The 225382-nt window shown below is 69.9% G+C and carries 206 protein-coding genes, 4 tRNA genes and 2 pseudogenes (1 of these 212 cut by a window edge); 126 read left to right on the top strand and 86 right to left on the bottom strand.

From position 1 onward, the window contains the following. From MRBLMI12_RS09720 to MRBLMI12_RS09695, 6 genes are all read right to left on the bottom strand, one after another. Nucleotides 1-147, bottom strand: the 5' portion of a protein-coding gene (locus MRBLMI12_RS09720) for a monovalent cation/H+ antiporter complex subunit F (protein ID WP_349425749.1). 120 nt of this gene lie to the left of the window's left edge; the window shows 147 of its 267 coding nt (coding positions 1-147); the start codon lies at nucleotides 145-147; its stop codon lies beyond the left edge, outside the window. Then, nucleotides 144-734, bottom strand: a complete 591-nt coding sequence (locus MRBLMI12_RS09715) for a Na+/H+ antiporter subunit E (RefSeq protein ID WP_363356112.1) — start codon at nucleotides 732-734, stop codon at nucleotides 144-146. The genes MRBLMI12_RS09720 and MRBLMI12_RS09715 overlap by 4 nt, the downstream gene beginning before the upstream one ends. Continuing rightward, nucleotides 731-2314, bottom strand: a complete 1584-nt coding sequence (locus tag MRBLMI12_RS09710; RefSeq protein WP_363356110.1) for a Na+/H+ antiporter subunit D — start codon at nucleotides 2312-2314, stop codon at nucleotides 731-733. The genes MRBLMI12_RS09715 and MRBLMI12_RS09710 overlap by 4 nt, the downstream gene beginning before the upstream one ends. Then, entirely contained in the window at nucleotides 2311-2877 is a 567-nt protein-coding gene (locus tag MRBLMI12_RS09705; RefSeq protein ID WP_349425746.1) for a Na(+)/H(+) antiporter subunit C, read from the bottom strand. The genes MRBLMI12_RS09710 and MRBLMI12_RS09705 overlap by 4 nt, the downstream gene beginning before the upstream one ends. Then, nucleotides 2874-5810, bottom strand: coding sequence for a Na+/H+ antiporter subunit A (locus MRBLMI12_RS09700; protein WP_363356108.1), 2937 nt, complete (start codon nucleotides 5808-5810; stop codon nucleotides 2874-2876). Before MRBLMI12_RS09700 ends, MRBLMI12_RS09705 begins: the two co-directional genes overlap by 4 nt. A 298-nt stretch (nucleotides 5811-6108) precedes the next feature. Then, entirely contained in the window at nucleotides 6109-7176 is a 1068-nt protein-coding gene (locus MRBLMI12_RS09695; RefSeq protein ID WP_363356106.1) for a LacI family DNA-binding transcriptional regulator, read from the bottom strand. Nucleotides 7177-7279: 103 nt separating this feature from the next. Between MRBLMI12_RS09695 and MRBLMI12_RS09690 the strand changes: the two genes are divergently transcribed. Then, nucleotides 7280-8512: an MFS transporter gene (locus MRBLMI12_RS09690; RefSeq protein WP_363356104.1), complete on the top strand. Its 1233-nt coding sequence runs from the start codon at nucleotides 7280-7282 to the stop codon at nucleotides 8510-8512. Between the two features lie 47 nt (nucleotides 8513-8559). Here MRBLMI12_RS09690 and MRBLMI12_RS09685 read toward each other — a convergent pair whose 3' ends face one another. Then, a complete protein-coding gene (locus MRBLMI12_RS09685) occupies nucleotides 8560-10071 on the bottom strand; it encodes a MinD/ParA family ATP-binding protein (RefSeq protein ID WP_363356102.1) in 1512 nt (503 codons plus the stop codon). A 696-nt stretch (nucleotides 10072-10767) separates the two neighbouring features. Here MRBLMI12_RS09685 and nucS point away from each other — a divergent pair. The 6 genes from nucS to MRBLMI12_RS09655 all read left to right on the top strand — a co-directional run bounded on the left by nucS (nucleotide 10768) and on the right by MRBLMI12_RS09655 (nucleotide 19735). Next, nucleotides 10768-11463: an endonuclease NucS gene (gene nucS, locus MRBLMI12_RS09680; RefSeq protein ID WP_308866300.1), complete on the top strand. Its 696-nt coding sequence runs from the start codon at nucleotides 10768-10770 to the stop codon at nucleotides 11461-11463. Between the two features lie 435 nt (nucleotides 11464-11898). Next, nucleotides 11899-14826 carry a glycosyl hydrolase gene (locus MRBLMI12_RS09675; protein ID WP_363356100.1) on the top strand — a complete coding sequence of 976 codons (2928 nt, stop codon included), beginning with the start codon at nucleotides 11899-11901 and terminating at the stop codon, nucleotides 14824-14826. Nucleotides 14827-14876: 50 nt separating this feature from the next. Continuing rightward, the gene (locus MRBLMI12_RS09670; protein WP_363356097.1) at nucleotides 14877-15374 is read left to right on the top strand and encodes a MarR family winged helix-turn-helix transcriptional regulator; all 498 of its coding nucleotides are present in this window, start codon (nucleotides 14877-14879) and stop codon (nucleotides 15372-15374) included. 60 nt (nucleotides 15375-15434) lie between these two features. Then, nucleotides 15435-16217 carry an HAD hydrolase-like protein gene (locus MRBLMI12_RS09665; protein ID WP_349425739.1) on the top strand — a complete coding sequence of 261 codons (783 nt, stop codon included), beginning with the start codon at nucleotides 15435-15437 and terminating at the stop codon, nucleotides 16215-16217. Further along, complete coding sequence (locus MRBLMI12_RS09660; RefSeq protein ID WP_363356095.1) at nucleotides 16210-17478, top strand: hypothetical protein; 1269 nt, start codon at nucleotides 16210-16212, stop codon at nucleotides 17476-17478. Before MRBLMI12_RS09665 ends, MRBLMI12_RS09660 begins: the two co-directional genes overlap by 8 nt. A 181-nt stretch (nucleotides 17479-17659) precedes the next feature. Then, nucleotides 17660-19735, top strand: a complete 2076-nt coding sequence (locus MRBLMI12_RS09655; protein ID WP_363356093.1) for a bifunctional lysylphosphatidylglycerol flippase/synthetase MprF — start codon at nucleotides 17660-17662, stop codon at nucleotides 19733-19735. A gap of 169 nt (nucleotides 19736-19904) precedes the next feature. Here MRBLMI12_RS09655 and MRBLMI12_RS09650 read toward each other — a convergent pair whose 3' ends face one another. After that, nucleotides 19905-20111, bottom strand: a complete 207-nt coding sequence (locus tag MRBLMI12_RS09650) for a cold-shock protein (RefSeq protein WP_137845695.1) — start codon at nucleotides 20109-20111, stop codon at nucleotides 19905-19907. A 362-nt stretch (nucleotides 20112-20473) separates the two neighbouring features. Here MRBLMI12_RS09650 and MRBLMI12_RS09645 point away from each other — a divergent pair, with 362 nt between their 5' ends. Then, nucleotides 20474-21106 (top strand): GntR family transcriptional regulator, encoded by a 633-nt coding sequence (locus MRBLMI12_RS09645; RefSeq protein ID WP_363356090.1) that lies wholly within the window; start codon nucleotides 20474-20476, stop codon nucleotides 21104-21106. A gap of 78 nt (nucleotides 21107-21184) precedes the next feature. Further along, nucleotides 21185-21685 (top strand): GNAT family N-acetyltransferase, encoded by a 501-nt coding sequence (locus MRBLMI12_RS09640; protein WP_349425735.1) that lies wholly within the window; start codon nucleotides 21185-21187, stop codon nucleotides 21683-21685. Nucleotides 21686-21803: 118 nt separating this feature from the next. On the opposite strand, the gene MRBLMI12_RS09635 is transcribed toward MRBLMI12_RS09640, so the two are convergent. From MRBLMI12_RS09635 to MRBLMI12_RS09625, 3 genes are all read right to left on the bottom strand, one after another. Further along, complete coding sequence (locus MRBLMI12_RS09635; protein ID WP_363356088.1) at nucleotides 21804-26225, bottom strand: S8 family serine peptidase; 4422 nt, start codon at nucleotides 26223-26225, stop codon at nucleotides 21804-21806. Nucleotides 26226-26368: 143 nt separating this feature from the next. Then, nucleotides 26369-27394 (bottom strand): helix-turn-helix transcriptional regulator, encoded by a 1026-nt coding sequence (locus tag MRBLMI12_RS09630; protein ID WP_363356085.1) that lies wholly within the window; start codon nucleotides 27392-27394, stop codon nucleotides 26369-26371. 89 nt (nucleotides 27395-27483) lie between these two features. Beyond that, nucleotides 27484-27567: transfer RNA gene (locus tag MRBLMI12_RS09625), tRNA-Leu, on the bottom strand. Between the two features lie 157 nt (nucleotides 27568-27724). Here MRBLMI12_RS09625 and MRBLMI12_RS09620 point away from each other — a divergent pair. The 7 genes from MRBLMI12_RS09620 to pknB all read left to right on the top strand — a co-directional run bounded on the left by MRBLMI12_RS09620 (nucleotide 27725) and on the right by pknB (nucleotide 36633). Further along, the gene (locus MRBLMI12_RS09620; protein ID WP_363356083.1) at nucleotides 27725-28486 is read left to right on the top strand and encodes a DUF3662 and FHA domain-containing protein; all 762 of its coding nucleotides are present in this window, start codon (nucleotides 27725-27727) and stop codon (nucleotides 28484-28486) included. Then, nucleotides 28483-29022 carry an FHA domain-containing protein FhaB/FipA gene (locus tag MRBLMI12_RS09615; RefSeq protein ID WP_363356080.1) on the top strand — a complete coding sequence of 180 codons (540 nt, stop codon included), beginning with the start codon at nucleotides 28483-28485 and terminating at the stop codon, nucleotides 29020-29022. Before MRBLMI12_RS09620 ends, MRBLMI12_RS09615 begins: the two co-directional genes overlap by 4 nt. Nucleotides 29023-29040: 18 nt before the next feature. After that, nucleotides 29041-30279, top strand: coding sequence for a PP2C family protein-serine/threonine phosphatase (locus tag MRBLMI12_RS09610; protein ID WP_349425732.1), 1239 nt, complete (start codon nucleotides 29041-29043; stop codon nucleotides 30277-30279). Beyond that, nucleotides 30276-31670: an FtsW/RodA/SpoVE family cell cycle protein gene (locus tag MRBLMI12_RS09605; RefSeq protein WP_363356077.1), complete on the top strand. Its 1395-nt coding sequence runs from the start codon at nucleotides 30276-30278 to the stop codon at nucleotides 31668-31670. Before MRBLMI12_RS09610 ends, MRBLMI12_RS09605 begins: the two co-directional genes overlap by 4 nt. A gap of 1 nt (nucleotide 31671) precedes the next feature. Then, nucleotides 31672-33132: a peptidoglycan D,D-transpeptidase FtsI family protein gene (locus MRBLMI12_RS09600; RefSeq protein ID WP_349425730.1), complete on the top strand. Its 1461-nt coding sequence runs from the start codon at nucleotides 31672-31674 to the stop codon at nucleotides 33130-33132. Beyond that, on the top strand, nucleotides 33129-34844 hold the full coding sequence (locus MRBLMI12_RS09595; protein ID WP_363356075.1) for a serine/threonine-protein kinase: 1716 nt from the start codon (nucleotides 33129-33131) through the stop codon (nucleotides 34842-34844). The genes MRBLMI12_RS09600 and MRBLMI12_RS09595 overlap by 4 nt, the downstream gene beginning before the upstream one ends. A 94-nt stretch (nucleotides 34845-34938) precedes the next feature. After that, the gene (gene pknB / locus MRBLMI12_RS09590) at nucleotides 34939-36633 is read left to right on the top strand and encodes a Stk1 family PASTA domain-containing Ser/Thr kinase (protein WP_363356073.1); all 1695 of its coding nucleotides are present in this window, start codon (nucleotides 34939-34941) and stop codon (nucleotides 36631-36633) included. A gap of 5 nt (nucleotides 36634-36638) precedes the next feature. On the opposite strand, the gene MRBLMI12_RS09585 is transcribed toward pknB, so the two are convergent. The 3 genes from MRBLMI12_RS09585 to MRBLMI12_RS09575 are packed head-to-tail and all read right to left on the bottom strand — an operon-like array spanning nucleotide 36639 to nucleotide 38262. Continuing rightward, nucleotides 36639-37286 (bottom strand): anthranilate synthase component II, encoded by a 648-nt coding sequence (locus MRBLMI12_RS09585; protein ID WP_349425728.1) that lies wholly within the window; start codon nucleotides 37284-37286, stop codon nucleotides 36639-36641. Next, the gene (locus MRBLMI12_RS09580; RefSeq protein ID WP_349425727.1) at nucleotides 37283-37471 is read right to left on the bottom strand and encodes a hypothetical protein; all 189 of its coding nucleotides are present in this window, start codon (nucleotides 37469-37471) and stop codon (nucleotides 37283-37285) included. Before MRBLMI12_RS09580 ends, MRBLMI12_RS09585 begins: the two co-directional genes overlap by 4 nt. After that, the gene (locus MRBLMI12_RS09575; protein WP_363356071.1) at nucleotides 37471-38262 is read right to left on the bottom strand and encodes a class E sortase; all 792 of its coding nucleotides are present in this window, start codon (nucleotides 38260-38262) and stop codon (nucleotides 37471-37473) included. Before MRBLMI12_RS09575 ends, MRBLMI12_RS09580 begins: the two co-directional genes overlap by 1 nt. 54 nt (nucleotides 38263-38316) lie before the next feature. Between MRBLMI12_RS09575 and MRBLMI12_RS09570 the strand changes: the two genes are divergently transcribed. Further along, nucleotides 38317-38556 carry a cell division protein CrgA gene (locus tag MRBLMI12_RS09570; RefSeq protein WP_045301992.1) on the top strand — a complete coding sequence of 80 codons (240 nt, stop codon included), beginning with the start codon at nucleotides 38317-38319 and terminating at the stop codon, nucleotides 38554-38556. A 206-nt stretch (nucleotides 38557-38762) separates the two neighbouring features. Here the strand turns inward: MRBLMI12_RS09570 and MRBLMI12_RS09565 are convergent, their stop codons facing one another. Beyond that, nucleotides 38763-39656: a rhomboid family intramembrane serine protease gene (locus MRBLMI12_RS09565; RefSeq protein ID WP_349425725.1), complete on the bottom strand. Its 894-nt coding sequence runs from the start codon at nucleotides 39654-39656 to the stop codon at nucleotides 38763-38765. 90 nt (nucleotides 39657-39746) lie between these two features. Continuing rightward, nucleotides 39747-40319 (bottom strand): peptidylprolyl isomerase, encoded by a 573-nt coding sequence (locus MRBLMI12_RS09560; protein ID WP_363356068.1) that lies wholly within the window; start codon nucleotides 40317-40319, stop codon nucleotides 39747-39749. Nucleotides 40320-40414: 95 nt separating this feature from the next. Here MRBLMI12_RS09560 and MRBLMI12_RS09555 point away from each other — a divergent pair, with 95 nt between their 5' ends. Together MRBLMI12_RS09555 and MRBLMI12_RS09550 are read left to right on the top strand one after the other, a co-directional pair. After that, nucleotides 40415-40987 (top strand): DNA helicase, encoded by a 573-nt coding sequence (locus MRBLMI12_RS09555; RefSeq protein WP_349425723.1) that lies wholly within the window; start codon nucleotides 40415-40417, stop codon nucleotides 40985-40987. Next, the gene (locus MRBLMI12_RS09550; RefSeq protein WP_363356066.1) at nucleotides 40980-41477 is read left to right on the top strand and encodes an aminoacyl-tRNA deacylase; all 498 of its coding nucleotides are present in this window, start codon (nucleotides 40980-40982) and stop codon (nucleotides 41475-41477) included. The genes MRBLMI12_RS09555 and MRBLMI12_RS09550 overlap by 8 nt, the downstream gene beginning before the upstream one ends. Before the next feature lie 15 nt (nucleotides 41478-41492). On the opposite strand, the gene MRBLMI12_RS09545 is transcribed toward MRBLMI12_RS09550, so the two are convergent. The 3 genes from MRBLMI12_RS09545 to MRBLMI12_RS09535 all read right to left on the bottom strand — a co-directional run bounded on the left by MRBLMI12_RS09545 (nucleotide 41493) and on the right by MRBLMI12_RS09535 (nucleotide 42165). Continuing rightward, entirely contained in the window at nucleotides 41493-41930 is a 438-nt protein-coding gene (locus MRBLMI12_RS09545) for an NUDIX hydrolase (protein ID WP_363356064.1), read from the bottom strand. A 77-nt stretch (nucleotides 41931-42007) separates the two neighbouring features. Continuing rightward, nucleotides 42008-42080 (bottom strand) — tRNA-Ala (locus MRBLMI12_RS09540). 11 nt (nucleotides 42081-42091) lie between these two features. Then, a tRNA-Ile gene (locus MRBLMI12_RS09535) sits at nucleotides 42092-42165 on the bottom strand. A 74-nt stretch (nucleotides 42166-42239) separates the two neighbouring features. On the opposite strand from MRBLMI12_RS09535, the gene MRBLMI12_RS09530 reads away from it, so the two are divergent. Then, a complete protein-coding gene (locus tag MRBLMI12_RS09530) occupies nucleotides 42240-42965 on the top strand; it encodes a VIT1/CCC1 transporter family protein (protein WP_414686214.1) in 726 nt (241 codons plus the stop codon). Nucleotides 42966-43032: 67 nt separating this feature from the next. Here MRBLMI12_RS09530 and MRBLMI12_RS09525 read toward each other — a convergent pair whose 3' ends face one another. The 7 genes from MRBLMI12_RS09525 to dnaA form a co-directional block, all read right to left on the bottom strand. After that, nucleotides 43033-43437: a DUF3566 domain-containing protein gene (locus MRBLMI12_RS09525; RefSeq protein WP_331906620.1), complete on the bottom strand. Its 405-nt coding sequence runs from the start codon at nucleotides 43435-43437 to the stop codon at nucleotides 43033-43035. Beyond that, nucleotides 43434-46070, bottom strand: a complete 2637-nt coding sequence (gene gyrA, locus MRBLMI12_RS09520; RefSeq protein WP_349425719.1) for a DNA gyrase subunit A — start codon at nucleotides 46068-46070, stop codon at nucleotides 43434-43436. The genes MRBLMI12_RS09525 and gyrA overlap by 4 nt, the downstream gene beginning before the upstream one ends. A gap of 65 nt (nucleotides 46071-46135) precedes the next feature. Next, nucleotides 46136-48169, bottom strand: coding sequence for a DNA topoisomerase (ATP-hydrolyzing) subunit B (gene gyrB, locus MRBLMI12_RS09515; RefSeq protein ID WP_363356059.1), 2034 nt, complete (start codon nucleotides 48167-48169; stop codon nucleotides 46136-46138). A 121-nt stretch (nucleotides 48170-48290) separates the two neighbouring features. Then, nucleotides 48291-48857 (bottom strand): DUF721 domain-containing protein, encoded by a 567-nt coding sequence (locus MRBLMI12_RS09510; RefSeq protein WP_363356057.1) that lies wholly within the window; start codon nucleotides 48855-48857, stop codon nucleotides 48291-48293. After that, nucleotides 48850-50061: a DNA replication/repair protein RecF gene (gene recF, locus MRBLMI12_RS09505; protein ID WP_363356055.1), complete on the bottom strand. Its 1212-nt coding sequence runs from the start codon at nucleotides 50059-50061 to the stop codon at nucleotides 48850-48852. The genes MRBLMI12_RS09510 and recF overlap by 8 nt, the downstream gene beginning before the upstream one ends. A gap of 40 nt (nucleotides 50062-50101) precedes the next feature. Continuing rightward, nucleotides 50102-51256 (bottom strand): DNA polymerase III subunit beta, encoded by a 1155-nt coding sequence (gene dnaN / locus MRBLMI12_RS09500; protein WP_363356053.1) that lies wholly within the window; start codon nucleotides 51254-51256, stop codon nucleotides 50102-50104. A gap of 479 nt (nucleotides 51257-51735) precedes the next feature. Further along, entirely contained in the window at nucleotides 51736-53169 is a 1434-nt protein-coding gene (gene dnaA / locus MRBLMI12_RS09495; RefSeq protein ID WP_363356051.1) for a chromosomal replication initiator protein DnaA, read from the bottom strand. A gap of 309 nt (nucleotides 53170-53478) precedes the next feature. Between dnaA and rpmH the strand changes: the two genes are divergently transcribed. The 8 genes from rpmH to MRBLMI12_RS09455 all read left to right on the top strand — a co-directional run bounded on the left by rpmH (nucleotide 53479) and on the right by MRBLMI12_RS09455 (nucleotide 65885). Continuing rightward, nucleotides 53479-53616, top strand: a complete 138-nt coding sequence (rpmH, locus tag MRBLMI12_RS09490; RefSeq protein ID WP_055952712.1) for a 50S ribosomal protein L34 — start codon at nucleotides 53479-53481, stop codon at nucleotides 53614-53616. Between the two features lie 8 nt (nucleotides 53617-53624). After that, a complete protein-coding gene (rnpA, locus tag MRBLMI12_RS09485) occupies nucleotides 53625-53960 on the top strand; it encodes a ribonuclease P protein component (RefSeq protein WP_363356048.1) in 336 nt (111 codons plus the stop codon). Beyond that, a complete protein-coding gene (gene yidD, locus MRBLMI12_RS09480; RefSeq protein WP_363356046.1) occupies nucleotides 53957-54313 on the top strand; it encodes a membrane protein insertion efficiency factor YidD in 357 nt (118 codons plus the stop codon). The genes rnpA and yidD overlap by 4 nt, the downstream gene beginning before the upstream one ends. Before the next feature lie 8 nt (nucleotides 54314-54321). Beyond that, nucleotides 54322-55467, top strand: a complete 1146-nt coding sequence (yidC, locus tag MRBLMI12_RS09475; protein WP_363356044.1) for a membrane protein insertase YidC — start codon at nucleotides 54322-54324, stop codon at nucleotides 55465-55467. Between the two features lie 27 nt (nucleotides 55468-55494). Further along, nucleotides 55495-56013 (top strand): protein jag, encoded by a 519-nt coding sequence (locus MRBLMI12_RS09470; RefSeq protein ID WP_308866339.1) that lies wholly within the window; start codon nucleotides 55495-55497, stop codon nucleotides 56011-56013. Nucleotides 56014-56062: 49 nt separating this feature from the next. Beyond that, nucleotides 56063-56686 carry a 16S rRNA (guanine(527)-N(7))-methyltransferase RsmG gene (gene rsmG / locus MRBLMI12_RS09465; protein ID WP_363356042.1) on the top strand — a complete coding sequence of 208 codons (624 nt, stop codon included), beginning with the start codon at nucleotides 56063-56065 and terminating at the stop codon, nucleotides 56684-56686. Between the two features lie 7298 nt (nucleotides 56687-63984). After that, complete coding sequence (locus MRBLMI12_RS09460; RefSeq protein ID WP_363357036.1) at nucleotides 63985-64908, top strand: ParA family protein; 924 nt, start codon at nucleotides 63985-63987, stop codon at nucleotides 64906-64908. Then, entirely contained in the window at nucleotides 64908-65885 is a 978-nt protein-coding gene (locus MRBLMI12_RS09455; RefSeq protein WP_363356040.1) for a ParB/RepB/Spo0J family partition protein, read from the top strand. The genes MRBLMI12_RS09460 and MRBLMI12_RS09455 overlap by 1 nt, the downstream gene beginning before the upstream one ends. A gap of 42 nt (nucleotides 65886-65927) precedes the next feature. On the opposite strand, the gene MRBLMI12_RS09450 is transcribed toward MRBLMI12_RS09455, so the two are convergent. After that, complete coding sequence (locus MRBLMI12_RS09450; RefSeq protein ID WP_363356038.1) at nucleotides 65928-67217, bottom strand: RNA polymerase sigma factor; 1290 nt, start codon at nucleotides 67215-67217, stop codon at nucleotides 65928-65930. A gap of 57 nt (nucleotides 67218-67274) precedes the next feature. Between MRBLMI12_RS09450 and MRBLMI12_RS09445 the strand changes: the two genes are divergently transcribed. Further along, entirely contained in the window at nucleotides 67275-67622 is a 348-nt protein-coding gene (locus MRBLMI12_RS09445; RefSeq protein WP_404909914.1) for a tryptophan synthase subunit alpha, read from the top strand. A 9-nt stretch (nucleotides 67623-67631) separates the two neighbouring features. On the opposite strand, the gene MRBLMI12_RS09440 is transcribed toward MRBLMI12_RS09445, so the two are convergent. The 5 genes from MRBLMI12_RS09440 to MRBLMI12_RS09420 form a co-directional block, all read right to left on the bottom strand. After that, complete coding sequence (locus tag MRBLMI12_RS09440; protein ID WP_349425706.1) at nucleotides 67632-68048, bottom strand: YciI family protein; 417 nt, start codon at nucleotides 68046-68048, stop codon at nucleotides 67632-67634. 216 nt (nucleotides 68049-68264) lie between these two features. Continuing rightward, a complete protein-coding gene (gene trxA, locus MRBLMI12_RS09435) occupies nucleotides 68265-68588 on the bottom strand; it encodes a thioredoxin (protein ID WP_363356035.1) in 324 nt (107 codons plus the stop codon). A 91-nt stretch (nucleotides 68589-68679) separates the two neighbouring features. Then, nucleotides 68680-69666: a thioredoxin-disulfide reductase gene (gene trxB, locus MRBLMI12_RS09430; protein WP_363356033.1), complete on the bottom strand. Its 987-nt coding sequence runs from the start codon at nucleotides 69664-69666 to the stop codon at nucleotides 68680-68682. A gap of 173 nt (nucleotides 69667-69839) precedes the next feature. After that, nucleotides 69840-71453, bottom strand: a complete 1614-nt coding sequence (murJ, locus tag MRBLMI12_RS09425) for a murein biosynthesis integral membrane protein MurJ (RefSeq protein WP_363356031.1) — start codon at nucleotides 71451-71453, stop codon at nucleotides 69840-69842. Continuing rightward, a complete protein-coding gene (locus MRBLMI12_RS09420) occupies nucleotides 71450-73834 on the bottom strand; it encodes a DUF6049 family protein (RefSeq protein WP_363356029.1) in 2385 nt (794 codons plus the stop codon). The genes murJ and MRBLMI12_RS09420 overlap by 4 nt, the downstream gene beginning before the upstream one ends. Before the next feature lie 159 nt (nucleotides 73835-73993). Between MRBLMI12_RS09420 and MRBLMI12_RS09415 the strand changes: the two genes are divergently transcribed. Further along, nucleotides 73994-75517: a DUF7059 domain-containing protein gene (locus tag MRBLMI12_RS09415; RefSeq protein ID WP_363356027.1), complete on the top strand. Its 1524-nt coding sequence runs from the start codon at nucleotides 73994-73996 to the stop codon at nucleotides 75515-75517. Between the two features lie 134 nt (nucleotides 75518-75651). Further along, a complete protein-coding gene (locus tag MRBLMI12_RS09410; protein WP_363356025.1) occupies nucleotides 75652-77079 on the top strand; it encodes a CCA tRNA nucleotidyltransferase in 1428 nt (475 codons plus the stop codon). A gap of 40 nt (nucleotides 77080-77119) precedes the next feature. Here MRBLMI12_RS09410 and MRBLMI12_RS09405 read toward each other — a convergent pair whose 3' ends face one another. Beyond that, complete coding sequence (locus tag MRBLMI12_RS09405) at nucleotides 77120-77680, bottom strand: hypothetical protein (protein ID WP_363356023.1); 561 nt, start codon at nucleotides 77678-77680, stop codon at nucleotides 77120-77122. A gap of 23 nt (nucleotides 77681-77703) precedes the next feature. Next, nucleotides 77704-78132: a helix-turn-helix domain-containing protein gene (locus MRBLMI12_RS09400; protein ID WP_363356021.1), complete on the bottom strand. Its 429-nt coding sequence runs from the start codon at nucleotides 78130-78132 to the stop codon at nucleotides 77704-77706. A 163-nt stretch (nucleotides 78133-78295) separates the two neighbouring features. Between MRBLMI12_RS09400 and MRBLMI12_RS09395 the strand changes: the two genes are divergently transcribed. The 7 genes from MRBLMI12_RS09395 (at nucleotide 78296) to MRBLMI12_RS09365 (ending at nucleotide 85045) form a co-directional block, all read left to right on the top strand. Then, a complete protein-coding gene (locus MRBLMI12_RS09395) occupies nucleotides 78296-79498 on the top strand; it encodes a globin domain-containing protein (RefSeq protein ID WP_363356019.1) in 1203 nt (400 codons plus the stop codon). Nucleotides 79499-79513: 15 nt separating this feature from the next. Next, nucleotides 79514-80242, top strand: coding sequence for a DivIVA domain-containing protein (locus MRBLMI12_RS09390; protein WP_363356017.1), 729 nt, complete (start codon nucleotides 79514-79516; stop codon nucleotides 80240-80242). 53 nt (nucleotides 80243-80295) lie between these two features. Beyond that, on the top strand, nucleotides 80296-80670 hold the full coding sequence (locus MRBLMI12_RS09385) for a group I truncated hemoglobin (protein WP_363356015.1): 375 nt from the start codon (nucleotides 80296-80298) through the stop codon (nucleotides 80668-80670). Nucleotides 80671-80757: 87 nt separating this feature from the next. Beyond that, nucleotides 80758-82134, top strand: coding sequence for a transcriptional regulator (locus tag MRBLMI12_RS09380; protein ID WP_363356013.1), 1377 nt, complete (start codon nucleotides 80758-80760; stop codon nucleotides 82132-82134). A gap of 61 nt (nucleotides 82135-82195) precedes the next feature. Further along, entirely contained in the window at nucleotides 82196-82612 is a 417-nt protein-coding gene (locus tag MRBLMI12_RS09375; protein WP_363356011.1) for a VOC family protein, read from the top strand. A 221-nt stretch (nucleotides 82613-82833) separates the two neighbouring features. After that, complete coding sequence (locus MRBLMI12_RS09370; RefSeq protein WP_363356009.1) at nucleotides 82834-84384, top strand: aldehyde dehydrogenase family protein; 1551 nt, start codon at nucleotides 82834-82836, stop codon at nucleotides 84382-84384. A 253-nt stretch (nucleotides 84385-84637) separates the two neighbouring features. Beyond that, nucleotides 84638-85045: a DUF779 domain-containing protein gene (locus MRBLMI12_RS09365; RefSeq protein ID WP_363356007.1), complete on the top strand. Its 408-nt coding sequence runs from the start codon at nucleotides 84638-84640 to the stop codon at nucleotides 85043-85045. Between the two features lie 16 nt (nucleotides 85046-85061). Here MRBLMI12_RS09365 and MRBLMI12_RS09360 read toward each other — a convergent pair whose 3' ends face one another. Together MRBLMI12_RS09360 and MRBLMI12_RS09355 are read right to left on the bottom strand one after the other, a co-directional pair. Continuing rightward, the gene (locus MRBLMI12_RS09360; RefSeq protein WP_363356005.1) at nucleotides 85062-85550 is read right to left on the bottom strand and encodes an FBP domain-containing protein; all 489 of its coding nucleotides are present in this window, start codon (nucleotides 85548-85550) and stop codon (nucleotides 85062-85064) included. 245 nt (nucleotides 85551-85795) lie between these two features. Next, nucleotides 85796-85942, bottom strand: coding sequence for a hypothetical protein (locus MRBLMI12_RS09355; protein ID WP_363356003.1), 147 nt, complete (start codon nucleotides 85940-85942; stop codon nucleotides 85796-85798). A gap of 227 nt (nucleotides 85943-86169) precedes the next feature. Here MRBLMI12_RS09355 and MRBLMI12_RS09350 point away from each other — a divergent pair, with 227 nt between their 5' ends. The 7 genes from MRBLMI12_RS09350 to MRBLMI12_RS09320 all read left to right on the top strand — a co-directional run bounded on the left by MRBLMI12_RS09350 (nucleotide 86170) and on the right by MRBLMI12_RS09320 (nucleotide 93985). Further along, nucleotides 86170-87435, top strand: a complete 1266-nt coding sequence (locus tag MRBLMI12_RS09350; protein WP_363356001.1) for an ABC transporter substrate-binding protein — start codon at nucleotides 86170-86172, stop codon at nucleotides 87433-87435. A 143-nt stretch (nucleotides 87436-87578) separates the two neighbouring features. Next, nucleotides 87579-88529, top strand: coding sequence for a carbohydrate ABC transporter permease (locus MRBLMI12_RS09345; RefSeq protein ID WP_363355999.1), 951 nt, complete (start codon nucleotides 87579-87581; stop codon nucleotides 88527-88529). Then, nucleotides 88526-89488 (top strand): carbohydrate ABC transporter permease, encoded by a 963-nt coding sequence (locus MRBLMI12_RS09340; RefSeq protein ID WP_363355997.1) that lies wholly within the window; start codon nucleotides 88526-88528, stop codon nucleotides 89486-89488. Before MRBLMI12_RS09345 ends, MRBLMI12_RS09340 begins: the two co-directional genes overlap by 4 nt. A gap of 1 nt (nucleotide 89489) precedes the next feature. Next, the gene (locus MRBLMI12_RS09335; protein ID WP_363355995.1) at nucleotides 89490-91457 is read left to right on the top strand and encodes a hypothetical protein; all 1968 of its coding nucleotides are present in this window, start codon (nucleotides 89490-89492) and stop codon (nucleotides 91455-91457) included. A gap of 1 nt (nucleotide 91458) precedes the next feature. Then, complete coding sequence (locus MRBLMI12_RS09330) at nucleotides 91459-92250, top strand: ribonuclease activity regulator RraA (RefSeq protein ID WP_363355993.1); 792 nt, start codon at nucleotides 91459-91461, stop codon at nucleotides 92248-92250. Continuing rightward, entirely contained in the window at nucleotides 92220-93188 is a 969-nt protein-coding gene (locus MRBLMI12_RS09325; RefSeq protein WP_363355991.1) for an aldo/keto reductase, read from the top strand. Before MRBLMI12_RS09330 ends, MRBLMI12_RS09325 begins: the two co-directional genes overlap by 31 nt. After that, nucleotides 93185-93985, top strand: a complete 801-nt coding sequence (locus tag MRBLMI12_RS09320; protein WP_363355989.1) for an amidohydrolase family protein — start codon at nucleotides 93185-93187, stop codon at nucleotides 93983-93985. The genes MRBLMI12_RS09325 and MRBLMI12_RS09320 overlap by 4 nt, the downstream gene beginning before the upstream one ends. A 78-nt stretch (nucleotides 93986-94063) precedes the next feature. Here MRBLMI12_RS09320 and MRBLMI12_RS09315 read toward each other — a convergent pair whose 3' ends face one another. Both MRBLMI12_RS09315 and MRBLMI12_RS09310 read right to left on the bottom strand, forming a co-directional pair. Next, on the bottom strand, nucleotides 94064-94711 hold the full coding sequence (locus MRBLMI12_RS09315; protein ID WP_363355987.1) for a GntR family transcriptional regulator: 648 nt from the start codon (nucleotides 94709-94711) through the stop codon (nucleotides 94064-94066). 27 nt (nucleotides 94712-94738) lie between these two features. After that, entirely contained in the window at nucleotides 94739-95371 is a 633-nt protein-coding gene (locus tag MRBLMI12_RS09310; RefSeq protein WP_363355985.1) for an SGNH/GDSL hydrolase family protein, read from the bottom strand. A 190-nt stretch (nucleotides 95372-95561) separates the two neighbouring features. Here MRBLMI12_RS09310 and MRBLMI12_RS09305 point away from each other — a divergent pair, with 190 nt between their 5' ends. The 5 genes from MRBLMI12_RS09305 to rplI all read left to right on the top strand — a co-directional run bounded on the left by MRBLMI12_RS09305 (nucleotide 95562) and on the right by rplI (nucleotide 98622). Further along, nucleotides 95562-96761, top strand: a complete 1200-nt coding sequence (locus MRBLMI12_RS09305) for an acyl-CoA dehydrogenase family protein (RefSeq protein ID WP_363355983.1) — start codon at nucleotides 95562-95564, stop codon at nucleotides 96759-96761. Between the two features lie 171 nt (nucleotides 96762-96932). Then, nucleotides 96933-97301 (top strand): 30S ribosomal protein S6, encoded by a 369-nt coding sequence (rpsF, locus tag MRBLMI12_RS09300; RefSeq protein ID WP_163616223.1) that lies wholly within the window; start codon nucleotides 96933-96935, stop codon nucleotides 97299-97301. A 5-nt stretch (nucleotides 97302-97306) separates the two neighbouring features. Further along, nucleotides 97307-97831 (top strand): single-stranded DNA-binding protein, encoded by a 525-nt coding sequence (locus MRBLMI12_RS09295; protein ID WP_363355981.1) that lies wholly within the window; start codon nucleotides 97307-97309, stop codon nucleotides 97829-97831. Between the two features lie 73 nt (nucleotides 97832-97904). Continuing rightward, a complete protein-coding gene (gene rpsR, locus MRBLMI12_RS09290; RefSeq protein WP_045301896.1) occupies nucleotides 97905-98159 on the top strand; it encodes a 30S ribosomal protein S18 in 255 nt (84 codons plus the stop codon). A 10-nt stretch (nucleotides 98160-98169) separates the two neighbouring features. Then, nucleotides 98170-98622 (top strand): 50S ribosomal protein L9, encoded by a 453-nt coding sequence (gene rplI, locus MRBLMI12_RS09285; RefSeq protein ID WP_349425688.1) that lies wholly within the window; start codon nucleotides 98170-98172, stop codon nucleotides 98620-98622. A 585-nt stretch (nucleotides 98623-99207) separates the two neighbouring features. Here the strand turns inward: rplI and MRBLMI12_RS09280 are convergent. From MRBLMI12_RS09280 to MRBLMI12_RS09270, 3 genes are all read right to left on the bottom strand, one after another. Then, nucleotides 99208-100482, bottom strand: a complete 1275-nt coding sequence (locus MRBLMI12_RS09280) for a GNAT family N-acetyltransferase (RefSeq protein ID WP_363355978.1) — start codon at nucleotides 100480-100482, stop codon at nucleotides 99208-99210. A 335-nt stretch (nucleotides 100483-100817) separates the two neighbouring features. Continuing rightward, complete coding sequence (locus MRBLMI12_RS09275) at nucleotides 100818-102464, bottom strand: chaplin family protein (RefSeq protein WP_363355976.1); 1647 nt, start codon at nucleotides 102462-102464, stop codon at nucleotides 100818-100820. A 119-nt stretch (nucleotides 102465-102583) separates the two neighbouring features. Next, a complete protein-coding gene (locus tag MRBLMI12_RS09270; RefSeq protein ID WP_363355974.1) occupies nucleotides 102584-103567 on the bottom strand; it encodes a hypothetical protein in 984 nt (327 codons plus the stop codon). A 602-nt stretch (nucleotides 103568-104169) separates the two neighbouring features. Here MRBLMI12_RS09270 and dnaB point away from each other — a divergent pair. After that, nucleotides 104170-105543 (top strand): replicative DNA helicase, encoded by a 1374-nt coding sequence (dnaB, locus tag MRBLMI12_RS09265; RefSeq protein WP_349429053.1) that lies wholly within the window; start codon nucleotides 104170-104172, stop codon nucleotides 105541-105543. Between the two features lie 248 nt (nucleotides 105544-105791). Further along, entirely contained in the window at nucleotides 105792-106052 is a 261-nt protein-coding gene (locus tag MRBLMI12_RS09260; RefSeq protein ID WP_363355972.1) for a hypothetical protein, read from the top strand. A 72-nt stretch (nucleotides 106053-106124) separates the two neighbouring features. Here MRBLMI12_RS09260 and MRBLMI12_RS09255 read toward each other — a convergent pair whose 3' ends face one another. After that, complete coding sequence (locus MRBLMI12_RS09255; protein WP_363355970.1) at nucleotides 106125-106631, bottom strand: MarR family winged helix-turn-helix transcriptional regulator; 507 nt, start codon at nucleotides 106629-106631, stop codon at nucleotides 106125-106127. Nucleotides 106632-106742: 111 nt separating this feature from the next. Between MRBLMI12_RS09255 and MRBLMI12_RS09250 the strand changes: the two genes are divergently transcribed. The 8 genes from MRBLMI12_RS09250 to MRBLMI12_RS09215 all read left to right on the top strand — a co-directional run bounded on the left by MRBLMI12_RS09250 (nucleotide 106743) and on the right by MRBLMI12_RS09215 (nucleotide 116046). Continuing rightward, nucleotides 106743-107534, top strand: coding sequence for an SDR family NAD(P)-dependent oxidoreductase (locus MRBLMI12_RS09250; RefSeq protein WP_363355968.1), 792 nt, complete (start codon nucleotides 106743-106745; stop codon nucleotides 107532-107534). A 196-nt stretch (nucleotides 107535-107730) separates the two neighbouring features. Next, nucleotides 107731-108564 carry a CPBP family intramembrane glutamic endopeptidase gene (locus MRBLMI12_RS09245; protein ID WP_363355966.1) on the top strand — a complete coding sequence of 278 codons (834 nt, stop codon included), beginning with the start codon at nucleotides 107731-107733 and terminating at the stop codon, nucleotides 108562-108564. Between the two features lie 142 nt (nucleotides 108565-108706). Beyond that, nucleotides 108707-109942, top strand: coding sequence for an amidohydrolase (locus MRBLMI12_RS09240; protein WP_363355964.1), 1236 nt, complete (start codon nucleotides 108707-108709; stop codon nucleotides 109940-109942). A 19-nt stretch (nucleotides 109943-109961) separates the two neighbouring features. Further along, nucleotides 109962-111218 carry an MFS transporter gene (locus MRBLMI12_RS09235; RefSeq protein ID WP_363355962.1) on the top strand — a complete coding sequence of 419 codons (1257 nt, stop codon included), beginning with the start codon at nucleotides 109962-109964 and terminating at the stop codon, nucleotides 111216-111218. A 219-nt stretch (nucleotides 111219-111437) separates the two neighbouring features. After that, nucleotides 111438-112967 carry an MATE family efflux transporter gene (locus tag MRBLMI12_RS09230; protein WP_363355960.1) on the top strand — a complete coding sequence of 510 codons (1530 nt, stop codon included), beginning with the start codon at nucleotides 111438-111440 and terminating at the stop codon, nucleotides 112965-112967. A gap of 229 nt (nucleotides 112968-113196) precedes the next feature. Further along, entirely contained in the window at nucleotides 113197-113562 is a 366-nt protein-coding gene (locus MRBLMI12_RS09225) for an ArsR/SmtB family transcription factor (RefSeq protein ID WP_363355958.1), read from the top strand. Continuing rightward, nucleotides 113559-114575: a cation diffusion facilitator family transporter gene (locus tag MRBLMI12_RS09220; protein ID WP_363355956.1), complete on the top strand. Its 1017-nt coding sequence runs from the start codon at nucleotides 113559-113561 to the stop codon at nucleotides 114573-114575. Before MRBLMI12_RS09225 ends, MRBLMI12_RS09220 begins: the two co-directional genes overlap by 4 nt. A 220-nt stretch (nucleotides 114576-114795) precedes the next feature. Then, nucleotides 114796-116046: an alpha/beta fold hydrolase gene (locus MRBLMI12_RS09215; RefSeq protein ID WP_363355954.1), complete on the top strand. Its 1251-nt coding sequence runs from the start codon at nucleotides 114796-114798 to the stop codon at nucleotides 116044-116046. A 266-nt stretch (nucleotides 116047-116312) separates the two neighbouring features. Here MRBLMI12_RS09215 and MRBLMI12_RS09210 read toward each other — a convergent pair whose 3' ends face one another. Beyond that, nucleotides 116313-118595, bottom strand: coding sequence for an esterase-like activity of phytase family protein (locus MRBLMI12_RS09210; RefSeq protein WP_363355952.1), 2283 nt, complete (start codon nucleotides 118593-118595; stop codon nucleotides 116313-116315). 225 nt (nucleotides 118596-118820) lie between these two features. Beyond that, nucleotides 118821-119297: an ATP-dependent endonuclease gene (locus tag MRBLMI12_RS09205; protein ID WP_363355950.1), complete on the bottom strand. Its 477-nt coding sequence runs from the start codon at nucleotides 119295-119297 to the stop codon at nucleotides 118821-118823. A 227-nt stretch (nucleotides 119298-119524) separates the two neighbouring features. On the opposite strand from MRBLMI12_RS09205, the gene MRBLMI12_RS09200 reads away from it, so the two are divergent. Together MRBLMI12_RS09200 and MRBLMI12_RS09195 are read left to right on the top strand one after the other, a co-directional pair. Beyond that, entirely contained in the window at nucleotides 119525-120460 is a 936-nt protein-coding gene (locus tag MRBLMI12_RS09200; protein ID WP_363355948.1) for an aldo/keto reductase, read from the top strand. 248 nt (nucleotides 120461-120708) lie between these two features. Next, nucleotides 120709-121167 carry a GyrI-like domain-containing protein gene (locus MRBLMI12_RS09195; protein ID WP_363355945.1) on the top strand — a complete coding sequence of 153 codons (459 nt, stop codon included), beginning with the start codon at nucleotides 120709-120711 and terminating at the stop codon, nucleotides 121165-121167. Between the two features lie 87 nt (nucleotides 121168-121254). Here the strand turns inward: MRBLMI12_RS09195 and MRBLMI12_RS09190 are convergent, their stop codons facing one another. Next, nucleotides 121255-121941 carry a type 1 glutamine amidotransferase domain-containing protein gene (locus tag MRBLMI12_RS09190; protein ID WP_363355943.1) on the bottom strand — a complete coding sequence of 229 codons (687 nt, stop codon included), beginning with the start codon at nucleotides 121939-121941 and terminating at the stop codon, nucleotides 121255-121257. Between the two features lie 115 nt (nucleotides 121942-122056). Here MRBLMI12_RS09190 and MRBLMI12_RS09185 point away from each other — a divergent pair, with 115 nt between their 5' ends. Continuing rightward, nucleotides 122057-122956 carry a LysR family transcriptional regulator gene (locus tag MRBLMI12_RS09185; protein ID WP_363355941.1) on the top strand — a complete coding sequence of 300 codons (900 nt, stop codon included), beginning with the start codon at nucleotides 122057-122059 and terminating at the stop codon, nucleotides 122954-122956. A 71-nt stretch (nucleotides 122957-123027) separates the two neighbouring features. Here the strand turns inward: MRBLMI12_RS09185 and MRBLMI12_RS09180 are convergent, their stop codons facing one another. Beyond that, nucleotides 123028-123207, bottom strand: a complete 180-nt coding sequence (locus MRBLMI12_RS09180; RefSeq protein WP_349425669.1) for a CsbD family protein — start codon at nucleotides 123205-123207, stop codon at nucleotides 123028-123030. A gap of 32 nt (nucleotides 123208-123239) precedes the next feature. Then, nucleotides 123240-123920, bottom strand: a complete 681-nt coding sequence (locus MRBLMI12_RS09175; RefSeq protein WP_363355939.1) for a hypothetical protein — start codon at nucleotides 123918-123920, stop codon at nucleotides 123240-123242. Nucleotides 123921-124075: 155 nt separating this feature from the next. On the opposite strand from MRBLMI12_RS09175, the gene MRBLMI12_RS09170 reads away from it, so the two are divergent. Both MRBLMI12_RS09170 and MRBLMI12_RS09165 read left to right on the top strand, forming a co-directional pair. Beyond that, a complete protein-coding gene (locus MRBLMI12_RS09170; RefSeq protein WP_363355936.1) occupies nucleotides 124076-124888 on the top strand; it encodes an alpha/beta fold hydrolase in 813 nt (270 codons plus the stop codon). Further along, the gene (locus MRBLMI12_RS09165) at nucleotides 124885-125229 is read left to right on the top strand and encodes a SelT/SelW/SelH family protein (RefSeq protein WP_363355934.1); all 345 of its coding nucleotides are present in this window, start codon (nucleotides 124885-124887) and stop codon (nucleotides 125227-125229) included. The genes MRBLMI12_RS09170 and MRBLMI12_RS09165 overlap by 4 nt, the downstream gene beginning before the upstream one ends. 3 nt (nucleotides 125230-125232) lie before the next feature. Here the strand turns inward: MRBLMI12_RS09165 and MRBLMI12_RS09160 are convergent, their stop codons facing one another. Continuing rightward, nucleotides 125233-125682, bottom strand: a complete 450-nt coding sequence (locus MRBLMI12_RS09160; RefSeq protein ID WP_349425665.1) for a hypothetical protein — start codon at nucleotides 125680-125682, stop codon at nucleotides 125233-125235. A 252-nt stretch (nucleotides 125683-125934) separates the two neighbouring features. Here MRBLMI12_RS09160 and MRBLMI12_RS09155 point away from each other — a divergent pair, with 252 nt between their 5' ends. The 3 genes from MRBLMI12_RS09155 to MRBLMI12_RS09145 all read left to right on the top strand — a co-directional run bounded on the left by MRBLMI12_RS09155 (nucleotide 125935) and on the right by MRBLMI12_RS09145 (nucleotide 128498). Then, complete coding sequence (locus MRBLMI12_RS09155) at nucleotides 125935-127317, top strand: pyridoxal phosphate-dependent decarboxylase family protein (RefSeq protein ID WP_363355932.1); 1383 nt, start codon at nucleotides 125935-125937, stop codon at nucleotides 127315-127317. Nucleotides 127318-127428: 111 nt separating this feature from the next. Continuing rightward, entirely contained in the window at nucleotides 127429-128157 is a 729-nt protein-coding gene (locus MRBLMI12_RS09150; protein ID WP_363355930.1) for an acyl-CoA synthetase, read from the top strand. Continuing rightward, nucleotides 128154-128498, top strand: coding sequence for an amino acid transporter (locus MRBLMI12_RS09145; RefSeq protein ID WP_349425662.1), 345 nt, complete (start codon nucleotides 128154-128156; stop codon nucleotides 128496-128498). The genes MRBLMI12_RS09150 and MRBLMI12_RS09145 overlap by 4 nt, the downstream gene beginning before the upstream one ends. Nucleotides 128499-128585: 87 nt before the next feature. On the opposite strand, the gene purB is transcribed toward MRBLMI12_RS09145, so the two are convergent. Beyond that, nucleotides 128586-129965, bottom strand: a complete 1380-nt coding sequence (purB, locus tag MRBLMI12_RS09140) for an adenylosuccinate lyase (RefSeq protein WP_363355928.1) — start codon at nucleotides 129963-129965, stop codon at nucleotides 128586-128588. Nucleotides 129966-130024: 59 nt separating this feature from the next. After that, nucleotides 130025-130531 carry a low molecular weight protein-tyrosine-phosphatase gene (locus tag MRBLMI12_RS09135; RefSeq protein ID WP_349425660.1) on the bottom strand — a complete coding sequence of 169 codons (507 nt, stop codon included), beginning with the start codon at nucleotides 130529-130531 and terminating at the stop codon, nucleotides 130025-130027. A gap of 165 nt (nucleotides 130532-130696) precedes the next feature. Here MRBLMI12_RS09135 and MRBLMI12_RS09130 point away from each other — a divergent pair, with 165 nt between their 5' ends. The 3 genes from MRBLMI12_RS09130 (at nucleotide 130697) to MRBLMI12_RS09120 (ending at nucleotide 135384) form a co-directional block, all read left to right on the top strand. Continuing rightward, on the top strand, nucleotides 130697-133345 hold the full coding sequence (locus tag MRBLMI12_RS09130; protein ID WP_363355926.1) for an ExeM/NucH family extracellular endonuclease: 2649 nt from the start codon (nucleotides 130697-130699) through the stop codon (nucleotides 133343-133345). Between the two features lie 144 nt (nucleotides 133346-133489). After that, nucleotides 133490-133792 carry a hypothetical protein gene (locus tag MRBLMI12_RS09125; protein WP_363355924.1) on the top strand — a complete coding sequence of 101 codons (303 nt, stop codon included), beginning with the start codon at nucleotides 133490-133492 and terminating at the stop codon, nucleotides 133790-133792. Next, complete coding sequence (locus tag MRBLMI12_RS09120) at nucleotides 133789-135384, top strand: hypothetical protein (protein WP_363355922.1); 1596 nt, start codon at nucleotides 133789-133791, stop codon at nucleotides 135382-135384. The genes MRBLMI12_RS09125 and MRBLMI12_RS09120 overlap by 4 nt, the downstream gene beginning before the upstream one ends. Before the next feature lies 1 nt (nucleotide 135385). On the opposite strand, the gene MRBLMI12_RS09115 is transcribed toward MRBLMI12_RS09120, so the two are convergent. Genes MRBLMI12_RS09115 through MRBLMI12_RS09105 form a run of 3 tightly spaced genes read right to left on the bottom strand, consistent with a single transcriptional unit; the run spans nucleotide 135386 to nucleotide 136390 of the window. Then, nucleotides 135386-135775, bottom strand: coding sequence for a phage holin family protein (locus tag MRBLMI12_RS09115; RefSeq protein WP_349425656.1), 390 nt, complete (start codon nucleotides 135773-135775; stop codon nucleotides 135386-135388). Between the two features lie 46 nt (nucleotides 135776-135821). Further along, nucleotides 135822-136187, bottom strand: a complete 366-nt coding sequence (locus MRBLMI12_RS09110) for a type II toxin-antitoxin system death-on-curing family toxin (protein WP_363355920.1) — start codon at nucleotides 136185-136187, stop codon at nucleotides 135822-135824. Continuing rightward, nucleotides 136184-136390, bottom strand: coding sequence for a ribbon-helix-helix protein, CopG family (locus tag MRBLMI12_RS09105; RefSeq protein ID WP_363355918.1), 207 nt, complete (start codon nucleotides 136388-136390; stop codon nucleotides 136184-136186). Before MRBLMI12_RS09105 ends, MRBLMI12_RS09110 begins: the two co-directional genes overlap by 4 nt. Before the next feature lie 81 nt (nucleotides 136391-136471). Between MRBLMI12_RS09105 and MRBLMI12_RS09100 the strand changes: the two genes are divergently transcribed. From MRBLMI12_RS09100 to MRBLMI12_RS09085, 4 genes are all read left to right on the top strand, one after another. Next, complete coding sequence (locus MRBLMI12_RS09100; protein ID WP_349425655.1) at nucleotides 136472-137593, top strand: histidinol-phosphate transaminase; 1122 nt, start codon at nucleotides 136472-136474, stop codon at nucleotides 137591-137593. Between the two features lie 53 nt (nucleotides 137594-137646). Next, on the top strand, nucleotides 137647-138771 hold the full coding sequence (locus MRBLMI12_RS09095) for a thiamine pyrophosphate-dependent enzyme (RefSeq protein WP_349425654.1): 1125 nt from the start codon (nucleotides 137647-137649) through the stop codon (nucleotides 138769-138771). Nucleotides 138772-138830: 59 nt separating this feature from the next. Continuing rightward, nucleotides 138831-139796, top strand: a complete 966-nt coding sequence (locus tag MRBLMI12_RS09090; RefSeq protein ID WP_331907383.1) for an alpha-ketoacid dehydrogenase subunit beta — start codon at nucleotides 138831-138833, stop codon at nucleotides 139794-139796. Between the two features lie 154 nt (nucleotides 139797-139950). Continuing rightward, nucleotides 139951-141330, top strand: coding sequence for a dihydrolipoamide acetyltransferase family protein (locus MRBLMI12_RS09085; protein ID WP_363355915.1), 1380 nt, complete (start codon nucleotides 139951-139953; stop codon nucleotides 141328-141330). 21 nt (nucleotides 141331-141351) lie between these two features. On the opposite strand, the gene MRBLMI12_RS09080 is transcribed toward MRBLMI12_RS09085, so the two are convergent. Further along, a complete protein-coding gene (locus MRBLMI12_RS09080) occupies nucleotides 141352-141996 on the bottom strand; it encodes a hypothetical protein (RefSeq protein WP_363355913.1) in 645 nt (214 codons plus the stop codon). 80 nt (nucleotides 141997-142076) lie between these two features. Here MRBLMI12_RS09080 and MRBLMI12_RS09075 point away from each other — a divergent pair, with 80 nt between their 5' ends. From MRBLMI12_RS09075 to MRBLMI12_RS09045, 7 genes are all read left to right on the top strand, one after another. Next, nucleotides 142077-143162 carry a metal ABC transporter solute-binding protein, Zn/Mn family gene (locus tag MRBLMI12_RS09075; protein ID WP_363355911.1) on the top strand — a complete coding sequence of 362 codons (1086 nt, stop codon included), beginning with the start codon at nucleotides 142077-142079 and terminating at the stop codon, nucleotides 143160-143162. Further along, on the top strand, nucleotides 143159-143995 hold the full coding sequence (locus MRBLMI12_RS09070; protein ID WP_363355909.1) for a metal ABC transporter ATP-binding protein: 837 nt from the start codon (nucleotides 143159-143161) through the stop codon (nucleotides 143993-143995). Before MRBLMI12_RS09075 ends, MRBLMI12_RS09070 begins: the two co-directional genes overlap by 4 nt. Nucleotides 143996-144008: 13 nt before the next feature. After that, nucleotides 144009-144872 (top strand): metal ABC transporter permease, encoded by an 864-nt coding sequence (locus MRBLMI12_RS09065; protein ID WP_349425649.1) that lies wholly within the window; start codon nucleotides 144009-144011, stop codon nucleotides 144870-144872. Between the two features lie 144 nt (nucleotides 144873-145016). After that, on the top strand, nucleotides 145017-145430 hold the full coding sequence (locus tag MRBLMI12_RS09060) for a Fur family transcriptional regulator (protein WP_363355907.1): 414 nt from the start codon (nucleotides 145017-145019) through the stop codon (nucleotides 145428-145430). A gap of 121 nt (nucleotides 145431-145551) precedes the next feature. Then, nucleotides 145552-146517, top strand: a complete 966-nt coding sequence (locus MRBLMI12_RS09055; RefSeq protein WP_363357035.1) for a permease — start codon at nucleotides 145552-145554, stop codon at nucleotides 146515-146517. Then, on the top strand, nucleotides 146510-147640 hold the full coding sequence (locus MRBLMI12_RS09050) for a TIGR03943 family putative permease subunit (RefSeq protein ID WP_363355904.1): 1131 nt from the start codon (nucleotides 146510-146512) through the stop codon (nucleotides 147638-147640). Before MRBLMI12_RS09055 ends, MRBLMI12_RS09050 begins: the two co-directional genes overlap by 8 nt. Continuing rightward, nucleotides 147630-149063, top strand: a complete 1434-nt coding sequence (locus MRBLMI12_RS09045) for a hypothetical protein (protein WP_363355902.1) — start codon at nucleotides 147630-147632, stop codon at nucleotides 149061-149063. Before MRBLMI12_RS09050 ends, MRBLMI12_RS09045 begins: the two co-directional genes overlap by 11 nt. A gap of 108 nt (nucleotides 149064-149171) precedes the next feature. Here MRBLMI12_RS09045 and MRBLMI12_RS09040 read toward each other — a convergent pair whose 3' ends face one another. Continuing rightward, entirely contained in the window at nucleotides 149172-150821 is a 1650-nt protein-coding gene (locus MRBLMI12_RS09040) for an MFS transporter (RefSeq protein WP_363355900.1), read from the bottom strand. A 74-nt stretch (nucleotides 150822-150895) separates the two neighbouring features. On the opposite strand from MRBLMI12_RS09040, the gene MRBLMI12_RS09035 reads away from it, so the two are divergent. After that, the gene (locus MRBLMI12_RS09035) at nucleotides 150896-151573 is read left to right on the top strand and encodes a DNA-3-methyladenine glycosylase (protein ID WP_363355898.1); all 678 of its coding nucleotides are present in this window, start codon (nucleotides 150896-150898) and stop codon (nucleotides 151571-151573) included. Here MRBLMI12_RS09035 and MRBLMI12_RS09030 read toward each other — a convergent pair. Further along, nucleotides 151557-156680, bottom strand: a complete 5124-nt coding sequence (locus MRBLMI12_RS09030) for an SCO7613 C-terminal domain-containing membrane protein (RefSeq protein WP_363355896.1) — start codon at nucleotides 156678-156680, stop codon at nucleotides 151557-151559. The genes MRBLMI12_RS09035 and MRBLMI12_RS09030 overlap by 17 nt on opposite strands. Before the next feature lie 392 nt (nucleotides 156681-157072). Between MRBLMI12_RS09030 and rpmB the strand changes: the two genes are divergently transcribed. Genes rpmB through rpsN form a run of 3 tightly spaced genes read left to right on the top strand, consistent with a single transcriptional unit; the run spans nucleotide 157073 to nucleotide 157788 of the window. Further along, a complete protein-coding gene (gene rpmB, locus MRBLMI12_RS09025) occupies nucleotides 157073-157309 on the top strand; it encodes a 50S ribosomal protein L28 (RefSeq protein WP_055832508.1) in 237 nt (78 codons plus the stop codon). Then, entirely contained in the window at nucleotides 157309-157479 is a 171-nt protein-coding gene (gene rpmG / locus MRBLMI12_RS09020) for a 50S ribosomal protein L33 (RefSeq protein WP_005051772.1), read from the top strand. Before rpmB ends, rpmG begins: the two co-directional genes overlap by 1 nt. 3 nt (nucleotides 157480-157482) lie before the next feature. Further along, nucleotides 157483-157788 (top strand): 30S ribosomal protein S14, encoded by a 306-nt coding sequence (gene rpsN / locus MRBLMI12_RS09015; RefSeq protein ID WP_163615787.1) that lies wholly within the window; start codon nucleotides 157483-157485, stop codon nucleotides 157786-157788. An 81-nt stretch (nucleotides 157789-157869) separates the two neighbouring features. Here the strand turns inward: rpsN and MRBLMI12_RS09010 are convergent, their stop codons facing one another. Next, nucleotides 157870-158454 (bottom strand): TetR/AcrR family transcriptional regulator, encoded by a 585-nt coding sequence (locus tag MRBLMI12_RS09010; RefSeq protein WP_363355893.1) that lies wholly within the window; start codon nucleotides 158452-158454, stop codon nucleotides 157870-157872. A gap of 134 nt (nucleotides 158455-158588) precedes the next feature. On the opposite strand from MRBLMI12_RS09010, the gene MRBLMI12_RS09005 reads away from it, so the two are divergent. Further along, the gene (locus MRBLMI12_RS09005) at nucleotides 158589-158936 is read left to right on the top strand and encodes a DUF1048 domain-containing protein (RefSeq protein WP_363355891.1); all 348 of its coding nucleotides are present in this window, start codon (nucleotides 158589-158591) and stop codon (nucleotides 158934-158936) included. Nucleotides 158937-158970: 34 nt separating this feature from the next. Here the strand turns inward: MRBLMI12_RS09005 and MRBLMI12_RS09000 are convergent, their stop codons facing one another. Further along, nucleotides 158971-159843: a potassium channel family protein gene (locus MRBLMI12_RS09000; RefSeq protein WP_363355889.1), complete on the bottom strand. Its 873-nt coding sequence runs from the start codon at nucleotides 159841-159843 to the stop codon at nucleotides 158971-158973. A gap of 165 nt (nucleotides 159844-160008) precedes the next feature. On the opposite strand from MRBLMI12_RS09000, the gene MRBLMI12_RS08995 reads away from it, so the two are divergent. Beyond that, nucleotides 160009-161139, top strand: a complete 1131-nt coding sequence (locus MRBLMI12_RS08995; RefSeq protein ID WP_363355887.1) for an alpha/beta hydrolase — start codon at nucleotides 160009-160011, stop codon at nucleotides 161137-161139. A 151-nt stretch (nucleotides 161140-161290) separates the two neighbouring features. Here the strand turns inward: MRBLMI12_RS08995 and MRBLMI12_RS08990 are convergent, their stop codons facing one another. Continuing rightward, entirely contained in the window at nucleotides 161291-162145 is an 855-nt protein-coding gene (locus MRBLMI12_RS08990) for an alpha/beta hydrolase (RefSeq protein WP_363355885.1), read from the bottom strand. 224 nt (nucleotides 162146-162369) lie between these two features. Here MRBLMI12_RS08990 and MRBLMI12_RS08985 point away from each other — a divergent pair, with 224 nt between their 5' ends. From MRBLMI12_RS08985 to MRBLMI12_RS08975, 3 genes are all read left to right on the top strand, one after another. Then, on the top strand, nucleotides 162370-162963 hold the full coding sequence (locus tag MRBLMI12_RS08985; RefSeq protein WP_363355883.1) for a TetR/AcrR family transcriptional regulator: 594 nt from the start codon (nucleotides 162370-162372) through the stop codon (nucleotides 162961-162963). A 210-nt stretch (nucleotides 162964-163173) separates the two neighbouring features. Then, nucleotides 163174-163461 carry an HU family DNA-binding protein gene (locus tag MRBLMI12_RS08980; protein ID WP_045301792.1) on the top strand — a complete coding sequence of 96 codons (288 nt, stop codon included), beginning with the start codon at nucleotides 163174-163176 and terminating at the stop codon, nucleotides 163459-163461. Between the two features lie 122 nt (nucleotides 163462-163583). Beyond that, nucleotides 163584-165563 carry a cytochrome c oxidase assembly protein gene (locus MRBLMI12_RS08975; protein ID WP_363355881.1) on the top strand — a complete coding sequence of 660 codons (1980 nt, stop codon included), beginning with the start codon at nucleotides 163584-163586 and terminating at the stop codon, nucleotides 165561-165563. Nucleotides 165564-165602: 39 nt separating this feature from the next. Here the strand turns inward: MRBLMI12_RS08975 and MRBLMI12_RS08970 are convergent, their stop codons facing one another. From MRBLMI12_RS08970 to MRBLMI12_RS08960, 3 genes are all read right to left on the bottom strand, one after another. Continuing rightward, nucleotides 165603-167405 (bottom strand): SulP family inorganic anion transporter, encoded by a 1803-nt coding sequence (locus tag MRBLMI12_RS08970; RefSeq protein ID WP_363355879.1) that lies wholly within the window; start codon nucleotides 167403-167405, stop codon nucleotides 165603-165605. A 52-nt stretch (nucleotides 167406-167457) separates the two neighbouring features. Continuing rightward, nucleotides 167458-168516 (bottom strand): hypothetical protein, encoded by a 1059-nt coding sequence (locus MRBLMI12_RS08965; RefSeq protein WP_363357034.1) that lies wholly within the window; start codon nucleotides 168514-168516, stop codon nucleotides 167458-167460. A 198-nt stretch (nucleotides 168517-168714) separates the two neighbouring features. After that, nucleotides 168715-169548 (bottom strand): NAD(P)/FAD-dependent oxidoreductase, encoded by an 834-nt coding sequence (locus tag MRBLMI12_RS08960; RefSeq protein WP_349425635.1) that lies wholly within the window; start codon nucleotides 169546-169548, stop codon nucleotides 168715-168717. Between the two features lie 54 nt (nucleotides 169549-169602). On the opposite strand from MRBLMI12_RS08960, the gene MRBLMI12_RS08955 reads away from it, so the two are divergent. Further along, nucleotides 169603-170085: a MerR family transcriptional regulator gene (locus tag MRBLMI12_RS08955; RefSeq protein ID WP_363355878.1), complete on the top strand. Its 483-nt coding sequence runs from the start codon at nucleotides 169603-169605 to the stop codon at nucleotides 170083-170085. 9 nt (nucleotides 170086-170094) lie between these two features. Then, nucleotides 170095-171459, top strand: coding sequence for an ATP-dependent DNA helicase (locus MRBLMI12_RS08950; RefSeq protein WP_363355876.1), 1365 nt, complete (start codon nucleotides 170095-170097; stop codon nucleotides 171457-171459). Nucleotides 171460-171474: 15 nt separating this feature from the next. Here the strand turns inward: MRBLMI12_RS08950 and MRBLMI12_RS08945 are convergent, their stop codons facing one another. Both MRBLMI12_RS08945 and MRBLMI12_RS08940 read right to left on the bottom strand, forming a co-directional pair. Then, entirely contained in the window at nucleotides 171475-172128 is a 654-nt protein-coding gene (locus MRBLMI12_RS08945) for a heme oxygenase (biliverdin-producing) (protein WP_363355874.1), read from the bottom strand. A gap of 44 nt (nucleotides 172129-172172) precedes the next feature. Further along, on the bottom strand, nucleotides 172173-172499 hold the full coding sequence (locus MRBLMI12_RS08940) for a DUF2470 domain-containing protein (protein ID WP_363355872.1): 327 nt from the start codon (nucleotides 172497-172499) through the stop codon (nucleotides 172173-172175). A gap of 80 nt (nucleotides 172500-172579) precedes the next feature. Here MRBLMI12_RS08940 and MRBLMI12_RS08935 point away from each other — a divergent pair, with 80 nt between their 5' ends. The 3 genes from MRBLMI12_RS08935 (at nucleotide 172580) to MRBLMI12_RS08925 (ending at nucleotide 175909) form a co-directional block, all read left to right on the top strand. Beyond that, nucleotides 172580-173845, top strand: coding sequence for a serine hydrolase domain-containing protein (locus MRBLMI12_RS08935; protein ID WP_363355870.1), 1266 nt, complete (start codon nucleotides 172580-172582; stop codon nucleotides 173843-173845). A 62-nt stretch (nucleotides 173846-173907) separates the two neighbouring features. Next, nucleotides 173908-174768 carry an EamA family transporter gene (locus MRBLMI12_RS08930; RefSeq protein ID WP_363355868.1) on the top strand — a complete coding sequence of 287 codons (861 nt, stop codon included), beginning with the start codon at nucleotides 173908-173910 and terminating at the stop codon, nucleotides 174766-174768. A 139-nt stretch (nucleotides 174769-174907) separates the two neighbouring features. Next, nucleotides 174908-175909: a Gfo/Idh/MocA family protein gene (locus MRBLMI12_RS08925; protein WP_363355866.1), complete on the top strand. Its 1002-nt coding sequence runs from the start codon at nucleotides 174908-174910 to the stop codon at nucleotides 175907-175909. A gap of 3 nt (nucleotides 175910-175912) precedes the next feature. On the opposite strand, the gene MRBLMI12_RS08920 is transcribed toward MRBLMI12_RS08925, so the two are convergent. Together MRBLMI12_RS08920 and MRBLMI12_RS08915 are read right to left on the bottom strand one after the other, a co-directional pair. After that, nucleotides 175913-177019 carry a substrate-binding domain-containing protein gene (locus tag MRBLMI12_RS08920; RefSeq protein WP_363355864.1) on the bottom strand — a complete coding sequence of 369 codons (1107 nt, stop codon included), beginning with the start codon at nucleotides 177017-177019 and terminating at the stop codon, nucleotides 175913-175915. Beyond that, entirely contained in the window at nucleotides 177016-179001 is a 1986-nt protein-coding gene (locus tag MRBLMI12_RS08915; protein ID WP_363355862.1) for a heparinase II/III domain-containing protein, read from the bottom strand. The genes MRBLMI12_RS08920 and MRBLMI12_RS08915 overlap by 4 nt, the downstream gene beginning before the upstream one ends. A 198-nt stretch (nucleotides 179002-179199) precedes the next feature. Between MRBLMI12_RS08915 and MRBLMI12_RS08910 the strand changes: the two genes are divergently transcribed. From MRBLMI12_RS08910 to MRBLMI12_RS08850, 13 genes are all read left to right on the top strand, one after another. After that, a complete protein-coding gene (locus MRBLMI12_RS08910; RefSeq protein WP_363355860.1) occupies nucleotides 179200-181317 on the top strand; it encodes a DUF2264 domain-containing protein in 2118 nt (705 codons plus the stop codon). Between the two features lie 49 nt (nucleotides 181318-181366). Beyond that, nucleotides 181367-182668, top strand: a complete 1302-nt coding sequence (locus MRBLMI12_RS08905) for an ABC transporter substrate-binding protein (protein ID WP_363355858.1) — start codon at nucleotides 181367-181369, stop codon at nucleotides 182666-182668. 187 nt (nucleotides 182669-182855) lie between these two features. Continuing rightward, nucleotides 182856-183788 carry a carbohydrate ABC transporter permease gene (locus MRBLMI12_RS08900; protein WP_363355856.1) on the top strand — a complete coding sequence of 311 codons (933 nt, stop codon included), beginning with the start codon at nucleotides 182856-182858 and terminating at the stop codon, nucleotides 183786-183788. Then, entirely contained in the window at nucleotides 183788-184741 is a 954-nt protein-coding gene (locus MRBLMI12_RS08895; protein WP_363355854.1) for a carbohydrate ABC transporter permease, read from the top strand. Before MRBLMI12_RS08900 ends, MRBLMI12_RS08895 begins: the two co-directional genes overlap by 1 nt. Nucleotides 184742-184745: 4 nt before the next feature. Continuing rightward, on the top strand, nucleotides 184746-185465 hold the full coding sequence (locus MRBLMI12_RS08890; RefSeq protein WP_363355852.1) for a ferredoxin-NADPH reductase: 720 nt from the start codon (nucleotides 184746-184748) through the stop codon (nucleotides 185463-185465). Nucleotides 185466-185514: 49 nt separating this feature from the next. Further along, nucleotides 185515-186717: a glycoside hydrolase family 88 protein gene (locus tag MRBLMI12_RS08885; RefSeq protein WP_363355850.1), complete on the top strand. Its 1203-nt coding sequence runs from the start codon at nucleotides 185515-185517 to the stop codon at nucleotides 186715-186717. Further along, the gene (locus MRBLMI12_RS08880; RefSeq protein WP_363355847.1) at nucleotides 186714-187706 is read left to right on the top strand and encodes a fumarylacetoacetate hydrolase family protein; all 993 of its coding nucleotides are present in this window, start codon (nucleotides 186714-186716) and stop codon (nucleotides 187704-187706) included. The genes MRBLMI12_RS08885 and MRBLMI12_RS08880 overlap by 4 nt, the downstream gene beginning before the upstream one ends. Next, the gene (gene kduD / locus MRBLMI12_RS08875; RefSeq protein WP_363355845.1) at nucleotides 187703-188467 is read left to right on the top strand and encodes a 2-dehydro-3-deoxy-D-gluconate 5-dehydrogenase KduD; all 765 of its coding nucleotides are present in this window, start codon (nucleotides 187703-187705) and stop codon (nucleotides 188465-188467) included. Before MRBLMI12_RS08880 ends, kduD begins: the two co-directional genes overlap by 4 nt. 43 nt (nucleotides 188468-188510) lie before the next feature. Continuing rightward, nucleotides 188511-189356 (top strand): 5-dehydro-4-deoxy-D-glucuronate isomerase, encoded by an 846-nt coding sequence (kduI, locus tag MRBLMI12_RS08870; RefSeq protein ID WP_363355843.1) that lies wholly within the window; start codon nucleotides 188511-188513, stop codon nucleotides 189354-189356. Nucleotides 189357-189392: 36 nt separating this feature from the next. After that, on the top strand, nucleotides 189393-190403 hold the full coding sequence (locus MRBLMI12_RS08865; RefSeq protein WP_363357033.1) for a sugar kinase: 1011 nt from the start codon (nucleotides 189393-189395) through the stop codon (nucleotides 190401-190403). 112 nt (nucleotides 190404-190515) lie between these two features. Beyond that, entirely contained in the window at nucleotides 190516-191178 is a 663-nt protein-coding gene (locus MRBLMI12_RS08860; RefSeq protein WP_363355840.1) for a bifunctional 4-hydroxy-2-oxoglutarate aldolase/2-dehydro-3-deoxy-phosphogluconate aldolase, read from the top strand. Continuing rightward, nucleotides 191175-193016, top strand: a complete 1842-nt coding sequence (locus MRBLMI12_RS08855; protein ID WP_363355838.1) for a glycoside hydrolase family 35 protein — start codon at nucleotides 191175-191177, stop codon at nucleotides 193014-193016. Before MRBLMI12_RS08860 ends, MRBLMI12_RS08855 begins: the two co-directional genes overlap by 4 nt. A 142-nt stretch (nucleotides 193017-193158) precedes the next feature. Further along, nucleotides 193159-194058: a carbohydrate kinase family protein gene (locus MRBLMI12_RS08850; protein WP_363355836.1), complete on the top strand. Its 900-nt coding sequence runs from the start codon at nucleotides 193159-193161 to the stop codon at nucleotides 194056-194058. On the opposite strand, the gene MRBLMI12_RS08845 is transcribed toward MRBLMI12_RS08850, so the two are convergent. From MRBLMI12_RS08845 to MRBLMI12_RS08835, 3 genes are all read right to left on the bottom strand, one after another. After that, complete coding sequence (locus MRBLMI12_RS08845) at nucleotides 194039-194464, bottom strand: pyridoxamine 5'-phosphate oxidase family protein (RefSeq protein ID WP_363355834.1); 426 nt, start codon at nucleotides 194462-194464, stop codon at nucleotides 194039-194041. The genes MRBLMI12_RS08850 and MRBLMI12_RS08845 overlap by 20 nt on opposite strands. A gap of 78 nt (nucleotides 194465-194542) precedes the next feature. After that, a complete protein-coding gene (locus tag MRBLMI12_RS08840) occupies nucleotides 194543-195085 on the bottom strand; it encodes a GrpB family protein (protein WP_363355832.1) in 543 nt (180 codons plus the stop codon). A 256-nt stretch (nucleotides 195086-195341) separates the two neighbouring features. Further along, complete coding sequence (locus MRBLMI12_RS08835) at nucleotides 195342-196856, bottom strand: HNH endonuclease signature motif containing protein (protein WP_363355830.1); 1515 nt, start codon at nucleotides 196854-196856, stop codon at nucleotides 195342-195344. 82 nt (nucleotides 196857-196938) lie between these two features. Between MRBLMI12_RS08835 and MRBLMI12_RS08830 the strand changes: the two genes are divergently transcribed. Further along, on the top strand, nucleotides 196939-197697 hold the full coding sequence (locus MRBLMI12_RS08830; RefSeq protein ID WP_363355828.1) for a class I SAM-dependent methyltransferase: 759 nt from the start codon (nucleotides 196939-196941) through the stop codon (nucleotides 197695-197697). Between the two features lie 152 nt (nucleotides 197698-197849). On the opposite strand, the gene MRBLMI12_RS08825 is transcribed toward MRBLMI12_RS08830, so the two are convergent. The 5 genes from MRBLMI12_RS08825 to MRBLMI12_RS08805 form a co-directional block, all read right to left on the bottom strand. Then, a complete protein-coding gene (locus MRBLMI12_RS08825; RefSeq protein ID WP_363355826.1) occupies nucleotides 197850-199868 on the bottom strand; it encodes an acyltransferase in 2019 nt (672 codons plus the stop codon). Nucleotides 199869-199872: 4 nt separating this feature from the next. Further along, nucleotides 199873-199943 (bottom strand) — tRNA-Gly (locus MRBLMI12_RS08820). A 169-nt stretch (nucleotides 199944-200112) separates the two neighbouring features. After that, entirely contained in the window at nucleotides 200113-201243 is a 1131-nt protein-coding gene (locus MRBLMI12_RS08815) for an ATP-binding protein (protein WP_363355824.1), read from the bottom strand. 142 nt (nucleotides 201244-201385) lie between these two features. Further along, nucleotides 201386-201598, bottom strand: a complete 213-nt coding sequence (locus tag MRBLMI12_RS08810; RefSeq protein WP_363355822.1) for a hypothetical protein — start codon at nucleotides 201596-201598, stop codon at nucleotides 201386-201388. Then, nucleotides 201591-202181 (bottom strand): hypothetical protein, encoded by a 591-nt coding sequence (locus MRBLMI12_RS08805; protein WP_363355820.1) that lies wholly within the window; start codon nucleotides 202179-202181, stop codon nucleotides 201591-201593. Before MRBLMI12_RS08805 ends, MRBLMI12_RS08810 begins: the two co-directional genes overlap by 8 nt. A gap of 124 nt (nucleotides 202182-202305) precedes the next feature. Between MRBLMI12_RS08805 and MRBLMI12_RS08800 the strand changes: the two genes are divergently transcribed. From MRBLMI12_RS08800 to MRBLMI12_RS08770, 7 genes are all read left to right on the top strand, one after another. Then, nucleotides 202306-202965, top strand: a complete 660-nt coding sequence (locus tag MRBLMI12_RS08800; protein ID WP_363355818.1) for a ParA family protein — start codon at nucleotides 202306-202308, stop codon at nucleotides 202963-202965. Beyond that, the gene (locus MRBLMI12_RS08795) at nucleotides 202965-203504 is read left to right on the top strand and encodes a hypothetical protein (protein WP_363355816.1); all 540 of its coding nucleotides are present in this window, start codon (nucleotides 202965-202967) and stop codon (nucleotides 203502-203504) included. The genes MRBLMI12_RS08800 and MRBLMI12_RS08795 overlap by 1 nt, the downstream gene beginning before the upstream one ends. Beyond that, complete coding sequence (locus tag MRBLMI12_RS08790) at nucleotides 203501-204682, top strand: hypothetical protein (protein WP_363355814.1); 1182 nt, start codon at nucleotides 203501-203503, stop codon at nucleotides 204680-204682. The genes MRBLMI12_RS08795 and MRBLMI12_RS08790 overlap by 4 nt, the downstream gene beginning before the upstream one ends. Beyond that, nucleotides 204679-204972 (top strand): hypothetical protein, encoded by a 294-nt coding sequence (locus tag MRBLMI12_RS08785; protein WP_363355812.1) that lies wholly within the window; start codon nucleotides 204679-204681, stop codon nucleotides 204970-204972. The genes MRBLMI12_RS08790 and MRBLMI12_RS08785 overlap by 4 nt, the downstream gene beginning before the upstream one ends. Before the next feature lie 42 nt (nucleotides 204973-205014). Then, nucleotides 205015-205233 (top strand): hypothetical protein, encoded by a 219-nt coding sequence (locus MRBLMI12_RS08780; protein ID WP_363355810.1) that lies wholly within the window; start codon nucleotides 205015-205017, stop codon nucleotides 205231-205233. A gap of 311 nt (nucleotides 205234-205544) precedes the next feature. Beyond that, nucleotides 205545-206153 carry a hypothetical protein gene (locus MRBLMI12_RS08775; RefSeq protein WP_363355809.1) on the top strand — a complete coding sequence of 203 codons (609 nt, stop codon included), beginning with the start codon at nucleotides 205545-205547 and terminating at the stop codon, nucleotides 206151-206153. A 133-nt stretch (nucleotides 206154-206286) separates the two neighbouring features. Beyond that, on the top strand, nucleotides 206287-206742 hold the full coding sequence (locus MRBLMI12_RS08770; protein WP_363355807.1) for an RNA polymerase sigma factor: 456 nt from the start codon (nucleotides 206287-206289) through the stop codon (nucleotides 206740-206742). A 188-nt stretch (nucleotides 206743-206930) separates the two neighbouring features. Here MRBLMI12_RS08770 and MRBLMI12_RS08765 read toward each other — a convergent pair. Next, nucleotides 206931-208032 (bottom strand): annotated as a pseudogene (locus MRBLMI12_RS08765) (IS110 family transposase). Between the two features lie 428 nt (nucleotides 208033-208460). Between MRBLMI12_RS08765 and MRBLMI12_RS08760 the strand changes: the two are divergent. Continuing rightward, nucleotides 208461-208805, top strand: a complete 345-nt coding sequence (locus MRBLMI12_RS08760) for a hypothetical protein (RefSeq protein ID WP_363355805.1) — start codon at nucleotides 208461-208463, stop codon at nucleotides 208803-208805. Here MRBLMI12_RS08760 and MRBLMI12_RS08755 read toward each other — a convergent pair. The 4 genes from MRBLMI12_RS08755 to MRBLMI12_RS08740 form a co-directional block, all read right to left on the bottom strand. Continuing rightward, a complete protein-coding gene (locus MRBLMI12_RS08755) occupies nucleotides 208802-209374 on the bottom strand; it encodes a recombinase family protein (RefSeq protein ID WP_363355804.1) in 573 nt (190 codons plus the stop codon). The genes MRBLMI12_RS08760 and MRBLMI12_RS08755 overlap by 4 nt on opposite strands. Beyond that, complete coding sequence (locus tag MRBLMI12_RS08750; protein ID WP_363355803.1) at nucleotides 209371-210378, bottom strand: zeta toxin family protein; 1008 nt, start codon at nucleotides 210376-210378, stop codon at nucleotides 209371-209373. The genes MRBLMI12_RS08755 and MRBLMI12_RS08750 overlap by 4 nt, the downstream gene beginning before the upstream one ends. Further along, complete coding sequence (locus MRBLMI12_RS08745; RefSeq protein ID WP_363355801.1) at nucleotides 210375-210629, bottom strand: hypothetical protein; 255 nt, start codon at nucleotides 210627-210629, stop codon at nucleotides 210375-210377. Before MRBLMI12_RS08745 ends, MRBLMI12_RS08750 begins: the two co-directional genes overlap by 4 nt. A gap of 305 nt (nucleotides 210630-210934) precedes the next feature. Then, nucleotides 210935-211330 carry a hypothetical protein gene (locus tag MRBLMI12_RS08740; protein ID WP_363355800.1) on the bottom strand — a complete coding sequence of 132 codons (396 nt, stop codon included), beginning with the start codon at nucleotides 211328-211330 and terminating at the stop codon, nucleotides 210935-210937. A gap of 755 nt (nucleotides 211331-212085) precedes the next feature. Here MRBLMI12_RS08740 and MRBLMI12_RS08735 point away from each other — a divergent pair. Then, nucleotides 212086-212304 carry a hypothetical protein gene (locus MRBLMI12_RS08735; protein WP_363355798.1) on the top strand — a complete coding sequence of 73 codons (219 nt, stop codon included), beginning with the start codon at nucleotides 212086-212088 and terminating at the stop codon, nucleotides 212302-212304. Between the two features lie 698 nt (nucleotides 212305-213002). On the opposite strand, the pseudogene MRBLMI12_RS08730 reads toward MRBLMI12_RS08735, so the two are convergent. The 5 genes and pseudogenes from MRBLMI12_RS08730 to MRBLMI12_RS08705 all read right to left on the bottom strand — a co-directional run. After that, nucleotides 213003-213425, bottom strand: a pseudogene (locus MRBLMI12_RS08730) (LLM class flavin-dependent oxidoreductase); the annotation flags it as partial. Nucleotides 213426-213503: 78 nt separating this feature from the next. Next, nucleotides 213504-214331 carry a zinc-binding dehydrogenase gene (locus MRBLMI12_RS08725; RefSeq protein WP_414686213.1) on the bottom strand — a complete coding sequence of 276 codons (828 nt, stop codon included), beginning with the start codon at nucleotides 214329-214331 and terminating at the stop codon, nucleotides 213504-213506. A gap of 264 nt (nucleotides 214332-214595) precedes the next feature. Beyond that, complete coding sequence (locus MRBLMI12_RS08715) at nucleotides 214596-215255, bottom strand: NADPH-dependent F420 reductase (protein ID WP_363355797.1); 660 nt, start codon at nucleotides 215253-215255, stop codon at nucleotides 214596-214598. After that, nucleotides 215252-216331, bottom strand: coding sequence for an LLM class flavin-dependent oxidoreductase (locus MRBLMI12_RS08710; RefSeq protein ID WP_363357030.1), 1080 nt, complete (start codon nucleotides 216329-216331; stop codon nucleotides 215252-215254). Before MRBLMI12_RS08710 ends, MRBLMI12_RS08715 begins: the two co-directional genes overlap by 4 nt. A 93-nt stretch (nucleotides 216332-216424) precedes the next feature. Continuing rightward, nucleotides 216425-216994: an NADPH-dependent FMN reductase gene (locus MRBLMI12_RS08705; protein ID WP_363355796.1), complete on the bottom strand. Its 570-nt coding sequence runs from the start codon at nucleotides 216992-216994 to the stop codon at nucleotides 216425-216427. A 273-nt stretch (nucleotides 216995-217267) separates the two neighbouring features. Here MRBLMI12_RS08705 and MRBLMI12_RS08700 point away from each other — a divergent pair, with 273 nt between their 5' ends. Continuing rightward, complete coding sequence (locus MRBLMI12_RS08700) at nucleotides 217268-217579, top strand: winged helix-turn-helix transcriptional regulator (RefSeq protein ID WP_363355794.1); 312 nt, start codon at nucleotides 217268-217270, stop codon at nucleotides 217577-217579. Between the two features lie 18 nt (nucleotides 217580-217597). Here MRBLMI12_RS08700 and MRBLMI12_RS08695 read toward each other — a convergent pair whose 3' ends face one another. Then, nucleotides 217598-218620 carry a LacI family DNA-binding transcriptional regulator gene (locus MRBLMI12_RS08695; protein ID WP_363355792.1) on the bottom strand — a complete coding sequence of 341 codons (1023 nt, stop codon included), beginning with the start codon at nucleotides 218618-218620 and terminating at the stop codon, nucleotides 217598-217600. 238 nt (nucleotides 218621-218858) lie between these two features. Here MRBLMI12_RS08695 and MRBLMI12_RS08690 point away from each other — a divergent pair, with 238 nt between their 5' ends. The 5 genes from MRBLMI12_RS08690 (at nucleotide 218859) to MRBLMI12_RS08670 (ending at nucleotide 224192) form a co-directional block, all read left to right on the top strand. Then, nucleotides 218859-220154, top strand: a complete 1296-nt coding sequence (locus MRBLMI12_RS08690; RefSeq protein ID WP_363355791.1) for an MFS transporter — start codon at nucleotides 218859-218861, stop codon at nucleotides 220152-220154. Nucleotides 220155-220209: 55 nt separating this feature from the next. Next, nucleotides 220210-220710 carry a nuclear transport factor 2 family protein gene (locus MRBLMI12_RS08685; RefSeq protein ID WP_363355790.1) on the top strand — a complete coding sequence of 167 codons (501 nt, stop codon included), beginning with the start codon at nucleotides 220210-220212 and terminating at the stop codon, nucleotides 220708-220710. A gap of 27 nt (nucleotides 220711-220737) precedes the next feature. After that, complete coding sequence (locus tag MRBLMI12_RS08680) at nucleotides 220738-223224, top strand: beta-glucosidase family protein (RefSeq protein ID WP_363355789.1); 2487 nt, start codon at nucleotides 220738-220740, stop codon at nucleotides 223222-223224. A gap of 66 nt (nucleotides 223225-223290) precedes the next feature. Then, nucleotides 223291-223605 (top strand): SDR family NAD(P)-dependent oxidoreductase, encoded by a 315-nt coding sequence (locus tag MRBLMI12_RS08675; RefSeq protein WP_363355788.1) that lies wholly within the window; start codon nucleotides 223291-223293, stop codon nucleotides 223603-223605. Next, nucleotides 223527-224192 carry an SDR family NAD(P)-dependent oxidoreductase gene (locus tag MRBLMI12_RS08670; protein ID WP_363357029.1) on the top strand — a complete coding sequence of 222 codons (666 nt, stop codon included), beginning with the start codon at nucleotides 223527-223529 and terminating at the stop codon, nucleotides 224190-224192. Before MRBLMI12_RS08675 ends, MRBLMI12_RS08670 begins: the two co-directional genes overlap by 79 nt. Here MRBLMI12_RS08670 and istA read toward each other — a convergent pair. After that, the gene (gene istA / locus MRBLMI12_RS08665) at nucleotides 224185-224982 is read right to left on the bottom strand and encodes an IS21 family transposase (protein ID WP_363355787.1); all 798 of its coding nucleotides are present in this window, start codon (nucleotides 224980-224982) and stop codon (nucleotides 224185-224187) included. The two genes, MRBLMI12_RS08670 and istA, sit on opposite strands and share 8 nt — an antisense overlap. Nucleotides 224983-225111: 129 nt before the next feature. Between istA and MRBLMI12_RS08660 the strand changes: the two genes are divergently transcribed. Then, nucleotides 225112-225382: helix-turn-helix domain-containing protein (locus MRBLMI12_RS08660; protein ID WP_363355786.1), on the top strand; the 271-nt coding region annotated here is incomplete at its 3' end.

Here is a 225382-nt window from a genome sequence, read left to right as displayed (position 1 = left end):
GGCGCCCAGCACGCACATCACCTCGGTGAGGAGCACGTCGGACGCCACCGCGCGGTCGAGGATCGACGGCCCGATCACGATCCGCCACAGCGTCACCAGTGCGGCCACGCCGAAGATCACGTAGATCGCGATCATCAGGATGTTCATCGCGCACCCCCTCCGGCGACGGGTCTCGCAGCTCGGATCGCCTGCAGCTGCGCCCGCGAACCGACTGCGCGCACGATGCGCTCCTCCCAGTGGTAGACGCTCGCGCGCTGCTTCTCGACATCGGTGTCGTCTCGCACGCCGATCACGTGCAGGTACAGGATGCGGCGGTCGCGATCGGTCTCGACGATCAGCGAGCCGGGGATGAGGGATGCCGTCACGCCGGTGTGCGTCATGATCAGGTCGTCGTCGGTGCGCAGCTGCACGGCGATGATCGCGGCGCCGGGCTGTCGCCGGAAGTCGAGCACCTGCCACGCCACGATGAGCGAGCCGTGGATCACCGCCACGATGAACTCGGCCACGAACACGAAGCCCCACCAGAGGTTCACGCGGCCGGAGAGCTCCACGGGCGGCAGGCGGAAGATGCGCGTCACGATGATCGCCGCGATCAGGCCGGTGAGGAACGCGAGCCATGTGAACTGCCCCCAGAGGAGCATCCACAGCGCGATGAGCCAGACGAAGAACGGCAGCTGGCGCCAGGTCGTGATGACGGCGCGGTGCAGCCGGTTCTGGGGCAGGTCGGGGCTCACGGCGCCTTCTCCGATCCCTGCACGTCGTCCTGCAGCTGGGTCAGCGACACCGGCTGCAGGAGCGCCTCGCCGATGCGGGTGCACACGTCGTAGAGCGGCCCGGCGAAGATCGTCAGCGCGACGGTGATCGCCACCATCCCGGTCGTGGCGGCGGTCATGATCTTCGGGATGACGCGGCGCTCGGTCTCGACGCCGGCTGCCGGGGCCGTGCCGAGGTAGGAGATGCGTGCCTCGGTCTCGGCCGAGTCCTCGTCCTCGCGCCAGAACGACAGGTTCCACGCGCGCATGAGGGCGTACAGCGTGAGGAGGCTCGTCAGGATGCCGCCGACCATCAGCACCATCATGATCGGCGTGCCGACCTGGGCCGCCGCGTCGAACAGGGCGAACTTGCCGATGAAGCCCGAGAACGGCGGCAGGCCGCCGAGGTTGACGGCGGGGATGAAGTAGAGCACGGCGATCACCGGCGCCGCCTTCATGAGTCCCTTCACACGCAGGATCGAGGTCGATCCCGCGCGGCGCTCCACGAGTCCGACGGCGAGGAACAGCGTCGTCTGCACCACGATGTGGTGGATCATGTAGTAGATCGTCGCCCCGATGGCCGCAGGCGTCGCGATCGCGAGCCCGAAGATCATGTAGCCGATGTGGCTGACGAGCGTGAACGACAGGATGCGTTTCAGCTCGGCCTGCGCGACCGCGCCGAGCACCCCGACGATCATCGTCGCCAGCGCCACCCACATGAGCAGCTGGTTCACGTCGTTGTAGAGGAACAGCTCGGTCTCGGTGCGGATGATCGCGTACACGCCGACCTTCGTCAGCAGGCCCGCGAACACCGCGGTGACCGGCGCGGGCGCGGTCGGGTACGAGTCGGGCAGCCAGAACGACAGCGGGAAGACGGCGGCCTTGATGCTGAATGCCAGCAGCAGCATGAGATGCAGGATCAGCTGCGTCTCCTGCGGCAGCTCCCCCATCCGCTCGGAGATCTGCACCATGTTCACGGTGCCCAGCGCGCCGTAGATCATCGCGATCGCCGCCAGGAACAGGATCGACGACACCAGCGACACCACGATGTAGACGACGCCGGTGCGGATCCGCGACTCCGTCGAGCCCAGCGTGATGAGCACATACGAGGCGACGAGCAGGATCTCGAAGCCGACGTAGAGGTTGAACAGGTCGCCCGCGATGAACGCATTGAAGATGCCCGCGCCCAGGATGAGGTACGAGGGGTGGAAGATCGAGACCGGTGTGTCGTCGTCTCCGTCGGCCGCGCCCTGGCCGACCGAGAAGAGGAGCACCGCGAGCAGAACGATGCTCGAGACCACGACCAGCAGCGCCGACAGCCGGTCGACGTACAGCACGATCCCGAACGGGATGGGCCAGCCGCCGACCGAGACCGCGATCGGCCTGTCGCCGACGTCGACGACGTAGAGCAGGATCGCGGCGATGACGAGTACCGCGGTGAGCGTCACCACGGAGACGGCGACCTGCGTCTTGCGGTGCCGTCCGGCGATGAGGGCGATGGCGGCGCCGAGCAGGGGAAGCGTGACGAGCAGCGGGACCAGTGCCGGGGCGATCTGCATCATGCGTCATCACCTCGCTCGTTCTCGTCGGCGCGATCCCGCGGGTTCTGCGCGGGCCGGTCGACCGGGGCGTCGTCACGGAGGCCGGCGAAGTCCCGCGTGCCGAGGATCGTGATCGGAGCCGTGTCGGTGCCCACGAAGTCGGTCGTCGCGTCGTCGTCCGTGTGCTCGATCTCGGTCTCCTCGTCCATCGTGTCCTCGTCCTCGGGGCCGCGCTCGCGCACCTCGAGGTCTGCGATGTCGTCGATCACGGTGTCGGCCTGACCGAGCTGCCAGGAGCGGTAGATGAGTGCGAGGAGGAACGCCGAGACGGCGAACGTGATGACGATGGCGGTGAGCGTGAGCGCCTGCGGCAGTGGGTCCGACATCTCTTCGACGGATGCCGCCGCGCCGAAGAACGGCGCGACACCGGGGGCGCCCATCACGATGAGGAGGAGAAGGTTGGTCGCGTTGCCGAGCAGCAGGAACCCGATCAGGACGCGGGTGAGGCTGCGTTCGAGCATGGCGTACACGCCGCAGGCGAAGAGGACCGCCATCACGATGATGAGGATGAGCGAGACGTTCACGAGACGCTCACCCCCTGCTGCTCGCGCAGCTCCTGCGCCTGGCGGTCGACTTCGGCGCCGAGGCTGCGCAGCACGTCGAGCACGAGCCCGATGACGACGAGGTAGACGCCCACGTCGAAGATGGTCGAGGTGACGAACTCGACGTGGCCGAGCACCGGCAGCGTGGTCTCGAAGAAGAAGCTCGACAGCGGCGGGTAGCCGAAGAACACCGGCACCACGGCGCACGCGACCGCGATGGTCATGCCGGTGCCGAGCAGGCGCCCGGCGTCGGTGGGCGCGGCGGCGCCCAGCTCGTAGCGGCCGCCTGCGACGTAGCGCATCACGAGCGCCATGCCCGCCACGAGACCGCCGGCGAACCCGCCGCCCGGAAGGTTGTGGCCGGCGAACAGCAGGTACAGCGACACGATGATGATCGTGTGGAACAGGATCCGCACGATCACCTCGAGCATGATCGAGCGGTTCTCGGGGCGTACGCGCTGGCCGCCGACGAGCCACGCCATGCGCCCGCTGCCGCGCTCGTCGCCGCGCTGTTTGAGGCCGTCCGACGTCTCGACGAGGGGGCGGCGCGCCCGGGTCGCCCCCGAGGGCAGCGGCGCGATGAACCGCGACAGCGTGTCGGCGCGGTGGGTGACGAAGACGAGGGAGGCCACGCCCGTCGCCGCGAGGATCAGCACCGAGAGCTCGCCCATCGTGTCCCACCCGCGCAGGTCGACGAGGGCGACGTTGACCACGTTCTTGCCGTGACCGAGCTGATAGGCCAGCTCGGGGAAGCGCTCTGAGATCGGCTTCTCGACGCGCGCGCCGGTCGCCACGATCGCGACGAGGGCCATGGTGATGCCGACCGCGGCGCCGAGCACGGCGCGCGCGACGGGCCAGACCGACGCGTTGTGCTCGCCGAGTCGCGACGGGATCCGCCGCAGCACGAGGGCGAAGGCGACCAGTGTGACGGTCTCGACGAGGATCTGCGTGAGAGCGAGGTCGGGCGCCCCGCTCGTCGCGAAGAGCAGCACCATGCCGAGTCCGGTCGCCGAGACGAGGACCACACCGGTGTAGCGCTTGCGCGCGCGGATCGCGATGAGTCCCGCCGCGATCATGAGCGGTGCGACGAACAGCTGCGTCGGCGTGTGGAACGCGTCGAGCTGGGCGCGCCACTCGTCGCTCGCGATCAGCGCCGTGCCCTCGGCGGCGACGAAGACGACGAAGATCGTGCCGACGTACACCGGCAGCGAGCCCCGCTGGGTGAGGCTGGTCGTCAGGACGGACAGGCGCGCGATGCCGCGGAGCGCGCCGTTGTACGCCTCGGCCGCCGTGAACGGCAGCAGCCGCGTGACCGGTCGCCAGCCGCGGGTCGCCCAGAACGCGAGGACGCCCACCGCGATGGAGGCGAGCGAGATCCACAACGCGGCCTCGAAGCCGTGCCAGACGGCCAGATGTGCGGGGTGCTCGGGAGCGGCCACGCCCGGCGTGGCCGACGGTGCCTGATCGGCGTACGGGGCGAAGGCCTTGTCGAGCCACGGAGCCGCGACACCGGCGACCACGGTGAGACCGCTCAGTACGATCGGCGCGACGAGGAACCCGATGGGCGGGTCGGGCCATTCCGTGTCGGGCATACGGTCGCCGCTCGGCTGACGCTTGGTCGCGAACGCGCCCCAGACGAAGCGGATGCCGTACCCCGCGGTCAGCACCGACCCGAGCGTGATGCCCACGAGGGCGACGATGCCCCACACTGCTCCGCCGAGCGCTTCGTGCAGGAGGGCGGCGAGGGCCCCCTCCTTGGCGACGAACCCGATGGTGGGGATGATGCCGACCATCGAGGCGACCGCGATGATCGAGAACGTGGCCAGCACGGGCGCCTGCCGGCCGACCCCGGACAGTTCGGTCAGGTCTCGCGTGGAGAGCTGACGGTCGATGACGCCCACCACGAGGAACAGCGCCGACTTGAAGAGCGCGTGACTCAGCAGCAGCGCGAGGCCGGCGAGGGCGGCATCCCTCGTTCCATAGCCGAGCACCACGGTCAGCATGCCGAGCTGGCTCACCGTGCCGAACGCGAGCACGCGCTTGAGGTCGGTTTCGCGCAGGGCCTGGAACCCGCCCAGCAGCATCGTGAAGACGCCGAGTCCCACCACGATCGGCCGCCAGGTCGGCGCGATCGCGAACACCGGTGCGAGGCGGGCGATGAGGTAGATGCCGGCCTTCACCATCGCCGCGGCGTGCAGATAGGCGCTCACGGGGGTGGGCGCCGCCATGGCGCCGGGCAGCCAGAAGTGGAACGGGAAGATCGCCGACTTGCTGAGCGCGCCGACGAGGATGAGCACCAGGGCGGCGTCGACGATGGGCCCGGACGGCGCCTCGGCGAGGATCGTCGAGATGCTCGAGGTGCCGGCGTCCACGACCAGCAGCACGACGCCGATCAGCATGACCAGTCCGCCGAGCGTGGTGACCAGGAGCGCCTGCAGTGCGGCGCGGCGGCTCGCCGCGCGTTTGTTGTAGTACCCGATGAGGAGGTACGACAGCACGCTCGTGACCTCCCAGAACATCACGAGCACCACGAGGTCGTCGGTGAGCACGAGACCGTACATCGCGCCGGCGAAGGCGAGCAGCACGGCGGCGAATTGGCCGAGGTTCTCCTTCTTGCCGCGGAAGTACCAGCGGCAGTAGATCATCACGAGCGCGCCGACGCCCGTCACCACCAGCGTCATGAGCCACGACAGCGTGTCCATGCGCATCGAGAGGTCGATGCCGAGCGGGGGGATCCAGGCGTATGTCTCGAACGGAATGTCACCGGCGATGATGCGCGGCGTGAGCACCACGGCGTACACGAAGCCCGCGAGGGGAAGGATCGCCGCGACGTAGAACGCACGGGCCCCGATGCGCGCGACGAGCCACGGCAGCAGAATCGGAACGACCGCGAACGCGCCGAGCACGAGGAGCATTCGGGCCTCCTCGGGGTCGTCGGTCGGCGCAGGTCGTCGGAGGACAGCGCGGAGCCAAGGCGATCGGGGTGTCTGAACCATCCTACCCGGCGCATTCCGGGCCTTGAGTCGACCGCACACGACCCCGGTCGTTGAGCGAGGGAGCGCCAGCGACCGAGACGAAACGCCTCGAACCGTTCGGCGCCGGGTGCGCGCGTTTCGTCTCGCTCGTTCCTCGCTCGCTCGCTCAACGACCGGGTTCGGCGCGAGGGGCCGGGGCGGCGGCGGGGTCGCCGCGACGGCCGGCGCGGCGGCGAGGTCAGCGCTCGAGCGGCGCCGGGCCCGTCGTGTTGCCCTCGCGGAAGGTGCACGTGAAGCGGATCGAGGCGGCTGGCGCGCCCTCCAGCATCGCCGCGACGGCGGCGCCGGCGGCCCGGCCCTTGTCTGTCGCCGGCTGCACGAGCGTCGTCAGCTCGTACGGGGCGAGGCCGTCGACCACGATGCCGTCGAAGCCGGTCACGCTGACATCTTCGGGAACCCGCAGGCCCGCCTCCTCGGCCGCCCGGATCACGCCGGCGGCGAGCAGGTCGCTCTGCGCGATCACCGCGGTCGGGCGACGGTCGGGGTCGGCGAAGATCTCGCGACCGGCCGCGTGCCCCTCGTCGATGAAGCTGCCGGCGGCGGCGAAGGTCGCGGCATCCGGGAACACGTCCAGGGCGCCGGCGAGGCGTTCGCGCGTGACGTCGACGGCGATCGCGGTGTCGTCGTGGATCCAGCCCCGCTCCCACCCGGCGCGGACGGGAAGCGCGACGACGGCGACGCGGCGGTGTCCGAGGGCGCGGAGGTGGCTGGCCGCCTGGCGCTGCGCCTCGCGGTTGTCGAGTCCGATGCGGGGGACGTCGTCCCCGGCATCCCCTTCGATGACGACGACCGGGATGCCGCGGGCCTTGACGGTCTCGAGCGACTCGCGCAGCAGCCCGCTGCAGCCGATGAGCACCGCCGCGTCGAGCGGCGCGGTGGTGAGCGAGGGGCCGCTGCCGGTGGGCTCGTGGTCGCGCAGCAGGAGAAGTCCCGCGCCGATCGGCGTGACCGCGTCGGCGAGGCCGTCCATCATCAGCGTCTTCACGGGGTCGAGGAACGCGGTGCGCAGGTGCTCCTCGAAGACCACGCCGACGATGCCCGAGCGCCCGCGGCGGAGCGATGCGGCGCGCGGATCGGGACCGGTGTAGCCCAGCGCCGCGGCGGCGTCGAGGACCCTCCGGCGGGTGGCCTCCGACACGGGCGTCTTGCCGCTGAACACCACCGAGGCGGTCGACGGCGAGACGCCGGCCTCACGGGCGACGTCCGAGATCGTGGCGCGGCGGGTTCCGGCATCCTGACGGCTCATGTCGTGACGATCGTAGCCCGTTGCGGGCCACCCGGCCGAATCGATTCGAGGCAGGCAGTTCCCGGGTTCCAGCGCTGCCGAATCGATTCGGTACAGTGTCCGGATGGATACCGTGCTCACCCGGACGCAACTGGTCGCCTGGCGCACCGCGATCTTCGGCATCTTCTTCGCGACCGGCCTGGGCTTCGCCACGTGGGCTGCACGCGTCCCCTCCGTCAAGGCCAACCTCGGCATCAACGACTTCGAAGTCGGCCTGCTGCTGTTCGCGTCGGGTGCCGCGTCGATCCTCGGCCTCACGCTGGCCAACGTCGTGCTCGCGCGGTGGGGCGCCCGCCGCGGATTGCTGATGGGTCTGGCGACGTTCGCGATCGGCATCGTGCTCGTCGGCTTCGGCGCCGACATGACGGCATCCTTCGCCCTCACCGCCACCGGCCTCGCGGTGATGGGACTCGGCATGGGCGCGACCGACGTGATGATGAACGTCGAGGGCGCGGCGATCGAGCAGGCGAGCGGCAAGACGATCATGCCGCTGTTCCACGCCCTGTTCAGCCTGGGCACGGTCGCCGGCGCCGGGGTCGGCGTGGCGATGGCGGCGTGGCAGGTGGGCGTCGCCCCGCACCTCTGGATCGTGGGCTGCCTCGTCGTGGTCGGCGGCGCCGTCGCCGTCACCTTCGTGCCGCGACGAGAGGTGAACGAGGACCCGACCGACGCCGCCGATGCCCCCACCCGGCGCGAGAAGTTCGCCGCCGCGATCGCCGTCTGGCGCGACCCGCGCACCTACGCGATCGGCGCGATCATGCTCGGCATGGCGTTCGCCGAGGGCGGCGCCAACGACTGGCTGCCGCTCAGCGTGGTGGACGGACACGGCGGCACCGAGGCGCAGGGCGCGATCGCGCTCACCGTCTTCTCGGTGGCGATGACCGCCGTGCGGGCGCTCGGCGGCCCGCTCGTCGACCGCTTCGGACGCGTGTGGACGCTCCGCATCCTGGCGATCCTCGCCGGCGGCGGCCTGGTGATCTTCATCCTGGCGCCCTCGATGCCGATCGCCCTGATCGGCGTGGCCCTGTGGGGCATGGGCGCGTCCCTCGGCTTCCCGCTGGGCATGTCGGCCGCGGCCGACGACCCGGCGAAGGCTGCCGCATCCGTCTCGGCAGCCGCCACCATCGGCTACGTCGCGTTCCTGTGCGGCCCGCCCATCCTCGGCTGGATCAGCCACCAGATCGGGCTGCTGCCGACGCTCTGGATCCTCGTGGCGCTCATCGCCCTCTCGGGCTTCGCCTCGGGCGCGGCCAAGCCGATCGCCGGCTCGCAGGTCGGCGCCGGCCACCACCACTAGGGCGGGACCACGCCGGGGCATCTGGAGATGTCCCGGCGTGCGTCAGCTCAGAGGCGATCCGCGACGGTGGCGGCCACCGTCAGCCACGCGTCGCGGGTCTCGGGCGCCAGCGCGTCGAAGTCGATGGGGCCGCCGTCGACGAGGGACGGATCGAACGGCGCGTTGACGACCGCAGAGGTCACCTGCTCGAAGTGACGCGTGAGGCGGTCCTCGAGCCGGCGGTCGGGGCGCGACGAGGGCGCGGTGAGCACGGTGACGGCGTCATCGATCTTGTCGCCGAACCCCTTCTCGCGGAGGCCGTCGAGCAGCCACGCGGCGCTGGCGGCGGTGTCTTCGCGCACAGTGGAGACGATCACGAGCTGGTCGGCCGCCGCGACCGACGCCACCCAGTTCGAGGCGCGCATGTTGTTGCCGGTGTCGACGATCATCAGCCGGTAGTAGCGACGCAGGAGCGAGTGGAGCCGGTCGAACGCGGCGGAGTCGATCGTCGAGGATGCCGCGGCATCCTCGTCCGACGCCAGCACGTCGAAGCGGGCGTCGACCTGCGTGCGCACGTACGTGTCGAGTGCAGCGAGGCTCGAGCCGCTCGGGTTCCAGAACTCGTCGATGTCTTCGAGGAGGTCGACGGCGGTCCGGTGGTGCGGGGCGTTCTGCGCGCGCCAGCCCAGCGTGCCGCGAGTCTCGTTGTTGTCCCACGCGAGGGTCGCACCGCCGCGCACCGTCCCGAAGGTGGCAGCCAGCAGCAGCGTGCTCGTCGTCTTGTGCGCGCCGCCCTTCGGGTTGAGCACCACGATCGTCCGCGGCGCGTCGAGCCGGCGCTGCACCCGCTTCTGGCGATCGAGCCGGTCGCGCTCGGCGCGGCCGGGTGCAGGAGAGACGAGGCCGCCGGTCGCCCGGCGGACGGCTCCCTGCCACCCCGACGTCGCGCGCGTGCGGCTGGCGCCGCCTCGCGACTCGAGCAGGTCCTGGACGGTCGGCTTGCCCGCGTCGCGCCGGGCGACGGGCGCGGGCGTCTCGTGCGGCTCCGGGAGCGGCAGCGTCGCCGGATCGCGTCGCTGCAGGGGGACGGATGCCGCCGGCTCGCGCCGCTCCGCCGCCACCGGCGCGGGGGGCGCGGCGGGCGCGGCGGGCGCGGCGGGCGCGGTCGCGGGCGTCGCTGCGGGGACGGGCGTCGCAGTGGGGACGGGCGTCGCAGCGGGGACGGGCGGCGCAGCGGGGACGGCGGGCATCGGGGGAACCGAAGCGACCGCCGGGACGGGCGCAACCGGAGCGGATGCGGACGCCGGGGCGGGAACGGGGTCGGCGGTCGCGGCATCCAGCGACTCCGCCCAGGTGCCGTCGGGGTGCACGACCAGCGGCCAGCTCGACGACCCCTCGACGAGGGTGGCGTGCGCGGGCTCGCCCGTCGAGGCCGCCAGCTGCCGGATCTCCTCGACGACGCGGTCGCGCAGGGCCAGGCTGTCGGGGGCGACGACTTCCTCGACATCGGTGCCGACGTGCAGCTCGGCGGTCGTGCTCGTCAGGAAGTGGACGGTCGCATCGGGGCGGCGTGAATTCATCGGTTCTCCTCCGCAGCGGCGGCTTCAGATGCCGGCCGCGGCAGAAGGCGGCGGCCGGTCAGGGCAGGCGAGTGGGCCGGCGAGAGCCCATCGGAGGGCGAGTGCGGGCCTCGGCCGCGCTTTCGCCGTGCATGTTCACGCTAGTCGACGGTTCCTGGAAGGCACCGCCGAGACTGTGCGACGCGGCCGCGGGCAAGACTCGTCGGGTCCTGACGACACAACGTCGGGATCGGCTCATCGGGTCCTCGCGGTGCGGCCGCGGGCCAGGCTCGTCGGGTACTGACGGGACAACCGCGCGATCGGCTCATCGAGACCTCGCGGTGCGGCCGCGGGGAAGGCTCGTCGGGTACTGACGGGACAACCTCGGGAACGGCTCATCGAGACCTCGCGGTGCGGCCGCAGGCCAGGCTCGTCGGGTGCTGACGGGACAACCGCGGGAACGGCTCATCGAGACCTCGCGACGCGACCGCAGGCAAGGCTCGTCGGGTACTGACGGGACAACCGCGCGATCGGCTCATCGAGACCTCGCGGTGCGGCCGCAGGCCAGGCTCGTCGGGTACTGACGGCACGACCGCGGGAACGGCTCATCGGGTCCTCGCGGTGCGGCCGCGGGCCAGGCTCGTCGGGTCCCGACGGCACGACCGCGGGATCGGCTCATCGAGACCTCGCGGTGCGGCCGCGGGCTAGGCTCGTCGGGTGCGTCTCGTCATCGCCCGCTGCTCCGTGGACTACACGGGACGGCTCAATGCCCACCTGCCGCTCGCGACCCGCCTGCTGGTGCACAAGGGCGACGGCTCGCTGCTGGTGCACTCCGACGGCGGCTCGTACAAGCCGCTCAACTGGATGAGCCCGCCCTGCCGCCTGGACGTCGAGATCCCGGATGCCGAATCCGCCGCCGCCGGAGTGCTCGAGCACTGGCGCGTCACCCACGCGAAGAGCGGCGACGCGCTGCTCGTGCGCATCTACGAGGTGCTGCACGACACGTCGCACGAGCTGGGCCTGGACCCGGGCCTGCAGAAGGACGGCGTCGAGGCCGACCTGCAGCGGCTCCTCGCCGAGCAGGTCGACGTCATCGGCGACGGCCTCACCCTCGTCCGCCGCGAGTATCCCACCGCGATCGGTCCCGTCGACCTGCTCCTGCGCGACCCCGAGGGCGGCACGATCGCCGTCGAGGTCAAGCGCCGCGGTGACATCGACGGCGTCGAGCAGCTGACCCGCTACCTCGAACTGCTCGGCCGCGACCCGCATCTCGCCCCGGTCACGGGCGTCTTCGCGGCCCAGGAGATCAAGCCGCAGGCGAAGGTGCTCGCCACCGACCGCGGCATCCGCTGCGTCACCCTCGACTACGAGGGCATGAAGGGCATCGAGTCCGGCGCCCCGCGCCTCTTCTGACGCCCGGCCTGGCCCGTCCGCGATCCTCGGTCCGCGGCTCCGACCGCGAGACCTCAACGGGTCGCCGAGACCGCGGGGACTTCCCACGGTCTCGGCCTTCCAGTGGGGTCTCGCCGATGTGAGCGGCGGGGAAGCGCGATCCCGGCGCCGACGCTCGGCCCCGCGCCGACGCCCGCGGCCCGGCGGCGACGCCCGCGGCTCGCGGCGACGCCCGGCCCGGCGCCGCTGCCCGGGGCGAGGCCCCCGCGCCTCGCCCCGGTCCGACCGCGAGACCTCAACTGGTCGCCGAGACCGTGGGGATTTCCCACGGTCTCGGCCTTCCAGTGGGGTCTCGCCGATGTGAGCGGCGCGGAAGGGCGATCCCAGCCTTGTGTTACGTCATGGCGACAGTACATACTGTCGCCGAGACAGTTTCCTAGCAGGATGGATCGCGCGATGACGCTCGACGACTTCCGGCGCGAGATCGCCGAACCCGCCATCGACTTCCGCCCCGAGCTGCGCTGGTGGCTCGCGGAAGGGCTCCACAGCGATGCGACGCTGCGACGAGAGATCGAGGACGCGCACCGACTCGGCTTCGGCGGCATGGAGTTCCTCGCGATGGACGAGGGCGCGATCGACCACGCGCGCTATGGCTGGGGCTCGGAGGAGTGGGTGCACGACTCGCAGATCGTGGTCGAGGAGACGACGCGCCGCGGCATGTCGGTGAGCTTCACGTCGGGCACGAACTGGTCCAACGCGAACCTCCCGACGATCGACCCCGACCAGCGCGCCGCTGCGCAGGAGCTCGATGTCGTGCACGAGACGCTCGCGGCCGGTGAGTCGCGCACCGGCGCACTTGCGCGCATCGACCTCGCGGCCCCGATCGCCGAGACGACGCTGCCGGGTCATCGCGGCACCATCTCGCGGCAGCACCTCGCCGCCGTCGTGGCCGCGCGCGTCGCCGGCGACGGGCTGCTGGATGCGGCATCCGTCGTCGATCTCACCGCGCGTGTCGAGGGCGAGGCGCTCGACTGGACCGCACCGGACGAGGGCGAATGGCGGCTGTTCGCGTACTGGATGCACGGCACCGGGCAGACGGCGTCGCCCTCGGCCAGCGTCAATTACACCGTGAACTACCTCGACCGCGACGGCGTGGACGCCGTCATCGCCTACTGGGACGACGTCGTCCTGACGCCGGCGCTGCGCGCCGAGGTCGCCCGCAACCCGCGTGCGCAGATGTACATGGACTCGCTCGAGCTGTCGACCTACGGCGCCGGCGGCATGTTCTGGGGCTTCACGCTGGCCGAGGAGTTCCGCACGCGCCGCGGCTACGACATCGTGCCGTGGCTGCCGTTCCTCACGCGCGACGCCCCGTTCATGGCGGTCTCGACGGTGTACCACCACCAGCCCACCGGTGACGCGGATCGGACCACGGTCGAGAAGGTGCGGTTCGACTACGTCCGCACGCTCACCGACCTGTACATCGAGAACATGCTGCGTCCGTTCGCCGCGTTCCTGCACGAGGTCGGCATGACGCTGCGCGCAGAGATCAGCTACGGCCTGCCGTTCGAGCTGACGCGACCGGGGCCCGAAGTCGACGGCATCGAGACCGAATCGCTCGAGTTCGGCGCGCAGATCGATGCGTACCGGCTGATGGCCGGCCCCGCACACCTCTTCGGCAAGCAGTACTCGTCCGAGACCGGCGCCACCACGCGCAACCACATGCTCGACCACCGCTTCTACGACCAGATCATCGCCACGCAGCTGGCCGCCGGAATCACGAAGACGGTGCTGCACGGCTGGGCGAGCCCGGCCGGCGCCGAGGGGGTCACCGAGTGGCCCGGCCATGAGGGCATGTGGCCGATGTTCTCCGAGCGGTTCGACACCCGCCAGCCGGGCTCGGAGTTCTATCCGCTCTGGACCGCCGCGATCGGGCGCCTGCAGTACGCACTCCGGCGCGGGCGGCCGCGCATCGATGTCGGCATCCTGCGCACCGACCACTTCACCGACAACCTCATCGGCATGGCACTCATCGGCCCGAACGGCGAGCGCATCCCCGACGAGGTCGCCTACGGCACGATGTGGATGCGCGACCGCGAGAACCACTGGTGGCAGGACCTCGGCATGCAGGACGCCGGCATCACCTACGAGTTCTTCGACGGCTCCCTCCTGCTCCGCGACGACGTCGCTTTCGACGGCGACGAGGTGCAGCCCGACGGGCCCGGGTACCGTGCGCTCGTCGTGTACCAGAGCACCCTCGACGCCGACGTGGCCGCGCACCTGCTCTCTTGGGCCGAGCGCGGCCTCCGCCTCGTGATCGTCGACGGCGCGCGCGAGCTCGAATCGCTCATGGCCGGACGCTTCCGCACGCACGAGGTCGCGGCATCCGCGACTCCCGGTCTCGATGGCCGCGACGACGAGCTTGCGGCGATCATGACGGGACTGCGACGGATGCCGGGGGTCCGCGTCACCGCGCCGTCCGGCGTCGTCGCCGCGCTCGACGAGCTCGGCGCCGGCGGGCGGGCGCGCTTCGCGGGGAACGACCAGCACGTGCTCACGCACCTGCGCCAGGACGACGGTCTCACCGTGCTCTACGCGTACCACTTCCTCTACGAGACGACCGAGCCGACGACGGTCCGGGTCGCCCTGGAGGGTGCCGGCGTCGCGCACCGACTCGACGTCTGGACGGGCGAGCTCCGCCCGCACCGCGGCGTGCGCAGCGACGACGGGCGCACCCTCGTCGAGCTCACGCTCGCGCCCGGCGAAGTCGCGATCGTGGTCCTCGACACGACGACGGATGCCGCGGACGCGGACGCTCCAGCCGTGACCGAGGTCACCCGCGCCGACCGGTGGCGCCTCGTCGTCGAGAGCTGGGACGCGGGCGCGCCCGAGGTGCTGACCGAGGACCGCGGTCTCGGCTATGTCTCCCGCGAGGTGCGCCCCACCACCGCCGTCACCCGCCTCGACGCGGGCGAGACGGAGCTCGCCCCGTGGTGCGCGATCCCGGCGGTCGGCCCGGACGTCTCGGGCGTCGGCGAGTACACCGCGACGATCCGGGTCCCCGACGTGGACCCCGGCGCCCGCTACGTGCTAGACCTGGGCTCGACGTGCGGCGGGCTGGGCTCGGTGCGCGTGGGCGACGGGCCGGCACGCGGGTTCGACACCGCGCACCCGGTCGTCGACGTGAGCGGCGGCATCCGCCCGGGCGACAACGTCATCACCGTGCGGGTGTCGAGCTCGCTCAACAACCGGCTCCGCGCCCGCGGATACTATGAGCGCGTCCCCGACATCGGGGCGCAGCTCACCGGGGAAGAGCGCACGCAGCACGCGATCGTGCGCGACTACGGACTCGTCGGGCCGGTGCGGCTGCTGCGAGAGGACTGACACCGCCCGCGGCGATCACGCCGGCACGGCACCGAGAGGAACGAGCAACGATGGCCCGAGGTGACGTCGACCCCGACGCCTCCGCCGACCTGAGTCCCGTCATCGGCGCCGACCCGCTCGACCTGCGCCTGTCGCTCGCATCGATCGTGCACTGGGCGGACAGCACCGGCGTCCGGCGCGACGTCATGGCGAGGGTCGCGTTCCCGATCGACGACATGGGCATGTTCCTGGTCGTGAACCAGCTCTCGTACAACGGCGCGATGAGACCGGTCGACCTGTCGCTCGCGCTCGGCATGACGCCGACCAACATGAGCAAGATCGTCGGGCGGCTCGTGCAGGCCGGCCTCACGGTGCGCGTCGCCGCGCCCGACGACGACCGCGGCGTGCTGGTCGCCCTGACCGACGAGGGGCGCCGCATCGGCGAGCGGATCATGACGACCGCCGAGACGAACATGCAGGCACTGCTCTCCGACTGGTCGCCGGCCGAGATCGAGGAGCTCCGACGGATGATGGCGCGCCTCGCGCGGGTCCACCGGCGCGATCGCTGAGACGTCACCGCCAGGGGTCTGCTTCGGAGCGTCGGGCCGCCTCCGCTTAGGCTTGGTCCCATGCCGAGCCGATCGCCGTGGACCTGTGTGCTGTGGGACGTTGACGGAACGATCGTCGACGCATCCGACGGCATCCTCCGCCGCCTCACGATCGCCCTCGAGCACTTCGGCAAGCGTCCGCCGACCCGCGCGGAGCTCGTGCACTGGATCGGTCCGCCGATGTACGAATCGTTCCAGGTGAACGTCGGCATGACGCCGGAGCAGGCGTCCGAGGCCGTCACCTTCTACCGCGGCCTCAACAAGCTCGACGGCTATGCGACAGGCGCCAAGCTGTTCCCCGGCATGGGAGAGCTGATCACGGATGTCGCCGCCGCCGGCATCCCACAGGCCACGGCGAGCTCGAAGCCCGAGGTGCAGGTCGCCGCCCTGATGGACCACTTCGATCTGTCGACCTCGCTGACCGCCATCGTCGGCGCCACGGCGGACGAGCGGACCCTGAGCGCGAAATCCGACATCGTCGCCGAGGCGCTGCGCCGGCTCGGTGCCGCCGGCGTCGACACGAGCCGCCCGGTGCTCGTCGGCGACCGCCATCACGACGTCGAAGGCGGTGCCGCCCAGGATGTGCCGGTGATCTTCGTGCGCTGGGGCTTCAGCTGGCCTCACGAGGCGGAGGGCGCCCAGGCGGTCGTCGACGACGTCGACCAGCTCCGCGCGCTGCTGCTGGTGGGTGAGCCGACGGGTGCCGACGCCGAACCGGCAGACCAGCCCGCAGGCGCGGTGAGCGCCGGGACCGACGGGCGTGCCGCAGGTGCGAGTGAACCCATCGGGGTCGCGGATGCCTGAGTCCGCCGCCTCGATCCTGGGATGGCTGTTGCCGGCCCTGGTCGTGTTCGGCGTGACGGCGATCGCCGTCGCCGTGATCGTGTGGGGAGTGCGGCAGGCGCGTCGCTCGCCCCGTGCCCGCGCCGCGGCGGAGCACGCCCGGGCGAAGGCCGGTGCGACGCTCGTCCAGCTCGACGACGAGGTGGGCGAGCTCGAGCTCGAGGTCGGGCTGTCGGGGGCGCTCTACGGCGGCGAGGCGCCGGCGTCGCTCCGGCGAGCGCGCCTCACCGCGCAGCACGCCCGCGACGACGCGTTCGAGGAGTACCGCGCGATCAGCGACGGCTCCGCCTCGCCGGACGAGGTTCGCCGCGTCTCGGCGCGCATCGGCCGACAGGCCGGCGAAGCCCTCGCCATCGTGGCGGCCGCCCGCCGCGAGCATGGCGCGTGGGTCACCGCGAACGTGTCGGCCGCCGGTCAGATCGATGCCGCACGCCGCCGTCTCGCGGGGCTGCACGCCTCGATGGGCGATCCGGCGGCACTCGTCGCGGAGCTGTCGTCGCGCTTCGCCGAGGACGAGTGGCGCGAGGCCTCGCAGTCCGCGCACGCGGCCCTGTCGCAGGTCGCGATCGCGCAGCGACACCTGGACGCCGCCGCCGCGCGTGCCGAGGACCCCTCGCTCAGCGCGCTGCCCGATCTCGCCGCCGCCGAACGCGCACTGCGCCAGGCCGAGGCCGACGCGCGCAACCTCGAAGAGACGCACCGCCTGGTCCTGCAGGCGGCGCAGGCCGTTCCCGACGAGATCGCGGCTGCTCGCACGGCGCTGCGCCAGGCCTCCGTCACCCGCGAGCACCTCGCCGCGCCCGACGCCGAGCGACTCGGGGCCGAGCTGCACGCGATCGCGCAGGAGCTGAACGACATCGAATCGGATGCCGCGCGCCGCCCCACCCGCACGGTCGACGCCATCGCGCGCCTGCGCGGGCGCCTCGACCTCGCCCTCGGCGACGCCCGCACGGCGCAGCAGCGTCTGCGCGGCGCCCGCACGGCCCTGCCCGGAACCGTCGCCGCCGCGCGCGGCGCCCTGGCACAGGCCGAGGCGTCGGTCTCGCGGTCGCATGCCGGCGCCGACGCGAGATCGCGACTGCTGTCGGCCCAGCGGGAGCTCGCGAGCGCGCGCCAGGCCGAGGACCCGGTCGCCGCCCTCGACGCCGCCCGCCGCGCCCTGCGCGACGCCGAGGACGCCAAGGCCCTCGCCGACTACGCCCGGCTGTCGTCCGCCCGCTGAGCAGCGCCCGGCGTCTGCGCCGGGCGCAGGCGTTTCGTCTCTGCGTTTCGACTCGCAAGCTCGCTCAACGACCGGCAGGAATGGTCCCGGTCGTTGAGCGAGGGAGCGCCAGCGACCGAGACGAAACGCCCCGAGCCGCCCTACCGCGCGGGTGCTGGGCGGCCGCCGCTATCGTGATCGCATGAGCGACGGGGCGACTCGGAGAACCAACCGCGTGCTCGCGGTCATGCGGCGCATGCCGGCCACGCTGACGATGATCGCGCTGATCCTGGTGGTCGGCGTGGTGTGGCAGGGGCTGTGGCGGCCGTTCGAGGAGTCCGACCTCTACGACGTCGTCGCCTACGGTCTGCCCGCGCTCGAGGCGGGACGGTGGTGGACGCCGGTCACCGGCACCTTCTTCGTCAACCAGCCATGGGTGTACCTCTTCACAATCACCGGGTTCGTCGGTATGGCGTACCTCGAGTTCCGGCGGGGCACGCGGGTCGCCTTGGCGTACTACTGGGTCGGGCAGCTGTTCGCGATCCTCGCGACCGCCCTGCTGCTGTGGGGCTTCTCGCAGCTGCCGTGGGCATGGGCCCAGACCCAGGCGGCAGCGCTCGACGTGGGGGCGTCGGGCGGAACGATGGCGTGCATCGCCGCGGCGGTCGGCCTGTTCCGCAGTCCCTGGCGGGTGCGGGCATGGCTGGTGCTGCTCGGCTTCGTCTTCGTCGCCATGCTGTTCTGGGGCTCGCTCGCCGATCTCGAGCACCTGCTGGCCGTGCTGCTGGTGCTGTTCGTCGACCGGTCGCTGCGCATCCAGCGCACCACGATCCGCGAGCAGCGGCTCATCGCGTTCATCGCGGTGCTGGTGCTCGGCGCGATCCAGGTCGTCACGATCCTCGTCCCGACCGACGGCCCGTTCGGCCCGACCCAGCCGGCGTCGGGCGGCTTCATCGACTTCGCCATCGACACCGTCGTCATCCTCATCGTGGCCAACGGACTGCGACGCGGTAGACGGTGGACCTGGGTGGTGGCCGTCGTCCTCGCCGTCATCAACGTGCTCTTCGCGCTGCTCATCGCCGGGCTCATCGTCCTCGCGAGTGAGGCCAGGGTCGAGGCCACCATCGACGGCGAGACCGAGCTCGCCCTCGCGAGCGGCGCGATGTGGCTGCTGATGCTCGTGTACCTGATCTGGGTGCGCCGCGCCTTCCGCGCCCGCCGGTCGTCGCGGATCGGCCGGCAGCCGGCGCCGGCGGTCGAGGACGTGAAGCGGATGCTGCACGCCGACGGCGGCGGCACGCTGTCGTGGATGACCACGTGGGAGGGCAACAGCTACGCGGGGACCGCCGACGGCATCGTCGCCTACCAGCGGCGAGCGGGCGTGGCCCTGGCCCTCGCCGACCCGCTGGGACCTGCGGCGTCGCGCGCGGCATCCGTTCGGGAATTCATCCACGATGCCGAACGCGCCGGTCTCGTGCCCTGCTTCTTCAGCTCCGACGAGGCGACGCGGGCGGCGGTGCCGTCGTCATGGCGCAGTCTCGTGGTCGCCGACGACACGATCGTCGACCTTCCAGGCCTCGAGTTCACCGGCAAGCAATGGAACTCCGTGCGCTCGTCGCTCAACCGGGCCGGTCGCGAGGAGATGACGTTCCGCATGACCCGCCTGAAGGACGAATCATGGGGCGTGCAGCAGCAGCTGCGGGCGATCTCGGAGATGTGGGTCGGCGACAAGGGACTGCCCGAGATGGGCTTCACACTCGGCACGCTCGTCGAGGCAGAGGATCCCGAGGTGCGGCTCGCCCTGGCTATCGCGCCCAACGGCGACGTGGACGGATTCCTCTCGTGGCTGCCGGTGCACGGCGCCGGCGGCACCGTGCGCGGGTGGACGCTCGACCTCATGCGCCGCCGCGAGGGCGGCTTCGGCCCCGTGATGGAGTACCTCATCGGCTCGTCGGCGCGGCTGTTCTCCGAGGAGGGCGCCGAGATCATGTCGCTGTCCGGTGCGCCGTTGGCCCACGACTATCCCGCGGATGCCGGCATGATCGCGGCGCTGAGCGAACGGCTCGCCGACGCCCTCGAGCCCGTCTACGGGTTCCAGTCGCTGCACCGGTTCAAGCAGAAGTTCCACCCGCGCTACGAGACGATGTATCTGCTCTTCCGCGACGAGAGCGACCTCACGCGGATCGGCGGAGCGCTCACGCGGGCGTTCCTGCCGGACGCGACGCTGCGTCAGTTCGCGGGGGCGGGGATCGAGCTCGTCCGCGGCGAGCGCGACTGAGGCGGCCCGGAGCGCGACTGAGGCGGCCGGGCACGCGACCGAAGCGACCCGGCGCTCATCCCGCGTCCTGCCGGCTCGATCATCCCGCCAGGCGCGACGAAGCCGCGGCATCCGCTTCAGAGAGGCGGAGTACCGCGGCTTCGACCGCGTGAAGCGATCGGTCCGCCGATCAGATCGGGCGGATGTTCTCGGCCTGGAGACCCTTGGGTCCCTGCGCGATCTCGAACTCGACGCGCTGGTTCTCTTCGAGCGAGCGGTAACCGCTCGACTCGATGGCGCTGTAGTGCGCGAAGACGTCTGCGCCGCCTTCATCGGGAGCGATGAAGCCGAAGCCCTTCTCCGAGTTGAACCACTTGACGGTGCCCTGCGTGCTCATTACTTGCCGTTCTTCGTTGATCTCCCCGCGATTGCGGCGATTGACTCCAACGTAGTGAAGAGGCAGGCGCGCGGCGAGACCCAATTCGGATGGTGACACAAATGTTGCACACCGCCGCGGTCGCAAAGCCGGCCCATCGTACGCCCGGGCTGAGCAAGGCTCGAAAGCCCGGGCGTCGACGGATCCCCCCGGATAGGCCACGTCGGAGACGTGGACAGGAACATCGTACCGATATATCAGCGCAAGAGCGAGGGTCACGGTCCAAAGGATGAGCGGGATTTCCGAAGGCTGCGACCGGGTCGCAATCCGCCCGGATCAGGGGTGTATGCGCGTGAATCTTCCGGCGTACACTGGTGCCACTCATGACTGCCCCCTTCGTCCCGCTCGAGCCGAGCCGAGCCGTCCTCGGAGACGAGGTCTACGAGCATCTGGGCGAAGCGATCCTCGACGGCCGCCTCGCACCGGGGGAGCGCCTGCGCGACCATGAGCTGGCCGAATGGCTCGGGGTTTCGCGCACGCCGGTGCGCGAAGCGCTGCAGAGACTCGAGCGCGTGGGACTGGTCGAGGTCTCGCCGCACCGCTACACGCGCGTGTCGCAGCCGCGGCGGCAGAGCGACACCATCGAACTGGTCGCCTACAACATGGGCATCGCCGTGCGGATGACCTCGGCGCGGGCCGACGCGGAGGCGATGGATCTCGCGCTGGAGCGACTGGACGACGTCATCGCGGCATCGCGTGCCGACGATTCCGACGCGCTGGTGGCGGCCAGTCATGCCTTCTTCACGGTTGTCACCCGTGCCAGCGGCAATGCCGCCCTGCTGCAGTTCATCCGCGAGTACGAGATCGCCATCCGGCGCGACATGGTCGGCTGGAAGCCGGTGATCGAGTGCCCGCTCGGCCGTACCGCGGCCTATGAGAACTTCCGCGATGCCTTCCAGGCGCGCAACGGCGATCGCGCAGAGACGCTGCTTCGCAGCATCCACGGTCTCTCCTGAGTCCCGCCGTCTGCACGGCGCTCCCGTCGGCGGTGCACACTCTTCTCAGTGACGGATGCCGTGGCTAGCGTGGATCGCGTGAACCACATCGAGCTGCGGGCTCTGGATGACGACGACCTGGACGCGATCTTCGAGATGATGCGCGACCGCGAGGCCATCGCCATGGCCGCCTTCACGGCGGAGGACCCCGACGACCGCGGCGCGTTCGACGCGTGGATCGCCCGCCAGCGCGCCGACCAGGACGTCCTCTCGTTCGTGGTCACCGAGAACGGCGGGTTCGCCGGCACCGCCGCGACATTCACGATCGACGGCGACCGCGAGGTCACCTACTGGATCGCCCGCCACGCCTGGGGCCGGGGCGTGGCGACCGCGGCCCTGCGTCTGCTGATCTCGCGAGAGCCGATCCGCCCGCTCTTCGCCCGCGCCGCCGCGCACAACGCCGGCTCGATCGCGGTGCTGACGAAGGTCGGGTTCACCGAGGTGTCGCGCAACGTCGACTTCGCCCCCGGTCTCGGCCGCGACACCGAGGAGATCGTGTTCACCCTCGTGCCTTCGCTGGACGGACTCGGCGGCGGCTGAGACGCCGGGCGGGCGACCGCGCGGAGCGTCGCCGGGCGCGGAGTCGCGCGCCGGCCGTGGTGCGCCCGAGGGGTGATGCGGCGCGCGCCACACCACCCCACGACGCTCGTTCCCGCTCCTAGGCGCGACCTCTGCGACGCGACCGCACGAGCACCGCGCCGACGGTCAGCGCGAGCGCTGCCACGATGCCGAGCACGGTGGCGGCACCGCCGCCGGTCGCAGCCAGGTCGTCCGCGCTGCTGCCGCCGGCCGGCCGGCCGTCGGGGCCGTCGGGATCGCCGGAGCCGGGATCGCCGGAGCCGGGATCACCGGAGCCGGGGCCACCGGTGCCGGGGTTCCCAGGGTCGACGACCGGCTGCAGATCGGCGAGCTGGACCGCGGTGGCGTAGACCACCCGATGCGCCGAGATGTGGATGTCGGGTGTGAGCACCTCGTACTTGGCGCGCACCCAGAACGCCTCGCCTTCCGCCGCGGCGATCGTCCTGGTCACGACGGGTCCAGGTTCCGTCACGCGATCGTGGGGCACCTGCTCCGTGTAGAAGCGGGCGCCGTAGATGTCGGACCCGTAGCCCGCCGAGAGGTCGAAGCCGCCGCTGTAGGCCGGATACCGGTTGTTCACGGTGAGCGTGATCCCCTCGGCAGCCCGGCTCGATCCGTCGAGGGAGGGATCCGAGGCCACGACCCAGAAGTCGTGCGAGACCTCGGTCTGCGCCGCGCACCTCTCGGAGCCCGAGTTCGCGTACGAGCCCGCGACCTCGCCGTCGACGATCACGTCGATACCTGTGATGCCGGTCAGATCGAACGTCGAGGTCACGACCGGCTTGTCGATCCACAGCGAGCCGAACACGAGCGGGCCGGCGCACGTCTTCGACCTGATGGTCGCCTGCGTGACAGCACCGACGGAATTGTCGTAGAAGAGGTCGACAGCGTTCTCGTCGTCTGGATTCCGGGTGAGCGTGAGAAGGCTCGGCGCAGTCTCCTCCACGACGAACGCCCGCTCCCTCGCCTGCATCGGGCCTTCCTCACCCTCTGCCCACGCCCGCACCACGTAGTCGCCGGGCGCGAGTCGCACCGCGGTGGTGCGGGCCGAGTCCACCTCGAACATGGGATCGCTGTACACGTCGACATCCTCGCGCAGCATCTCTGTGCCGCCGGCGCTGGTCAGCGTCGTGTGCACGACGCCCTCGCCCCCGAACATGATCTCGGCCGACACCGATGCGCCGCCGTCGGCGAGGTATTCGACGTTCTCGAACACATCGTGCACGAGCAGCCGTGTGGCGACGAGCCCGCCCGCGAGGTGGACATCCCCGGCCGTGATGGTCACTTCGTGTACGCCGTCGGCCGCGTCCTCCGGAAGGGTCAGCCGACGTGCTGCCGTGCCGTCGTCGCCCGTGATTCCGGCCGAGGCGACGGTACCGTCGAGTGCGATCTCGAAGCCGGTGCGGGCGGGCAGGCCGACGGCTGCGACAGTGAAGGTGCGTCCCGGACGGACGTAATCGGGAGAGACCACGATCGCGGGCTCGTCCGACGACGCCGGTGGTTCGCCGGGCGTCGTCACGTACAGGTCGGTCGTGGCGCCGGTCGCCCCGTAGGCCACGCGTCCGAAGTAGCGAGAGCCGGGCGCCAGAGCAGACCAGGAGATCGTGGCCGGGGATGTCTCGCCCATGTGCATGGCCAGCACGGCGGGGTCGGCACGCAGCGTCCCCTCGTCGGCGTCGCCACCCAGCAGGTAAGTGGTCAGTTCGTAGTCCAGGTCGCCCTCACCGGAGAAGAAGGAGACGTCGACCACGTACTCACCGGCCTCCAGGTCGGCGCGAACGATGGTCTCGTCCGCTCCGGGTGAGGTCGACTGGTCGAGGTACAGCAGACCACCGAAATCGTCGACCTGGTAGAGCGCGAGGTCCAGATCGCTCTGTGCATCGGCGCCTTCGAGCTCGAATCGTGCGGAAGTGGTGCCTTCGGGGACCTCGATGACGTGACGGGCCGGAGCGGCGCCGGTGGCGCCCGAACCTCGCGCGATCCGGCCGGCGACGAGGCCGGAGACGGCGAGCGGCACCTCCATCGTCTCGCCTGCGGCGACCGGCAGCTCGAGGGAGCCGTCGACGCCTTCTCCGGTCGCCGTCCTGGGGACGGCGATGATGCTCGGTCGCACAGCCAGAGGCACCACCACGGTGTCGCCCTCCGCTCCGGCCCACCGGAGTGTGCCCGTGGTGAACACGTCGAGGGGTGCGCTCTGGCGACGGAAGGTGATCGTGAACGACTTCTCCTCTCCGGCGGATGCGAACTCGAGAAGAGTCGGACTCACGGTCACATCGACTCCCGGCACCGTCACGTCGGCCACGGTGTACGAGCCGGGGCGCGTCGCGGTCACCGTGCGGGTGATCGTCTGCACGCCGGCAAGGCTCCCGACGGCCACGGAGGCGAGGTTGAGGTCGGAGGGGTCGATCGTCTGCACCCCGAGGTCCGCCGCACCGATTCCCTGGATGTAGCCGTTCCAGTCATCGATCCCGTTGAGGAACAGGAGCGCGGGGTCGAGGAAGCGCGCCGGCTCGACGTGTCCCGAGCCCTCGCCGAAGGGATCGGTGAACTCGGATCCGTCGCGTTCGAGGGTGTGGGATGCCGTCGTCATGAGCGCGGACTTGATCTCCGAAGGCGCGGCTTCCGGATGCGCGCCCAGATACAGCGCCGCGAGCCCGGCGACGTGAGGCGAGGCCATCGATGTGCCCGAAAGGAGCTCGAAGGTCGGTTCCTCGCCCTCGGCATTGCGGCCGTCGGCGAGGATCGCCACGCCCGGCGCCGTGATGTCCGGCTTCAGGATGTCCCCGCCGTCGGCCAGCACGGGGCCGCGGGACGAGAAGCCTGCGAGCTGCGGCGTCACCGGCGATGGGCTGCCGCTCGTGTTGCCGTCCTCGAAGACGGCCGTGCCCCCCGGCGTCGCCGCATAGGCCTCCAGCGCCTCGAACGCGTCGGCGTCGACGTGGATGGTCGGGACAGCGTGGACATCGAGGTCGATCGAGTTCGCGGTCGGGTTGACCAGCACCATCGCGATTCCGCCGGCGCGGGCAACCTCGGCCGACTTGGCGGTCCGGTCCACGACGCCGCGCTCGCACAGGACGATCGCTCCCGCCGCCATGCCCGGGTCGAGCGTCTCCGGGCCGCATAGGTGCGCGTCCGCCGCTCCGGCGGCAGCGACGCTGCTCGCCGTCACGAACGGACCGCTCACTCCGGCCGTGTCGGCGATCGTGCCACCTGCGTAGGCGTTGCCGTCGCCGGTGCGGACGGTCGCCTCGTAGCTCGGAATGGTGCTGGCTGCCACCGTGGTGATCCACGGTGCGGCGTTGTCGACCGTGGACTCCGTGGGACCGTCGTTGCCGGCGGAGGCGGCGATGAAGATGCCCGCCGCGGCCGCGCCGAGGAACGCCTGATCGGTCAGCGCGACGGTGCTGACAGCGCCGCCGCCGCCGATGGAGTAGTTGATGACGTCCACCCCGTCGGCCACTGCGGCATCAATGGCGGCGAGCAGGTCGCCCGTCATGCAGCCGTCGTCGAAGGCAGTCGGGCCGGTCCAGCAGGCCTTGTACACCGCGACCTTCGCCGCCGGCGCAACGCCCGAGATCTCACCGAGGTCGCGGCCGGCGACGTGCGCGGTGACACCGGCGTTGCCTGCCGCGGTGCTCGCCGTGTGCGAGCCGTGGCCGTTGCCATCACGGGGAGATACGACCTCGCCACGGTCCGATCCGATGTAGTCGGCACCGTAGTTGTCCACGAAGTACCGTGCTCCGATCAGCTTGGTCGTGCAGTCGTCGCTGTCGAAGGCGTCGCCTGCCTGACACGTGCCGCGGAACTGGTTGCCGTCGCCCTTCTCGAACACGATGGCGTCGCCGTCCCGGTAGGGGTCTGCGCCAGGGTCGGCGGCGAGCGGGTCGCCGGCGAACGAAGGATTCTCCGGTGCGACGCCGGAGTCGATGATCCCGATCACCACGCCGTCGCCTGCGGCATCTATCCCGCCGAGAGTCGCCCATACGCCGTCCTCGCCGCTGAGTCCGATGAAGTCCGTGGAGGGACCCGCCGTCTGCAGGTGCAGGAGCTCGTCCTTGACCACTGCAGCGACGCGCGGGTCTGCGGCGAGATCGGCGGCCTGCTGAGCGGTCAGCGCACTCGTGAAGCCGTTCGTCGCGAGCGTGTACGAGCTGACGATGCTCGCCCCCGCATCCGCAGCGACGGCCTGCTGCTCCGCAGTAAGGCGATCGGAGTATGCCGCGACCGCTTTCGAGCGCATATCCAGCTCGTCACCCTCTCCGGGCTGGGTGCCGCGGTACGAGGCGACACCGCCCCGATAGGTCGCGACCGACGAATCGCGGAGCGTGACGATATAGCGGCCGTCGTCGTATGCGGAGGGATCGGGCTGCAGAGCCGTCAACGGCGTTGCCGCCGCAGCGCTGCTCATTGTCGGGGTCATGGCGAGCGCGAGCGTGGACAGCAACGCGACGACTGCGCACAAGGCCGTCGTGCGCAGAGGCGCGCGAGTGGAGTAGGTCACGGTGGTCCTCGAGATGTGCGGCGCGACCCCGGGGTGGGTCGGGCTGGACCTCATTCTGCGAGGTCCCGTGCCGTCAGCTCTGGCCGGATATGGCCACCGACCTCAACCGGCCAACTGTTGAAACGCCAGCGTTACATCCGCGGTCAGATCCAGCCGCGCCGGGATGCCTCCACACCGGCCTGGAAACGATTGCTCGCTCCGAGGCCGGCCATGAGCTCCTGGCTGCGCCGTCGCAGCGTGCGCGCCGAGATCCCCAGTCGGCGCGCGATGGCGTCGTCCTTCATCCCCACGGCCATGAGCGTCAGGATGGCGAGATCCTCGGACGAGGGGCTGTCCGTCTGCGGTGCGGGATAACGTCTGGTCGTCTCGGGCAGACCGTGCGGGGACGCTGCCGCGGTCAGCGGGACGGCTCTCGCCCACTCGTACTCGAAGAGGGTGCACAACGCAGCGACCAGGGGCAGCGCGTGGGTCACGAGCGCCACGACCTCGCCAGGTTCGAGACTCAGTGAGACGAGGGCGACGGCGCGGTCGACGACGACCAGCTTGATGGGCAGGTCGTCGGTGATGCGCGACTGCTCACCCTGCTCGGCGAGCGCTCCGACCTCGTCCCAGGTCGCGCCCTCGTCGAAGCTCGACACGGTGTAGATCGCGCGCCACTGGACGCCCCGGGCCAGGACAGCGGACTCGAACGGGTCGAAGGAAGCGGCCACATACGGTGGACGGTCGAACGCGAGGAACTCACGCTCCGCCTGGTGCTGGAGACGCGCGTACCAGCCGGCGACGGCATCCGGATCGGTGACGAACATGCTCTGCGGCACATCCGCAGAAGTGGTGGCAGCCGCATCGAAGTGATCCGCGAGCGCGGGAATGGCCTCGCGCAGCCGTTGCGTCTGCTCACTCAGCTGCTCGGCCAGCGCACGCACGGCAAAGCGCGGGTCAACGGCCGAGTAATCGGGGTCCGCCGATTCCAGTCGCGTGACGAGCCCGGCGGAGCGCAGCTCCTCCAAGCCCGCGAACGTGGTCGGCTCATCCAGGCCGAGCTTCGCCGCCACGTCTCGCGCCCGGATGCGTCCCGCCATGAGAACGGCGAGGTACACACTCTCGCCCAGTGGATCGACCCCGGGCAGGTCGAGCGGCTTGTCATCCTGGGCGGAGTCCCGGCCATTCATGATGCGAGCCTAATGCGCCTGTCGTCGCCCCTCGGAGGTGCGTGAGACGCCGAAAGCCCCCGGGATACCCGGGGGCTTTCGATGCGCTGTGCGCGAGGGGGGAGTTGAACCCCCACGCCCTTTCGGGCACTGGCACCTGAAGCCAGCGCGTCTGCCTATTCCGCCACTCGCGCGAGTCACGGCATCCGAAGATCCCGCGAAACTCAACTTGCCGAGGATATCATGCGTCGCGGCCTGGTTCTAACTCGCCTGATCGCCAGCACGATCCATCGTCGGCACAGACTGTGCAATTAGCATGTAGCAACCGGCACCCCCCTCAAGAGGAGCTCCGTGGGACTACTTGACAGCTTCGAGAAAGGTCTCGAACGCGCGGTGAACAGCGCGTTCGCGAAGACCTTTCGCAGCGGCATCCAGCCTGTGGAGATCGCGTCCGCCCTGCGCAGCGAACTCGACAAGAAGGCCGCGGTGGTCAGCCGCGACCGCATCCTCGCACCGAACACCTTCACCGTGCGGCTCTCGCCCGCCGACGACGACCGCATCTCGGCGCTCGGCGACGCGCTCACGCACGAGCTCGACACGCTCGTGCACGCGCACGCCAAGGCCCAGGGCTACTCGTTCGCCGGCCCGGTGACGATCTCGCTGCGACGGGACGACGAACTGTCCACCGGCACGCTCCGAGTGGAGTCGACGACGGCCCAGGGCGGCCGCGTCGCGTGGCGCGGCGTGGTGGACGTCGAGGGCCGCCGCATCCCCCTGACGAAGTCGCGCACGGTCATCGGCCGCGGCAGCGACGCCGACATCACGGTCGCCGACTCGGGCACGAGCCGCAAGCACGTCGAGATCCTGTGGGACGGCGAGCGCGCCATGGTCCGCGACCTGGGCTCCACCAACGGCACGCTGCTCGACGGCCGCAAGGTCGGCGAGGCCGCGCTGCCACCCGACTCGACGGTGCGGATCGGTCGCACCGACATCGTGTTCCGCGTCGTCGCACAGGCAGCGACCGCGCGACCGGCGGCACCGGTCGACGACGCCACGCGGGCGTTCGACGCGCGCGCCGCGTACGACCCGCAGGAGCGGGGGCCGCTGGCATGAGCGAGCTGACCCTTCTGCTGCTGCGCATCGGCTTCCTGGTGCTGCTGTGGGCGTTCGTCTTCGCCGTCGTGTACTCGCTGCGCGCCGACCTGTTCGGCGTCAAGGTGCGCCGGATGCCGGATGCCGCGGCCGCCGCGGTCGGGCCTGCGGCATCCGTCCCCGCCGCGGCCGCCTCGGTCACCGCGCCGGTCGCACCCGTGGCGTCTGCAGCGCCCGCGAAGCCGGGCGGACCGGCGACGACGGCCGCTGTCTCGCGGATCGTGATCACGAGCGGACCCAAGACCGGGCTCGAGCTCCCGCTCGGCAACGAGCCGCTCACCATCGGGCGCTCGAGCGAGTCCGGCCTCGTGGTCCGCGACGACTACACCTCCAGCCACCACGCCCGTCTGGTGCTGTGGGGGGACCAGTGGATGATCCAGGACCTCGACTCGACGAACGGCACCTGGCATGACGGCGCCCGCGTGACTTCTCCCGTCCCCGTGAACATCGGCGCGCCCATCAAGGTCGGCGCGACGACGTTCGAGCTGCGGAAGTAGCGGGCGGACCCCTCCCACATGGTCTTCCAGGGCTCGAGCGCCGCGATCTCGCACACCGGCAAGGTGCGCTCCAACAATCAGGACTCCGGCTATGCCGGCTCGAACCTCTTCGTCGTCGCCGACGGCATGGGCGGCCACGCGGGCGGCGACGTCGCCTCGAGCATCGCGATCACCCGGCTGCAGGTGCTCGACCGCCCCTACGACTCCACGGCCGACGCGGAACGGGCGCTGCGTGACGCGATATCGGATGCCGCGGTCGACCTCGCCGACACCGTCGGCCTCCGGCCGGAGCTCGCCGGCATGGGCACCACCGTCAGCGCGCTCATCATGGTCGACGAATACGCCGTCATCGCCCATATCGGCGACTCGCGCATCTACCTCTACCGCGACGGCGCGCTCACCCAGATCACCACCGACCACACCTTCGTGCAGCGGCTCGTGGACTCCGGCCGCATCACGCCCGAAGAGGCCCGCTACCACCCGCGCCGTTCCGTGCTCATGCGCGTGCTCGGCGACATGGACACCGACCCCGAGCTCGACACGTTCATCATGCCGACGCAGCCGGGTGACCGCTGGCTGCTCTGCTCGGACGGCCTGTCGGGCGTGGTCGACGACCCGCACACGGCGAAGGCGATGGGTCTCGGACTCGCGCCGGGACGCACCGCCGACAGCCTGCTGAAGCAGGCCCTCGACGGCGGCGCCCCCGACAACGTCACGATCGTCATCGTCGACGTCGGCGGGCAGCATCCGCTCTTCTCCGGCACGCCCACGATCGTGGGCTCCGCGTCCAACCCGACCGGCATCGACGTGCCCGCCGCCCGCCCCGGCCGCACGAGCTGGCTGCACCCCAACCGTCAGTCGGCGAACGAGCCGACGCACTTCGAGCCTGCCGCGGAGTTCCTCGAGGAGCTCATCGAGGAGGACCGGCGGCGCGCCCGCCGCCGGCGCGTCGGGTGGATGGTCGGCGTGGCCCTCGTGCTCGTGCTCCTCGCCGGCGCCGCATGGATCGGCTACCAGTGGACCCAGACGCGCTACTTCGTCGGCGCCGATGAGGACACCGTCGTGATCTATCAGGGCGTGCAGCAGAACATCGGGCCGATCTCGCTGTCGACGCCCTACGAGGACACCGAGATCCCGCTCGATTCGCTGTCCGCCTTCGCCCGTGCGACGGTGGAGGGCACGATCTCGGCCAACTCGCTCTCGCACGCACGGCAGATCGTGTCGGGAATCAGCGACCTGTCGGGAGGAGGCGGATGAGCGCCCCCGCGAGCACACCCACCGACGCCGTCTCGACCGACACCGCCGTGGTGCGGGCGCTCAGACGCATCCGCGTGCCGCAGACCCAGCGCAACCGCGAGCTGGCCCTGCTGGTCTTCGCGTTCACGATCAACGGGTCGGCGATCGCCCTCGTCCAGCTGGGCGCGCTCGGCGCGATCGACTGGACGTTCCTGGTCTACTGCGGCGGCCTCACCGCCCTCGTGATCGCGCTGCACATCCTGCTGCGCCTGCGCGCCCGCGACGCCGACCCCTTCGTCGTGCCCATCGCGACGCTCCTCACGGGGCTCGGCCTCGCGATGATCTACCGGCTCGACCTGAACTGGGAGCGCCACGGCTGGGAGGCGTACTCGACGCGGCAGCTGGCGTGGGCGGCGATCGCGCTCATCGCGGCGATCCTCGTGGTGATGTTCCTGCACAACTACCGGGTGCTGTTCCGCTACACATACATCTTCGGCTTCGTCGGCATCGCCCTGCTGATCCTGCCGGTGATCCCCGGCCTCAGCGGCGGCGGCAACGCCGATGTATGGGTCGACCTGGGTTTCTTCTCATTCCAGCCGGGTGAGCTCGCCAAGATCGCCCTCGGCATCTTCTTCGCCGGCTACCTGGTGCGCACACGCGAGAGCCTCACCTCCACCGGCACCCGGTTCCTCGGCCTCACCTGGCCGCGCGGACGCGAGCTCGGGCCGCTGCTGGTCATCTGGCTCGTCTCGCTCGGCATCATCGTGCTGCAGCGCGACCTCGGCACCGGCGTGCTGATCTTCGGCATGTTCGTCGCGATGCTCTACGTCGCGACCGGCAAGACCAGCTGGGTGCTCATCGGCGTCGTGCTCGCCGTGTCGGGCGCGTTCCTCGCGTCGCGGATCCTTCCGTACGTGGGCGCGCGGTTCACGAACTGGCTCGACGCGTTCAACCCCGACCTGATGGGCGGATCCAGCTACCAGCTCGTCAACGGCATCTTCGGCATGGCGAACGGCGGGCTCCTGGGCACCGGGCTCGGGCTGGGGCGGCCGTACCTCACGCCGGTCGCCGAGAGCGACTACATCCTGCCGGCGCTGGGCGAAGAGCTCGGCCTGATCGGCGTGTTCGCGATCCTGTGCCTGTACATGGTCTTCACGAGCCGCGGTATCCGCATCGGCCTGGCCGGGCAGGACGACTTCGGCAAGCTGCTCGCCACCGGCCTGTCGTTCACGATCGCGCTGCAGGTCTTCATCATGGTCGGCGGCGTCACCCGCCTCATCCCGCTCACCGGCCTCACGACGCCGTTCCTGGCGGCGGGCGGCTCGTCGCTCGTGGCGAACTGGATCATCGTCGCGCTGCTGCTGCGCATCTCGGATGCCGTCCGCAGCCGGCCCCGGGTGGTGATCGGCTGACATGACCAAAGAACTGCGTCGCCTCAGCGTCCTGATGCTGGTCATGTTCCTCGCGCTGTTCGCGTCGACGAGCTGGATCCAGGTGATCCAGGCCGACGAGCTCGCGGCCAACCCGGAGAACCGTCGCTCGCTCTACGACTCGTACGAGGTGCAGCGCGGGTCGATCATCGCGAGCGGAGCCGCGATCGCCTCGTCGGTGCCGTCCGACGACCTCTACAGCTGGCAGCGCGTGTACACGGATGCCGACATGTGGGCGCCCGTCACCGGCTACATCAACCCGGTGCTGAACTCGGCGACCAACATAGAGCTGGCCATGAACCAGGAGCTCAGCGGCACAGCCGGCTCGCAGTTCTTCTCGCGCGTCGAGCGGATCTTCACCGGACAGCCGCCGCGCGGCTCGAACGTCGTGCTCTCCCTCGACGCCGATGTGCAGCGGGCCGCCTACGAGGCGCTCGGCGACCTGCAGGGCGGCATCGTCGCGATCGAGCCGTCGACCGGGCGCATCCTGGCGCTGGTGACGAGCCCGAGCTACGACACCAACGTCCTCGCATCACACGATACGGACGCGGTGAACGACGCCTACGACGCCCTCGTCGCCGATCCGGGCAAACCGCTGTCGAACCGTGCGATCGCCGGCGACCTGAATCCGCCCGGCTCGACCTTCAAGCTCGTGGTGGCCTCGGCCGCCCTCGCGTCCGGCGACTACACGCCGCAGTCGACGCTCCCGAACCCCGCGACCTACCAGCTGCCGCAGTCCAGCAGCATCGTCCACAACGCCAGCGGCGGCACGTGCGGCGGCGGCGACACGGTCACGCTCGCCGACGCGCTGCGCCTGAGCTGCAACATCCCGTTCGCGGAACTCGCTGTGGAGCTCGGCGACACCGCCATCCGCGAAGAGGCCGAGAAGTACGGCTTCAACCAGCCGTTCGAGCTGCCGCTCATCTCGACGCCGTCGGGATACCCGCGGACGATCCAGGACGACGCGCAGACGGCGCTGAGCGGGTTCGGCCAGGGTCAGGTGACGGCGACGCCGCTGCAGATGGCGATGGTGTCGGCCGGCATCGCGAACGGCGGCACGGTGATGAACCCCCGCATGGTGGATCGTGTGATCGGCCCGGACCTGTCGGTACAGAAGACCTTCGACGACACGGAGTTCGGGCGGGCTCTCGACGCGGCCCTCGCGGATGAGTTGGTCACGATGATGGTGGCCAATGTCAGTGACGGTGCTGCGTCGGGTGCAAGAATAGACGGGGTCGACGTGGCCGGAAAGACCGGAACCGCGGAGAACACCGGCGACGAGCCATATACCCTCTGGTTCACAGGGTTCGCCCCGGCCCAGAACCCCGAAGTCGCGGTCGCAGTGGTCGTGGAGGACGGCGGCAGGCAAGGACAGTCGGGCAGCGGCAACACCATCGCCGCTCCTATCGCGAAGAAGGTCATGGAGGCGGTGCTGGGCAAATGAGACCGACGCAGGGCGTGACCTTCGGCGGCCGATACGAACTCGATTCGCGCATAGCGATCGGCGGCATGGGCGAGGTCTGGGAAGCGACCGACCACGTCATCGGACGGACCGTCGCCATCAAGATCCTCAAAGACGAATACATGGGAGACCCAGGATTCCTGGAGCGCTTCCGTGCCGAGGCCCGCCATGCGGCCCTCGTGAACCACGAGGGCATCGCGAGCGTGTTCGACTACGGCGAGGAGGCCGGCAGCGCCTTCCTCGTCATGGAACTCGTTCCCGGCGAGGCGCTGTCGACGGTCCTCGAGCGCGACGGATCGCTGTCGACCGACAAGACCCTCGACATCGTGGCGCAGACGTCGGCCGCACTGCAGGCCGCGCACGCGGCCGGTCTGGTGCACCGCGACATCAAGCCCGGCAACCTCCTCATCACGCCCGACGGCCGCGTGAAGATCACCGACTTCGGCATCGCGCGCATCGCCGACCAGGTGCCGCTCACCGCCACCGGCCAGGTGATGGGCACGGTGCAGTACCTGTCGCCCGAGCAGGCGTCCGGGCATCCGGCATCGCCGGCCACCGACATCTACTCGCTCGGGATCGTCGCCTACGAGTGCCTCGCGGGCAAGCGCCCGTTCACGGGCGAGTCGCAGGTCGCCATCGCGATGGCGCAGATCAACGAGCAGCCGGCACCTCTGCCGGCCACGGTCGCCGTCCCGGTCCAGAACCTCGTGATGGCGATGATCGCGAAGAAGCCCGAGGAGCGTCCGGCTTCCGCGGCTGCCGTCGCGCGCGCCGCCACCGCGCTGCGCCGAGGCGATGTCGCGGCAGCCGCCGCGGCGGTCCCGGCCATCGCCGGCGTCGCCGCGGGCGATGCGGCGACGCAGCTGCTCGCGGCGGGCTCCGACACGTCGGCCGCGACGCGCATCATGCCGGCGCCCGGTGAAGAGGGCGCCGAAGAGGCGGCGGAGAAGAAGAAGCGCAGCCCCTGGACCTGGCCGCTCATCGCCCTCATCGCTCTGCTCCTCCTGGTGCTCATCGGCACCATCTGGGCGGTCGTGGCGAACCAGGACACGCCCGCGCCCGACCCGACGAAGACCACTTCGACGCCGTCGGTGACGCCGACCGACACGCCGACGCCGACACCCACCACGGCGAACGTCGTCGCGGACGACTACGTGGGGCAGGATTGCGCCGCCGCGTCGACGGCACTTGACGCCCTCGGCCTCGGTGCGAACTGCGTCGAGGGCAACGCGGCGCCCGACGAGGCGAGCGTGGGCAAGGTCTACAGCGTGAGCCCGACCGGCAACGTCCCGAAGGGCACGATCATCGAGCTGACCGCGTACGCCGGCCAGACCCCGATGCCGACGCCGAGCTCCCCGACGTTCCAGGGCGCTCCGGCATCCGTCGCCCCCGGGGAGCAGCTCACCGTCATGTGGGACGGCTATACGTGCCCCTCAGGCGCCGGCTCGGTCAGCGCCTACACCTTCACGGTGCAGAACGGCACGATCACGAACGGGCCGAGCTTCCCGCAGAACGCGCGGTCGGCGACCGTGACGGCGGGCGACGCAGCGGGCCAGACGGTGATCGTCACGTACAACGTCACCTGCAGCGGCGGCACCGCGGGCAACCGCACGTCGGGCGAGTCGGGCGAGGCCACCGTGCTGATCCAGGCCGCTCCCACTCCCGGACCCACGGACGAGTCCGACGACGAGTGAGCCTGGCTGAGTGAATCCGCAGAGCGGGTCGCGCGGCACGCGTGACCCGCTCTCGCTCGGCTAGTGTGGCTGATGTTCCAGGCAGGGAGTGACCGTGACAGCTGAGCCGCGTGTGCTTTCGGGGCGCTATCGCATCGATGAGCCCATCGGCCGAGGCGGCATGGCGAGCGTCTACCGCGGGTACGACCTCACACTGGGCCGCGAGGTCGCGATCAAGATCCTCGACCGCGAGCTGGCCGACGACAACGCCTTCCGCACCCGGTTCCGCCTCGAGGCGCAGGCAGCGTCCCGCATGGCCCACCCGACGATCGTGCGGGTGTACGACGCCGGCGAGGACTCCCTGACGTCGCCCGACGGCACCGTCCGCCCGGTCCCGTTCATCGTGATGGAGCTGGTCAAGGGCCGGCTCCTCAAGGAGATCATCGCCGCAGGCCCCGTTCCCGTGACGGATGCCGTCCGCTACGTCGACGGCATCCTCGAGGCTCTCGAGTACTCGCACCGCGCCGGTGTCGTGCACCGCGACATCAAGCCCGGCAACGTCATGGTGACGGATGCCGGTCAGGTGAAGGTGATGGACTTCGGCATCGCCCGCGCGGTGTCGGACAGCTCGTCGACCGTCGCCGAGACCACCCAGATCCTGGGCACCGCCGCGTACTTCTCGCCGGAGCAGGCGAAGGGGGAGCCCGTCGATGCCCGCGCCGACGTGTACTCGACCGGCGTCGTGCTGTACGAGCTGCTCACCGGCCGCCAGCCGTTCCGCGGCGACTCCCCGGTGGCGGTGGCCTATCAGCACGTGAGCGAGGCGCCGGTTCCGCCGTCCGAGGTGAACGACACGGTGCCCCGCGCCCTCGACACCGTCGCGCTCCGCGCCCTCGCGAAGGACCCGTTCCAGCGCTACCAGGACGCCGCGGGCTTCCGCGAGGCGCTCGACGCGACCGTGGACGGCCGGCAGCCGTCGAAGCGGCAGGTGGGGGCCCTCACCAGCGAGCTGTACGGCCCCAACCCGCGCCAGGCCGCCGAGACCGCGCGGTCGCTGCGCCAGCTGAGCACCGACACGACGATGAAGCGCACGCAGGCCGGTCCGCCGGTCGCCTGGATCTGGGCGGGCGTCGCCCTGCTGGCGGTGCTCCTCATCTCGCTGCTGTTCTGGGTGCTCACCATCCAGCCGCGCGACGATCTGCCCGACAACGTGCGCGAGGTGCCCGATGTGTCGGGCATGACCTACGAGCGGGCGAACGAAGCACTGGCCGACGCCGACCTCCGGGCGATCCGCGTCGACGAGGAGAACACCGAGGTCGCCGCCGGCAACGTCATCCGCACCGACCCCGAGGCGGGCACGTCGGTGACGCCCGACCAGCAGGTCAGCGTGTACGTCTCGACCGGACAGCAGATGTCGACGGTGCCGACGCTGGTCGGACTCGGGCAGGATGCCGCGACAGCCGCCATCACGACCGCCGGGCTGCAGCTGGGCACCGTCACCCCGCAGAACGACAAGGACCTGGCCGCCGGCACGGTGATCTCGAGCGATCCGGTCGACGGGGCGAGTGTCGCCGCCGGCACGATGGTGAACCTCGTCGTGGCTTCCGGCCGGGTGGCGATCGACGACGTGCGGGGCTACACCGTCGACGCGGCCACACGTGAGCTCGAAGAGGTCGGGCTCACCGTGACCGCGCAGGAGGACCCGAACTGCGCCGGCGCCGACCCCGCGACCGTGCAGTCGCAGTCGCTGACCCCCGGCGACGTGCCGGTGCACTCGGAGATCACGCTGATCTACTGCACGGGCCCGTAGCGAGCTCAGGCGTCGCGTCGGGGACTGAGCGTCGCGCCGCGGGCTGCGGCATCCGTGAATCCGACCGATGCGAGCCAGTTGCCCAGCAGGCGGTGTCCGCCCTCGGTCAGCACGCTCTCGGGATGGAACTGCACGCCCACGATGGGCGCGGTGCGGTGGGCGACGCCCATGATGACGCCGCTCGCCGTGCTGCTGGTGACCACGAGCTCGGCCGGCAGCGTCTCGGGCACGATCGCCAGCGAGTGGTAGCGCGTCGCGGTGAACGGGTCGGGGAGCCCGGCGTAGAGCGGCGAGCCGTCGTGCTGCACGAGCGATGTCATGCCGTGCATGAGCTCGGGAGCGTGGTCGACCGTCGCCCCGTAGGCCTCGGCGATCGCCTGGTGGCCCAGGCACACGCCGAGGAGCGGAATGCCGCCCGATGCCGCCGCACGGACGACGGCGATCGACGCGCCGGCGGCTGCGGGGGTGCCCGGTCCGGGTGAGACGAGCACCGCGCGGCGACCCGCGACGACACCCGCGGGGTCGTCGATTGCATCGGCCTCGACCATGTCGGTCTCCGCCCCGAGCTCGTGCAGGTAGCCGATCAGGGTGTGGACGAAGCTGTCGTGGTTGTCGACGACGAGGATGCGCCCCGTTGACGGTGCCGCGGTCACGACACCGGCGCACCCGACGGGGCGGCGGGGAGCCCCACGGTGACATCCTGCGGGTTCACGAACTGGCTCACCCAGGGGAAGACGTAGAAGAGCAGACCGTAGAGCACCGCCGCGATGAGGACGAGCAGGATGAGCACCCGCACCCACCCCGGGCCGGGAAGGACTCGCCATAGCGCCGCGTACATCAGGCCACCGCCTGGAGGGATGCCGGCTCCCCGGCATCGCGGGGCGTGAACGACTCGAACACGCCGTAGGCGACGATGCGCTCGGTCATGGCGTACATGGGGCTGCAGCTCGTCAGGGTGATGTAGGCGGTGCCGGCGGGGACGTCCATGGCCTGGGGTACGGGAAGAAGCACTTCGACCTCGTTCGGGCGGACGTACTGGAGCGTCCGGAAGCGGTAGGTGTACCAGCCGGCCTGCGTCTCCACGACGATCGCGTCACCCACGTGCAGGTCGGCGATGCGGTTGAACGGCTTGCCCCACGTGGTGCGATGGGCGGCGACGGCGAAGTTGCCGGGCTCGCCCGGCATCTTGGTGCCGGGGTAGTGGCCGATGCCGATCGGGTCGAGGGTGCGGGAACGTGTCACACCACCAGCCATCGGCACCGCGTAGTCCGATCCGAAGCGGGGGACGTGCATGACGGCGAACTTCTCGCCGTCGCCGGGCTCGGGGAGCACCGGCGGCGGCGCCGTGACCGGAGCGGCCGGTGCGGACGGATCCGGCTCCGGCGCGGCGACGACGGGATCCTCGCCCTCGTACTGCTCCGCCCACTCCTGCGAGAGCTGGGTCCCTTCGGCGTTGCGCTCGGCGCCATAGATCAGATCGCCGACCCACAGCTGCCAGACGACGTAGAGGAGCACGATGACACCGGCGGTGATGAGCACCTCGCCGATGACACCGACGACGGACGTGCGCCGGCGCGGGGTCTGCTGCCTCCGCGCGGCGCGCCCCAGACCGGACACCGCTTCATCCACAGGGGGATTCTCGCACAGCAAGTGTTGGGGTCGGCTGGCAGTTAGACTCTTCCCATGGCACGACCCGGCAAAGACGACGACTCGCTCGTCGAGCGCGCAGAAGGCGAGGCCGCACCCAACCCGGTGTGGTTCAAGCCGATCATGATCGGACTGATGCTCATCGGTCTGGTCTGGATCCTCGTCTTCTACCTGAGCGGCATGGCGTTCCCGATCCCCGACATCGGGGCATGGAACCTGGTGATCGGCTTCGGTATCGCCTTCATCGGTTTCCTCATGACGACGCGCTGGCGATAGCGAGCTGCTGCGAGCGAGAAGCCCCGGTCTATGGCGACCGGGGCTTTTCCGTGCGCGGATGCCGTCATCTCGGCGGCAGAACCCGCGTGATGGCCCGCATCCTGAGTTGTTAACAACTCTGTTAACACCTGTGAATTACACCCGTGTCATTCTCCCCAGGCTGTGGATGGACCTGTGGATAACTCCGGCTCGGCGCGCCTGAAGCCTTACGCGAGGACCACACCGGGGAAGACCACCGGCACGAAGAGGAGCGCCACGAGTCCGGCACCGACGGCGACCAGCAGGCCGATCTGCAGGCCGCGCTGCCGCACCGCGCGGGTGCGCGTGAAGATGAACGCGACCAGCAGGCCGACCAGCAGGCCGCCGACGTGCGCCTGCCACGACACGTTGAATCCGGGGATGAACCCGATGACGAGGTTGATGCCGAGGACGACCGCGATGCCGGCGATGTTCGCGCCGATGTGGCGCCCGATCACGAGCAGCGCGCCGAACAGGCCGAAGATGGCGCCGGACGCCCCGACGACGGGCGTCGTGAACGAGAGCAGCGTCACCGCCACCGAGCCGCCGATGGCACTCAGCACGTAGAGGGTGAGGAACCGCCACCGGCCGAGGAGCGGTTCGAGGCTGCGGCCGATCATCCAGAGCGCGAGCATATTGAGGCCCACATGCCAGATGCCCGCGTGCACGAGGGCGCCGGTGAGCAGACGCCACGGCTCGAAGCGACCGGTCACGTCGGGGTACATCAACGGCGCCCAGTAGAGCAGCGTCTGCTGCACCGCATCGCCGACTCCGCCGGGGATGAGTGTCAGCAGGTACACGAAGGCGGTGAGGCCGATGATGGTGTAGGTGACGATCGGCTGTCCCGACGACGCCGACACCGCGCGCGGACGCGACCAGCGGCGCTCGGCCTTGCGCTGCGCCGGCGACTGCGACTTCTGCTGGTCGCGCAGGCACTCGGGGCAGATCACGCCGACGGCGGCGGGGGTCTGGCACTCCGGGCAGATCGTGCGCAGGCATCGCTGGCAGAGGACGAAGCTCTGCCGATCCGGATGCCGGTAGCAGAAGTTCTCGCGGTTGCGCTGGAAGTCGTCGGTGCTCACGCGGCCCCCGTCTGTGGGTTTCGTCGGCTCAGGGCTGCGGCGGACCCGGGCGCGCGGCGGTGTTCCGCCGCACGCCCGGTGCGCGAACCGTCAGGCCGAGGCGATGTCGATCGACTCGATGACGACCGGCTCGACCGGGCGGTCGCCGGCGGCCGTCGGAACCTCGGCGATGGTGTCGACGACGGCCTTCGAAGCATCATCGGCGACCTCGCCGAAGATCGTGTGCTTGCCCTGCAGCCACTCCGGTCCGCGGCCCCCCTGGCCGGGGACGGTGATGAAGAACTGCGAGCCGTTGGTGCCCTCGGGCTGACCGGTGATCGCGTTGCGGCGCAGGCCGGCGTTCGCCATGGCGAGCTTGTAGGGATCGGTGAAGGTGAGCTCGCCGTTGATCTCGTCGTTGAAGTTGTAGCCCGGTCCGCCCACACCCTGGCCGAGCGGGTCGCCGCCCTGGATCATGAAGCCCGAGATGATGCGGTGGAAGATGACGTCCTTGTACAGCGGGCCCTCGCCCGGCTTGCCGGTCGCCGGGTGCGTCCACGCCTGCGACCCGTCGGAGAGCCCGACGAAGTTCTGCACGGTGCGGGGGGCGTGGTCTCCGAACAGGTTGACGACGATGTCGCCGTAGTTGGTGTGGATCGTTGCGACAGCTGTATGAAGCGGCATTCCTACATTGTCTCAGAGTTCACTGCAACCCCTCCCGTCTCGGCGGGGGTCTGGCAAGATGGGGAGACGACATCCCCACGACAGGGAGGGCAACCGTGAGCGTCAGCCGCAAGCGCAAGAAGGAACTCGAGAAGCTTCAGAAGCAGGCGAACCAGCTGTGGGAGTCGCAGCAGGTGCTGGTCGGTGAGGCCGCATCCGTCGCACGCGAAGCAAGTCGCCAGCTCGGGCACTTCGGCCGCGAACAGGTAAAGCCGCAGATGCAGGCCGGCTACGACAAGTACGCCGCACCGTACGTCGACAAGGGCAAGAAGGTCGTCAACAGCACGGTGATCCCCGCGGCAGGCGCCGTGGTCGGCTCCGCGCTGTCGGTCTGGGATGCGGCGAACGACACGCGCGCGCAGCTCGCCAGCGGCCGCGGATTCGCACTGCCCGACTCGAAGAACTACGGCAAGAAGGCCGACAAGTACGCTCGCGAGGCGAGCCGGTACCTCTCGGCCAAGCTCGAGCGGTCCGCACCGCAGAAGAAGGGGATGGGCGCCGGCGGCGTGATCGCCATCATCCTCGGCGTCGCAGCCGCGGTCGGCGTGCTCTACGCCGCATGGCAGACGCTCCGCGCCGACGACGAGCTCTGGGTCGCGGACGACCCGCTGCGCGCTCCGGATGCCTGAGCCCGCCACGGGCGAGGCACTGACGGGGGTCGACCGCGTTCGCGCGGCGGCCTCCGCGCGCGGTCTGGAGATCGAGATCCGCGAGCGTCCGGCGGCGAACAGCCTGCCCGAGGCGGCCGCGATCCTCGGCATCCCCGCGTCCGGCATCGTGAAGACCCTCGTGGTCAAGCGCAGCGACGACACCTTTCTCTTCGCGCTCGTCCCGGGTGACCGGGCCATCTCGTGGCCGAAGCTGCGGGCCGTGGTGGGCGTGAACAAGCTGCAGCTGCCGGATCCCGCACGCGCGCTGGCCGCCACCGGGTACGAGCGGGGGACGATCGTGCCCCTCGGCAGCACCCACGACTGGCCGATCTACGCCGACAGCCAGATCGTCGGCCAGCGCATCGCGATGGGCGCGGGCGCACACGGCTACAGCATGTTCGTCGACGCCGATGACCTCATCGCCGCCTATGGGGCGACGGTCGCCGACATCACGCAGCCGATCGACTGACGGCTGAGCCCACGCTCACGAGGGCGGCAGCTCGACGGCCGCCATCTCGAGCGCGATGTCGACGAGCTTCACGCGCTGCAGCGCGTTCACCTCCGCGAGCGGGAACCACTCCGCGCGGTCGGTCGAGCCGTTCTTCTCATGGCGCAGGCGGCCACCGGTGACGTGCGCACGGTAGACGATCCGCAGCGTGTGCAGCGGCAGGTCGGCGCCCGGTTTCAACCGGCGGCCGGGTGGGATGACACGGGAGTGGATGCCGAGCAGCGGCCCGATCGCGACGCGATAGCCCGTCTCCTCCCTGACCTCGCGGCGAGCCGCACGCTCAGGATCCTCACCCTCTTCGAGCCCGCCCCCGGGCAGCGTCCACGCGGCGCGGCGGCCCTCGTTCCAGTGGGCGAGCAGAAGGCGGTCGTGTTCGTCGATGATCACCGCGTACGCCGCGACACGCAGGTCCATGCTTCACCCTATCCGCGCGAGACTTCCCAGAGAACGAAGAAGCCGGCCCCTTGCGGGAACCGGCTTCGTGTGTTCTGTGGAGCCTAGGAGATTCGAACTCCTGACATCCTGCTTGCAAAGCAGGCGCTCTACCAACTGAGCTAAGGCCCCGGGGCTTTCGGTGGGGCTACCAGGACTTGAACCTGGGACCTCTTCATTATCAGTGAAGCGCTCTAACCGCCTGAGCTATAGCCCCGAATGTCTGCGGAACTGCGTCCCGCAACCTCCAAGACTTTACCCGACGAAGCTCGATTTCACGAATCGGGCTGGTTGACTGGGCACGTGACCGCGACCTCTCATCCCGGCGAGCCCCACGGCGCCGGACTCGGGCAGCGACTCAACTGGCTGCGTGCCGGCGTACTGGGTGCGAACGACGGCATCGTGTCGGTCGCCGCGCTCGTCGTCGGCGTCGCCGGCGCGACCACCGACACCGGCGCGCTGTTCACCGCGGGCATCGCCGGGCTCGTCGGCGGGGCGATCTCCATGGCACTCGGCGAGTACGTGTCGGTGAGCAGTCAGCGCGACTCGGAGCGCGCGCTCATCGCCAAAGAACGCGGCGAGCTGCGCGACATGCCGGAACAGGAGCTGGAGGAGCTGACGCAGCTGTATCGCGACCGCGGCCTGTCCGAGGCGACGGCGCGCGTGGTCGCCCACGAGCTCACCGCGCACGACGCGCTGTCGGCCCACCTCGAGGTGGAGCTGCACATCGACCAGGAGGACCTGGTCAATCCGTGGCACGCGGCGCTCTCGTCGGCGATCGCGTTCACCCTCGGTGCGCTGTTGCCGCTGCTGGCGATCCTGCTTCCGCCACCGGAGTGGCGGGTGCCCGTCACCTTCGTCGCCGTGCTGCTCGCCCTCGCGGCGACGGGGACGGTGTCGGCGAGCCTCGGCGGTGCGCCGCGCGTGCGCGCGGCGACACGTCTGGTGATCGGCGGCGCGCTCGCGCTCGTCGTCACCTGGCTCATCGGCACGCTGCTCGGCACGACGGTCGTCTGACCGCATACACGAAGCGCCGGCATCCGCAGATCGACTCCGCGGATGCCGGCGCTCAGGCGCGTGGGCGTCAGTTCGAGGTGAAGCCGACGAGCAGGCCGCCGGTGACCTTGACAGCCAGGTTGTAGATGCCCGCGATCACGGCGCCGAGCACCGTGAAGACCACGAGGTTGAGGATCGCGACGACGGCCGAGAAGGCCAGCACCTGCGGGAAGCTCACGAAGTCCGACAGCAGGATGCTGCCGTCCGAGAAGCTGGAGAAGAACTCATCGGCCTTGTCGATCAGGCCGGTGGTCTGCACCACCAGGAAGACCATCACGAAGGCGACGACGGTCACCACCGCGATCGCGATCGCGGCGAGGAAGGACAGCTTCACCGCGGACCAGAAGTCCACGTACACCAGGCGCAGGCGCACCTGCTTGGCGCTGGTCTTGTGACTCGATTTCTTGGCGAGCTTGTCGGCTACCGTGCTCATGCGTCAGTGCTCTCTTCGGGGGTCTCGGGGGAGGCATCCGACCCGTCGGTGTCTTCTGATGACGGGGTCTCAGGTGACGGTGCCTGTTCGGCTCCGTCGGCGGCGTCCTCGGGTTCTTCGGCAAGGCCGCGTTCACCGTTTCGGGCGATTGCGAGGATGCGGTCGTCATCGCCGGAGCGGGCGAACACGACACCCATCGTGTCTCGACCCTTGGCGGGGACCTCGGCCACGGCAGAGCGTACCACCTTGCCGCTGGCAAGAACCACCAAGACCTCGTCGTCCTCGGAGACGATCAGACCACCCGCGAGATCGCCCCGATCCTCGCTGAGTTTGGCCACCTTGATGCCCAGTCCGCCGCGGTTCTGTACGCGGTACTGGTCCACGGCCGTGCGCTTGGCGTATCCGCCCTCGGTCACCACGAAGACATACCCGTCGTCGGTGGCGACGGATGCCGAGAGCAGGCTGTCGCCGGCGCGGAAGTCCATGCCCTTCACACCCGACGTCGAACGGCCCATCGGACGGAGCGCCGAATCGGTGGCCGAGAAGCGCAGCGACATGCCGTGCCGGCTGATGAGCAGGATGTCGTCGCCCTCGTCCACGAGCAGGGCGCTGACGACTTCGTCGTCGGGGCCCGCTTCGTCGTCGTCGCCCTCCTCGGGCACCTGACCGCGCAGCTTGATGGCGATGATGCCGCCCTGGCGGTTGGTGTCGTACTCGGTCAGGCGGGTCTTCTTGACGAGGCCGTTGCGCGTGGCGAGCACCAGGTAGGTGGCGACCGAGTAGTCGCGGATGTCGAGGATCTGCGCGATCTCCTCGTCGGGCTGGAGCGCCAGAAGGTTGGCGACGTGCTGTCCCTTGGCGTCGCGGCCGGCCTCCGGCACCTCGTACGCCTTGGACCGGTACACGCGGCCCTTGTTCGTGAAGAACAGGAGCCAGTGGTGGGTCGTCGTGACGAAGAAGTGCTCCACCACGTCGTCGGCGCGCAGCTGCGCACCCTTGACGCCCTTGCCGCCGCGGTGCTGCTGGCGGTAGTTGTCGCTGCGGGTGCGCTTGATGTAGCCGTCGCGCGTGACGGAGATCACCATCTCCTCTTCGGGGATGAGGTCTTCCATCGACATGTCGCCGTCGAACCCGTGGAGGATGTGCGTGCGGCGCTCGTCGCCGAACTTGTCGACGATCGCCGTCAGCTCCTCGCGCACGATGTCGCGCTGTCGCTGCGGGGTGGCCAGGATGTCCTGGTAGTCGGCGATCTGGCGCTCGAGCTCGGCGGCCTCGTCGATGATCTTCTGGCGTTCGAGGGCGGCCAGGCGGCGCAGCTGCATCTGCAGGATCGCGTCGGCCTGCACGTCGTCGATGTCGAGAAGCTTCTGGAGGCCCTCGTTCGCCTCCTGCACCGTCGGCGACCGGCGGATCAGCGCGATGACCTCGTCGAGCGCGTCGAGCGCCTTGAGGTAGCCGCGCAGGATGTGCATGCGCTCCTCGGCCTTGCGCAGCCGGTAGGTGGTGCGCCGGACGATGACGTCGATCTGGTGGTCCACCCACAGCGCGATGAAGCCGTCGAGGGCGAGCGTGCGGGGCACGTTGTCGACGATCGCGAGCATGTTCGCGCCGAAGTTCTCCTGCAGCTGCGTGTGCTTGTACAGGTTGTTCAGCACGACCTTGGCGACGGCATCCCGCTTGAGGACCACCACGAGACGCTGACCGGTGCGATCGGAGGTCTCGTCGCGGATGTCGGCGATGCCGGTGATCTTGCCGTCGCGGGCGAGATCGCCGATCTTCACCGCGAGGTTGTCGGGGTTCACCTGGTACGGCAGCTCGGTGATGACGAGGCAGGTGCGCCCCTGGATCTCCTCGATCGCGACGACGGCGCGCATCGTGATCGACCCGCGCCCGGTGCGGTACGCCTCGCGGATGCCCTTCGTGCCGAGGATCTGCGCGCCGGTCGGGAAGTCCGGACCGGGGATGCGCTCCATGAGCGCCTCGAGCAGCTCCTCGCGCGAGGCGTCCGGGTGCTCCAGCGCCCACAGTGCGCCCGCGGAGACCTCACGCAGGTTGTGCGGCGGGATGTTGGTCGCCATGCCGACGGCGATGCCGACGGAGCCGTTGACCAGCAGGTTCGGGAAACGCGCCGGCAGAACCGACGGCTCCTGCGTCTGCCCGTCGTAGTTGTCCTGGAAGTCGACGGTCTCTTCCTCGATGTCGCGCACCATCTCGAGCGCGAGCTGAGCCATCTTCGTCTCGGTGTATCGCGGGGCGGCGGCGCCCATGTTGCCGGGCGAGCCGAAGTTGCCCTGACCCTGCGCCAGCGGGTACCGCAGCGACCAGGGCTGCACCAGACGGACGAGGGCGTCGTAGATCGCCGTGTCGCCGTGCGGGTGGTACTGGCCCATGACCTCGCCGACGACGCGGGCGCACTTCGAGAAGGACTTGTCGGGGCGGAACCCGCCGTCGTACATGCCGTAGATCACGCGGCGGTGCACCGGCTTCAGGCCATCGCGAACGTCGGGGAGTGCGCGGCCGATGATGACGGCCATCGCGTAGTCGAGATAGCTGCGCTGCATCTCGAGCTGCAGATCGACCTGGTCGATGCGGCCGTGCTCGTGCTCAGGCTCGGGGCGTTCGTCTTCAGCCATGGGCTTCTTTCGTGTCTGTGCGTTTCGTCTCGCTGTGCTCGCTCAATGACCGGGCCTGTGCCCGGTCAGATGTCGAGGAAGCGGACGTCCTTGGCGTTGCGCTGGATGAACGTGCGGCGGGACTCGACGTCCTCGCCCATCAGGACGGAGAAGATCTCGTCGGCGGCGGCCGCGTCGTCGATGGTGACCTGACGCAGCGTCCGGGTCGTGTGGTCCATCGTGGTCTCCCACAGTTCCTTGGCGTTCATCTCGCCGAGGCCCTTGTACCGCTGGATGCCGGAGTCCTTGGGGATCCGCTTGCCGTTGGCCAGCCCGTCCTCGAGCAGCGCGTCGCGCTCCTTGTCGGAGTACACGTACTCGTGCGCCGAGTTGGTCCACTTCAGCCGGTACAGCGGGGGCATCGCGAGGTAGACGAAGCCGGCCTCGATGAGCCCGCGCATGTAGCGGAACAGCAGGGTGAGCAGCAGCGTGGTGATGTGCTGGCCGTCGACATCGGCATCCGCCATCAGCACGATCTTGTGATAGCGGGCCTTGTCGATGTCGAAGTCCTCGCCGATGCCCGTGCCGAAGGCCTGGATCATCGCCTGGACCTCTTTGTTGGCCAGCGCCTTGTCGAGGCGGGCGCGCTCGACGTTGAGGATCTTGCCGCGCAGGGCCAGGATCGCCTGGGTATGCGGGTCGCGCCCCGAGACCGCGGAACCGCCGGCCGAGTCGCCCTCCACGAGGAAGATCTCGCTGATCGAGGGATCCTTGCTGGTGCAGTCCTTGAGCTTGTCGGGCATCGCAGCCGACTCGAAGACGCTCTTGCGACGCGCGGTCTCGCGCGCCTTGCGTGCCGCCATGCGCGCGGTGGCCGCGTCGATCGCCTTCGTGATGACGCGCTTGGCCTGCACCGGGTTGCGCTCGAGCCAGTCGCCGAGCTGGTCGCCCACGACCTTCTGCACGAACGACTTCGCCTCGGTGTTGCCGAGCTTCGTCTTGGTCTGACCCTCGAACTGCGGCTCGGAGAGCTTCACCGAGATGACGGCCGTGAGTCCCTCGCGGATGTCGTCGCCGGTGAGGTTGTCGTCCTTCTCCTTGAGGAGGTTCTTGTCGCGCGCGTACTTGTTGACCAGGGTCGTCAGCGCCGCGCGGAAGCCTTCTTCGTGCGTGCCGCCCTCATGCGTGTTGATGGTGTTCGCGAAGGTGAACACGTTCTCGGTGTAGCTCGTGGTCCACTGCATGGCGAGCTCGAGAGAGATGTGGCGCGTCGTGTCTTCCGACTCGATCTCGATGATCTCGTCGTTGACGACATCAGCGTGCCGCACCTTGTTGAGGTACTCCACGTAGTCGACGAGACCGCGCTCGTAGTAGAAGTCATCGTAGGGCTGGCGCTCCTCGGACCCGCCGCCCTCGGCGTCGGTGACGTACGCCGACCCGGGACGCTCGTCGGACAGCGTGATGCGCAGTCCCTTGTTCAGGAAGGCCGTCTGCTGGAACCGGGTGCGCAGCGTGTCGTAGTCGTAGTGCACCGACTCGAAGATCGTGTCGTCGGGCCAGAACTCGATGACCGTGCCGGTCTCTTCGGTGGGCTGGCCCTTCGCGAGGGGCGCCTGCGGCTGCCCGCCGTCGCGGTAGGACTGCCGCCACACGTACCCTTCGCGCTTGACCTCGACCTCGAGGCGCGTCGAGAGCGCGTTGACGACCGACGAGCCGACGCCGTGCAGACCGCCCGAGACGGCATACCCGCCGCCGCCGAACTTGCCGCCGGCGTGCAGCACGGTGAGCACCACCTCGACCGTCGACCTGCCCTCGGTGCGGTGGATGCCGACCGGGATGCCGCGGCCGTTGTCGACGCAGCGGATGCCGCCGTCAGGCAGGATCGTGACGTTGATGGTGTCGCAGTAGCCGGCCAGTGCCTCATCGACGGAGTTGTCGACGATCTCGTAGACCAGATGGTGCAGGCCGCGCTCACCGGTCGAGCCGATGTACATGCCCGGGCGCTTTCGCACCGCTTCGAGACCTTCCAGGACCTGGATGTCGTCTGCCCCGTACGCGTTGGGAGCCTTGTCGGGCGTTTCGGGTTCCTCGGAAACGTTATCGGGGGTGTCAGACGTCATCTTCGCGAGGGCTCCAAATCCTTCGATGGGGGCCCTGACAGTCTATCGGGTAACGGCCCGATCACAGCGCTCTACGCCCCTGTAAGGGGATGAAAGATGCTCGGATGACTCCGAACGTGGCTTATCCGTAGGTATCGCGCGGACCGCGGCCTGGAATCGTTCTGGGACCCCATTTCCAGGAGGGGACGTCGGGCCCGATGAAGCGGACCGAGTCGACCTTCGCCTCGGGGAAGCGGCGGACGATCTCCGAGAGGATGTGCGCGCGCATCAGCTGGAGCTGTTTCGCCCAGGCCGTGGAGTCCGCCTGCACCGTCAGCGACCCCTCCGAGAACGCGACAGGGCGGGTGTGCCGTGCGGTGTCCTCGCCGGCGACCTCGGCCCACGCGCGGACGACGTCTTCACGGGCGAGCTGGCCGTTCCACCCGGCCTCGCGGGTGAGGTCCGCGATGACGTCACCCACGCCGCGGGGGTCGCGCCCGGGAGCGAAGGGGATGTTGTCGTCGTCGACGGTGCGGCGGCGGCGCTTGCGGAACGACCGCGCCGAGGGCTCGAGTCCACGCAGCCGCAGGTACGTCGCGATGGTCTCGGGAACGTCCGTGCGGTCGGGGACGCCCCCGGTACCGGGGCCGCCGACGGCATCCGGCGACTTCTGGGGCTCGGCGCCCGGGCCGGCCGAAGGATCAGGCATCCGCCGCCTCCGCGTCCGCGGGGTCGAGGATGCGCCCGGCCTCCACCCGGACCATGCGGGCCCGGAGCCCCTCCGGCACGTCGCCCTCCACCGCGGCGGTCACGACCACCTGCTCGTAGCCGGCGGCGAGCTGGGCGAGACGGGACCGGCGGTCGGTGTCGAGCTCGGCGAACACGTCGTCCAGGATGAGCACCGGGTCGCCGAGGCGTGAGTCGGCACGCAGCAGCTCCGCCGACGCGAGGCGCAGCGAGAGAGCGACGGACCAGGACTCGCCGTGCGAGGCATAGCCCTTCACCGGAAGTCCGCGGATGCGCAGCAGCAGGTCATCGCGATGCGGACCCACCAGCGTCAGCCCGCGTTCCAGCTCGGACGTGCGCTTCGCCGCCAACGCCTGGCGGAAGAGATCCGCGATGCGGTCGGCGGAGGAATCCGCGGGCTCGCCGGGCGCCGCGGACGCTGACACGGCCGATCCGGAGCCGGCGTCGCCGTCCTCATCGCTCACCGCGCCGGCGACCGAGAGCGCCCACTCGATCTGCGGGTCATGGTCGGCGCCGGCGATCGCGGTGTATGCGGCGGCGAGGGGCGTTGCGAGATCGGTCGCGAGCGCGAGTCGGGCAGCGATGAGCTGCGTGCCGAGCGAGACGAGCTTGTCGTCCCAGACGTCGAGCGTCGACAGCGCGTCGCCCCGGATGCCCCGCGCCTTCGCCGATTTCAGCAGCGCGGTGCGCTGCTTGAGCACGCGATCATAGTCCGCGAGCACTCCCGCCATGCGGGGAGCGCGCTGCACCAGCAGCTGATCGGCGAAACGCCGGCGCGCAGACGGATCGCCGCGGACGATCTGCAGATCCTCGGGCGCGAACAGCACCACCTGCGCGTACCGGGGCAACTCGGTCGGCTTCACCGACGCACCGTTGACCCGCGCCTTGTTGGAGCCCTGCCGGTTGACCTGGACCTCGAGCTGCACACGACGGTCGCCGTGCGCCAACCGGGCGCGGATGATCGCGGCATCCGCTCCGTCACGCACCATCGGAGCGTCGTTCGAGACGCGATGCGACCCCAGTGTCGCGAAGAACGCGATCGCTTCGGCGAGATTCGTCTTGCCCTGACCGTTGCGGCCGACGAAGACGTTCGGCCCGGGCCCGAGCTCGACGTCGGCGGCCGCATAGTTGCGGAAGTCGACCAGACTCAGGTGCTCCACGATCACCGGACAAGCCTAGTGATCGGCGCCGACGCCGGGATGCTGGTCAGCGCAGCAGCAGGTTGGGCTGCAGCAGGTACCGGAACGATTCCGAACCGGCGCGATCGACCGAGGTCTGCGGGGTGATCAGCACCGGGCTGAGCTTGTTCGCGTTCTCGCTCGAGGTGAACGTGATCCGCACGAACTCGCTCTTGACCGCGCCGAGCGACTCGAGCAGGTACTGCGGGTTGAGGCCGAGGGTCACCTCGTCGCCGCCGAGGAGCGTCGCATCGACCGACTCGGTCGCACGCGCCTGCTCGGTTCCCGATGCGTCCATCGAGACGCTGTCGGCCGTGAACGTGAACCGCAGCGGCGCGGAACGGTCGAGCACCAGCGACACGCGGCGCACCGCTTCGGCGAGCTCTGCCGTGTTGACCACCGCGTGGTGCTCGGTCTGCGCGGGGAAGAGACGCCGGACGGGCGGGAAGTTGCCCTTGATGAGCAGCGACGTCACGGTCTTGTTGCCCGCGGTGAACGCGATGATCTCGCGATCGCCCGAGCCCGAGAAGGCGATGGAGATGTCACCGCCGTGCGCGAACGTCTTGCCGACCTCGGTCAGGGTGCGCGCCGGCACGAGCGCCGTCGTCGACTCGTCGGTGGCGGTGCCGCCGCCGTCCCACGGGATCTCGCGGAGTGCGACACGGTAGCGGTCGGTCGCGACCAGGCTGAGGCTCGTGCCCGAGACCTCGAGCTGCACGCCGGTGAGAACGGGGGTCACGTCGTCGCGCGACGCGGCGAACGCCACCTGGGCGATCGCGGTGGCGAAGTCCTCGGAGGGAACGAGGCCGGAGTCGCCGGTGACCTCGGGGATCGCGGGATACTCCTGCACCGGCATGGACGCGAGGGTGAACCGTGCGGAGCCGCAGGTCAGCAGGATGCCGCCGTCGTCGTCGACCTCGATCTGGATCGGGGCGTTCGGCAGACGGCTGGCGATGTCGGAGAGCAGCCGGCCGTGGACGAGGATCGTGCCCGGGTCATCGACGGTCGCGTCGATGGTGGTGCGGGCCGACGCCTCGTAGTCGAACGCTGCGAGCGAGAGGCCCTCGGCGGATGCCTCGATCAGCACGCCAGCGAGGATCGGCTGCGGATTGCGCTGCGGTAGAAGCTTGACGACGAACGATACGGCTTCGCTGAACACATCGCGATTGACGTGGAACTTCACGAACGCTCCTCTGCAGCGGGCCCACAGGCTACGGGCTCGGGGTTCTCATGCTAGTGCCAGGCTCCGAGATTGCCAGTCCGGCTCCGTCCGGCGCGGAGCTCTCCACCGCCAAGGTGATCGGACGGGTTCATCAAAGAGATTTCTTGTCATGGTGTTAACGACTGTGGAAACTGTGGACAACTCGCGCGTTGCCAGTCGGGACAGGGAAACCACAAGAGTGTGAGTTGTGGAACGGCTGCGGAGGGACGTCGGGAAGACGGATGCCGCGGCTCCCGGCATCCGCAATCCATCCACAGGCTTCCCCCGCTCGCTCACAGGGGTTTCCGCAGGCTTGAAGAGTTATCCACAGGTTTTCCACACTGTGCAGAACCGGAATGATGGCCCTGTGCGCGGCACCTGTCAAGAACTTCTTCGGGCATATGCAGTGATGGGCCCGCGCGTCGTAACGCACGGACCCATCGAGGGGTGTAAGCGGATCGTCAGCGACCGTTGCGGCCGAGCTGAGCGGTGATCTCCGTCACCTGGTTGTAGATCGAACGGCGCTCCTTCATGAGCTCGCTGATCTTCTTGTACGCGTACATGACGGTGGTGTGGTCGCGGTTGCCGAACAGCTGGCCGATCTTGGGCAGTGACAGGCTCGTGCGCTCGCGACACAGGTACATGGCGATCTGGCGTGCCGTGGCGACGGACTGCGAGCGGCTCGAGCCGTACAGGTCGTCGACGGTGAGCTTGAAGTAGGCGGCCGTGGCCGTGATGATGTCGGTCGGCGAGATGACGTTGGCGTCATCTTGATCGACGATGTCGCGCAGCACGGTCTGCGCGAGCGACATGTCGAGAGTCGAGCGGTTGAGGCTCGCGAACGCCGAGACGCGGATGAGAGCGCCCTCGAGTTCGCGGATGTTCGATGACACGACGGTCGCGATGTACTCCATCACCTCGTCGGGGATGTGGAGGCGCTCGGACTGCGCCTTCTTGCGCAGGATCGCGATGCGCGTCTCGAGGTCGGGCGCCTGCACATCGGTGATGAGGCCCCATTCGAACCGGCTGCGCATGCGGTCCTCGAAGCCCGTCAGGTGCTTCGGCGGCACGTCGCTGGTGATCACGACCTGCTTGTCGTGGTCGTGCAGCTGGTTGAACGTGTGGAAGAACGCCTCCTGCGTCTCGGCACGCCCCTGCAGGAACTGGATGTCATCGATCAGCAGGATGTCGACATCCCGATACCGCGCTTGGAATGCCGAACCCCGGTTGTTGGCGATCGAGTTGATGAAGTCGTTCGTGAATTCCTCGCTCGACACGTACCGCACGCGGATGCCGGCGTACAGGCTGAGGGCGTAGTCGCCGATGGCATGGAGGAGGTGGGTCTTGCCGAGCCCGGAGTCGCCGTAGATGAACAGTGGGTTGTACGCCTTCGCCGGCGCCTCGGCGACCGCGACGGCCGCCGCATGGGCGAATCGGTTGGACTGGCCGATGACGAAGTTGTCGAACGTGTACTTCGGGTTGAGGCGGGTGTCGCTGCGCGAGACGGATGCCGTGTCCGCCGGCTCGTCGAGGTGCGGGCGCCCGATGGGCGCGGCCGACGGGATGACCTGCGCGGTCGACTGGATCGGGATCGGCGCGGTGAGATGCGCGTCCGCCAGATCCGGATTGACGACGACACGGAACGTCGACGCCGGGTTCTGCCCGTCCTGCACGACCCGCGTGAGAGCCTCGAGGATCGGCGCGCGCATGCGCTTGGTGAACTGCGCGGCGGTCAGATCATTGGGAACGTCGAGGTACAGCGTTCCCCCCATGACACCCTGCGGCACGGCCAGGCTGATGAAGCCGTGGAGCTGCGGGGTGATGCGATCGTCGCGCACGAGTTCGTCCAGTACGGCCGTCCAGACCGGAACGTCTGGAACTTCGTGCGGTGTCATGGCCCCCCCGGGTTGTCGATGTTTCCACCGGAAGCCGCGGAAACGTCGGTCCAGGCCTGTGGATAACTGCCGGAGCCACGCTAGTCAGCGGGCGTCGCGTGAGCAAACTCCACTGTAGATCCGCCCTGCGTGTCGGTGCCAGGGTCGAATGCATCCTCGGTGCATAATGACACGTTCTGCGCTCGGTTTGAGTTATGAGGCGACACGACGTAGCCTTAATCGGTTGACTTATGCCTTCGTGGCAGTCGCCCCTGTACACACGTCCCCGGTCTCGAGCGTCCCGGTGACACCTGATCGGAAGTAGTTCCCATGAGCAAGCGCACCTTCCAGCCCAACAACCGCCGCCGCGCCAAGAAGCACGGCTTCCGCGCCCGCATGCGCACGCGCGCCGGCCGCGGCATCCTCTCGGCTCGTCGCGCCAAGGGGCGCACCGAGCTCTCGGCCTGAGCCGAGCGGTGCTCGGGAGGCGGAACCGACTCACCCGCGGAGCGGAGTACAAGGCCGTCGTCCGTCGGGGCCGTCGGTGTGCCGGAGCGCACACCGTGACATACGTGAACCGCGCCGTGACCGATGGTCCGGCGCGGTTCGGTTTCATCGTCAGCAGGCAGGTCGGTGGCGCCGTCGTGCGCAACACCATCCGCCGTCGGCTCAAAGCCCTCTGCTTCGAGTCGCTCGAGACTGTCGCTGCCGGCGATGACATCGTGATCCGCGCTCTGCCGAGCGCGGCATCCGCGTCGTTCGCCGATCTGCGCCGCGACGTCGAGAAGTGCCTGGCGCGGAGGACCCGATGAGCGTCCTGCCCGGCTACGCCCTCGGCGAGGCCGAGTTCTCGGCATCCGATTCTCTCCGGAGCGTTCCACTGCTCCCCCGCAACGCCGTTCTGGCGTTGCTGCACGGATACCGTGCCACCATCTCCCACACCTACGGCGACGTCTGCAAGTACTACCCCTCGTGTTCGGCGTACGCCGTCGGCGCGGTGCAGCAGCACGGAGCCGTGAAGGGCGCAGCGCTCACCGCAGCGCGCCTCGCCCGATGCCACCCGTGGGCCGTCGGCGGCGTCGATGACGTGCCGCCCCACAAGCACTTCCGGCACGAACTGACCCGTCATGGGTACGTCGTGCCTGCCCCCACCGGAAAGGACTGATCCTCCACATGGATCTCATGTCAGCCCTGGCCTCGACGCCTTCGCCCACACCCCCACCGACGGGCGGCGGGTTCGATCTCTTCGGGATCATCCTCTGGCCCCTGAAGTGGGCCGTCGAGGCCGTGCTCGTCTTCTGGCACTGGTTCTTCACGGCCATCGGCCTGCCGGCCGCGGACGGCATCACCTGGGTGCTGTCGATCGTGGGCCTCGTCATCGTCGTTCGATCGGCGCTCATCCCGCTCTTCGTGCGCCAGATCAAGAGCCAGCGCAAGATGATGGAAATCGCTCCTGAACTGCGGAAAGTTCAGGAGAAGTACAAGGGTAAGAAGGACCAGCTGTCTCGTGAGGCCATGAGCCGCGAGACCATGGCGCTGTATAAGAAGCACGGCACCACTCCGGTGTCGAGCTGTCTGCCGCTCCTCGTGCAGATGCCCGTCTTCTTCGCGCTCTACAGCGTGCTGAGTGACGTCACGAAGCACTACAACGCCGGAATCGGTGGCGTGGGCCTGCTGAACGCGGAGCTCACGGCCGAGTTCTACAACGCCAAGCTGTTCGGTGTGGCGTCGCTTCACGAGACGCTGATCGATGCCTTCAACACGGGCAACACCCCCGCGATCATCATCCTGATCACGCTCGTCGTGCTGATGATCGCGTCGCAGTTTTTCACGCAGCTGCAGATCATCTCGAAGAACCTCTCCCCCGAGGCCAAGACCGGCCAGGCGTACCAGATGCAGCGCATCATGCTCTACGTTCTGCCGCTGGGCTTCATCTTCTCGGGCGTCTTCTTCCCGCTCGGCGTCGTCATCTACTGGTTCGTGTCGAACCTCTGGACGATGGGCCAGCAGTTCCTGGTCATCCGCGAGATGCCGACTCCGGGCTCGGATGCGGCCAAGGCCCGCGAGGAGCGTCTCGCTCGCAAGGGCAAGGCGCTCGACGCATCGGGCAAGGTCGTGCCGATGGAGAAGTACCTCGCGGAGCAGCGTCGTCTGTACGAAGAGGCCGAGAAGGCGAAGGCGGCAACCCCCAAGCGCCAGCAGCCGGTCAGCAAGCAGCGCGCCAAGAAGCAGGGGCAGAAGCCTGGCCAGAAGCCCGGCGCTGCGCCCGCTGCGGAAACCGACTCCAGCGGCTCAGCCGGCTCCGGCTCCAGCTCCTGACCCGACGTCACACACGAGGATCACGCCATGACCACGTCCCCTGAGTACGCTTCCGTCGACACGCGCGAGGAGCGGGTTCCCGCCACCGTCGCGCAGCTCGAAGAGGAAGGCGACGTCGCCGCCGACTTCATCGAAGGCCTGCTCGACATCGCCGACATCGACGGCGACCTCGACCTCGATGTCCGTGCCGGCCGCGCCTACGTGTCGGTGGAAGCGCCCGCCGGCGGGTCCGTCGCCCTGATCGCCGCGCCCGACACGGTGCAGGCGCTGCAGGAGCTGACCCGTATCGCGGTGCAGAACCGCACAGGCCGGTTCTCCCGCCTGATCCTGGATGTCGGCGGGTCGCGCGATGCGCGCCGCGACGAGCTCACTGCGCTCGTCGACCGTGCGATCGCCCGACTGGACGATGGTGCGTCCCAGGCCTCGCTTCCCGCGATGTCCAGCTACGAGCGCAAGGTCGTCCACGACATCGTTGCCGAGCGCGGCTTCGTGTCGGAGTCGTACGGCGACGGCGCCGACCGTCACACCGTGATCCGTCGCGGCTGAGCCGCACGTTTCACGTGAAACATCCGCTGTCGAGTGTGACGGGTCGTCGATGATCGAGATCGAGCAGGAGCCCGCGGTTGCCGCCGGGATCTTCGGCGACCGCATCGAGGTCGCCCGGCACTTCGCCGCAGCACTTGGCGCACACGGCGAAGAGCGTGGACTGATCGGTCCCCTCGAGCCGCCGCGGTTGTGGTCGCGGCATATCCTCAACAGCGCCGTGATTGCGCCGCTGTTCTCGGGTCGCGTCGGTGACGTGGGATCGGGCGCCGGGCTTCCGGGTCTGGTGCTCGCCATCGCCCGGCCCGACGTGGAGTGGATCCTCATCGAGCCGATGGAGCGACGCGTCGCGTGGCTGTCGGAGCAGGTCGAGACGCTCGGACTCGACAACGTCGAGGTGGTTCGGGCGCGCGCCGAGGACTGGAAGCGTGGGTCGGTTCTGGATGCGGTGACCGCACGGGCCGTGAGCGCGCTGCGCACCCTGGTGCCGATCACCGCTCCCCTGGTGCGCGACGGTGGCGAACTCATTCTCCTCAAGGGAACGAGCGCCACGAACGAGATCGAGGCGGCCGAAAAGCAGCTCCGCAGGTTCAAGGTGACGAACGCGCGCGTCGAAGTCATCGGCGAGGACCTGCTCGAGGAGCCTTCGCGGGTGATCCGCGCCACCGTCCGCTGATTCCGGTTCGGCGTTCCGGGAGTGTGGGCTGTGCGCCGTTGTCACGTGCCCATGGTTCGGATGTGCTGAAAGTGGCGTCCCTAGGGCGGTTCGGGCTTCCCATCCCCGACGCGCATCTGCCTCTGCGGGTGGCAGCTGACCACAGTCACAGCACGCTTACGCGGCCGAAAGTGGACATGTTTCACGTGAAACACCCCGTGTGACCAGTCTCAGCCTGTGTCACGCTCGACGGACTGACAGATGTACCCACGTCTCGACGAGGTGTCGAAGCGATACCCGCCGCGCTCGTAGTCGTCCCCCCGGAACGAGGTCGGGTGTTCCGTCCGGAACGAAGTCGGGTGTTCCGTCCGGAACGAGGTCGGCTGCTCCGCCGGATTGGAACAGTGGAAGCCGTCGCACTTCGCGGGTTCGTGCGGTTCGTGCCAGAAGCCGCGGAGCATCGGTGTTGCAGGCGACGAACTCAGATCCTCCCCCGCGCGCGGTGGACGGTGCGACTCAGCGCGCGGCGCCGCCTGGTGTGTCAATCAATACGGTCGACTGACTGCGCGGGCCGCTCCGCTCGGGCGGCGGGCGCGACGGATGAAGGTATGCACCCGCCGCGCCTGTTGGAGCACCGACGATTGGACGCGGAGTGCGCTGCTGGGGTGTGATGCGCCGGAGTCACAGGTCACCGAAGCAGCCTCCGGCGACTAGGCGCTCTGGGGTTGTCGCACTTCATGCGACTCGTGGAGCAGCAGCCTCAAAGCCGGGCTCTCGACAGGCGACGGCTCAGGCCCTCCCCCGTGCGGTGCACGCGGCTCGGTGAAGTCGGGGTCACCCGCAGGTGACAGGTAAGGGCTCCTGCCCGAGCGGGCCTGGTTTGCGCGGGGCGGCGGGCCTGGCGGGGTTGAGCGTGTGCATTCGCGGTACCCGTTGCAGCACCGACGATTGGTCGCATGCTCCGGTGTTAGGTGCGCGCCGGTGCGAGCGCCCTGGTGCCCGCTCGTAGCGTGCCTGGGGATGTTTCACGTGAAACATCCCTCGCATCGACGAGATCTGACGGACGGGCGACATCGGAGGTCTGATCGGTGGTGGCTTTGGAGGAGGGTGCGAAGGGCGACCGATTGCTCTGCCCGGGGCGGCAGTTCGGATGGGTCGCGTTCTACGACATCACTTGCCTGCAGAGTGCGCGACGGTTGGTCGGTGGGAAGTCGTGGAGCGACTTGCCTGCACGAACGAGCGACCGGTGGGCGACGAGTTTGCGGGCATGGTTCTGGAGGACCATGCTTCTCCCCCACGCAGGGCGGTGTCCGATGGGATGGAAGGCGACGCCGTCGTCGATGGGATCATGGACGTCGTCGCTGCGAGTCGGTGGTCGGTGACGCGTGACGGCCGACGGCGCTCGAAGTGCTCGCGCAAACCGCCGTGCAGCCGTTCACGGCGTTTTCGACTGGTCGACGGTTGGAGTGGTGACCGTTGCTACCCGGAATGACGGCGCGAATCTGTGGTTGCGTTCGTGGGACGGGGTTCACAGCTCGGCATTCGCGTCAATCAGCCATCCGTGGGAGCGCGTATGGATGCGATGCCCATGCTGTGACGGTCGTGCTGGCGTGCACAAGTGTGAGCCGCGTCGGCGGGTTGGTCGACGGTGAGGCCGCCCCTCGGATGCCTCGCGTCAACACTCCACTCTCGCTCGACGCGAGCGCGCTTGTTGGTCCCTGGTGCGGCGGTCGCTGGACGCGCCCGGCGACCGAGCGAGCTGGTGGAGGGATCGGGCTGGCACCGGCAATGGGCCCGAACTTCCCCGTCGCCGCGCTTCTCCCCGTCGCCGCGCTTCTCGCCGTCTACAGCTCTGACTGATGGTCCAGCAGGCGCTGCTGCGGTTGGTGGTGCCCTGGATGTCAGGGCGTGCCAACTGCCGGTGCGTGTCGTCGATTGCAGCGGCTCGACAGCCTCACAGGAGGCGCGGTGACGCCCGTTGGGAAGTTTGGGTTGATGTGTGGTTCGGTGCTGTCGTGGCGGAGATTCCCTGGGATGACGGCGCGGAGCCGGGACCGGTGGCTGAACGATGGCCGGATCGGATGTTTCACGTGAAACAGAGCGCTCCCGCCACCTGCCGGGTTGTTGCCATGCGCCGTCGCCGCCGGTGGCGCCTCGGCCGCGGCGCGAGCCGGTGCTTGGCTTCGTGCCGTGGGCAGCGCCCCGAAAGCCTCACGGGAGGCACGGTGGCACCTCTTGGGCACGTCGGGTCGATCTTGGTTCGGTCCTGTTGTGAAGCGGAATCGCCGGGTTGACGATGCCACCCGGGTCTGGTGGCTGACCAACGGTGGGAAGCGAGTGTTTCACCTGAAGCAGTCGCTCTACTGCGCCGAAGGTGGCCGCTATCTGCCGTCGCGTTCGGTTGAGTGTGGGGGCGCGCGGCGCGACCCGGTGCCTCTTGCGCGCCATCGATTGCAGCGGCTCGAAAGCCCCACGCCAGGCCTGGTGGTACCCGTTGAGTGCTTTGGGTTGATCTGCGGTGCGGTCGTGGCGTGGCCGAGAATCCCTGGGATGACAGCGCGAGCCGGCGCTGGCGGGCCGAGTACTGGCCGGAACCGAGCGTTTCACGTGAAACAAGTGTCCCCTGAGGCGGGGTGACCGCTATGTGCTGTCGCGGTCGGTGGTGCCACGAGACGCGGTGCGGTCGGTGGCGCCTCGGATTGTGGCGCGAGCCGGTGCCTGGTTGTGCGCCGTCGCCCACAGTGGGCCGCAAGCTCGCACGAAGGGTGGCGGCACCCGTTGGGCACTGCGAATCGGTCTGCGGGTCAGTCCTGTCCTGGCGGAACCTCGCTGGGATGACGATGCGACCTGGGTTTGGTGGGCTGAACAGTCTCGCGCATCGAGTGTTTCACGTGAAACCATCGCTCTCCTGAGCTGACGTGTCGACCGCGATCTACCGTCGCGGTCGGTGGCGCCTCGGGTGCCGCGCGAGCCGGTGCCTGGGTGCGCGCCGTAGATTGCAGCGGCTCGAAGGCCTGACAGGAGGCGCGGCGGCACCCGTTGGCAGTTGGGTTGATATCGGATTCGTTGCTGTCATGGCGCAGACTCCCCTGAGATGACGGTGCGATCCGGTGGTTGGTGGTTGAACGATGACCGAATCGTATGTTTCACGTGAAACACTTCCCGGGCCGGCGCGTGTTCGACACGTGTCGCCGCGGTCGGTAGTGCCTGCGGTGCGGAGCGGTGCGAGCCGGCGGGCAGCGCGCGGGCCACGGTGACTCACAGAGGTGGTGTAAACACCACCCATCCGCCCACTGACGATTTGCCGGCGCTAGTCGTCGGGATCTGGACCGGGTGGCGTGAGAACCGATCGATGGCTGGCGCTGGGTGGTGGGCTCTGGGCGGATGTTTCACGTGAAACACCCTGCGCCTGCGGAGTCTGACTGATGGGTGGCGATCGTCGCTGTGGTCGGTCGTGCCTTGGGTGAAGGTGCAACTGGTGAGCGCGACGCCGCGGCCGTGATTCGAACGCGTCGCGTGAATCACCCGTGGCGCGACTGTGGGCGGTCAGGGTGAGCCTGCGGTCTGGTCGTAGCACGAGACGCCGGGGAGAAACCGGCAGCTGTCTGCGCAGGACGGCGGTCGCGGCTCGATGTGATCGCGAGACCTGTCGCTTGATGAGCACTGACGGGTGGGCGCTGTCAGATGCCGTGCGGATGGCCTGCCGTGTGCTGATACACGGCGCGAACCGGTTGCCGGCTGCGCGGCGGCGCCTTCGCCGCGACTCGAGCACTCAGCGTAGAGAGCCGATGCGCTTCCTCCACGGGTGATGGTTGACCGTCGTGCGCGGACGTATCTACTGGGTGACGGTGCGAACCGGCGTGGGTCGCGCTGGGCAATAGCGGCAGCCTGATGTTTCACGTGAAACACCCACGCGCGCCGTGAGTACAGACTTCGGGGTGCGCTGCGCCGTGGTGGTCGGTGCTAGTCGGACTACGATGCGGTCGGGTGTGCGGTGGCAGTGCCACACCGGAGGCGACGCGACTACGTCGTGTGGGCCACTACTACCGCCCTCCCAGGCGCTGGCGGCGGTCTGCGGCTCTGCCGGGCCTTCGTCTGCGCTGAGGGGGAGAACCCTCGGCAAATTGCGCGTGAAGGCGGTCGCCACTCGTTGCCCTACGCGTACCAAACTCGCCCAGCATCGATGGACGGGCGGCACGTGCTGTGGTTGTCGGTCGTGAGGTGGACGATGCTTCAAAAACGGTTGCCAGCTGCACGGCTGTGGCCGCCGCGGATGTCTCACGTGAAGCCAACACCACTGATGAGCGCAGTCACATCGGCAGCATGTGCGGTCGTTGTCAGTGGCTGCTTGGATGACGATGCGAACCGGTGGCAGGTCCGGCGGTGCATCCGGCGGGCATCGCACACATTGCTTGATTCCCGAAGGCCGCCGATTCAAGCCATGGCCGTTGGCTGGCGGACGTGACCAGGCTGCAGCTCGGGTGTCGGTACGGACGGGGCGCTCGTTGTTGGACGGTGGCACGGCTTGGTGTTTCGCGTGAAAGTACCCGGTCTTCGCTGCGGTGAAGGAGGGGGCGTATGCGATCTTTCAGCGCGGTGCTTTGTTGGCCGGTGGTGCGAAGCTGCGGTTAGTTGAGCGGCCGGGCCGCAGCCCGAAGAGCTGCAGGGACACTGCTGCTCGCCCATGCTGAGCACTGACGGTTGGCCGGCGGTGCGGTCGTGGTCTGAACGCCCTCGGATCACGGTGCGAGCCGGTCGCTGCGGCCATGTTTCACGTGAAACGGCCCGACCGCCACCGGGCTGACGGATGGGCGTGTGCGATGGCGTATGGGGTTGCTCTGTTGGCCGGGCGGGGTAAACGAGCGCATGCTTGTGCGGCGGCGACCGCAGCTCGATGACCTATACGGACACTCCTGCTGACCCACACTGAGCAGCGACGGTTGGCGAGTGGCCCCCTGTCATGGTCTGAACGCCGTCGAATCACAGCGCAAACGAGTCGCTGCGGGACGGGGATGTTTCACGTGGAACACACGGTCGCCGGTACCGTGAAGTCAGGGATCGGCGTGCATAGCGGTGTGCCTTCTTGGGCGGCGGTGCGAATCGAAGCGCGGTTGTGCCGTGGCGGCCGCGTCTCGAGGCTCCGCAGGGACCACTCGTGCGCGCCCACTCAGAGAGCTGACGGTTGGTCAGGCCGCGGTGCGGTCGTGTCCGAATGCCGCCGAGTCACGGTGCGAGAGGGACGCTGCGGCATCGATGTTTCACGTGAAACACTGGCCATCGCGACCTCGCGCGTCGGCAGATGGTCGGTGTACCGCAGCCCCGGCCGTACAGCGGGATGCGGCGGGCGTGGCGCGTTCGCAGCTCATTGCTGATCGGGGAGCTCGGGTCCACGGTTCGGCCGGACGGTGACGACGACGCGCCGGACGCGCGATGCCCTGATCGGTCGGCGGATGCACCGCGGACGACGGTGAGTCGCCGATAGCGGCCCGACAGGAAGGTAGGGGTGGTGGCGCTCGTTGAAGAACGTGTGCACGGCAGGAGCGGCCAATGACCCGTGCTGATCGCGACGTGACCGTCGCCCCGTATCAACTGACGAACACGTTCCGGGGGGCTGAGCGGTCGAGTGGCCAGGGGGAGTACGCACGTCAGTGCGAGCAGCTGTAGGAACCTGGTCCTGCGCGACCTGGCGGCCTATAAGTCGACGTGGATCCCCGTGTCGTCTGCGATCCGGTGAAGGCGTGGACGCCGGTGTGCCAATTGTGGCGGTCGCGAACCAGGGCACCTTGTATCGGAGATCTGGTTGGTCACGCGGCAGAAGGCGCGGCGGCTTCGGTCGCGACGCGCTGCAGTTACCGTGGTTACGCCAGGAGATCGGTGTCGGCACCGGCGGTGCCAGTGAGGCGTCAGGTGTCATCGTCGTCGCGGGAGAAACCTTGGCGCGCGTCGGCCTCTGGGACACCGGCGCACCCGACCCCCGCGACCATCGCGCGCGGGGGCCGGCGGAAGACGGTCCTGGCACTCGGCTCGAGCGCTCGGCCCGCCGCATCCCCCACCCGCGCCCTCCTCCCCGAGGAGCCCCAGTGAAGGACGCGGGTCCTGAGGCGGGACAGCACGGCCGTGCCCGAGGTCGTCCATCACCGGGCCTACAGGCGCGGTCTCCGGTGCGCGCCCGCGAACTCGAATCCCGACAGCCTGCGCATGCGGGCGGGCTCCGCGAGATCTTACAGATCCACGCAAGAGGCCGGAGTTCACTCGGCGCCAGTATCCGCCGGGACTCGCAGCGGCAAAGAGAGAGACGCACGCGGATCTAGCGCACCATGTTTCACGTGAAACACCCGCACCCAAGGACCCCGCACGTCCCTCCGTGTCAGGTGGGGTCAAGTGGGCCGGTGGATCTCGGTCCATCGACGGGAGAGACACGTGCACTTCTGCGGAGTGTGACCTCCGCACCGATACCGACGTCGACGCAGCAACGGGAGCGACCTTCGAAGCGGGGATGGGCTCGATTCGCACAGGCCCGTCGGGACCGCGCCGCCTCTGTCACAATCGGGCGCCGGGCTTCCCTTGCAGCGGCGGGTTAGCGCCGCCGACGGGGTCATGCGATGTTGACTAGAGGCGATGGCAGTCCCGCTCGCAACGGTAAGGAACGCATGAGTAACTGGCTCCGACGGCTGGGGATGGGGGGAAGGCGGGATAAGGTGGAAGGCGATGTTGAGCGGCGCGCGCAAAGGGGAGAGTTTCACGTGAAACAACCCGACGAGACCGAGGCTCAGGCATCCTTCTCGTCCGATCGCCCGCTCACCGCGCTGGCGACAGAGTCTCCGTCAGCCTCCACGGACCACAGCATCGGATCGCCACCAGAGGCATCCGGCGCAGCAGAGTCCGCCACTCCTGGGGTCCTGTCTACAGATACCGCGCCCGAGTCTGCAGTCGAGCCTCACACCAATGACGCGGGCCCAGACGTCGTCGACGCGTCCGCTGACACCATCCGCGAAGAGGACTCGTCCATGTCTGCCGATGTGACTCTCGCCGCAGCTGAGGTCGCCGCCGCTGAGGTCGCAGCGGGCGAGGACGTCACGCCGGGCGAGGACCTCACGCCGCGCGAGGACCTCACGCCGGGCGAGGACCTCACGCCGCGCGAGGACCTCACGCCGGGCGAGGACGTCACGCCGGGCGAGGAGCAGGCGGACGCGACGCACACCGACGCCGATGTCTCGGCCGACGATTACGATGGTCCGGCATCCGACGCATCTCCCGACGTCGCTCGCCCCGTCGCCTCGGACGAGAGCACCCCCGCCACGCAGGAAGAGGACTCCCCCATCGCGCAGCACGACGGCGTCACCATCGGGCACGACGAAGACGACTCGCCGATCGCCCGCGAACTCGCAGACCTGACGGCGCGCCGCAAGGCGCTCGAAGAAGCCGAGGTTCAGCTCACCGGCCGTACGCGCGTGCTCACGGTCTCGAATCAGAAGGGCGGCGTCGGGAAGACGACCACGACGGTCAACCTGGCGGCGGCCCTCGCCGAGCGCGGCGCCCGCGTTCTCGTGATCGATCTGGATCCGCAGGGCAATGCCTCGACGGCGCTGGGCGTGCCGCACACCGCCGACATCCCGAGCGTGTACGACGTGCTCATCGACGAATTCCCCCTCGCTGACATCATCCAGGTCAGTCCCGAGTCCCCCAACCTGCTGTGCGCACCGAGCACCATCCACCTCGCCGGCGCTGAGATCGAGCTGGTGTCGCAGGTCGCGCGGGAGCACCGGCTGCGCGTTGCCGTCGACGACTACCTCGAGAAGCACGAGGGACAGCTGGACTTCATCCTGATCGACTGCCCGCCCTCGCTCGGTCTGCTCACGATCAATGCCTTCACCGCGGCCACCGAACTGCTGATCCCGATCCAGTGCGAGTACTACGCGCTCGAAGGGCTGAGCCAGCTGCTCGGCACCGTGCGCATGATCCAGAAGCACCTCAACCCGCGGCTGCAGCTCTCGACGATCATGCTGACGATGTACGACGGTCGCACGCGTCTTGCGCAGCAGGTCGCCGATGAGGTGCGCGAGCACTTTCCAAAGGAGGTGCTCGACACCGTCGTTCCTCGGTCTGTCCGGGTCTCTGAGGCGCCGAGCTTCGGGCAGTCGGTTCTCGCCTACGATGGACAGTCGGCCGGCGCCATCGCCTACCGCGAAGCGGCTGTCGAGATGATCCGGCGCGACAGCGCCTCGAATGAAAGGGGCGACTGATGGCTGCGAAGCGCACAGGGCTCGGCCGCGGAATCGGCGCATTGATCCCGACCAACGAGCAGGCTGACGACCGCCCCTCCGATGTCTTCTTTCCCCGTGCTGTCGCCGTCGACGAAGCCCCACCAATCGAAGCGGTCACGGCTGATACCGAGGGGAACCTCGTCGAGGTCCCCGGGGCGCGGCTCGCACATATCGACCCGCACGACATCGTTCCCAACCCGCGTCAGCCGCGCACGAATTTCGACCACGAGCACTTCGCGGAACTCGTGCACAGCGTGCGCGAATTCGGGGTCCTGCAGCCGGTCGTCGTCCGCAGCAACGACAAGGGCGAGTACGAGCTCATCATGGGCGAGCGCCGCACTCGCGCCGCCCGAGAAGCCGGACTCACCTCGATCCCCGCCATCGTGCGCGACACCGCCGATGAGCACCTCCTGCGTGATGCCCTCCTCGAGAACCTCCATCGCTCCGAGCTCAACCCGCTCGAAGAGGCATCGGCGTACCAGCAGCTGCTCGAGGACTTCGGCATCACCCAGGAAGAGCTGGCGACGCGCATCGGCCGCTCGCGGCCGCAGATCAGCAACACCATCCGGCTGCTGAAGCTGCCGATGCCGGTGCAGCAGCGCGTGGCCGCCGGTGTACTGACGGCCGGCCACGCCCGCGCGATCCTGTCGCTCGAGGACGCCACGGCAATGCAGCGCCTCGCCGACAAGATCGTCAACGAGGATCTGTCAGTGCGTGCCGCGGAGGCCGCGGCGAAGCTGCCGGATGCTTCGCCCACGCGTGCGGCGAAACCTCAGGCGGGTTCGCGCCGCGCGCATCTCGATGAGGTTGCAGAAAGGCTTGGCGATCGCCTCAACACCCGCGTGAAGATCTCACTCACGGCAAGAAAAGGCCAGATCGCAATCGATTTCGCGAGCATCGAGGATCTCAACCGAATCCTGGGAGAGCTGGGAGAGACCGGCTACGGCCCGGCCTGATGCCGGGGAGTCTCCCACCTGCCGGGTTGGGAGCGCCTTGCGTCAGGGGTGGGGCTGTGCGCGCCGCGGCGCGGAAGACTCCGCTTGCGCTGCACGACGCCGCAGGAGCGCCGTCTCGGCGTCGTTGCCCGGAAGCGCGGCGGCCTCGAGGAACGCGGCAGCTGCGGCATCCGTGTGCCCGAGGCGCTCGAGCAGCTCGGCCCGGACAGCCGGCAGCGGGCGGAAGCCCGACAGCTCGGACGCGAGCGCGTCGACCTCGATGAGGGCATCTTCCGGGCCTGCTGCCATCGACAGCGCCACCGCACGGTTGAGCCGCACGACAGCCGACGGGGCGAGGGCGTCGAGCGCGTCGTACAGCCGGAGGATGCGCGCCCAGTCGGTCTCGGCGAACGTCGGTGCCACGGCGTGGCATTGCGCTATGGCCGCCTGCAGGCCGTAGTAGCCGAGACCGCGGGAGGCGGCATCCGCTCGCGTCATCGCTTCGTTGCCGCGCGAGATCGCCGAACGATCCCAGTGGCGGCGGTCCTGCTGTTCCAGGGTGAGAGGCAGACCGTCGGCGTCGATGCGCGCGCGGAACCGGGACGACTGGAACTCCATCAGCGCGATGAGCGACCAGATCTCGGGTTCGCGGGGCATCAGCGCCGCGAGCTGACGGCCGAGTCGCACAGCTTCGCGCGCCACATCCGGGCGCAGCAGCCCCTCCCCCTCCGTCGCCGAGTACCCCTCGGTGAAGAGGAGGTAGATCACCTGGAGCACGCTCGCGAGGCGGGCCGGTCGCTCCGTGCGGTCCGGCACCTCGAACGGCACGCCCTCGTCCGCGAGTGAGCGTTTCGCGCGGACGATTCGCTGCTGCACCGTCGGCACCGTCATGAGCAGGGCACGCGCGATCTGCTCGGTGGTGAGGCCGGCGACCGTGCGCAGCGTCAGAGCGAGACGGGCCTGCGCGGGGAGGACGGGGTGGCAGGCGACGAAAACCAGTCGCAGCACGTCGTCGTCGATACGGTCCGGGTCGGCATGGTCGGGCACGGTGTCCAGCGTCTCCGCCTGCAGTGCGTCCGTCACGAAGAGGGGTTCCCGCTGCGTCAGCCGCTCCCGCCTCCGCCATCCATCGATCGCACGCCGCTTGGCCACCGACATGAGCCATGCACCGGGATTGTCAGGGATGCCGCTGACAGGCCAGCTCGCGAGGGCTTCGACGAGTGCCTCCTGCGCGAGATCCTCCGCCCACGAGAAGTCCCCCGTGTGGCGGGTGAGCGCCGAGACGATGCGTGCGGACTCGTCACGCCACACCGCCTCGACGGCGCGCCGGGAGTGCCCGTCGTCGGAGGTCATGCTCTCAGCGTAGGCGGGGTGACCCCCGGTGTCGGAATCGCAACGTACCCTGGATTGGTGGCGAACGAGGAGCACACCCTGCGACGGCGAGCGAGCCTGGAGCTGCTGCGCGCGGAGGCCGCGGACGAGCTCTCGGTGCTGGTGCACGAGCGGCTGCGAGCCGGCGAAGACCCGTGGGAGTTCATGGATGAGCTGCCGACCGTCGACGAGCTCGTGGTGTACCTGCTGCGTGCGGAGAACATCGCCGCCGATGGCGGCTCGCGTCCGAACGCCAGTCGTCACTATCGGGTCCTGCGGCAGATCGCGCTGGAGTATCCCCCGCTGACGAAGGCGGTGTGGTCGCTTCTGGGCGACGCCAACACGCACCGCCGGTGGGACCCGACGGTGCGTGCGGAGGCGAGCTGAGGCTCGAGGTCACGAGTTGGCGGCGCGCCACTCCTGCTCCTTGGCGACCCACTCGTCGCTCTGGTCGAAGTCGCTGATCTCGTTCACGCGCCGAACCTCGAGCGCCGTCCCCGGACCCAGCGGGCACTTCCGGGCCCAGTGCTCGGCCTCTTCGCGCGAGGCCACCTCGATGATCCAGAAGCCGGTGAACACCTCGCGCGCCTCTGCGAAGGGTCCGTCGGTCACGGCCGGCGGCACCGAATCGAAGTCGACGCGGAAGCCCTCCGCTGCATCTGAGAGTCCCTCGGCGCTGAGGAAGACGCCGGCCTTCTGGAGCTCCTCGTTGTAGGCGCCCATGGCAGCGTACGCCTCGGCCATGTCGTAGGTCTCGGGGTCGAACGCGGCTGCTGCCTCGGCACCGACCTGCATGATGAGCATGTAACGCATGGGGTTTCCCTTCCGTCGGGGCTGGGCCCGGTGTCGAGGGCCCGAGTGGCCCCTTCACTCTGTGCGTCGAACAAGCCTCGCGCAGATCGACATCGATCGACAAGAAGATACGACGGGTTTTGGATGTCCTGAGCGGCATACAGTGGAAACACCAGATGAAGAAGGAAAACCCCGCCGGCAGAGCCGGCGGGGTTCCCTGAAACTGAGAGTGTGGCCTCAGCCGATGTAGGCGGCGAGGTCCTTCTCGAGCGCGAACTTCGGCTTGGCGCCGATGATCGTGGTCTCGACTGCGCCCTTGTTGAACACCTTCATCGCGGGGATCGATGTGATCTGGTACTTCATCGCGAGATCGGGGTTCTCATCCACGTTGAGCTTGAGGATGGTGATCTTGTCGGGGTGCTCCGACTGGATCTGGTCGAGGACGGGCGAGACCATGCGACACGGGCCGCACCACTCCGCCCAGAAGTCCACGAGTACCGGACCCTCGGCCTGGAGCACGTCCTGCTCGAACGTGGCGGAGGTCGTCGACTTGGCGGTCATCTGTGTTTCTCCTTCGATGGAAGTCTGTCGGTGATGTTCAACAGCACCGGCAGCGGGATTGTTCCCGGGCGTGTCGCGACGCCGCGGAAGGTCAGACCGCGCTCACCTCAGGCAAGCCGGCGATCTGGTCGCCCGAGACGTCCGGATCGCCTGCCTCGCCGAGCGCGGCCAGGTAGTGCTCGAGGTCGAGCGCTGCGACCGTACCGCTTCCCGCGGCGGTGACCGCCTGGCGGTAGGTGGGGTCGATGACGTCGCCGGCGGCGAACACACCCGGGACCGAGGTGCGTGAGGAGCGGCCGTCCACCCACACGGTGCCCTCGGGCGTGAGGTCGAGCTTGTGGTGCACCAGGTGGGTGCGGGGGTCGTAGCCGATGGCGACGAACACGCCGTCCAGCGGGAGCTCGCGGGTCGACCCGTCGACAGTGTCCTTCAGGACGATGCCGGCGACGGCGTCTTCACCGAGGATGTCGACGACCTCGCTGTTCCAGACGAACTCGATCTTCTCGTTCTTGAACGCCCGCTCCTGCATGATCTTCGAGGCACGCAGCTCGTCGCGGCGGTGGATCACGTACACCTTCGACGCGAACTTGGTGAGGAACGTCGCCTCCTCCATCGCCGAGTCGCCGCCGCCGACGACCGCGATCACGCGCTCGCGGAAGAAGAAGCCGTCGCAGGTGGCGCAGTACGACACGCCACGACCAGACAGCCGGGACTCGCCCTCGATGCCGATCTTGCGGGGAGCGGAACCGGTCGCGAACACGATCGCGTCGGCCTCGTGGCTCGCGCCGCTGCCGAGCATGACCTTCTTGACGGGGCCGTCGATGTCGAGCCCGACGACGTCGTCGTAGAGCACCTCGGCGCCGAACCGCTCGGCCTGCTCCTGCATCTTCGCCATCAGATCCGGGCCCATGATCGCCTCAGGGAACCCGGGGAAGTTCTCGACCTCGGTGGTGTTCATCAGCTCACCGCCGGCCTCGACGGAACTCGCCACGACGAGCGGATTCAGGTTCGCCCGAGCGGCATAGATCGCCGCCGTATAACCTGCGGGACCGGAGCCGATGATGATGACCTGACGCACGTGCGCACCTTTCCTTGTGAAGCCTTGCGAAGCGTTCCGCGACGGACGCGATGGCCTCGGATGCCTCAACACATGGTAACCGCGCGGCATTCCGTGCTACGCCCCCTTGCGGGCGCGGCGAGAGGCCGGGTGACGAGCGTCGCGTCCTGCCCGTCCGACGCGAGCCGGGAAGGTCAGCGCCTGCCGGGCAGGAACCGCCGCACGAGTCCGGTGGCGACAGAAAGCTCCGGTGCGCGCAGCAGCGCCAGGATCGCGGCGTACACCACGAGCACGACCATGCCGATGATCGCAGCACCGACCGCGCCGAGTACCTTGTCCGAGACCGTCCACCCGTCGACGCCGCCGAGGAGCTGGAACATCAACCATCCGACGGCCGCGGCGGGCACCGCGGCAAGGGCGAAACGGCCCAGGGCGAGCAGCCATGAGCCAACACGCAGCCCACCCAGCCGCCGTTGCAACAGCCACGTCGCGACGACGACCTGCACAACACTGGAGAACGACTGGCCAAGTGCGACGGCGGCGACGAGCTGACCCGCGGGGAGTACGCCTTCGTGGAATGCCCAGAGAGCGCCCCACGCCGTCAGCACCACGAGGGCGCACTGGACGATGGTGAAGAAGAACGGGGTGCGGGTGTCGTCGTAGGCGTAGAAGCTCCGCTGAACCACGAACAGCACCGCGAGAGGGATGAGGCTGACGAGGTAGCAGAGCAGGACACCTGCGGCATCGATCGCTTCCTCGGTGCTGTTGGTGAAGATGCGCGAGGCCGGAACCGCGGCGACGGCCAGCGCCGCCGTCGCGCCGACCACGAACAGTCCGAGGGTGCGAATGCTTCGGCCGATGTCGCCGCGTACCTCTTGGTCCCGCCCCGCCGCGGCGTGTTCGCTGAGCTGCGTGAAGTAGGGGGTGCCGATCGACAGCACGATGATCGAGTAAGGGAGCATGAAAAGCAGCCAGGCGTTCTGCGCGACGAAGACGCCTGGGTCGCCTTTCGGGATCTCCGACATCACCTGTGACTGGACGAGACCAGCGAGCTGACCGGCAGCGACCATCAGGAACGTCCAGCCGGCGAGCTTGCCGATCTGCCCCAGCCCGACGCCCCTCCACCCGAAGTCGGGCCGGATGTGCAGACCGGTCCGGCGCCAGAAGGCGAAGAGGATCCCCGTCTGCACGACGATGCCGAGGGTGGCTGTGCCCGCCAATACGGCGACCATCTCGGGAGTCCACTGGGTCGAGGACCCCGCGGGACCGAAGAGCCAGATGAACGCGAGGAAGCCGACGATCGAGACGATGTTGTTGACGATCGGCGCCCACGTATACGGGCCATAGACCCGACGGGCATTGAGCGACTCACCGACGAGGGCGAACAGGCCGTAGAACAGGATCTGCGGCAGACACCAGTAGGCGAACGCCGTCGCCAACGCTTGCTGCTGCGGCGGGTATCCCGGCGCGTAGAGAGCCACCAGCCAGGGAGCCGCGACGGTGGCGAGCACCGCCGTTCCCAGGAGGACGACGGTGCCCAGGGTGAACAGCTTCGAGACGAACGCGCGGCCCCCGTCGTCATGAGCAGCGGCCTTGACGATCTGCGGGACCACGACCGCGCTCAGCAGACCGGTGGAGATGATCGCGTAGATGTTGTTCGGAAGCTGGTTCGCGATCGCGAATGCGTTGCCGCCCGCGGTCGTCGCACCCACTGCCGACACCAGCACGACCGCGCGGAGGAAACCCGTCAGTCGCGAGACGATCGTGCCGGCGCCGATGAGAACGCTCGCGCGCCCGATGCTGCTCATCGCTGCGGTCCGTCGCTCGAAGCGGAGTCGGCCGCGGTCTCACCGTCTCGCGCAGTCGGACCCACAACAGTCTCGTCGGCCAGGTTCTCGCCGCCGGTCGCGGCGTCGCTGTCGACCGCAGCGCCGCCTTCTCGCACAGCCTCGCCGTCGACCCGAGCGTGGTCGGACACCGCAGCCTCTTCACCGGCCTCAGCACCGCCGACAAGAGCATGCTCGCCGGAGGCCGGGCCACCGGCATCCGTTCCCCGGCGCCGGCGGCGCATGCGCAGCACGGTTCGCACGATGCCGATCACGAGGAGGGCGCCGACGAGCACGGCGAGCGCGGCGATGCCGGCGGCCTCCCAGTCGGCGTAGACGTTGACGTCGACCGACTCCGGCTGGCCGATCGCGACGAAGGCGGGGCTGCGCAACTGGAGGGTGAGCGTCACGTCGCCGCGCCCGACCCTCGCCTGCACCGGCACCTCGACCCGCGTGTTGCTCTGGGGCGTCGCGACCACGGGGGTCTCGCTCTGAACGTCCAGACGGAGGTTGTCGCGTGTGGTGTAGAGCACCAGATTGACCGGGTACGGCAGATCGTTGCGCACCCAGAACCGCAGTGCGGCGCTCGAGCCGTAGAGATCGCTGGGACTGGTCGGCAGCAGCGAGACCGACGTGAGCGTGCCGGCGGTCTCGGTGCGGTGGTCTGCGAGTGCGGTCGGCCACGTGTCGTCGCCGATCCAGGCGACGCCGAGCAGCTGCAGGATGTCGGCGCGCTCGGGCCCGGTGAGCAGCGACGGCTGATCGAGGATCGTCGCGAACCGAGCGATCTCGCCTTCCTCTCCGACGAGAGCGGACGCCGCAGCCGCCCGTTCGGCGGATGCCTCGGTGCCCGCGAGCTCGACCTCACGCGCCTCACTCGCGGCGATCGTGGCGATGGTGCGAGGAGTGACGTTCGGAGCCGACAGGGCGGCCGAGATGGCGGCCCCGAGTTCCACGCGCGAGCGTCCGTCGCCGCGCCCGACCGTCACGAGGAGCGGGCCGTCCGCCTCGGCGGCTGCGAACGCGAGGTACGCGGTGGCGGTCGTCAGCGGCGCTCCGCGGAGCCACGACACGTCGCTCTGCGACGCCGCGTCGAGGGCCGACGAGATGTCGCTGTCGTAGACGAGCACCTCGGCGTCGCCCACCTGACCGTGTGCCGAGACCGTGCGACCGTCGGCGCCGGCCTCGGTCGTGGCCGAGGGGAGGACGGTCGCCGTGGGGGCGCCGTCGCTGCCGAGGTCGCCGAGTCGCGTCACGATCTCGGTGTCGGCCGTGCCGTCGGCCGGCCAGTAGACGCCCGGGCGGGTGGCCGGTCCGACCGCGAGGAGCGCGTCGGTGCTGGGCAGTGCGTCGCCGGGCTGCGGTGTCGGCGTCGGCGTCGGCGCTGGCGTCGGCGTGCCCGAAGGCGTCGAGGTGGGCGTCGGGGTGGGAGTGGGCGCTGCGAAGTTCGACGGCGACATGTAGGCGGACAACGATGTCGGGGCGAGAGGCTGCGGCAGGCCGGCCTGCAGCTGCGCGGTGACATCGGCGTCGCCGAACTGGAGCGCGAAACGGGAGTTCTGGATGCTCTCGAGCCGGGTGAGCCACTCGAGCGCGGAATCCGGCGCCGACGTGCCGAGCACGCGGATCGCAGCGGGCACGGCGGGATCCACCGCGAGGATCGCCGACGTGCCGGTGACGGCGTCGAGCTGGTTGGTCAGGTCGCCGTCGGGCGCCGTGAGCTCGGCCAGCTGCTCCGCGGTGAGGAGCCCTTCGTTCAGCCCACCGGCGGTGATCGGCACGACCACGCCGATGCCGACGTCGGTGGCGTCGTCGGCCGGCACGACCATCGCGCTGGTCGAGCTCACCGTGCCGGAGTCGCCCTCGTACGACGCGGCGAGCGGGTACACGCCCGGCGTGAGGCCGCTGAGGGCCGGGTCGTCGGCCGCGACGGTCATGCCCCGCACCTGGAACGAGCCGGGCTCGACGGCACTGAGCGCGTCCGAGGCGATGGGCTCGAGGGCCACGGTCGAGTCTGTGCCGTCGAGCCACGCGTCGAGCGCGTCCCGGTCGGCGAGCGGCGTTCGCCCGAGCGAGAGCGTCACTGTCGACGGCGTGACGGCGGCATCCGTCCCGTTCTGGAGCGAGATCGAGACGCTCAGCGCATCGCCGGGCCGCACGATGCCGTCGGCCTGCGGCGACAGCGTGAACACGGTGGTGCCCACCGGAATGCTGGCGGTGGGGCTCGGTGACGGCTCGGAGCTCTCCGCCATCGCGGCAGCAGGGAGCAGCAGCCCGGCGACCACCGCCACCGCCGCGACGGTGGCGGTCACGAAACGCGGGGCGCGGCGCGCGGGGCGCTGCGGGGCTCGCGGTGGGGTCACGATCATCCTGTCGGGGGTTCGCTCCTGTGCGATGGCCTGACCGCACGATCGACTGCGATTCTACGGTGAGCGCCTCCGAGCCCGCCCGACGCCGGGCCGGGCAGGCCGTGGACGCCCGGTCTGCTCCTCGCGGGTGCACCGGCGCGGTTGAATGGACTCGTGCTCCCCGAACCGGATACCCGCCTCTGTCGTGACCTCGCCGGTGATCTGCGCGACGCCGGCTTCACCGCCGAGGCCCTCCGCGACGCGTGGGGCGGTGCGGCGGACGACGCCATTGCGCGCGGGCTGCGGTCCCCGGCGTCGCGCGGCCTCGGCGATCGCGACGACGCCCTCGCCGTGCTGGGCAGACTGCTGGTGCTCGGGATGCCGCAGCCCGCGGCGTCCGTCGACCGGGCGCTGGTGCGCGCCGGCGCCGATGGGCTCGCGCGACTGGGCCTGGCGACGGTCGCCGAGGGCGAGGTCCGCCCGCTCGCGGTGGTGCGGCCGCAGTCGTACGCGGACGCCTCCGGATCCGGACAGTGGTGGGTCGCGAGCGACCTCGACGAGGCCGCGCTCGGCGGACCGCTTCCCGAGGACCACGTGCTCGGAGTCGGCGGCGCGTCGCTGACACTCGCCGGCCTGCAGCTGCCGACGCCCGCCCCGCGCGGGCTCGACATCGGCGCAGGATGCGGGATCCAGGCGCTGCGCGCCCGCGCGCATACGGCGAACGTCGTCGCGACCGACATCTCCGCGCGCGCCCTCGGATTCACCCGGCTGAACGCGCTCCTCAACGGCATCGATGGCATCGAGGTGCGGCTGGGGAGCCTGTTCGAGCCCGTCGCGGGCGAGCAGTTCGACCGGATCGTGTCGAATCCGCCGTTCGTCATCACGCCGCGGGTCGCCGATGTGCCGGCGTACGAATACCGCGACGGCGGCATGGTCGGCGACGACGTCGTGGCCGCGTTCGTCAGTGGCGTGGGCGCGCATCTCGCGCCGGGCGGCGTGGCGCAGCTGCTCGGCAACTGGGAGACCCGGGACGGCATGCCCGGCCTCGAGCGCGTGCGCGGCTGGGTCGCGTCGTCGTCGGTCCCGCTGGATGCCTGGGTGGTCGAACGCGAGAGCCTCGACCCGCTGTCGTATGCCGAGCTGTGGGTGCGCGACGGCGGCACCCTCGCCGGCACGCCGGGTTTCGCGCGGCTGGTCGACGCGTGGCTCGACGACTTCGCGGCGCGAGGGGTGACCGAGGTCGGATTCGGCTACCTGCTGCTGAGGCGTCCGGCCGAGGGCGCGCCCACGCTGTCGCGCTACGAATCGCTGCACACGGCGCTCGCCGGCGACGGCCTCGGCGCTCACCTGGCCGCCGCCCTCGACGCCCACGACCGCTTGGCCGGCGTCGACGACGCCGGGCTCGCGGCATCCGTATTCGTCGTGGCACCGGACGTCACGGAGGCGCGGCACCATCTGCCCGGCGCCGAGGACCCCACGGTCATCGAGCTCCGGCAGGGCGGCGGCTTCGGCCGTGCCCTGGGCGTGGACCCGGGCCTGGCGGCGCTCGTCGGCGCGTGCGACGGCGACCTGCCGATCGGAGTGCTGGTCGATGCGATCGCCGACCTGCTCGAGGTCGACGCCGCGGCGCTGCGTGCCGATCTGCTTCCCCGCGTCCGCGAGCTCGCTTTCACCGGATTCCTGCGGCTCGCGGAGTGACCTCGGCCGCTCCCACTGGTCGTTGAGCGAGCGAGGAACGAGCGAGACGAAACACGCATCCGGTCGCAGTGAGCTGGCTCGAGGCGTTTCGTCTCGCTTCGCTCGCTCAACGACCGGGCCGTAGGCTGGAACCCATGCTCAACATGGCCGAGGGCATTGTGCGCCTCGGCGCGCTCGCCGAGTCCCCCGTCGTCGCCACGCTCGCGCGCGCCTTCGCCGATGCCGGGTTCGACCTCGCGATCGTGGGCGGTCCCGTGCGCGATGCACTCCTCGGCCGACCGACGAACGACCTCGACTTCACGACGGATGCCCGCCCCGACGACATCCTCAAGATCGTGAAGCCGGTCTCCACGGCGCAGTGGGACATCGGGCGCGCCTTCGGCACCATCGGCGCCCGCGTCCGCGGCGAGCAGGTCGAGATCACGACGTACCGGGCGGACAGCTACGACGGGGTCACCCGCAAGCCGACCGTCGAATTCGGCAACACCATCGAGGGCGACCTCGTGCGCCGCGACTTCACCGTCAACGCGATGGCGCTGCGGGTGCCGGGGCAGACCCTGGTCGACCCGACCGGCGGCGTCGAAGACCTGGTGCGCGGCATCCTGCGCACGCCCGCGGATCCCGCGGTCAGTTTCGGCGACGACCCGCTGCGCATGCTGCGTGCCGCGCGCTTCGCCGCGCAGCTGGGGTTCGCCGTCGACCCCGCCACCGAGGCGGCCATGGCGGAGCTGCGGCGCACGCTCGAGATCGTGAGCCCCGAGCGGATCCAGGCCGAGCTGGTCAAGCTCCTCAGCACCGACGACCCGGTGCGCGGCATCCGTCTGCTGGTCGAGACCGGGCTGATGGGCGAGTTCCTCCCCGAGATCCCTGCGCTGCAGCTCGAGGTCGACGAGCATCATCATCACAAGGACGTGTACGAGCACTCGCTGACGGTGCTGCGCCAGGCCATCGATCTCGAGAAGACGCGGAACCCGGATGCCGCACCCGACGTGCCGCTGCGGCTCGCCGCGCTGCTGCATGACATCGGCAAACCGGCGACGAGACGGCTCGAGCCGGGCGGCGGGGTGACCTTCTACCATCACGACGTCAAGGGTGCACGCCTCGCCCGCAAGCGGCTGCAGGAGCTGCGCTTCGACTCCGCGACCATCTCCACGGTCAGCCGGCTGATCGAGCTGCACCTGCGCTTCTTCGGGTACTCCGAGGGCGCCTGGACCGACTCCGCCGTGCGTCGCTACGTGCGGGATGCGGATGCCGAGCTCGAGCGTCTGCACATCCTCACGCGCGCCGATGTGACGACGCGCAACGTCAAGAAGGCCACGCGCCTGGCCCGCGCCTATGACGACATCGAACGGCGCATCACCGAGCTCGCCGCCCAGGAGGAGCTCGCCTCGATCCGCCCGGAGCTCGACGGCAACCGCATCCAGGAGGTGCTCGGCATCCCACCGGGTCGCGAGGTCGGCGAGGCGTACCGGTTCCTGCTCGATCTGCGACTCGACGAGGGTGTCCTCGGAGCGGACGAGGCCGAGCGGCGCCTCCGCGACTGGTGGGCGACGCGGGACTGAATCGGCCGTAGGTGCCTAGGCCGTCATCCGCCGCGGGTGCCTAGGCCCCCGAGGTGCGCAGATGCGCACGCACGCGCCCGGCGAAGGTCGGGCAGCCGGCTGCGATGAGCGCGCGAGCGAGACGATCGACGGAACCGCGCGTCTCGGCGCCGTCGCGGCGAGCCAGCTCCAGGGCGACGTTGCGGACGGCAGCGCCGGCGAGGTCGTCCACCAGGCAGAGGAATTCGTCGGGCGTGGCGAGTTCGAACGGGAGGAGGTCGGCGTCCGGGGTATCACGGGCGCGCGACGAGAGCAGGATGTGGGCGCCGCTCATCACCGCGGCATCGTGTGCGGTGGAACCGTCCGGGAGGGCGTCGATATCGACATCCACGTCCGCCTCGGCCAGCTCGTCGAGCGCGGCCACGAGGAGCTCACGCCGCCGCCGCGCGGAGGCGCCGCGGGCGGCCGGGTCCCGATCCCGCCAGATCCGGACCGCGTCGGCCACGACCGCGGCGGAGGAGTGCAGCTGAAAAGCATGGGTCTCGTCGCGGACGAGCGCCAGCCATTCGAAGGGAGTGCGCACGGCGAGGACGTCGGCGTCGACGAAAACCCGTTGCAGCACCAGGTCAGGCTACCTGGCGCCGCCTATCGGTCCGCTTCGAACTCGTCGTCCAGCTCGCGCAGGGCGTCGAGGGCGGCGCGTCGATCCTGTGCGCGCGTGCGGCGCAGCGCCAGGACGTCGTCGGTGCGCAGTCGTGTGTGGCTTCCCACCTGCCGGGCGGGCAGTTCGCCGTTGCGCACCAGCTTCATCAGGGTCGGCCGCGAGACGCCGACCAGCTCGGCCGCCACGGTGGTCGTGAGCTCCTCGGGAAGGGTCGTCACCGACACGGATCCCCGGGCGAGTCCTCTCAGCACGTGGACGAGGAATGCGCTCACGTCTGCCGGCACGCCCACACGGGAGCCGTCGCCGGCGACCAGCGCGAAATCGCGTGTGCCCAGGTCTTCCGTGCGCCGCACGAGTTCGGCGGCCTGCTCGCGGAGCCCCTCTTCGACGAAGACGGTTCCGTTGCTCAACAACACAGTCATGAGGCCCCCCGACCCGTGACGCGCCGTCAGATCCAGCGCCGCACGCATCCATGATATGCGGCTGCACTTACAGGTGAATGCTTTGCAGATACATCTGTAACGCGCTAGCGTCGGCCGGTACCGACTGGCCGATGGATGGGACACGACACAGGTGGATGCGGTAGCGCTCAAGCGGACCTGGGCTCAGGTCGCGGCTCACGGGGACGCGGTACCCGGGTACTTCTATGCGCACCTCTTCCTCGCCCACCCCGAGACCCGCGATCTGTTCCCGGTCGCCATGGCCGCCCAGCGCGACCGACTCGTCAAGGCTCTCGGCCACATGGTCAGCAACGTCGACCACGTCGGCGACGTCGTGGGCTACATCGAGGACCTTGGGCGTGATCACCGCAAGTTCGGCACCATCGCCGGCCACTACCCCGCCGTGGGCGCATCGCTGCTCGCGACGCTGAAGCACTTCCTCGGCGCCGCGTGGACCCCTGACCTCGCGGCCGACTGGGCCGAAGCGTACGGCCTGATCGCGACGACCATGATCACCGCGGCCGAGGCGGTCGAGTCCGAGCCCGCCACCTGGGCCGGCGAGGTGATCGCGACGGAACGGCGGGGGATGGATGTCGGGACCGTGACGATCCGGCCCGACGACAGGTACCGGTTCCAGGCCGGTCAGTCGCTCGCCGTCGAGATCCCGCAACGACCGCGCCAGTGGCGATACCTGTCGCCGACCCACGCGCCCCGCGCCGACGGCACCATGACGTTCCACGTGCAGCTCGTCGCGGGCGGACAGGTCAGCGGAGCGCTGCTGCGCGACGTCAAGCCGGGCGACCGGGTGCGGCTCGGCCCGCCCATCGGCGAGCTGCTGACGCTCCGCTTCGACAGCGAGTGGCCCGATCTGCTGCTGATCGGCGGCGGCACGGGGCTCGCCCCGCTGCTCGCCGTGCTGGATCAGGTGGCCGGACGCCACGCGGCGCGCGGAAGCGGTCCCCGCGTCGCGCTGTACCACGGCGTGCGGCATCCGTGGGGGTTCTACGCGAAGCCCGAACTCGAGCGCTACGCCGACGCGCCCTGGCTGAGCATCCGGTACGCGGTGTCGGACGACCCGTCGTTCCCCGGACGCCGGGGACTGATCGGCGACCTGGCCGCCGCGGACGGGCCGTGGGACGACCGCCTCGCGATGGTCTGCGGATCGCCGCGCATGGTCGAGCACACCACCGCCGTCCTGCAGCGTGCCGGACTCGACGCGCACCGCATCCGCAGCGAGAAGTACGAAGACCCGTTCACCCAGCACCCCAGCATCGCCGGCGATGAGGCAGTCCCCCCGGAACTCGTTGAGCCGGGCGTCATGCGGGGAATCCAGTAGAGGGCAGACACGAACATGACCGCGACCGAATCCGTATCCATCACCCCGGAGCTGCTCCGCGGAGTCTCTTTCGCGGACGAGCGCAGCGGCTACGCCCGCAGCGAGGTCCACGCGCTGCTGGCGGCCGCGGCCGATGCCCTCGAGGTCGCGTGGCGTGACAACCAGGCGCTGACCGCGAGCGGCGTCACCACCGAGGAGGGCGAGATCTCCAGTCGCGCCGTCCTGCTGCTCAGCAGTGCACAGCGCATCGCCGACGACGCGGTGGCGGAGGCCGAGTCGTACGCGAAGGACCTCATCGAGACGGCCCGCAAGCAGTACCGCGAGATCATCGAGCGCGCGCAGCACGTCGCTCACTCCATCGAGAAGCAGGCCGCAGCCCACCCCGGGCAGATCGCCGCCGCCGCGGTCCCCGAGAGCCCGCGGGCCGCCGAGCCCTGGGCCGCGGATCGCTCCCCGTCGCTCGCGTTCGCGACCGACGACCTCGCCGCCGCCGGCCCGGCATCGCCGGACGACGTGGTGCGGGCTCGCCAGTTCGCCCGCATGGCGACCGCGCAGGTGCACTCGCTCCTCGAGTCGATCGAACGGGAGCTCGGCCGACTGGGCGCGACCCCGGCTGCGCCGGCCGCCGCGCCGGCGCCTCCCGCTGCGGCGCCGCAGGCCGCGCCGGACGCGCCCGAGCCGGCCGTCGCCGACGAGCAGACCCCGAGCGACAGCCGCTGGCGGCCGCGCAGCGCCGGGCGCTGACGACACCCCGCGAGTTACAGCATCCCCATCCCCTCACGAATCGGAGCACCCGCATGACCGACACCACCGAAGCGACCCTGTACCAGCGGCTCGGCGAAGGCGACGGCATCGCCGCCGTCGTCGACAACATGTACCGGCTGATTCTGGGCGACGAGACGCTCGCGCCCTACTTCTCGCAAACCCGGATGGTCGACCAGAAGCGTCACATGGCGCTCTTCCTCGCCGCGGCGGCGGGCGGTCCCAACGGCTACAAGGGCCTCGATATGCGCGCCGCCCACGCCGGACGCGGGATCACCGACGCCGACTTCGACCGGGTCATCGGCCATGCGGCGACGGCGCTCGCCGACGCGGGCGTCGACGAAGCCACGATCGGCCAGGTCGCGGGCGCGCTGATGCCGCTGCGCTCCGAGGTCACCACCGCCGACTAGGAGAGCCGAGCCCCGGCGCCTCGTCGAGGGCGACGCACGGCCGTCCTACACTGGACGCACGCTCCACCGACGTCGATCGGAGCCGCCGTGTCATCACCCTGGTCGCAGCGCCGCGAGGTGTCGCCCGAGACATCCCGTCTGCTCATCGAGCGCGCGCACGAAGAACTGGTCGCGGGCAATGCCGCCGACGAGCGGCTGAACGACGTGCGGATGCTCGTGCGGGAGTCCTGGCGCCGTTCGCTCGACAGCCTCGTGGGCGCCGAAGGGCTGCCGCCCCTCGACCTGACCGCGGAAGAGCTCGAGGCGTATCGCCGCGCGCACCCGCTCGCCGGCGTCATCGACATGGTGCGCGGACTGCTGCTGCCGGGCGAGGCCTCGGAGTCCGGTGTCGTCGTGGCGGTCGGCGATGCCGCCGGGCGGCTGCTGTGGGTCGAGGGCGACCGGAACGTGCGCCGGCTGACGGGCGACATGGGGTTCGTCGAGGGCGCGAACTGGTCGGAGGACGCCGTCGGCACCGCCGCCCCGGGCACGGCCCTCGCGCTCGGCCGGTCGGTGCAGATCACCGGCGCCGAGCACTTCAACCGTCTCGTCCAGCCGTGGTCCTGCAGCGCCGCCCCGGTGCACGATCCCGAGACGCGCCGCATCCTCGGCGTCATCGACGTGACCGGGGGCCTTGAGGCGGTGACGCCGCAGGCGCAGCTGCTGGTGGACGCCACCGCCCGGGCGATCGAGGGAGAGCTGCTGGTCGCGCGGCTCCGTGCTCGCGCCGCCGAGGGACAGACTCCCGCGCCCGGCGCCGCCCGGCGCCGCTCGCCCACTCGGCGCGCCGAGCCCACTCGTGCGACCCTCCGGGTGCTCGGACGCGACCGTGCCTTGCTCGAGGTGGCCGGCGAGGGCGTCGAGACGGTGTCCGAGCTCGGTCCGCGCCACGCCGAGCTGCTGCTCATGCTCGCCGTGCACCGCCAGGGGCTGTCGGCCGAGCGACTGGGCGAGCTCGTGTACGGCGAGTCCGCCGATGCTCGCCGCGCGGCGACGGGTGCGACGTCCGTCACGCTCCGCGCCGAGATGGTGCGCCTGCGCAAGGCGCTCGCGGCATCCGCTCCCGCTCTCGTGCCGGAGTCCCGGCCCTACCGGCTCGGCGTCGAGATCGAGACCGATGCGCACCAGGTGCTGTCGCTGCTCGACCGGGGCGCGCACCGGGTCGCGCTCGCCGCGTACCGGGGCGACGTGCTGCCGGATTCCGTCGCGCCCGGGGTGGAGGAGTTCCGCGACACGGTCCGCGTCGCGCTGCGCGAGGCGCTCATGGCCGAGGCGTCCGTCGATGTCCTGCTGGCGTTCGCCGAGACGGATGCCGGCGCCGATGACGTCGACCTGCTGCGGCTCTGCCTCTCGATGGTGCCCGCGCGGTCGCCCCGTCGTGCGGGGCTCGTGGCGCGGATCGAGAAGCTCGACGCCGCTCTCTGATCGCGGACCGTTCCTGTCCGCATTTGGCGGGAGGGTGGATCCACGACAGAGAGGAACCGCCATGCTCCGCGGATTCGCCACCATCAGCTACTACGCCGCAGACCTGAACGCCGCTTCGCGCTGGTACGCCGAGGTACTGGGTATCGAGCCCTACTTCGTCACTCCTGCCTACATCGAGTTCCGTGTGGGGGACTACGAGCACGAGCTCGGCATCATCGATGCGCAGTACCGGCCGCCGATGCCCGACGGGCCGGCCGGTGCGGTCATGCAGTGGGCGGTCGATGACGTGCACGCGAGCCTCGCGCGCCTGATCGAGTTCGGCGCCGCCCCGTATCAGCCGGTGATCGAGCGAGGTCACGGCTTCAACACCGCGGCCGTGGTCGACCCCTTCGGCAACATCCTCGGCATTATGGAGAACCCGCACTACCTCGAGATCGTCGAGCGGGACCGCGCTCGACGCTCGCCCTCGGCCGAGTAGCGCGCGTCGCCCACGTTCGGTCTCGCTCGCTCAGCGGGCCTGTCCCGGTCGTTGAGCGAGCGAGGAACGCGGTCGTTGAGCGAGCTTGCGAGTCGAAACGCAGAGACGAAACGCCCTGCGCCCGGCGCAGACGATCGGCCGCAACGTTGTGCAACCTCCGCGGGCCTACCTTCGACCCATCGCGACGAGGACCGTCGCACCACGCGTCGAAGGAGACCAGCATGACCATCGTCGAAGAGGGCGTCTCGAGCATCTACGCCGCTCCCGGGCAGCGCGGCTCGATCGCCGACTACCGCCCCCGCTACGGCCATTACATCGGCGGCGAGTTCGTCGAGCCGATCAAGGGCCAGTACTTCGAGAACATCAGCCCCGTCACGGGCAAGCCCTTCACCGAGGTGGGCCGCGGCACGGCGGAGGACATCGACCGCGCGGTGGATGTCGCGTGGCGGGCGTTCGAGTCATGGAAGCGCACCACGCCGGCCGAGCGCGCGCTCATCCTCAACAAGATCGCCGACCGCATCGAGCAGAACCTCGAGAAGATCGCCGTCGCCGAGACGTGGGAGAACGGCAAGCCCGTCCGCGAGACGCTGGCGGCCGACATCCCGCTCGCCGTCGATCACTTCCGGTACTTCGCGGGTGTGCTCCGCGCTCAGGAGGGCTCGCTCAGCCAGATCGACGAGGACACCGTGGCATACCACTTCCACGAGCCGCTCGGCGTGGTCGGGCAGATCATCCCGTGGAACTTCCCCATCCTCATGGCCACGTGGAAGCTCGCGCCGGCGCTGGCAGCCGGCAACTGCGTGGTGCTGAAGCCCGCCGAGCAGACGCCGGCGTCGATCCTGTTCCTGTTCGAGATCATCGGCGACCTCCTGCCGGCGGGCGTCGTCAACATCGTCAACGGGTTCGGCATCGAAGCCGGAGCGCCGCTGGCGCAGCACAAGCGCATCCGCAAGGTCGCGTTCACGGGTGAGACGACCACGGGCCGCCTCATCATGCAGTACGCGTCGCAGAACCTCATTCCGGTGACCCTCGAGCTCGGGGGCAAGAGCGCGAACGTGTTCTTCGAGGACGTCGCCCGCGACACCGGCGACGCCTATTACGACAAGGCCCTCGAGGGCTTCACGCTCTTCGCGCTCAACCAGGGCGAGGTGTGCACCTGCCCCTCGCGCGCGCTCATCCAGCGATCCATCTACGACCGCTTCCTCGGCGACGGGCTCGACCGCGTCGCGAAGATCGTGCAGGGCAACCCGCTCGATCCGGCGACGATGATCGGCGCACAGGCCTCGAACGACCAGCTCGAGAAGATCCTGTCGTACATCGAGATCGGCAAGGCGGGCGGCGCGAAGCTGCTCGCGGGCGGCGAGCGCGTCGACCTCGGCGGCGACCTCTCGGGCGGCTACTACGTCGCGCCGACGGTTTTCGAGGGCTCGAACGACATGCGCATCTTCCAGGAGGAGATCTTCGGCCCCGTCGTCTCGGTGACCTCGTTCGACGACTTCGACGACGCCATCTCGATCGCCAACGACACGCTGTACGGCCTCGGCGCCGGGGTCTGGAGCCGCTCGGGTGACACCGCCTACCGCGCCGGTCGCGCCATCGAGGCCGGGCGCGTCTGGACGAACACCTATCACCAGTACCCCGCGCACGCGGCGTTCGGCGGCTACAAGCAGTCCGGCATCGGCAGGGAGAACCACCTCAAGATGCTCGACCACTACCAGCAGACGAAGAACCTGCTCGTGTCGTACGCCGACGGTGCGATGGGCTTCTTCTAGGCCGGCCGCTGAGGCCGTCGCGTCCCGGAGGGGTCCGGCGCCACGGCCTCCCCGACCCGGGTGGAGCGAGTCGCCAGCCGCTCCGCCCGGGCCGTTTCAGACCCCGGTCGTTGAGCGGAGGGCGCTCTGGCGCCCGAAGACGAAACGCCAGAGCCTTGCGCGAAACCCGCGACGTGTCGTCTGCGTTTCGACTCGCAAGCTCGCTCAACGACCGCGTTCCTCGCTCGCTCAGCGACCGGGATGAGGAGTCCTGATGGCCCCGACCCGAACCCACGCGCGTGTGGCGGTGACGGATGCCGCGGCATCCCTCCTGCGGCAGCTCACGGCCCAGCACGGCCCGCTGATGCTCCACCAGTCCGGCGGATGCTGCGACGGCAGCGCGCCGATGTGCTTCCCGGTCGGGATGTTCCAGACCGGCCCGTCGGACGTGCGGCTGGGTGAGCTCGAGGTCGGCCTCGCAGAGCCCGTCGAGGTCTTCATCTCGGCGGCTCAGTACGAGTACTGGAAGTACACGCACCTCACGATCGACGTCGTTCCCGGCCGCGGCGCCGGGTTCAGCGTCGAGGGGCCGACGGGCAGCCGCTTCATCATCCGCTCGCGCATGCTGACCGATGCCGAGCTCGACCACTTCGGGCTGGGGCCGCACGCCTCCGCGGGATGACGTGCGGCCCTCCCGTTCAGTGGCTGTCGCGGATGTCGCGCGCGAAGCCCTCGGCGTGCGCGCGGAGCGCCTCGATGCGCCGCTCGCGTGCGGCCATCACGTCGAACCCGAGGTAGGCGGGCGGCATCGGCCGGCGCGCGTTTACGGAGCACTCGAAGTTCTCGCACAGCAGAGTGCCGACGGTGTCGCCGTTGCGGCCGGCCTTGCCGGCGCGCTTGGCGCCGAACAGCACGACATCGTTCGGGAGCGTGACGTCCTCGCACCATGAGCACTGCGGGCGGGTGCGCGTGCGCTGCTCGGTCTGGCGCAGCAGGATGCCGACCGGCTCGTCGTCGACCGACACGACGATGAAGCCGGCGAGCGGCTGCTTCGGGTCCCGCCAGCCGAAGTAGTCGAGGTTCTGCCAATCGACCGGGGCCAGGTCAGGGATGACGAGGGCGTTGCGTTCGCGCAGCGAGGCGTTGACGAACGAGGCGCGAATGTCCTTCTGGGTGTATGCGTGCATGATTCCTTGTTTCACGGGGGATCGTCGCGGTACGACGAGAGATCGGATGCCGCGGGCCGGTGGTTCGCGGAGAGTCGACGGCGTCGCGCTCGGCCGAAGACCGGGCGACGCGCGCGGCTACCTCCGCTCGGCGCAGGACGCGCCGAGTACCCCCTCACGCCCGCCGGGCGTCGTGAACGTCGAATGCACGCCCGACAGCATACGCTCGTGCGCCTGCGCACCGGCTGCGTCGGCAGCGTCGGCGATCAGCGCCGCAGCGCCCCGCCCACCTGCGTGAACAGCCAGAACAGCACCACCCCGCCGCCGACGATGATCGGCACCCAGGGCACTCCGCGCTGCAGGCGTCTGCCCTGCGGCGCGACGCCGGGGGGCGGCCGCAGCGCGGTGAGCACCGAGAACAGCCAACGCCCACGTCTGCGGGCTCGGCGGCGGGGACGCTCACGCGACCACGGTAGGGGGCGATGCCGCGCCAACAGGTGCGGCGGCATCCGATCGCTCCATCGGTTATCGATAGCATCGAGGCCGCACCACGGCTCATCGGTACAGATCCGTTGATAAGCGATTATCGATTAGTGTATGGTCGTGACGTCCCGATGATGTGCCCACGAGAGGATCGACGATGATCAGCAGACGTACCCTCACCGCGATCGGCGCCGGAGCGGCCGCCGTGACGCTCCTTGCCGGCTGCTCCTCCACCCCGAGCGGAGGTGAGAGCCCCGACGAAGAGGTCGAGCTGCGCGTGCTGGTGAACGTGACTCCGAACCTCACCGAGGACTGGTGGAACGAGCTCGTCGCGCCGTTCGAAGACGCGAATCCCGGCATCGACGTCGTGATCGACAACCCCGGCGCCGAAGGCGTCCAGGCCGCCGTCCCCCGGTTGCTCGCCGCCGGGCAGGCACCCGACATCGTGCAGTCGCTCGCCCCGACCCCGGACCTCGCCGAAGAGCTCGTGGACCTGTCGGAGTATGACTGGGCGTCGGGCGGGCCGCTGGCCGACCAGTACTCGATCGACGGCAAGTACTACATGGCGGGCGTCGGCGTGCAGCTGCAGAGCCTGTGGTTCTACAACAAGGACGCCTTCGCAGAGGCGGGTATCACCGAGCCGCCCACGACGGTGGACGAACTCGACGACGCGCTGGCCAAGCTGAAGGACGCCGGGTGGACCGGCATCCAGACCGGCGGTGACTGGATGTCGAGCCACGCCCTGCAGACCCTCGCGCTGCCCTCGATCGTCGGCGAGAACCCCGACTGGTATGCCGACATGGACTCCGGCGACGTGACCTTCAGTGAGAGCTACGGCGACTACACCGAGCTCTACGCGGACTGGATCGCGAAGGGCTACACCAACCCGGACGCTCTGGGGGTGAAGTACCCCGACGCCGAGCAGAACTTCCTCGCCGGCAACACGGCGCTCTACCCGATGGGCAGCTGGTTCGTGGGCACCGAGGCGAAGGCCGAGAGTCCGGCGCCGATCGGCGTCTTCCGCGGACCCGCTGTCGACGGCGTCGCGGATCCCGCGATGGGGGCGAACATCGCCAGTCCCTACATGATCATGAAGGAATCCCAGCATCAGGATGCCGCGGCGAAGCTCGTGGAGTTCTTGACCACGGACGAGGACGCGGTGATGAGCCAGCTCGAGGTCGACGGCAACTACCGCGACGGCTACGAGTACGAGATGACCGATCTCGGCGCCGAGCTGCTGGCGATCGTCGCCGACACCCCCGCCTCGGCGTATACCCCGACCGGCGGCGGCTACGGCGAGCGGAAGCTCCCGGACGGCTACTCCGGCGAGATCAACACGCAGACGCAGGCGCTGCTCGGCGGCACCTCCGCGGCCGATGTCGACGCGGCGATGGACGCCTGGTTCGACGCCGCCATCAACTGACCGCGTACCTCCGCGCCGGCACGCGCCGGCGCGGAGGACCGCGTCCCCACGTATCGACGACCACACGAGCAGCGACGGCGAGACCGATCGCGCGGCGCGAGACCCCGACCGGCGCGGACGCCGCAGGGAGGAAGCAGACTGAGATGGCCGACACCGTGGCCCGGCTGGCGGGCACCGCGAGAGCACGGACGAGCGCGCCCAGCCGCAGACGGCGCACCTCGTGGCACGACCGCCTCGCCGGCGTGATCATGGGCGGCCCCGCACTGCTCGTCTTCGTCGCGATGTTCATCGTGCCGATGCTGCTGGCCATCGTGCTGAGCTTCACCGACTGGAACGGCTACAGCCTGCACTTCGACTTCATCGGGTTCGAGAACTACGCCGACGCGTTCAAGAACCCGCGCACGGTCGATGCGGCCGTCTTCACCGCGATCATCGCAGTGGTGGGCACGGTGCTGTGCAACGGGATCGGCCTGGCCGTCGCATCCCTCATCGCCGGCAACAGCCGCGGCAACACGGTGCTGCGCACCGTCTTCTTCTACCCGTACATCATCAGTGCGCTGATCATCGGGTTCCTCTGGTCGGCGATGCTCGCTCCGCAGGGCGCCGTCAACTCGCTGCTCGCCCAGTTCGGGGCGGCGCCGCTGCCGTTCCTCACCGACATGACGTTCGCGAAGGCGAGCGTGATCCTGACGATCGTGTGGTCGCACTTCGGCTTCAACATGATCCTGTACCTGGCCGGCATCAAGTCGGTGCCCACCGAGTACTACGAGGCGGCGACCGTCGACGGCGCGTCGCGGTGGCAGCAGTTCCGCAGCGTCACGCTGCCCCTCATCGCGCCCGTGCTCACCGTCAACCTCGTGCTGACGCTGGTCGGCCTGCTCAAGGCGTACGACATCGTGCTCGCCCTCACCGACGGCGGACCGGCCGCGTCCACGCAGACGATCGTCTACCAGATCCTCAAGGACTCGTTCGCGCAGGCGCGGCTCGGGTTCGGCGCGGCCCAGTCGGTCGTGCTCCTCATCGTGACCGCGGCGATCGGGCTCGCGGTGACCTTCGCGCGCCGCGGCGCCGACCGGAAGGCGAGTGAATCATGACGATCTCGACCGAGACCACGAGCCCGAACATCGCCGCCGAGATGTTCCTGACCGACCCGGGCGAGCTGCCGCGTCGCAGGTTCGGCCGCCGCCCCCGGCGCCGTGGCGGACCCGCCGCCGAGCGCACGCCGCTCGCCGCCTCGATCGTGAAGTGGGTGCTGCTCGGCGCCCTCGCGCTGGTGATGCTGGTGCCGCTGTACATCCTCGTGATCAGCGCGTTCAAGCCGCAGGCCGACATCATCCTGCATCCGCTCGCGATCACACCCGACATGTTCACGTTCGACTACCTCTGGAACGCGATCACAAGCGAGAAGTTCAACGTGGTCGGGGCGTACGGCATCACCCTGCTGTTCGTCGTGCTCGTGAACGTGTTCTGCATCGCGCTCTCCGCGCCGGTCGCCTATGTGATCGCACGGGGTCGCTCGAAGTGGCACGTCGCGCTGCTGCTCGTGTTCGTGTCGGGACTGTTCATCCCCGGCCAGGTGACGCTGATCCCTGTGGTCTTCGTGCTGCGCGTCCTGGGGCTCATCAACACGATCCCCGGATTCCTCCTCTTCGAGACGGCGGCGACGCTGCCGGTGACGATCTTCCTGTTCGCCGCCTACCTGCGCACCGTGCCCCGAGACATCGACGAAGCCGCGGCACTCGACGGGGCCGGACGCATCCGCGCGTTCTGGTCGTGCATCTTCCCGATCATGCGGCCGGTGGTCGCGACCATCGTCGTGCTCAACTCGATCGGCGTCTGGAACGACTTCGTGAGTCCTCAGATCATCCTGGGCCCGGGCTCGGGCATCTACACGGTGACCACCGGCGTCTACGCGGCGGTCGGCGAGTTCTCCACCGACTACACCGTGCTGTTCCCCACGCTCCTGCTGGCGATCGCACCTGCCGTCGCCTTCTTCATCATCATGCAGCGGCATATCATCGGCGGCCTCGTCGCCGGGGCGACGAAGGGCTGAGATGGGCGACGCGATCCAGGGACATCCGCTCTCTGAGCTGCCGGCGTGGGCGGTGCTCGAGCGCCGCCTCTTCGACGAGATCGAAGACGCCTGGCGGCTCTTCTCAACCACCTTCGCCGAGCCCGACGGTCGACTGCGGTTCGCCGCCGAGTTCGTCGACCGCGACGGCGTCGACGACCTGTACGAGCCGTTCTTCAACTGGCCGGCGTTCTACCTGCTGGGCGGCAGCGACGACGTGCTCGCGGCGGCGAAGCGCCACTGGGAAGGCGTCACCGCTCAGCTGACCGAGGCCGGCATGCTCACCGACGAGTACGAGAACGGCTACGACTGGTTCCACCAGGGCGAGTCGCTCCTCTTCTTCTACGGTCTGTGTGCAGCCGATCCGGCCGACCGCGACTTCGCCGAGCGGGCACGCCGCTTCTCGGAGCTGTACACGGATGCCGCGCACGGCAACTTCGACCCCGCGCTCGGCATCATCCGCGCCCCGCACAACGGCGCCCTGGGCCCGCGTCCGGGACTCAGCGACGCACCCGAGCCCTACTCGGCCGACCGCGCCGAGATGCGACCGTACGGACTTCCCCTCGAGTACGTCCGCGCCGTCGAGGAGTGGGACGACCTCGCCGATCCGGCGCTCGCCGCGGCCATGGGCGAGGCGATGCACCGCGCGGCGGCGGGTGATGTCGCCGTCAACCTCGCCGCGACGAGCCTCGTGGCGAATCGCTGGCTCTACGACGGCGACGAGGCGTCGGCCGCGTGGCTGCGCGCCTACGTCGACGGCTGGCGCGAGCGCGCCGCCGCGAACGACGGCCTGCTCCCCGACAGCGTCGCCCCCGACGGCACGACGGGCGGGCTGCACGACGGTCGCTGGTTCGGCGGGCACTACGGCTGGACCTGGCCGCACGGCCTGCCGTCCGTGGGCATGGCCGCGGTGATCGCCGGCATCAACGAGGCCTTCGTCACCGGCGACGACGCGGCGCTCGACATGGCGCGCACCGTGCTCGACACCGTGCTCGACAACGCGATCGTGGCGCCCATAGCGGAGACCCCGTTCAGCCTGCGGGGAGGCTGGCTCGCCCGCTGGGGAGCGGATGCCGCCCGGCCGGCGCTCCTCGTGCCGCACCGGTACGGCCGCCACGGGTGGTTCGACTACGGGCCGATGCCCCTCGAGCTGCCGCTGTGGGTGTGGTGGTGGTCGCGCCGCACCGACGACCTCGCGCGCGTGCGCCGGGCGATCGCGGGTCTTCCGGCGATGGAGGACCCGGTCAAGGCGTTCCGCGACAAGGCGGAGGCCGGCCACGAGGCACCGTGGGTGGCTTTCCTGGACGGCGACCTGCCCGAGTATCCGACGCGCGCGCTGTCGATGGCGCTCGGTCAGGTGGCGCGACGTGTCGCGCTGATGGCGGCTGCCGCGAGCGATCCGGATGCCGCACACCTGCACTTCGGGCAGCGGGTGAACCCCGTCGTGACCGAGGTGCTGGGCCAGCTCGTCTCGGGGACGCCGCAGGTGCTCTACAACGGCGGGCTGCCGTTCGCCGCCGTCGTCTACGAAGACCCGGAGCGCGGGCGGCCCGGCCTGCCGCGCGACGTCGCGGCGCTCGTGTCACGCCTGGACGCCGGCGACATCGACCTCGCCCTCGTCAACACCTCCACGACACGGACGCACCGCGTGATCGTGCGCACCTCCCGCTTCGGCGAGCGCCGCCTCACCGGAGTGACCGTCCGCACGCGGGCAGGGGGCGAGTACCCCGGGCGCAGCACCGCCTACGCCGCCACCCCCGGCACCTCGACGATCCACTTCCTCGAGCTCGACTCCGACGTCGTCGAGGTCGAGCTGCGACCCGCCCACCGCATCGATCTCACTCTCCATACCGCGCCCTCGGATGCCGCGCCCCGGCACCGGGCAGCCGGCACTGCCGAACGAGCAGCAGCCGCGGCATCCGTCCGTCCGACCTCCCCTTCGAAGGAGTGACATGTCCGAATCCACAGCCCCCTTCCCGCGCCCAGCGTTCGAGCTTCCGGTGCGCGGCGACGCATACCGCCGGGCCGACCCCGAGACGATCCGCGATCTGGAACGGGTGTCGGCGGCCACCGCCTGCGCGAAACTGCACGGCCTGGGCATCACCCGCTCATTCGTCGAGGGACCGCTCCCGCTGACCGAAGGGCAGCGGGTGGTCGGATCGGCCATCACGCTGCAGTTCATGCCGCAGCGGGAAGACCTCGCCTCGGGCCACGGTCAGGAATACGTCGAACGGCACACCGCACTGTGGGCCGTGCTCGAAGAGGTCAAGCCCGGCGACGTGCTCGTGATCCAGGCGTTCGGCAGCAGGTACTCGGGCTGCATCGGCGACATCCTGGCCCGGTACTTCCTGCGCAAGGGCGGTGTCGGCATCGTGGTCGACGGCCGCATCCGCGACGCCGATCGCATCCGCGATCTCGGGCTGCCGGTGTGGTCCACGGGGACCACACCCCACTACGCCTCGCAGACCGAGCTCTTCCCGTGGGCCTATGACGTGCCGGTCGCGGTCGGCGGGGCACTCTGCATGCCGGGCGACATCGTCATCGCCGACGGCGACGGCCCGGTCATCGTGCCGCAGGCGATGGCGGACTCCGTCGTCGAGTTCGCGCAGGACCACGAGAACTGGGAGTCGTTCAGCCGCCAGCGCCTCGACGAGGGAGCCCGTCTCAGCGACTACTATCCACTGACCCCCGACTCGCGGGAGGAGTACGAGCAGTGGCGTTCGGTGCAGGCCTTCGCCCGCTGACCGCGACCCCCGGTGCGTCCGACACGTTCGGGCTGGGGTGCGCGCCGATCGGCAACCTCTACCACGCGGTCGCCGAGTCCGACGCCGACGAGACGATCGCTGCAGCGCTCGACCGCGGCATCCGCTTCTTCGACACGGCACCCCACTACGGCGCCGGCGTGAGCGAGGCACGCCTGGGCCGGGCTCTCGCCGGGGTCGACCGCGACACGGTCGTGATCGCGACGAAGGTCGGGCGGCGGATCGTCGACGCGGCCGGCTCGCCCGTGCCGACGGGCGGCGTCGGGGTCGACACGGTCGGCGATCTGACGCGAGACGGCGTGCTCCGCAGCATCGAGGGGAGCCTCGAGCGCCTCGGCACCGACCGCATCGACCTGCTCCACCTGCACGACCCGCTCGACGTCGACGAGGCCCTCGCGCACGCCATGCCCGCGCTCGCCGACCTGCGGGCGCAGGGTGTCGTGCGTGCGATCGGCGTCGGCATGGTGTGGCCCGAACCGCTCACGAGGTTCGTCCGCGAGGCGGACGTCGATGTCGTCATGATCGCCGGCCGCACGACGCTTCTCGACCACCGCGGCGAGACCGAACTGCTGCCGGAGGCCGCGGGGCGGGGCGTCGGCGTCATCGCCGCGGGCGTGTTCAACTCGGGCATCCTGGCCGACCCGGTGGGTGCGCCCTACTTCGACTATCGCGAGGCGACGCCTGAGCTGCGCGACCGGGCACGGCGCCTGGCCGCGGCGTGCGACGCACGAGGGGTGCCCCTGCGTCGCGTCGCGGCGCGCTACCCGCTGCGTCTGCCCGCCGTCGAGGCGGTCGTCGTCGGTGCGCGCACCGCCGCCGAGGTCGACGACTTCGCCGAGGCCGAGGGTGTGGTCATCCCCGAGGACCTGTGGGCCGAGCTGCAAGACGCCGCCGAGGCGCTCGAGGTCGGCCGCGGGTGAGCACGGGCATCGTCGACGCCCACGTGCACGTGTGGGACCTCGAGCGGTTCCCGCTCTCGTGGTTCCGCGATGACCTGCAGCTGCCGCGGGCGGCGACGACCGCTGCGCTGACGGATGCCGCGGCCGCCGCTTCACGCCCGCTCTCGGCCGCTGTGGCCGTGCAGGCCGCCGACACGCAGGTCGAGATGCAGTGGCTGCACGATCTCGCACGCCGCGACGCTGTGGTGCGATCGGTCGTGCTGCAGTACGCACCGGCGACGGGGTGGGCCGGCGTCGCGGAGGCCGCGCTGGACGAGCGCGTGCGCGGCATCCGTGTGGCGACGCCTGCCGGTGCGGCCGACCTGTCGGACGTCCGCGATCTCGACCGGCTCTGCGACGGCGCCGGGGCGACCGGGCGCGTCGTCGAGCTGCTGGTGCGGCCGGCGCAGCTCGACGCGGTGGCGGGCCTCGCGTGGCGGCATCCGGGCACGACCTTCGTGCTGTGCCATCTCGGACTCGGCGCCGGCGCGCCCGACAGTGCGTGGGCGGCGTCGCTCGCGCGCGTCGGCGCCCACCCGAACACCGCGGCGAAGTTCTCGGGGCTCGCGACGGCGCCCGGCGACCATGACCGTCTCGGCGCCCTTGCCGAGACTGCCGTCGATGCGTTCGGCGGCGAGCGTCTGATGTTCGGCAGCGACTGGCCGATGTCGGCCCGCCTCGTGCCGTACGCGCGCCTCGTCGACGACGTCGAGCGGGCGTGGGCTGCACGCCCCGACGCGTTCTGGGGTGCGACCGCGACCGCGCTCTACGGTCTCTGAACGACCGCCCGGGGTGTTGCGCAACGCGCTTCGTCTCGCTGACGCTCGCCTAGCGACCGGGCCGCAGGTGCCTGGGGGCTACGCGGTCTCGTCGTCGGGGAGCAGCGTGCCGGCAGCGTGCGCGTGGAACAGCTGCGCGGCGGCGTCGGGGTCGCCCGCGTCGAGTGCGGCGAGGAGGCTGCGGTGCCACTCGGCGACCGTGTGCCAGTCGCCGGGGTACGACGGGTCGCCGAGCACGTGGAGGGAGCGCAGGCTCGGCTCGATGATGTCCCACATGCGCGGGAGGTAGACGTTGCCGCTCGCCTCGATCACACCACGGTGGAACGCGAAGTCGAGCTCGCGGAAGACGCCGAGATCCTTCGCCTCGGCGGCGTCGTGCATCTGCGAGATGAGGTCTTCGAGGCGCTGGTGAGCCTCGGCATCCAGCGCGCCGCAGGCGAGGCGGCCGGCGATGGACTCGAGCTCGGCGCGGGCGACCTTCGCCTGGGCGACCTCCTCGTCGGAGTAGCTCGACACGAAGTTGCCCTGGTGGCGCACGTGGGTCACGAGCCCCTCGTGGGCGAGCTGCTTGAGCGCGTCGCGCACCGGTGCCTGGCTGACCTGCAGCCGGCGGGCGAGCTGCGACTCGACGAGCTGCTCGCCGGGGGCCAGCGAGCCGTCCTTGATCATCGTCTTGACGAGCTCGTAGATCTGGTCCGAGAGCAGGCCGCGCTTGAGTTCGGTCACGGAACTGAGCGCATCCGACATCGTGGTCTACTTTCCGTTGCGTGCGGCGCCGACCGGCACCGCGGCGGCGTACGCGGCGAGCCAGGCGTCGGCGATGAGAGCGGCGCCCTGCGCCGTCGGGTGGACGCCGTCGGGCACGATCGCCGCGGCGCCGTGCTCGGCGGCCGCCGCGCCGACGCTGTCGTGCAGCGGCACGAGCGTGGCTTCGAACCGCTCGGCGAGGCGGCGGATGGCGGCCCGCTTGGGGTCGAGGTCCTCGAGCCAGGCGGCCTGGCCCTCGCTCACCGGTACGAAGAACGGCTCCACGAGCACGAAGCGGTCGACGCCCGCTTCGCGGGCGGCCTCGAGGAGTTCCGCGACCGTGGCCTCGAAATCCTCGGCTGAGGTCGGGTCGTCGTTGTCGAAGCGGCGCCACATGTCGTTCACGCCGATGTACACCGTGAGCACGTCGGGCTGCGTGGCGAGCACGTCGTCCCAGCGGGCGGCGAGGTCGACGGCGCGGTCGCCGCCGATGCCCTTGTTGACGACGGTCGCGTCGTCGCCGACCGCTCGTGAGATCAGCGCGACGTAGCCATCCCCCAGCGACGTTGAGTCATCTCGGTCGCGTCCGGAGTCGGTGATCGAATCGCCGGCGAAGACGAGGGTGGTCGAGACAGGCATCCGGTGTGGTCCAATCGACGTGGAACGTGTTCCGTCAGCATAATCGATAATCGCTTGACGGGCTGGTCGGCGACGTCCGCGACGGAGCGGATGCCGAGGTTTCCGTGAACATATCGCCTCCCGGGCCGGCGAGCGACGACCCGCGTGAAACGGCTTGGGGCAGGATCGAATCACGATGCGAGGAGGCGCCATGACCGATGCCCGCAGGGACCCCGACGATCTCGACGCGCTGCGCGCGGCATCCGACATCCTCGGCACCGACGCGCTCCTCACCCCGGACGAGCGCGCGGTCCGCGACCACGTGCGCGGCTTCGTCGACGCCGAGATCCGCCCGCTCATCGCCGACTGGTTCGACCGAGGCCACTTCCCCGTCGAACTCGCACCTGCTCTCGGACGGCTCGGCGTCCTCGGCATGACCCTCGACGGGTACGGATGCCCCGGCCGCAGCGCCGTCGAGTACGGCCTGGCGGCGCTCGAGCTCGAGGCGGGCGACTCCGGCATCCGCACGTTCGTCTCGGTGCAGGGGTCGCTCGCGATGGGCTCGATCCACCGCTGGGGCAGCGAGGAGCAGAAGCAGGAGTGGCTGCCCCGGATGGCGGCCGGCGAGGCCATCGGCAGCTTCGCGCTCACCGAGCCGACCGCAGGCTCCGACCCGTCGAGCATGAAGACCTTCGCGCGCCGAGACGGCGGAGACTGGGTGCTCTCGGGGGCGAAGCGCTGGATCGGCCTCGCCTCGATCGCGCAGTTAGCGGTCGTCTGGGCGCAGACTGACGACGGCGTCCGCGGGTTCCTCGTCCCGACCGGCACGCCGGGGTTCGAGGTCGCCGTGCTCGAGCCGAAGGGCTCGATGCGGGCCTCGGTGCAGACCGAGCTGCGCTTCGACGACGTGAGGCTGCCGGCATCCGCTCTCCTTCCCGAGGCGCGAGGGCTCCGCGGGCCGTTCTCGGCGCTCAACGAGGCGCGGTACGGGATCGTGTGGGGCGCGCTCGGGGCGGCGCGCGACAGCTACGAGGCGGCGCTCCGCCACGCCTTGCGACGCGAGCAGTTCGGCCGGCCCATCGCCGGGTTCCAGCTGACGCAGCGCAAACTCGTCGACATGGTGGTCGAACTGCAGAAGGGCGCGCTGCTGGCGCTGCAGATCGGACGTGCGAAGGATGCCGGCACCCTCACGCCGACGCAGATCTCGCTGGGCAAGCTCAACAACGTGCGCGAGGCGATCGCGATCGCCCGTGAGGCGCGCACGATCCTCGGCGGCGACGGGGTGCTGCTCGAGAACTCCCCGATCCGGCACGCGGCGAACCTCGAGTCGGTACGCACCTACGAGGGCACCGACGAGGTGCACACCCTCATCCTCGGTCAGCACCTCACCGGCCTCGACGCGTTCCGCTGACCGGTGTCGCGACCCCCGGTCGGGGCGGGTTCGGCGTCTGGTCGGCGATCCGGTACCATAGGAGGGTTGTCCGCACGCGTTCTATGCGCGGGAAGTCGGATGACGTGCACACACACCCTCCTGCTGTCGGGAAATGCCCGGCAGCCGTTCTAGTCCGAAGGAGGTGGGTTAGTGACGCACCAGTACGAACTCATGGTCATCCTGAACCCCGAGATCGACGAGCGCCAGGTCGGCGCCAACCTCGACAAGTTCCTGAAGGTCATCACGACCGACGGCGGCACCATCGAGAACATCGACATCTGGGGCAAGCGCCGTCTCGCGTACGAGATCCAGAAGAAGAACGAGGGCATCTACGCCGTCGTCAACTTCACGGCGACCGCCGCGACCACGCAGGAACTCGACCGTCAGCTCAACCTCAACGAGCAGATCATGCGCACCAAGGTGCTGCGTGCCGAAGAGGCCATCGCGATGATCGCCTCCGAGAAGCAGCGTGCCGACGAGCGCGCCGCCCGCAAGTCTGCCAAGGCAGCGAAGGCGTAAGGCTGATGGCCGGCGAGACGATCATCACCGTCGTGGGAAACCTCACGGCTGATCCCGAGCTGCGGTACACGCAGAACGGCCTCCCCGTCGCGAACTTCACGATCGCGTCGACGCCGCGCAACTTCGACCGTCAGGCGAACGAGTGGAAGGACGGCGAAGCGCTGTTCCTCCGCGCGAGCGTGTGGCGCGAGTTCGCCGAGCACGTGGCCGGCTCGCTGACCAAGGGCATGCGGGTCATCGCGACCGGCCGCCTCAAGCAGCGCAGCTACCAGGACCGCGAGGGCAACAACCGCACCGCGATCGAGCTCGAGGTCGACGAGATCGGCCCGTCGCTGCGTTACGCGACCGCACAGGTCACCCGCGCTGCGGGCGGCTCGAGCGGCGGCGGCAGCTTCGGCGGCGGTGGCGGTCAGGCTCGCCCGGCCCAGGTCGCCGACGAGCCGTGGTCCACGCCCGGTTCGGCGAACGGCGCCGCCGGCGGTGACGCCTGGGCAGCCCCCGGCGCCTATGGCGACGATACCCCCTTCTAAGGGTCGATCTCACAAGCAGATTCCGGATGCCCCGTGAAGAGGCATCCGATCAAGGAAACGTAAAGGAACCACCATGGCTGGAAAGGCAACCGGCGACCGCCGGAAGCCGCGGAAGGGCGCGAAGAACGCGGCCCCCGCGAAGGCGATCCGTGTCGGTCTCATCGACTACAAGGACGTCGCGACTCTTCGCAAGTTCATCTCGGAGCGTGGCAAGATCCGCGCCCGTCGTATCACCGGTGTCTCGGTGCAGGAGCAGCGTCTGATCGCCAAGGCGATCAAGAACGCGCGCGAAATGGCGCTCCTGCCCTACGCCGGCGCTGGCCGCTAAGGAGCACCCAATGGCAAAGCTGATTCTCACGAATGAGGTCGCCGGGCTCGGAAGCGCCGGAGACGTTGTCGAGGTCAAGAACGGGTTCGCCCGCAACTACCTCATCCCCCAGGGCTTCGCTGTGGCCTGGACCCGCGGTGGCGAGAAGCAGGTGGCGTCGATCCGCGCCGCCCGCGAGTCCCGGGCGATCCACGACCACGAAGAGGCCGTGGCCCTCAAGAACGCCCTCGAGACCAACAAGGTCAAGCTGACGGTCAAGGCCGGCGCCGAGGGTCGACTGTTCGGCGCGGTCAAGACGGTCGACGTCGCCGACGCGGTCAAGGCCGCCGGCCTCGGCGACCTGGACAAGCGCAAGATCCACATCACCTCCCCGATCAAGTCGGTGGGCGAGCACGAGGCGACGATCCGCCTGCGTGACGACCTCACCGCCGTGATCACGCTGCAGGTGGTCGCCGCCAAGTAATCCCCCGGGATACGGCGAAACGGATGCCGCGGACCTTCGGGTTCGCGGCATCCGTCGTCTCCGGGCACGTCACCCGTCGATCGTGTACCCGACTCAGGAACGGCGCGGTCCGGCTGCCGTGTGGGGCGCGGGATTCCGCGGGCGCGCGGGAGCCGTTGTCGGGTCGTTCCTGAGTTGGGTACGGTGCCCGGGCTCAGACGGATGCCGCGGGCCGGGGTGTACTTCACGAGCACTTGCGCCCGCGGCATCCGTCGTCTCCGGGCACGTCATCCCTCGATCGTGTACCCAACTCAGGAACGGCGCGGTCCGGCTGCCGTGTGGGGCGCGAGATTCCGCGGGCGCGCGGGAGCCGTTGTCGGGTCGTTCCTGAGTTGGGTACGGTGCCCGGGCTCAGACGGATGCCGCGGGCCGGTGCTTTTCACGAGCACTTGCGTCTGCGGCATCCGTCGTCTCCGGGCACGTCACCCGTCGATCGTGTACCCGACTCAGGAACGGCGCGGTCCGGCTGCTGGGTGGGGCGCGAGATTCCGCGGGCGCGCGGGAGCTGTTGTCGGGTCGTTCCTGAGTTGGGTACGGTGCCGGGGCTCAGAAGATCCAGTTCGCGCCGGCGGCGACCGGCCAGGACCACGCCGCGGATGCCGCGCGCAGGGCCGCCGGTGAGCGCACGTCGACGAGGCCGGCTTGGGCAAGTGACGACAGCGAGATCGCGCCGAGATGCGCGGCGCCGAGCTCGCGGACATCGAGCGCCACGTCGGCGGCGTCGTCGGTCGGCGCGACCTCCGCGTTGCCCCACGCCTGGGCGCGTACCCGCCAGCGTCCGGCGTTGGCGGGCAGCATCGCGTCGGTCACGTCGAGCACCACGTCGACGTCGCCCGCGTACCGGCGCTGCGCGAGCGCGGTGGGCAGGTCGACGATGCGCAGCCACGAGTTGTCCTGGTAGTCGGGTAGGGCGGGCCGGATGTCGACGAGCAGCGACACGATCGGGTCGTCGACGGGCAGGTTCGAGATCTTCACCCGCGAGGTCAGGTCGAGATCGAGCAGCACCGACCACATGCGGTGTGCGGCGGCCGCGGTCAGCGCGACGGCCTCGCGCACATGCACGGTGCCCTCGGCCCCGGCGCGCTCCCACGACATCGTGCGGCGGAATGTCGCGTAGGCGAGCGCGGTGTCGGTCTCATCGCGCACGATCAGGAGCCGGAGCGCCTCCTTGCCGCCGCGGAGTGCCGCGGGGTCGGCTTCACGCGCCGCGCGCTGCTCCGGCGTCTCGCGGGTCGCCCAGCCCGGCCGCCCCAGCCCTTCGGGAAGGCGCGCGTAGTCGCGATGCAGAGCGGCGACGAGGTCGCCGTGGGCCGCGGCATCCCACTCCTCCAGTGCGACGTCGAGCTCGGCGGCGCCCGGCACCGGGCGGAGCGGGGCGCCGCGCGGGATCGTCAGGCTCAGCTGCGTCGACGCCATGCCGTAGCCGAAGCGGCCATAGATGGGTGTCTCCGCCGCCATCAGGCCCGAGATCGCCTCACCGTTCGCGAGGCAGTCGGCGAAGTGGTGCTCGATCATCCCTCGCAGGATGCCGCGTCGCCGGTGACCGGGGTGCACGCCGACCCACGTCAGCCAGCCGCATGCCACCTCCGCGCCGGGGACGGGGTAGGCGCGCAGCGGGTACGCGCCGTGGAATCCGGCGAGCAGCTCGTCGTCGCCGACCTGCGCGACGCCGTACGTGCGGTGCCAGCTCAGCGGGCTCGGCAGCTCGCGCAGCGTCTCGATGGAGCGCTCGGTCGGGAACGCCCAGACGTCCAGACGCAGGACGTCGTCGCGCCGGTCGGATCCGATGGGGGTGAGGCGGTAGGAGTCGGGGAGAGGCACCCCCCTACTCTGGCGAGCGCGCGAGGGGCGCGCAATGAGGGCGGCGGTCCCTCGGCTGCGCTCGGGGGCGTGACGAAGCGGATGCCGCGAGCCCCCCGGTTCGCGGCATCCGCTCCTGTCATCTCCGCTGCGTCGCCCGCTCCAGGCATGGCCGGACGACGCAGGCGAAGACGGATCGTGCACCCCCGATCGAGAGGCGGGTCCAGGCAAGAGCCGGCCATCGCGATCGGGGGCGGTTTCAAGGGCGGGAGGGCCGCTGGGGACGGCCCTCCCGCCGTGCTCTCACGCGAGTCGGGGCGAGGGGCGCCTGGGGAACGTCGACTTGCCCCGTCGACTCACGCGGAGCGCCGCCGCGACACGCGCGCGATGGCACCCGCTGCGAGCAGCGAGAGCCCCAGCAGCAGGAACGGCATCGCGCCCGCTCCTCCTGTCGTGGCGAGCTGGGTGGCCTCACCGGACGCCGCCGCCGAGCCGGTGACCGAGACCGAGCCGCCGTCACCGGGCGTCCCGTCGTCCCCCGGGTTGGTGGGTTCGGTCGGGTCGGTCGGGTCGGTCGGGTCCGTCGGGTCCGTCGGATCGGTCGGGTCCGTCGGGTCCGTCGGATCGGTCGGGTCCGTCGGCACCACGGCGTCGACCGTGGTGCTGTCGCCGATCACCGAGATGGCGTTGCCGCCGACGGTGATGGGCAGCGAGATCGGCGCGAGCACCTGGGTGCCGCCGAGGATCGAGTCCAGGCCGCCGGTGGCGCCGGTGGTCCCGCCGTTGCCGGTGCCCGGCGCTGAGACCGCACCCGTCGAGGTGCTGTCGCCGACGCCCGAGACGGCGTTGCCGACGACCGTGACCGGCACGGCGATCGGTGCGAGCACCTGGGTGCCGCCGAGGAGGCCGTCCTCGCCGCCGGTGGTGCCGGTGGGGCCGTTGCCGGTCGAGCCGGTCGAGGGTGCCGTGGCGGCGCCTTCGCTCGAGCTGTCGCCGACCAGCGAGACGGCGTTGCCGACCGCGGTGATCGGGGCGGTGACGGGTGCGAGCACCTGGGTGCCGCCGAGGATGCCGTCCTCGCCGCCGGTGGTGCCGGTGGTGCCGTTGCCGGTCGAGCCGGTCGAGGGTGCCGTGGCGGCGTCCTCGCTCGAGCTGTCGCCGATGACGGAGACGGCGTTGCCGACCGCGGTGATCGGGGCGGTGACGGGTGCGAGCACCTGGGTGCCGCCGAGGATGCCGCCCTCGCCGCCGGTGGTGCCGGTCGGGCCGGTCGAGGGTGTCCCTGAGCCGGCGGTCGTGGTGGCGTCGGTGGACTCGCTGTCTCCGACGAGGGAGATCGCGTTGCCCGAGAGGGTGACCGGGGCGGTCACCGGCGCGACCACCTGGCTGCCGCCGAGGACCGAGTCCTCGCCGTCCGTCCAGGCATCCGCGCCGGCGGTGCCGCCCGAGCCGGCGGGCGCCGTGGTGGCGTCCTCGCTCGCGCTGTCGCCGACGACCGAGATCGCATTGCCCGAGACGGTCACCGGAGCGGCGATCGAGACGATCCCCTGGGTTCCGGAGAGCAGGCCGTCCTGGCCCGAGGTCTCGGCCGGTGCGGTGGCCGGTGCGGTGGCGGGCGCGGGCGCCGTGGTCGCGGCATCCGTCGACGAGGAGTCGCCGACCACCGAGGCCGCGTTGCCCGAGACCGTGATCGGCACGTTCACCGACACGAGGCCCTGCGTGCCCGAGCCGATGCCGTCGGAGCCGCTGGTCGTCGCCTCTGCGGGAGCCGGAGCGGGCGCCGGCGCCGCTGTGGTGGCGCCGCTGCTCGACGAGTCGCCCAGCACCGAGAGCGAGGTGCCGCTGATGTTGATCGGAAGGGTGACGTCGACGATCGCCTGGCTGCCCGAGAGCAGCCCGTCATCGCCCGTCGTCTCGGCCGCATTGGCGACCGTCGCGCCGAGCAGCGTGATGCCGCCGGCGAGGAGCGTGCCCCAGAGGGCGCGCTTGTAGAAAGTACGCATGGTGTTCCCCTTTGTGGATTGATCGGTTCGCAGCGCACGGAGAGGCGCTGCTCAGCGCGTGAGGGCGCGCTGGTTCCTCTGCCGCCCGCGCTCGATTGAGCAAGGCGGCGGGGAACCGATCAGTCGGGGGAGACGTCGGTGGAACCGGCGGGCGCCGGCGGCGCGTGCTCGTCCTCCGGACCTGCTCGACGCACCCAGGCACGGTGTGCGGCGAGAGGAAGGAGGGCAGCGAGCGCCCAGGCACCGAGACCCGCACCACCGGGTCCCGCGGAAGAAGTGGGAAGACAGAGTCCGCATGCAGAGTTGACGGGTCCGCTCAGCGCGAGCACGGCGGACGAGACGACGACTGTGACGGCAGCGCCGGCGTGCGAGACGGATGCCGCCGCCCACTGGCCGATCGAGCGGGCGGTCGTTGAGAAGAGGGCGGCCGCGGCTTCCGTCTGCGAGGCGAGCGCAGCGAGCGCGTCGTCCGCGCTGAGGGTGCCGGACAGCCCCGGAAGGCCCGGAATCGCGGGGATGCCGGGAAGTGGAGGTACCTCGCCGGCGCCGCCCGCGGGCGGGAGTCCGACGGTCGCGCCGGTCTCGTCGACCGCGCCGACGACGCCGGTGAGCGTCTCGTCGACGGTGCCGCCGAGGTCGTTCACCGCGTCGTCGAGCCCGATGCCCGTGACGACGCCGCCCACGATCGGCACCTCGGTCACGAGGTCGACGACGGGAGCGGTGATGCCGCTCACAACGCCGCCGGAGACGACGTCGGAGACCGGCTGAGTGACGGTCGTGACGACGGTGCCGACGGTCTGGACCACCTGGCTGACCGGCTGCTGGACCGGCGGCGGAGCGGCGGCGACCGCGGTGTTGACAGCGCCGGTGACGCCCGTGGCCACCGTTGAGACGGTGGTCGTGACGGTCGTCGCGGTCGTGTCGACCAGCGAGGTCACGGCGCCGAGAGCACCCCCGAGCAGTCCTCCGTCTTCGGTCTCGTCGGCGTGCGCCTGTCCGAGGCCGAGGCCGAGGACCAGCGAGACGACGATCCAGGCGAACGCGGTTGCGACCCCGATGAGGGCCAGCCGCACGATCCTCGGCAGCGAGGTTGCGATCTCCACGTTCACCTCCCACGACGAAAGAGCCGCACGTTCCGGACGGATCGTGCGTAGGGGTGCCTGGACTTGCGAGGATACCGCCTGCGGAATCGCCATGTCCAGACCCCCTTTCGACGCGAACACGATCGCGCCTCCTCGCGCGCGCACGGTGTTCTGTATCCCCGGAATTGTGCACAGGGCGCGATGCACAGCCCAACCTTCAACCCTGACTTCAACCACATCCTCCTCCACAGGCTGTGGAATACGCAACGGCCGGTCAGGAGCGGTTTCTGCGAAGACCGTGCTCGAAAAGCAGCGAGTTCTCCACAGCGGTTGTTCACAGGCGTGTCGGCGTTTCACGCAGGCTCTCCACAGAGTTATCCACAGGTCGTGTTGCGTGTGTCGGAGGCCGTCCTTAGCGTGGGGTGCGGCCCACTCGTGGCGCGCGCCTCCGTGCTGGACACAACGGCGTGGCAGCAGCAGGGGATCGCACGCGGGGGTTCGGCGGGGAGCGGGATGCTGCGGCATCCCGCAATCAGGTCGTGCACGCTGACGCGCGCCCGGCGAGCCGCACCGGCTCACGCCGTGACAACTCGGGAACGAACGATAGGGAGGACTCGCAGCCTATGTCGATCGCCGACATCTCCGATGAGCGCATGGGGGGTCCCCGTGACTTCGAGCGCACTCCCCCGCACGACCTCCTCGCCGAGCAGAGCGCGCTCGGTGGCATGCTGCTCTCGAAGGATGCCGTCGCCGACGTCATCGAGACCCTCCGCGGCGCCGACTTCTACGTGCCCAAGCACGAGCTCATCTTCGAGGCGATCCTCACCCTCTACTCGCACGGCGAGCCCACCGATGTCGTCGCCGTCACCGACGAGCTCATCAAGACGGGTGAGCTGCAGCGCGCCGGCGGTGCGGACTACCTGCACACGCTGACATCGATCGTGCCGACGGCGGCCAACGCCGGCTACTACGCGTCGATCGTCTCGGAGCGAGCGCTGCTGCGCCGCCTGGTCGACGCCGGCACCCGCATCGTGCAGATGGGCTACTCGGGTCAGGGCGAGGCTCTCGACCTCGTCAACAACGCCCAGGCCGAGATCTACTCGGTGACGGGTGCCGAGGCGGCCGAGGACTACGTGCCACTCACGATCGCGGTGGATGCCGCGGTGGAAGAGATCGAGGCCGCGCGAGGTCGCGACGGCCAGATGACCGGCATCCCGACCGGCTTCTCGGGACTGGACGCCCTGACCAACGGCCTGCACCCGGGTCAGATGATCATCATCGCGGCGCGACCCGCGATGGGTAAGTCGACGCTCGCGCTGGACTTCGCGCGGTCGGCCGCCGTCAAGCACGACATGCCCACGATCTTCTTCTCCCTCGAGATGGGGCGCAGCGAGATCGCGATGCGCCTGCTGAGTGCGGAGGGCGCGATCCCCCTGCAGTCCATGCGCAAGGGCACGCTCGACTCGCGCGACTGGACGACCGTCGCTGCGACGCGCGGGCGCATCAACGACGCTCCGCTCTACATCGACGACAGCCCCAACATGACGCTCGTCGAGATCCGCGCCAAGTGCCGGCGGCTCAAGCAGCGCGCGGGCCTGAAGCTCGTCGTCATCGACTACCTCCAGCTCATGACCTCGGGCAAGCGCGTCGAGTCGCGTCAGCAGGAGGTATCGGAGTTCTCACGAGCGCTCAAGCTGCTCGCGAAGGAACTCGGTGTCCCGGTCATCGCCCTCTCGCAGCTGAACCGTGGTGCCGAGCAGCGTGCCGACAAGAAGCCGGCACTCTCCGACCTGCGTGAGTCGGGCTCGATCGAGCAGGACGCCGACATGGTCGTGCTCCTGCACCGCGAAGCCGCCTACGAGAAGGACTCGCCGCGGGCCGGCGAGGCCGACCTCATCGTCGCCAAGCACCGCAACGGCCCGACCGACACGATCACCGTCGCGTTCCAGGGCCACTTCTCCCGCTTCACCGACATGGCCCCGGGCGACTTCGGGTAGCAGTTGTAGGTTCCGCTCGGAGCCGTCTGTCTCGTGGTTGAGATGTCCACGTGGTGTCCATCTGGACGTCTCGACTTCGCTACGGAGCTGATCCGGGACCGTGCGGCGCAGCGTGGACAACTGCTCACTGCAGGCTCCGACGACAGCGCAGGCATCCGCCCTATCCGATGCCATGGCCGCCAACGAGTCCCGGATACCGCTCCGAGCCGTGAGACACTGACACGAGTTCCCGTCGAGGTGAGGTCCCTATGCCTTGGGCCCTGTTCGCCTACGGGCGCAGCAAGCCGCCGAAGACTCCCTTGCGCCGTGCGCTCTGGGCGTGTGCGCTCCTCCTCTTCTGCGGCGTGCTGCTCCCCTTTGTGATCGCCGGCATCGTCGAGCAGTGGGCCTCCAGCGAGATCCTCGGCGGATTGCTGATGGCATGGCTCGCGGGTCTGCTTGCGTTCGGTGCCGGAGCTGCCGTCTACACCCTCTTGCGAATGGTGCGCGAACGCCGCAAGCGGTCGTAGCGATCGCCTGAACCACCTGCGCGAGCCGATGCGGCAGCTCTTGCGGTGACGAACCAGCTCGCCGGCCGACTGCTAGGCGGAGGGCGCGCTCGCCGTTGCGGGAGCCCAGCCCTCATCGGGTCGGATTCCACCCGCGATGCGACGCGAGATGTCCCTGAGCTGCTGCTGCTGCGCGCTCGTGAGGCGCTCGAAGATCAGACGGCGCACGAGGGCCGCATGCCCCGGTGCCGCCTCGGCGACCTTCTGCCGGCCGAGGTCGGTGAGGATCGCCAGTGTGAAGCGGCCGTCCGCAGGGTCGGGCTCGCGGCGCATCCAGTCTCGGGACTCCAGACGCGTGGCGGCGCGGGACAGTCGCGAGAGCGAGCTGTTCGCATAGCTGGCGAGCACGCTCATGCGCAGGGTCCCGCCAGGGGCATCGGCGAGTGCGTACAGCACGCCGTACTCGAAGTGCGTCAGCTGGGCATCGCGCTGCAGCTGCGCGTCGAGCGCCGTCGGCAACCACTCGAGCAGGGTGGCCAGTCCGGCCCACGTCTCGAGCTCTTCGGGCGTCAACTCTGCGAGCACACCGGAATGCGTCATTCCCACACTGTAACCGCGACTGCAGTCACTTGCTCAGGAAAGTCAATCGTATCTACAATTGACTTGACTGAGCAAGTGAAATCTCACGCACGGCGCGTAGGGAAGGGTGTCATGGAACTGAATCTGGCAGGCAAGCGGGCTTTCGTGAGCGGATCGACGCAGGGGATCGGGTTCGCGATCGCGGAGACGCTTCTGCGCGAGGGCGCCTCGGTGATCGTCAACGGGCGCTCGGACGGTCGCGTCGATGCCACGGTCGATGCGTTGCGCGCCTCGGTGTCCGGCGCGGAGGTCACGGGGATCGCCGCCGACTTCGCGGATCCCGAGCAGGTGAGTCGCTTGCTCGGCTTCCTCGGAGACGTGGACATCCTCGTCAACAACGTCGGGGTGTTCGAGGTGAAGGAGTTCACCGACATCACCGACGACGATTGGCACCGCTACTTCGACGTCAACGTGATGAGCGGCGTCCGGCTGTCGCGGCAGCTGCTCGGACGCATGCTCGAGGCCGGTTGGGGACGGGTCGTGTTCGTCTCCAGCGAGTCGGGTGTGAACGTCCCGGGCGACATGCTCCACTACGGCGCCACCAAGGCGGCCATGCTCGCTTTGGGCAACGGGCTCGCGAAGCTCACCCGCGGGACCGGAGTCACGGTGAACACGGTCCTCGGCGGTCCCACCTACTCGGACGGCGTCGCACACACGGTGACGCAGATCGCCCACGCGCAGAACACACTGCCCGAGGACCTCAAGGGCGCCATCGCCGCAGGTAATCGCACGTCCCTGCTCCAGCGATTCATCGAACCAGGCGAGATCGCGGATCTCGTCGCCTACCTGGCCAGCCCTCGCTCCTCGGCGACGAACGGCGCGGCACTGCGGGCGGACGGCGGGACCCTGACCACGATCCTCTGATCGTCCACCACCGGGGCTCCATCACGTCCAGCCCGCGATTCCACGGAACAGATCGCTCCGCGAACGAATCTGCGGAGGACAACTTCCGGCGGAACCATGCTGCGAGCCGAACGGGATACCCGCGCACAGCGGGGCCGACCGGCGCCGCGTGCTCGCGCGGCCCCGCCGGCCTCCGCTACCGTCAAGCATGGCGACCGTGACGCGTGCGGACAGACGACTGAGCACGGGATGGCGCATCGCGATCGTGCTGGTGGGAACCGTCGCGATCTGGAGCCTCATGGTCTGGGTCGGAACGACCCTCTTCGGCGGAGACGTCACCCCGGTCGCCCGCGTGGTCACCTCGCTGTTGATCTTCGCACTCGCTGTGCCGATGGTGGTGGCCGCTCGGCGTCTGCTCGATCGACGCCCGTGGGCAACGCTGGAGCTCCAGGGATGGGCTGGCGCATGGCGGCCGTTCCTCGTGGGCACCGCATCGTTCCTGCTCCCCTCGGCGATCGGTCTCAGCGTCGCACTGCTCACGGGATGGCTGCAGATCACCTCGGTGCTGCCCCCGCTCGACCTGGTCGCCGCTGTCGCGTTCACGGTGGTGACGGTTCTCCTGCTCGAGGCGATCCCCGAGGAGCTCATCTTCCGCGGCTACATCTACCGCAACCTCTCGGCGGCGATGGCCCCGATCGTGGCCGTCTTCGTGCAGGCAGCGCTGTTCAGCCTGCTCGGCACGTCGCTGTGGGTCGCGACGTCCGGGTGGGGCGTGCTGCTCGAACGAGGTGCGCTGTTCTTCGCGATGGGCGCCGTGCTCGGCATCCTTCGTGTCATCTCGGGCAGCGTCTGGAACCCGGTCGGATTCCACCTCGGCTTTCAGGTCGTCGCCCAGACCCTCCTCGTGCATCCGGGCATAGAGGTGAGCAACCCGGGAGCGGTCACCATCGCGGGCATCGTCCCGGCGTTCGTGTTCGCGTCCACCGTCACGCTGATGCTCACTCGCCGGCGGCCTGACTGGCGGATGCCGGAGCCCGACGAACGCAGGTAATCGGGGCGGCGGGTTCCGCTGATGACTGGGCCGGTCGATGCCCGCACGTTCGAGCAGCGCAGTCAGCTGCTCGAGTACGTGCCCACGGTGCTGGACGGTCCTCCCGCCGGGTGAGTCCTCGACCCCGCGTAGGTTGGAGAGCATGGCTCGCATCCTCGCCGTGACCGGCGGCTACGTCGTCCCTGTCAGCTCCGACCCCATCCCGAACGGCACCGTCGTCGTCACCGACGGCGTCATCACCGCCGTCGGCGGGGCCGACACGGCGGTGCCCGACGGCGCCGAAGTGATCGACGCGACGGGCAGCTGGGTCGTCCCCGGATTCGTCGAGTCCCACGGTCACCTCGGCGTCCACGAGGACGGCGAGGGATGGTCGGGCAACGATACGAATGAGATGACCGACCCGAACGGGGCACGGTTCCGCGCACTCGACGGCATCGACATCGAGGAGGTCGGCTTCCGCGACGCGCTGCGCGGTGGCGTGACGACGGCCGTCATCAAGCCCGGGTCGGGCAACCCCATCGGCGGCCGGACGGTCGCCATCAAGACGTGGGGCGGCCGCACCGTCGACGAGCAGGTCCTCGCTACCGACGTGTCGGTGAAGTCGGCGCTCGGCGAGAACCCCAAGCGCGTGTACGGCGACCGGAAGCAGACGCCGTCGACGCGGTTGGGCGTGGCATCCGTCCTCCGCGACGCGTTCGTCGCTGCGCAGAACTACGCCGACAAGCGCACCTCGGCCGTCGACAAGGACGAGCCGTTCGAGCGAGACCTGGGCAAGGAGACGCTCGCCGCAGTGCTCGCGGGCGACCTGCTCTGGGATCAGCACTGCCACCGTCACGACGACATCGCCACGGCGATCCGGCTGTCGGAGGAGTTCGGCTACCGCCTGATCGTCAACCACGGCACCGAGGCGCACAAGATCGCCGATGTCCTCGCGGAGAAGCAGATCCCGGTGATCTTCGGGCCGCTGCTGACCTCGCGCTCCAAGGTGGAGCTGCGCGACCGCGCCATCGGCAACCTCGCCCTCATCGCCGAGGCGGGTGTCAAGGTCGCCATCACGACCGACCACCCCGTGGTGCCCATCGACCAGATCCGCCTGCAGGCGATCCTGGCGGTGCGCGAGGGCCTCCCCGCCGAGACGGCGCTGGAGGCACTGACGACCAACCCTGCCGACATCCTCCGTCTGAACGAACGCGTCGGCGCTCTCGAGCCCGGCCGGGACGGCGACGTGGTCGTGTGGTCGGGCGACCCGCTCGCCGTCGACTCGCGCGTGCAGCGCGTGTTCATCGAGGGGCGCGCGGTCTATGAGCCGGGTACGGATGCCGGCTCGCGCGTCGTCGAGCGCTGGGAGCGCTTCGGTCGCACGTCGTGGATGGGATGACGACGCGCGGCCCGGCATCGTGAGCGTGCCCGACGAGGACCGGGGCGCACCCGGGCCCGTCCCCCGGTCGTCGTTCGCCCGTTACTGGGCGGCGGCCGCGATCAGCTCGTTCGGGACCGCCGTCTCGGCCGTCGCGATGCCGGTGCTCGTGGTGCAGCTGCTCGCGGCGACGCCGGCGGAGGTCGGCATCGTCAACGCGGCGCAGTTCGTGCCGTACGCCGTTCTCGGGCTGATCGCCGGCGCGTACACGGATCGCTGGCGCCGCAGGCCGATCCTCGTCTGGTCCAGCATCGGCCGGGCGGTGTCGCTCGGCGCGATCCCGGTGCTCTGGCTGACCGGCATGCTCGAGATCTGGATGCTCGTGGTGCTCCTGCTGCTGTTCGGCTCGTTCTCGGTGTTCGGGTTCGCGGCGACGCAGTCGTTCCTGCCCCGGCTCGTGCCGCGGTCGCGACTGGTGGTGGCGAATGCGCGCCTGGATCAGACGGATGCCGCAGCCCAGACGGTGGGCCCGGCACTGGGCGGCGGGCTCGTCGGCTTGCTGGGTGCTCCCATCGCGCTCCTGGTCGACGCGGTCAGTTACCTCGTCGATGCGCTGCTGAACGGGAGCATCCGCGTGGACGAGCCTCGCGAGCGCCGCCCCGACCGCAATCTCCTGCGCGAGATCCGCGAGGGGCTGCGCTGGGCGTACGCGCACCCGACGCTCGGCCCGCTCGCGGTGTCGACGCACGTCTGGTTCTTCGCGAACGGCATCGCGTTCACCGTGCTCTCACTCCTGGCGCTGCGGTCGCTCGGCTTCACCGCGTTCACCTTCGGACTGCTGCTGGCCGTGTCGGGATCGGCGGCTCTGCTCGGCGCGACCTTCGCGGCGAGACTCGGGTCATGGCTGGGCACCGGGCCGGCGATCATCGTCGCCCGCGCGGCCTATCCGATCGCCTGGCTGCTGGTCGCGGCGACGGCGTGGCTGTCCGCGGGACCGGTACTCCTCTATATGGCGCTCGCAATTCACGGGCTCGCGGCCGGTGTCGAGAACGCGAACGAGATGGGGCTCCGGCAGGCGGTGACGCCAGATGCCCTGCTCGGACGCGTCAATGCGAACATCCGCTCGGCCAACCGGACCGCGGCGGCGCTCGGCGCCCTCGCCGGCGGTGCGGCGGTCGGCCTCGTCGGGGACCAGTGGACGCTCGTCGCCGTGATGGTCGTCTTCGCTGTCGCCGCGCTCATCGCGGTCCTCTCGCCGCCCCTCCGTGAGATGCGCATCCTTCCCGACTCGGACTGAGTCCGCGCACGCGGCTCGCTCGCCACTCCGCCCGCCGACCCGCTGGGCACGCGCCCCGGCTCGCCGGAGGAGGACCGACGACGACGGCGGATCGCGACGAATTCCTCCCCCGAGGCTGGTGACTTCCCGAATCGATTCGATACACTGGTCGACTGTCGCCCGTCGCCTGCTGGTGCGGCATCCTTCCCTCTCCTCGCCTTCTCCTTCGAGAGCCGCCTCATGACCACCGCCCTGACGACGGGCCGCCCTTGGCGCGTCATCGTCGTGTTCGCCGTCCCGCTGCTCATCGGCAACGTCGTCCAGCAGCTGTACCAGTTCGTCGATGCGATCGTCGTCGGACGCCATCTCGGCGTCGACGCGCTCGCCGCGGTGGGTGCGACGGGCAGCATGCTGTTCCTGCTGCTCGGGTTCGCGTGGGGCCTGACGTCGGGCTTCGCGATTCCCACGGCGCAGGCGTTCGGCGCTCGCGACTATGCGGCCGTGCGCCGGTCGGTCGCGGCGGGCACGATCCTCACCGGCGCGTGCACGCTGCTGCTCACCGTCGGCGCGCCTCTCCTGGCGGGGCCGCTGCTCGTGCTGCTGCAGACGCCGCCCGAGCTCATGGACGATGCGGTCGTCTTCGCCCAGATCAGCTTCCTCGGCGCCGGCGCGATGATGTTCTTCAATTACCTGTCGGCGATCATCCGCGCCATCGGCGACTCGCGCACGCCGCTCGTCTTCCTCGCGCTGGCCTGCGCTCTCAACGTCGTGCTGGTCATCCTCATGGTCGGCACGTTCGGCTGGGGTGTCGGCGGCGCCGCCGTCGCCACCGTCGTCTCGCAGGCGATCTCGGTGCTGCTGTGCCTCGAGTTCGTCCGTCGACGGATGCCGGTGCTCCACGTCCGCCGCGACGACTGGCGCGTCAGCCGCGCAGAGCTTGCCGAGCACCTGCGCCTCGGCCTGCCGATGGGCTTCCAGGCCTCGATCATCGCGATCGGGACGCTGTCGGTGCAGGTCGCCCTCAACGAGCTGGGCGCCGACGCGGTCGCGGCCTACACCGCGGCATCCCGCGTGGACGGCCTCGCCGTCGCCCTCCTGCAGTCGCTCGGCCTCGCCGTGTCGATGTTCGTCGCTCAGAACCACGGCGGCGGCCGGCCCGACCGCATCCGCCGCGGCGTCACCCAGGCGACGTGGATGTCGGTGGCGGCCGCGATCGTGCTCGGCGTCCTCCTCATCGCCTTCGGCGCCGCGCTGGTGCAGCTGTTCGTCGGCCAGGAGGCGGACGAGGTCGTCGACCTCGCCGCGCAGATGCTCGCGATCAACGGGGCGAGTTACTGGATCCTCGGCATCCTGTTCGTCCTGCGCGGTGCACTGCAGGGTCTCGGCCACACGCTCATCCCGACGGTGACCGGCGTGATCGAGCTCTTCATGCGCGTCGGCGCGGCGGTCGTGCTCGGCGGCATCTTCGGCTTCATCGGCGTCGCGGCCAGCAACCCGCTCGCCTGGCTCGGGGCCGTCGTCGTGCTCGTTCCCGCGTACATCCACGCCCACCGGCAGCTGGCATCGGCTCCGATCACTCCGATGGTCGCGACGCCGACCACGCCCATCGCCGTCATCGGTCCCACCGACGGCTCGATGGTCGTCGACGCCGTGGTCACGCAGCCCATCGTGCTGCCGACCGCCGCGCAGACGGCGACGCCGACTCCGCCGCGTCGTCGGCGCCGGCGTCTGCGCGCGTCCGACCGCGAGCGGCGCAGCGCCGGCGGCTGAGTCCGGCCTGCGGTGCAGCGGCGCGTGGGAGTCCCGGTTTCGCCGAGACCGAGGATTCCCGTCGAGCCATGGGACGGCGCCCTCGGTCTCGCCGCGCATGCCCTGTCCCGGTGGGGGTGAGGGTCTTGCCCGCCGAGCGCGAGTCTTGCCCGCGAGCTTCGCCTGCCCCCGGCTCACGCCGGACCGCTGCCCGTGTGCGGTTGCGAGCCGATGGACGTAGTATCTGCGTATGAGTGCAGATAAGCAGGGATGCGGATACGCGGTCGACAGCAGCTTCGTCGAACTCGCGGTGGAGGTGTTCGCCATGCTGGCCGACGCGACCCGCGTGCGGATCGTGCTCGCCCTGCAGGACGCCGGCGAGCTGTCGGTGAACCACCTCGCCGACATCGTCGACAAGTCGCCCGCCGCCGTGTCGCAGCACCTGGCGAAGCTGCGGCTCGCGCGCATCGTTTCGACGCGCCAGGAGGGGCAGCGGGTGTTCTACCGGCTCGAGAACGAGCACGCCTCCCGCCTCGTCGCCGACGCGATCCACCAGGCCGAGCACTCGCTCGGCGGCACGCCCCGCCACCACCACGCCGACAAGGGCGCCGAATGAGCGCGCAGGCCGCGGAGCAGCACGACCACGGCGACCACGACCACTCCCACCCGGGCGGGCTGCGAGGGTTCCTCCACGAGGTGTTCGTGCCGCACTCGCACGACGCGGCGGATTCGATCGACGATGCGATGGAGGCGAACTCCGCGGGCATCCGCGCGCTGAAGATCAGCCTCGTGATCCTGCTCGCCACCACGGTGCTGCAGGCGATCGTGGTGTTCTTCAGCGGCTCGGTCGCGCTCCTCGCCGACACCGTCCACAACCTCTCCGACGCCCTCACGGCCGTGCCGCTGTGGATCGCGTTCGTGCTCGGCCGGCGCGCGGCATCCCGTCGCTACACCTACGGGCTCGGCCGCGCCGAAGACCTCGCGGGCCTGTTCATCGTGTTCGTCGTCGCGCTCTCGGCGATCGTGGCGGCCTGGCAGGCGATCGATCGGATGCTGCACCCGCAGCCGCTTCACAACCTCGGGTGGGTGATCGCCGCGGGCGTGATCGGGTTCGCCGGCAACGAGATCGTCGCCGTGTATCGCATCCGCGTGGGCAAGCGCATCGGGTCCGCCGCGCTCGTGGCGGACGGCGTGCATGCCCGCACCGACGGCTTCACCTCGCTCGCGGTGGTGCTGGGCGGCATCGGCGTGCTCCTCGGCTTCCCGCTGGCCGACCCGATCGTCGGTCTCGTGATCGCGGCGGCGATCTTCGTGCTCCTGATCGGCACCGTGCGCAGCGTCGGCCGCCGCCTCCTCGACGGCGTCGAGCCGGAGCTCGTCGACCGCGCCGAGCACGCGCTCGCGCACGTCGACGGCGTCGCGCGGATCGACCGCGTCCGCCTCCGCTGGGTGGGACACCGCCTCCAGGGCGACGCGCTCGTCGCCGTCGCGGCGACCGCCGACGCCGGCGCGATCGCCGTCGACGCCGAGCGCAGCGTGCGCGAGCACCTGCGCAACGTCGACGACTTCATCGTCACGGCACGCGGTCTCAGAATGCTCGACCACCGGGACGAAACGCACACGCCGTAAGACGTCCGCTCGGAGGCTCGAGGCGATTCGTCTCTGCGTTTCGACTCGCAAGCTCGCTCAACGACCGGGCGTCGCATTGCCGCGTGCTGTGCACCGCGAGCCGGGCGCGCTCCTTCAGCAGGCGCAGAACGTCCTTACCCCCGCGGCGTTGCGGCGTGTCGTGACCCCCGAGAGTGGCGGCGCAGGCACGGCGTCGGCGAGTGCCCCTACGCTCGTACGCATGTCCGTGACGACGCGCCGCATGCAGGACCTGACCATCGACGACCACACCCTCACCGTCCCGCTGGTGTGGGGCGATCCGGCGGACGCCCGCACGATCGACATCCATGCCGCCGTGGTCACGCGCGAGGGCGGAGAGCAGCTCCCGTACCTCGTGTTCCTCCAGGGCGGGCCGGGGCACGAGGCGCCCCGCGCCTTCCACGCTCCGCAGGGGCCGTCGTGGCTCGACGAGGCTCTCGAGCACTACCGTCTGGTGCTGCTCGACCAGCGGGGCACCGGGCTGTCGACACCGGTCTCGGACCGCGACCTCGAGCGCGGCACGGGCGAGCTCGCGGAGTACATCACGCACTTGCGGGCCGACGCGATCGTGCGGGACTGCGAGGCGGTGCGCGAGGAGCTGGGCGCCTCGACCTGGAGCGTGCTGGGGCAGTCCTTCGGCGGCTTCACGACCCTCGCCTATCTCTCCACGGATGCCGGATCCCTCGAGCACGTGTACATCACCGGCGGCCTCAGCGCCGTGGGCCGGCATCCCGACGATGTGTACGCCCTCACCTACGACAAGATGCGCGAGGCGTCCGAGCGCTACTACCGGCGATTCCCAGCGCACCGCGACGCGATGCGCCGGATCGTCGACCTCGCGGACGCGGGTGCCATCGTGATGCCGGACGGCGAAGTGGCCTCCGCCTCGCGGGTGCGCTCGGCCGGCTCGGCGCTCGGGACGAACGAGGGGTGGCAGAAGCTGTGGAGCCTGCTCGAGCTCGAGCCGCACACCAACGCCTTCCGCCACGACCTCGCCGCCGCGATGCCGTTCGACGCGCGCAACCCGCTGTACTACGTGTTCCACGAGTCGAGCTACGCCGACGGGCACGCGACCGACTGGTCGGCCGAGCGCACCGAGCCCGACGACTTCCGGGACGACCCGACGCTCTTCACCGGCGAGCACGTCCGCCGCGAGTGGCTCGACACGGTTCCCGGCCTGCAGCCGTGGCGCGACGTCACCCTCGAGCTCGCCGAGTTCGCCTGGCCGCAGCTGTACGACGCCGACGCGATCGCTGCATCGGGCGCCCGCGGCGCCGCCGCCGTCTACGCCAACGACCTCTACGTGCCGTTCGAGTTCTCGATGGAGACCGCACGGCTGCTTCCCGGCGTGACGCCGTGGATCACCAGCGAGCACGAGCACAACGGCCTGCGCTCGGGTGGCGAGGTGCTGTCGCGCCTCATCGACATCGCGCACGGCCGCCGCGTGCGCTGACACAGGCGGGAACGGATGCCGCGGGCTGGTGCGGCCGCGGGTTCGGGCCTCGTCACCCCACACCGAACCCACGGTCGTTGAGCGAGGGAGCGCCAGCGACCGAGACGAAACGCGCCGAGCCGCTCGTCTGCGTCGTGGCCGGGGCGTTTCGTCGCTGCGTTTCGACTCGCAAGCTCGCTCAACGACCACGTTCCTCGCTCGCTCAACGATCGAAACGGGGCGGAGGATGCCGCAGCATCCCCCGCCCCGTCCGGCGTCTCGTGGGCTCAGCCCGCGAGGGTCACCGTGTCGATGGTCACCGCGGCGATGCCGGGGTGGTCGCTGAAGACCCCGTCCATGCCGGCGGCGATGAACGCCGTCAGCTCACCGGCGAGGTCGCCGTACGCGTTCGGGTCGGCGCTGGAGCGGAACTCCAGCGGGAGGAACTGGTTCTCGGCGCGGAACGTCCAGCCGTGCACCGAGAGGCCCGCGGCGTGCGCGTCGGCGATGACCGGCGTTGGCGTGCCCAGACGGCCCTCTGCCGTGCGGGGGATCATGACGGACTTCTCGAGGCCGACTCCGTTGGCATACGTGGCGATCTCAGCCAGCCCGGCGGGCGTCACCAGGTCCCTGTAGGTGCGGGTATCGCCCGCGAGCGTGAAGTCGTACGGCCGACCCGATCCGCTCACGAGCTGCGCGAGCGTCACGTCGGTCAGGCCGTCGAGGTCGCGCAGGTTCGCGGTCTCGAAGCTCTGCACGATGACGGGCGCGTCCGCGCGGTCGAGGCCGTTCGCCTGCAGCGCCGCGACGAGCGGCTCCTCCAGCGACAGGCCGATCGAGTCGAAGTACGACGGATGCTTCGTCTCGGGGTACACGCCCACGGTGCGGCCGTCGCAGCTGACCGAGTGCCGGGCGAGGTCGATGACCTCGTCGAGCGTCGGGATCACGTACAGGCCGTCGAACGCCGTGTTGGCCGGACGCGTCTGGGGCAGACGCTCCTTGGCACGCAGCGTCCGCAGCTCGCTGAACGTGAAGTCCTCGGTGAACCAGCCGGTGATCGAGACGCCGTCGATGACCTTCGTGGTCTGGCGGGCGGCGAACTCTGGCCGGGTCGCGACATCCGTCGTCCCGCTGATCTCGTTCTCGTGGCGCGCCACCAGCACGCCGTCCTTGGTGGAGACGACATCCGGCTCGATGTAGTCGGCGCACTGCACGATCGCCGCCTCGTACGCGGCCAGCGTGTGCTCGGGGCGCGACCCGCTCGCACCGCGGTGCCCGATCAGGCTCACGGTCGAGGGCTCGATCTTGGTCTTGTCGAGGTCGATGATCGCGAACTCGGTGTCGTCGGGGGTGCCGGGGATGCGCGCGTCGTTGCCCGGGTAATTGTTGTCGTTGCCGATGAGCAGGCTGCCGTCCTTCAGCTGCACGACGGTCTCGAACGACTGCACCGGGAGCGAATAGATCTCGCCGGTGCCGTAGCCGTCGCCCGCACCGATGCCGTGGGGGTTGGCGATGCGCAGCGCGTCGAGCGCCAGCGTCTTCTCGAGGTAGCCCTCGGCGTCGGTGCGGCGCAGGTCCACCTCGTAGACGCGCTTCGTCACCGACTGCTCGCCCTCGAAGTCGTCGCGCTCGATGAGGATGAGCACGTCGCCCCGCACGGTGAACGCGTCGCCGATGACGTTCGGCTCCTGGTCGGTCTGGTAGCTCCAGGTGCGGCCGGTGTACTCGCCCGCACGCGTGTCGAACTCGAGGATCTCGCGACGACGCAGGTCGTCGTCGTCGGCGTACGAGCCCTCGACGACCGGATAGAGGTAGCGGCCGTTCACCGAGGCGGCCATCGCCTCGAAGCCGCGGCTCGCCCGCACCCGCGGGGTCTCGCCCGCCTGCAGGTAAGGGTTCTGCGGCGACTTCGCGCCGTCGAGCGCGTACGGCTTCTCGAGCAGCGTGCCCTCGGCGTCGAAGTGGAGCAGGAAGGGACCGAACTCCTCGCCGACCCAGAACGACCCGTCCTTGGCCTTGACCACCGACTCGATGTCGAAGTCGCCGCCGGTGAGCAGGCGCTCCGTAGTGCCCTCGTTCACGATCGGGAAGTCGAGCACGCCGTTGCGGTCGTTGTACGAGATGAAGCGCTGGACCTGGATCTCGCCGGTGCCGCCGTCGGCGGTCTGCCACGCCGGCCGTACGAGGTAGTTGCGCAGCAGGAAGTCGGCCGAGTTGCCCTTGGTGCCGAACCCGTTGTCGGGCTGTGCCCAGAACGTGCCGTCGCCGTTGTCGATGGCGGCCGAGAATCCCGGGATGACCTGGCCGTCCCAGGGCCCGGTGCGGCCGTTCGCGGGGCTCGCGAGCGCGCCCGATGCCGGCCCGGGTTCGAGGTGATCGGCCGAGAGCGTGGCCCGGGCGACGAGCGTCGGCACGTGCGCCTGCACGAACGGCGACGACGGCGTCGCCGACGCGGCGGGCACCGGCTGGGCGGAGGCGGCGGTGGCGGGGAGGAGGGCGACGGCGGTGACCGTCGCTGCTGCCGCGGCGAGAAGGCGCGGCGGGACGCGTCGGGTGGGGAATCGACTCATGTCCCCGACGCAACCGCGACCGCCGGACCGCACGCTGACCGGCCGGCGACGAGCCTGCGACGACTCGGTGAACGGGGAGCGAGCGGCGCGTGAGAACGCCCTCATCACGGCAGACGGATGCCGCCGGCGACGGGTTCGGGGCGTTTCGTCTCGCTCGTTCCTCGCTCGCTCAACGACCGAACGCTCCTCGCAGCTCACCGCCCACGCGCACCGGCGGTCAGCCCGTCAGACGGCGGCGAGGAGCGCGGCCAGCGGCGGCGGCATCCGGTCCAGCGGAACGGCCTCGGCCAGGAGCTGCGCGTAGCGGGCCTTGTTGCCGCTGCGGCCGCCGAAGAACCGTGCGAGCTGCGCCTCGACGGGGCGACCGCGCTGGAAGGGCTGCCGCTGCAGGCCGCGGAACGACGCCAGCTCACCCTGCTCGGCGATCACTGCCTCGACTCCTGGGATGCCGAGGGCGCGCACGAACTCGGTCTCGAGGTCGGGGTCGCAGACGAAGACGTCGTCGAGCACCCGCTCGAAGTCGTGCCGCTCGCCCTGGTCGACGAGCCCCAGCAGCCGGCTGCCGGCGAGCTCGGCGGCCACGCGCCGGGCGCCCTTGGAACCGCCGACGACGCGCACCTGCGGCATCCGGATCCCCATCCGGATGGCGAGCGTCTGGAGGGCGATGCGGTCGCTCTCGCCCTCCACCAGCACGACGGTCATGCGGCTGCGGCTTCCGCGCGCTCGTCGGCGAGGGTCACCAGGTACTCGAGCTGACGGTGCTCCATGAGACCTCCCTCGCCGCGCGGATGCGGTATCCATTCGCGATGATTCTCAATCACACAACATACAGTTGTTGGACTTCTTTGTCTCCACTGCCTAGCGTGGAGCGCGCAGGACGGGCCGACCGCGCGCGGGAGGCCCGGCACACCCGAACCGAGAGCGGACCAATGAAGACCATCGAACTCACCGGCGTCGAGCGTCCCGCACCCAACGTGGTGCTGGGGCTCATGCGCATCCAGGACCTCGACGACGATGCGGTGCGCACCCTCGTCGGCACCGCCCGCGATGCCGGGATCGACTTCTTCGACCACGCCGACGTCTACGGCCGCGACGTGCACGGCTGCGAGCGGCGGTTCGCCGAGGCCATGCAGCTCACCGCGTCGGAGCGGGCCCAGATCACGATCCAGACGAAGGCCGGCATCGTCCGCGAGGGGCCGTACTTCGACTTCTCGTACGACCACATCGTCTCGGCGGTCGAGGGGTCGCTGCGCGCCCTCGACACCGACTACATCGACATCCTGCTGCTGCACCGGCCGGACGCCCTTGTCGAGCCCGACGAGGTCGCGCGGGCCTTCGATGAGCTCGAGGCGGCGGGCAAGGTGCGCGCGTTCGGCGTCTCGAACCACACCCCGCGACAGATCGACCTGCTGAAGAAGTCCGTGCGCCAGCCGATCGTGGCGAACCAGATCCAGCTCTCGATCACCCACGCCCCGTCGATCGCGCAGGGCGTCGCGGGGAACATGCAGGGCGAGGAGCAGTCGCTCACCCTCGACGGCGGCGGGATCGTGGACTACTGCCGCCTGCACGACATCGCCATCCAGGCGTGGTCGCCGTTCCAGGCGGGGTTCTTCAACGGCGTCTTCCTCGGTTCGCCGGACTACCCCGAGCTGAACGCCGTCATCGACCGGCTGGCCGCCGCGTACGACGTGCCGGCCATCGCGATCGCGGTCGCGTGGATCACGCGCCATCCCGCGCTGATGCAGGTCGTGCTGGGCACGACGACCCCTGAGCGTGTGAGCGCGGCCACCGAGGGCTCCGACCTCCGCCTCACGCGCGCCGAGTGGTACGAGCTGTTCCGCGCGGCGGGCTACCGCGTGCCCTGAGGCGCTGGGGCGCACACGCCGCAGGAAGACGGATGCCGCGGCCCGCGGCATCCGTCTTCTTCTTGGTGTGCGCGCCCTGCGACGGTCGGGCTGTGTCGAGGGGGGGGTCGTCTGCGCGGCGGGGATATGCCATGGTCGGAGGTGGTCTCCCCTGGAACCCGTCGCAGCGCCCGCGCCGCGGCGGTCCCCGGATGCCGCGACACCGGCCGCCGGATGGGCGACACCGGAACTTCGAAGGAGAAGCGCAGATGACCGACCTCGAATACCGCCGCCTCGAACCCGTCACGGTCTACGCGGCCACCGACGTCGCGCCGGGCGGTGAGAACGTGCCCGCCGCGATCGACCGCATCCTGCCGTCGCTGCACTCGGCCCTGGACGCCGCCGGCGTCGACTATCGCGAGCCGGGCACGTTCTGGTACGAGCCGATGGAGGGCACCGACGACCTGCGGGTGTGGGTCTCGTGGGTCGCCGGCGACGAACCGGTTCCCGGCGACGCCTGGCAGGTGGTCGACCTCCCCGCCGTGGAGCGGGCGGCGGTGACGACCTACCGCGGCGAGATGTCCGGCATCGGCGCCGCCTGGGGCGCGTTCATGGGAGCGGTGATCGCCGACGGCGGCACGTTCGCGGGCCCGTCCCGCGAGGTGTACCTGCAGGCGGACGGGCCGCAGTCGACCTGGGTGACCGAGCTCCAGCAGCCGGTCGGCTGAGCCGGCACGCGGGAGAGCGGGGGTCTCTCCGCGCCCCGGCGGTGCGGCGGGCTCCGGGGTGGCCGTGGTCGCGGCATCCGTGGTGCCTCAGTGCGCCGCGAGCACCTCGACCAGGCGCTGCGCGGTCGCGACGCTCGACTGCGGGTTCTGACCGCTCACGAGCGCTCCGTCGGTCGCGACCGTGACGGACCACGGCTCGCCCGGCTCGACGACCGCGCCGAGCTCGCGCAGACGGGTCTCGACGAGATAGGGCGAGGCGTCGCCGAGGCCGCCCTGCCGCTCCTCGTGGTCGGTGAAGACCACGAGCCGGCGGCCCGCGAACGCGAACGAGCCGTCCTCGCGCACCGCGCTGAGGAGCCCCGCGGGCCCGTGGCACAGCACGCCCACCACCGCATCCCGGTCGACCGCGTCGATCAGCAGGCGTCCGAGATCGGCGTCGACCGCGAGGTCCACCATCGGCCCGTGACCGCCCGGCAGTGCGATCGCGTCGTACTCGCCGTCGCGGACGTCGGCGAGTGCCCGCGGGTGCGCGAGCAGTCCGTCGATCGACGCGAGGTAGTCGCGCAGCGCCTGGGCGGAATCTCCCGAGAGGCTGCCGGGATCTACCGTCGGGCGAACGCCGCCGGGGGTCGCGATGTCGACCCGGTGCCCGGCGGCGACGAGTCCCCGGTGCAGCTCGACCAGCTCCTCCGCCCAGAATCCGGTCGGGTGGGCCGTGCCGTCCGTGAGGGCGATCGCATCGGCGCCGGTGACGGCCATGAGTACGTGTGCCATGTTCTTCTCCCGTTCTGCGACCCGTGCGAGCCGCTGTGGAGGAAACCCGGTACCCATCACCGTCATTTCCTATGATCGGATCCAGCCATAGGTTTCCTGATGGAAGGACTGTTGCATGCAAGAGCTCGACCTGCTGTACACGTTCCTCGAGGTGCACCGCGCGGGCTCGATCACGGCGGCGGCCGCGCGCCTCAGCCTCAGCCAGCCGTCGGTGAGCGAGCGGATCGCCCGCCTCGAGGCAGAGCTGGGAACGCCGCTCTTCACGAGATCGGTGCGCGGCGCGACCCCCACACCCGCCGGTGATGCACTCGCTGCACGCGTGGCCGCACCGGTCGACCGCCTGCGCGAGGTGTGGACGGTGCCCGACACCGGCGCGGTGGAGACGGTGAGAGTGGGCGGCGCGAGCGATGTGGTCGCGGCACGCGTCGTTCCCGCGCTGGCGCCGCTCACCACCCGCGGCGTGCGTCTGGAGTTCTCCCTCGGCCTCGCGCACGACCTGCTCGAGCGGCTCTCGGGCGGCGGTCTCGACGTCGTGGTGTCATCGGTGCGGACGCCGATGCGCGGCATCCGCTATCGGGGCCTCGTCGACGAGGAGTTCGTTCTCGTCGGTGCGCCCTCGCTCGCCGGCACGATCGACCCGCATCGCCTGGCCGCCGATCCCGCCGAGGCCCTCCGGCATCTGCCGCTGGTCGCCTACGACGCCGATCTGTCGATCGTGCGGCGTTACTGGCGCAGCCAGTTCGGGCACCGTCCCGCCAACGCGGTGGCGATGACCGTGCCCGACCTCCGGGCGGTGCTCGCGGCGGTGATCGCGGGCGCTGGGATCTCGGCCCTGCCGCGTTACCTGGCGGAGCCCGCGATCGGCGCCGGCGCCGTGGAGCTGGTCCACCGATCCGCCGAGGCGCCGATCAACACCCTGCACCTCGCGATCCGCGCGGGAGCGCCGCCGACGGCCGCGACCACGCGGGTCATCGACGCACTCGTCGAACGTGCGCGGGACTGGGATGTCTTCTGACGCGGGCCTCCGGCCCCGGACACGACGATGCCCCGGACCCGCCGGGGACCCGGGGCACCGTCGCCGGCAGATCACCGGTCGTCGGTGAACGCGTCCTTCACGTCCTGACCGGCCTTCTTGACCTTGGCGCTGGCCTGGTCGGCCACGCCCTCGGCCTGCAGGCGCTCGTTGTCGGTCGCGTCTCCGACCGCCTCCTTCGCCTTGCCCTTGACGTCTTCCATGTTGTGCTTGATGTCATCGTCCAGACCCATGGTGGATCTCCTTTCTCGTGGTGGATAGAGGTTCAGACCCGCTCGTCGCCGAAGCCTGCGCGGTCGACGCGGCGGTGGTAGCGCATTCCGGCCGCTCCGCCGAGGACCGCCGCGATGAGCGTGATCACGGCGGCGCCGATGGCGGTCAGGATGCCGGTCCAAGTCGCCGCGTCGGGGGTGACGGGGATGCGGGGGAAGATGTCGATGTTCGCCAGGATGTCCCACTGCGCCCCGGCGATGGCCGTCACGACGGCTACGACGATGGCGATGGCGATCGCCCAGAGCCAGACGGCCAGACCCTGCTTGGCCCCGCTCAGCCGCGCCATGCGCCCGGCGACGTAGCCGCCGGCGAAGTAGGCGACGAACAGCACGACGGCGATCGCGATCGCTCCGATGATGGTCGCCGCGCCCATGTTCTGGTCGGCGGCATCGACCGCGTCTTCGACGGTCTCAGGCGAGGCCAGGCCGGTCGCCGCTCCGATCGCGGCGACCACGGCGGTGAGGGCAACCAGCGCGCCCAGGGCCGCGAGCCATCCGAAGAAGGCGGCGCCGAGCTTGATGCCGCCGAAACGCTCGTGCTCGCGAGCCACGACGGTGTCGCGCAGAGACGCGTCACGGCTGTCGGCCACGCCATTGCGGTCGAGGTCGGTGTCGGTGCGCCGCGGGGCCAGGGGCTCCGTCGGGCGTGAACCGCGGGGGTCGTCCATGCTCATGCCGCGACGTTAGGCGGAACAGCCGTGAACGCTCAGCCCGTTGCGATTCGGCGTCGAGAAGCGTAATCTCCGCGGGCTGACCCGATGGTGCGGGGTCGTTGCGCGACATGTGCGGCTGCGGCGGTGCCGGCGCGGGTGGGAGCAGAATGGCGGGTATGGATGCCGTCGCCCCCGTCGTGCGCACCGAGATGCCGCAGCCCAGTTTCATCATGTCGAACGAGGGGTACCAGCTGGCGACCTACGCCTGGGGCGAGCCCGACGCCGACGCCGTCCTGTGCGTGCATGGATTCGCATCGAGCTGCCGTGACAACTGGGTCGAGACCGGCTGGGTGCGGATGCTGACCGCGGCGGGCTACCGGGTCATCGGGGTCGACCAGCGGGGCCATGGGGCCAGCGACAAGCCCGACGATCCCCGCGCGTACTCCATGACCGCGTTCGTCGGGGACTTGATCGCGGTGCTCGACACCTACCTCGTCGACGCCGTGCGGTACGTCGGATACTCCCTCGGCGCCCGGGTCGGGTGGCAGCTCGCGGTCGACGCGCCGGAGCACATCAGCCGCGCGGTGCTGGGTGGCATCCCCGACGGCCGACCGCTCGGACGCCTGCGCATCGATCAGGCCCGGGCGTATGCCGAGGAAGGCATACCGGTGGCCGACGCCGTCACGCAGAACTACGTGCGACTCGCCGAGCGCGTGCCGCAGAACGACCTGCGCGCGCTCATCGCGCTCGCCGAGGGGATGCGGTTCGGCGACGCCGACCCGGATCCCGCGCGTCCCCCGGCCCAGCCGGTCCTCTTCGCCACCGGTTCGGACGACGCGATCCTCGAGCGCTCCCGGACGCTGGCGGCGACCGCGCCGAACGGCACCTTCGTCGAGATCCCGGGCCGGCATCACTTCAACACCCCCGGGTCGCGCGCGTTCCGTGACGCGGCGCTGGAGTTCCTCGCCCCGGACGGAGACGTCGCATGACGCACCGCGTCCGGGTCGTCTACTGCACGCAATGCGCGTGGATGCTCCGCGCGGCATGGATCGCCCAGGAGCTGCTGACGACGTTCCAGGCCGAGCTCATGGGGGGCGGCGCCACCCTCGAGCCCGGCACCGGCGGCATCTTCGAGGTGTATGCCGACGACGAGCTCGTGTGGTCACGCACCGCGGACGGCGGCTTCCCCGACATCGTCGTCCTCAAGCGGCGGGTGCGTGACCGCATCGCTCCCGGGCGTGCGCTGGGTCACGCCGACCGCGCCGCCGACCGCGCCGCCGACCGCGCCGCCGATCGCCCGGCGCGCGACGGCGGCGAGGCGACGAGGTAGGCCTCAGGCGGGCTCGGCGACGGCGTTCTTCACCAGCTGGGTGATCTTCTTCTCGACCTCGGGAGTCCACGCGAGCACCGCGAAGCCGATCGGCCACATCTCGCCGTCGTCCAGCCGTGAGGGCTCGTCGAAGTTGATCGTGGCGTAGCGGGTCTTGAACTTCGACGCCGGCTGGATGAAGACGACGACCTTGCCGTCGCCGTTCGCGTAGGCGGGGAAGCCGTAGAACGTCTTCGGCACGAGGTCGGGCGCGGTGTCGGAGACGACCTTGTGCAGGCCCTCCGCCAGGACTTTGTCGGTGCCCTCGAGCTTGCCGATCGCCTCCAGCACCTGCTTCGTGCCCGCCTCGCGGTTCTTTCCCGCCTTGGCCTGAGCGCGCAGCTCCTTGGCGCGATCCTTGACAGCCTGGCGCTCGATGTCACTCAGTCCGTCGGATGAAGTCTTCTCGGCCATTTCGTTCTCCTTCGCGTTCGTGGGGCCGCTTTCGCGGCTCGTGATCTCACGCTACGACGCGGTCCGCGGGCGCGCTTCTCCATTCCTGCTTGATGGTGGACTCGTGATCCACCCGGGGTTCGGGGCGCACTGCGAACTCCTGGGGCGCACGCGCCACGCCCCGACCGGGCACGGTGCGCCCCGAACCCGCACGGTCCCGAAACGGCGCCCGTGGTCTAGCGTGATCTGCACCCTGAACACCGAGGAGCCGCAATGTCCGCGACATCCCCGGAGGAGATGCACGCCATCTCGTCCGACACCCGCCACACCGTCGAAGACGTCCTCGAGTACGCACGGCGCCGGGCGCTGTACGAGAACGTGCCGCTCGACAAGCCGATGACACCGCGCGACCTGGAGCGGCTGGCATCGGGCTCGATCACGCCGGAGGGCATCGGCTCGCGGCGCGCGATCGCGCTGTTCGAGAACGTGCTCGCCCCGTCCTGCGTGTCGACCGATCACCCCGGGTATCTGTCCTTCATCCCCTCGGCCCCGACCAAGGCGTCCCTGGCGTTCGACGTCGTGGTGTCGGCATCCGCCATCTACGGGGGCTCGTGGATGGAAGGCTCCGGCGCCGTCTACGCCGAGAACGAGGTGCTGCACTGGCTCGCCTCGGAATTCGGGATGCCGGAGGGCTCGGGTGGCGTGTTCGTGCAGGGCGGCACGATCGGCAACCTCTCGGCCCTGGTGACGGCGCGGGACGCCGCTCGGCGCCGCGCTGCCGAGGAGGGACGCGCGGCGCCGCCGCGCTGGGTGGTCGTGTGCAGCGCGGAGGCGCATTCGTCGATCGCGTCGGCCGCCGCCGTCATGGACGTGGACGTCGCGACCGCCGAGGTCGACGCGGACGGCCGCCTGCACGGCGAGTCGGTTGCGCGGGTGCTCGACGAGCACGGCGACGCGGTGTTCGCCGTCGTGGCGACCGGCGGCACGACGAACTTCGGCATCGTCGACGACATCGCGGGCGTCGGAGCCGTCGCTCGCGAGCGCGGCGTGTGGTTCCACGTCGACGGCGCCTACGGGCTGGCGGCGATGCTCGTCGAGCGGATGCGGCCGGCGTTCGCCGGCGTGGGGCTCGCCGACTCGGTCATCGTCGACCCGCACAAGTGGCTGTTCGCGCCGTTCGACGCGTGCGCGCTGATCTACCGCGAGCCCGCGCTGGCGCTGTCGGCCCACACGCAGAAGGCCGAGTACCTCGACACCCTGACCGGGAAGCCCGACTGGAACCCGTCCGACCTCGCCATCCAGCTCACCCGCCGCGCCCGCGGACTGCCACTGTGGTTCTCCCTCGCGACCCACGGCACCGAGCAGTACCGCGCCACCATCGAGTACGGCATCGACCTCGCCCGTGCAATCGCCGACGAGATCGAGGCGCGCGAGGGGCTGTCGCTCGTGCGCGAGCCGCAGCTGTCGGTCGTGGTGTTCCGCCGCGAGGGCTGGACGCTCGCGGACTACGAGGCGTGGTCGGACCGCCTCCTCGAGGAGCAGCACGCGTTCGTCGTGCCGAGCTCCCACGCCGGCGAGCCTGTGCTGCGCTTCGCGATCATCTCGCCGCTCACCACGTTCGAGCTCCTCACCGGCATCCTCGACACCCTCGCCTGACGGCGCGAGGACGGGGGCCGGGAGGGGGTTCAGGATGCTGTCACCTACGACGCACGTAGACTGAAGGCATCCGTTCTCGCTTCTGAGAACCCGCTCCTCCGCAGGATCACCGTGACCTCAGCCGATTCCCGCACGTTCGCCGTGCGCCATGTGCAGCTCGCGCGCGCCGCGTTCGCTGCCCTCGCGGCGCTCATGATCACGTTCTCGCCGGATCATTCGGCAGCTGTGGGCAGCGCGGTCTTCAGCGGCTTCGCGATCGCCACCGGACTGGTGCTGCTGCTCGCGATCTGGCTGGTGTATCCCGCCCGCCGCCGCTGGCCTGCGGCCGCCCTCGGCGGCATCTCTGTCGCCGCCGGCATGGCGGGCGGTCTCTATCCGCTCCGCACCGTGACCGGCTACTTCGTCATCGTCATCGTGTGGGCGCTGCTCAGCGGCATCATCGAGCTCATCGCCGGGTGGCGCGGGCTCCGCGGTGATCGCGAGAGGCGCGAGATCGCGCCCGGTGTCGCCGACGCCCGGCCGGCCGCCCTCGTCGGCCCCCGCTCCGAGAGCCGCGACGCCGTCGTCGTCGGCGCCATCACGATCCTGCTCGGCGTCGCCCTGCTGTTCGTGCAGCCCGCGTATGCGCTCAACTACACGATCGAAGAGGCGCACGCGACCTTCACCCTCACCGGCATCACGATCGGCGTCGGGCTGTTCGGCGGCTACGCGGCGATCGTCGCGGTCTACCTCGGCATCGCCGGCTTCTCGCCGCGCCCGGCCGAGCCGGACACCGCCGAGAGCGTCACGGCGGAGGCACCCGCATCCGCCGACACCACCCCGCAGAAGGACTCCGCGTGAGCCACGACAGCCCCACCCGCCGCGACCTGATGAAGCCCCTGCAGCTGCTCGGGCTGGCGTTCGGCGCCGCTCTGTTCGCGGGCGTCGTGACGCTCGTGTCGATGGGCTTCTTCCAGCAGCGCACCGCCGACGAGGCGCAGCGCGCCGTGGTCACCGCCCTGGTCATCGCCGGCATCAGCTTCATCGCGGTGCTGCTCATCGTCTCGCTCCTGCTGCTCGCGGTCGACCCCGCCCAGGTGACGAAGCAGATCGACCGGCCCGTGCTGTTCGACGACGAGTCCGAGAAGCCGGAGCCGGGCGAGGACCCAGGTGCCGCGGCATCCGGAGACCCGAAAGCCTGACGCACGCTCCGCGACCGGAGCTTCTGCCTGGGTCGTTGAGCGAGCGAGGAACGCGGTCGTTGAGCGACCGAAGGGTGATGGAACGCGCTAGAGCTCGTCGACCAGCTTCGAGGCGAGCCCGTCGTACGTCGCGGGGGTGAGCGCCAGCAGGCGCTCCTTCGCCTCGTCGCCGATGTCGAGCCCGCGCACGAACTCCGAGAGCTCGGGCCCGCCGACGCGGCGGCCGCGGGTGAGGTCCTTGAGGAGTGCGTACGGGTCGGTGATCTGCGACCGGCCGGCCGCGATCTCGGCGCGTACGACCGTCTGGATCGCCTCAGCCAGCACCTCCCAGTTGGCGTCGAGGTCGGCCCGCAGCGCGTCCTCGGCAAGCGAGATCTCACCGAGACCCCGCTGCAGGTTGTCGAGCGCGAGCAGCGCGTGCCCGAACGCGACGCCGATGTTGCGCTGCGTCGTCGAGTCGGTCAGGTCGCGCTGCAGGCGGCTCGTGACCAGCGTCTGCGAGAGCGTCGCCAGCAGTCCGCCCGCGATCTCGAGGTTCGCCTCGGCGTTCTCGAACCGGATCGGGTTGATCTTGTGCGGCATCGTCGACGAGCCGGTAGCGCCGGCGACGGGGATCTGCGTGAAGTAGCCGATCGAGATGTAGGTCCAGATGTCGGTCGCCAGATTGTGCAGGATGCCGCCGGCGTGCCGGACGCGGTCGTACAGCTCGACCTGCCAGTCGTGCGACTCGATCTGCGTGGTCAGGATGTTGAAGTCGAGGCCGAGGCCCTCGATGAACCCGCGCGAGAGCTCCGGCCAGTCGACCTCAGGGGCGGCTGCGAGGTGCGCCGACCACGTCCCGGTCGCACCCGAGAACTTCGCGAGGTACTCGCCGCCCTCGATCTGGTCGGCGACGCGCGAGAGGCGCCACGCGAAGACCGCGAGCTCCTTGCCCATCGTCGAGGGCGTCGCCGGCTGGCCGTGCGTGCGCGACAGCATCGCGGCGTCGCGGTGGTCCGCGGCGAGCTGGGTGAGCGTGGCGATGACGGCGCGCAGCTTCGGCAGCCACACGCGCCGAACGGCGCGCTGCACGGTGAGCGCATACGAGGTCGAGTTGATGTCCTCGCTGGTGCAGGCGAAGTGCGTGAGCTCGGCGACGGCGTCGAGGCCGAGGGTCGACAGCCGGTCGCGCACGAGGTACTCGACGGCCTTGACGTCGTGGCGCGTCACCGCCTCCTTCTCGGCGAGCCAGTCGATCTCGGCCTGCCCGAACTCGAGGTACAGCGCGCGCAGGCGCGCCTTGTCGTCGTCCTGCAGCGGCGAGGTGCCGAACAGCGAGCGGTCGGTGAGGGCGATGAGCCACTCCACCTCGACCTCGACGCGGGCGCGGTTCAGCCCGGCCTCGGACAGGTACTCGCCCAGTTCGCCGACGGCGGGGCGGTAGCGCCCGTCGAGGGGGCTGAGGGGCTGCGGGGGAAGTGAGGTCACGGTGGCTCCCGTCGGTCTCGGCGAAGACGACCGTCGATCCGGCGTCATGGCACCGGAGGTCATGGCGCAGGGCGGATGGCGGGTTCGAGTTGCCGGAAGAGCGCCCGGCTCGCACTCTCGATCATACCGAGCACCTCGTCGAACATTCCGGGCCCGGCATAGTACGGGTCGGGCACGTCCAGCGTGAGAGCGGTTGGATCGAACGAGAGCAGCAGCGCGATCTTGTCGGCGTCGCCCTCGGTGCGCGCCCATCCGTGCAGGATCCGCTCGTGGCTGCGGTCCAGCGCCACCACGAGGTCGCTGTGTGCGAAGTCGGCGTGCGTGAACTGCCGCGCGCGGTGATGGGCGCCGTCGTAGCCGGCACGCTCGAGCGCCGCGATCGTGCGCAGGTCGGCCTGCTCGCCGACGTGCCAGTCGCCGGTGCCGGCACTCGTCGAGGCGACTCGGGCGCCCAGGCCCGAGGAATCCGCGAACTCCCGGAACACGACCTCGGCCATCGGTGAGCGGCAGATGTTGCCGGTGCATACGAACACAACGCGGAAGGGCGCCACGTCGGTCGCGGTCATGGGTTCCATTCTGGACCGAGGCGACACCGAACGTTAAGGATCTCTCCTCCCGAGGGCTTCCATCGGAGGATGCCGCTCCCCTAGCTTGTGACCAGCGGGGAGGCGACCGGCCTGCCCGCGGTCCCCTGCGCGGTCCACCGGCCGCCGTCCTCACGTGGAGGTCCCGTGTCCCCATCACCCCGCAGATTCGCCGCCGCCGTCGCGGCCCTCACGCTCGCCGCGGCGGGCGTGGTTGCCTTCGCCGCACCCGCGGCCGCGGCATCCGGAGATCTGCTCATCAGCGAGTACATCGAGGGATCGTCGAACAACAAGGCGATCGAGATCTACAACCCGTCGACCGCGAGCGTGAATCTCGCGACGACCGGATACGCGCTTCAGCAGTATTCGAACGGCAGCGCCTCGGCCGGACTGACGATCCCGCTGACCGGCTCCGTCGCAGCGGATGACGTCTACGTGCTCGCCCACGGTGCGGCCAATGCGGCCCTCCTGGCGGTCGCCGATCAGGTGACGGGCACGACCACGGGGCTCTTCAACGGCGACGACGCGGTCGCCCTCGTGAAGAACGGCGTCATCGTCGACGTCATCGGGCAGATCGGGTTCGACCCCGGCAGCGAGTGGGGCACCGGCCTGAACTCCACGGCCGACAACACCCTCCGTCGCGCCGCGGAGACGTGCTTCGGCGACACGAACGGCGCCGACGCCTTCGACCCGGCGGTCGGCTGGACAGGATTCGCAACGGACACGTTCGACGGGTTCGGTGCGCACGACGCGGACTGCGCTCTCGAACCGCCGACCGACCCCGACCCGGGCCCGGTCGCGGACTGCGCCGCCACCCCGGTGACGATCGGATCCGTCCAGGGCTCCGGTGCGGCGTCGCCGATCCAGGGGCAGAACGTGCTGATCAAGGGTGTCGTCGTCGGCGACTTCCAGTCGACCGGCGGCTACGACGGCTACTACGTGCAGGACGGCGGCGACGCCGACACGGCCACCTCCGACGGCATCTTCGTCTACGCCCCGGGCGGCACCGCCGTCAACGTCGGCGAGAGCGTCAGCGTCGCGGGTGCGGTCAAGGAGCAGTTCGGGCTCACCGAGATCGTCGCGGCCGACGTGGAGGTCTGCCCCGGCGGTGCGACCATCCCCGAGCCGACGCCGCTGCAGCTGCCGGCCACCGTCGAGCAGCGCGAAGCGCTCGAGGGCATGTACGTGACGCTCCCGCAGAAGCTCGCGATCGGCGAGACGTTCGAGTACGGGCGCTTCGGCACGATCACGCTGACCAACGGCCGGCTCGACACCCCCACGGCAGTCGTGGAGCCCGGTGCGGCAGCCGTCGCGCTGGCGGCCGCCAACCTCGACAACAGCATCACGCTCGACGACGGCCGCAGCACCCAGAACCCCGACCCGGCGATCCACCCCGACGGCGGGACGTTCACGCTCGAGCACTCGTTCCGCAGCGGCGACCTCGTGCAGAACGCCACCGGCGTGCTGGACTACCGCTTCGACGTGTGGGGCGTGCAGCCGACCGAGGGCGCCGACTTCACCGTCGGCAACCCGCGGCCGGAGTTGCCGGACGTGGGCGGCGACCTGAAGATCTCGAGCTTCAATGTGCTGAACTACTTCACCTCGATCGATCCGACCCCGACCAGCTCGAGCGACGACGACTACTACCGGGGTGCCGACACGGCCGACGAGTTCCAGCGCCAGCAGGACAAGATCGTCTCGGCGCTCGCCGAGATCGACGCGGACGTCTTCGGGCTCCTCGAGATCGAGAACAACGGCACGGCGGTGCAGGCGCTCGCCGACGCGCTCAACGCGCGCGTGGGTGAGGGCACCTACGTGCCCGTCACGACAGGCGTCATCGGCACGGATGCCATCGCGACGGCGATCATCTACAAGCCGGCGTCGGTCGCCCCGGTGGGCGCGCACCTGCTCATGACGAGTGCGATCGACCCCGCCTGGTCGGACGAGCGCAACCGCCCGGGGCTCACCCAGCGGTTCGCATCGACCGAGACGGGCGAGGAGTTCGTGGTGTCGGTGAACCACCTCAAGTCGAAGGGCTCGGCCTGCGCCGAGAGCCCCGACCTCGGCGACGGACAGGGCAACTGCAGCGCGCTGCGTACGGCGGCCGCCACGGCGCTCACGACCTGGCTCAACACCACGGTGGCGACGGACGGCCGGGCGATCGTGATCGGCGACCTGAACTCGTACGACCACGAGGACGCGATCGACGCGTTCGTCGCGGGCGGCTTCACCGACCTGGAGAAGCAGTTCAACGGCGAGCACGCGTACTCGTACGTGTTCGACGGGCAGCTGGGCTACCTCGACTACGCCCTCGCACAGCCGGCGCTGCTCGCGGATGTGTCGGGCGCCTCGGCGTGGCACATCAACGCCGACGAGCCGAGCCTCATCGACTACGACATGTCGTTCAAGCTTCCGGCGCAGGACGCCCTCTGGGCGCCCGACCCGTACCGCTCGAGCGACCATGACCCGGTGATCGTGGGGCTGAACCTCACGCCCCCGGACACGACGGATCCCACCATCGAGGTGACGGCCGAACCGTCGGCCGTGTTCCCGCCGAACAACAAGATGCGCACGGTCGAGTTCACGATCGACGCCGCCGACGACAGCGGCGACGTCACGGTCGAGTTCACGGACGCGACCGCGACCGGCTCGTCGAAGGCGCACTGGGAGCAGATCGACGACGACACCTTCCGCGTCAAGGCCGTGAAGCGCGCGGTCTACCGCTTCACCTGGACGGCGACGGATGCCGCGGGCAACAGCGCGACCGACACGGTCGAGGTGGTCGTGGGCAAGTAGGGCTCTCGAGCTCTCCACACCCGGGAGGGGCGTCGTTCGAATGCGGAGCGGCGCCCCTCCTCCACATGCGGCCGAGGGGCGCCGTTCTCCACGGACCGTCGCCGCCTCGGCGGCGCCCCGATCCTCGAGGAGCACGATCGACGGGTGACTCTCGTTCCCCCGGTCGCCGATGCGGCGTCTCATCAGCTCGCCGAGGTCGTGCGCGAACTCGCACGACTCCTCGACCGGATCGCGGATGCCGCGCTCGTCGCGCGCGGACTCGCCGACGCCGTCGACTGGCAGGCGAAGGCGGCCACGGCGTTCCACGACCGGGCCACCGCATGGGCGGGCGACGTGTCGGGGCTCACCTGCCTGGCCGAGACCGTGCGATACGACGTCGCACGCGCCCGCGAGCGCGCGGCGTTCGCGGAGTCGCTCTCCGCCGTGTTGTCCGGGGCGGGACGATGAGCGACCCGCCCCCCGGGAACGACGTGTTCGCACCCGCCGTTCCCCGTCAGGACGGGGCGACGGACGGCGGCCTGCTGGCGCCCGACCTCGTCCGCGATCCCGGACGCCTCGGTCCGAGCGAAGGACTCATCAGCCTGCTCGCCGACAGCTGGCCGCGCGTCGACGACGGCCTGCAGATCCGCAGCGGCGGCGCCGTGGCCGTGGACACGGCCACCCTGTCTGCGGCCGCCGTGCGCTTCGATGCCGCTCGCGAGGAGCTCGCCGCCATCGCCGACCGCGTGCGCGCGCTGCAGGACGTGCTGCGGATGCTGCCGGCGCACACGGACGACGCCCGGGCGGCGGCATCCGCTCTCGCCGCGCAGCTGCAGGCGGTGCACGAGGAGTCCGAGGAGATCGCTCGCGCGCTGCGCGAGGCGGCGTGCGCCTACGAGATGGTGGAGATCCAGGCCGAGCACCGGGCCGCCGTCCTCGCCGGCGAGGGCGCCCGCGCGGACCGCCTCGACGCGCGGATGACCGCGCTGGTCGAGCAGCATCCCGACGCCTGGCGGATGGCGCTCGACGCGGAGTTCGGGTACGCCCTCTCGTGGCCATCCGAGCTCGTGCGGCAGGCGACCCACTGGGGGGTCGGGCTGGGCAGCGAGATCAACGACCCGGGCGCCGTCGTGGCGGGCGCAGGCGCCGGCCTGCTCACCCTGGGCGGCGCTGTGGCCGTCGGCCTGGCGGACACCGGGAGGCTCCCTCGAGAGGCGAGGCTCACAGGCACGGCCGGGCCGGTGACGCTGATCCCGGTGACGCCGGCAGCACCCGGCAGTGCGGTGGGGGCGGCCGGGGTCGGAACCGCGGGCACCGCGCGTGCCGCCGGTGCCGGGGGTGCCGCCTTGCCCGGGTCGCCGAGCTCGCCTACCTCGGTCGCGCCGCAGAGCCTGGCGGCGGCGACGGCGCGGATCCCGGGTTCGGGAGACTCGCGGGTGCGGGTCGAGCGGTACACGATGCCGGACGGCTCGCGGCAGTACGCCGTGTACATCGCCGGGATGCAGTCGGGCGCGATGGGCGGCGACGACGCATGGGACAACGCGTCGAACGTGGAGCTCTTCGCCGGAAGGACGTCGGATTCGTACGCCGTGACCGAGGCGGCGCTCGCCGCGGCCGGGGCGCAGCCGGGCGAGGCGATCCACGTGTTCGGCTTCTCACAGGGCGCGATGATCGGTTCGCACCTGGCGCTCGAGGGCCCTTACGACACCCAGACGCTCGTGTCGCTGGGCTCGCCCGTCGACGCCGACGTCGGACCGGGGACGCTGAGCGTATCGGTGCGACACTCCGACGATCCCGTCGTAGGGCTCGCCGGTGGTGGCCATGCCCAGCCCGTCGGCGCGTCCGGCAGCTTCATCGTCGAGCGGGTCTCCGACCCCGACGTCGCCGTCGACGAGGTGGGGCTGCCCGCGCACCGGCTGACCGCGTATGCCGAGACGGCGGCGCTCGTCGACGCGTCGTCCGATCCTCGGGTCGACGGCCTGCGACACGTGTTCGACGACCTCGCGCGCGCGGATGCCGTCGATGTCACCGAGTACGCCGCGAGGCGTGATGCGGGCTGAGTCAGTCCTTGCGCGGTCGCAGGATGATGCCGAAGATCCAGTTGATCAGGGTGATGATGACCGCCGCGACGACGCCCCACCAGAAGTCCTCGACCCGCAGGCCCCAGTTCCACCAGTGCGTGAGCCAGGCCGTGAGCCACAGCAGGAAGGCGTTGATGAGGAGGCCGATCAGCCCCAGCGTGAGGATGTAGAGCGGGAACGCCAGCACCTTGATGACGGTGCCGATGATCGTGTTCACGAGCGCGAAGATCACCGCGACGATGAGCAGCGTCAGCACCAGCTGAAGCGTCCCTCCCGGCGGGAACGGCACGACGAAGACCTGGAGCGCAGGGATCAGGGTGACGACCCAGATCGCGAACGCGTTGATGACGACGCGGATGAGGAAGCCCATGGTCCGCCCAGTCTTCCATGACGCGCGCCCGCGTCCAACGGCGGACCTAAGGTGTCGCCGCTCCACGCAGGGTGAGCGCGACCGCCGACAGGTCGATCTTGCTCTGCGCCACGTCGAGTACGAAGTCGAAAGCATCGTCGAGAGGCATGTCGATCACCGCACCGTTGAGCTCGAGGAAGGTCAAGGTCGCGACCCAGGAGAACCGTTTGTTGCCGTCGAAGAAGGGGTGGTTCTGCGCGAGCGAGGACATGAGAGCAGCCGCCTTGGCAAAGAGGTCGGGGTATGCCTCCACACCGAACATCGCGCTCTCCGGCCGTGCAAGCGCGGACGACAGCAGTCCGAGATCCCTGACGTGAAGCCCCATGTCCGCCGCAATGGCGGCAGCCTCAGGAAGGCGGAGGTACTCGGTCACGCATCCTCGAGGCGGGTGAGGAGATCGGCGTAGCGTTCCCGTACGCCCATCGCCACCCGCGTCGCACGCTCGACCGCGCTCTCGGCGCTGACGAGCTGGGACGTCGCCTCGATGATGAGCGCGTGCTTCGACGTGTGGCGGGCGCGGGCGAGGTCTTCGAGCTGCGCGTCCAGCTCTGCGGGCAGTCGAACCGTCATTGCCATACCGGAATGGTATCTCGGTACCGAAGCGGTATCAAGTTCACACAGGTGTTGGGATGTCTTACCGCTCGTAGACTCGGGACCGTGACCGACGCTCCCGAGATCCCCGTCCGCGTGCGCCCCGAGGTCGCTGCGCTGCCGCCGTACAAGCAGGGCCGGCAGGCCGGCGCCGAGGCGTTCAAGCTGTCGAGCAACGAGAACCCGTTCGACCCGCTGCCGGGCGTGCTCGAGCGCGTGCAGGCGGCGACAGCGCTCAACAGATACCCGGACGCCAGCGCCGCGCGGCTGCGCGAGCGCCTCGCCGAGCGCTTCGCCGTCGGTGCCGACGCGATCCACATCGGCGCCGGCAGCGTCTCGATCCTCGCCCAGCTCGTGCTGGCGACATCCGGCCCGGGCGACGAGGTCATCTACGCGTGGCGCTCGTTCGAGGCCTACCCCTGGCTCGCGGTGGTCGCCGGTGCCACGGCCGTGCAGGTGCCGCTCGCCGCGGGCGCCCGCCATGACCTCGATGCGATGGCAGCCGCGATCACCGACCGCACGCGCGCCATCATCGTGTGCAGCCCCAACAACCCGACCGGCCCCATCGTCACGCAGGCCGAGTTCGACGGGTTCGTCGCCCGCGTGCCCGCCGACGTGCTCGTGATCCTCGACGAGGCGTACTCCGAGTTCGTCACCGACACCGACGCCGTCGACGGTGCCCGGGTGCTCGCGACCGGCAGCCACCCCAACGTCGTGGTGCTCCGCACCTTCTCCAAGGCGTACGGCCTCGCCGCGCTCCGGGTCGGCTATGCCGTCGGCCACCCGCGCGTCCTCGACGCGGCCCGCAGCACCGCGATCCCGCTGTCCGTCACCGCCCACGCCGAGGAGGCGGCGCTCGCGAGCCTCGACGCCGAGGACGAGCTGCTCGAGCGCGTCCGCGTCATCGCCGAGCGTCGTGACGGGCTCGCGGACGGCCTCCGCCGGGCCGGCTGGAACGTCCCGGAGGCGCAGGGCAACTTCGTGTGGCTGCCGGCCGGTGACGAGACCGCGACCTTCGCCGCCGCCTTCGAGGAAGCAGGCCTGATCGTCCGTCCGTTCGCCGGCGACGGCATCCGGATCTCGGTCGGCGAAGAGGAATCTGTCGAGAAGGTCCTAGGGATTGCAGCATCCGTTGTGAAGAACCTCCCGGAAGGGCACGCAGGAGTGCGGGCTAGCGTAGAACGGTGACCCCGCCTGAAGACTTGGTGACGACTGGCGCCACGGCACCTTCGGAAACCACCGTGCCCGAAGACCCCGCTCTCATCCGCTTCCTGGAAGCGGACGGCACCTTCGCCCCGACCCCCGCCGCCGAGCGCTATCGCGCCGCCGTCGACGCGCTGAGCGACGCCGACCTCGAGACGTTCTACCGCGACATGGCCGTCATCCGCGCGTTCGACGTGCAGGCGACGAACCTCCAGCGCCAGGGCCAGCTGGCCCTCTGGCCGCCGAGCTACGGCCAGGAGGCCGCGCAGGTGGGTTCCGCCCGGGCGGCGCGTCCGCAGGACCACATCTTCCCGTCCTACCGCGAGCACGTCGTGACGAAGATCCGCGGCGTCGACCCGATCGACATCATCCGCGTGATGCGCGGACTGACGCACGGCGGGTGGGACCCGACCGACCCGAAGAACGGCAACACCCACATCTACACGCTCGTCCTCGGCTCGCAGACGCTGCATGCGACCGGGTTCGGCATGGGGCTGGTCTTCGACGGCCGGTGCGGCACCGGCGACCCCGACCGCGACGAGGCCGTCATCGTCTACTACGGCGATGGCGCGTCGAGCCAGGGCGACGTGCACGAGGCGATGGTCTTCGCCGCGAGCTATCAGACCCCCGAGGTCTTCTTCCTGCAGAACAACCAGTGGGCCATCTCGGTGCCCGTCTCGACGCAGTCGCGCTCGCCGCTGTACAAGCGCGGCGAGGGATACGGGATGCCGAGTGCCCTGATCGACGGCAACGACGTCCTCGCGAGCTGGGCCGTCACACGGGCGGCGCTCGACGAGGCGCGCGCGGGCGGCGGCCCGCAGGCGATCGAGGCCATGACCTACCGGCTCGGCGCGCACACGACGAGCGACGACCCCACGAAGTACCGGCCGTCGAGCGAGGAGGAGGCGTGGCGTCGCCGCGATCCGCTCGCACGCATGAAGGCCTTCCTGCTCACCCGGGGCGCGTCGGAGTCGTTCTTCGCCGACGTGGATGCCGAGGCGGACGCTCTCGCCGACGACATCCGCACCCGCACCAACGCGCTGGGCGGACTCGAGGCCGACGACATCTTCGCCCACGTGTACTCCGAGCCCCATCCGCTCATGGACGAACAGCGGCAGTGGCTCGCCGGATACGAGGCATCCTTCGAGGGAGGCGCATCGTGACCGACACCGAGATCCGGGCTACGAGCGCGGCGGAACCCGAGGCGCCCGCGGTGCAGACGATGCCGCTCAGCCGGGCCATCAACGCCGGTCTGCGTGCGTCTCTCGCCGGCAGCGACCGCGTGCTGCTCATGGGTGAGGACATCGGCAAGCTCGGCGGCGTCTTCCGCATCACCGAAGGGCTGCAGGCCGAGTTCGGCGAGCGCCGCGTGATCGACAGCCCGCTCGCCGAGTCCGGACTCGTCGGCACTGCGATCGGGCTGGCGCTCGCCGGATTCCGCCCGGTCGTCGAGATCCAGTTCGACGGGTTCGTCTTCCCCGCGTTCGACCAGATCACCTCGCAGCTGGCCAAGATGACGAACCGCCTCGAGGGCGCGGTGCAGATGCCCGTCGTGATCCGCATCCCGTACGGCGGGCACATCGGCGCCATCGAGCACCACCAGGAGAGCCCCGAGGCGTACTTCACGCACACCCCGGGCCTGCGGGTCGTGAGCCCGTCGACGCCGAACGACGGGTACTGGATGATCCAGGACGCGATCGCCTCGGCCGACCCCGTGATCTTCCTCGAGCCGAAGAGCAAGTACTGGCAGAAGGGTGAGGTCGACACCTCCGCCCGCGCCCTGCCGCTGCACGCGTCGCGCATCGTCCGCCGCGGCACCGACGTCACCCTCGTCGGCCACGGCGCCATGGTCACGACGATGCTGCAGGCCGCCGTGCTGGCCGAGGCCGAGGGCACCAGCATCGAGGTCGTCGACCTGCGCTCACTGTCGCCCGTGGACTACGGCCCGATCCTCGAGTCCGTGCGCCGCACCGGTCGCATGGTCTACGCGCAGGAGGCCCCGGGCTTCACGTCGCTCGGCTCTGAGGTCGCGGCGACCGTGATGGAGCGTGCGTTCTACGCGCTCGAGGCTCCGGTGCTGCGCGTGTCGGGCTTCGACGCCCCGTTCCCCCCGGCCAAGCTCGAAGGCGTCTTCCTGCCCGACGCCGACCGCATCCTCGAGGCCGTCGACCGGTCCCTCGCCTACTGAGAGGGAGCCGGTCGTTGAGCGAGCGAGGAAGGAGCGAGACGAAACGTCTGCGCCCGGCGTATCGGTTCGGTTCGGCGCGTTTCGTCTCGGTCGCTGGCGCTCCCTCGCTCAACGACCGAGGAACCTTCGACCGGGTCTTTCGAAAGGACACTCCATGAGCACCCAGACGTTCGTTCTCCCCGATGTCGGCGAAGGCCTCACCGAAGCCGAGATCGTGCAGTGGCGCGTCGGCCCGGGCGACACCGTCGCGGTCAACGACGTGCTCGTAGAGATCGAGACGGCGAAGTCGCTGGTCGAGCTGCCCTCGCCGTTCGCCGGCACCGTCGGCGAGCTGCTGGCCGTCGAGGGCGCGACGGTGAACGTCGGCTCGGCGATCATCACGATCGCCTCGACGACGGATGCCGCCGCCCCGGCCACCGTCGGACAGTCCGAGCACGGGCAGCCCGCCGAGCCCGCCGAGGGCGAGGGAGCGGTGCTCGTCGGGTACGGCACCGGCGGTCAGGTGCAGTCCCGGCGGCGCAAGGCCGCCGTTCCCGCAGCGGAACGGGTCGCGGCATCCGTCGGCATCATCGCCAAGCCGCCGATCCGCAAGCTCGCGCGCGACCTCGGGGTGGAGCTGTCGGCCGTGGCGCCGAGCGGCCCCGCCGGCGAGGTGACCCGCGAGGATGTCGTGCGGCACGCGTCGCAGGCCAGCGTGTTCCGCAACATCGAGACGCCCGAGTGGGGCGACGTGCGCGAGGAGACCATCCCGGTCGCCGCGCCGGCGCCCGCGGAGCGGCCGACGCCCGGCCCCGCCGAGGTCGCGCCATCGACGCCCGCTCCCGACGCCGCCGGTCGCGAGGAGACCATCGCCGTCCGGGGTGTGCGCAAGGCCACCTCGTCGGCGATGGTGCAGTCGGCGTACTCGGCCCCGCACGTCTCGGTGTGGACCGACGTCGACGCCACCCGCACGATGGAGCTCGTCAAGCGGCTCAAGACGTCGCCGGACTTCGCCGACACGAAGGTCTCGCCGCTCTTGATCATGGCGCGCGCCGTGATCTGGGCGGCGCGGCGCACCCCGATGGTGAACGCCGCGTGGGTGGATGCCGAAGGCGGCGCCGAGATCCGGGTGCGGCGGTACGTCAACCTCGGGATCGCCGCGGCGACGCCGCGCGGCCTCCTCGTGCCGAACATCAAGGATGCACAGGACCTGTCGATGCGCGAGCTGGCCCGGGCGCTCGAGAAGCTCACCCTCACGGCGCGGGAGGGCAAGACGACTCCAGCCGACCAGCACGGCGGAACGATCACGATCACGAATATCGGCGTGTTCGGCATGGACGCCGGGACTCCGATCATCAACCCGGGCGAGGCGGGCATCGTGGCACTGGGCACGATCCGGCAGAAGCCCTGGGTCGTGGACGGCGAGGTCCGGCCGCGATGGGTGACCACCGTCGCCGGCTCGTTCGATCACCGCGTGGTCGACGGAGACGGGATGTCGCGCTTCATCGCCGACGTGGCGTCGATCCTCGAGGAGCCGGCGCTGCTCCTGGACTGACCCCCTTCGGCGGAACCCGCCTCAGCCGTCGATGCGCCGAGGCGTCTCTGCGGCGGGGGCCCGGTGCGCGGCGCGCAGCAGAGACGCCGGCGCGAGGGAGCGCGGGCGACCGAGGATCAGCAGCAGCGCGATCGCGAACAGCCCGCCCATCGTGCCCGCCATGATGTCGGCCATCGTGTCGTCGAGCCCGCCCTGGGCGACGGTGCCGATGAGCCGGTCGCTCGCGAACTCGCAGATCTCCCACGCGGCGGCGAAAGCCATCGCGGTCAGCTGGATGACGGCCAGAGCGAACCACGCGGGGAACGGGGCGTTCACCCGCTCCTCCATGCGCCGCACCCACAGCATCCCGAGCCACGCGAGCATGACGCCGGAGTCGAAGTGGATGAGGGTGTCCCAGTCGGCGATCGCGACGTAGACGTTCAGCGCGCTGCCCGCGTACGGGCCCAGCGTGATGAAGATCAGGTAGTGCAGCTGAAACGCGCGGGGCAGCGTCGTGCGGAAGACGAGCTCGGCGGCGGCAGGCGCCCACATCGACAGGACGAGCAGCACCGTGAGCAGCATCTGCGCCGGCAGGCCGGCCGCAGACAGCACCAGGGCGACGACGAGGGCTCCCGCCTGGAAGGGGAGGGCGAGCAGCAGCGAGCGGCGGACGACCTGCGGGAGCACGGGACCGACGCTATCAGCGGTCCGGTCGCGTGAACGGGTGAGATTTGAGAACGATTCTCATTAGCGTTAGAGTCGCTGACATGACCTCGTTGCGACGCTCCCTGCCTGTGCTCGGCCTGACGGCGGCATCCGCCCTCGTCCTCGCGGGATGCGCGGGCACCGCAGCGGGCGGCGACGACGACGCCGAGGGCCGGCTCTCGGTCGTCGCATCGACCAACGTCTACGGGCAGATCGCCGCCGAGGTCGGCGGCGACCTGGTCGACGTCACCTCGATCGTGACCAACGAGTCGCAGGACCCGCACTCGTTCGAGCCCAGCGCCCGCGACCAGCTCACGGTCTCGAAGGCCGACCTCGTCATCGAGAACGGCGGCGGCTACGACGCCTTCGTCGATGCGCTCATCGAGTCCAGCGGCACGGACGCGCCGGTCGTCACCGCCGTCGAGTACTCGCACGACTGGCCCGACAACCCCGGTCACGCCGACCCGCCCGCCGCGGACGAGACCGGCAGCGACGAGACGGATGCCGCGACCGACGACACCGCGACCGACGACGCCGCGACGGAAGCCGCCGACGATCACGCGACCGAGGACGCCGAGGAGCACACCGACGAGGCCGACGACCACGGTCACGATCACGTCGAGGGCTTCAACGAGCACGTCTGGTACGACCCGCACACCATCGCGCACGTCGCCTCCGCGATCGCCGACGAGCTGGGTCAGCTGAGCCCCGACGACGCCGACACCTTCATCGCGAACGCGGAGGCCTTCGGCGCCGAGGTCGAGGCGCTCGAGGCCTCGCTCGGCGACATCGGCGCCGCGCACGGCGGCGAGAAGGTCTTCGTCACCGAGCCGGTGCCGGTGTACCTCACCGACGCCGCCGGACTCGAGAATTCGACGCCCGAGGCGTTCAGCGAGGCCGTCGAAGAGGGGCAGGATGTCGCGCCCGCGACCCTCCTCGAATCCCTGGCGCTCGTGCGCGACGGCGGAGTGAGCGTCGTGATCACGAACACGCAGACGGGCGGGGCGGAGACGCAGGAGATCGTCGGCGAGGCCGACGGCCTCGGCATCCCGGTGATCGCGTTTTCGGAAACGCTCCCCGAGGGGGAGACTTACATCTCGTGGATGCAGGCGAACATCGAGGCGCTGAACACGGCGCTGCAGGCGTGACACCGGCGTCGGCCCACCCCGATCGGCGGGTGGTGCTGAGCATCCGGGATGCCGCGCTGCAGCGCGGGGACCGCGAGCTCTGGGCCGGCCTCGACCTCGACGTGCGCGCCGGTGAGCTGATCGCCGTGCTCGGACCCAGCGGGTCGGGCAAGACGACGCTGCTGCGGGCGATCCTCGGGCTCGAGCCGCTGTCCCGCGGCGAGATCACCGTCGAGGGCGCGCCGGTCGAGGGTCACGGCAGCCGCCGCATCGGCTACATCCCGCAGGCCAGGCCGCTGCCGCGCGACACGTCGCTGCGCGGCCGCGACCTCGTGGCCCTCGGTGTCGACGGCCACCGCTTCGGGCTGCCGATCCCGCGCCGCGGCGATCGCGCCCGCATCGACGCTCTCATCGACGCCGTCGGGGCGCGCGAGTTCGCCGACCGGCCGGTCGGACAGCTCTCGGGCGGCGAGCAGCAGCGCCTGCGCGCCGGCCAGGCGCTCGCCGACGACCCGCCGCTGCTGCTGTGCGACGAGCCGCTCACGAGCCTCGACCTCGCGAACCAGCAGGCCGTCATCGGTCTCATCGACCGGCATCGCCGGGACAAGGATGCCGCGGTCGTGCTCGTGACGCACGACATCAACCCGCTCCTGGGCAAGGTCGACCGCATCCTGTACATCGCGAACGGCCGCTTCACGCTGGGGACTCCGCAGGAGGTGCTGCGCTCCGACGTGCTCACCGCGCTCTACGGCGCGCACGTCTTCGTGCTGCGCGCCGGCGACCGGCTGGTGGTGGTCGGCGCCCCCGACGCCGAGGCCTCGCACCACCACCACGAGGGCCCGGTGCACGAATGAGCGGAGGCGCCGCGTGAACTGGAACGACATCGCGGATGCGATGTTCGGCGGCCTGCCGTACTACGGCGAGATCCTCGCCCTGGTGGCGAACTCCGTGTGGGCGGGCGCCGTGCTGGGGCTCGTCGGCGGGCTGATCGGCGTGTTCGTCATCCAGCGCGACATGGCGTTCGCCGTCCACGGCATCAGCGAGCTGTCGTTCGCCGGCGCTGCGGCCGCGCTCCTCATCGGCTGGGACGTCGTGACGGGCTCGATCATCGGGTCTCTCATCGCGGCCGCGATCATCGGCGTGCTGGGTGCGAAGGCCCGCGACCGCAACTCGATCATCGGCGTGCTGATGCCGTTCGGTCTGGGTCTCGGCATCCTGTTCCTCTCGCTCTACGACGGGCGAAGCGCCAACCGGTTCAGCCTGCTCACCGGCCAGATCGTGTCGGTGCAGACCGGGCAGCTCGGCTGGCTGATCGGCATCGGCGCCGTCGTGCTGGTGGGAGTGCTGCTCATCTGGCGTCCGCTGCGGTTCGACTCGCTCGATCCGCAGTCGGCGGCGGCGCGCGGTGTGCCGACCACGGCGGTCTCGCTCGCCTTCATGCTGCTGCTCGGGCTCATCGTGGCCGTCGCCGTGCACATCATCGGCGCACTGCTGGTGATGGCCCTGCTGGTCACCCCCGCCGCGGCGGCCGTGCGGATCGCATCGGGCCCGCTGTCGGTGCCCCTGCTGTCGGCGCTGTTCGGCTTCGTGTCGGCGGTGGGCGGCATCCTGCTCGCGATCATGGGGACGCTCCCGGTGAGCCCGTACATCACCACCATCTCGTTCGCGATCTACGTGGTGTGCCGGGTGATCGGCGCTCGCCGCGACCGCGTCACGAGGGTCGCCACGTGATCGCCACGACCGGCCCGGCAGTTCCGCTGTCACGATCTGTGACCGCGGCCCATAGATTGCGACAGGTGAGCGAGCGGGCCCCGCGGCGGCGGCCTGCGGGAGGCGCCCGGCCGACGTCCAGGACCCGTCGGTAGACTCGCCGCCATGGTCCAGCGCAACACCTGGCAGCGCGAACGCGTGCGCGAAGCGCTCTCGGACGCCCGTGGCTTCGTGAGCGCGCAGTCGCTGCACGCCACGCTCCGCGACGAGAACACCGGCATCGGGCTGGCGACCGTGTACCGCACGCTCGCCGGGCTCGCCGCCCAGGGCGACGCCGACTCGCTGCAGAGCCCCGAGGGCGAGGCGCTCTACCGCGCGTGCACGAGCACCGGCCACCACCACCATCTGATCTGCCGCTCCTGCGGGCTGACCGTCGAGATCGAGGCGACCGACGTCGAGCAGTGGGCCAAGCGCACGGCCGAGCGCCATGGATTCCGCGACGCCGAGCACGTCGTCGACATCTTCGGACTCTGCGCGAGCTGCGCCGCGGCCCGGGACGCCGAGCGTGACGCGAACTGACCCCGCGCTTCGACGAGCTCAGGGATCGGCCGCGCGGGGATCGGCAGCCGAGCTCGGTGACGGGCGCCGCCGCCCCTCCCCGGGTTCAGTCCCCGGGCCGTCGTCACAGGCACGCGCGGCGCTGTGGCTGGGCGTGGGGCTCGCCCTCGTCGCAGGCCTCTTCCTCGTCGACTGGCTCGCGCCCGCGCTGTTCCCGGCATCCCTCCCGACCCGTGCGCAGGACGGGCTCACCCTCGCCATCAGTGTGCTCATCGAGTCGCTGCCCTTCGTGGCGCTGGGCGTGGTGCTGTCGATCGTCGTGCAGGTGTGGGTTCCCCCGGGGGTCATCGAGCGATGGATGCCGCGCCGCGCGTGGGCGCGCCGCGCGGTGCTGTCGCTGCTGGGCATGATCGTGCCGGTGTGCGAATGCGGCAACGTGCCGTTCGCGCGCGGCCTGCTCATGCGCGGGTTCTCGGTGCCCGAGACGCTGACGTTCCTGATCGCGGCGCCGATCGTGAATCCCATCGTGATCCTGACGACGCACCAGGCGTTCGGGTTCAGCGACGGCATCCTCGTCGCGCGCATCCTCGGCGGATACGCGATCGCGAACCTGATCGGATGGCTGTACTCGCGGCATCCGTCTCCCGACGCCCTCCTCACCGACCGCTTCCGCGACACGTGCGAGCTCGTGATCCACGAGCCCGGCGGCAAGTGGCGGCGCACGCTCGCGCAGTTCGTGGTCGAGCTGCGCGCGGTCATGCCTGCGCTCATCATCGGCTCGGCGCTCGCCGGGGCGGTGCAGGTGCTCATCCCGCGCGACGCGCTGCTCGCGATCGGCTCGAACCCGGCGCTCTCGATCGTCGCGATGATGGCCCTCGCGATGGTGGTCTCGATCTGCTCGAACGTCGACGCATTCTTCGCGCTGTCGTTCGCCTCGACGTTCACCCCCGGGTCGATCGTCGCGTTCCTGCTGGTCGGGCCGCTCGTCGACGTCAAGATGCTGGCCCTCATGCGCACGACCTTCACGTGGCGCACCCTCGGCGGCATCGTCGTCGTGGTGGTGCTGTCGGCGTTCGCGATCGGGACGGCGGTGAACCTCCTTGCGTAACGCCGGATTCGTCGGCACGCGGTGGCTCGGGGTCGGGCTGGCCGCAGCCCTCGCCGTGGTCACCATCTCGCTCGCGGTCACCGATCGGCTCGCGCTGTACATCAACCCCGACTCGACCTGGTTCGCCGTCTCGATGGCCGTGCTCGTGCTCGTCGGCGCCGTGGCGTCGTTCGCGCTGCCCCTGGGAGCCGAGGCCGACCATGGCCACGACCACGGCGACGGTTCTGCGGAGGCTCGAGACGTTTCGACTCGCTTCGCTCGCTCAACGACCGGGGCTGGGACTGGGGCTGGGGCGGAGGGCGGGGGCGTTTCGACTCGCTTCGCTCGCTCAACGACCGGGGCTGAAGGCGGGGCCGGGGGCGTTTCGTCTCGCTCCGCGCGCTCGACCGGAAGTCCGGTCGTTGAGCGAGCGAGGAACGAGCGAGACGAAACGCTCGAGCCGACGCACCACCACGACCCAGGGGCCGAGGGCGAGGGCGTTTCCTCTCGCTCCGCGCGCTCGACCGGAAGTCCGGTCGTTGAGCGAGCGAGGAACGAGCGAGACGAAACGCCCGAGCCGACGCCCGACCCCGGCGAGGCGCACCACGACACTGCGCACGACCAACACACGCACCGCAGCCATCCGCTCGGTGTCGCGGCCACCGTGCTGGGCGGGGTGGCCGCCTCGGGGGTGGTCGTGCTGACGCTGGTGCTGCCGCCCGCGTCGCTGTCGGCCGAGCTCGCGATGTCGCGCGACGTGGGGGCGACGCCGTTGTTCGGCGGCGCCGACACCGTGCAGCTCGCCTCCACCGGCGACACCGCGTCGTTCGGGGTCGGCGACTGGGCGACCGTGTTCGCGACCGCGACCAATCCGGACGCCTTCGACGGCGACACGGTCGAGCTCACCGGTTTCGTCACTCCGGGCGACGACGGCGCCTTCGACCTGACGCGCCTGATCATCACGCACTGCGTCATCGACGCGCAGCCCGCGAGCCTGCCGATCGTGGGCGCCGCGCCGTCGCCCGACACCGGGCAGTGGGTGACCATCACCGGCACGGTCCGCTCCTCGTCGGACGGGCGTCTCGTGGTCGACGCGGCCGACGTCGCGGAGATCGCCGAGCCCGAGGACCCGTATGAGTACTGACGCCTCCCCGCGGCGCACGCGCTCCCGGCGTCGTCGAGGCCGCGCCTTCGTCGTGACGTTCGGCGTCGTCGTCGGCCTGCTCGCGATGCTCGGCCTGGCCGGTGCCGCCGCCAGCGTCGCGCAGGGGCCGCGGGTCACCGATGCGTACGTGGATCCCGCGGCCGCGGCTGCGGCATCCGGGTCCCGTCTCATCGTGACGACCACCCAATCGCTCGCCGAGATCGACCCGTCGCAGGTGACGATCACGCCGGCGACGCCGTTCGCCGTCGACACGTCGGGCCGGAGCGTCGGCGTCAGGTTCACCCTGCCGCTGTGGGACGACACGGAGTACACCGTCACCATCGACGGCATCGCCTCGCTCGGGGGCGGACCGACCGCGACGATCGCCGAGAGCTTCCGCACACCGCCGGCCGAGGTGTTCCTGCTGCAGCGCGGCACGAACGACGGCGACCTGATCTATCGCACCGACCTGACCGGCCAGAACGCCGTGCCGGTGTTCCGGCATCCGCACATCGAGGACTTCCGCGCCACCGGCGCGCATCTCGTGGTGTCGGTGCGCACTGACGACGACGAGGCCGGGCTCATCGTGACCGACCTCGACGGCGAGCACGCGCGCGAACTGTCCCTGCCGGTGGAAGACGGCGGGGACGGCTACGTGTCGAACCTGCAGAGTGCCGACCGTGGTGAGCGCATCGGCTACACCTTCTCGGACGCCCATCTCGACGCCGATTCCGGCCGCGAGAGCCGCCTGTTCACCGCCTCGCTCGGAGACCCCGACGCGGACCCCGTGGCGATCGAGGTCGAGGGCGCCGATCCCCGCGTGGCGGAATGGCGCTTCGTGCCCGACACCGACAGCATCCTGCTGCTGTCGTTCGACGGCTCACTGCTGCTGACGGGATCGGATGCCGCCGCCGGCGCCCCGACCGCATTGGGCGCGGCGATCGCCATCGACGGCATCGCGCGCGGGTCGAGCGAGGCCGTCGTCGACCGGGTCGACCAGTCCGCGGTCATCGACCTCACCGACGCGAGCGAGCAGCCGCTGGTGACCCCGGACGCCGACCTCGGCGGAACGAGCTCGGTGACGCCGCTTCCCGACGGCTCGACGATCCGGACGGCGGCGGTGCTCGACGGCGACGCGATGCCGACCGGGCGCACGTCCGTCGCCCGCGTCGCTGCGGACGGTGCGACGACCATGCTCACCGAGATCGGCGAGACGGATGCTGTGATCCAGGTCTGCGTGTCGCCCAGCGCGCGCTACGTCGCGCTGCTGGTGGCGCCGGATGCCGTCTCGAACGCCTACGACACCTACCAGCTGCCGCTCCCCACGCGACCCGAGACGCGGATCCTCCAGGTCGCCGATGGCGAGCCCGTCGTCGCCCTCAACGGCGCGGCGATCTCGTGGTGCCAGGTGCCGCCCCGCTGAGGCCCTTGCTGAACCCCGCTGACTGCGTTCACTTGCGCTGAATGTACGGCGAATGTGCGTCAGCGCGTACATTCAGCGCAAGTGAACCGATTCAGCAAGCGTGGGGCGTCAGGACGGGGTCCCCTGGGGATCGCCACCGGCGGCGGGCGCCGCAGCCTTCGGTGCGGCGGGCACGGGGATCCTCGACGGCAGGCCGGTCGACAGCAGGAGCCCGAGCACCGTCAGCGCGAAGACGAAGAACAGCGACTGGCGGAGCGACTCGACCTGCGTGTCGGCGTAGAGGCGGGCGACCTCGGCCGCGGCGTCAGGGTCGGCACCGGCATCCGTCAAGAGATCCTCGGCCTGCTGCTCGGAGATGATGGGCGCGCCCTTCGATGCGCTCGCCACGACCTGTTCGCGCACGTCGTCGGGAAGCGTCGTGCTCTGCTGCACCGCAGCGGTGAACCCCGAGGTGAGCAGCAGGATGAACACGGATCCGACGATCGCCGTGCCGAACGACGATCCGAGGTTCTGGAACGTGCCCTGCAGGCCGCCGACCTCTGAGGTGTCGGACTGCTCCACCGCCGACATGTTGACGTTGCCCAGCTGAGAGGCGAGCAGGCCGAAGCCGGCGCCGACCACGAACATGCCCGTGGCGAACAGCCAGTCCGCGAGCTCCGGCTGCACCGCGACGAACACCAGCAGCACCCCGAAGCCGAGGGTGAGCTGTCCGATGCGGCCGAGGTTCCGGGCCGAACGGACCGTCGAAAGCCGCGAGCCGAGCACCGAGAAGAGGATGAGCCCGAGCGACAGCGGCAGGATCTTCAACCCCGTCTGCAGGGCGTCGAAGCCGAGAATCGTCTGCAGGTACACCGGGATGACGAAGAAGAGCGCGGCGATCGCGAAGTACTGTGCCATGAACATCGTGAGGCCGCTGCGCAGCGCCGGGTTGCGCAGCAGGCTGACCTTGAGGAGCGGCACCCGGCCGGTGCGCTCGAGCTGCTGCTGGCGTTTCACGAACAGCCACAGCACGACGATCGACAGCAGGATCATGTAGGCGACGGGCGAGATGCCGAGCGGGGCGAACGGCTCGCCGTTGATCACGGGAGGGTCCAGCGGCTCGAACCAGCCCCACGTCTTGCTCTGCAGGATGCCGTAAACGAGGAGCGCGAGGCCCAGGGCCGACAGCACGACGCTCAGCAGGTCGATGCGCAGCGTGCGGTCGCCGGGCACGTCCTTGATGCGCCCCGACACGATCAGCACGAGCGTCATCACGATCGCCTCCGCGACGAAGACGTAGCGCCACGACGAGTACGTGGTCACGAGTCCGCCGATGAGGGGTCCTGCCGCCGCGGCGCCGCCGGTGACGGCACCGAGCACGGCGAACGCGACGACCCGCGCGCGGCCCTCGTAGTTGATCGCCGCGAGGGCGGCGATGGCGGGGATCACGAGCACCGCGCCGAGACCCTCGACGAGCGACCACCCGATCATGAGGACGGTGAGGTTGGGGCTCAGTGCCGTCGTCAGCGAGCCGATGCCGTAGATGACGGAGCCGACCCGGAACGCAAGGCTGCGCCCCCAGCGGTCGCCGAGCTTGCCGCCGGTGAGCATGAACGCCGCCATCGTGAGCGCGTAGAACGTGATGGCCGCCTGCATGCCCGAGATGTCGGTGCCGAGGTCGGCGGCGACGGTCGAGATCGAGACGTTCATCACCGTGCTGTCGAGCACCATGATGAACTGCGAGACGCTCAACAGGATGAGTGCGAACCAGTTCCCCATGCGCGAACAGTATCGCTCGCAGCAACTCCCCCGGCGCCGCCGGCGCCCCGACGCGCGGACGTAGACTCGGCGGCATGGTGCGGGAGCTCTGGAAAGCGGCGACCCGCGCCGCCCTGCAGGGCCTTCCCGCCGACGTCGCGCCGAGCCTGCTCGGTGCCCGGCTCACGACCGTGGTCGAGGGCGAGACCGTGGTGCTGCGGCTCACCGAGGTCGAGGCGTACCACGGCCGCGGCACCGGCACGGTGCCCGACCCCGGATCGCACGCACGCATGGGGCCGACGCCGCGCAACGCCACGATGTGGGGCGAACCCGGGCACCTGTACGTCTACCTCAGTCACGGCATCCACTCCTGCGTCAATGTGGTGTGCGGACCCGAGGGCGTCGCCGGCGGAGTGCTGCTGCGCGCGGGTCAGGTGATGGAGGGGACGGATGCCGCCGCCCGCCGTCGTCCGGCGGCCCGCACGCCGCGCGATCTCGCGCGCGGACCCGGCCGGCTGGGCGATGCCGTGGGGCTCCGGCATCCCGTGCACGACGGCATCGACGCGATCACCGGAGCGCCCCACCACGGCGCGGTCGCCCGTCTCGAGCTGCTCGCGGAGCCGCTGGCGGAGGTGGCTTCGGGCCCGCGCGTGGGCGTGGCCGGGGTCGCCGGCACCGCCGAGTTCCCGTGGCGGTACTGGATCCCGGGCGACCCGACCGTGTCGCCGTTCCGGTGGGGGCGCGGCGCCCGCGAGGTCAGCGAAGCGATGTGACGGCCGTGATGGCCGCCCGCAGCTGCTGCACGCGACGTTCGTAGCGCGCCGCGATGAAGATCAGCACGGCGCCTCCGATCCCGAGCCACAGCCACCACGGCACTGCGACGTACGACGTCGAGATCCACGGCCACAGCTGGGCGATCCCGTGCACGAGCACCACGGCCGACCCCAGCACGAGCGGCGCCTGCAGCGCGAAGACCGCGCCGACGACCACCAGGCCGACGGCCACGACGCCGAGCGCGACGATGCGCCACAGCTCGGCCTCGCCGAAGAAGTCGTAGAGCAGCGACGGCAGCAGCAGCAGTGCGAGCCCGGGACCGAGCGCGGGCCAGGTGCGCGACTCCGGCCGGCGCCGCAGCGTGCGAGCACCGTAGGCGATGCCGCCGAGCGCCGCCGGCACCGTCACGAGCTCCACCGGGTCGACCCCGAAGGCGAAGAACGCCAGCAGGCCGAAGACGGCGGCGGTCAGGGCCGCGATGACGGCGGGCGCAGCGCCCAGGCGGCCCCGCCACACGGCTCCGACGTACGCCGCCGCTGTCAGGATCGTCATGGTAGTCGCCGTCCGCACCTCGTCCAGGCCGGTGCCGGTCGCGAGCAGGGTCAGCTCGGCAGCTCCCACGAGCACCGTGGCGATGGCGAGGCCGGTGCCGACGGTGATGTCCACACGTCGCGAGGTCGTGGCGCGCATCGCGGCCATCGCGACCGCCACCGCGATCCCGGCCGCCGCGACCACCCACAGGTCCGCTTCGAACCCGGGGTCCCCGGCGACGGCGAAGAACCGGACGCCGCAGCCGACGGCCGACACGACGAGCCCGCCGACGGCGAGCACGGCGCCCAGGGCCGCCCACCGCCGGAGCCCGAGGACCGAGGCCCCCGCCACGGCGGCCGCGCCCGCGATCGCCACGGTCACCGCGACCGCCGCCGGATCGTCGCCGGTGCGCAGCAGGGTGGTCGCGGCGAGCAGGACGACGCCGGCGGCGGCGAGCCCGGCCGCAAGACGCGCCTCGGCGAAGGTCACGGCGGTGGCGGTGAGGCTCACCGCGACGGCCACGGCGCCCACGGCAGCCGTGGCCGCCGCCGCGTCGCCGAACTCGAACCACGGGTCGACGAGCACGCGCACGCCCATCGCGAGCGCCGCGCCGGCGAGGATCAGCGCCGACGGCACCCGCACGCGCCACGCGTCGGGGATCGGGGTCAGCGAGAGTGCGACCGCGGCGATCAGCGCGATGCCGATGAGCAGCCAGACGCGCGCCGGCTCCGCCGCCACGAGGAGGCTCGGCACGGTGGCGATCACCAGCGCCGCGCACCACACGTACTGCTCGCCCGCCGGCCAGGTCGACCCGGCGCGGCGGCGGCGCCGCACCGCCAGGACGGCTCCGAGCCCGCAGGCCGCGGCGACCGGCAGCGTGGCGAACTCGATCTCTCGGGTGCCGCCGGCGAGCACCGACACCGCGGCGAGGGCGATGGCGCCCGCCAGCGCGGTCCATCTGGTCGCACGGGCGAACGGCGCGCGCCCGATCGCGGCGGAGGCGAGGTGCGCGGCGAGGAGCACGGCGAGCGCGCCGGCGACGACGGCGCCGTGGCCGGCGGAGCCGAGCACCATGAGCGAGGCCACGCCGAGCGCGATCGGGGGCAGCGCGACCGCGTACCCGTGTGACGACGTCCGCTCCGGCCGTGCTCCCGCGAGGCCCACGCCGGAGGCGTAGGCGACGGCGACGAGAAGCGCGAGCCACGCCGTCTGCCACGGCCAGGCGTCCGGCGTCCACTCGATCGCGCGATCGACCGCGACGAGCCCCAGCGCGAGGAGGGCGACCGCCGAGGCGACGACCGACGGCGGACGGATGCCGCGCACCGGCGGCGACGCGAGCAGCAGGCACATCGCCGCCGAGACGAGCGCGACGACGGTACCGAACAGCGGCTCGTCCGCCGTCGACGACAGCCCGGCAATGCTCACCGCGCCCCAGGTCGTCGCCGCGGGCCAGACGAGGCCGACCGTCAGAGCGACGCCGACGGCGACGCTCGCCTCGGCGCGGCGGCGCAGGCGCACGAGGACCACGGCGAAGCCGGCCAGCACGACGGTCACCGGGATCGCGTACGCCTCGAGCGTGAACACGGCGTCGGGGGTGCCGGCGCCGAGAAGCGTCCACCACGCCGCGCACGCCGCGACGGCCGCCGGCCAGGCGAGAACGCGCCGCAGCGCGGCGCCGACCGGGACGCCGGGGCGTCGCGTGGCGAACAGGTCGTCCGCAGGGTCGCTCGCGGCCGGTGCGGCCCAGCCTCGGGTGACGGATGCCGCGCCGCACGCGAGGGCGACCAGTGCGAGCAGCGCCCACACGAGGTCGGGGGCGATGCCCCAGACGATGCAGAGCCCCGTCAGCAGCGCGCCGAGATCTGCGGCGGTGCGCGCGCGGAGGGGGACGAGGGTCGGCGCGACCGGCGTGGCAGGGTCCGGGGTGCGGGGCACTCCCGACGCCGGGGCCGCCGTAGCCGCAGGGACCACCGGAGCCGCAGGGACCGTCGGTGCTCCGGTTGGTGCGAACAGCGCGATCGCGGCGGTGGCGATGGTCACGAGCACCGGCCCCGCGGCCAGTACGAGCGTCGCCCAGCCCTCGTCGCTTGCGCCGGCCATGTCGAGCGCGGAGTGTCCGAGTGACGCGATCGCCGGGGCGATGAGCAGCGCGGCGGCCGCCACCGCGGGTCCGCGCAGCCGCGTGCGACCGACGGCGATGAGCGCCAGGAGCGCGAGCAGGGCGACACCCCGCACCAGCCCGAGCAGCGGTTCGCCGACGGCGGCGACGGTGGCCGCGGTCGCGGCATCCGTCGCCACGTCGTCGGCGGCCGCGACCAGCGTCCACACCAGCGTCAGCGTCGTGAGCGCGTATCCGGATACGGCGAGGCCGACGCGGCTCGCCGTGTCGATGCGCAGGAAGGCGGCCGCGGCGAGCGTCGCCAGTGCGACCCACTGCAGCAGCGCGAGGGCGACCGCAGGTCCCGAGCCGGTGAGCCCAGTGGCGGCGCCGAGGGCGGCGGGCGCGATGATCGCGGCCACGACGCCGACCCCGACCGGTGCCAGCGCGAGCAGGACCGCGAGCGGGCTGGCTGCGCGGCGGACCGCGCGCAGCACGATGGGGTAGCCGGTTGCCAGGGCCACGCCGATCAGCCAGAGCCAGGGGGTCGCGGTGCCTGCGGCGAACGCGGTGATCACCGCGATCGTGCCCGCGATGCTCGAGCCCCCGAGCGATAGAGCCCGGGGGACGGATGCCCGACGGCCGGCGGTGTCGGTCTGCGTGCCATCGTTCGTCCCCGCGTCCGGCGCGCCGTCGACCGAGGCGGAATCGCGAGCCTCTCTCGCGGCGTACGCCGAGGCGCGGGCGGCGCCGACGAGGCTCGCCACGGCCACGAGCAGGGCCGTGCCGACCAGTACTGCCGGGATGGCGGTCCGCGCGGCCGCCGACAGCAGCAGTACGGCGACGACGACGGCGCGCAGGTCGCTCAGCACCGGCCGGCGCAGCGTGGGCGCGGCGAACAGGAGTCCCGCCATCGCGACGGCCGCCGCCACCGCGATCACGGGCGCCTCGGCGGCAGAAGCCGGGAGGGTGAAGGCGTCCGTGTGCCACAGGGTCCATCCCGATGCGACCGCCGACTGCGCCTGCAGCAGCCAGACGACGAGCGTCCCCGCGATCGACCCGCCGCCGATGATCGCGGCGGTGAGGGTCGGAGGAACCAGCGCACCCGATGCGCGTCGCGCGCGGGCGACGTCCAGCGCGACGGCGATCATCACGGCCAGGACCGGGCCGACGAACAGCGTGAACACGACGTCGTCGAGGCGCAGTGCGAGCTGCCAGCCCGCCAGTCCCGCCGCCGCTGCGGCCACGCTCGAGGCGATGCCGGCGATCACGATCGCTCCGGGGAGCGGTTCGACGCCGGCGCGGGGATGCGCGGCCCACGCGTGCGCTGCCCCCAGCGCCGTCACGAGCGCGCTGGACCACACGACCACTGGGGCCGCGTCACCCGTCGCCACCGCGGCGGTCACGGCGGCGCCGATCAGCGAGCCGATCCCCGCCAGCGCGAGGATGAGGCGCTCGGGCGCACCGGCCGCACCGCTCCTCGCCGCCGACCACGGCGCGGGCAGCGCGTGGGCGAGCCCCCCGACGGCAGCGCCGAGGAATCCCGCTGTCACGGCCTCCCCGGCCGGGAGGTCGACGACACCGCCCACGAGGAAGGCGACGCCGGCCGGCAGTGCGAGGGATGCGGCGAGATCGGGACCGCGCAGGCCCGAGATCCTCGCCCACAGCCGGCACACGACGGCGACGACGAGCGCCGCGACTCCTGCGTAGACGGCGGCGTCCGTGGAGCCGGCGCCGAACAGGTCATTGGCCCGCACCGCCCAGGCATCCAGCGCGAGCAGGCCGACACCGAGCACACCGATCGCCTCGGCGGTGGCACCGAGGTCGCGCCGCCGCAGCCACGAGGCGAGCACGACCGTCGCGAGCGTGATGCCGCCGATGATGAGCGCCCGCATCTCGATCCCCGCGACGAACCACGCCAGCAGCAGGAAGAACACCGCGGCCACACCCACGAGCGAGACGCCCACGATCAGCAGCAGCACCGGCACCGTGAGCCGGCGCCGGGGAGCGGATGCCGTCGGCCCGAGTGGCGCGGCGGGATCCGTTCCCGCACCGGCGAGGAGCGTCGCATCGGAGTCCGCCCCCGTCTGCGCGAGGACGGCGTCGGGCGCAACGACCTGGTCGGCGGCCGAGGGTGCGATGACGGGAGGGCTCGTGGCCGGATCGAGGACCGTGCGTGCCGCGACGAGCTGCGGGGCTGCGGCAGCAGTCATCTCCGCGTGCGCCGCCGCGAGCGACGCGCGCGACGGCGAGGCGAGACGGATCTCGTCCATCAGCTGCTGGCGGGCGAGCTCGACCGACACGATCTCTCGGCCGAGCTGCAGCACCCGCACGGCGCGCGGATCGGTCAGCTCGAAGCCGCACGCCGGGCAGGTGGCCGCCGAGATGGCGGCGAAGCACGACGGACAGCGATGCGCGTCTGCGAGGTCGAACGGCGACGCCGGCCACAGCCGGGTCTCGCCAAGCGGCTCGGTCATCTGCGTCGTCCTCTCCCACGCCGGAATGACGAACATGCTCCACCAGCGGAAATCACGCGCGGCAGAGTTTGTAGACAACCGCAGGGGCCGCCGTCGTGCAGAAGGCTATCGTTGGACGACCTGTCAGGATGGATTCCGGCACCGGAATACGTCGATCTGCGGCCGCACGCCGCTCGCCGAGAGTGCCACGAATGGCGGAGATCGCTCGCGTCAAGCCCGACACGCCGTGCGTGCTAGACTGTCTCTTTGTCTGCGCGCACTCCAGCACGCAGTTCGCGCCCTCATCCTCACGCCCCAGGCCGGTTGATCCCGGTCCGTCGGCTTGTCGAAGGGTGCAGACAAGGGATCTTGGGTGGGGCCGTCCGGCTCCACGGTACTAAGGAGACATCACTATGGCAGCAGTGTGCCAGGTGACTGGAGCAGTTCCCGGCTTCGGTCACAACATCTCGCACTCGCACCGCCGGACGAAGCGCCGCTTCGACCCGAACGTGCAGAAGAAGACCTACTTCGTTCCGTCGCTGGGTCGCAACATCAAGCTCAACGTCTCGGCCAAGGGCATCAAGGTCATCGACGCCCGTGGCATCGAGTCGGTCGTCCGTGACCTCCAGGCGAAGGGTGTGAAGCTCTGATGGCCAAGAAGGCTCAGGACGTCCGTCCGATCATCAAGCTGCGTTCCACCGCGGGCACGGGTTACACCTACGTCACGCGCAAGAACCGCCGCAACAACCCCGACCGCATCGTGCTGAAGAAGTACGACCCGGTCATCCGCAAGCACGTCGAATTCCGAGAGGAGCGCTGATCCATGGCTAAGAAGAGCAAGATCGCGCGCAACGAGCAGCGCAAGGCGGTCGTCGACCGCTACGCCGCCAAGCGCGCCGAGCTGAAGAAGGCGCTCGTGTCGCCGACGTCGACCGACGAGGAGCGCGAAGCCGCTCGCGTGGGCCTGCAGAAGCTGCCCCGCAACGCTTCGCCGGTGCGCGTGCGTTCGCGCGACGTCATCGACGGCCGCCCCCGCGGTGTCCTCACGAAGTTCGGCATCTCGCGTGTCCGCTTCCGTGACATGGCGCACCGTGGCGAGCTGCCCGGCGTGACCAAGTCGAGCTGGTGAGCATTCCCGGTCGCTGAGACCGCAGCCGGAAGGCCCGGAGTTCCTCGGAACTCCGGGCCTTCCGCGTTTTTGCGATCGCGCTCACCCCATCGCGCGCAGCCCGGCGATGACGTGGTCGACACGCGCGCGGATCTCGTGCTCGTCGGGCAGGCCGAGCCGATACACGAGCCGGTGGTAGATCGGGCCGTAGAACAGGTCGAGGGCCACCCCGAAGTCGGCGTTCTCCGGAATCTGACCGGCGCGCTGCGCCGATCGCATGCGCTCCTCGAATCCCGCGATGCTCGGCACGATCAGCTGCTCCCGGATGGATGCCGCCAGCGCGGGATCCCGCTGCCCCTCCGCCACCAGTGCGGCGAGCGGCGACGTGTCTTGCGGGCTGATGATCGCGACGACGTTGCTGAGCTGCGCGCGCATGTCGGCGACGAGATCCCCCGTGTCGCCGTGGCGCGCGGTCCGGTTGGCGACTTCCGAGACCGCATCGAGCAGCACCGCGCCCTTCGACGGCCACCAGCGGTAGATCGTCTTCTTGCTCACGCCCGCGCGATCGGCGATCCCCTCGATCGTGAGCTGGGCCAACCCGTTCTCGCGGCACAGTGCGAGGGCGGCGTCGAGCACGGCGACGTGGGCGCGCTCACTGCGGCGGCTGGGGTCGGGTGCGGCATTCATGCATCCAAACTACACGCTACGTGTCGTGTTGCGGCTCAGAGGGGACGCCTGCTAGCGTCCGGTGACACGACACGTAGCGTGTCGCTTGAAGTCAGGCCCGGTAGAGCCCGACCCCGGCGCAGAAGGAGAACCCCATGCCGAGTCAGAGTCCGACGATCACCGGCACCGCCGATGAGCCCACGCCGTCGCCGCCCCGCACCGCCCGGATCGCGGCGCTGCCTGCCGAGTTCCGTGCCGCGTTCGGCGCCTTCGAGACCTACCTGGCGGACCGCCGATCGATCGGAGAGGCCGACGCGACCGCCGGTGCCCTGGACGATCTGGCGCTCCTGTTCGAACACGCGGCCGCCGACGGCATCCCGATCCGCTCCGTCGTGGGCGAGGAGCCGGCCGACGTCGCGGAGGCGCTCCTCGAGAACCACCTCGAGGGATCGTGGAACGTCGCGGTGAGGGCCGCGCTCACCGCGGCGATCGACGCCGCGTGAGAACGCGGACCAGACTCCTCCGGGCCTTCCGCGCTCACCTCCAGGCGTGGCCGTGGCTTCCCGCCGCGGCGCGCAGGATGTCGTCGGTGGACGCGCCGGTGACATGCGAGAACCTCGTCGCGACCACACGTGCGAGTTCGTCGAGGATTCGAGCGAGGACCGCGCCGGCCGCTCGGACGTCGGCGCTCGGCGCAGCGAGGGCCGCATCGCGCAACTGCAGCGCGTAGGCCAGTGCTCGTGAACTCGAGAGTCGCTCGTCCTTCTCCGTGAAGTAGAAGATCTCGGCGTTCTGAACGAGGTCGGCCGTCACTGCGGCGAGAGAGCGGGAGATCGACTCGACGATCGCCACAGCCTGTGCCGAGGAGATGCTGTCCGGCAGGCGAGTGATCCCGGCTTCGCTCATGGCGGTCAGCTCGATCGCCACGGCGCGTCGCCGCGTCAACGCGGGATGCAGCTGCATGAACCATGACACCGCTGCGGACAGCAGCGCGAAGCCCGTCAGCGCCTCGAGGGGAGCGAGCGCGCGGATGACCGGATCGATCGGCACGACATCGCCCAGGCCGAGCGTGGTGAGAGCGACGAGCGAGAACGTCAGCGCCTCGACGAACCCGTGATAGCTGGCGGGGTCGACTCCGGCACTGTACGAGAACCCGTCCGGGATGTGCGGAAGATAGATCAACGCCCAGCCGACGGCGATGAGGGCGATCCAGACGGCGATCGCGGCGACGACCGTCAGCGGACCGTTGATGTGTATGCGAGTCGCTCGTCGTCGTGCGATCGCCCAGGTGCCGCGGAACACGAGGGTCGTCAGCCGGCCGGTCGCGGACGGACGCAGCAGCGTGTGGAAGACGTCGTTGAGCGCGACGACGATGAGGATGATGCCGCCGACGATGCTGACCGCGGACATGTCGCCACAGTACCGCCGGGCTGCGTCTCGCAGGGGGCCCTCGCGACCTGCAGAGTCCCTCGGGCGCGACCCCGCCCGCGCCCCGTTTCCGCTCGGTGTCAATACCCGTCAGCGCCGCGGGCTCCGGCTCTACACTCGGCATGACGTCATACAGGGGAGTGATGGATGCCGCTGGATCCGTTCTTCGAGGAGCGCCTGCGTGTGCACCGCAAGTATCTCTTCGACCAGGCGCTGGCCTCGGTGCGCTCGCGGCTGAGCGCGCTGTGGCCGTTCGCCAAGGGGCCCGCGGCGACGACCGGCATGGGAGGCGGCGCGACGCCGGCAGCAGCCGCCCCGCCGCAGGACACCGTCTCCCAGGCATCCGCCGCAGCGCAGCGCGCCCTCGGGCCGAACGCCCGCGCGCGGGCGCGGCACCGCCAGGCCGCTCTCGCGTGGGACCGCCGCGAGCTGCACAAGGTGGGTCTCGCGGGACCGCGGATCCGCACCACCGAGCACGTCGTCGAGGTGTCCGGCCATCCCGACGTTCGTGTGCGCGTCTATCACCCTGACCCCGACGCCCCTCCGGCGCGGGGCGTGCCGGGCGTGCTGTCCTTCTTCGGCGGCGCATTCCGCATCGGCGGCATCGGTTATCCCACCACGGATGCCGCGAACCGGCGTCGCGTGCACGACGCCGGCGTCGCGGTCGCCGCGGTCGACTACGCCCTCGCACCGGAGCATCCGTATCCCGTGGCGGTGGAGCAGGCGCATGCAGCACTCGAGTGGCTGTTCGCTGCGGCCGACGAGCTCGGGATCGACGCGCACCGCATCGGGGTGGCGGGCACATCGGCCGGAGCGAATCTCGCCGCCGCGGTGACGCTTGTCAATCGTGACCGAGGCGGCCGTTCTCTCCGGCTGCAGGTGCTCGAGGTCCCCGTGGTCGACCTGACCGGCGGCCACCTGGACCTCGGGGCGACACGAGCCCTCGGCATCCCGCGGTTCATCGCCCTGCGCGAGCTGCGCTCTGTGGCGCGAACCTATCTCGCCGACCAGCGCCAGGCGCGTGAGCCCTATGCCTCACCGCTTCTCGCCGCATCCCTCGAGGGCTTGCCGCCCGCGGTGATCCTGACGGCCGAGTACGACCCGCTCCGTGGTGACGGCGACGCATACGGGGCGGCGCTGCGGCGGGCGGGGGTGGAGGCGAGTGTCGTGCGCTATCAGGGCGTGACCCACGACACCCCGATCTTCACGGCGGCGCTTCCCGCTGCGCAGCGCTGGCACGACGACGTCGTCGCCGCCCTGCGACGCCTGCACGCCTGACGCGATGAGGCCCGGGGCTCTCACGAGCCTCGGGCCTCTGCGTCCCACCGCGGACACCGGCCGAGACACCACTCGACCGCTGGGCCACCACACAGGGCGTGGTGGCTCAGCGGCGAAGTGGTTTCCCGCCGGCGCAGGGCGGGGCATCCGGTTACTGCGCCGCCTCCGTCTCGGGAGCCTGCTCCGTCTCGCGCACCTGGTGCGTCGTCGCCCATTCGAGCGCGTAGTCGGCGATCTCCTCCCAGCCGTCCTGGCTCACCAGTCGGTGGGTGCGCCCCGGGTAGGTCTTGTACTCGACGACGGCAGGGCTGCCGGACGCCTTGTACTTCTTCACGATCGCCTCGCCGATCGCCGGCGGCACGACGTGGTCGATCTCGCCGGTGATGATGAGGAGCGGCGCGCGGTCGGTGCGGCCGTAGTCGACGTGCGTGACGCCGCCCTTCTCGTTCAGCACCGAGAGCACGCCCTCGAAGAAGACCCGGTTGTACGAGTTCACCGCGAACTCCTCCCACAGCTCGTCGGACGCCGCGCGCGGAAGGTCGTTGCCGAAGGTGAAGTGGAAGTGCCGCTTCGACAGCGGCTTGGCGCCGTTCTTTCCGAAGGGGTTCGCGAGGATCGGCGTGCCGGTCCACAGTGTCGAGAGCGGGAGGGTCGTGACGCCGGCGGTCTGCCCGGGAGCGACGCCCACGTAGGCGACACCGAGGTCGCGGTCGGCGAGCATCTGGGTGAGGACTCCCCCGAAGGAGTGGCCGATGATGATCGGCTTCTCGGGGAGGGCGCGGATGATGCGCTCGTAGTTGTCGGCGATCTGCTTCAGGCCGATGCCCTTGAGCGCCTCGGGGTTCTTGCGGATGTCTTCGACCGAGCGGTCGTCGATGCCGGGCCAGCCGGGGACGATCACCTGGTGGCCGGCGGCGCGGAAGCGCTCGGCCCACGTGTCCCAGCTCTTGGGGGTCATCCAGAGGCCGTGGATGAGGACGATCGGGGTCTTGGTCGTGGTGTTCATGTCGTGCTCCTTGTGTGGGTGATGCGGTGGGTTCTGTTGTGGTCTCAGGTTCCGGATCCTGGTGTGTCTCCGGCTGATGTGACCGATGGTAGACCGAACGTTCTATGTATGCAAGACTATTCCCAGAAATTCTTGAAATGATTCCGGAGCCCGATTCGGGCCGCGCTTCCGCACCCGGTCAGCGGGCAGAAACGATGGCACGATGGAGGACTGGAGGGGGATCCATGAGCACCACCGTCGCCGCGACCACCGCGGCACATCGTCCGTCGCCCGCCCGCGAGCGGCTTCTCCAGGCGGCGACCGACCTCTTCTACAAAGAGGGCATCCACTCGGTCGGCGTCGATCGCATCATCGAAGAGGCGGGTGTGACCCGTGCCACGATGTACAAGCAGTTCGCCGGCAAAGAGGGTCTCGTGCTCGCCTACCTCGAGGGCGAAGACCAGGGCCTGCGTTCACTCTTCGCCCAGGCGGCAGAGGTCTCGGACGACCCCGACGTGCTGCTGGACCTCGTCGTCGCGGGCATCGAGCAGGACATCCGGGAGCGGCACACGCGCGGGTGCCCGTTCATCAACGCCGCGGCCGAGTACCCCGACCAGGGTCCGGTCCGCGACCTCATCGCCGACCATCGCGAGTGGTTCCGCGCCACTCTCCGCCAGCTCGCCGAGGGCGCCCGGCTGCGCGATCCCGAGGCGGTCGCGGCGTCCCTCGTGCTGCTGCGGGATGCCGCGCTCGTCGGCGGCTATCTCGACGGTCAGGACCGCGTCGGTCCCGCGTTCGCGCGGACGGCACGCGAGCTCATCACGGCGCACCGAAGCTGAGCATCGCGGGTGAGAACCCGTCACATCAGCCCCATCAGTCACACCAGTCACACGACACGCGGCCGAAAACCTCAGAAATCCGCGAAAATACGCGGATCTGTCGGTCGTGTCAGGTACATTCGGTCCCGGTCGAACCGACCAGCCGGGGGGCGAAGCCATCCGGTCCCAGCAATGACAAGACGGCATCCGCCGTCTTTGGAGGACAACCACATGGCCGACAAGACCATCACCAAGACCGAACTCGTCGCGAGCATCGCGAGCGCGACCGGCCAGAGCCAGTCGGCCGTCTCGGGCGTGCTCGACTCCCTCTTCTCCACCGTCTCCGACGCGGTCGCCGCCGGCAGCAAGGTCTCGATCCCGGGCTGGATCGCGTTCGAGCAGGTCGCCACCTCCGCTCGCACCGGCCGCAACCCGCAGACGGGCGAGGAGATCAAGATCCCCGCGGGCAAGCGCGTCAAGGTCACCGCGGGTTCGAAGCTCAAGGCTGCCGTCAAGTAATCCGACGCAGACCTCCGGAGAGGGGATGCCGCGACCCGCGGCATCCCCTCTCCTGCTGTCTGCGCGGGGCATGCCGCCGGGCCTCGCTCAACGACCGGAATTCGGCAACGTAGGCTTGGGGGGTGAACCCCCGCGCGCTGCGGGCCGTCGGGCCCACGATCCTCGTCGTCGCCGCGCTCGCGGTGATGGTGTGGGCGCTGGCCTTCGGCGGCGGCGCCGCGCCCCTCGCGATCGCCGATCCCGGGCCGTGGGTGCGGTGGGGTCTGCCGACGGCGAAGCTCGTCGTCAACCTCTCGGCCGCAGGCATGGTCGGCGTGCTGGTCACCGCGCTCTTCGCCCTGCGCGCCGGCGAGCGCGAGTTCGACATCGCCCTCGACACCGCGTCGATCTCGGCGGCCGTGTTCACGATGGCCGCCGCAGCGACCGGGTTCCTGACCTTCATCGACGCGTTCAACCCCGTCATCAGCATCGGCCCCGAGTTCGGAGCCCAGCTCGGCCGCTACATCGTCGAGACCGAGGTCGGCCGTACGTGGCTCATCACCACCCTCGCCGGCGCTGCCCTCACGGTGCTGACCTTCGCCGTGCGGTCGTGGACCGCCACCTTCTTCGTCGCACTGCTGGCGGCGGCATCCCTCGTCCCCATGGGCACCCAGGGCCACTCCGGCGAGGAGGCCTTCCATCACGAGGCGATGACGGCCCTGATCCTGCACATCCTCGCGGCCGCGGTGTGGCTCGGCGGACTGCTGCTCGTGGTGATCGTACGGCCCCTCCAGTCGCGCGAAGGCAGTGCCGCGACGGTCGCGCGCTACTCGAGCATCGCGCTCGCCGCCTTCGCGGTCGTCGCGGTGTCGGGTACGGTGCGCGCCGCGATCGGGCTGCGGGACTGGTCGGCGCTGCTGTCGCCCTACGGCGTGATCCTCGGCGTGAAGGTGCTCGCGCTGATCGCGCTGGGGCTGTTCGGCGCCTGGTACCGCACGCGGCTGATCGGTCGCATGCGGGATACCGAACGGGCCGCGCGGTCGTTCTGGACCCTCGTCGGATTCGAGCTCGTGCTGATGGGCGCCGCGAGCGGAGCGGCGGCCGCCCTCGCCCGCACGCCCCCGCCGGTCGCCCCCCTCATCCCCGAGACGCCGACACCGGCAGAGCGCCTCACCGATGCCCCGCTGCCGCCCGAGCTGACGCTGGACCGCTGGCTCACGTCGTGGAACATCGACCTGCTGTGGGCGATCGTCGCCGGCTTCGCGATCTTCTTCTACCTCGTCGGAGTCTGGCGGCTGCGTCGCCGCGGCGACGCATGGCCGGTGTACCGCACCATCATGTGGGTGGCCGGCTGGCTGGTGCTGGTCTGGGTCACCGGCGGCGTCATCAACGTGTACCAGGACTATCTGTTCAGCATGCACATGGTCGGGCACATGCTGCTCACCATGGCCATCCCGCTGCTGCTGGTGCCGGGAGCGCCGATCACGCTCGCCGCGCGGGCGATCCACAAGCGCGACGACGGCACGCGCGGAGGCCGTGAGTGGCTCCTGTGGGCGGTGCACTCGCCGGTCGCCCGCGTGCTGACCAACCCCTTCATCGCCGCCGGCCTGTTCGTCGGTTCGCTCTGGGTCTTCTACTACACCGAGCTGTTCCGGTGGTCGCTGTACGACCACCTCGGGCACGAGTGGATGATCGCGCACTTCCTCATCACGGGCTACCTCTTCGTGATGAGCCTCATCGGCATCGACCCGGTCCCCTACCGCCTGCCCTATCCCGGCCGGCTGCTGCTCCTCATCGGCGTCATGGCTATGCACGCCTTCTTCGGCATCGCGATCATGATGCAGGAGGGCCTCATGATCGCGGAGTGGTTCGGCGCGATGGGCCGCACCTGGGGTGCCACGCCGCTCGAGGACCAGTACACCGGCGGCGGCATCGCGTGGTCGATCGGCGAGATCCCGACCCTCATCCTCGCCATCACCGTCGCGATCCAGTGGAGCCGCAGTGACGACCGCGAGACCAAACGCCGCGATCGGCATGCCGACCGCACCGGCGACGCCGAGCTCGAGGCGTACAACGCCCGCCTCGCCGCCCTCGCCGAGCGCGACGCGCGCACCCGCGGCTGACGCCGCTCCGCAGGCGGGGAGGTGCACGGCCGGTGACGGCTACCTCTCCGGATCGGGTGGGTCCTCGGGAGGCGGCCGGTCACCGGTGTCGTCCGGGAGAGGAGCGTCCCGCCCGGTCGCGGCATCCCATCGCGTCCCGGCGATGTCGCCGCGCAGCGTTCCGGTCACGTCGTCGACCGCCGCGCCGACCGTCGGCGCGAACCGGTCGGGCGAGAAGCGGTCCGTGAGGCCGAACCTGGCCAGCGTGTCGACGACCGGCGACTTCATCTCGGCGATCACGAGACGGATGCCGTGCACGCGCAGGTACTCGTCGAGCTCGACCAGCTCGTCGGCCGCGGTGGTGTCGATATCGGTGATGGGCTCGGCCGCGAGGATCACCGTGCGTACGCCGTCGCCTGCCGCGCGGACGCGTGAGCGCACCCAGTCGTCGAAGATCGCGCCGTTCGCGAAGAACAGGGGCGCGTCGAACCTGACGATCACGATCCCGGGAACACGGGTCGCCGCCGGATTGCGCGACATGTCGTGGTAGCCCCGCAGGCCCTGCACACGCCCCAGTTCGGCCTTGTACGGCCGCCACGAGCGGTTCACGAATGCGACGAAGGACAGAGCGATCGTGATGACGATGCCCTCGAGCACGCCGAAGACGAGCACGCCGAGGAACGCGGCCAGTGAGAGCACCGCGTCGACGAGATGGATCCGAACGAGCCGGGCGAAGCCGCGCACGTCGATCAGGCTGATCGCTGCGCTCGTGACGACGGCGGCGAGCGTGGCCGACGGGAGGAACTGCGTGAGCCCCGGCAGGGCGAGGATGAACACGATCAGCAGGAGGGCGCCGACGACCCCCGTGAGCTGAGTGCGCGCCCCCGCCTGCTCGGCGACCGGCGTGCGCGACGAGGAACCCGACACGGGGAAGCCGCCGAGAGCACCGCCGGCGATGTTCGCGATGCCGAGTCCGGCCATCTCCTGGCTCCCGTCGACGCTGTCGCCTCGACGGGCGGCGAACGTGCGCGAGAGCACCGCGGTGTCGGTGAACGCGATGAGCGCGATGCCCGCGGCCGGCAGTGCCAGGGCGGCGATGTCGGTCAGCCGGAGGCCCTGCAGCGCGGGTGCGGGAAGGCCCTGCGGGAGGGCGCCGACGACGGGGAGCAGGGTCGAGATGCCGAGCAGCGCCGTGAGCGCCGTCGACACCACCACGACGACGAGCACCCCCGGTATCCGCGATCGCAGTGCCTTGAGTGCGTAGATCACCACCAGAGACCCGACGCCGAACGCGGCCGCGATCGGGTCGATCATTCCCGAGGCGATCTCCTGGACGATCGCTGCTGCGCCCTGCCAGGGCGAGGATGCGTCGATCGAGAATCCGAGCAGCGCCGGCAGCTGCGACACGATGACGATGACCGCGATGGCGTTCAGATAGCCGACCCGGATCGGCTTGGACAGCAGATCGGTGACGAACCCCAGGCGCACCAGGCCGCCGACGACGAGCAGCGTCCCGACCATGATCGCCAGCAGCCCCGCGAGCGCGACCGCACGGGCCGGGTCGCCGAGCGCGAGCGGGAGGATCGCGGCCGCGACGATGGGAGCCAGTGCCGAGTCGGGACCGAGCACGAGCACGCGTGACGGTCCGAAGATCGCGTAGGCGAGCAGCGGCACGATCGTGGCGTACAGGCCGGTCTCCGGCGGCAGTCCGGCGACGACCGCGTAGCCCATCCCCGCGGGGATGAGCAGCGCCGTGACGACGATGCCCGCCCGCACGTCGGGCCACAGCCACGCGCGCTCGTACCTCCGCGCCACGGCGACAGCCGGAACCCAGCGGGCGAGACCCTTCACTGCCGTCATCATCGACTCCGGCATCCATTCTGGCGGAAGCCCGGGGCTGCCGTCCCGGGCGCGGTCAGGTGGTGTCGGGACCGGTGACCACGATCGACGCGGTGCCGTCCGGCTGCACCGTGATGGTGCCCTTGACGATGAACGGCACGTCCTCGCTCACCGCGCGGACCCGGCCGTCGAAGATCGAGCGGATGTCGACATCGATGTGCGCGACGGCCTCGGCGGCGAGGATCGACCACCCGGCGCCGTCGGGCTCGACCGCGACGGTCGGCTGCTGCACGATCGACCACTTCGGCAGCGACACGATCCGGTCCTGTACGAAGAAGCCGAACGGGCAGGCGGTCGGCTGCAGCACCTCCTGAGTCGCGCAGGCGGTCAGGAACTCCTCGACCTTCTGCTGCACGACGCTCATGAACTTCTCGGTCGGCTGCGACTGCACGTTCACGGGGATCGCATGGAACGGACTGTCGGACAGCACGGCCACACCCGGGGTGCTGGAGATCGCCGTGTCGACCGACACCGAGTACAGGCCCGGAGAGAACACCAGGAGCGAGACCGGCGCGGCGGGATCGGCATCCGCCCCATCGGGTGAGACCTGACGCTTGTCGATCTCGAAGCCGTTGACGTCGAACACCATCGAGCCGCTGACGCCGAGGTTCATGACCGCGAGCGGGCTCTCGGCGAACCGCCAGGTCGGGGCGAGGCCGATCGTGCCGTCGCGTTCGACGGAGAACGTCGTGCGCCCGTCGTAGCCGCGGGCCCGGTACTCGATCGTCACCTGCGTGACGTCGCCGTCCTGCTCGGCGGACACGACCTCCACGTCGCTGATCGGGGCGAGGGCGGCACTGCGCAGCAGCGCCTCGGACGCCGTCGAAGGGAGCCCGGCGGCCTCGAGCTCCGCCGAGGTCACGGCCACGCCGGCCACGGCGAGCGCATCGGCCGCGCGGCCCTCGGCCAGGAGGTCGACGTAGCGTTCGACGAACGCCTTCGGACTGTAGAACTGGCGCTCGATTACGCCCCACGCGGCGAAGACGGCCCCGGCCAGCAGCACGCCGACGAGGCAGAGGAGCACGAGGTCGACGATGAGACGACGGCGTTCGCGGACCTTGCGCGGCGGCTGGATGAGCGGTTGCTCGGCGGTTCCGGCCGCGGGCGCGGGGGTCGCCTCGACGGCCGGCGGCGCGCTCGCGCGACCGGATGCCGTGTCCAACGCCCCCTGGTCCACCCGGCCAGTCTAGGAAAGACTCGCCGGGAGGCCGCTGTGGACGGAAACATTGTGGACTCCCCGTCTCTTCGGGGCGTCGGCGATCGTTCGCCCAGGTCAGGCCATGATCGCGTCGCGCACCGCGCTCGCGCCCGCGAGCTGGCCCGAGGCGATCGCCGCCGCCAGCGACACCATCGGTCCCGGCACGGCGGCGAGGTGGGCCATGTCGCCGCCGGCGTAGACGCCGGGCACGGTCGTGCGGCCCAGCGGGTCGATCTCCACACCCCCGCTCGGCAGGATGCCGCAGCCCAGCTGCTCCGCGAACGGTGCGCGCTGCGCCGACGTCGCAGCCGTGAAGACGCCCGCGACGCGTTCGGCTCCGCCCCCGACCAGCGCGAGCTCGAGACCGCCGTCCACCTCGGTCACCGCTCTGACGTCGGCAGGACGGGCGATGAACGCGGACGCGACGACGGGACGCAGCATCCGGTCGATCATGGCGCCGTGCTCGCCCTCGATGAGGATGCCGATGCGCTGCCCGGCGAACTCGTGGCCGTGACAGAACGGGCATTGCGCGACACGGCGGCCCCACTGCTCGGCGAGCCCGGGGACGGCGGGCAGCTCGTCGCGCATGCCCGTCGCGAGCACCAGGCGGTGGGCGCGCTCCAGCCCCTGCGTCGTGGTGACCTCGAAGCCGCCGATCGCGCCGGCCACCGCCGTGACCTCGACCGCCCGCACCTCGACGGTGTCGTAAGCGGCGAGCTCGGTGCGGGCGATGCGGCGCAGCTCCTCGGGGCTGCGGCCGTCGTTGGTGAGCAGATTGTGCGCGTGCTCGACCGTGGCGTTGCGGTACTCCCCGGAATCCAGCAGCAGCACGCTCCGGTGCATGCGGCCGATGGTGAGGGCGGCCTGGAGGCCTGCGGGGCCGCCGCCGATGACGATGACGTCGTACATGGGTGTTCCTCTCGTCGGGTTGCGTCGAGGTCGATCCTGTGACTTCATGTCGACATGAAGTCAAGTCTGTCGATCGGGGATACCGCGGCCCGGTTCTCGCTGCCCACGCACGTGCTGCGCCACTGGGAGGACGTGGGTCTGCTGCATCCGCAGCGCGACAGCGGCGACCGGCGGCGCTACGGCGACGACGACCTGGTGCGGATCGGCGTGATCGTGCGCAGCAAGAGCGCGGGCATGAGCCTGGAGCAGATCGGCGTGCTGCTCGACGAGCAGGCGCCCGAGCGCCATCGGGTGCTCGAGGAGCACCTCGCCGACCTCGCGCGGCGGATGGCCGACATGGAGCGCTCGCGCCTGATGACCGAGCACGCCCTGAACTGCCGCTCGCACGACATCACCACGTGCCCGCGGTTCCGGGCGATCATGGACGAGGTCGTGGCGGGCACGGGCACCTGGCGCGAGGCCGAGACGCCTGTGGACAACGACGCGCACTCCACCGATCACGGCGCGCACGGCCGCGATGCGGCGGCGGCTCGTTAGCATGAATCGGTGAACACCCCGCCGCTGTCCCCCGAGCAGGAGGCGCTGTTCCGGCTCATCGAAGACACCCGCGAGCACGTGTTCGTCACGGGCCGGGCCGGCACCGGCAAGTCGACGCTGCTGCAGCACCTGGCGTGGAACACGAGCAAGCAGATCGCGGTGTGCGCGCCGACGGGCGTCGCGGCGCTGAACGTCGAGGGGCAGACGATCCACTCGCTGTTCAAGCTGCCCCTCGGGATCATCGGCGCGCACGACGAGGACCAGTCCGACGCGACGCGCAAGCTGCTCAACGCCATCGACACGCTCGTCATCGACGAGATCTCGATGGTCAACGCCGACCTCATGGACGCGATCGACCGCTCGCTGCGCAAGGCGCGGGGGCGCCGCGGCGAGCCCTTCGGCGGCGCGCAGATCGTGATGTTCGGCGACCCGTACCAGCTGGCGCCTGTGCCGCCCCGGGGCGACGAGCTGCGGTACGTGCGCGACCACTACCGCTCGTTCTGGTTCTTCGACGCCAAGGTCTGGGTGGGCGAGGCGGCGAGCGACGGCATCCTCGACGTCGGCTCGTACGGCGCCGACCTGAACATCCGCGAGCTGGTCGACATCCACCGGCAATCCGACCCGGCGTTCAAGGCGATGCTCAATGCGGTGCGGTACGGCCGGGTGACGGCCGACATCGCGGAGGTCCTCAACGACACGGGCGCGCGCACTCCTCCCGGCCCGGTCGACGGCGAGCACCCGATCATCACGCTCGCGACCCGCAACGACATCGTCAACAACATCAATCGCCGGCACCTGAACGAGCTCGTCGGGCGCGAGCAGACGGCGATGGCCGAGGTCAGCGGCGACTTCGGACGCGGCGATGCCGCCTACCCCGCCGACGTCGAGCTCAAGCTGAAGGTCGGCGCCCAGGTGATGTTCCTCCGCAATGACACGGGGTCGTTCGGCGAGCCGCCGCGCTGGGTCAACGGCACGATCGGCACGGTCACCCGGATCGCCGGCGAGACGGTGCGCGTCGACGTCGAGGGCGAGGAGTTCGACGTCGAGCCCTCGGTCTGGGAGAAGTACCGCTACTCGTACGACCCCGGCTCCAAGCAGCTGACCCGCGACATCGTCGCCGAGTTCACCCAGTTCCCGCTGCGGCTCGCCTGGGCGGTCACGATTCACAAGTCGCAGGGCAAGACCTACGACCGCGCGATCATCGACCTCGGCTCCGGAGCCTTCGCGCCCGGCCAGACCTACGTCGCACTGTCGCGGCTGACCTCGCTCGACGGGCTCTACCTCTCGCGACCGCTGCGGCCGCGGGACATCCAGGTCGACCCCGACGTGCGCCGCTTCATGGCGTCCGCCGTGCGCGGCGCGGCGGTGTCGTAGGCCGATCCGGCCGGGTCAGGCGACCTGCGCGGCCTTCGCGTGGGCGAGGTCCTCGAAGAGCTCGGTGTTGAAGCGGTAGGCGAGCAGGACCTCGTCGATCACGCGCTCCTGCTCGGCGGCATCCCATGGGGCGGCGTCGAGCTGCTCGCGATAGACGTCCTTGAAAGCCTTCGGATCTGCGATGTCCTGGAACAGGTAGAAGCCGATGCCGTTCGTGTCGAACCCGAACCGGCGGGCCATCAGCCGGCCGATGAACTGACCGCCCGACAGGTCGCCGAGGTAGCGCGTGTAGTGGTGGGCGACGAAGCCGCCGGCCCAGGTCGCGCCGACCTCGTTGATGCGATCGACGTAGCGCTGGGTGGTGGGCAGCGCCTGGATCCGCTCGCGCCAGTCGGGGCCGACGAGGAACTCGAGGTCGGCCTCGAGCGCGGGAAGGCGCGTGAGCTTGTCGGAGATGAAGACGGCGGCGACGGGGTCGTTGCGCATCTGGCCCGCCGTGCGCTCGAGCGCCTCGTAGATGAACCAGTGCTGTGCCACGAGCGCGACGTAGTCGTCACGCGTGCCCTCCCCCTTCATGAGGTCGGCCATGAAGCCGGAGTGCTCGCTCGACGAGTGCGAGCTGCTCGAGCGCTCGCGCAGCGCGGTGGAGAACGGGATCGGGTCGCTCATACCTTCATGCTAACTGAAGATAAGGCGAACCTAACCAAAAATTTCTAGGCGTGCGGTCTCGGCTCGACATCGAGCCGCCGGCACGCCTCGTCGTACAGCGCGACGATCTCGCGGCGCACCTCACGGCGCTCCGAGATCGGACCCGACGGCCACGGCACCGCGACCTCGGCCGTCGAGCCGTCCGCGAGCGTCGCCTGCCACACCCCGCGATCGCCGTCGAACCCGGTCATGACGGAAGACGTGATCTCGGCCGTCATGATCCCCGCGTCCGCGGCGAACGCCCGCGTGATCAGAAGGTTGTCATCGCCGTGGTCGCCGTTCATGTGGCCGAGCACGCCCGTGAGGGCATCGTCGTCGAAGAGGTGGGTCATGCTCACACCCTACGGATCGCCGTGCAACGCAAGCCACCGGTGTGTGTTTGAATTCAATGCACGATCGTCGGGGGGTGAGAATGCGGACCCGGTCTACACGTCGCCGCGCCATCGCGGTCATCGCCGGCGCCATAGCGTCGGCACTGCTCCTGGCGGGCTGCTCCTTCGGCGGCGAGGTCGAGCCCGACCTGCCTCCGCAGGCGGCGGCCTCCCTGCCCGATGAGACGGTGCAGCGATTGACGGATGCCGTCACCCACGCGATGGGCACCACCGGGTCGTCGGGCGCCATCGTCGGCGTCTGGGCGCCCTGGAGCGGCACCTGGGTGGCGGGCCTCGGCACGCAGCGCCCCGACGGCGGCGGCGATGTGACCGCCGACCTGGTCTTCCGCGCCGGCAAGGTGACACGGGCCATGACCTGCGACGTGCTCTTCCAGGTCGCCGCCGACGGCAAGGTGAAGCTGAACGACAGCGTCACCCAGTACGTGTCGGGCGTCCCCGACCTCGCCGACATCACCCTGCTCGAGCTCTGCGACGGCACGTCGGGCATCGGCTCGTACGCGGGCCAGCTGTACTCGTCGTGGATCGCGAACCCTGCACGCGAGTGGGATCCGCGCTACCTCGCGAGCTTCGGTCTCGGACAGCCGCGCTCGGGCGAACCGGGTACGGCATACCGCGACTCCGATGCCGGCTACCTGCTGCTGGGCCTCGCGCTCGAACGGGCGACCGACATGACGGCGGCGCAGCTCATCCAGACCTACGTCGCCGATCCGCTCGGCCTCGACGCGACGGCCCTCGGCGACCTCCCCGCGGAGGGGGTGCTGAAGGGCGGGCAGTCCGTCAACACCCCCGAGGGTGCGCTCGACTGCGCGGCCCCGATCGACCTCACGGCCGCGTCCTCGAGCACCGGGTTCACCGATGCCGGCGCCGTCTCCGACATCGAGGATCTCGGCCGCTACGTGCAGGCGCTCGCCTCGGGCGCACTCGTGGCGGACGACGATCGTTTCGGCACTCCGGTGGCCGTCGCCGCTGACGGGCCGTCGTGGTACACCGCCGACGGCGGTGCGGTGATCGCCGGATCCCTCATCGGGCAGTACGGCAAGGTGCCCGGCTACATCACCGCCGCCTTCGCCGACGCGACGACAGGGCTGACGGTCGCCGTCGTGCTCAACAACTCCGCCGCCGACGCCGCGGTGGGCGAGTACCTCGCGTGGGAGCTCGCGGCGATCGCGTCGAAGGCGCCCGCGGCGGCCGGCGAGACGGTGCCCGAGGCAGGGCTGCCCTGGACGCCCGAGCAGTACCACGACGCCATCGCCGCCGCGGCGGTGTGCACGCCGCCGGCGGCGTAGTGGGGGCCCGAGCGAGCTCGGGAGGTGCGGGCGCCACCGGCGCGAGCGGGCCGGGCCGATCCGTGACGACGCCGGCCATCCTGCTGGTGGTCGCGGGCCTGGCGTGTCAGGAGGTCGGCGCGTCGATCGCGGTGCTGCTGTTCCCGCAGGTGGGGCCTCTCGGCATGGTGATGCTGCGGCTCGTCTTCTCGGCGATCGTGCTGCTGCTCATCGCGCGTCCCCGGGTGCGCGGACACTCCCGCGCCGACTGGACCGGGGTCGTCCTCTTCGGGCTCGTGCTCGCCCTGATGAACGGCCTGTTCTACCTGGCCCTCGAGCGTCTGCCCCTCGGCGTCACCGTGACCATCGAGGTGCTCGGTCCGCTCGTGCTGTCGATCGTGGCTGCGCGCCGGGCATCGGCGTGGCTGTGGGCGGTGCTCGCCCTCGTCGGCGTCGTGGCGCTGGGGGGAGGCGGCTGGGACCGCCTCGACCCGCTGGGCGTGGTGTTCGCGCTCGGCGCCGCGGGCAGCTGGGCGTTCTACATCCTGGCGTCGGCGCGCGTGGGCAGGGCCTTCCCCAGGCTCGACGGGCTCGCCCTGGCGATGACGGTCGGAGCGGTCATCGCGCTCCCGTTCGGTATCGCGGATGCCGGAGCCGCCCTCCTGCGCCCCGAGATCGTCGCGCTCGGCGCGGCGGTCGCCATCCTCTCGTCGACGATCCCGTACGCGTTCGAGCTGATCGCCCTCCGGCGCCTGCCGGCCGCCGTGTTCGCGATCCTGATGAGCCTCGCGCCCGCCACAGCAGCGCTCGCCGGCTTCATATTCCTCGGCCAACATATGACGTGGCTCGAGATCGCCGGCATCGGCCTCGTCATCGCTGCGAGCATCGGCGCGGTGCGCTCCTCGTCGCGCGCGGCCAGCGAAGCCGCAGAGCCGCTCGCCTGACGCGGAGAAGGTGCACGGCCCCGCCGCTACTGCTGCCGTCGGCCGTTGCCGGGGCTGTTGCGGGCCAGACGGGTGCGCGGGATGGATGCCGCGGCCGGTGTGCGACGGCGCGACCGGCGGGCTCGCTACGATCAGGGCCATGACTCAGGCGGACGACGCGGTGCAGACGAGATGGGCCGTGCTCGGCCCCGGGGCGATCAGCCGGGACTTCGTGGTGGGGCTGCGTGCCTCGCGGCACGGCGTGCTGCACGCGGTGGGCAGCTCGTCGGCCGAGCGGGCGGCGGCTTTCGCGGCGGAGCACGGGGCTGCGGCATCCGGAACATACGGCGAGATCCTGGCCCGCGAGGATGTCGACGCGGTCTACGTCGGAACCGTCCACACGACGCACGCCGATCTCGCGATCCGCGCGCTGGAGGCGGGCAAGGCCGTGCTGTGCGAGAAGCCCGCGAGCCCGACCCTCGATGAGGTCGAGCGCATCCTCGACACCGCCGGGCAGGCGCAGCGGCCGTTCCTCGAGGCCTTCAAGACGCGGTTCGGGCCATTCGCCGACGCCCTGCGCGACCTCGTGACAGGCGGCGAGCTGGGCGCGCTGCAGGGCGTCGAGGGCGCCTTCGGCTTCGCGGCGGGTGCGCACGAAGGCCGCCTGTTCGACCCGGCGCTCGCTGGCGGCGCGATCCTCGACGTGGGCTGCTATCCGCTCGCGCTCGCGATCGACCTCGCCGTCGCTGCCGGCGAGCCGATCGACGCGCCGGACTACCGCGCCTTCGAGGCCGAGCTGGTGGCGGGCGTGGACGGCACGGCATCCGCGGTGATCGCGTTCGGCGGCGTCACCGCCGCGATCGCCACGTCGGTGATCGAGGACCTGCCCGACACCGGCGTCCTGCGGTTCGCAGATGCCGAGGTCGTTCTCCCCAACGTCTGGGGCAGCAGGACCGAGAGCCCGTCGAGGCTCATCGTCCGGCGCGGCGGCGAGGAGCGGGTGATCGAGGTGCCGGTCGTGCAGCCGATGGCGGCCGAAGCCGACGCGCTGTCGCTGGCCATCGCCGAGGGCCGGCTCGAGGTGCCGGAGATGCCCTGGTCGCACACGCGTGCGGCCGCGCGGGTGCTGACGGACTGGCGCGCGGCGGCTCTCGCCGGCTGAACGTCAGGCCCCGCGCGGCGGGGCGGTCGAGCCGCGGACGTTCAGGGTGGGGTTCAGGACGACGCGGTGCACCGGGCGCGTCGGATCCTCGATGCGCCGCGCCAGCAGGTCCACCGCGGCACGCCCGACCGAGTTGCGGGGCGGGCTGACGGCGGTGAGCGCCGGGGTGAACAGCTCGGCGACCTCGTCGTCGTAGGCGACGACCGAAAGGTCGCCGGGCACCGAGATGCCGCGGTTGAGGGCGAGGTCGACGAACGCCATCGCCTCCGGGTCGGAGTGCACCAGGATCGCGGTCACCGAGTTCGCCAGCGCCGCATCGAGCGTCGCGTCGACGACCGCCGAGAAGTCGGGACTGGTGCGCGGCGGCAGGCTCGTCTCGAAGTGGTCCGAGGGCGTGAGGCCGAGCTCGAGACAGGCGGCCTGCCATCCGGCGGTGATCTTGCGCGACGTCGGGGAGTCGCGGGCGATGATGAGCCCGACGCGGCGGTGGCCCAGCGCGGCGAGGTGACGCGCGGCGAGCACCGCGCCGAGCGCATGGTCGGTCGTGACGTTCTCGACGGGGCTGCCTTCGGGCAGCACCACCGCATCGCGCTCGACGAGCACGTTGGGCACGCCGCACTCGGCGAGCCACTGCACGACGTCCTGGGCGTGCGGGGTGTCGGTGTTCGGCGCGACCACGAGCCCGCGGACGCCGTCGGCGTGCACGAGCCGCTCGAGCACCGGGCGCTCGTCCTGCAGCTCGTACGACGCGCCGCGCAGCACGACGCGCAGCCCGTGGCGGGTGGCCTCGGTCTCGGCGCCGCGAACGACGCTCGGCCAGTAGAAGCTCAGCGACGGGACGAGCATCGCGATCGACCCGGTGCGGGCCACCGAGAGCGGATGACCCGGCTCGACGTCGTCGAAGACGCCGGCGGCCGGAACTGCGCCGCCGTGCACACGCACGAGCAGCCCTTCGCGCTCCATCTGCGCAAGATCCCGGCGGAGGGTGACGGGGGCGACGCCCAGTTCGTCCATCAGCTGCGCGACCCGCACGGCGCCGTCGCGCTCGAGCGTCGCCAGCACATGCGCGCGCCGCTCTGCGGCCAGCAGTGCCGGTGTCTGGTCCGTCATCGGGCGTCCTCCGCGTTCGTCAGGTCCAGTTCTACCGTGACGGCGACGCTGTCGCGCGCCGTCACGTCCAGATCCAGCCGGGTGAGTCGCGCGCCCCACACGCTCGAGAGCAAAGGGTCGTCGAGCTCACGCACGACGAGTGACGCCGCGATGCCCTCCGGCCACGAGATGCGTACCGGAGTGGCCCCGTCGAGCGGGGTGACGACGACGGTCGATGCGTCCTGGCGCACGTCGCCGGCCAGCAGCATCCGCACCTGCGTGGGCGTGTCGTGGTGCTCGTCGGTCGCCGGCTCAGCCACCGGTTCCTGGGTCCAGGAGTCCTCGACGACCACGCGGCGGGTCGCGCGCTCGAGGCGCACCGACCGCCTCCACGGCGCCGCGCCGGGGTATGCGCCGGAGAGATCGAGTGCGAACGCCGCCGCCGCGTCGTCGGCGAGCGAGACCTCCACATCGGATGCTGCCAACGCGGCGCCTGGGCTCTGCTCGAGGCCGCCGATCACGGGCACGTTGTGCCACCCGCTCTGCATCGTCCAGATGTCGTAACGGCCGGGGCCGAACGTCTGCAGCGTGTACGTCGGACGACCGGCGTCGACGATCACGGGCACGCCGTCGGAGACGACGACGAACGAGCCGACGTCGTTGTGGTTGTGGTGCTCGCCGTTGTGTCCGCCCTTGACGGCGACGGTGAGTCCGCGGCTCGTGCCGCCGATCTCGCGGGCGAGCATCACCTCGGTCGAGGGCAGCCACACCTCGCGCGGGAACGGCGACGTCGCCTCGGCCGCGTCGACCCACGCCGGGTCGGTGATGCCGCGCAGCAGCCGGCCGAAGCCCTCGTGCTCGGTGGCCGCCGGGGTGCCGGCAGTGCGGTGCGACGCGGCGTGGGCGGCGGCATCCGCATCCTGCGCATTCCGTGCCGCGCGATGCAGAGCGTGCCACGGCTGCGCCGCCGAGACGCGCGCCTGCCCGTCGGCGAGGTTGAGGTACCAGTCGCCGCCGAGGTGCATGCGGTGGGGGAACGCGACCGTCTCGCGCAGTGCCGGGATGCCCGAGGCGTCGAGCACTCCCCCGGTCGCGTGGCGCACGAGGTCGAGCGCCTCGAGGGCGCGGCACGCGCCGTTCCACCAGTACGCGTAGCCCTCGTCGATCGCGCCGTCGGCCGGGAGCACCGAGACGTACCGGTCGATGCCCTCGATCGCGAGCGCCACGATGGCCGCGCGCTCGTCGGCCTCGGCGGGGGCGTCGAGCAGACGCAGCGCGGCGAGCAGCACGTTGCCGTGGATCCACGGGTTCCAGTTGTGCACGTCGCCGTCGAGCCCGAGCCAGTGCCAGTCGCGGCGCCGGGTGAACGGCTCGAACACGCGCACGCGCGCCTCGTGCCGGATGCGGGAGCGGATGCCGGGGTACCGGGCTTCGAGACGTTCGCCGAGGAGCTGGTCCACCCAGGTGAGCAGCGCGACCGCCTCGCCTGCGCCGAGGTCGAGGTACGGCTCGGTGACCGTCGGCAGCACCGAGCCCCGTTCGCGGAACGCGTCGTCGTGAGCAGGCCAGCACCAGGAGCTCTGCTCGCAGATGAGCCACACGCCGTCGAGGACGTCGGCGAGCCAGGCGGCGCCGACTTCGCCATCGTCGGCATGATGCGCGGCGGCGACCGCCGCGCGGGCGAGGCGCCGCTGCCTCTCGAACACGATGCTCTCCCAGCCCTCGCGGTCGCCGTCGTCGTGCAGGCGCGCGGCGGACGTCGCCAGCGGCACGGGCCAGGCGGTGGATCGGTCGGCGGCCGCTCGTGCGAGCACGTCGCGGACCGCGGCCGGGTCGGCGGTGCCCCGCGGGCCCCAGACGCCCCGGTCGTCCGAGGCCGCTACCGGGAGCGCATGATCGGGCGACGCGAGAAGGGTGGCGAGCGCGGCCGGGAAGCCGGCGGCGTCGACGCCCGCCTGCTGTTCGTAGACCGCGGCCAGCGCGCCCCGGAAACTCGCGGTCATCTGGGTCCTCCTCGTTGATTCACCATGGTGGGGGTGCACTGTGCGGTCACGGTCGGTTCGCACTGCCAAACCGATCACAAACGATCATAACGAATCTCAAACAGTCTTGCAATGAACGAATCGGGTTGATACAGTCCCAAACGTTCGCTTTCCGCTGACCCCCACAGCGGTGAGAAGAAGGCATCGAGGGAGATCCCAGTGACGGTCCAGCAGCCCACCAGGTCGGCGCACAACGCGACGGGTTCCGACTGGGCTCTGCGCGAGTGGACGCGCGACGAGTGGCTCGCCTACGCGGACCGCCTGCTCGACACCGCCCGCACGCACGCGTCGTCCGGTGCCGGCCGCATCCACTTCCCCGGTGCCGAGGGGGGCTACGGCCGCGCGGTCGACGGGCTCGAAGGCTTCGCCCGCACGTTCCTCCTCGCCGGGTTCCGCATCGCCGGCGCCCGCGGCGAGGGCACCGAGGAGCTCGCCGACTTCTACCGCCGTGGCATCGTCACGGGCGTCGACCCGGACGCCGAGGACCGCTGGGTGCGCCTGGACGAGCACGCACAGGCCAAGGTCGAGGCCGCGTCGCTGGCACTCGTGCTCGACATGACGCGTCCGTGGATCTGGGACCGCCTCGACGCCCTCACGCAGGAGCGCGTCATCGACTACCTCGCACCGGTCGTGGGCGACGCCACCTACCCGAAGACCAACTGGCTGTGGTTCCGCGTCGTCGTGCAGACGTTCCTGCGCTCGGTCGGCGGCCCCTGGTCGGCCGAGGACATCGCCGACGACCTGGCGCTGCACGACGTGCTGGTGCGCGAGGACGGCTGGATCTCGGATGGCTTCGAGCGCTCGTACGACCACTACGTCGGCTGGGCGCTGCACACGTACCCCGTGTTGTGGTCGCGGATGCAGGGCGCCGGCGAGCTCGCCGGCGGGCGCACCGCGGGCGACATCGTGCGGCTCGACCGCTTCCTGCAGGATGCCGTGGCCCTCGTCGGCGCCGACGGCTCGCCGCTCGTGCAGGGCCGCAGCCTCATCTACCGCTTCGCGGCCGCCGCGCCGTTCTGGGTCGGCGCGATCGCAGAGGTGCCGTCCGTCCCGCTCGGGCAGCTGCGCCGTGCCGCCAACGCCGTCGTCGCGCACTTCGCCGAGCGCACGGTGCCCGGCGAGGACGGCGTCCTCACCATGGGCTGGCACCACGAGTGGCGCGAGCTCGCGCAGTCGTACTCGGGCCCCGGTTCGCCGTACTGGGCGGTCAAGGGCCTGCTCGGCATCTCGCTTCCCGCCGACCACCCGGTTTGGACAGCCTCGAGCGAGCCGCTGCCGATCGAGGCCGGCGATGAGCTGCGCGCCGTGCGCCCGGCGGGCTGGGTGATCTCGGGCACGCGCGCTGACGGCATCGTCCGCATCGCGAACCACGGCACCGACCATGCCGCCGCGGGCAGCCTCGTCGGCGACTCGCCGCTGTACGCCCGCATCGGCTACTCGACCGCCGCCGGTCCCCTGGCGAACCAGCGCGCGTGGGAGGAGCCGCTCGAGCAGTCGGTCGCCCTCGTCGACGCGGCGGGTCGCGCCACGCACCGCGCTGCGATGGACCTGATCGACGTGCGCGTGCAGGACGACGAGGGCGGCCGCCTCGGCATCGCCGCCTCGGTCTCGCGCGCCCACTGGATCGCCCTGCGCCCTTCGGCACAGCGCCACGGATCGGGCATCGACGGCGACGTCGAGGCGGCGGGCGTCGTCGAGGTGCACTCGCTCGTCCGCGGTCCGTGGGAGGTGCGCCTCGCGCGCGTCGACTCCCTCGCGCCCGGCATCGATGCCTCGTCGCTGCACCTCCGCGTGGGCGGCTGGGCCCTGGCGGCCGACGAAGCGCCCCGGTCCTCAATTGAGGAGCTGCGCCGGGATGCGGACGGAAACGCCGAGTCCCGCTCCTCATCTCGGCTCTCGTCCTCAATCGAGGACGGCAAAGTGGTCGGGCAGGAGACCGCGGATGCCGCGGCCTCGGTCATCGCGAACGGCCTGAGCTCCAGCATCCGTCCCCTTCTCGGCGACGGCGCGACGAGCATCGAGTCGCGCGAGGACGCCAGCCCGCTGGGACCCGTCGCCGCGGTGCCGGTCGCGGCCTACCCGGTTCAGGTCGGTGCGTGGAGCGCCACGCTCGTCGAGCTCACCACCGAAGACCTCGCATCGCCCGCCGATGCGGCGACGACCGTCGCCTTCGCGGCCGACGGCGATCAGACCACCGTCACGGTCACCTGGCCGGACGGGACGGCGACCACGAGTCGCCTCGCACACCCCGGAACAGCGTCCGTCGCGAACCGGTAACCCGATGGGCCCGAGGACGGGTCCGCAATCACAAAGGAGTACCCCCAGTATGAAGCGCTCATACGCTGCCGCGGCCGGCATCGCCGTGGTCGCCACGCTCGCTCTCGCCGGATGCAGCGGCGGTGGCGAGGAAGCCGCGCCCGAGGAGTCGGGTCCGGTCACGCTCTCGCTCTCGGGTTGGAGCCTCGACACGACGCCGGAGTTCCAGGCGCTCGCCGACGCGTTCCACGAGGAGAACCCCGACGTCACGGTCGAGCTCAAGGGCTACGACGCGGCCGAGTACAACACCCTCCTGACCGCCGACCTCGCCGCCGGCACAGGCCCCGACATCATCACGCAGAAGGAGGTCAAGTTCGTCCCGACGTTCGTCGAGGGCGGCCAGCTCCTCGACGTGTCGGACGTCGAACTGCCCGACGACATCAGCGGCGCGCAGTCGTACGAGGTCGACGGCACCGCCTACGCGGTGCCCTACCGCAACGACTCGTGGGTCCTGTACTACAACAAGGCGCTGTTCGACCAGGCCGGCGTCGAGTACCCCGACGGCTCGTGGACGTGGGACGACTACAGCGACGCCGCGGCCGCGCTGACCGAGGGCCTCGCCGCCGCCGGCGGCACCGCCAAGGGCACGTACTTGCACAACTGGCAGTCGACCGTCCAGGGCTTCGCGAACGCGCAGTCCGACGGCGACATCCTCCAGGGCGAGTACGAGTACATGGAGCCGTTCTACGACAACGTGCTCGCGCTCCAGGACGGCGGCGACCAGGTCGACTTCAACACCGCCAAGGCGAACCAGCTCACCTACCAGGGCGAGTTCGGCAAGCAGAACGCGGCCATGATGCCCATGGGCACGTGGTTCGTCGCGACCCTCATCGCCCAGCAGGCCTCGGGCGACGCGGACGACTTCGAGTGGGGCATCGCGCCCATCCCGCAGGTCGACTCGGACACCGCCGGTCTCGACAACACCCCGGTGACCTTCGGCGACCCGACCGGCTTCGGCATCAACGCCGGCATCGACGAGACCAAGGTCGCGGCCGCGAAGAAGTTCCTCGCGTTCGCGGCGGGTGAAGAGGGCGCCCAGATCCTCGCGCAGATCGGCATCACGCCGGCCCTGCTGACCGACGCGGTCGTCGAGACCTACTTCTCGGTCGAGGGTGCTCCCACCGACGACCTGTCGAAGTTCGCCTACTCGACGCACGAGGTGTACCCCGAGAACCCGACGTCCAACAAGGCGGCCGCGATCCAGGGCATCCTCAGCGACATGCACACGGCGATCATGTCGGGTTCGACGTCCGTGTCGGACGCCATCACGGAGGCGCAGGACCGCGTCGCCAACGAGGTCGGCACCGACTGAGCCGCGGCTCGTCCCACCCGTTCCAGCACGCCCCCGGCAGGCTCGCGGACTCGTCCCCGAGCCTGCCGGAAGGCCCCCGATCCGCGGCGCCCGAGGCGCCGGCAACGGATCACCGGTGACCGGCCCGCTCCCCCGCGGGCGGGCCGGCCACCGCACCCCGCTTTCTCATCGCACCTGGAGGTCCGCCATGGCGACCATCACCGCCACAGAGGCCGGCATCGCGCCGCCGCCCGTGCGCCGCCGGCGCTCGAGGCTGCGGCTGCGCAACACCCTCATCGGGTGGAGCTTCATCCTTCCCAACTTCGTCGGCTTCGGCCTGCTGACGCTGGTCCCCATCGTCGTGCTGTTCTACATGTCGTTCACGAACTGGAACGTCTTCGGCACCGCGAACTGGGTCGGCCTCGACAACTACCAGCGCCTCATCGGCGACGGCAGCTTCCGCATCTCCGTCGTCAACACCCTCTACTACTCGGCGCTGCACATCCCGCTGACGATCCTCGTCTCGCTGGGCCTCGCGCTCCTGCTCAACAACAAGCTCCGCGGCGTCGCGTTCTTCCGCACCGCCGCGTTCTTCCCGTACATCACCTCGATCGTCGCGATCGCCGTGGTGTGGAACCTGCTCTTCAGCCCCGAGTACGGCCCGATCAACGAGTTCCTCCGGTTCATCGGCATCCAGAACCCTCCCGGCTGGCTCACCTCGCCCGAGTGGGCGATGCCCGCCGTCGTCATCGTCGGCACCTGGCGTGACATGGGCTACTACATGATCCTGTTCCTCGCGGGGCTGCAGACCGTGCCGCGCGAGCTGCACGAAGCGGCGCGCGTCGACGGCGCCAACGTGTGGCAGCGGTTCGTCAACGTGACGCTTCCGTGCCTGCGTCCCACCATGTTCTTCGTCACCGTGATGCTGACGATCAACTCGTTCAAGATCTTCGACCTGATCCTCGTCATGACCGACGGCGGACCCGGTCAGTCCACCCTCGTGATGTCGCAGTTCATCTACCGCAAGGGCTTCGAAGAGAGCCAGTTCGGCTACGCGTCGGCCGCCTCGGTGGCGCTGTTCTTCATGTGCATCATCGTCACGATCGTGCAGTTCCTCTGGAACAAGAAGCGGAGCAGCTGATGGCCGAGCAGATCAAGGATGCCGACCTCCTGGTCGCCGACTACACCGCGCCCTCCAGCGCGCGTCGCGGCCTGCGCAAGCTCGCCGAGGAGACCCCGGAACCGCCCGTCGCCACCGAGAAGCTGACCCCGGGTCGCCGGGTGGCGCGGATCGCGATGTACATCGGCCTCGTCATCTTCGCGATCGGGCTGCTGACGCCGTTCGTGTGGATGGTGCTGAGCTCGTTCAAGTCGTCCAACGAGGTGTTCTCGGTGCCGGTGCAGTGGCTCCCCGAGACGTGGGTGTGGCAGAACTACGTCGACATCTGGTCCGAGTCGAACATGCTCGTCTGGATCCGCAACACGCTGTTCCTCGCCGTCGTGGTGACGTTCCTGCAGGTGCTCACCGGCTCGTTCGCCGCCTACGGCTTCGCGCGCATGCGCTTCCGCGGTCGCGACGTGCTGTTCCTGCTGTACGTCGGCACGATCGCCGTGCCGTGGCAGTCGTACATGATCCCGCAGTTCATCCTGCTGTCGAACCTCAAGGTGTCGAACACCCTCTGGGCGATCATCCTGCTGCAGGCCTTCGGTGCGTTCGGCGTGTTCCTGATGAAGCAGTTCTACGAGACGATCCCCGAGGAGCTCTCCGAGGCGGCGCGACTGGACGGCCTCAGCGAGTACGCGATCTGGCGCAAGATCATGCTGCCGCTGTCGATCCCGGCGCTCGCCTCGCTGACGCTGCTGACGTTCGTCAACACCTGGAACGACTACCTCGGACCGCTCATCTATCTGCGCGACCCGAACCTCTGGACCATCCAGCTGGGACTCAAGGGCTTCGTCTCGAACCTGTACGACACGAACTACGCGCTGCTGTTCGCGGGCCTCACGATCTCGGTCATCCCGATCGCGATCATCTTCCTGCTCGGCCAGAAGTACTTCGTCGAGGGCATCGCGACGAGCGGGCTGAAGGGCTGACACCGTGAACAAGCCCAGCCTCCTCAGCCGGCTCAACGGCCTCGTCTCGCACGAGACGTGGGCGTCCCTCATCGGGATGATCTACCTCGCCCTGATCGTGAACCTCCTGCTGGTCGTCGCGTGCCTGCCGATGGTGGTGCTGCTGGTCACCACCGACCCGGCCTACTCGTGGCCGCTGCTCGCCGTGGCCGCGCCCCTCGCGGCGCCCGGCATCGCGGCCGCGTTCCGCGCGTTCCGCGAGCACGACAGTGCACGCACGGGTGCGGGCCTCGGCCCGATCCGCGCATTCTTCGCGGGCCTCCGCGAAACGTGGCGCCGTGCGCTGCTGATCGGCGCGGCCGTCACAGCGGTCATCGTCGTGCTCCTCGTGGACGTGCGGATGCTGTCGAACACGGCCGCCGCCGTGATCACGGTGCCGCTCCTCGGCGTGCTGGCGCTCGTCGCGATCGCGGCGGGGCTCGTGGCCCTGGTGGCGATCGCCGAGGTGCCGGCCGCGCGTCTGCGCGACGTGGTGCGCGCGAGCCTGTACCTGAGCCTGCGGCGCTGGTACCTCACGGCGGTCTCGCTCGCCGCCCTGGCCGCCCAGGTCGCCGTGTTCGCCACCGCGCCGGCGCTGGGACTCGGGCTCACGGCATCCGCGGCCCTCTTCTTCGCGTGGACCAACTCGCGCTACACGCTCCGCCCCGTACTCGATATCGACGAGAAGGCGACCGCGCAGGCCTGAGGCCCGCGGCATCCGTCCTCCACTCGCACTTCAGAAGGATTCCCTCCCCATGACGTCCACCTCGCCCGCTCCGGGCACCAGAGCCACGCCCGCCGATCAGCGCATCGCGGCCGACGACGCGATCACCGCCGCGCTGTCGACGATCCGCCGCAACATCGCGACCTTCGGGGGCGCGTACCCCGACGACACCACGGTGGACGACCGCTACGAGGTGCGCCCCGCCGAGGGCGGCATCCCGCTCGGCGGCAACCGCGGGTGGACCACCAGCTTCCGCACCGGCATGCTGTGGCTCGCGTGGGAGTTCACCGGCGAGGCGGCCTACCGCGACGCCGCACTGGTCGACACGGCCGACTTCGAGCGGCGCGTGCGCGCCGAGGAGGACCTCGACACGCACGACCTCGGCTTCCTCTACACGCTGTCGACCGTCGCCGCGTGGCGCCTGGTCGACGACGAGGACGCCCGGCAGGCGTCCCTGCTGGCCGCCGACCACCTGATGCGCCGCTTCCTCGAGCCCGCGGGCATCATCCAGGCGTGGGGCGACCTCTCCGACCCAGCGCAGCGCGGCCGCACCATCATCGACAGCCTCATGAATATGCCGCTGCTGACATGGGCGCACGAGCAGACCGGCGAGGAGCGGTTCGCCGACGCCGTCGCGCGGCACACCGCCCAGCTGCGCGAGCACATCCTGCGCGAGGACGACTCGACGTTCCACACGTTCTACTGGGATGCCACCACCGGCGAGCCGCTGCGCGGCGCGACCGAGCAGGGCGCGTTCGACGAGTCGTGCTGGGCCCGCGGCCAGGCGTGGGGCATCTACGGCTTCGCGATGAACTACGCGGTGACCGGCGACGAGCGCCTGCTCGACGCGTCCCGTCGCTGCACCGAGTACTTCCTGCGGCACCTTCCCGCCGACGAGGTGCCGTTCTGGGACCTCGTGTACACCGACGGCAGCGACGCCCCGCGCGACAGCTCCGCCGCCGCGATCGCGGTGTGCGGTCTGCTCGAGCTCGCCAAGGTCGAGACGGATGCCGCCCGCGCGGCCGAGTGGACTGCGCGCGCGCATGCGATGCTCGCGTCGCTCATCGCGAACTACACGCCCGCGACGCCCGAGGACTCCGACGCGCTCATCCTGCACTCGGTGTACGACCTGCCGAAGCGCAACGGCGTCGACGAGGGCACCCTCTGGGGCGACTACTTCTACCTCGAGGCGCTGATGCGCGTGGCGCGCCCCACATGGAGGAAGTACTGGTGAGGCTCGTCACGTACATCGGCCCCGACGGCGGGGCGCGACCGGCGGCAGTGGTCGCCGGTGCCGAGGGCGACCGGGTGCTCGACCTCGGCGATCTCGCCGGCTCGGTCGAGGACCTGCTGTCGGATGCCGCAGCCCTGGCCACTGCGGGCGAGAGGGCGGCCGCCGACCCGTCGCACCTGCCGGCGTTCGATCCTGCGGCGCTCGTCGCCCCGGTGACGCCGGGCAAGATCCTGTGCCTCGGCTACAACTACCGGGGCCACGTGCCGGACGGCGTCGATCCGACCGCGAACGACCCCGACTACCCCGACGTGTTCGTGAAGACCCCGAACACGCTGGCCGGCCCCAACGAAGCCGTCGTGATCCCGCCGGGGGCGACGGACGTCGACTACGAGGGCGAGGTGGCGGTCGTCATCGGCCGGCGCGCGCAGCGCGTGTCGCTCGAGGATGCGCTCGACCACGTCGGCGGGTACACGATCCTCAACGACGTGTCGGACCGCGCGTGGCAGCGGCGGCAGAGCCAGTGGGCGCTCGGCAAGTGCTCGGACGGCTTCGCACCGCTCGGCCCGTGGGTCGTGACACCCGACGAGGTGCCCGACCCGCAGGACCTCCTGGTCGAGGTCGTCCGCGACGGCGTCGTCACCGTGTCGCAGTCCACGTCGACGACGATCTTCAGTGTGGCGTACGTCATCCATCACCTCAGCCAGGTGCTGACGCTGGAACCGGGCGATATCGTCTCGACCGGGACCCCGCAGAAGCTGCCCGCCGCCCAGGACGCGCACCACCCGCTCGCCGACGGCGACGCGGTCACGGTTCGCATCTCCGGCATCGGCGAGCTCACCACCCGATTCACCGTCGATGCCGCGGTCGTTGAGCGAGCGAAGCGAGACGAAACGCGCTCGACATCCGCGCAGGGCTCAGGCGTGTCGTCTCTGCGTTTCGACTCGCAAGCTCTCTCAACGACCGGTGCCCACACAGGAGACAACTCATGATCCTCGATTCGTTCCGCCTCGACGGCAAGGTCGCTCTGGTCACCGGCTCGAGCCGCGGCCTCGGTCAGGGCGCAGCAGTCGCCCTCGCCGAAGCCGGCGCCGATATCGCCCTGCTCGACCGCGGCGACGCCGCTGCCACCGCGGAGCTCGTCGCCGCGACCGGCCGCCGCGTCCACCGCATCCAGCGGGACCTCGTCTCGGCGACGCCCGACGAGCTCGCCTCGGCGGTCGACGAGGTGATCGCCGAACTGGGCGGACTCGACATCCTGGTCAACAATGCCGGCACCATCCGCCGGGCCCCCGCCGCCGAGTACCCGCTCGGCGACTGGGACGACGTGCTCGCGGTCAACCTCGACGCCGTGTTCCACCTGTCGCAGGCGGCGGGGCGCCACATGCTGGCTCAGGGGAGCGGCCGCATCATCAACGTCGCGTCGATGCTGTCGTTCCAGGGCGGCATTCTCGTTCCGGCATACACCGCGTCCAAGCACGCCGTCGCGGGTCTCACGAAGGCTCTTGCGAACGAGTGGGCCGCCGCCGGCGTCACGGTCAACGCCGTGGCCCCCGGTTACATGGCGACCGACAACACCGCGCCGCTGCGTGCCGACGAGGACCGCGCCGCATCGATCCTCTCGCGCATCCCGGCCGGACGCTGGGGCGAGGCATCCGATCTGCAGGGCGTGTTCGTGTTCCTCGCCTCGGACGCCGCCGCGTACCTGACCGGCACCGTCATCCCCGTCGACGGCGGCTGGCTCGTCCGCTGACCACTCCCCCGCCACACGACTTCACGCACACCAGGAGAGAACCGTGACCCAGACGCACATCCCGCAGCGCTACGCGACCAACCCCGCCCAGATCCCGGGCATGACCACGCAGGACCTGCGCGACACGTACCTCATCCCCGACGTCTTCGTGCCGGGCGAGGTCCGCCTCACGTACACGCACCACGACCGCATCGTGCTGGGCGGCGCCGTGCCCGCCGGCGGCGTGCTCGAGCTCGGCGGCTACCCCGAGATCCGCAGCGACTACTTCCTCGAGCACCGCGAGGTCGGCATCATCAACGTCGGCGGCACCGGCACGGTCACCGCCGACGGCGAGGTCTACACGCTCGTCAAGGGCGCCTGCCTGTACCTCGGCCGCGGCATCCGCTCCGTGTCGTTCGCTGACGCGGATGGCGAGCAGGGCGCGCAGTTCTACCTCTTCTCGGCCCCCGCGCACACCGCCTACCCGGCCGCGCTCGTCTCGCCCGGCGAGGGCACTGTGCGCGAGCTCGGCGACCAGCTCACGTCGAACCGCCGCACGCTCAACCAGTACATCCACGAGAACGGCGTCAAGAGCTGCCAGATCGTCATGGGCGTGACCGAGCTGCACCCGGGCTCCATGTGGAACACCATGCCCGCCCACACGCACGACCGTCGCACCGAGTGCTACCTGTACTTCGACCTGCCGGAGGACGCCCGCGTCATCCACCTGATGGGCGAGCGCGAAGAGACGCGTCACCTCGTCGTCGCCGACCGTCAGGCCGTCATCTCGCCGTCCTGGTCGCTGCACTCGGGGGTCGGCACGTCGTCGTACACGTTCATCTGGGCGATGGCGGGCGAGAACCAGGCCTTCGACGACATGGACGCCGCGCCCGTCACCGACCTGCGCTGACGGATGCCTCGGCCTGACTACGCTGGGGCGGTGCCCATGACCCTGCTCGCGATCGGCGAGACGATGGCGATGGTCACGCCGGTCGTCGCGACGCCCGTGACGGAAGCTGACGCGTTCCTGCTCGACGCGGGCGGCGCGGAGTCCAACGTCGCCGCCCACGTGGCCGCGCTCGGCCACCGCGCCGTGTGGTTCAGCCGCCTGGGCGACGACGCGCTCGGCCACCGCATCGCGCGGCAGCTCACCGCCCGCGGTGTCGACGTCTCGCGGGTGGTTTTCGACGGCGCCCATCCGACCGGGCTGTACGTGAAGGATCCCGGCAACGGCGTCCTCTACTACCGCCGGGGCTCCGCCGCCGCCCACCTGAGCGACGCCGACGCCGATGCGGTCGCGTTCGACGGCGTCGACCTGCTGCACGTGTCGGGCATCACGGCCGCGATCTCGGCATCCGCGTCGTCCTTCCTCGCCCGTGTCATCGCACGCGCACGCGAGAACGGCGTGCAAGTGTCGTTCGACGTCAACCACCGCGCGCCGCTGTGGGATGCCGCCACCGCCGCCCCGGTGCTGCTCGAGCTGGCCCGCCGCGCCGACATCGTGCTCGTCGGCCGCGACGAGGCCGAGACGCTGTGGGGCACGGCCACCGCCGCCGACGTGCGCGCGCTGCTGCCGGAGGTCGCCGAGCTCATCGTCAAGGACGGCGACGTCGGCGCCACCGCGTTCGTCGGCGCCGACGAGGTGTTCGAGCCGGCTCTGGTCGTCGAGGTCGTCGAGCCGGTCGGCGCCGGCGACGCGTTCGCCGGCGGCTACCTCGCCGGCCACCTCTCGGGTGACGCGGTGCCCGACCGGCTGCGTGCCGGGCACGCGCGCGCCGCGCGCACCCTGCAGACCACCACCGACTCGATCGACGAGCCCGCCGAGCCCGCCGAGCCCGCCGAGCCCGCCGAGCCCGCCGTGCCCGCCGTGCCCGCCGTGCCCGCCGTGCCCGCCGTGCCCGCCGTGCCCGCCGTGCCCGCCGTGCCCGCCCCGCTTCCCGGCAGCACGACGCCATGACGGGTTTGGGGCGCACCACGAGCGTTCGGGGCGCGCGCCGTACGCCCCGAACGCGCGCGAAGCGCCCCAAACCCGCGAAGATGACTGAACGCGACACACGAAGGACCCACGCATGACTTCCCAGCCCTCTTCATCGACGAGCAGCACGGATGCCGCGGCGCACGCCGAATGGTTCGAGACGGCGTTCGCCGGGGCGCCGCTCATGGCGATCCTGCGCGGCATGGGCGTCGAGCGCTCTGTGCGCCTGTCGCAGACGGCATGGGACCTCGGCATCGACGCCGTCGAGGTGCCGCTGCAGACCGACGAGGACGAGCGCGCGCTGCGCGAGGTCGTCACCCTGGCCGCCGCCCGCGGCAAGAGCGTCGGCGCGGGCACCATCATCACCCCCGCCCAGGTGGCGCTGGCAGCTGACGCCGGCGCGGCGTACCTGGTCTCGCCCGGGCTCGACCCGCTCGTGGTGCGGGCGGCGCAGGATGCCGGCATCCCGATCCTTCCCGGAGTCGCGACCCCCAGCGAGGTCCAGCTCGCGGTCTCGCTCGGGCTCACCTGGCTCAAGGCGTTCCCGGCGACGTGGCTCGGCAGCGGCTGGTTCAAGCACATCCGCGGCCCGTTCCCGCACGTGCGGTTCGTCGCGACCGGTGGACTGGACGCGTCGAACGTCGAGGAGTTCCTCGACGCCGGCGTCCGGGTTGCGGCGGTCGGCTCCGCCCTCGAAGACGCATCACAGCTCGAGCGCCTCGCCGAGGTGCTCCGCACCCGCACGGCCGCCCGATGACGGCGGCTGCCGCGCGCTCGTTCGCGATCGGCGAGACCGACTTCCTCCTCGACGGGGAGCCGTTCCGGGTGCTCGCGGGAGCCCTGCACTACTTCCGCGTGCACCCCGGCCAGTGGGCCGACCGCATCCGCAAGGCGCGTCTCATGGGTCTCAATACCATCGAGACATATGTCGCCTGGAACGCCCACGAGCCCGTGCGCGGCGAGTGGGAAGCGACGGGGTGGAACGACCTCGGCGCCTTCCTCGACCTCGTCGCGGCGGAGGGGATGCACGCGATCGTGCGACCCGGGCCTTACATATGCGCCGAATGGCATAATGGTGGTCTGCCGGTGTGGCTGACCGGCCTCGAGGGCGTGGGACTCCGCCGGTCCGAGCCGCTCTACCTCGCCGAGGTGACCGCCTACCTGCAGCGGGTGTACGACATCGTCGCCCCGCGCCAGATCGACCGCGGCGGGCCGGTCGTGCTCGTCCAGATCGAGAACGAGTACGGCGCGTACGGCGACGACACCGCGTACCTCGAGCATCTCGTGCGCGTGACGAAGGATGCCGGCATCACGGTGCCGCTGACGACGATCGACCAGCCGACCGACCAGATGCTGAGCGACGGCAGCGTCGCGGGCGTACACCTCACCGGCTCGTTCGGCTCGCGCGCCGAGGAGCGTCTCGCCACCCTGCGGCGGCACCAGCCCACCGGACCCCTCATGTGCGCGGAGTTCTGGGACGGCTGGTTCGACTGGTGGGGCAATGCCCACCACACGACGCCTGCTACGGCGACGGCCGCCGAGCTGGACACCCTCCTCGCGGCCGGGGCATCCGTGAACTTCTACATGTTCCACGGCGGCACGAACTTCGGCCTCACCAACGGTGCGAACGACAAGGGCAGGTACCTGCCCATCGTGACCTCGTACGACTACGACGCGCCGCTCGACGAGCGGGGCGACCCGACCGACAAGTACTTCGCCTTCCGCGACGTCATCGCCAGGTACGCTCCGGTGCCCGACGAGGTGCCGGAGGTCAGTGGTCCCGCTCCCGTGTTCGACGTGGCGCTCACGGCTGTCGCGGTGCCGGTCGAGGTGGCCGGGCCTGCGGCGCCCGCTGAGACGGCCGGGCCTGCGGCGCCTGCTGAGACGGCCGGGCCTGCGGCGCCTGCTGAGACGGCCGGGTCGCGTCACGAGACTCCGCCGACCTTCGAGGAGCTCGGGCACCTCAGCGCCCTCGTGTCCTATGAGGCGGAGCTGCCTGAGGGTCACGGTGGCGTCCTGCGCTTCGGCGAGGTGCGCGACCACGCCTGGGTGTCTGTCGACGGCGTAGCCGTGGGCACGCTTTCTCGTACGCGCCACGAGGACGCCCTCGTCGTTCCTGGTGGACGCCGAGTACGAGTGCTCGTCGAAGAGCAGGGGCGCGTCAACTACGACGCGCGTCTGGGTGAGTCCAAGGGGCTCATCGGACCAGTGAGCATCGGTGGTGTGCCGGTGACCGGCTGGACCGCGACTCCCATCGACGTCGCAGCGCTGGGCGCGGCGGTGGCGGATGCAGCCAGCTCGCCCGTGGACGCGGCCGGATCGACGGTGGCTCCCTTCCTGCTGCGCGGTTCGTTCTCGCTCGAGGCTCCCGCCGACCTGTTCCTCGATACCGCGGGGTGGGGCAAGGGCTACGCGCTCGTGAACGGCTTCCTCCTCGGCCGGTACTGGAGCAGCGGCCCGCAGCGGACGCTGTACGTGCCGGCTGCCGCGCTGCAGGCGGGGGAGAACTCCGTGGTCGTGATCGAGCTGGATCGCGTCGCCGACGGCGTCGCCCGCTTCGTCGCCGAGCCGGAGCTCGGGCCGCGGGAGGAGTAGCCCAGAGGCCGGCTTTCCCGTCGAGCGCCTGGCCGCCGCGCGGGAGCAGCTGACCCCGCATCGCGTCTAAGGACAGGCGGCGACACCGTCGGCCGGGTGCCCGCACCGTGGGGGAGTGCGCGTGGGCTGGTTGACTGGGCGGATGCCTCTCGCCGCTGACGCCCGGGTCGCCGTGTGCGGTCCCGCCTCCTGGAACCACGTGATCCTCCTCGATCGGCTGCCGGATCCGGTGCCGCACATGCAGTTCGCGCGGGGTGACCTGCAGACGGTGGGCGGCACCTCGGCGGGCAAGGCCCTGCATCTCGCGGACCTCGGCGTCGACGTGACGCTGCACGCATTTCTGGGCGCCGACGAGGAGGGCGGTCGAGTGTCGGAGGCACTGGAGACAGCGGGAGTGCGCGTCGAGGCGTATGGGTCCGAGCACACGGAACGGCACGCGAACCTGATGACACCGGCGGGCGAGCGGGTCAGCCTCTACCTCGCGACGCCGAGTGCGGCATCCGTCGACGCCCTCGAGCGCATCGGAGCCGCTGTGGCCGCCGCCGATGTCGCTGTCGTCGACCTGAGCGCAGCGGGGGTTGCCATCGTCGAGAGGCGGCTCGCCGGCGCCGCAGGCGCCCCCATCTGGACTGACCTGCACGATTACGACGGGTCAGCGGAGTTCCACGAGCCGTTCCTGCGCGCGGCCGACGTCGTGTTCATGAACGACGATGCGACGGACGACCCCTGGGCGCTGATGCGGAGCTGCCTCGACTGGGGGCCGCGACTCGCCGTCTGCACGCGGGGTGCGCGCGGTGCGGTAGCGCTCGCCGCATCGGGGGAGCGCGCCACCGTGGCTGCGCAGCCGGTCACGGTCGTCGATACGAACGGCGCGGGCGACGCGTTCTTCGCCGGCTTCCTGGCGGCGTCACTCGCCGGGGCGGATCTGGACGGATGCCTGGATTCCGGCGCCCGCCAGGCGGTCGTCGCCCTGTCATCCGAGCACCTTCACCCGGCCGTCGTCGGGAGCGAAGACGGGGGCGTCACCATCGCGCTTCGGTGACGACTGCCGGCCGTGCCGAGGCGTCGTAGACCCGGACCCAGTCCGGCCGCACGACGACGACGGCGAAGCCCTGGTCGAGGGCGCGTGAGCCTGGGAACTGCTCGTTGTATGCGGCACCGTGGAATTCGCGCGACGTGTCCGAGGCGATGGTGGCGACACCCTCGACCTGCACGGTCACGTCGCCATCCGTGCCGGTGACGACAGCAACACGGCCGTTCTCGCGCAGGTTGTGCATCTTGCGGGAGTCGTCGGAGGCATCGAAGATCAGCGTTCCGTCGTCGAGTGCCGCCATCCCGACCAGTGCCGCTTCCGGCGCGCCGGAGGGCGCGACGGTGGCCACGACTGCGCGGCCCTGCGCGCGGACGAAGGCGGCGAATGCGGCGGTGTCGCGGGGGTCGAAGGTCACCGGTTCACAGTAACGGCAGTCCCCGGTCGCGCGGAGCGGAGCGGTGGGCCGCGACGTCGGCTCGGTCAGCCGGGTAGCTCAGCTGCCCGTGTTGATTGCGAGGATCGCCCACTTCTCGGCGTCGGTGAGGTCGGACAGGGCCAGCACCTCTTGGAGCACGGGCGACTTGAGGGCGAGGTATCGTCCGATGTCCATCGCCGGGTCGCGGGCGAGTTCTGTCTTGATGGCGCCATAGCGATCGCGGAGATCTGGTCGGGCGCGGAGGATCCTGCGTACCGCGAGGTGGTTGCGCAGGTGCAGCGTACCGTCGATGCAGACGTAGACGTTCCGCCGCGGATCGTCGTCGGGTGCGGCCATCGACTCCCGGTCGGCGACGCCGAGGTCGCCCCGATGCGTGTAGCCCGCGGCGACGAGCGCCGTGATCGCCGCCGGGAGATCCGCACGTCGCACGACGACATCGATGTCGATGACGGGCTTGGCGGCCAGTCCCGGCACCGATGTCGAGCCGACATGCTCGATCGAGAGGATCGGAACATCCGCCAGCGCTCGCCTGAGGTCCGCAGCCACACGCGCGAACTGCTCCGGCCACTCCCTCGAGTAGGGAACGACGGTGACAGCCATGCCACAAGCTTCGCACCCCGATTCGCGGGCAGCGTGCGCCGACATCACCCCGCACCGTTTGCCTCGCCGGATGCCCACGACGCCACCACACCCGGTGCTGCCCGGGGTGGGGTCGGCGCGTGCAGCGCCACCACCTCGCGCCCGCTCTCGTGCCGGGTGTGGCTCCGCCGCACCCAGCGCCTCACGCCCGCTTCCGGCGCAGGCGGGAGCGGCAGCGCCGGCACCTCACGCCTGTGCCCGTGCCCGTCCCAGACCCTCATGCGGCGCCGAAGCGTCGCGGCGACTTCGACTGCAGCCGGACCGGATCACCGATCTCGCCAGTCAGCGGGTCGGGAGGCGGATGCAGCCAGTACGTGTCGGCCGAACTGGCGGGATCCCGATGGCGCGTGATGCGCCATCGCTGGTTGTGCAGGCGCAGGTGGCAGTTGCGGCACAGGGGAACGCCGTCGTCGACATCGGTGCGGCCGTGGTGATCCCACCAATGGTCGATGTGGTGATACTCGCATTGAGAGATCGGCGCGCTGCACGACGGCCAGACGCACCCGCCGTCGCGGGCAGCGATCGCGATCCGCTGCTTGCGGCTGAACAGCCGCAGCTCGCGGCCGACATCGAGCGGCCGACCGTCGGGGTCCCAGATCACCGGGATCGCGCCGGCATCGCAGAGACGCGCCTCGACGACCCCGCCGGGCACGGCGTGCCCACCGTCCTCCAGATGACCGACGCCGGTCACCCGCGCGTCTCCGCGCTCGTCGATGGCCGTGATCGCCGCCGACTCGACGAGGATACGCACACCTGGCTGCCGGTCGCCGAATGCCTGTTGAGGGTCGGCGTCGGCACCGGTGCGGAGCACCGCGATGATCGTGTCGTACTGCAGCTGCTCGTTCGTCCGATCGTCGGCTTCGGCCTCGCGCGTCTTCTCGACGGCATCCGAGCCGACGAAGCGTGGCCCACGCCGTGGTCGCAGTGCGGCTTGGAGGAGCGAATCGACCCATGCACCCGCGTCGTCGTCGAAGAGGATGTGGGCGTGGCGCTGGCCGCTCTCATCGATCCACCGACGGAAGGATCGGGCGGCGAACCGCTCCTCGAACCGCAGCGTCACTCCGACGGGATCGAGTCGGTCGCGGGCGATGCGTGCCTGGATGCGGAGGTCTTCGACCGGCAGCGTCGTCGCCTCGTCGAGCAGCAGACGCACCGCCCGGGACCACGCCTGGGGCAGGAAGTCGGCGTCCAGCTCGGGATAGCGATCGACGGGCGGCTCGCCGAGACCGGAGCGGATCGCGTGGAACTGCGCCTGCGAGAGCGCGCCCGCCGCCAGGGCATCGCGAACGAGTCTCAGCCACTCGGGCGCCGCCGGCGTCGGCGGCTGTTCAGCGACTTCCCGACGCGAGGCATCCGTCCCGGGTGTGGTGGGTTCGAACGAAGAAGGAATGGTGGGCGCGAGCTCTTGCCCGGCCTGCACCGCGCGGGTGACGTCGCCGCGACCGAGGCCGGTGATCTGCTGAACCAGCGCCGTCCCGGTGCGCAGCCCCTTGCGCTGCGCGAGTCCGCCGTATCCGCGGTCGCGTGTTGATCGGCGGGACACCTCCGCCGAGGCGCTCGCGACGACGAGCTCCAGGGCCTTGCGAGCCTCGGTCGTGTCGGTGAGCAGCTCCAGCAGTTCTTCGTCTTCCAGCCTCTCGACCCCGGTTCCGCCCGCGCCGAGTCGCTGTGCGACGCGGGCGACGGCATCCGTCAGCCGCATCGCCGGAGGCGACGACACCGAAGAACTCATGGAACAAATATACGAACAACCTCCGACATCGAAGAGGGGCGGAGTCTCGACGCGACCGCCGACTGTGCATACGCTCGTGCCTGTGGTGGACCCGATGCACTTCGAGGCGAGCGCCGACGACTACGCCGCGGCTCGGCCGCCGTACCCGGCCGGACTCTGGGAGCGACTGCGAACTCTCGGGCTCCTGCGGCCGGGCGCCACCGCGCTCGATCTCGGCGCCGGAACCGGTCAGGCGACCGGTCCGCTTCTGGAGGCGGGGCTGCGGGTCACCGCCGTCGAACCCGGCCCGCGCCTCGCGGCCCTCCTGCGCGCGGCCCATCCCGCGGCGGATGTGCGGGTCTGCCGCGCGGAAGACGTCGAGCTCGCCGCATCGGCCGTCGACCTCGTCGTGGCGGCGACGTCGATCCATTGGATGGATCTCGACGTCCTGCTACCGAAGATATATACGATATTGACGCCGACGGGCCGCCTCGCTGTGTGGCGCAACGTATTCGGAGACGCCGACGCCCCCACCACGCCTTTTCGGGCGCGTATCGCTGAGATAATCGCCGCCCGTCGCGCGCCGCCGCGACCGGGTCCGCCTGCCGAGGACATCGATGCGACGATCGAGGCTCTGACGGCGTCGGGCCTCTTCGTCGAGATGGATGCCTCCACCTACCGATGGACTCTCGAATTCGACGCGGCTGCGATCGGGCGTCTCTTCCGTACGTTCAGCGACTGGTCCGCCGGCGAGGTGGAGCACGCGGTCGAGGCCGCGAACGATCTGGGCGGCACCGTCACCGAGCATTACTCGTCGTGGCTGGTGGTGCTCGCGCCGATCGAGCGGTTATCCGCGCCGTGACGGCGGAGTCCGTCATGACGCGGGCGCGCGACCATCCCGGACAGCTCATCGGTGCTCCTGCCAGCAGGTGTATACGGCAGGGGTGCGGCGGCCCTCACGCCGTTTGCCGAGCGAGTCTGCCGGCTCGGAGCGGAATGGGACCCTGACGCGGTCTACCGGAGCGTCGCGGCCGGCTCGGGGCGGTGTACCCCGCGCGGGCGGTAGCCCAGGGCACCCGAGACGCCCGCGAGATCCGCGAGGTACCAGAGGATGGCCAGCCACATCTCGGTGCCCTGCAGGCCGGGCTCGGTCTCGGCGAGGCCACGGGTCGCGGGAGCAGGCTCGCGGAACGAGAACCCGGCGCCCGGCACCCAGGTCGACACGGCGTCCGACAGCAGGCGCGCGGCGAGGTCGCGCACCTCGTCGCCGCGATAGCCCGTCGCGCGCGTGAGCCACAGCGGGTGCGCGACATCGAGCACGTTGCACGCGTTGCGCGCGCCAACGGCGAACCATCGCGGGTCGCGTGCATGGCGCAACACGGTGTCGATGACGCGCTCGGGGTAGGGGAGCGGCATCCCGAACTGCGCGAAGGTGCCGCGCGACGCCCGGTAGAAGCCGTTCACGACGGGCAGCAGGCCGCCGTCGGCGCTCGGCGAACCCCACATGCCGGTGTGGGGATCGGCGTTCATGGCGAGCCAGCCGAAGAGCGCCTCCTCCACACCCGCCGGAATCGGATGCCCCGCACGCCGTGTCCACAGAAGTGCGGTGCCGAAGCCATCGATATGGTGGCCGGCGTTCCACGCGTCGGAGGCCCACGGCAGACTCTCGCAGAACGCGATCACCCGTTCCGGAGTGGCCGCCGTCACCCAGGTGAGAGGAGCCGGAAACGCCGACCCCAGCAGATCGAGCGCGTATCCCACGCTCAGCACGTGGTACGCGACATCGCCGTGCGAGAACCCGAGGCCCGCCTCCTGGCGACCATCGGAAGCGAGGGGTGCGACCGCACCGGTCGCGGCATCCTGCCAGTCCTGCAGCCGTCGGATCTGCGCCTCCGCGGAAGTCTGTGGCGGGGCACTGCCGAGTAGCAGGTCGGCGATCTCGATCGCATCGCCCTGCGCGCGCACGGTCGGCGCTGCTCCCGGGCGGTCGGCGAAGAGCTCGAGGTCGTCGTCCCAGGAGCGCTGGAGGAGAGCGGATGCCTCCTCCCGCGCGCGTGCGGCCAACTCGGCGACCCGCTCGGCGAGGCCTGCGGCGTCGTCCGCGCTCGACGTCGGTGCGCCGGCCGGGACCCAGGCGGACGCCTCCGCTCCAGTCGAGGCCGGATCCGGAGCAGACGCTGCCGCTCCGGCCGGGGCGGAGGTTGAGTCGGGGACCGAGGCGGACGTCTGGGTGGAGGGGGTCGGGGGTCCGTCGACGCTCACGGCATCGTCCTCACTGGCCGCGGCCTGGGACACGATCGCTCGCATGGCCGCGGCGGCTGCGAAGGCCGCGCCGGTCTGGCTGACGGGGGAGCGCTCTTCGGCCGCGTTCTCCGCATCCACCTGGACACTCGCAGCCGCACCGACACCCTCGTCCGTGCCGCGTGCCGCCGCGTCGGCAGCCGCGTCCGGCGCGACCCCGGTGTCGTCCGGCTCGACGCGCCAGCGGATGAACCGGGCGGGGTTGCCGCCGACGACGGCGCCGGCGGGCACGTCCTTGGTGACGACGGCGCTGGCGGCGAGCACCGCGTGGGACCCGACCCGGACGCCGTCGAGGATGACGACGTGCGAGCCGATCCACACGTCGTCGCCGATCTCGATGCCCTTGGAGGTGAGCGGCTGGCGGAAGACCGGCGTGCCGGATTCCATCGAGTGGTTGAAGCCGAGGATCGACGTGTGCGCGCCGATGCGCACGCCGTCGCCCATCGTCACGCGTCCGCGGATCACCGTGTACGGATTGATGCTGCAGTCGGCACCGGCGAGCAGGTGACCTGTGAGGTACGCGCCGGCTGCGACGTACGTGCGGTCACCCAGACGCAGCGAGTCGTTGTCGATCGATGCGAGCTCCGAGATGAAGCACTGCTCGCCGAGCGAGTGATCGGCGCGGCCGTCCACGAGCGTGTGCTGGATCGCGAGCTGCGCATCGCGTTCATCGACAGACGCTTCGCGCCAGAAGTCCCAGGGCGAGTACTCGTGGGCGGCGATCGCTGGCATAGGGAGGGGCTGACGGGAATCGAACCCGCGCTGTCTGCTTGGGAAGCAGAAGTTCTGCCATTGAACTACAGCCCCGAGGCCTTGAAAACCCTGGGATCGAAGATCCCGTTCAAGTCCCGGTGTACACATCAGTGTACACATAGCGGTGGCGCGGCAACTTCCCGCACCACTTGTCAGCATACCCACTGAGCTTGAGCGGACGCGCGGCGACCGGGCCGGTGACGTCTAAAGAGATGAATGATGTCTAAACGAGTCCGTCGACGGGTCGATCGAGTTTGAGCCCCATCGATGCAGCGTGATCCCGTAGATACTCGCGCAGGTACGGAACGGTGAAGATGACGTGTCCGTGTCCGGCGGGTTCGATGATTCCGGCGTCGATCAGGCGGGCACGATACTGGCTCGCATAGTTGCGGTCGACGGACATGCGCGCGGCGATCGCACTCAACTTGCTGGCGCCTGTGTCTTGCGCCATGGCGATCAGGAATGTGCGGTCGACCGTGGAGAGGTCGGCGAGGCTGGCCTCGTGGACGGTGGTTCCCAGGCGTCGGCGCGCTGCCTGGATTCCCGTGTCGACGTCTTCGGCTGAGATCGCGGTGGATTCGGGGTGTTGCCGCCAGATGTGGAATCCGACGAGTTGGATCAGGAAGGGGTAGCCGAGCGTGGCGGCCGACGCGCGTTCGAGGTCTCCCGGCGCGATGGTTCGACCGTTGGCAGTGATGGTCTCCCGCAGCGCGGCGCCGACAGCGTCGAGGGCAACGTCCTCAAGGGTCACGCGGTTCGCTCGTCGCAGGAAGGTGAGGACATCGTCATTGAGCAGTGCGGAGACGGCGGAAGGCAGACCCGCCATTGCGATCGCGACGTCGAGGCCCTCGCGCACGAAGTGCTGATAGGTCGCCGCCAGCCGGCGCAGCTCGACGACACGCGCGTGAACTTCGTCGACGGTGATCAAGACGCCAGTACCGCGGTCGTTCAGCGCAGTGATCAGCGAGGTCATGTACTGCCGCCAACCGATCGCCTCCCGGTCACTTGGTGCGAGAACGAGGCCGAAACCGCCTGCGGAGAGCGAGGTGACCTGACGACCGCGCTTGGGGAGCAACTCCTGTGCTCGCGCGGTGAGCAGGTCGGCCAGTTCGTCCAGCATCCCTGGACCGGCAGTGACATCGGCGGCGATCCATCCGTTGCCCGACGCGCGCTCGGACACTTCGGAGAGCATGATCGTCTTCCCGACGCCACGGGCACCGGTGAAGATCGTCGCGCGGTTGGGGGAGCCAGGGCCTTCCTCCAGTCCCAGCGCGAAGTCATCCAATTCCCGGTCGCGGCCGACCAGCACCGGGGGCGTGCTGCCGAAAGACGGCTTGAAGGGGTTCATGGCCACGCCAACTCCTTTAGACATCATTCATTCTTTTAGACATCCTAGGCGCGGGTGCGGCCATGTGCCCCTCGGCACTTCCAAGGACAGCGGGTGCTGATCCGAACGAGCGGCGGCACGGGTGCGCGCCACGGCGTCCCAGGGGACGTCACGTCGTCGGGAGGTGCTCCGGGTGGGTTGGCAACCCCTCAACGAATCGCTCGAGTTCGGAGATGAGGTAGAGCGGCTTCGTCCCCGTGAAGTGCGGAGTCACGTCACCCAGCCGCACATGGTGACGGAGGCGTGACGGACTCAGACCGACGATCGCCGCCGCCGTCACGTGATCGACGGCCACCAGCGTGGTGGGCAGCGCTTCAGCCATTTGCGGGTCGGCCGACGTTAGACGTCATGCCGACCAGCCAGCCCGCGGCGCGGGCTTTCTGGATCCAGTCCGATGCGGTGCGTTCGGGGACTTCGAGCTCGAGCGCGATGAGCTTGACGGGCGGGAGGTCTGCGAGTGCTGCGGTGCCGTAGAGGATCTCGATCACTTCCCACCGCTCGTCCTTCATGCCGCGCTTGACGACGGCCTGCGCCATCCATGGTGGGATGATCCGGCCCTCGGTGGTGGTCAGGTCTGCGACCGTTGTCCACTTGGCGTCGGGGTTGTCATCCAGTTGCAGTGAGATGCAGTGGGGGATCGCGACTTGCAGGATCGCTTGCGGCGCCGCGTGCTTGAGGCGGTCCTCGTTGAAGTCCTCGGCGATTGCCCGGTTGAGGATCGTCGTGATGACGTATCTACCGCGGTCGGGGCTGTAGTGGGCCTCGATGGTGGTCTCGACGCCTGTCGTCTCGTCTGCCGCGGTGGCGACGAAACCGGGCGCGATGCGCAGGGCGGTCCCGACTGACTGCGTGGCGTCCTGGGACGTCATCGTCTTGCCGTCGAGTGTCTTCACGTCGACCTTCACCCCCTTAGTTTGCCTTACCGCTCCTGCATTCCGCAGACTGCTCTTGACTAACTATATGACTTAGGCGTGTACTGATGTCAATAAGATTTTCAGATCCGCAACTTCGGCAGTTCGGAGGACTGACATGAGGGTCATCGCGATTGCGAATCAGAAGGGCGGCGTGGGCAAGACCACCGTCACCATGCAGCTGGGTGCGGCGTTGTCGCGCCGGCGCCGGGTGTTGGTGGTGGATGTGGATCGGCAGCAGTCGACGGTGTGGTGGGCGGAGAACGTGCGGGATCGGCTCCCGTTCGACTTCGCCGGCAACCAGCACCTCAACGTCCTCACCCGGCTTCGTGAGTTGCAGGTCGAGTACGACTTCGTGCTCGTCGACACCCCCGGCAACCTCGAAGACACCCCGGTGCTGGAGACGGCGCTGAACGCGGCCGACTTCGTGGTCGTGCCGCTCACGCCCGAGCCGCTCGCGGTGGAGCCGACGCTGCGGACGATTCACCGGCTGGTCGAGCCCCGACAGTTGCGGCACGCGGTGCTGCTGAACCGGATCGACGCGCGCATCCCGTCGCAGCTGAACACCTGGCGGGAGCTCCTCGACGCGACGTGGGGTGTGCCGCGGTTCGATACATACCTGCGTCAGTACAAGACGCAGGCCGAAGCGCCGGTGCTGGGCGATCTCGTGACGACGTTGCGCGACAACCGCCGCACCGCCGGCACCATCTCGGACGTCACCCGTGTCGGGTTGGAGATGACGCAGCAGTTCGCGCCGGCGCTGAGTGGGCGGTGGTGATGATGGGCAGGGTCGACCTCGCCGGCAAGCTGGACGATGCTCGCGCCCGCGTCGAGGCGGAAACACCCGTCGAGGACCGTGGGCTGGCAAAGTTCGCACGGCTGACCCGCAAGGACGCGCGGGTGCGGTCGGATCAGGATGCCGCGCTCACCGCGTTGGCGAAGACGCTGATGCGCCGCCGGCTGGCGAAGGCGGAGCGGATCACCGAGAACACCCTCATCCGCGTCGGCATCGACCTGCTGCTCGCGCACGCCGACGAGCTGCGGGGCTCCACCGAGGACGAACTGCGCGACTCCGTCACCTCCGAACTTCGTCACTTCGGGACTTCCGCACTCCGCAACTCCGGAACACCGGAAGTGACAGTCAACGGGAGTCTCGGGCTTCCGCACTCCGATGGGCCGGAACTGCCGCACTCCCGGAACACCGGTATCCCCGGCTCCGGCAGCCCGGTTGCCGCGCACTCCGGCGATGGCTCCGTTCCGGAGCCGGGGAGGTCGGCTTCCGCCGTGCTCGGCGCCGTCCCGAGGAGCGACCGATGAGCCGCGACGACGAGCAGCCCGACGCCCCCGAGGACGCGGCGGATTGGGACGGTGACGACGACCCGTGGGGCACGTACCAGGAGCTCGTCGCGGAACGGCGGCGGGAGAGGCAGCGCGCCTATCGCGCACGTCGTCGTGACCGTGACCGTGAGGAGGACCGAGAGCAGCGGCGGGAGTATCGGGAACGGCATCCGGAGCGTGTCGGGGAGGTGCAGCGCGCGTGGCGGGAACGCAACGCCGAGCATGTGCGCGCGTATCGTGCCGCGTACAACGCGGAGCACCGCGAGGAGGTGCTCGCGAAGAAGCGCGAGTACATGCGCGGCTACAACGCCCGTCAGACGCAGGAGCGTCGCCGGCGGCGGGCGAAGCGGGCGGCGTCGAAGAAGTACTACGAGGCGCACAAGCAGGAGCATCACGAGTACACACGGCAATGGCGTGCCCGCAAGCTCGCCGAGGACCCGGTCGCGTATCGCGCGGCACGCGCAGCCAGCCGGCGGCGGTGGTGGGACGCGCACAAGGACGAGTACAACGCGAAGCTCCGCGCCCGCCGACAGGAGGACCCGGAGGTGCACCGTGCCGCCAACCGCGCCTACTACGCCACCCACGCCGAGCAACTGAAGGCCCAGAAGCGCGCGTACTACGCGGCGCACAAGGAAGAGATCTTGGCACGCAACCGGGCCTGGAAGGAACGGGAGAAGCGACGGCTGGAGGCGGGTCTGCCGCCGCGCCGGATCCGCACCACCTCGTCGGCGGAGCGCCGCGCGAACGACGCCGCCGCCGACGACTTCTTCGGTCGGCCACGCTCGCGGGAGGAGATCGCCGCGATCCGGCTCGCCACGGCTGCGACCGTCGAGGGTCTGCTGCCGACACCGGTGGAGTTGGTGGCCGCGTTCGAACGCGATAGCAAGCGGGCACGCATCGAGCACGCCCTCGCCACCGACTTCAGCTACGCCGACCGGCGCCGAGTCTCCGAGGCACGCCGCCACCTCGCCGGCCAGCAGCGCGCCTCGCGGCTCGCAGAGCGCACCGCCCTGGAGGAAGCCCGCCTGGACGCGATCGGCAGAGAAGTCAACCAGCGGCTCCGCCACAAAGACCCACACCGGCGACGGCACCACCTTGATCCCGCCGCCCCGCACCCGATGCTCAACCCGAACACCACGATGGGAATGAACCGATGACCACCACCCCACACCCCACCCGGCTCGACCGCGCGAACACGGGTGCCGCCCTGTACCGGGTCGCGATCTGCGCGTTCACCTACCACGCGGACAAGCACCTCGACGAACCCGGCTACCAGCTCGCCGAAGACCTCGACTGGTGCCTCGCCCCACTCGCCGCTCTCCCCATCACGGAGCTCGCCGTGCTGCGGAACAACATCGCGACGCTGATCACCACCCCCACCGCCGACCGGCAGGCATTCATCCGTGCCCTCGCCACCCTCAGCGACGACGCATCCGAAGGACTCTGACCACGCCGGTCACCTGCCGGGTCACGAAGAAAGGGACGATCCATGAGTATCCCAATCCACCTGGTGCCGCTCATCGCGGTTGTGACGATCGCGTCTGTCACGAGCGTGCTGCTGCTGCCCGTCCTCGCCGCCCAGCTGTTGTCCGGCCGCCTGGCCCGCGCTGCCCGAAGCACCGCCCTCGCCGCGGTCCTGGACGTCATCGCGTACGCGGCCGCGGTCCCGCTCGGCGCTTCCGAATGGGTCGCGGTCCCGACGCCATGAACGCCGCGACCAGCAACCGGGCGCCGGAGCCGTCGCGCCGTCAAGCTTGTCTGGGAGTGGGGAGTGGGGAGTGGGGAGTGGGGGCCTTTCCTGGCCGGTCATCGTAGCTCCCTCCACCCGTTCTGTGCCGGGCTTTCGCGGCTTCTATGTCTGTCAAGACTCCTCGCGCGCGCACTCTGCGGGGCTTTGGCGGGGCAATGTTGCCGTCGTGCTCCGGCCCCAGAGATTGAGCGACCAGAAATCCGGGTGAGACGGTTCGGCGCACTTCTGTCATGTCTCATGTGAGGGACGATCACGAGGGAGGCCCAACGATGAATGAACAGCTGGAGTCGGAGCTCGCAGCCGCTAATCCCTTCCCTCGCGAAGAAGACCCAGGGCTTCAGGACGTCGTGCGCCGCATGGCCGACGGGGCGCGGGACACGTCCCTATCGACGCCCGCCGCAGGGGCGCCCTGGTGGAAGCGACGACGCATCATGATTCCCCTCGGTCTTGTCGGCGTCGTCGCCCTTACCGGCGCAGCAGTAGCCATCCCCCTGAGCCTCGGAATCAACGGCACTTGGGTCGACCTCGACGCCCAGATCTCCATCGTCTACACGACGGACAACGGCATAGACGTGAATTGTCGATACGGGATCTACTTTGGTGACCCCGCGAACCGAACCGCGGCTGACGAACAACTCGCCGACTTCGTGAAGAACCACGACTGGACCGGAATCGGTCAGCGCATCTACGACGAAGCAATCGCCAATCCATTCGTCCCAGGCCCCAACGATGACTGGGAAGTGGACAACCAGGAACTCCGCGACAGCTTCTCGTTCAACAACGCGCTGAATTCCATCATCTGGGAGGAGATCCCCAAGTCGCCGCAGGCCGGCTGGTCGGGTGGCGGGACCTCGGACTGCACCGGAAAGCTGCGCTGATGCGCCCGCGTCCCATGTCAACGGAGCTCCAGGACTGGATCGAGGTCGTCGTTGACGACAATGCGGACGACCTCCTCCGCTACCTCAGGCGGCGCGTCAGCAGCCCGATGACGCCGCCGACCTCCTCGGACGGGTGCTGCTGGCCCTCTGGGAGAACGGCGCGAAGATCCCCACGAGCGACACCGACGCCAGAATGTGGTGTTTTGGCATCGCTCGCAACATCCTCCGCGAACACCACAGGCAAGCCGCCAAGCACCTCGCGCTCGCTGACGAGCTCCGCGATCACCTTCGAAGCTCCGCGTCGCAAGGGGACTCTGCGGCGCATGCTGCCGAAGTCAGCATGCGAGCCGCCGAAGTCAGAGCCGGAGTGGCGTCGCTCGACGCCACGTCACGTGAACTCATCACACTCGTCCACTGGGACGGCTTCAGTATCGCCGCGGCCGACCGGCTCCTATCGCTGAACGAATCCAGCGGCCGCACACGATACGGTCGAGCCCTCAAGCGCCTCGAGCGGAGACTGCAAGAGCATCGACACAGCGTCGAATCGGGCCACGCGCTCGGTCAACCAGATATCACGGCGGGCACCTGAGACGGACCGCGGATCTCGCTCCCCGCTTGACGGCGATGTGGGGGCACCCCCCTCCGACGGCGAGAGTGTAGCGGGGCGGGGACGACTCCGTTCCTGTCGTTCGCTATTTGCAGACTCCACTCTCCGCTGCGCTTCGAGCTCCGCTTATCAACCGCTCACTCGGGCACTATCGTCCCCGCCCCGCTTGGCTAGCCGATTGTCGGAGCGAGGGTGAAGCTCGAGGCGGGCTCTGGGGCTTGGTCGTAGAGGGCGTTGAGGGTTCGGTAGAGGTGTCGGGCGAGGTAGCGCTTGATGCAGCGTCGGATCTCGCGTCGGGTGCATCCTTCGGCGAGCCGCTTCTCGAGGTAGGCCTTGGTGGCGGGGTCGCGACTCATTCGCGTGATCGCGATGAAGTGGAGCGCCTTGTTCAGGCGCCGATCCCCGCCCCGGTTCAGCCGGTGCCGGGTCGTGTTGCCGCTGGATGCGGGGAGCGGGCATGCCGGCGAGCGACGCGAACGCGGCGTCATTTCGCACTCTGCCGGGGTGGGACCACGCCGTGATGACAACGGCGGCGGTGTAGGCGCCGACGCCCGTCTCCTGCAGCAGGGGCGCGGCGGGACTCGCAGCGATGAGCTCGGTCATGCGGGCGTGGTTCTCGGTCAGCGCGTCCTGCAGGTCGACGATGCGGCGGGCAAGTCGGACGGCTTCGGCTCGCGCGGTGGCGAGGGCGATGGGCTCGGTGCGCTTCTGCCAGCGTGATGCCTGCCCGATCTGGGCCGCGGTGAGGGGTTTGCGGGCGTCGATGCCGAGATCGTTGGTGCGCAGTAGCGCGGTGAGCGCGTTCACGTTCACCGTCTTCTCCGCGGCCATCTGGTCGCGCGCGGCCACGAGCACGCGCAGCGCTTGGCGTGTCCCGTCGTCGGCGCGGGGGCGACGCAGTTGCTTCTCTTCCAGCGGCAGCACGGCTGCTGCAATCGCGTGGGCGTCCAAGGGGTCGGACTTGCCGATGCCGCGGCGGGTTCTTGCGCTGATGCGAGGTGCTTCGACGACCTCGTATCCGCTCTCGGCGGCGGCGCGGGCCACTCTCGCCCCGTAGGTGGCGACGCCCTCGATCGACCACAAGGTTTCGGCCTGGCCGCCGGTCACGCGGCCGGCCCAGCTGATCGCGCGGGCGATGCCCGGCGGCGTGGTCGGGAACTGCTGGCAGCCCAACAACTGCCCAGTCCCGGTCTCGATGACCGCATAGGTGTGTGTCTTCGCGTGGGTATCCACGCCGACGACGAACGGACGGGAGTGCGCGACGGTAGTCATTGCGGATCGGTCCTTCCTTCGGTGAACACGGGCACGGCCGCGCGGCGGTCGGCGCCGGTCCGGGAGGAGATCACTTCGAGGCATCACTGTGACGGGCCACGACCCCGGGAGGGGTCGGGCAGGCTTCTAATCAGGCCATCGAGGTGGGCAGGGTGGCGCCGGCCGCCTTCGCCCGGACGGACAGATCGAAAGAAGGGCCCACACGGGGCCAGCGGCATATCGAGCCACGACCGGACGAGGACGACCAACACCACCCTGCCAGCCAGTCCCAGACCAGCCATCTAGAGACTCACAGCGGCATATCTTCACCCCTCCGCTGGCGCTCCGGGGTTCCGGTATTCCACGACCCGGCACGCCACGGGCTCCGGTCGCACACGACGCCACTTGCCAGGAAAGGCACCACCAAAGTCAAGAAGCGAGGAACCGACATGAACACGACAACGACGTCCACCCCTGCAGGCCACGGCTCGGCCATTCCGGACAGCATCGTCGCCTGGGACCGGCTCGAGGAGACCGTCGACCGGCTCGCCGACATCATCGACGAACGGCTCACTAGTCACGACGAGCAGCTGGTCTGCAGCCTGCAGTTCCCGGAAGCGGAAGCTCTCGCCGAAGTCCTCGATGCCGGCAGGCACACCCGCACCGCAGCACGGCTGATGCACCGATGGGCCCTGACCGAACCCGACTGGGAAGACGACCACGCACACGAAGCCCTCATCCGCGGCTGGCTCACCATCGACCGCCACCCGCAACTGCCGGGCCTGGAACCCTAACCCGGACCATCGGTGCCACGGAGCGGGGCGAGCGCGCGCTGCACCGAGTTCGCGCTCACCCCGAGCACCCGGGCGATATGCGTAACCGGCCGGCCCAGGTTGCGCAACTCCAGCGCCATCGCCACCCGGTCCTCCGTCATTACGGTGGGTCGCCCCGGCCGCTTCCCCGCGGCCACTGCCGACGCCATCCCAGCCCGCGTCCGCACACTCACCAGCCGATGCCGCAGCGCCTCCAACGCCGCCAGCACCTCCACCGGATCCACCCGCTCCCCGGTGCACAGCGCCGGCTCGCTCAGCGACCGGAACCCGACGCCACGCTCACCCAGACCACTGACCGTCGACACGAAATGGGCCACCGCATGCGACAGATGCGACGCGCTCAACACCACCAACACGTCACCCGGGCGCAGCGCCGCCAGGCACTCCGCAAACCCGGGCCGCTGCCGCGGATCGGCGTCCGCGTCGTCGGTGAAGACCGGATCCGCGCCGGCGTCAGTCAGCACGGCAACGTCGGCGGCGACATCCTGGTCAGACGAGACCGCGCGGGTGTACCCGACGACCCGCGTCACCGAGACACGCCGCCACGCTCCGGACCAACCGGAACCACCACCGGCGCCGCGATATCGACCGGCCCCACCCTCGGGGCCAGGTTCTTGCGGAGCGCCACCAAGGCGGCGACAGTCTTCTGCTCCATCGCCGTCGCGAACGGGCCACCCGCCGGCACATGCAACTCCGGGATCACCTCCCGCAACGACGTCTCATGCAGATCCACGAGCAACTCCGTCACCTCGGCGGGAAGCTGCCGACGTGTCGCGGCGAAGTCGGTGACGTGGTGCAATTCGCTCAACCACTGCGTCGCATCGAACCGCCCCATCCGTGCCGACTGCGCCGCCGCCAGCGCCGCACCCGCGCCCGCGAACGCCGCCGGGTTGTCAGCATCCAAGACCACCCGCCCGGTCCGATCGACCACCGTCAGTCGGTCCACCCACGCGGAGTCCTCCACCGAAGCGACCAACGCCCGCGTCGCCGCGAACCCCTCATCGTGCGCGTCGCGACTAATCACCGACGGCGCGCGACCCGCCTGCATCTTCCGGAGGTACTCCGACGTGACCGCCAGGAGACTCTCCGCCCGCCGGGCGCCTACTGCCACGACACGGGTGGCGAAGCCCTCCGCGGCGAACCGCTCCGCCGTGCCGGCGGCCGCCGCCACGTTCGCGAACGCGCCCTCCAGCACCACGGATCGGCGGTTCTCCCGGGCATGCCGAATGCACGCACTCACCCACCCGGCGACCGACTGTGCCAACGACGCCGCAGACTCCGGATCCGCACTCAGCGACGAGCTTGGTGTGGCCGGATGGAACGCGCGGAGATCCTCACCGGCAAGCACCGTGATGCCGGAGCCTTCCTCGCGGGCTAGCGTTGACGACGCACGTGAGCGGCCCGCGCCGGGCTGGCCAGTGACCAGCACCAGCGTCGGAGCCGGGTCCGGCTCGGCCTCGGCAAAGTACAGCGGCAGAATGTCGCGATGCAGGATCCGCTCGCGCGCCTCGTCGTCCAGACCAGGACTATTCACGATGGTTGACTCTCGAGCTCGCGGATCCGGCGGTCGATGCGGGCGGCAAGGGCAGCTACCGCCGCGCGGTCGTACGCATCCACGGCCAGCACGTCGCGGCGCAACAGGACCAGCTCGTCTCGGGCGTCGGCACCGGAATCCTCTGTTCTTGCGGCCGCGGACAGGAGTGCCATCGCGCGCGCAGCGGCATCACGCATTAGGTCATACGCGACAACGTCATTCACTCGCCACGGCGAGGTCGGTCCGGGCATCGACTCTCCTCAATAGGGCCATCGTAGGCCAGTACCCAAAAAGGTTGTACGACGCTTTTGAGCGAGGTTGCTGTACTTCGGCAGCCGTCAAGGCCGATGCGAGCTCGGGTGAGTGGACCCGCAACGAGACATTGAGGATCCTCTAACGCGCACTGCCCGTTAACGGGGCGATGGCGTGCAGCGCCGTCGCTGCCGAGATCGATCGGCGCGGATGAGGCACGCGGTTGGTAGCTTTTGCAGATGTTCGGGCCGGCGACGGTGAATGTCTGGTACGCCCAACATGACCGGGCGGAGCGCCCCGAGCGTCACCCCAGCAAACTCTGAAGGTCGACACCCCGGTCCGAAGCACGCCTCAGACAGTCGGCGATGTCTCGGTCGATACCGCGCCTATCCGTAATCAATCCGGTTCTGGCTGCGAACATCAGGAGGCATATTCGTATTGCCAGGAACGCGATCTGAGTGACGACGAGAGTATCACCCGAATCGGGGAGTTCCGTGGTGTTGGGATGTTTGGTGTCCGCGTACCGGCGGCTGACGGCGCGGGCAATGCGGTGAAACGGCACCCCGAACGTATCGGCGGTGAACCCTGCGCGAGCCAGGCAGCGGAATGCATACGTGGTGAAGGTGGGATTGCCACGAATGAGGGTCTGCTCCTCGCCCTCCCTTGGCGTGAGGTTTCGCCCCAGTGCTTCGATCGCCATGCATGAGTTGACGAGGAAATCCTCGATGACTGGTTGTCGCCGAAGGAGTCCGACCGTGAGCGCGACAGCACGCGGGTTCATTCGAGAAGCGGCTGTCCAAGCCTCGAGTCCCCGGGCGCCAACTTCGTCGAACTGGATGATCGGATTCAGGAGCGCGTGGTTTCCTGGTTGAGGGGCCGCCTCGTCGCCAATGGTCGAGTGATAGAAGAACTCCGTGGCATAAGCGCGTGGGGCGTCTGGGACTTCCGGTGGCGCGAACGCAGCGGGCGCGAAGCCGGGGTGTGTCAACTCGTGTCCGCGGTAGTGGGCCGGGGTGCCGAAAACGAGACTGACGAGATCGCGAATCGGACGATGCGCATCGAGGTGCTGGTCGATGGCTATGGGATGCTCGGCCAGTGTAGGGCCGCGTCATCGTGGATCGCGAGTGGGGAGCGACCCTGTGGAATGAGCCATCGCGTGGAGATGGAGGGTTCGAGGGTTCCATCGCGCCAGCTTGGGCCTGGCTTGGCTGCAACGTCGATGGAGGCGCGCGGTCCAAACGAGTGGTGCGCATCGGCGTCAACCCGGACGGATACGGAACTCAACCGTGTCCATTCCTGGAGGCCGTCAAGGAGCGAAGTGACGCCGATTGCGCGTAGCCGCGCGTCAACCTCAAGGGACGGGCGAAGCACCGCTGCTTCTGCGTGCACCTGCACAACAGACGCCCCAGTCCCAATGCTTCCCCAGGTGTACGTGCAGCCGTAAACTCCGACGCTGTGTCCTGGCGCCTGGAACGCGAGATGCGGCGGCCCAGACTTCTGCGTAAACCATCGTTGCGCCGCCTCGAACTGGTCATCATCGTGACCCTGGGCAAAGGGGACCTCAAGGCGGATTCCGTCGATGCCGTCGATCGTCAGTTCCCCGGACAGCCACGGCGTGCCCTCAGTCTGGTCGGCGACAAGACCCGCCATCGTGGTTCCAAGTCGCAACCGTGATCGCATGGTACTCATTGCACCTCCTCCGTGTGGATGACAGTGTGGCGGACCAACGCGAGGCCCTGGAGCACCGTCAGGTCGTCGTCAAGCTGTCTCCCCATGGCGACATGGTGGCAGAGATGCGAGGCCAAGCTTGAACCGCGACTGGCGCCACACCGGGGGAGGGGCGGCGCCATGATCCCGCGAACCCAAGCGTAAGAAGGGGAGCTGGCCGCGATCGCGGCGAGTCGGCATGACGTCGGCCGGTGGTTGCCGTGCCCTCGGTACTTCGCCGGAAGGCGCGCTCCGTATGGCCGTGCGCTCGGGCGCGCAGCCGCGTGATCGTAGTCACATCGTCGAGCTGACTAACCTTCAACGGGATCTGCGTCGTGTGTCCCGCATGCGCGGCGTGATGGCCAGTGAGTACGCCAAACTGTGTCAAGCGCCACCAGCTCGGTAACAGCGGACGCAGCGGGCGTGAGAGGAGCACATCGATGGCGTTCGTCGGCAAGGCCAAGAAGGCTGATCAGCAGTTCGACACTCCTGAGGAGATGTACCTCAGCCCGACGATGCCGCGGACCGGCAAGGCGGTGCAGGGCTTGTGGCTGCATCAGGGGGATGTGATCCGGTCGTACGCCGAGAAGCACACGAAGACCGCTGACCTCGCGCTCGAGTTGCCGATGGGCACAGGGAAGACGCTGCCAGGTCTGCTGATCGGTGTGTGGGTCGCCGTAGTGCTCGAGGGCGAGAGGGACGCCTTCTTTGATGTTCTGGCCGAACCAGGAGTATACGGGGACGGTGTTGCCGCGCCCGATCATGAGGTCCAGGCGCCCGCCGGCGAGGTGTTGGACGGTGGCGTAGTCCTCTGCGATCCGTACCGGGTCGTTCGTGGTGATGAGGGTGACGGCTGTGGATAGGATGACGTGTTCGGTGCGGGCGGCGATGTGCGCGAGCATCGAGGTGGGAGAGGAGATCGTGACCGGCGGGTTGTGATGCTCCCTGATCGCGAACACATCCAGGCCCACCTGATCGGCGAGTTCTGCCGTTCGAATAATGTGCTTGAGTCGTTCCGCTTCGCTGGGCGTGTGACCGGTGCGGGGATCGGGGGCGATGTCGCCGACCGTAAAGGTTCCGAACTGCATGCTGTCTCCGAGTTGTTGCTGTTTTGCGGGGTTCGGTTCCGGGCGATGCCACCCGGAACGAAACCGGTTGTCTGTGAGCTATGGGATGAGGACGGCGCGTCCTGCGACGCGTCCGTGATGGAGGTCGTCGACTGCCTTTTGGAAGTCACCGAGGGGGTAGGTGGTGTTTTCCACGTGCAGCTTGCCCTGCTGGGCGAGGGCGATTACCTCCCGCAGGTCCTGATGTGTACCGCCGTTGGGGCGCTGAACGTTGACTCCCCACGGGAGCACGTCGCCGGAGCCGTTGGCGGTGAACTCGAAGGAGCCGCCGCCGAGGCCGACGATTCTGAGCACTCCGCGGTTCGCGACGACACTGCGGGCGAGGGTGACGGTGGGCTGCACGCCGACGAAATCGAACACGACATCGGCACCGACGCCGTCCGTGAGCTCAAGGATCTTTCCTACGGCGGACGCGTCACTCGGCAGCACGACATCCGCGCCGTGCGTGCGGGCGACATTGAGCTTGGTGGTGTCGGTGTCGAGGGCGATGATCCGGGAGGCGGTGGTGGCTTTCAGGATTTGCAGGCCGAGGTGCCCGGGTCCGCCCACACCTATGAGCACGACGGTGGCGTCGGGGGTGAGTGCCGTACGGGCACTGTTGATGGCGTGCATCGGCGTGGTCCCGGCGTCGGCGAGCGGGGCTGCCGTGACGGGGTCGAGGTCGCCGATGGGGTCGACGTGCAGTGCCTTGACCTTGACGTAGTCGGCCATGCCGCCGTCAGGGCCGACGCCGGGGGTGCGGGTGATTCCGGTGCGGGATCCTTCGACGAGACAGGCGTTGGTTTTTCCCTGCACACAGTTGCGGCAGCGGCCGCAGAACCATGTCAGGGTGAGCACGACCGCGTCGCCCTCCTGATACCCGGTCACATCGGCGCCGACCTTCGCGATATGTCCTGCGGTCTCATGCCCGAGAGTATGTCAGAACAGCTCCCAGGTCTCGTCCGCGGACTCGAGGAAATGGAGGTCAGAGTGGCAGAGGCCAGCGGCCGCGACCTTGACGAGTACCTCGTCGGCGCTGATCTCGGGGGTCGGGACCTCGGTCAGTTCGAGATGACCGGGCTTGGGTGAGTCGGATGGCTCGCATGATGCTCCTTTGATCTTTTTCTTGCGTATCCGCGGTCCCGGGCACGATCAACTGGCCGCCGCAGGTGCGGATGTCAGGCTCAGCAACGCGGCCAGCTCGTCGAGGGTCGCGTTCGCGCCGAACGCCAGATTCCCAGGCTCGAGGAGCTTCCCGGCGCGTAGAGATCCGGCATCGAGCGGGTCGAAACCCAGCGCGTCGATGAAGGCGGACACGGAGAGTTTCGCGTGGGGATCGTCTGCGGCCAGCGCGATGGCCTTACGGCCCTGAGTTCCGGCGGGACGGGTCTCGGTTTCGAGGTCGTGGTAGCCCATGTGGTTGAGTCCCTTGACAACGTGCGAATCGAGTAGGAAGGCTTGCACGATCTCGCTTGTGGACGTGTCGGAATGCTGGAGGTCTTCTCGGTCGCCGTCTGTTTCCCGCCAGTAGTTCATTGCGTCCACCACGATGGTGTCGCGAAGCTCAAGAGCGGGGATCTCACGGTATCGGCCCAGAGGGAGCGCGAGGACCACAAGGTCCGCTCCGGCGGCCTGCGCGGCCGTCACCGGGTGAGCATCGGGTGCCAGGACGCGGGTGATCAGCTCGATGCGCGCGGGGTCACCTGAGCCGGCGATGAACACGCCGAACCCCGCGCGGATCGCGAGGCGGGCGATGACTGTGCCGATCTTGCCCGCCCCGAGGATCCCGACCGTGTTGATCGGGTCGATCACGTCACCCTGCTGCTTCGTGAGGGATTGTCGTGGGCGAGGAGTTCGCGGACGCGGGGGATCACCTCGGTGCCATAGAGTTCGACGGCGCGCAGGCGTGCGTCGGCGGGTTGGGCACCCATGGTGTAGATCAGGTCGAAGCGCCCTACGTCTAGGCGCCGGATTGTCGCGGCGATCTTCCGTGCCACTGTTTCGGGGGACCCCAGGTACAAAGAGCCGTGGGCGACTTCCGCGTCGAAGAGTTCGCGGCGCAAGGGTGGCAGGCCGCGTTCCGGGCCGATGATGGCGTGCATCGCTTCGTAGCCAGGATAGAACGTGTCGAACGCCTCCTGGTCTGTGTCGGCGATGAATCCGGGCGAGTGCATCCCGACCGGGTGCGCAGCGGTGCCGAACTGTTCGGATGCGCGACGGTACAGGTCGATGTAGGGGGCAAAACGGGCGGGGTCGCCGCCGATGATCGCGAGCATGAGCGGGAATCCGTATCGTGCGGCACGGACCACCGACTGCGGAGTGCCGCCCACACCGACCCAGGTGGAGAGCCGCCCGGACTCGGTTTTAGGGAACACGTCCGCATCGTGCAGCGCGCCGCGGACGGTTCCCGACCAGGTCACCGGCTTCTCGTCCAGGAGACGGGCGAACAGTTCGATCTTCTCCTCGAACAGCACCTCGTAGTCGGCCAGGTTCAACCCGAAAAGCGGGAACGACTCGGTGAACGAGCCCCGGCCCAGGATCACCTCGGCACGGCCCTCGGCGATAGCGTCGACGGTCGCGAAACGCTGGAACACCCGTACCGGGTCGTCGGAAGAGAGCACGATGACTCCGGAGCCCACGCGGATGCGCTCGGTGCGGGCAGCGATCCCGGCCAGGACTACCTCAGGGGCCGAGATCGCATACTCCCGGCGATGATGCTCACCGACGAGGATCACATCCACCCCCGTCCTGTCTGCGACGACTGCCTCGTCGATGGTCGCGCGGATCGCGGCCGCATACGACACGGGAGCCCCGTCCGGGCCGGCAGGGACGTCGCCGAAGGTGTCCAGACCGAACTCGATACTGTCGGGACGAGGATGCAGGGACATAATGGCGAAGTACTCCGGGTTCTGTGCGGTGATGGGGATGTAGGGGTGGGACGGCGCGGCGTCACCGCGCCGTCCCACAGCGGCTGAGGTCGGTCAGATGGTCGCGGGCTGACGGAGCGGGGCGAGCGCCGTCGACCATGCCACGACCTGGTCCAGCAGCGTGGTCAGTGCCTCGAGCTGGTAATTGCCGGGCTTGAAGGTTGTGAAGTTCTCGAACTCGGTCACCAGAGACAGTGCCACTTGCTGACGCACATCGGCGAGCTGCAATTCACCGGCGACGAGTCGCAGGTGCTCGACCGCACGGGCACCGCCGACGCCGCCGTAAGACACGAACCCGACCGCCTTGTTGTTCCACTCGTTGTAGAGGTAGTCGATCGCGTTCTTCAACACCCCGGACGGGCCGTGGTTGTACTCCGGGGTCACGATGACATATCCATCGAAGGACGCGATCTTCTCCGACCACCGCTTGGTGTGCTCTCCCTGGTACTGCTGAAACGACGCCGGCGAGGGCTCGTCCAGGTGCGGCAGCGGGTAGTCGGCGAGGTCGACAAGCTCGAACTGGGCGTCCGAGCGCGTCGAGGCGTGCTCGAACGCCCAATCCGCCACGGCCTTGCCGTTGCGTCCGGGGCGGGTGGAGCCGAGGATGATCCCGATACTTGTCATGCGTGTGGTCCCTTCGTTGGTGGTTGACGTAACGAGCACCGGGTGACAGGAACAAAGAGTGCGTGTCAATGGTTACTCAGTGAGAGAAACACGTCATTCCGGGGAATAATCCCGCCCGGGCATCCGCACTTTGAAGTCACTTACGAACACGAGGGGAACTCTTCCGCGATGACAACAACCAGTCCCGCAGACTCGGACGCGACGCCGGACTTTGAAACGCGGCCAGGTCTTCGTGGTCCGTGCGAGCCGGATGCTCGCACGTGGGTGCGAGGCATGTTGGAGAGCGTCGCGGACAAATGGACCATCCTCGTCATCGAGGCCCTCGCCGAAGACACCAAACGTTTCACCGCCATCGAGACCGCCGTGCCAGGTATCTCGCACCGGATGCTCACCCGCACTCTCAGAAACCTCGAACGAGACGGGATGCTCACCCGGACCGTTTACGCCGAAGTCCCACCCCGGGTGGACTATGCGCTCACATCGCTGGGACGCACCCTCATCGAGCCGGTCGACGCATTCATTCGGTGGGCCGAACAACACCGTCACATCATCGACGAGAATCGCGGCGCCTTCGACGCCCGCTGAAGCGAGGAGTGTTGCGGACTACGAAGTGCGTTGTTGCGTGGATTCTCTCTGAACGATGTGCAGTGGGGGCGAGTCAATACGCTCAATGCGCTCACCACTGAGCATGCTGTTCAGCGCGTCCGAGATGCGCTCTGCCATCACGTCTGGGGAGAAGGTAACACTGGTGATGGATGGGATGTGCTCGGCCGCGAATGGCATGTCTTGCGCGCCCAGGACAGCGACGTCCTGAGGGCAGCGCACTCCCGCGTCGTGCAGTGCCCGGATGGTCGCCCGTGCATGCCGATCGTCGTAACAGATGACCGCGGTGGGAGGATCCGCGGCGTAACGCCAGCTATGAGCCCAATCTCGTAGCGACGCGCTCGACGACTCGGCGTACTGGACGGTCACTGTCGTGTCGTCGGCAGCGTCATCCCTGACGCCTCCGAGACGTTCGGCGACGTCCTTCTTGTGTTCCGCGGCCGCGGGCATCACACACAAGATGCGACGGTGACGGGCGTGTTGCAGGAAATCGATCGCGCATCGTCCATACTCGCGCTGAGGAAGCACGACGGTGGGGGCGTAATCGACCTGCTCGCTCCCGTACACGAGCAGCGCGCGGACGCCCGCCGAGCGCAGGAATTCGGTCGCCTCGGGGGTGCACCGTCCTGCGCTGGCCAGAACAGCGGCAGGTCGAATGCGCGCCCAGCTTGACGCGGCATCTGTGCCGAGCGTGGTTGCGTCCACATCACGGAAGACGTCCTCGCCGTTGTCGGACGCCTCGCCGCCGACTAAGTCGATAGCGCGCGCGAATACGCCGTCAGGATCAACCTGTCTGGTGTCTAGGACCCACCCGGTGTTGGCGGAGGCTTTGAGTGCACGTGCTGCGTTGTTCGGCACGTAACCGAGGTGTCGTGCGGCCTCCCGCACTCGGATGCGAGTGTCCTCGGGGATGCGCGCGTTCTCATGATTATTTAGAACGAGAGACACCGTCGCCCGTGACACACCAGCGGCCCGAGCAACGTCGGAACTGGTCGCTGGCCTCACGATCTGCGGGGTGAACATCGCGTACAGCATACCCTGTGAGCGTTCGGACGTCGGAAGATAGCTCGCGTTACCTGTGGACGACGCGGGTTGCATGAGAGTGCCGAGAAGTCGTATGGTGACTCGTGTTAGCAACAGCGCAGCCGGTGACGGTGTCGTCAGGGTTGCAACGAGTTGGGCGAAGCGCGCCCCTCGCCGAGCAATTGAGAAGAGGAACACTGATGTTCACAGGTGCCACCGTGAAGGGCGAGGTTCGGGCATGAGCGGGGTGTCGGCTGCTGCGTCGAAGGCGCCGGCGGGAGGCGACCTCGTCCGGTTCGCGTTCCCGCGTCTTTCCCTGATGATGCTGCTGCAGTACCTGGTGATGGGTTCCTGGTATGCGACGCTAGGTCTGGTACTGGTCGAGAATGGTCTCGGGAGCGTTGTGGGGACGGTCTATTCGCTGGCCGCCCTTGCCGGGATCATCTCCCCAATGTTCGTTGGCGCGCTTGCAGACAGGTTCCTGCCGGCTCAGCACGTGTTCGGGGTGCTGCAACTCCTCGGCGGTGCAGTTCTGTTCCTGGTGCCGTTGAGTATCACTGGTGGTCGGGGTGAGCTGGTGGTGGGGATCGTGTTCGTCTACATGCTGCTGTTCCAGCCCACGTTCGCGTTGAGTAACAGCATCACGTTCGCTCATCTAAAGGACTCGAACAAGTTCCCGTACGTGCGTGTCTTCGGGACCGTTGGGTGGATAGTTGCCGGATTGCTGGTCGGGCAGTTGGGACTGTCCTCGTCTGTGAACCTTTTCTATATCGCGGCCGGAGGTTCGGTGCTGTTGGGGCTGTATAGCTTCACGCTTCCAAGGACCCCACCGACACAGCGTGGCGTGAAGTTCCGAATTGGTGATGTGGTCGGCATCCAGGCACTACGCCTGTTCCGGCACCGCAGCTTCACGATCTTCGCGATCTGTGCGCTGCTGACGTTCGTTCCGGTGTCGATGTACAACTCCTACACGTCCGCGTTCCTTGCCTCTATCGGCATCGAGAATGTCGCGACCGTGCTAATCATCGGGCAAGTCTCAGAGTTGCTTTTCATCCCCGTCATCCCGTGGGTTCTGTCTCGGGTCGGGATGAAATGGGCTCTGCTAATCGGGATGGCTTCGTGGGGTGTGCGGTTCGCACTGTTCATGGTCGCAACGGGCGGCGAAATCTGGTGGGCGATCGCTGCGGTGGCGCTGCACGGGATCTGCAACGACTTCTTCCTCATCATCGGATTCATGTTTGCCGAGCAAGTCGCCCCGCCCGCCATCAAGACGCAGGCTCAGGCTTTCGTAGGTGTTCTGACCACCGGCGTCGGGGTCGTGATCGGCTCCGCTATCGGTGGGGCGATCTACAACGCGACCATCGGCGCCCAAGGCGCCGATGCATCGGTATCAGCGTGGAACTCATTGTTCATCGTTCCTGTCATCATCTCCGTCGTCGTCACGATCATCTTCGCCCTGTTCTTCCGCTTCCAGTCACCCGAGACCCCCGCCGAACACTTCGACATCGGCGGAGTCGAGGAGGCAACACCATGAACGCGCCAATCAATCTGAGAGGCGCGCGGCCGAGGAATTCGTGGAGGAGAACGAGATGACGACATTGAGCGCGCACGACCAGGGCGAGATTCGCGATCTACTCATCCGATACGCGTATGCGATCGACTTCAACGACCCCGCAGTACTTGTTTCCTGCTTCGCGGCCAATGCCGTCGTTGAGGTGCTGGGACTCCCCACCGAAGCTGGTCACGCAGCTAAGGGGGAAGGGCACGAGCAGCTCGTCCAGATGCTCGCTCAAGGATTCGCCGGTAACCAAGGCCATTCCCGACACTGGGTTCTCCCCGTGCTGATCGAACGCGACGGTGACGGCGCACGCGCCGTCACCTACCTCACGGTGATCCGCCCCGGAGAGTTCCCGAACACAGGTGTGCTCCTCACCGGTGTCTACCGGGATCGGCTTATCCGAACCGGGGACGGGTGGAGGATCGTGCACCGCACCTTCCACGCCGACCCGCAACCCGAGCACCAATCAACAACCCCGACGGACGTGCTGGTTGAACGCTTCGGCCAAACCAACTCTCACGACGATTACTGACACCCGAAACCGGAACTGATCTCACCCATGCCTGAAACCACTGCAACCGTCCTCACCGATGAACTCGCCGCCACCCTAGTCGGGCGACTCACACTCGAACAGAAGGTACGGCTCCTCACGGGCGCATCATTTTGGACGCTCTCCAGCGAACCTGCCATCGGGCTCGAGGAGATCGTGATGTCTGATGGGCCGGCAGGAGTGAGGGGGCAAACGTGGGACGAGCGTGACCCATCCCTGAGTCTCCCCTCCCCGACGGCCATGGCGGCAAGTTGGGATGCGGAGAGCGTACGCCGCCTCGGGGCGTTGGTCGGCTCCGAAGCGAGGCGCAAGGGCGTGCACGTCGTGCTTGGTCCGAACGTGAACATCCAGCGATCCCCGCGAGCCGGTCGACACTTCGAGGAGTTCAGCGAGGATCCCTACCTGTCCGGTGAGATCGGTGCCGCATACGTGGCAGGCGTGCAGTCGCAGGGCGTCGCTGCGACACCAAAGCACTTCGTCGCAAACGACAGCGAGACAGATCGAATGACTGCTGATGTGATCGTAGGCGAACGTACGCTCAGAGAGGTCTATCTGGCACCTTTTGAGACGATTGTCACCCGGGCCAGGCCGTGGATGATCATGTCCGCCTATAACTCGGTCAATGGGACCACCATGACTGAGCACCCGCTCTTGATATCCCCTTTGAAAGAGCTGTGGGGATTCGACGGCGCCGTCGTCAGCGACTGGATGGCGGTGCGGGACACGGCAGGGGCAGGCGTCGCCGCTCAAGACCTCGCCATGCCCGGCCCGGAAGGGGTGTGGGGGGAAAAGCTCGTTCGCGCCGTGCGTGCGGGAGATGTCAACGAGTCCGCCGTCGACGCGAAAGTCGTCCGCCTGCTTCGGCTCGCAGGCCGTGTCGGTGCGCTCCATGGCGTGCGGTCCGCGGCCGAATCTCCTCACGCCCTCGATCACGAGTCGATCCCGGACTTGCTCTCGGCTGCCGCAGCCGACGGGATGGTCCTCGCGACCAACAACGAAATTCTCCCCCTCGACAGGAGCCGGATCAACCGCATCGCCCTGCTAGGACAACATGCACTGCATGGCCGCGGACAGGGAGGTGGGTCGGCCACCGTGTTCCCTCCACATGAGATCTCCCCCCACCAGGGCGTGACTGATGCGTTCCCCGATGCGACCGTCAGCTACGCACCCGGGGGGCGACCGGCCGAACCGCTCCTCCCTCTGGACCGTGGTGTCGCAGTCGATCCGATCACCGAAAGCCCGGGAGTGCATGTCCGCTTCCTGGGGCAGGATGGGGAGGTGCTCCTCGACGAGCACCGCGACAGCGGGCGGCTGTTCTGGGTCGGCGACCCCATCCTCACCCACACTGCCGTCGTTGAAGTGCGCGCAACGTTCACCCCGCCTACGGCGGGAGAGTACGCGCTCGGCTTCGCGGGACTCGGAGACTTCACCCTCACCATCGAAGACGACGTCATCTCCCACGGAATGTTCTTTCCTGAGGGGACCGACCCGTTTATGGCGTTCCTCAACCCGCCCACGCAGTCTTTCCCCGTGACCTTGGCCACCGGGCAGAGGATTGATCTTCGCCTTGAGCACCGGCCGGAGAAAGTCAACGGTGTTGCATCCGTCACATTCACGATCGGTTATGAAGAACCCCTCGGCTCCCCCGACGACGAACTCTCCCGGGCTGCGACGCTTGCGGCGGAAGCCGATATCGCGATCGTTGTCGTCGGCACCACCGAGCACATCGAGTCCGAAGGATTCGACCGCACCACACTCCACCTCCCGGCAGACCAGGACGAACTCGTCCGCACTGCAATCGCCGCGAACCCGAACACGATCGTCGTCGTCAACGCCGGTGCGCCGGTCATCATGCCTTGGCTCCACGACGCGGCAGCGGTCCTCCTCACCTGGTTCCCCGGTCAAGAGTTCGGTCGCGCCCTCGCCGACATCCTCTCCGGCGCCCGCGAACCCGGCGGCCGGCTCACCCACACTTGGCCTGCGCGAGAAGAAGATGTCCCCGTCTGGCAAGTTGAACCGTCCGCGGGGCGCCTGTACTACGCTGAAGGAGTCCACGTCGGCTACCGCGAATGGGTGAGGCGGGAAGAACGAGGCGGCCCCTCTGCGGCTCTCGCATTCGGACATGGCCGCGGATACACCACCTGGAACATCGAATCACTCGAGCTCAGGAGCGTAATAGGGACGAACACCGTCTCCGCGGAGATCACGGTCACGAACACCGGCAGCCGGCGAGGCAAGCACGTCGTCCAGCTCTATGCTTCCCGCTCCGTGCCGTCGGCCGTCGACCGACCGGTGAGATGGCTGGTCGGATATGTCACTCTCCGCGCGGACCCCGGCGAGACCATAACGGCCGGACTCGACATCCCGGCGCGGCTACTTCAGTACTGGAACGCCGACACGCGTGATTGGGTCCTCGAACCGGGCGAGTACCGCATCACCGCTGCGCACTCATCCATGGACCTTGCGGTCTCGGACACGGTGGTTTTGTTGCCGTGATCGAACGCCGAGACGCCCCCCAAACCGCCCTCCGGACGAGTGAATCGATGGAACGGAAGTGTAGACATGACCACGAATCTTAGTGGCGACGTTATTGTCGTCACCGGGGCCGGATCGGGCATCGGCAGAGAGTATGCGCTTCTCGCCGCACGCGGCGGCGCGCGCATCGTCGTGAACGACATCGGCGGGGCACGAGATGACCAGCCGAGTAGCGCGGACCGGGTCGTGGACGAGATCCAAACCGCGGGCGGCATCGCTATCTCCGATTACACCGATGTCACTATGGCAGATGCGGAAACTTCATCGTCGAGCGTGCTGTCAGCGAGTGGGGACGCATCGACGGCATCATCAACAACGCCGGCATCACACGGGGCGGCATGAGTATCGAAGAAAACAGCGACGACGACTTCCTCCGACTCTTCGAGATACACACCTTGGCAAGCGCGCGCCTCGCACGGGCAGCCTGGCCACACATGAAAGACGCCAGGTACGGCCGTGTCATCAACACAACCTCTGACTCCATCTGGGGGCTTCCGGCCGCCTACGTCACGGTAAAAGCAGCAAACTTCGGCCCTACACGCGCGCTCGCCGTTGAAGGTGCCCCACACGGGAATCATGTGAATGGCGTCGCACCAACCGGCGTGACACAGATGAGCCCACCGCCAGCTGCAGGGCAAGATGATCGAGACCAACTCTTCCCGGCATCGGCCGTTGCCCCCACCGTCATCGCCCTCCTCATGCGCGCGTCGAACGCGAATGGGTTGTGTTTGCAGGTCGGAGGCAACCGAGCAGCCGAGATATTCCTTGCCGTCACAGACGGGTATGCCGCGAGTGGCAGCGACCCCAGCACCGAGATCGCTGACGATATCGAGCACGTGGTCGACCGTGCCATCTGGAGCAGCCCAAAGAACTTCGAAGACGCGTTCGCGCTGACAATCGAGCGAGCCCGGCGCCGCTGGCTTAGCTGAGCAGGGCGTTGGCGCGCTCCAACCAGTCGGCGAGTTGCAGGTTAAAGTCCGCCGGCGAGGTGAAGGTGCGGCCAGGCATGAACGAGGTCTCTAACCAGCCGTTGCGGCGCTCCACGATCCCCTTGGACTCCGGGTCGTAAGGGCGCAGCTGCACCACCTTCGTCGCCAGCGTTCCGGCGAACGCGGACACGCCCTGCGCCAGCCGCCCCTTCTGGCCGATGCCGGGTTCGTTGTCCCAGATCAGTCGCCGAGGGACCGCCCGCAGTTGCTGGATCAGTTCCCACGATCCGAGCAGCAGATCCTCGGTCTTGCGGGTCGGGATCATCCTCGCGGTGATGAACCGCGAGTGCGCCGCGACGATCACCAGCACCGGCAGCAGCACCTGGCTGCCGTCCTCGAGCGGGATCTTCCGCGGCGGGAACCACAGATCACACTGCGCCGCATCACCCGCCGCCCACGTCAGCCGGTCGGCCGGATCGACCGGGCGATGCTCGGGCCTGAGCCGTCTGACGTTCTCCCGGAACCAAGTGATCGACCCGCCCCACTCGACGCGTTCCGCGATCACCGTCGCCGGCATCTCCGGGTGCTCGGCGAGGATCGCCCGCACCCGTGACTCGAACGGCGAGAACGACGTCTCCGCGGCCGGCCGTTCGTACTTCGGTGGCCGGTCGGACGCCAACGCTCTATCGACCGTCGACCTGCCGATCCCCAACTGCCTCGCGACCTGCCGCCTCGGAACTCCGTCCGCGACCAGCCGCCTGATCAACGCCCAATCTTCCACCGAGATCACCCACCCAATCTGTCTGGGTGGCCTCGTTGTCGCCCGGGTGGTTTCCAGTGACGATCGCAACGAGGACCGCTCGAAAGGGGTTCTCGTATGTCTTCTCGTCGTGTTCCGAAGGGGCCTGGTCGTCGTCCGATGACCGACAAGCGCCGGCAGTTTCTGGGGTTGCTCGATGAGGGCTGGTCCGTCCGCGGTGCGTGTAAGAAGCTGGGGATCTCGCGGTCGTCGGGTAACCGTTGGAAGAACGGTTCGTTTGAGCGTCAGAAGGATGGCACGGTCAAGTTCGTGCCACCGCTCGAGCTGCTTGCCGCCCGCACGATCTCGCCCCGGTTCCTCTCCGAGGCTGAGCGCATCCAGATCGCCGATCTCGCCAGCCGAGGCCTCGGCCCGACGGCCATTGGACGCG

Source organism: Microbacterium sp. LMI12-1-1.1 (assembly GCF_040676455.1).
In the GTDB taxonomy this organism is placed as follows: domain Bacteria; phylum Actinomycetota; class Actinomycetes; order Actinomycetales; family Microbacteriaceae; genus Microbacterium.
The sequence above is the reverse complement of the archived record's forward strand: the minus strand, read 5'-3'. Positions and strand labels throughout refer to the sequence as shown.

What these genes read in the sequence shown, in the direction of transcription:
- MRBLMI12_RS09710 (WP_363356110.1), bottom strand. Translation starts at nt 2,314, where the DNA reads ATGATGCAGATCGCCCCGGCACTGGTCCCGCTGCTCGTCACGCTTCCC.
- MRBLMI12_RS09700 (WP_363356108.1), bottom strand. Translation starts at nt 5,810, where the DNA reads ATGCTCCTCGTGCTCGGCGCGTTCGCGGTCGTTCCGATTCTGCTGCCG.
- MRBLMI12_RS09695 (WP_363356106.1), bottom strand. Translation starts at nt 7,176, where the DNA reads ATGAGCCGTCAGGATGCCGGAACCCGCCGCGCCACGATCTCGGACGTC.
- MRBLMI12_RS09690 (WP_363356104.1), top strand. Translation starts at nt 7,280, where the DNA reads ATGGATACCGTGCTCACCCGGACGCAACTGGTCGCCTGGCGCACCGCG.
- MRBLMI12_RS09685 (WP_363356102.1), bottom strand. Translation starts at nt 10,071, where the DNA reads ATGAATTCACGCCGCCCCGATGCGACCGTCCACTTCCTGACGAGCACG.
- MRBLMI12_RS09675 (WP_363356100.1), top strand. Translation starts at nt 11,899, where the DNA reads ATGACGCTCGACGACTTCCGGCGCGAGATCGCCGAACCCGCCATCGAC.
- MRBLMI12_RS09670 (WP_363356097.1), top strand. Translation starts at nt 14,877, where the DNA reads ATGGCCCGAGGTGACGTCGACCCCGACGCCTCCGCCGACCTGAGTCCC.
- MRBLMI12_RS09665 (WP_349425739.1), top strand. Translation starts at nt 15,435, where the DNA reads ATGCCGAGCCGATCGCCGTGGACCTGTGTGCTGTGGGACGTTGACGGA.
- MRBLMI12_RS09660 (WP_363356095.1), top strand. Translation starts at nt 16,210, where the DNA reads ATGCCTGAGTCCGCCGCCTCGATCCTGGGATGGCTGTTGCCGGCCCTG.
- MRBLMI12_RS09655 (WP_363356093.1), top strand. Translation starts at nt 17,660, where the DNA reads ATGAGCGACGGGGCGACTCGGAGAACCAACCGCGTGCTCGCGGTCATG.
- MRBLMI12_RS09650 (WP_137845695.1), bottom strand. Translation starts at nt 20,111, where the DNA reads ATGAGCACGCAGGGCACCGTCAAGTGGTTCAACTCGGAGAAGGGCTTC.
- MRBLMI12_RS09645 (WP_363356090.1), top strand. Translation starts at nt 20,474, where the DNA reads ATGACTGCCCCCTTCGTCCCGCTCGAGCCGAGCCGAGCCGTCCTCGGA.
- MRBLMI12_RS09630 (WP_363356085.1), bottom strand. Translation starts at nt 27,394, where the DNA reads ATGAATGGCCGGGACTCCGCCCAGGATGACAAGCCGCTCGACCTGCCC.
- MRBLMI12_RS09615 (WP_363356080.1), top strand. Translation starts at nt 28,483, where the DNA reads ATGAGCGAGCTGACCCTTCTGCTGCTGCGCATCGGCTTCCTGGTGCTG.
- MRBLMI12_RS09610 (WP_349425732.1), top strand. Translation starts at nt 29,041, where the DNA reads ATGGTCTTCCAGGGCTCGAGCGCCGCGATCTCGCACACCGGCAAGGTG.
- MRBLMI12_RS09605 (WP_363356077.1), top strand. Translation starts at nt 30,276, where the DNA reads ATGAGCGCCCCCGCGAGCACACCCACCGACGCCGTCTCGACCGACACC.
- MRBLMI12_RS09600 (WP_349425730.1), top strand. Translation starts at nt 31,672, where the DNA reads ATGACCAAAGAACTGCGTCGCCTCAGCGTCCTGATGCTGGTCATGTTC.
- MRBLMI12_RS09595 (WP_363356075.1), top strand. Translation starts at nt 33,129, where the DNA reads ATGAGACCGACGCAGGGCGTGACCTTCGGCGGCCGATACGAACTCGAT.
- MRBLMI12_RS09580 (WP_349425727.1), bottom strand. Translation starts at nt 37,471, where the DNA reads ATGTACGCGGCGCTATGGCGAGTCCTTCCCGGCCCGGGGTGGGTGCGG.
- MRBLMI12_RS09570 (WP_045301992.1), top strand. Translation starts at nt 38,317, where the DNA reads ATGGCACGACCCGGCAAAGACGACGACTCGCTCGTCGAGCGCGCAGAA.
- MRBLMI12_RS09560 (WP_363356068.1), bottom strand. Translation starts at nt 40,319, where the DNA reads ATGCCGCTTCATACAGCTGTCGCAACGATCCACACCAACTACGGCGAC.
- MRBLMI12_RS09550 (WP_363356066.1), top strand. Translation starts at nt 40,980, where the DNA reads ATGCCTGAGCCCGCCACGGGCGAGGCACTGACGGGGGTCGACCGCGTT.
- MRBLMI12_RS09545 (WP_363356064.1), bottom strand. Translation starts at nt 41,930, where the DNA reads ATGGACCTGCGTGTCGCGGCGTACGCGGTGATCATCGACGAACACGAC.
- MRBLMI12_RS09525 (WP_331906620.1), bottom strand. Translation starts at nt 43,437, where the DNA reads ATGAGCACGGTAGCCGACAAGCTCGCCAAGAAATCGAGTCACAAGACC.
- gyrA (WP_349425719.1), bottom strand. Translation starts at nt 46,070, where the DNA reads ATGGCTGAAGACGAACGCCCCGAGCCTGAGCACGAGCACGGCCGCATC.
- gyrB (WP_363356059.1), bottom strand. Translation starts at nt 48,169, where the DNA reads ATGACGTCTGACACCCCCGATAACGTTTCCGAGGAACCCGAAACGCCC.
- MRBLMI12_RS09510 (WP_363356057.1), bottom strand. Translation starts at nt 48,857, where the DNA reads ATGCCTGATCCTTCGGCCGGCCCGGGCGCCGAGCCCCAGAAGTCGCCG.
- dnaA (WP_363356051.1), bottom strand. Translation starts at nt 53,169, where the DNA reads ATGACACCGCACGAAGTTCCAGACGTTCCGGTCTGGACGGCCGTACTG.
- rpmH (WP_055952712.1), top strand. Translation starts at nt 53,479, where the DNA reads ATGAGCAAGCGCACCTTCCAGCCCAACAACCGCCGCCGCGCCAAGAAG.
- yidD (WP_363356046.1), top strand. Translation starts at nt 53,957, where the DNA reads ATGAGCGTCCTGCCCGGCTACGCCCTCGGCGAGGCCGAGTTCTCGGCA.
- yidC (WP_363356044.1), top strand. Translation starts at nt 54,322, where the DNA reads ATGGATCTCATGTCAGCCCTGGCCTCGACGCCTTCGCCCACACCCCCA.
- MRBLMI12_RS09470 (WP_308866339.1), top strand. Translation starts at nt 55,495, where the DNA reads ATGACCACGTCCCCTGAGTACGCTTCCGTCGACACGCGCGAGGAGCGG.
- rsmG (WP_363356042.1), top strand. Translation starts at nt 56,063, where the DNA reads ATGATCGAGATCGAGCAGGAGCCCGCGGTTGCCGCCGGGATCTTCGGC.
- MRBLMI12_RS09455 (WP_363356040.1), top strand. Translation starts at nt 64,908, where the DNA reads ATGGCTGCGAAGCGCACAGGGCTCGGCCGCGGAATCGGCGCATTGATC.
- MRBLMI12_RS09450 (WP_363356038.1), bottom strand. Translation starts at nt 67,217, where the DNA reads ATGACCTCCGACGACGGGCACTCCCGGCGCGCCGTCGAGGCGGTGTGG.
- MRBLMI12_RS09440 (WP_349425706.1), bottom strand. Translation starts at nt 68,048, where the DNA reads ATGCGTTACATGCTCATCATGCAGGTCGGTGCCGAGGCAGCAGCCGCG.
- trxA (WP_363356035.1), bottom strand. Translation starts at nt 68,588, where the DNA reads ATGACCGCCAAGTCGACGACCTCCGCCACGTTCGAGCAGGACGTGCTC.
- murJ (WP_363356031.1), bottom strand. Translation starts at nt 71,453, where the DNA reads ATGAGCAGCATCGGGCGCGCGAGCGTTCTCATCGGCGCCGGCACGATC.
- MRBLMI12_RS09410 (WP_363356025.1), top strand. Translation starts at nt 75,652, where the DNA reads ATGCTCAACATGGCCGAGGGCATTGTGCGCCTCGGCGCGCTCGCCGAG.
- MRBLMI12_RS09390 (WP_363356017.1), top strand. Translation starts at nt 79,514, where the DNA reads ATGACCGCGACCGAATCCGTATCCATCACCCCGGAGCTGCTCCGCGGA.
- MRBLMI12_RS09385 (WP_363356015.1), top strand. Translation starts at nt 80,296, where the DNA reads ATGACCGACACCACCGAAGCGACCCTGTACCAGCGGCTCGGCGAAGGC.
- MRBLMI12_RS09375 (WP_363356011.1), top strand. Translation starts at nt 82,196, where the DNA reads ATGCTCCGCGGATTCGCCACCATCAGCTACTACGCCGCAGACCTGAAC.
- MRBLMI12_RS09370 (WP_363356009.1), top strand. Translation starts at nt 82,834, where the DNA reads ATGACCATCGTCGAAGAGGGCGTCTCGAGCATCTACGCCGCTCCCGGG.
- MRBLMI12_RS09365 (WP_363356007.1), top strand. Translation starts at nt 84,638, where the DNA reads ATGGCCCCGACCCGAACCCACGCGCGTGTGGCGGTGACGGATGCCGCG.
- MRBLMI12_RS09360 (WP_363356005.1), bottom strand. Translation starts at nt 85,550, where the DNA reads ATGCACGCATACACCCAGAAGGACATTCGCGCCTCGTTCGTCAACGCC.
- MRBLMI12_RS09350 (WP_363356001.1), top strand. Translation starts at nt 86,170, where the DNA reads ATGATCAGCAGACGTACCCTCACCGCGATCGGCGCCGGAGCGGCCGCC.
- MRBLMI12_RS09345 (WP_363355999.1), top strand. Translation starts at nt 87,579, where the DNA reads ATGGCCGACACCGTGGCCCGGCTGGCGGGCACCGCGAGAGCACGGACG.
- MRBLMI12_RS09340 (WP_363355997.1), top strand. Translation starts at nt 88,526, where the DNA reads ATGACGATCTCGACCGAGACCACGAGCCCGAACATCGCCGCCGAGATG.
- MRBLMI12_RS09335 (WP_363355995.1), top strand. Translation starts at nt 89,490, where the DNA reads ATGGGCGACGCGATCCAGGGACATCCGCTCTCTGAGCTGCCGGCGTGG.
- MRBLMI12_RS09330 (WP_363355993.1), top strand. Translation starts at nt 91,459, where the DNA reads ATGTCCGAATCCACAGCCCCCTTCCCGCGCCCAGCGTTCGAGCTTCCG.
- MRBLMI12_RS09310 (WP_363355985.1), bottom strand. Translation starts at nt 95,371, where the DNA reads ATGCCTGTCTCGACCACCCTCGTCTTCGCCGGCGATTCGATCACCGAC.
- MRBLMI12_RS09305 (WP_363355983.1), top strand. Translation starts at nt 95,562, where the DNA reads ATGACCGATGCCCGCAGGGACCCCGACGATCTCGACGCGCTGCGCGCG.
- MRBLMI12_RS09295 (WP_363355981.1), top strand. Translation starts at nt 97,307, where the DNA reads ATGGCCGGCGAGACGATCATCACCGTCGTGGGAAACCTCACGGCTGAT.
- rpsR (WP_045301896.1), top strand. Translation starts at nt 97,905, where the DNA reads ATGGCTGGAAAGGCAACCGGCGACCGCCGGAAGCCGCGGAAGGGCGCG.
- rplI (WP_349425688.1), top strand. Translation starts at nt 98,170, where the DNA reads ATGGCAAAGCTGATTCTCACGAATGAGGTCGCCGGGCTCGGAAGCGCC.
- MRBLMI12_RS09275 (WP_363355976.1), bottom strand. Translation starts at nt 102,464, where the DNA reads ATGCGTACTTTCTACAAGCGCGCCCTCTGGGGCACGCTCCTCGCCGGC.
- dnaB (WP_349429053.1), top strand. Translation starts at nt 104,170, where the DNA reads ATGTCGATCGCCGACATCTCCGATGAGCGCATGGGGGGTCCCCGTGAC.
- MRBLMI12_RS09260 (WP_363355972.1), top strand. Translation starts at nt 105,792, where the DNA reads ATGCCTTGGGCCCTGTTCGCCTACGGGCGCAGCAAGCCGCCGAAGACT.
- MRBLMI12_RS09255 (WP_363355970.1), bottom strand. Translation starts at nt 106,631, where the DNA reads ATGACGCATTCCGGTGTGCTCGCAGAGTTGACGCCCGAAGAGCTCGAG.
- MRBLMI12_RS09250 (WP_363355968.1), top strand. Translation starts at nt 106,743, where the DNA reads ATGGAACTGAATCTGGCAGGCAAGCGGGCTTTCGTGAGCGGATCGACG.
- MRBLMI12_RS09240 (WP_363355964.1), top strand. Translation starts at nt 108,707, where the DNA reads ATGGCTCGCATCCTCGCCGTGACCGGCGGCTACGTCGTCCCTGTCAGC.
- MRBLMI12_RS09230 (WP_363355960.1), top strand. Translation starts at nt 111,438, where the DNA reads ATGACCACCGCCCTGACGACGGGCCGCCCTTGGCGCGTCATCGTCGTG.
- MRBLMI12_RS09225 (WP_363355958.1), top strand. Translation starts at nt 113,197, where the DNA reads ATGAGTGCAGATAAGCAGGGATGCGGATACGCGGTCGACAGCAGCTTC.
- MRBLMI12_RS09220 (WP_363355956.1), top strand. Translation starts at nt 113,559, where the DNA reads ATGAGCGCGCAGGCCGCGGAGCAGCACGACCACGGCGACCACGACCAC.
- MRBLMI12_RS09215 (WP_363355954.1), top strand. Translation starts at nt 114,796, where the DNA reads ATGTCCGTGACGACGCGCCGCATGCAGGACCTGACCATCGACGACCAC.
- MRBLMI12_RS09210 (WP_363355952.1), bottom strand. Translation starts at nt 118,595, where the DNA reads ATGAGTCGATTCCCCACCCGACGCGTCCCGCCGCGCCTTCTCGCCGCG.
- MRBLMI12_RS09205 (WP_363355950.1), bottom strand. Translation starts at nt 119,297, where the DNA reads ATGACCGTCGTGCTGGTGGAGGGCGAGAGCGACCGCATCGCCCTCCAG.
- MRBLMI12_RS09200 (WP_363355948.1), top strand. Translation starts at nt 119,525, where the DNA reads ATGAAGACCATCGAACTCACCGGCGTCGAGCGTCCCGCACCCAACGTG.
- MRBLMI12_RS09195 (WP_363355945.1), top strand. Translation starts at nt 120,709, where the DNA reads ATGACCGACCTCGAATACCGCCGCCTCGAACCCGTCACGGTCTACGCG.
- MRBLMI12_RS09190 (WP_363355943.1), bottom strand. Translation starts at nt 121,941, where the DNA reads ATGGCACACGTACTCATGGCCGTCACCGGCGCCGATGCGATCGCCCTC.
- MRBLMI12_RS09185 (WP_363355941.1), top strand. Translation starts at nt 122,057, where the DNA reads ATGCAAGAGCTCGACCTGCTGTACACGTTCCTCGAGGTGCACCGCGCG.
- MRBLMI12_RS09180 (WP_349425669.1), bottom strand. Translation starts at nt 123,207, where the DNA reads ATGGGTCTGGACGATGACATCAAGCACAACATGGAAGACGTCAAGGGC.
- MRBLMI12_RS09175 (WP_363355939.1), bottom strand. Translation starts at nt 123,920, where the DNA reads ATGAGCATGGACGACCCCCGCGGTTCACGCCCGACGGAGCCCCTGGCC.
- MRBLMI12_RS09170 (WP_363355936.1), top strand. Translation starts at nt 124,076, where the DNA reads ATGGATGCCGTCGCCCCCGTCGTGCGCACCGAGATGCCGCAGCCCAGT.
- MRBLMI12_RS09165 (WP_363355934.1), top strand. Translation starts at nt 124,885, where the DNA reads ATGACGCACCGCGTCCGGGTCGTCTACTGCACGCAATGCGCGTGGATG.
- MRBLMI12_RS09160 (WP_349425665.1), bottom strand. Translation starts at nt 125,682, where the DNA reads ATGGCCGAGAAGACTTCATCCGACGGACTGAGTGACATCGAGCGCCAG.
- MRBLMI12_RS09155 (WP_363355932.1), top strand. Translation starts at nt 125,935, where the DNA reads ATGTCCGCGACATCCCCGGAGGAGATGCACGCCATCTCGTCCGACACC.
- MRBLMI12_RS09135 (WP_349425660.1), bottom strand. Translation starts at nt 130,531, where the DNA reads ATGACCGCGACCGACGTGGCGCCCTTCCGCGTTGTGTTCGTATGCACC.
- MRBLMI12_RS09120 (WP_363355922.1), top strand. Translation starts at nt 133,789, where the DNA reads ATGAGCGACCCGCCCCCCGGGAACGACGTGTTCGCACCCGCCGTTCCC.
- MRBLMI12_RS09115 (WP_349425656.1), bottom strand. Translation starts at nt 135,775, where the DNA reads ATGGGCTTCCTCATCCGCGTCGTCATCAACGCGTTCGCGATCTGGGTC.
- MRBLMI12_RS09105 (WP_363355918.1), bottom strand. Translation starts at nt 136,390, where the DNA reads ATGGCAATGACGGTTCGACTGCCCGCAGAGCTGGACGCGCAGCTCGAA.
- MRBLMI12_RS09090 (WP_331907383.1), top strand. Translation starts at nt 138,831, where the DNA reads ATGCCGCTCAGCCGGGCCATCAACGCCGGTCTGCGTGCGTCTCTCGCC.
- MRBLMI12_RS09085 (WP_363355915.1), top strand. Translation starts at nt 139,951, where the DNA reads ATGAGCACCCAGACGTTCGTTCTCCCCGATGTCGGCGAAGGCCTCACC.
- MRBLMI12_RS09075 (WP_363355911.1), top strand. Translation starts at nt 142,077, where the DNA reads ATGACCTCGTTGCGACGCTCCCTGCCTGTGCTCGGCCTGACGGCGGCA.
- MRBLMI12_RS09060 (WP_363355907.1), top strand. Translation starts at nt 145,017, where the DNA reads ATGGTCCAGCGCAACACCTGGCAGCGCGAACGCGTGCGCGAAGCGCTC.
- MRBLMI12_RS09045 (WP_363355902.1), top strand. Translation starts at nt 147,630, where the DNA reads ATGAGTACTGACGCCTCCCCGCGGCGCACGCGCTCCCGGCGTCGTCGA.
- MRBLMI12_RS09040 (WP_363355900.1), bottom strand. Translation starts at nt 150,821, where the DNA reads ATGGGGAACTGGTTCGCACTCATCCTGTTGAGCGTCTCGCAGTTCATC.
- MRBLMI12_RS09035 (WP_363355898.1), top strand. Translation starts at nt 150,896, where the DNA reads ATGGTGCGGGAGCTCTGGAAAGCGGCGACCCGCGCCGCCCTGCAGGGC.
- MRBLMI12_RS09030 (WP_363355896.1), bottom strand. Translation starts at nt 156,680, where the DNA reads ATGACCGAGCCGCTTGGCGAGACCCGGCTGTGGCCGGCGTCGCCGTTC.
- rpmB (WP_055832508.1), top strand. Translation starts at nt 157,073, where the DNA reads ATGGCAGCAGTGTGCCAGGTGACTGGAGCAGTTCCCGGCTTCGGTCAC.
- rpmG (WP_005051772.1), top strand. Translation starts at nt 157,309, where the DNA reads ATGGCCAAGAAGGCTCAGGACGTCCGTCCGATCATCAAGCTGCGTTCC.
- rpsN (WP_163615787.1), top strand. Translation starts at nt 157,483, where the DNA reads ATGGCTAAGAAGAGCAAGATCGCGCGCAACGAGCAGCGCAAGGCGGTC.
- MRBLMI12_RS09010 (WP_363355893.1), bottom strand. Translation starts at nt 158,454, where the DNA reads ATGAATGCCGCACCCGACCCCAGCCGCCGCAGTGAGCGCGCCCACGTC.
- MRBLMI12_RS09005 (WP_363355891.1), top strand. Translation starts at nt 158,589, where the DNA reads ATGCCGAGTCAGAGTCCGACGATCACCGGCACCGCCGATGAGCCCACG.
- MRBLMI12_RS09000 (WP_363355889.1), bottom strand. Translation starts at nt 159,843, where the DNA reads ATGTCCGCGGTCAGCATCGTCGGCGGCATCATCCTCATCGTCGTCGCG.
- MRBLMI12_RS08995 (WP_363355887.1), top strand. Translation starts at nt 160,009, where the DNA reads ATGCCGCTGGATCCGTTCTTCGAGGAGCGCCTGCGTGTGCACCGCAAG.
- MRBLMI12_RS08990 (WP_363355885.1), bottom strand. Translation starts at nt 162,145, where the DNA reads ATGAACACCACGACCAAGACCCCGATCGTCCTCATCCACGGCCTCTGG.
- MRBLMI12_RS08985 (WP_363355883.1), top strand. Translation starts at nt 162,370, where the DNA reads ATGAGCACCACCGTCGCCGCGACCACCGCGGCACATCGTCCGTCGCCC.
- MRBLMI12_RS08980 (WP_045301792.1), top strand. Translation starts at nt 163,174, where the DNA reads ATGGCCGACAAGACCATCACCAAGACCGAACTCGTCGCGAGCATCGCG.
- MRBLMI12_RS08970 (WP_363355879.1), bottom strand. Translation starts at nt 167,405, where the DNA reads ATGATGACGGCAGTGAAGGGTCTCGCCCGCTGGGTTCCGGCTGTCGCC.
- MRBLMI12_RS08960 (WP_349425635.1), bottom strand. Translation starts at nt 169,548, where the DNA reads ATGTACGACGTCATCGTCATCGGCGGCGGCCCCGCAGGCCTCCAGGCC.
- MRBLMI12_RS08955 (WP_363355878.1), top strand. Translation starts at nt 169,603, where the DNA reads ATGAAGTCAAGTCTGTCGATCGGGGATACCGCGGCCCGGTTCTCGCTG.
- MRBLMI12_RS08945 (WP_363355874.1), bottom strand. Translation starts at nt 172,128, where the DNA reads ATGAGCGACCCGATCCCGTTCTCCACCGCGCTGCGCGAGCGCTCGAGC.
- MRBLMI12_RS08940 (WP_363355872.1), bottom strand. Translation starts at nt 172,499, where the DNA reads ATGACCCACCTCTTCGACGACGATGCCCTCACGGGCGTGCTCGGCCAC.
- MRBLMI12_RS08935 (WP_363355870.1), top strand. Translation starts at nt 172,580, where the DNA reads ATGCGGACCCGGTCTACACGTCGCCGCGCCATCGCGGTCATCGCCGGC.
- MRBLMI12_RS08925 (WP_363355866.1), top strand. Translation starts at nt 174,908, where the DNA reads ATGACTCAGGCGGACGACGCGGTGCAGACGAGATGGGCCGTGCTCGGC.
- MRBLMI12_RS08920 (WP_363355864.1), bottom strand. Translation starts at nt 177,019, where the DNA reads ATGACGGACCAGACACCGGCACTGCTGGCCGCAGAGCGGCGCGCGCAT.
- MRBLMI12_RS08915 (WP_363355862.1), bottom strand. Translation starts at nt 179,001, where the DNA reads ATGACCGCGAGTTTCCGGGGCGCGCTGGCCGCGGTCTACGAACAGCAG.
- MRBLMI12_RS08905 (WP_363355858.1), top strand. Translation starts at nt 181,367, where the DNA reads ATGAAGCGCTCATACGCTGCCGCGGCCGGCATCGCCGTGGTCGCCACG.
- MRBLMI12_RS08900 (WP_363355856.1), top strand. Translation starts at nt 182,856, where the DNA reads ATGGCGACCATCACCGCCACAGAGGCCGGCATCGCGCCGCCGCCCGTG.
- MRBLMI12_RS08895 (WP_363355854.1), top strand. Translation starts at nt 183,788, where the DNA reads ATGGCCGAGCAGATCAAGGATGCCGACCTCCTGGTCGCCGACTACACC.
- MRBLMI12_RS08885 (WP_363355850.1), top strand. Translation starts at nt 185,515, where the DNA reads ATGACGTCCACCTCGCCCGCTCCGGGCACCAGAGCCACGCCCGCCGAT.
- kduD (WP_363355845.1), top strand. Translation starts at nt 187,703, where the DNA reads ATGATCCTCGATTCGTTCCGCCTCGACGGCAAGGTCGCTCTGGTCACC.
- MRBLMI12_RS08865 (WP_363357033.1), top strand. Translation starts at nt 189,393, where the DNA reads ATGACCCTGCTCGCGATCGGCGAGACGATGGCGATGGTCACGCCGGTC.
- MRBLMI12_RS08860 (WP_363355840.1), top strand. Translation starts at nt 190,516, where the DNA reads ATGACTTCCCAGCCCTCTTCATCGACGAGCAGCACGGATGCCGCGGCG.
- MRBLMI12_RS08855 (WP_363355838.1), top strand. Translation starts at nt 191,175, where the DNA reads ATGACGGCGGCTGCCGCGCGCTCGTTCGCGATCGGCGAGACCGACTTC.
- MRBLMI12_RS08850 (WP_363355836.1), top strand. Translation starts at nt 193,159, where the DNA reads ATGCCTCTCGCCGCTGACGCCCGGGTCGCCGTGTGCGGTCCCGCCTCC.
- MRBLMI12_RS08840 (WP_363355832.1), bottom strand. Translation starts at nt 195,085, where the DNA reads ATGGCTGTCACCGTCGTTCCCTACTCGAGGGAGTGGCCGGAGCAGTTC.
- MRBLMI12_RS08835 (WP_363355830.1), bottom strand. Translation starts at nt 196,856, where the DNA reads ATGAGTTCTTCGGTGTCGTCGCCTCCGGCGATGCGGCTGACGGATGCC.
- MRBLMI12_RS08825 (WP_363355826.1), bottom strand. Translation starts at nt 199,868, where the DNA reads ATGCCAGCGATCGCCGCCCACGAGTACTCGCCCTGGGACTTCTGGCGC.
- MRBLMI12_RS08810 (WP_363355822.1), bottom strand. Translation starts at nt 201,598, where the DNA reads ATGGCTGAAGCGCTGCCCACCACGCTGGTGGCCGTCGATCACGTGACG.
- MRBLMI12_RS08800 (WP_363355818.1), top strand. Translation starts at nt 202,306, where the DNA reads ATGAGGGTCATCGCGATTGCGAATCAGAAGGGCGGCGTGGGCAAGACC.
- MRBLMI12_RS08795 (WP_363355816.1), top strand. Translation starts at nt 202,965, where the DNA reads ATGATGGGCAGGGTCGACCTCGCCGGCAAGCTGGACGATGCTCGCGCC.
- MRBLMI12_RS08790 (WP_363355814.1), top strand. Translation starts at nt 203,501, where the DNA reads ATGAGCCGCGACGACGAGCAGCCCGACGCCCCCGAGGACGCGGCGGAT.
- MRBLMI12_RS08785 (WP_363355812.1), top strand. Translation starts at nt 204,679, where the DNA reads ATGACCACCACCCCACACCCCACCCGGCTCGACCGCGCGAACACGGGT.
- MRBLMI12_RS08780 (WP_363355810.1), top strand. Translation starts at nt 205,015, where the DNA reads ATGAGTATCCCAATCCACCTGGTGCCGCTCATCGCGGTTGTGACGATC.
- MRBLMI12_RS08775 (WP_363355809.1), top strand. Translation starts at nt 205,545, where the DNA reads ATGAATGAACAGCTGGAGTCGGAGCTCGCAGCCGCTAATCCCTTCCCT.
- MRBLMI12_RS08760 (WP_363355805.1), top strand. Translation starts at nt 208,461, where the DNA reads ATGAACACGACAACGACGTCCACCCCTGCAGGCCACGGCTCGGCCATT.
- MRBLMI12_RS08745 (WP_363355801.1), bottom strand. Translation starts at nt 210,629, where the DNA reads ATGCCCGGACCGACCTCGCCGTGGCGAGTGAATGACGTTGTCGCGTAT.
- MRBLMI12_RS08740 (WP_363355800.1), bottom strand. Translation starts at nt 211,330, where the DNA reads ATGGCGATCGAAGCACTGGGGCGAAACCTCACGCCAAGGGAGGGCGAG.
- MRBLMI12_RS08710 (WP_363357030.1), bottom strand. Translation starts at nt 216,331, where the DNA reads ATGTCCCTGCATCCTCGTCCCGACAGTATCGAGTTCGGTCTGGACACC.
- MRBLMI12_RS08705 (WP_363355796.1), bottom strand. Translation starts at nt 216,994, where the DNA reads ATGACAAGTATCGGGATCATCCTCGGCTCCACCCGCCCCGGACGCAAC.
- MRBLMI12_RS08700 (WP_363355794.1), top strand. Translation starts at nt 217,268, where the DNA reads ATGTTGGAGAGCGTCGCGGACAAATGGACCATCCTCGTCATCGAGGCC.
- MRBLMI12_RS08695 (WP_363355792.1), bottom strand. Translation starts at nt 218,620, where the DNA reads ATGTTCACCCCGCAGATCGTGAGGCCAGCGACCAGTTCCGACGTTGCT.
- MRBLMI12_RS08690 (WP_363355791.1), top strand. Translation starts at nt 218,859, where the DNA reads ATGAGCGGGGTGTCGGCTGCTGCGTCGAAGGCGCCGGCGGGAGGCGAC.
- MRBLMI12_RS08685 (WP_363355790.1), top strand. Translation starts at nt 220,210, where the DNA reads ATGACGACATTGAGCGCGCACGACCAGGGCGAGATTCGCGATCTACTC.
- MRBLMI12_RS08680 (WP_363355789.1), top strand. Translation starts at nt 220,738, where the DNA reads ATGCCTGAAACCACTGCAACCGTCCTCACCGATGAACTCGCCGCCACC.
- MRBLMI12_RS08675 (WP_363355788.1), top strand. Translation starts at nt 223,291, where the DNA reads ATGACCACGAATCTTAGTGGCGACGTTATTGTCGTCACCGGGGCCGGA.